Below are 230,686 nucleotides of genomic sequence, written 5' to 3'. Positions count from 1 at the left end.
GTGTGGAAGGAAGCGATCCCATGCCTCATGAAGTAGCAGGCCTGGAGGTTCAGTCCGGCTCCCGCTGGGGCGAGGGCGCAGGCAGCGCCCCCGCCCTCCATGCTGACGGCACGGCGGCCTCCGGCGAGGCGCCTCCGGCGCTTGCCGCCGGGGGACGCTTCGCCGGCCCCGGCTCCGAGGAGCTGCGCGCGGTGTCGCGCGCCTGGGAGGACGCCCATTACAACGCGGGCATCGGCCGCGACGATATTTTCGACAAGCTCAAGGAAGAATGCGGCGTGTTCGGCGTGTTCGGCACGCCGGACGCCTCGTCGCTGGCGTACTACGGCCTGCACGCGCTGCAGCATCGCGGCGAGGAAAGCTCGGGCGTCTGCACGGTGGACAGCGCGACCGGCGGCTTCGCCTACCACCGCGGCATGGGCCTCGTCAAGGAAGTGTTCACGAGCGACATCCTCGCCTCGCTGCCGGGCGACCGCGCGATCGGGCATGTGCGCTACTCGACGTCCGGCGCGAGCCAGCTCGGCAACGCGCAGCCGCTCGTGTTCAAGTACCGCGACGGCGACCTGGCCGTGGCGACCAACGGCAACATCGTCAACGCGCCGTCGATCCGCCGCGAGCTGGAGAGCATGGGCTCGATCTTCCAGACGACGAGCGACACCGAGGTCATCGCCCATCTGATCGCGCGCTCGCCCAAGGACTTCGTGAGCGCGGCCCGAGACGCGCTGCGGCGCATCGTCGGCGGCTTTGCCTTCCTCATCATGACCAACGAGCGGCTGCTCGTCGCCTCCGATACGAACGGCCTGCGTCCGCTCGTCATGGGCCGGCTTGGCGACGGCTACGTGTTCGCCTCCGAGACCTGCGCGTTCGAGACGATCGGGGCCGAGTACGTGCGCGACGTGCAGCCTGGCGAGCTGCTCATCCTCGACGCGGACGGCCTGCGCGAGGAGCGCTTCGACGAGGAGGAGCGCCGCGCCAGCTGCGCGATGGAGTACATCTACTTCGCCCGGCCGGACAGCGACATTAACGAGGTCAACATCCACACGGCCCGCAAGCAGATGGGGCGCCGCCTCGCGGTCGAGGCGTTCGTGGACGCGGACATCGTCGTCGGCGTGCCGGACTCCAGCATCAGCGCGGCCATCGGCTACGCCGAGCAGACGGGCATTCCGTACGAGATGGGGCTCATCAAGAACAAGTACTCCGGCCGCACGTTCATCCAGCCTTCCCAGGAGCTGCGCGAGAAAGGCGTCAAGATGAAGCTGTCGGCCGTGCGCAAGATCGTGCAGGGCAAGCGCGTCGTCATGATCGACGACTCGATCGTGCGCGGCACGACGAGCCTGCGCATCGTCAACATGCTGCGCGAGGCCGGCGCGGCCGAGGTGCATGTGCGCATCAGCTCGCCGCCGTTCGCCAACCCGTGCTACTACGGCATCGACACGCCGGACCGGCGCGAGCTGATCGCCTCGTCCAAGACGGTCGAGGAGATCCGCGAGGCGATCAACGCCGACTCGCTCTACTTCCTGAGCGCCGAGGGGCTCATCGAGTCCGCCTCGGTGCCGGGCGACAGCAAGGGCGGCGGCCTGTGCCTCGCCTGCTTCAACAACGACTACCCGACCCCGGTCGACGAAAGCTCGGACAAGAGCTGCAGCTGCTAGAAGATCAAATTGCAGGGAGTGACAGGTGAATGGCAGAGGCATACAAGCAAGCCGGCGTCGACATCGCAGCGGGCAACGAAGCGGTCGAGCGCATGAAGAAGCATGTGAAGAGGACGATCCGTCCGGAGGTGCTCGGCGGGCTGGGCGGCTTCGGCGGCCTGTTCAGCCTGGACAAGAACAAGTACGAGGAGCCGGTGCTTGTTTCGGGCACGGACGGCGTCGGCACGAAGCTCATGCTCGCCTTTGCCATGGACAAGCATGACACGATCGGCATCGACGCTGTCGCGATGTGCGTCAACGACATCATCGTGCAGGGCGCGGAGCCGCTGTTCTTTCTCGACTACCTGGCGACGGGCAAGGTCGAGCCGGAGAAGATCGAGCAGATCGTGGCCGGCATCGCCGAAGGCTGCGTGCAGGCGGGCTGCGCCCTGATCGGCGGCGAGACGGCCGAGATGCCGGGCATGTACACGCCGGAGGAGTATGACATCGGCGGCTTCACGGTCGGCGTCGTCGACCGCGCCAAGATGATCGACGGCAGCGCGATCGCTCCGGGCGACGCGGTCATCGGCCTGGCGTCGAGCGGCATCCACAGCAACGGCTACTCGCTCGTGCGGCGCCTGCTGCTGGAGCAGGCCGGCTACGGCCTGCAGGACGAGCTGGCGGAGCTCGGCGGCAAGCGCCTCGGCGACGTGCTGCTCGAGCCGACGCGCATCTACGTCAAGCCGGCGCTGGAGCTGATCGGCAAGGTGCAGGTGAAGGGCATGGCCCACATCACCGGCGGCGGCTTCATCGAGAACATCCCGCGCGTGCTGCCGGAGGGCGTGAACGTCGAGGTGGCCTACGGCAGCTGGCCGATCCAGCCGATCTTCAAGCTGCTGCAGGACAAAGGCTCGATCACGAACCGCGACATGTTCACGACGTTCAACATGGGCATCGGCCTCGTCGTCGTCGTGCCGGCGGACGAGGCGGAAGCGGCGCTCGCCGCGCTCGCGGAGCTCGGCGAGCAGGCGTACCGCATCGGCGCCGTCACGGAGGGCAGCCGCATCGTCACCTTCACGGGGGCGGACGTCTGATGGCCGAGCAGCTGCGCTTCGATCTAGGGGACGGAGACCGGACGGGCGGGCAGCTGCGCGTCGCCGTCTTCGCCTCCGGCCAGGGCAGCAACTTCCAGGCGCTGGCGGACGCGGCGGCGGACGGGAAGCTCGGAGGCTCCATCGAGCTTCTCGTCTGCGACCGGGCGGAGGCGCCCGTCGTCGGGCGCGCCCGAAGCGCCGACATCGACGCCTGGGTGTTCGATCCAAAGGCGTACGCCTCGCGCGAAGCCTACGAAGGCGAGATTCTCGCCGAGCTGCAGCGGCGGGGCGTCGGCCTCGTCGTGCTGGCGGGCTACATGCGCATCCTGACGCCGGTGCTCGTCGACGCCTACGCCGGGCGGATGATCAACATCCACCCGTCGCTGCTGCCGGCATTCCCCGGCATGCATGCGATCCGGCAGGCGCTGAACTATGGCGTCAAGGTGACGGGCGTCACGATCCACTTCGTCGACGGCGGCCTCGACAGCGGGCCGATCATCGCGCAGCGGGCGCTGGAGATCGGCGAGGGCGAGAGCGAGGCTTCGCTCGCCGAGCGCATCCACGCCGCCGAGAACGCGCTCTACCCGTGGGCGGTGCGCGGCTTCGCCGAGGGGCGGATCTCGCTTGACGGCCGCCGCGCGCTCGTCTCCGCCGGCGCAGGAGCCGGAGCGGACGACGATTCGGCGGACAAGTAGCATTCATCGATCCATTTTCATACAGGAGGGGACAACGTGGCTATTCGCAGGGCGCTAATCAGCGTATCGGACAAGACGGGCATCGTTGCATTCGCGAGGGAGCTGGCGGACGCCGGCGTGCAGATCATCTCCACGGGAGGCACGCACGGCCTGCTCGAGAAGGAAGGCATCCCGGTCATCGGCATCTCCGAGGTGACGGGCTTCCCGGAAATCATGGACGGCCGCGTCAAGACGCTGCATCCGGCCGTGCACAGCGGGCTGCTCGCCGTGCGCGACAACGAGGAGCATCAGCGCGCGATCCGCGAGCTGGGCCTCGACTACATCGACCTCGTCGTCGTCAACCTGTACCCGTTCGCGGCGACGATCGCCAAGCCCGACGTGACGTACGAGGACGCGATCGAGAACATCGACATCGGCGGTCCGACGATGCTGCGCTCCGCGGCCAAAAACCACGCGTTCGTCACCGTCGTCGTCGACGCCGCCGACTACGAGGGCGTGCTGAGCGAGATCAAGCAGGACGGCGACACGACGCTCGACACGCGCAAGCGCCTCGCGGCCAAGGTGTTCCGCCACACCGGCGCGTACGACGCGCTCATCGGCGACTATCTGTCCAAGCTCGGCGGCGACCCGCTGCCGGAGCGCTACACGGTCACGTATGAAAAGGTGCAGGATCTGCGCTACGGCGAAAACCCGCATCAGCGCGCCGCCTTCTACCGCCGTCCGCTGGCGGAGGCGGGCAACGTCACCACCGCCGAGCAGCTGCACGGCAAGGAGCTCAGCTACAACAACATCAACGACGCCAACGCGGCGCTCGCCATCGTCAAGGAGTTCAGCGAGCCGGCCGTCGTCGCCGTCAAGCATATGAACCCTTGCGGAGTCGGCGTCGGCGCCGACATCCATGAAGCGTACCAGAAAGCCTACGCGGCCGATCCGACGTCGATCTTCGGCGGCATCGTCGCGGCCAACCGTACGATCGGCGCGGAGACGGCGACGCTCCTTTCGGAGATTTTCCTGGAGATCATCCTCGCGCCGGACTTCACGCCGGAGGCGCTGGACATCCTCAGCCGCAAGAAGAACATCCGCCTGCTGCGCACCGGCGAGCTCGCAGCGGCCGCCGGCCGCAAGAGCGACTGGGTCGTGACGAGCGTCGAGGGCGGCATGGTCGTGCAGGAGAGCGACGTGCACAGCATCTCCGAAGCCGACCTGAAGGTCGTAACCGAGCGCCAGCCGACGGCCGAGGAGATGAAGCAGCTGCTGTTCGGCTGGAAGGTCGTCAAGCATGTGAAGTCGAACGCGATCCTGCTGGCCAAGGACGACATGACCGTCGGCGTCGGCGCCGGCCAGATGAACCGCGTCGGCGCGGCCCGCATCGCCATCGAGCAGGCGGGAGAGCAGGCCAAGGGGGCGGCGCTCGCTTCGGACGCGTTTTTCCCGATGGGCGATACGGTCGAGCTCGCGGCCAAGGCCGGCATCACCGCGATCATCCAGCCGGGCGGCTCGATCAAGGACGAGGAGTCGATCCGGGCGGCCAACGAGCACGGCATCGCGATGGTGTTCACCGGCGTGCGCCACTTCAAGCATTAGGGCGGCAAGGCTCGGCCAGGCTCGGCCAGGCTAAGCAAGCTTGGCAAGTCTAAGCAAAGCTCGGCCAGGCTCGGCCAGGCCGACCAGGTTCAGCTAAGGCAGCTTGGCCGACTAAGGCGGCCAGGCCGGCAAGGGCGCTTCGGCGCCCTTTTCGTTTGGCTGAGGGAACGATTTGCGCTTGAGCCTAGTCCAGTCCACTTCATTTCAAGGAGGAGTTTCCATTGCGTATTCTGGTCATCGGCGGCGGAGGCCGCGAGCATGCGATCGTCTGGTCGCTGGCCAAAAGCCCGAAAGTGAGCGAGCTGCTCTGCGCCCCCGGCAACGCCGGCATCGCGGAGCTGGCCGAATGCGTGCCGATCGCGGTCGACCGCTTCGACGATCTCGTGCAGCTGGCGCGGGAGCGCGAGATCGACCTCGTCTTCGTCGGCCCGGACGACCCGCTGGCGGCGGGCATCGTCGACGCGTTCCAGGACGCGGGCATCCCGGCGTTCGGCCCGGACCGCAAGGCGGCGGAGATCGAGGGCAGCAAGATCTTCATGAAGGACCTGCTCCGCAAATACGACATTCCGACGGCCCGCTACGAGTCGTTCACCGACTTCGAGGCGGCGCTCGCCTACCTGCGGACGCAGCAGGCGCCGATCGTCGTCAAGGCCGACGGGCTCGCTGCGGGCAAGGGCGTCACCGTCGCGGCGACGCTGGAGGAAGCCGAGGAGGCGCTGCGCGGCATGATGCTCGGCGGCGTGTTCGGCGCTTCGGGCAGCCAGGTCGTCATCGAGGAGTTCATGACCGGCGAGGAGATGAGCATCCTCGCCTTCGTCGACGGCGAGACGGTGCGGGCGATGGTGCCGGCGCAGGACCACAAGCCGATCTTCGACGGGGACAAAGGGCCGAACACCGGCGGCATGGGCACGTACTCGCCGCTGCCGCATCTGTCCGAGGCGCTCGTGAACGACGCCATCGCGACCATCATCGAGCCGACCGCGCGCGCGATGGTCGCCGAGGGCCGGCCTTTTCGCGGCGTGCTGTTCGCCGGCCTCATGCTGACGCCGGACGGCGTCAAGACGGTCGAGTTCAACGCCCGCATGGGCGATCCGGAGACGCAGGTCGTGCTGCCGCGCCTCGAGACGGACCTGCTCGACATCGTGCTCGCCGCGATGGACGGCCGCCTGGCCGACATCGAGATCAAGTGGAAGGACGAGGCCGCCGTCTGCGTCATCGCCGCGAGCGAGGGCTACCCGGGCTCCTATCCGAAAGGCCGGCCGATCTCCGGGCTGGAGGCGGCCAAGGAGGCGGGCGCGCTCGTCTTCCACGCCGGCACGGCGGAGAAGGACGGCGAGATCGTGACGAGCGGCGGCCGCGTGCTCGGCATCGTCGGCCTCGGCCGCGACATCGCCGAGGCGCGGGAGCGCGCGTACGAGGCGGCGGACCGGATCTCGTTCGAAGGCATGCAGCGCCGCAGCGACATCGCCATGAAGGCGCTCAAGGCGGCCGGGCAGGCGTAAGCCCGGCGACCGCGCGGGCGCAAGTCGTCCGGCGGCCGAGCATGCAGCGGTCGGAAGGGCTCGCGCGGCAGAGCAGCGTAAGCCGCCCGGCGGCCGAGCGTGCAGCAGTGGTCGGAAGGGCTCGCGCGGCAGAGCAGCGTAAGCCGCCCGGCGGCCGAGCGGGCGAGCCAGCTCGCTGCTTGCTCCCGCCCGTAGCCTGCTGCCAGCTGTATCTCGCTGCCCGACACTCGTGTTGTCTGCCGCCCGCTGCCAGTTGTATCTCGCTGCCCGACACCCGTGTTGGCTGCCGTCCGCTGCCAGTTGTATCTCGCTGCCCGACACCCGTGTTGGCTGCCGCCCGCTGCCAGTTGTCGGCAGTCGCGCCTGCCTGCTCTCGCATGGGAGAAGCGCGGGCGGGTGCTGCAGTTGGATTCCGGGAGTGAAAGCCAGAACCAAGGCACATTTCTGCCTTGGATTGGCTCAATCGGCCCTGGAAGCCGGAACCAAGGCACATTTCTGCCTTGGATCGGTTCAATCGGCCCGGAAAGCCAGAATCAAGGCACATTTCTGCCTTGGATTGGCTCAATCGGCCCGGGGAGCCGGAACCAAGGCACATTTCTGCCTTGGATTGGCTCAATCGGCCCGGGGAGCCGAAACCAAGGCACATTTCTGCCTTGGATCGGCCCAATCGGCCCGGAGAGCCTGAACCAAGGCCCATTTCTGCCTTGGATCGGCAACTACCGGCTACAGCTGGCTCCAAAAGCGTTCCTCTACCTGAATCGGGTGGAGGAACGCTTTTTTTCTTCTGAGAATCCGTCAAGGCGCTTCCAAGAAGCCGGTGATTCGTTTAGCGAGAGCGTGTTCCCCCGCTTCTATAATGCTGCGGGAACACGCTGGCGGATTGTTTCATCCCTATATGAAAGCGCTGACATATTTTTTTATCTTCATAATATCCTGACAAAGGGAAAACAAATCTTCCTTATCGTAGGAGAAGCGAGCCCGAACCGGCCCGCAAGGCCGACTATTCGACAAAGGCGGTGGACAACCTTCCATGAGCACCTCACCTGTTGACCGATCCCGGCCGCAGCACCGGACCGAGCCTCGCGCGACACCCGCCGCATCTGAAGCCGCCGCTGCCGAGCACCACGCCGCGCCTGAAGCCGTCGCCACCGCTGCCGAGCACCACGCCGCGCCTGAAGCCGCCGCTGCCGAGCACCGCGCCGCAACTGATGCCACCGCTGCCGAGCACCACGCCGCGTCCGACGCCGCGCCTGAAGTCGTCGCCACCGCTGCCGAGCACCACGCCGCGCCCGAAGCCGTCGCTGCCGAGCACCGCGCCGCATCTGATGCCGCCGCTGCCGAGCACCGCGCCGCGTCCGGCGCGCCCCATCTCGCCCTGTCCGGCGCATCCAGCCATCTGGCATCCAGCGCGGCCAGCCCGCGCGGCGCGGCGCGCTCCGCCCGGCTCCGCCGCTGGCGCGAGCAGGCGCTCGGCTATGCGTTCCTCGCGCCGTCGCTCGCCGTGTTCGCCGTGTTTCTTTTCTATCCGATGATCCGCTCCGTCTATCTCAGCTTCCAGCTCACCGACCCGCGCGGCCGCGTCGCCGCCTATGCGGGCTGGGACAACTATACCGGCATGCTGCAATCGTCCGCGTTCTGGAACAGCCTGCTCGTCACGCTCAAGTTCACGCTGCTGACCGTACCGGCCGGCCTCGCGCTCGGCCTGCTCTGCGCCAGCCTCGTCCACTCGGCGGGGCGGGGGAGGAGCGCGCTGCGCTTCCTGTTCTCGCTGCCGCTGGCGATGTCCGTCAGCACGGCCTCCATCATCTGGATGATCCTCTACCACCCGTCGCTCGGCATGCTCAACTGGCTGCTGCTGCAGCTCGGCCTCGGCCCCGTGCAGTGGCTGACCGATCCCGGCAGCGCGCTCGGCTCCGTCTCGCTCATGACCGTGTGGATGAACTCGGGCTTCCCGTTCGTGCTGCTGCTGGCGGCGATCCAGGGGCTGGACGGCGACGTGCTGGACAGCGCCCGCATCGACGGGGCTTCCGGCTGGCGCACGTTCGTGTCGGTCAAGCTGCCGCTGCTGTCGCCGACGCTCTTTTTCCTCGCGGTCGTGTCGGTCATGAGCGCGTTCCAATCGTTCGGGCAGATCCACATCCTGACCAAGGGCGGACCGGCGGGCTCTACGGACGTGCTCGTCTACTCCATCTACCGCGAAGCGTTCGTCAACTACCAGTTCGGCACGGGCAGCGCGCTGGCGATCGTGCTGTTCGCGATCATGCTGCTGCTGACGCTCCTCCAGTTCCTCGTTCTCGGAAAGAAGGTGCATTACCAATGAGCGCCGCGTCTCCTTCTCCCGTCAAGCCGGCAGCCCGAGCCGCCGCAAGCGCCTTGCCGTCCGCCGCTTCCCGCCGCCGCGCCGGCTCCGCGCTGCGCTTCGTTCTGACCTCCGCGCTCGCGCTGCTGACCGTCGGTCCGCTGCTCTACCTGCTGGCGCAGATCTTCATGACGCCGGCGGAGGCGTCGATGTACCCGCCGCGGCTGCTGCCGTCCGGGCTCGACACGTCCAGCCTGCGCCAGGCGATCGAGACGGTGCCGATCTTCGGCTTCATCGCCAACAGCTTCGTGCTCGCCAGCGCGGTCACCGCGCTGCAGGTGCTGTCGGCGGCGCTCGCGGCGTACGCGTTCGTCTACGTGCGCTTCGCCGGCAGCCGCTTCTGGTTCGCGCTGTTCATCAGCACGATGATGATTCCGTGGGAGGTGACGATCATCCCCAACTACCTCACGGTCAAAAGCTGGGGCTGGCTCGACACGTTCCCGGGCCTGATCGTCCCGTTCGCGGCGTCGGCGTTCGGCGTGTTCCTGCTGCGGCAGTTCTTCCTGCAGCTGCCGCGGGAGCTGTTCGAGGCGGCGCGCATCGACGGCTGCGGCCATGTGCGCCACTTCCTGTCCGTCGTGCTGCCGCTCTCCGGTCCGGCCGCCGCCTCGCTCGGCGTGTACGTGTTCCTGAACGGCTGGAACATGTACCTGTGGCCGCTGCTCGTGACGAGCAGCGACGCGATGCGCACGGTGCAGATCGGCATCGCGATGCTGCAGTTCGAGGAGATGACGAGCTGGAACCTCGTGCTGTGCGGCGTCGCGCTCGTGCTCGTGCCGTCGCTGGTGCTGCTCGCGCTCGGCCTGCGGCCGCTCGTGCGCGGCATCACCGCCGGAGCGGTGAAGGGCTGAGCGGCCATGGGCTTGCCTAGGCGGCGCAGCCGGGGCCGATGCGGCCTGCGGCCGTCTGCCCTGTCCTGCGGGCCGTCTGCCCTGTCCTGCGGCCGTCTGCCCTGTCCTGCGGGCCGTCTGCCCTGTCCTGCGGCCGTCTGCCCTGTCCTGCGGGCCGTCTGCCCTGTCCTGCGGCCGTCTGCCCTGACCTGCGGGCCGTCTGCCCTGACCTGCGGCCGTCTCCGACATGGCTGAAGGCCGTCGTCGATGCCGGGGCCTGCCTTGCGCAGCCCCGCGAACCGCGCTGTGCGAGCGTGGAACCTTTTGCAGGCGTCCGCCCCTCGGGGCTTGCCATAGCGTCATCTGCCATCCGATCATTTCAACGAAAAAGGGAGAGATTGCACACATGGTCATCCGCAATTGGAAATGGGCGCTGCCGGCCGCGGCGGCGATGCTGATCCTGCCACTGTCCGCCTGCGCGGGCAATCCGGACACGAACAACAGCGGCGCGGCTTCGTCCGAACCGAGCACGACGGCCTCGCCGTCCTCGTCTCCGGCCGGAGGAGAAGCGTCGAAGGCGCCGGTGAAGGTCGTCTGGTGGCACTCGATGAGCGGCGAGCTCGGCAAGGCCGCGGACGCGCTCGTCAGCGGCTTCAACTCCACCCATCCGGACGTGCAGGTCGAGGCGGTATTCCAGGGGACGTACGACGAGAGCCTCAACAAGATGAAGGCGTCGATGGACTCCAAGTCCGGCCCGTCGCTCATCCAGGTGTACGAGATCGGCTCCCGCTTCATGATCGACTCCGGCGCGGTGACGCCGGTGCAGCAGTTCATCGACGCCGAGGGCTACGACGTCGGCTCGCTCGAGCCGAACATCCGCGGGTACTACACGTTCGGCGGCAAGCAGTATTCGATGCCTTTCAACACGTCCAACCCGATCCTGTACTACAACAAGGATCTGTTCAAGGCCGCCGGGCTCGATCCGGAAAAGCCGCCGGCCACGTACCAGGAAGTCGCCGACGCCGCAAAGGCGCTCACCAAGGACGGCGTGACCGGCGCCTCGTTCGCGATCTACGGCTGGTTCATGGAGCAGCTGCTCGCCGCCCAAGGCAAGGAGCTCGTCAACAACGGCAACGGCCGCGACAGCGCCGCCACCGAGTCGCTCGTGAACCAGGAGGCGGCGGTGCAGACGCTGGAGTGGTGGAAAGGGCTCGTCGACGCCAAGACCGCGCTCAACCTCGGCCGCAAGACCGACGACACGAAAAAGGCGTTCCTCGCCGGCCAAGTGGCGATGACGCTGGATTCCACGGCGGGCCTGCGCGGCATCGTCGACGGCGCGGCAGGCAAGTTCGAGGTCGGCACGGCGTTCCTGCCGCGGCCATCCGCCGATGCCGAGGGCGGAGTCGTCGTCGGCGGCGCGAGCCTGTGGGTGCTGAACAACAAGCCGGCCGAGGAGCAGCAGGCCGCATGGGAATTCATCAAGTACCTGGCTGAGCCGGCGACGCAGGCCCAGTGGCACATCAACACCGGCTACTTCCCGATCACGACCAAGGCGTACGACGAGCAGGTCGTCAAAGACAACCTCGTCAAGTACCCGCAGTTCCAGACCGCCGTCGACCAGCTGCACGCCTCCAAGCCGAGCACGGCGAGCCAAGGCGCGGTCATGGGCGTGTTCCCGGAGGCGCGCCAGCTCGTCGAGGCCGCGATCGAGGAAGCGTTCACCGGCAAGAAGGACGTCAAGGCCGCGCTGGACGACGCCGCCAAGCAGATCACGGACAAGATCGCCGTCTATAACAAGACCGTCTCGAAGTAAGGGACGCTTTTGAACCAGCCAGCTCGATACAAGGCTCTGACCGCCGGGATGATTCCGGCGCGTCAGGGCTTTTTTCATCCTGGCCGGAAACGAACAGGGGAGGCGCTGCGGCCGAGCCGCTCCAAGTCCGTTTTCGCCCCTCGATTGGCGGATCGGCAAAAAACGGGCTCGCTCCGCTGCAACTTAACCAGGCGCCCGCTCCGTCTGAGGTGTTACCGGATTGTAACTCCTTGACGATTTTTGTCCGGTACGATAAAGCTATCTTACTAGAGTTAGGAGCACCTCAGATGAACCCGATTTGTCTTTTCTTGTCGAAAAACGTCTCAAAACGCAGCCAGGCTGCGAATGATAGAAGTAGAAAGCATTTGCGAAAACCGGCGGGCGCCGCTGTCCGCCGACGCGCGCCGCAGGCGGCTGCGCTCGCGGCGCTGACCGCGCTCGCGCTGGCGGCCGGCGGCTGCGGCAGCGCCGACCATGTCGAAGCCGGCGGCTTCCAGCCGTCCGCCTCGGCCTCGCCCGGCGCTAGCTCGCCATCGGCTTCACCTGACGCCGGCGCGACGCAGCCCGGCGCCGGCGCGCCGACGGCGATCCCGGCCACAGCCTCGCCTTCGCCGCATCCGTCGGCCTCGTCCGGCCCCAAATCGCCGCATCCGTCGCCGACGGCTTCGCCGCATCCGTCTCCGTCCGAGCGGCCGCACACCGTGACCGGCGACACGTACGAGAAGCCGCCGCTCCAGGCGCAGGCCGGCCCGCTGGCCGAGCCGAACGACGGCCGCGCGCATACGGCCAAGCTGGAGAAAGGGGCCAAGGCGGTCGCCCTGACGTTCGACGACGGGCCGGATGCGGCCACGACGGTCAAGATTCTCGACATTCTCCGGAAAGAGAAGGTCAAGGCGACCTTTTTCGTCGTCGGCACGCAAGTGAAGAAATACCCCGAGGTCATGCAGCGCATCGTGGACGAAGGCCACGCGCTCGGCAACCATACGACGCATCATCCCGACCTCTCAAAAACAGGAAAGACAAAGATCCTGCAAGAAATCAAGGATAATGATACACTTATTCAAAAAGCCGTCGGCATCACGCCGACGATGTTCCGTCCGCCGTACGGCGCGACGTCCGCGGAGCTGAAAGCGATCCTGAGCGAGGGCGGCCGCACGGAGGTGCTCTGGAACGTGGACACGAGAGACTGGGCGGGCACGTCGGTCAAGACGATGAGGGCGAACGTCGCCAAGCACGCGAAGCCCGGCAGCATCATCCTCATGCATTCCTTCGGCAGCAAGCTGCATACGGCGGAGCTGCTGCCGCTCATCATCCATGATCTCAAGACCGCGGGCTACCGCTTCGTGACGCCGGACCAGCTCGGCTGAGCGGCGCCGCCGCAGGCGGTCCTCGAAGCGGCGCCGGCCCGGACGGCGGCATCATCCAGACGACGGAGGCAAAGGAGGGGCGGAAACGAACGTGAGCAACAGCTGCAATCGCATCAATCGAACGAGCCGTCCGCCCCGCAGCGGCGCCCGCAAGCCGCTGCGGCTGCTCGCGCTGCTCGGAGCCTGCGCGCTCGCGCTCTCCGGCTGCCGCTATACGGCCGCGCCTGCCGATCTGCTGGGACCGCCGATGGAGGCGCCCCAGGCCGGAGGCGCCAGCTCCAGCCTCAAGCAGCTGCTGCCTGCAGGCGGCTCGCTGTCGCTGCCGACGCGCGAGCGGCAGCCGGAGGCGATCCGCTCCATCGACCTCGACGGCGACGGCTCGCCCGAGGCCGTCCTGACGTACAGCGACGCATACGGCAGCTCGCGCATCCTGATCGCCCGGCAGGAGGCCGGCGAATGGAAGACATGGGCGGTGCTCCGCTCCGCGATGGGGACAAGCCTCGAGTGGCTGAGCTTCGTGGACATGAACGGGGACAAGCGGCCGGAGATCATCGCGGGCTGGCTCGTCAGGCAGCCCGGCAACAGCCTGACCTGGCAGCAGTACGAGGTGCAGGTCTACTCGGCTTCGGACCCTCTCTTCGAGGAATCGGAGGAAGGAAGGCTGCTGAAGCCGGTCGCAGAGCTCGGCTATGAGGCCGGAGATACGGGCGATGTCGACGGAGACGGGCGCCAGGAGCTCGTGCTCGTGCGCCGGCCGGGCAGCCCGAACGAGCCGATGCTGGAGGTATACCGGTTCGCGAACGGGAGACTGGACCGCGCCGCGACGCTGCCGCTCGAGGCGGATGCGACGCTGTACGAGCGGCTGGCGATCGGCCGCATCGCCAAGGACCGGTTCGGCGTCATCGCCGAGGCGGGCGCGGGCGCGCATTCGTCGCTGACGCTCATGGCCGGATGGTACGACGACGGCCTGGAGCAGGTTTATCCGCCGGTCGAGGAGCCGAATCTCGGCTTCAACATGAGCCCGGTGCTCAACACCGACATCAACGGCGACGGCATCCTCGAGTGGAGCCGCCAGGTGGAGGCGCCGGGCCAGCCCGAGGGCACGCCTTATTCGGATCTGATCACGTACACCGAATGGACCCAGTGGAGCGGGCTGCGGCCCCAGGATCCGGGCTTCGTCCGCAAGGACATGTTCCTGCCGGTCACGCTGGAATACAACGACTTCAGCTCTGGCGTCTCCGTGCAGATCCCGTCCCGCTGGAGAGGACAGTTCACGCTTTCGCGACCCGTCGAGGAGCCGGAAGCGATCATTCAGCTCGACTACTACAACGCCAAGAGCGGGGCGATCGCGCCGCTCTGGACGCTGTACGGCATCCCGATCAAGGAGTGGGGGAGCTGGTCCGCCGCCATGGAAGGGAAGGGACGCAAGCCGGCGAATCTGCGCACGGCGGGCGGCTATGTCTATGCGGCGATCGAGGAGCCCAAGCCGAAGGCGGAGGACGGATGGTCGGACACCGACCTCAACCGCTACGACGCGATGAGGCTGACGGGCGAGCAGCTCGCCTCGTCGGTGCGGCTGCAGCCGGCCGATTGAAGACGACGGAACGGAAAGGGGGATGAAGGCGGTGAAGATCCTGCTGGTAGAGGACGAAGAGGCGATCCGCGGCTTCGTGAGGATCAATCTGAAGCGCGCGGACATGGAGCCGATCGAGGCCGGCAGCGCCGAGCAGGCGCTGCGGCTCGTCGCGGAGCAGGGCCCGCCGGACATCGCCCTGCTGGACATCATGCTGCCAGGGCTCTCCGGGCTCGAGCTCTGCTCGGCGCTGCGCGAGGCCTATCCGGAGATGGGCATCATCATGCTCACGGCCAAGTCGCAGGAGCAGGACAAGATCGAGGCGCTGGAGCTCGGCGCGGACGACTACATCCAAAAGCCGTTCAGCCCCGGCGAGCTGATGGCGCGGATCCGCTCGCTGCAGCGGCGCATGAACATCGGCGCTTGGCGCGGCCCGGCTCCTGCGGCTGTCGCGGCCGCGACCGCTCCATCCGCGGCTGCGCCTGCCCCGGCTTCCGCCCCCGCCTCGGCGGCTGTCCGCAGCGGCGAGCCGTTCCGGCTGGCGCCCGGCGACCGCCGCCTCTGGAAGCATGATCGCGAGATCGTGCTGACGCCGACCGAATGGTCGCTCGTCAAGCTGCTGCTGGATCGGCGCGGGCAGAGCGTCAGCCGCGATGAAATTTTAAGCGAGGTGTGGGGGAGGTACTACGTCGGCGACCTCAAGGTCGTCGACGTCAACATCCGGCGCATCCGCCAAAAGGTCGAGGACGATCCGTCCGAGCCGGCGATCATCGAGACGGTATGGGGGTTCGGCTACCGGTGGAACAGGAGCGATCCGGGATGAGGAGCCTGCGGACCAAGATGGTGTTCAGCTATTTGCTGCTCGTCTTTCTGACGGTCGTCGTGCTCGGCGGCATGTTCCTGACGCTCATCTGGAACTACTACTACGGCAGCGCCTCGAGCGCGATGAAGCAGCGCGTGGCCACCTCGATGTCGCTGCATGCGCGCGCGATGCAGTGGATGTCGGCCAACGAGCGGGCGAGCTACATGCTGCAGAGCATGAGCGAGGCGGACACCCGCATCCAGCTGCTGCAGCCCGACGGCATGATGTTCCTCGACTCCAACGGCTTCAGCGACAACCGCACGATCCGCACGCCCGATGTCGTGCGGGCCGCCGAAGGCGACACGAGCGCCTGGATCGGCAAGGACGAGACGAGCGGCGAGCGCATCGTCGCCGCCTCCGCGCCGCTGCTCCGCGAGGGCAGGATCATCTCGGTCGTCCGCTATTCGGCCGCGCTCGGCGAGGTCGACCGCATGGTGACGCTGCTGATCCGCATGACGCTGCTGACCGGCGCGGCCGTCATCCTGCTGTTCCTTGCGCTCAGCATGTGGATGGCGGGCCGCATCGTCCGGCCGCTGCGCGAGCTGACGCGCCGGGCGCGCCATATGGCGGCCGGCGACTGGCAGCTCGGCATGAGCGGCCAGCGCGGGCGCGACGAGATCGGCCAGCTGTCCGATACGCTGCATACGCTGGCGGTGGAGCTCAACAAGCGGGAGAAGCTCAAGAACGACTTCATCTCGTCCGTCTCGCATGAGCTGCGCACGCCGCTCACCTCCATCAAAGGCTGGAGCGAGACGCTCGCCGATCCCGGCTCCCGCCGCGAGGAGGTGCAGGAAGGGCTCGGCATCATCGCCCGCGAGACGGAGCGGCTGACCGGGCTCGTGGAGGATCTGCTGGATTTCTCCAACCTCAGCTCCGGCAGCATGGACCTCCATCTGGAGGAGCTGGATCTGAACCTGCCCGTCCGGGAATGCGTCACGCAGCAGGCCGTTCGGCAGGAAGAGACCGGCGTGCGGCTGCTGAGCCTGCTCGAGCCGGCGCCGCTGCTCGTGCGGGGCGACCCGAACCGGCTGCGCCAGGTGCTGATCAATCTGATCGACAACGCCTTCAAGTTCACGCCGGAGGGCGGCTCGATCCGCGTCAGCGCGCATCGCGAGGGAGCGGAGGCGGTGCTGCTCGTCGCCGACAGCGGCGTCGGCATCGCGCCCGAGGATCTGCCCCATGTGACGGACAAGTTCTACAAAGGGCTGTCCGCCCGTCCCGGCAGCGGCCTCGGACTCGCCATCTGCAAGGAGATCGCGGAGCAGCACGGAGGCTCTCTGCATATCGGCAGCGAGCCTGGAGCCGGCACGACGGCCGAGCTGCGCCTGCCTTTGATCGACGGCTCCGGCCCGCTCCTGCCGGGCTGATCCCGGCCGGCTCGGCTATTCCTTGTAGAACAGCGCCTTTCGATTGACGAGCACGAACACGCAAGCGACGATGAGAGCGGCCGCGATCATCGCGGATACCCAGTGGCGGACGAGCCAGCCGAGCAAAGCGTCCATCGGGATTCCTCCTTCAACGTTCGTTTGTTCTCTCTACCGCTAGTATGGACCGGCGCCGCCGTTCCATGCGAGAGACGCGCGAAAAGGGCCGTCCTCCACGTCGTTGTCGACGCGGAGGATGGCCCTTTTCGGACAGTGCGATCGCCTGGGCGAGCCGTGCCCGCGGTGCGGGCACGGGCTGGCGGGTACGGGTTGGCGGCCGGAGGCAGCCGGATCAGGACTCGGCCGGGTCGGGAGATGAGGCGGGCAGCCAGTCCTGCGACCAGCGGGCGATCTCGCTGACGATCGGCTCCAGCGCGCGTCCTTTGTCCGTCAGCGAATATTCGATGCGCACGGGCATCTCGGGATAGACGGTCCGCAGCACGACGCCCTCGGCCTCGAGCTCCTTGAGCCGTTCGGCAAGCATCTTGCCGCTCAGCCCCGGCAGCGAGTCCTCGATGCGGGCGAACCGCTGCGGTCCCGCGAGCAGCTTGTAGACGATCAGCGTCGTCCACCGCTTGCTGAGCAGGTCGACGGCTTTTTCGAAGCGCGGGCAGAGCTCCATGTCCAGTCGGGACATTCCATCACCTCATTCGAATTCTTCTCATTATACTGCTGTTACACCTCCGTCACAAACGGCAAACAAGAAGAGCGATTGACAATCGAACGAGAACGATGGTAAGCTGAAGACATCTAAACCCGATTAAACAGGTTGGAATAATATATGATTAATAAACGAACCCGCAAAGGATGGATCGATCGATGGAAAAACAACTGATTCTGCGCCATGAAGGGCTGGAGCTCACCGCCACGCTGCATTATCCTGCCGCGTCCGCGGCCGACGAGCGCGAGCGGCAGCCCATCGTCGTCATCTGCCACGGCTTCATCGGCAGCCGGATCGGCGTCGACCGTCTGTTCGTCAAGACCGCCCGGGCGCTGGCCGCCCAGGGATCGTTCGTCCTGCGCTTCGACTACGGCGGCTGCGGCGAGAGCAGCGGCAGCTACGGGGCGCTCGGCTTCGACTCGATGATCGGCCAGACGAGGGCCGCGCTCGACTACGTGCTGGCGATGGACTGCGTCGATCCGCAGCGGGTGACGCTGCTCGGCCACAGCCTGGGCGGAGCGGTCGCCCTCCATGCCGCGGTCAAGGACAAGCGCGTCAACCGGCTCATCCTCTGGTCGGCCGTCGGCTATCCATTCAACGACATCGTCCGGCTGGTCGGCCGCAGCGGGTACGACGAGGCCGTGCTCAAGGGCTCGACCGACCACGCAGGCTACACGCTGGAGCCGAAGTTCTTCGACTCGCTGCAGCAGCATCAGCCGTTCCAGGCGGCGGTGCGCTTCGGCGGCGACGTGCTGCTCGTGCACGGCACGAGCGACGACGTCATCCCGGCCGATTACAGCTTCCTGTACCAAAAGGTGTTCTGGACGCGCGGCGACGGCCTGTGCGACAAGGAGATCCTGTTCCAGGCGGACCACACCTACTCGACCCGCGCGCATCAGGAAGAGGCGATCCGCGTCACCGTCGACTGGCTCGCCAAGCTGGAGAAGCGGCATGAGCAGTGGCTCGACTGGAGCATCTGAGCGGCTAGGGCGGAGCTGCGACGACGCCCTAAGCACGCCCTAAGGCTTGTATTTGCCGGGGCTCTCGAGATCGACGCGCACCTCGGCCAGCCGCAGCGAATCGGGCTTGAGCAGCGTTTTTGCGCCGCCGTCAGTCCGCTCCTGCCATTCGCGCGGATGCTTCCGATAATAAAGCTCCTCCAGTTCGAATATATCGATCTTTCGGCTCAGAGCGCTCCGGTACGTGGAGACGATCTGGGCCTCGATCATTTTTGCCGCCGCTTCCTCCACCTCCGCCATCGGCGACTGCGTATTGCGCGTCATGAGCACGCCCTTGACATGCACGCGGGCCTCGAACGCCGGCTCGCCTTGCTCGTCCTCTTTCAGGCGCAGCTTGATCTTCGTGCGGGTGAAGCTGCCGTAGCCGTAGTCGACTCCGTCATGCACGATCTCGATCAAGTACTGCTCCATGTGCGGATTCATCCAGTGCCAGCCCTCCAGCTGGCCGATCGGCAGCCGCGTCTCGTAGGCCGCCTGGCGGAAGAAGAACGCGCCGGCAACCTTCAGCTCCGGATGCGGCTTCTCGTCCTTTTCCCAGGCGCGCTCCTCGAGCATGAGCTCTGGCACGTAGCCGTTTATGGCGGGATGCTGGAGCTCGCGCAGCAGCTTGAACAGGAACACCGGCTCGATGTCGGACTTCTGGCTGTAGCTCGCTTCGGGCGAATGCAGCAGCGTCGTCGTGTTGGACAGGTTGAAGAAGGACTTGGTGATGAAGATGTCGTCGAGCTTATGGCGCGTGCCGAACATCCAGACGTTCATGCGGCTCTCCGGATACCCGGCGATCAGCTCGGAAATATCCCGGCTCGACATCGCTTTAAGCGCGCCTTCGGTCAGCAGCAGCGCCGACACATGCGAGAAGTCCATAGGCTGCTGCGAGCTGTTCATCAGCTTGGCATTGGCGTCGCCGATGCTTTTCCCCGATCCGTGTCCGGTCCAGATCGGAATCTGCTTTCCGCTCACAGTGCCGGTTTCCGACTTCGATTCGCCGGCGAAATCGAGCATCTGCACGTACATCGTGTAGATGCCGTCTTTATAGTCGATGCCGATCGCTTTCAGATACAGCTCGTTGTTCGTCTTCGATCCTTTGCAGCCCGCCAGCAGCAAGAGCAGCGCGGCGGCTGCGATCAGGCGCAGGCGGCGCATGGAGCAATCACCTCATTTCAACGGTTTCTGCACGCGGAGCGCTTCCGCCCGGCGAGGGCGCTTGCGGAACGGCAGGATGAACAGTCCCGGCAGCAGGTCGCGGAGCTGGATCGGCGAGATCGGGGTCAGGTACGGCACGCCGAACGATTGGATCCGCGTCAGATAGACGAGCACGCTGATCGTCGAGATCATGAAGCCGAAGAAGCCGAGCGCCGAGCTGGACGCATACACATAGAACCGAATGAGCGTCACGGCGCCGGTCAGCGACTGGTTGACCAGCGTGGAGCCGGCGACGAACGTCATGGCCGCCATGACGATCATGACCGGGGAGATCAGTCCGGCCCGGACGGCCGCATCCCCGATGATGAGGCCGCCGACGACCGTCAGCGTCTGCCCGATCGCCCCGGCAGCCGCGCGCCGGCCTCTCGGAAGATCTCGATCAGCAGCAGCGCGAGGAACATCTCCTCGATTGACGACAGCGGCAAGCCGAGGCGCGAGTTCATGATCGTCGCCAGCAGGTTGAACGGAATCTGGTCGACGTGGTAGACCGCCAGGGCGATGTAGAGGCCCGGCAGGAAGCAGGTGACGAGCAGGCAGACGTAGCGCAGCAGCCGGGTGAAGTTCACGAAGAAATAGTTCTGCTGCGCATCCTCGGCGGACTTCATCAGCAGGAACAGGTTCGCCGGCGCGATGATCGCCGTCGGATTGCCGTCGAGCAGGATGACGGCTCGTCCGGCCGCCAGGCATTGCACGGCGAAGTCCGGCCGGCCCGTATAGGACGTCCGGGGCAGGAGCGACCAGGAGCGGTCGACGAGCAGATCCTGCAGATGGCGCGTCGAAACGATGTCGTCGGCGTCGATGCCGGACAGCTTGTCGCGGATCGCATCGACGAGCTGCGGATTGGCGATGTCCGCCTCATACAGGAGCGCGGCCTTCGTGCCGGAGCGCGTGCCGACGCAGAGCTGCTCGCAGCGCAGGCCCGGCGTGCGGAGCCGGTAGCGGATGAGCGCCGTATTCGTATGCAGCTGCTCGACGAAGCCGTCCTTCGGGCCGCGCACCGACACCTCCGTCGCGGCCTCGGACGGAGAGTGGCCCGGCACCGTTCCGGCCGACATCGACCAGGCACGCTGCTGCTCGTCGCAGAACAGGATCGCATTGGCCTCGAAGATCATCCGGCAGATGTAATCGCGCCAGGTGATCGTATGGGGCGCCTCCTTCGAGATCCGGGGCAGCTTCAGCTCCTGCCACGCGCCCATGTTGCCCGGCCGCGCGCTCGCCGCTTCCTCCGGCGCCAGCGCGGGCACGCCGGCGCGCGCCTGAGGCAGGACGACCTTTTGCAGCAGCATCGGATCGGCCATCGCGCTGCAGTAGACGAGCGTCAGCTTCAGCGGACGAGCTCCGGAGGGAGGTCCCGGCTCCGGCAGCCCGCGCGGCGGCTTCTCCGCCTCGTCGACTTCGTCCGGCGCCTCGCTGGCTTGCGCCTCTGCTCCCGGTCTAGCGCGCTCTGCCTCTACTTCGATGTCCAGGAGGGAGACGTCGTCGCTGCCTTGGAGCCACTGGCGCAGCTGCTCCCGGCCGGGCAGGCGCTCGCCTTCGCTGCCGCCGTTGCCGGCGCTGTTGCCGGCGCTGCCGCCGTTGCCGCAAGCCGTCGCCGTTCCCGCCGCCCGGTTGGCGTTCGGCTTCTTCATCCCGGCTCCGCCTCCTTTCCGGCCGTCGGCAGCGGAGAGCGCCAGCGCAGGAGGATGGCGAGCAGCGCGGTGAGCGCCGGGACGAAGGCGATGAAGACGGGGTACTGGTACTCGATCAGGAAGAAAAAGAGCTCCGAATCGGTGACCTTCGAGCTGGAGAACGCGGTGACGACCGCCGCCATGCCGACGAAGAAGATCGTCAGCCCGCGTCGGCCCCGCACCGGGCCGAGCCGCGCGGACAAGTAGAAGAGCAGCGAGATGCGGGCGAACGTGCTGGAGACGCGCTGCACGATCGCGAACAGATCGATATGCTCGATCGTGGGGCCGAGCGAGATCACCTTCCAGATCTCGAGCACCGGGCTGCGCAGCTTGAACGCCTGGTCGGAGCCGAAGACGCAGATCGAGACGACGACGGGAATGAGCTGCAGCCAGCACAGGAACAGGACCAGAAGGGCGAACTGGTACCAGCGGAACCGGCCTTTGACATGCTGCTGCACGAACAGGACGAGCCAGATCTCCAGCATCGCCGCCGCCGCGAGCGGCATGCCCTTCAGCGCCGGGCTGATGCCGTTCTCCAAGATCGGCAGCAGCATCCGGCTGTCCATGTTCGGCCAGTTCAGCATCAGCAGCAGCGAGTCGAGGATGACCGCGATCGGGACGAGGATGACGCAGGCATAGGCGATCGAGCGGAGCCCGCCGGATGCGGTCCAGGCGCAGAGCGCCGCTGTCGCTCCCGCGATGATCCAGACCGGCGTATGGCTCATGTAGCTGTGGATGGCGATATGCGCCGTTTCCCAGGAAAGGGTGGAGGCCTGGAGGAGCAGCAGGACGACGACGAGCGCGCGCATCGTCCAGGAGGCGGCCCGGCCGAACCGGTCCGACAGCCATTGCTCGATCGGCACGCCGTTCAGCTTGCGGATGACGTAGCAAAGGAGGCCGCACCAGAGCAGCATGGGCGGCAGGGCGAGCAGGATCGCGACCCAGGAGTCGCTTCCCGATCGGGAAAAGATGAACGGCGGAACGAGGATGTTCGCTACGCCTCCGCTGCTCAGCAGCAGCATGATGATGCATGTCCAGACGCTGATCCGGTTTGAGATCGGCATGGGATTCCGTGCCTCCTTTCGCGCATGCCTGGGGTCGCTCGGGCGACGCCGGCCCATGCGGCTAGTATGGATCGGCGCAGGCATTGCTATCCGCTGGAGGAAGGTTCTTGCAGGATGGAAGCGCCTCCCGGGCGGGGGCGAAAAAGGTTCCCAAGCGCATCCGGCTGGTCTATGATGGAAACGGAGGGGATGAATGCATGTCTGGAACCATGACCGGTAAATGGCTTCTGATGGCGGCCGCGGCGTCGATGCTGCTCTCCGCCTGCTCGCAAAAGGCCGACGCTCCCGTCGAGACGGCCGGCCCGCCGAGCGTGACCGCCTTGCCGACCGCTTCGCCGAGTCCGGCGCCGTCCGCAGCTCCCGCCTTCACGGCGCCGCTCACGGGAGAAGCGCTGCAGGGGCCGATCGACAGCCGGCCGTATCTGGTGATGATCAACAATCACGCCAAGGCGAGGCCGCAGTCGGGGCTGGGCTCGGCGGACCTGCTGTACGAGGTGCTCGCGGAAGGCGAGATCACGCGTTTCCTGGCCGTCTTCCAGAGCCGCGCCTTCGACGGGGCGATCGGCCCGGTGCGCAGCATCCGGCCGTACTTCATCGACGTCGGCAAAAGCCAGGACGCGATCCTGATCCATTCCGGCGGCAGTCCGGACGGCTATGCGATGCTGTCGCGGGAGAAGCTCGACCATATGGACGAGATTACGAATGCAGGGGCTTACTTCTGGAGGGACAAGTCCAGGAAGGCTCCGCATAATCTGTACACGAGCCTCGAGAAGCTGGCGGCCGGCGCCGCCAAGAAGAAATTCGAGACCGCCCAGACGGGCGCGGTGCGCACGCTGCCGTTCGTCTCCGATCTGCAGCAGGCGCCGCCCGGCAGTCCGTCGTCGGGACTTGAGGTCACGTTCCTGCTCCAGTCGTACAAGGTGTCGTACCGCTACGATGCGGAGTCGCTGACGTACAAGCGCTCGATCAACGGCGAGCCGCATGTCGACCTGAACGACGGCAAGCAGCTGGAGGCGGCCAACGTCGTCGTGCTCGAGGCGCCCCACCGCGTGCTGGACGATGTCGGCCGGCGGGAGGTCGATCTGGATCGCGGAGGCCGGGCGAAGCTGTTCCAGCGCGGCCAGGCGAGAGACATTCAGTGGAAGAGGAGCGGCACGGACGATCCGATCCGGTTCTACGACTCGGAGACGGAGGCTCCGCTGTACCCGGGCCAGACCCATGTGCTGATCGTGCCCGACAAGCCGGGTCTCGAGCAGCGGCTCGCGGTGCTGCCTTAGGCTCCAGCAACGAACCTTCGGCCCTGCCTTGACGGCAGGGTCTTTTCGCGCGTTTTGGGCAAAATGAACCAGGGCGAAAATTCGACAAAATTCGATTTTTCGAGGCGCTGGCGTTTACAAATCCTTTACACCACCCGGATGAACTGTGATAAGATAAGTGGGGCCTGAAAAGGGCTGTCTAACCATTTTTTTGAAAGCAAAGGGGACGAACATGGCTAAGAAGAATATCTTCTTCAAAACGCTGGAGGAAATGGCGGATTCGATTGTCGAAAGCGTGGAGTATTTCGCGCGCGGGGTGGACGACCTGTCGAATGTCGGCGAGTTCGCCAAGGCGATGAAAGAATACGAGAGCCAATGCGACCGCTATACCCATACGATCATCATCGAGCTCAACAAGACGTTCATCACGCCGATCGAGCGCGAGGACATCATGGCGCTGACGACCGCGCTTGACGACGTCGTCGACGAGATCGAGGCTTGCGCGTCGCGCTTCGAGATGTACCAGGTGACGGACAAGGACGAGTACATCCGCCTGTTCGCCGACAACCTCGTGCGCTGCGCCCACCAGGTCAAAAACGCGATCTATCTGCTCACGCAGAAGAAGCTGCTGGCGATCCGCGAGCCGAACATCGCGATCAACGAGCTGGAGAACCAGGCCGACGACCTGCTGCGCGTGAGCATCAAGGCGCTGTTCGCGAACCAGAAGGATCCGATCGAGCTGATCAAGCGCAAAGAGCTGTACGAAATGCTCGAAAAGACGACGGATTACTTCGAGGACGTCGCCAACACGCTTGAAACGATCATCATGCGCAACAGCTAAGGACAGGAGACGACCTGAACGATGGATACAGTATTGATAATTATGGCGGTCGTCGTGTTCCTGGCGCTGGCGTTCGACTTCATCAACGGCTTCCATGACACGGCCAACGCCATCGCGACCTCGGTGTCGACGCGGGCGCTCAAGCCGCGCGTCGCCATCCTGCTGGCGGCGACGATGAACTTCGTCGGAGCGCTCAGCTTCACCGGCGTCGCCAAGATGATCGGCGGCGGCATCGCCGATCCGACCACGCTGCAGCACGGCGAGGAGATCGTCATCGCGGCGCTGCTCGGAGCGATCATCTGGAACCTGATCACCTGGTGGTTCGGCATCCCGTCCTCCTCGTCGCATGCGCTCATCGGCGGCCTGTCCGGAGCGGTCATCGCTTCGGCCGGATTCGGCGCGATTAACGGCAGCGGCTTCTCGGACATCATCAAGGCGCTCATCTTCTCGCCGATCATCGCGTTTGTCGTCGGCTATCTGCTGATGACGCTGCTCAAGCTGGTGTTCGCCAGGTCGAGCCCGCATCAGATCAACAAGGGCTTCCGCACCGGACAGATCATGACCGCGGCGTTCCAGTCGTTCACGCACGGCACCAACGACGCGCAAAAGGCGATGGGCATCATCACCTTCGCGCTCGTGTCGGCCGGACTACAAGACAACATGGACGTGCCGCTCTGGGTCAAGCTGTCCGCGGCGACGGCGATGGCGCTCGGCACCTCGGTCGGCGGCTGGAAGATCATCAAGACGATGGGCACGAAGATTTTCAAGATCGAGCCGATCAACGGCTTCGCCGCCGATCTCGGCGCCGCCTCCGTCATCCTGACGGCGACGATGCTGTATTTCCCGGTCAGCACGACCCATACGATCACGTCCTCGCTGCTCGGCGTCGGCAGCGCGAAGCGCTTCTCTGGCGTGAAGTGGGGCATGGCCGGACGGATCGTCGTCTCCTGGGTCATCACGATTCCGATCTCCATGGGCTTGGCCGCGCTGATCTACCAGATCATCGAGTGGCTGTTCCTGTAGCGTTCGTCCCCTTTTCAAGTCGAAGCCCGCTTCTCCCTTCACCGAGGGAAAGCGGGCTTTTTTCGTCCTATTCTTCTTGCTTCGGCCTGCGGCGCTTGGCCCCCGGACGCCGCTTGGCGCCGGTGCGGCGCTTGCGGCTGCGGCCGCGGCCGCCCTTGGCATAGCCGCCTCCGCCGGTGCGGCGCTTCTTGCTTTTCGTCCGCTTCTTCTTCGGCGGCGACCATTCGTCGTCCTCCAGATCGACCATCTTGGACTTGTCGGAGCCTTTCTTGCTGCCGAAGGTGCCCATCATCACCTTGACGAGCGGAGCCATCTGCTGCACGCTGCCGATGATTTTCTGCGCCTTGGTCATCGTGCCGAGGATGCCGTCGAGGCCCCCGATCCGATCGACGAAGCCCTTGAGCTCGGTCAGCTTGTCGAGAGAGAACAGGCTGCCCTTCTTTTCCGTCTCTGCCGCTGCCGCAGCAGGCAGAGCGGCGCCTTCCAGCGTCGCCAGCGGGCCAATCGACGGCGCCGGACCGGGCGGCATCAGCGAGGGCGGCGGGGCGAACAGCGACTGAGCGGGAAGCTGATTATAAGGGAACCCTTCGCCGAGACCGGGAAAGATGCTTCCCTGCGCCGGGACGGCAGGCGTATTGCGCTGCGGCATAGGCGGGTAATAGGAAGGATAGTTCGGATTCACTTGGCTTTCACATCCTTGTGGGATTGCGGAGGGCGAACTCCGCGTTTGTTCCAGTGTATGGCCTAAAGCGGCGTTTGGGTTGGACGTTCGCCCGGTTTTTGCCGAAAAACCCAGTCGGGGACTGGCACGGGCGGCGGGAGGACAGGGCGCCGCGGAGGAACGATCGGGACGCCGCGGCCGGCTGCGGCGCGCGTCGGCCTTCCTCGCCTCGTCGATAGGCACACTTGAGACGGAAGCACCGGAGCAGAGTTCGTTCGACCTATCGTGATGTGCGCGAGGAGAGGACGGTTACGGGCAGCATGAATTTTGAGGTAGCATAAAATGTAGGTCCGTAGTAAAATAGGTGCGCGTCCCATCCGTGACGGCCGCAAACTCATGTACGCGTCCAGTGGACATCGTCCTAGCCGCGCCTCGTTGAAGGAGGCTGAACCGATCCGACGGGCATTCTGCCCGCCATCCGAAGAGAGCGCTTGCAAAAAACATCGCTCCTCTAAAGCGTGAACACGGTGATAGTTGTATTCTCTAGCGCAGCAATATAAAATGGAATGTAGGATTATTTCACAGGGGTGAAGTTGATGCAGCTCAAGAAGCTGAACGATAAAGCGATCGACCAATTATTCGAAGCGGTCCTCACGCTCAAGAGCGTCGAGGAATGCTATATTTTCTTCGATGATCTTTGCACGGTGAACGAGGTTCAATCCCTCTCCCAGCGGCTCGAGGTGGCGCGCATGCTCGGCAAGGGCAGCACGTACAACCAGATCGAGGCCGAGACGGGAGCGAGCACGGCGACGATCTCCCGCGTCAAGCGCTGCCTCAATTACGGCAACGACGGCTACAAGATGACGCTGGACCGTCTGAACCGCTGATGGACAGAGAGCCGCTGCGTCCCGGCATCCTCGTCATCAGCCATGGCTCGCGCGACCCCGGGTGGGTGGCGCTCGTCGACGAGGCCGTAGCGGCCGCGGCGCAAACGATTACGCAAGCGACCGGCCCTGTGCCGGTCCTTTCGTCGTTTCTGGAGATCGTAGAGGGACGGCTGATCCAGGACGGCATCGACGAGCTGCTCGCGCTCGGCGTGAGTGATCTGTTCGTCCTGCCGCTGTTCGTCTCTTCCGGCAGCACGCATGTCGACGACATCATGCAGGCGTTCGGCCAGCCTCCGGCGGGCCTGCGCGAGGGCGAGCTCGAGCCGCTGCGCACAGGCGAAGCTCGCATCCATCCCGGCGTTCCGATCGACGACGAGCCGGAGATCGCCGAGCTGCTGCTGCGGCAGGCCCGGGAGCTCTCGCGCGATCCGGCCCGGGAGGCGCTGCTCGTCGTCGGACACGGCTCGATCGAGCCGGTATTCCACGAGCGCTGGCGCAGCAGCCTGCAGCGGCTCGGCGAGCGGCTGCGGGAGGGCGGAGGCTTCGCCCGCGCCGAGACCGCGATGCTGCTGCCGGACGAGGCGGCCGACCGGCTGCGCGAGATGCGGAGCCGGCGGCCCGAGGAGACCGTGATCGTCGTGCCGGCGTTTCTTAGTCAAGGATTTTTCACATCGACCGTGATTCCATCGAGGCTCGGCGAGTTAGAATATGAATATGACGGCCGGGCGATGCTGCCGGACGCGGCGGTGCCGCGCTGGCTGGCGCGCCAGGCGCTGCAGTGGATGCAGCGGATGCGACAAGCAGGAGGATGAGAGAAGGCATGACGAGCGGATACAAGAGAGCGCGGCTGATCTACAACCCGACGTCCGGACGCGAGGAGATGAAAAGGCGGCTCGGCGAGATTTTGACGCTGCTGGAGCGGGGCGGCATCGAGACGAGCACGCATGCGACCTGCGGCGAAGGCGACGCGTCGGTGGCCGCCGCCGATGCCGCGGACCGCGGCTTCGACATGATCATCGCGGCCGGCGGCGACGGCACGCTGTACGAGGTCATCAACGGCCTCGGCGAAAAGCCCAACCGCCCTCCGCTCGGCATCCTGCCCGTCGGCACGACCAACGACTTCGCGCGGGCGCTCGGCATCCCGCGCAACCTGGAGTACGCGTGCGAGCTCATCACCCGCCAGTACAGCCGCCCGATCGACGTCGGCCGCGCCGGCAAGAAGTATTTCATCAACATCGCCGGCGGCGGCTCGCTCACCGAGCTCACCTACGAGGTGCCGAGCAAGCTCAAGACGATGATCGGGCAGCTCGCCTATTATATGAAGGGTCTCGAGAAGATGACCCGCCTGCGGCCGATGGAGCTGCGCATCGAGGGCGACGGCATCGAGGACATCCACGAGGAGATCATGCTGTTCCTCATCTGCAACAGCAACTCCGTCGGAGGCTTCGAGAAGCTCGCCCCGGCGGCGACGCTCGACGACGGCCTGTTCGAGGTGCTCGTGCTCAAGAAGTGCAACCTGGCCGAGTTCATCCGCATCGTCACGCTCGCGCTGCGCGGCGAGCATTTCAACGACTCGCACATCCTGCACTTCAAGACGAACCGCCTCACCGTCACGACGCCGGACTACGCCCAGCTCAACCTCGACGGCGAGTACGGCGGCACGCTGCCGTGCACGTTCACCGTGCTGCCCTCGCATCTGAACATCTTCGTCGACGAGGAAGGGAAGACGCATTATTGAGGCGGCGCTGGCTTCGGGCGCGGCACAGCTAGGCAGCTGGGCGGCTCCGCCCGCCGGCTTCGCCGAGTCCGGCGAAGCCGCTGAGTCCGGCGAGTCCGCCGAGTCGGCTGAGTCCGTCGAATCCGCTGAGTCCTGCGAGTCGGCTGATTCCGCCGGCTTCGCCGGCTCTCTGCGGCGCAGAACGCAGGCGCAGTTGAACCGGCCATAGTTCTTGAGCTTGAGCTGTTAGCGCCTGCGGTCTAACGACGAGTCAGCTCGTTAGAAGCCCCTTTTGAGGGAACGCCGATTTCTTACGACTCCTGAGCTTGTTAGACGCGTGCGGAAGCCCGTTTTTCCCATTTTCAACCCTAATTCGTCACTCTAACAGCATCATTCGTCGTTAAAATGGGAAGAGCTCGAAAAAGGGGCCGCTAACGACACCACGAATCATTAGCACCATGAAAGCTCGAAGCTCGACTCCAATTTCAACGGCTTGCACGCGTCCTCGCCTCCTTAGGCGCCGGGCTGCCTGCAAGCCTTTACTACGCATAGAGAACGGATGAATGAATGATGAAACCTACCGTACCGGTCGGAAAGAACGAAACGGTCACGCTCGACATCACCGGCCTGACGCATGAAGGCGAGGGCGTCGGCCGCGCCGACGGCTTCACCCTGTTCGTGCAGGGCGCGCTGCCCGGCGAGCGCGTCAAGGCCAAGGTGCTCAAGGTCAAGAAGACGTACGGCTATGCCAAGCCGATCGAGTGGCTGCAGAGCAGTCCGGACCGCGTCGACGCGCCGTGCCCGATCTACAAGCAATGCGGCGGCTGCCAGCTGCAGCATCTCAGCTACGAGGCGCAGCTCGTCTGGAAGCGGCAGCATGTCGTCGATACGCTGGAGCGGATCGGCAAGCTGCATGTGCGGAGCGAGGGAGAGCGCGCGGCGGGAGCTGCGGCCGGCGGAGCCGGGGTTGGAGTAGGCGACGGTGGATCGAGCGCTGATGCGAGCGCAGCCGGAGCAGGCGAGAGCGGAGCGGATCGGGCGGAGGTTGGAAAAGGCGGCATCGTCGTCCATCCGACTATCGGCATGGACGAGCCGTGGCGCTACCGCAACAAGGCCCAGGTGCCGATCGGCATGGCGATGGCCGACCTGGAGAACGGCGCGGCCGGCAGCCTGATCGGCGGCTTTTACGCCCGCGGGTCGCACCGCATCGTCGACATGGACGCCTGCCTCATTCAGCATGAGCACAACGACGAGGCGGTACGCCAGGTCAAGGCGATCGGCAACCGCGTCGGCATCTCCGCTTACGACGAGGCGACCGGGCGGGGCATCCTGCGCCATGTCGTCGTGCGGACCGGCTTCGTCACCGGCGAGATGATGGTCGTGCTCGTCACGAACGGGCCGCGCATCCCGCGCGTCGAGGACTGGATCGCGGCCATCCGCGAGGCGCTGCCGCAGGTGAAGAGCATCGTGCAGAACGTCAACAAGCGGCAGACGAACGTCATCTTCGGCGACGAGACGCGCACGCTGTGGGGCAGCGACGTCATCTACGACGAGCTGGACGGCATCCGCTTCGCCATCTCGGCGCGGTCGTTCTACCAGGTCAACCCGGCGCAGACGCTGCGCTTGTACCAGTCTGCGGTCGACTATGCCGGCCTGACCGGCCGCGAGAACGTCATCGACGCCTACTGCGGCATCGGCACGATCTCGCTGTTCCTGGCTCGTCGGGCGGGGCATGTGTACGGGGTGGAGATCGTGCCGGAGGCGATCGAGGACGCGAAGCGCAACGCCGAGCTGAACGGCATCGGCAACGCCTCGTTCGAGGCGGGACCGGCCGAGGTCGTCATTCCTCGCTGGCGCTCGGAGGGCATCCGGCCCGACGTCATCGTCGTCGATCCCCCGCGCAAAGGCTGCGACGAGCAGCTGCTCGACACGATTCTGGCGATGCAGCCGGAGCGTGTTGTCTACGTGTCCTGCAACCCGGCCACTCTGGCGCGGGACCTGCAGGTGCTGGAGGCGGGCGGGTACCGGACGGTGGAAGTCCAGCCGGTGGATATGTTCCCGCATACGAGTCATGTGGAGTGCGTGGTAGGAATATGTCGGGTCGATTCCTAGAAGTCCTGAATTATCAGTATTCTGCGAAGTATGCGTCGTTTAATATTGAGGAAAACGAGTTTAGAAGTAAGACATTGAATGATAAAATCGAGGTTTCTATTGTGTTGGATTTGAAATGGGTAGACACATCTGATGACTTCTAATTGAATTTGAGAATATCCAAGAGAGCGTCCAAAAATTGGGGCGTTCTCTTTTTATATAGATACTTTTCAAAAAAGCCGATTGTCTGAACTATTGAATGTTCAGCGCAGTCGGCTTTTTTGCGTGAAAGGAGAGTTGTTGGATGAGCAAAGTAATCGCTCTCGCCAATCAGAAAGGTGGCGTCGGCAAAACGACAACAGCGGTCAACCTCGGTATTGGCTTGGCGGCGGAAGGCAAGAAGGTTCTGCTGTTGGACGCGGATGCGCAGGGCAACCTGACGGATTCGCTAGGCTTCCATGAACCGGACAGTCTATCCGTTTCACTGGCTACGATGTTGGTGAAAGGCATGACGGAGGAGCCATATGCGCCGAGGGAAGGTATTTTGCACCATCACGAAGGTATCGACCTGATGCCGGGAAACATCGAATTATCGGCAGTCGAAGTGGCGCTCGTCAATACGATGAGCAGGGAAACGATTATGCGATCATACATCGATTCCGTAAAAGCAGATTACGATTTTATCGTGATCGACTGTATGCCGAGCTTGGGCATGATGACGATCAACGCATTGGCAGCGGCGGATAGCGTCATTATCCCGGTACAGGCGCACTACCTGCCCGCCAAAGGCATGACGCAGCTTTTGCAGACGGTTGCCCGCGTTCGGCGGCAAATTAATCCGAAGCTGGCTGTGGATGGTGTGCTGCTCACGATGGTAGACAGCCGAACCAATTTCGCCAAAGACATTTCTTTCGTGTTGCGTCGGGATTATGGGGATAAGCTGCGTGTATTCAATACAGAAATCCCCCTGTCCATCCGCGCGGCAGAAACTAGCGCCAAGGGCAAGAGCATTTTTGCCCACGATCCGAACGGACAGGTTGCTAAAGCCTACGCTGCACTTACGAAGGAGGTGCAGGATATTGGCAGCGAAAGAAGATCGGCTCGCCAGCATAAAACTGACCAAAGTCGATGATTTATTCTCGACTGAGGCAAGCCGCAACGATTCGCAACGGGAAAAGGTGATGGATATTCCATTGGCTGAAATTAGTGAATTTCCCGGTCATCCCTTTAAGGTAAGGGCGGATGAAGCGATGTTAGAAATGGCGGATAGTGTCAAGCAGTATGGTGTCCTTGTTCCCGGCTTAGTTCGGCCAAAGGCAGGCGGTGGATACGAGATGGTATCCGGCCATCGTCGAAAGAAGGCAAGCGAATTGGCTGGTATGGAAACAATTCCTTGTCTCGTTCGCGAGTTGGATGACGATCAAGCGACGATCATCATGGTGGATAGCAACCTGCAACGGGAGTATATTTCTCCGAGTGAAAAAGCTTTTGCCTACAAAATGAAATTGGAAGCTATGAACAGACAAGGACAACGAACAGATTTAACTCGTTCCCAAGTTGGGAACAAGTCTGCTGCAAAGAAATCAAGCGAGATATTAGCAGAACAGATGGGCGAAAGCAAAAACCAAATATTTAGATACGTTCGCCTAACCGAACTCACTCCTCCCATTCTCGAAATGGTAGACGACAAACGGATTGCCTTTAATCCTGCCGTTGAGTTATCTTACTTGGCCGAGAAAGAACAGCAAGCCCTATTCGAGACCATGCAGGCCGAGGACTGCACGCCTTCACTTGCTCAGGCTCAGCGTATGAAAAAGATGAGTCAAGAAGGCAGGCTGAATACAGATGTCATTTACACCATACTGACGGAGGAAAAGCCGAATCAGAAAGAAAAAATGAGTATTCAGCGAGAACGAATCGACCGCTTTTTCCCACGAGATTTCTCGGAAAAACAAAAGGAAGACCTAATCGTGCAACTGCTGGAAAACTGGTACAAAAGGCGGCAAAGGGAGCACGAACGGTAATTCCCCCGTTGCCGCCCTGTTCATGCGCCCTTTCCTCTGACGGAGAGCTTTTTTTATGCCCATTTTCGGGGAGGAGGTCATCAATGGACTTTACGAAAGGAAAACGGCGTCAGTATGAACGTCTGATGAAAGAAAAGCCGGGTTTTGCGCGTAGTAGGCCATCCGAGGAGGAAGAAGCACAACTGCGCAAGCAGGCTCAGGTAGCCGAAGGCTGGCACAAGAAACGTGACCACAAAATGAACCGGGAGGGCTGACGATGGAGCAAGAGAAACGAATGGCCGGTGACTACGAAGTCTATCAAGCGCTGCCCATTGGCAGGGTGGAGGTTGTTTTAGGCATCGACATCACGAATACCGAAAAGCCCTATTTGGTTTGCTACTGCTCGCAGAATAATTTGTTTGGCATCGATCAGTATTTCGGTGCAGAAGGATATGCGGATTACCTGGTCGCAATGCAGGAATTTACCAAGCTATTGCAATGGGAAATCGAGAAACTCCAGACCGAGCGCGCTACGATCACGGAGCCGATGCCTCCCATTCAACCCGACCAATGCCTGCCCATCAAAAGTGACGATGATCTCGGCGGCAGAATTGTTGTGACCCGTTTGGATTGGTTGCGGCCGGAATTTCGCACGACAGACCATCAGTTGATTTGGGTAACGGGAGGCTTCGGTGCCTCCGGGAACTCACGTGGGCGGGCGGTCTATGCGGAAACCCTCTATTCCGGCGATGAATACCGCTATAACCGGGAAGACCTGATGGGGTTCCTGAAGCCGGAGCATACGCCCACATGGGCGGCCGAGAAGCTGGCACAACGACAAGCGGAGCAAGCCCCATCAAAGCCGCGTCCGCGAGGCGAAGCGCGTTAAGAGAAGCGCAAGGTATCTTCTATATAAATGAAAGGAGATCGTGAACGATGTCATGGACGTATCGACACCGCAAGACGCTCATCATGGGAGCCATCGCGATCAGCGTGGCGCTTCTGGTAGCAGCGGCCTTGTATATGCTGATGCAGCACACTGATCAGCAGCAAAAGCAGCAACAAATGAAAGAGGAGTATGAGCGGCAGATTCAGCAATTGAGAAAGGAGGAGCAGCAAAACAGCCGAAATGTCTGGACGACTGCAAAAACAATACCGGCAGGCGTCTCGCTCAAAGCGGATGACCTCAAGGCTGTTCCGATGCCCGTCAGTTTGGTTCCTCCGGGCGTCATCACCGACCGGGAAAGCATCATCGGCAAAAACGCCAAAATCGAGCTTGCACCAGGAACGCCGCTGCTTTCCTCTTTATTGTACGAAGGGCAGCCCATTCCGAAGGATTTGCGCATACAGGAGTTTCAGGTCATTCAGCTTCCCTCTAATCTCAAGCCTAACCAATATATAGACGTTCGCATCGGCTTTCCAACCGGCGAGGACTTTGTTCTCTTATCTAAAAAGAAGGTACAGGAGCTGTCCGGTACGGTTGTATGGCTGGAACTGAATGAGATGGACATCCTCCAAACGTCCAGCGCTATTATTGATGCGTACTTGCAGGGAGCGCGGTTGTATGCCCTCCCGTACATCGAGCCGGGCTTACAGGAAGCGGCTGTGGTCAACTATCCGGCCAATCAGAAGGTATTGAACCTGATGGCGGTTGATCCCAATCTGCTCGAAACCGCAAAAATCGAACTTGCCCGTGCGTTGCGTCAAACGCTGGATGGCAATTTGAAGGCGGTCAGCGACTCGGACAAGCTTCGCGTCACCAGCGGTAGTGTAACCGTGCAGCAGCAGTTGCAAAACGAACGGATGACGACGCGGCAGGCTAATGCCATGAGCGGAACACAGCCAGTAGGCACACCGCAGTCTGGAGAATCAGCAGTTTCGACGAATGGTCCGCAGCCTAGCGTGAGTGATGCTGCTGGAGCAGCAGCTACGCAATCTCCGAAAAATCAACAGACGCCCCCTCCTGCCGTTTCGCCGTCGCAGCCATCGGGTATGCCTCCTGCAACCGAAGCGCCTCCGGCAAGCGAAGATAAGTGGGAAAATATCTTCAATCAATGAGGAGTGCGGATATGAAAAAAATTGTTTTTATCGGCGTAGCGGATAAGACGCATGCTTTGTTGGTGCTTGGCCGCTTACTTGTGTCGTTGGGGAATAAAGTGCTGTTGGTAGATTCCACCGTCACGCAGTCGATTCGGGGTTATCTGCCGCACGCCTATGCCAATAGCGCCGTTCAGGATTATGAAGGTATGGATGTGGCCTACGGCTATCTCACTCCCGAACAGCTTGAACGAGGCTTGGCACAGGCAGGGACGACACCGGCATACGACATCATGCTGGTGGACACTGACCATACGGAATTTGTTTTCCACCACAACCTGTCCCAGTTTGATAAGCGGGTGTGGTGCTGGGATGGAAGGCGGTTATCGCTGGAGAAAAACGAGGAACTGATGATTCGTCTCGGCTTACAGAACACGGAAGAGCCTGTCTCGTTTTTCGAGTTGCTCTCCCCTGACATACCGGGAAAGTTGGCAGCGTGGCGAGCCGAAAAGCGGTTGCGGCATATCCAGTTGGAGGTTACGGTGTTTCGCTTCCCTTTGGACGAACGCGATGCAGCCGTCGATTTGAACAATCAACACCACGGCCGCATCGACCTTCGCGGGCTGACCGGGGCGTTTCGCGAGATGCTGCTGACGATGCTGGAGCAGCTTGGCGATTTCGACCGCAAGACAGCGCGACGAGCCTGGGCAATCGCTCGTAAACGGGTGCGGGTGTGGTAGAAAGGAGAACGTTTATGGGAGCTACCGTTGTATTTTGGAGTCCTGTATCCGGTCAGGCCGGGACAACGACTAATCTGCTCGCCGCGGCGACGTGCATGGGTTTGGAATATTCGGCGCGATTGCTGTTGCTTGGGCATTTGCTAAGCAGTTACTCTGCTGTCGAACGAGCCTATTATCGACCTGCCGGAAGAGAGGACATGCATACCCCGGACACGGGAATTGATGCGCTCTTGCGTCTGCTGAAAAACCGCAAGCTGGAGCCTGTCATGCTGCGTGACTATGCCCATCCGTTGCTGCGGGATCGCCTGGATATTTTGCACGGCTCCATCAAGCAAGAGGATATCTTTATCGAAACGGCAAAAGAATGGCTCACACCGCTGCTTGCGGTTGCCCGCCGCGCTTACGATGTAGTGCTGTTGGATGGGGGGAGCGGCAGCGGGTCGGCTTGGGACGAAATGCTGCGGCGGCAGGCCGACGTATGGGTCGTCTGCCTGCCGCAAAACCGTCTCCTTCTAGAGCGATTTTTTCAATCGGCAGAAGCAGCGATGCTTCAAGGCCGAAGAACGCTGCTCGTGTTCGGACAGTACGACCCTTATTCGACGCTCACTTCTAAAAATCTCATGCGTCAATTCCGTATAGGACCGACCGTGTACCCTGTTGCACATAATACAGGCTGGATGGATGCGGCACAGCATGGAGAAGCGAATCCTTTCTGGTTTCGCAACAGGAAGATAGCAAGCGGTCACGAGAACCACCTGTTCGTGCAGCAGGTGCGACGATTGGCGCAGGCTGTGATCGACAGCGCAGGCGCAAGACAGCCCCTTTTCGGAGGGAAGGAGGGCGACACGCCATGACGGCTATGCTCAATGCCTTCATCCTGATCGCGCTCTTGTTGCTTTCAATCTTCTTCCTTTATTTGCGCCTGAGCCGACGATTGCCGGAACGGACGGACGACACATCGGTATATACGCTGGAAGCGATGACCACTTTCGTAAAAGCAACGCTACACGAGTTAACCAGCAGCAACCTGGCCGACTTCGGTTTGTCGGAGGAAGAATACCGCCGCCGAAAAAGCAAACGGGCGGAGCTGAAAAAGGCGCTGCGGGGCTGCACCTCCGGTGATCTGCGGGACAAGGAATACGTCAAGGAGATCATTGCCGACCTGCTCGCGCAGCGCTATGAACTGGACGATGCGCATTTGAACCTCCTGCTGCCTTTTCATCAGCCGGAGTCCCTCTCCGCGCAAGACCAGTTTGATATTCTGCTTTACACATATAAAAAGGAAGCCGGGCTTCATGCGCTCGACCGGCTCGTTCAAACCTATGAATGGGATCGGCAAAGACGAAACGAGGAAGGCCAGCTTGAAACGTACCGGATTACGGTGGAGGATATTCGTAGCGTCTTCGCCCGTGAAGCGCCGCGTTTGACGACGGACGATAAGCTCCAGCTTGTCGTCCAGCGGATTTATCAGCATTACAAGGGATTCAGCGTCGTGGACGAGCTGCGCGACATGCGTGTGGACGGTGTATCCGGGGGCGTATCTGGTCTGCCGCCGCTCATGTGGGAGGGCGAATGGTCGCTGGAGGAGGACGCACAGCTTCAGTTGCTGCCCCGTTCGCATGACAGCGTATGGCTGTTTTACAAGGGGAAGTCCATTCACCTGAGCTTCTTGTCCTTCGGCTCCGAGCAGGAACTGCGGCGCGTTTGCCAGATCATCTATAAGCACAATTTTCCCGGCCAGTTGTCCGAGGCGAACGGATTTAAGGTCAATGAAATGGCAGACGGCTCCCGCGTCGTCGTGCTGCGCCCCCGATTCAGTGAATCGTGGGCTTTTTTTGTGCGCAAATTCGACGTGCAAAGCGCGACGCTAGAGCAGTTGATTCAGGACGAAGGCGCGGATTTGCCGATTGGCCTCATTCGTTACTTGGTATCGGGTGCGCGGATCACCGCGATTACCGGTGCGCAGGGCAGCGGCAAAACAACGCTGCTTATGGCGATGGTGCGCCATATTCCAGAAGTGCTGCCCATCCGGGTACAGGAAATGAGCTTTGAGCTTCAATTGCGCAAAATTTATCCAGAACGCAACATCGTCAGCCTGCGCGAAACCGAGACGATTTCCGGTCAACAGGGGCTGGACATCCAGAAGAAGACGGACGGCTCTGTCAATATTTTGGGCGAGGTAGCGACCGACCCGGTCGCCGCTTGGATGGTTCAGATGGCACAGGTGGCGTCATTATTCACCTTGTTCACGCATCACGCCAAAACCTTCCGTGACCTTGTGCTGTCTCTCCGCAATTCCTTGTTGAAAACAAAGGTGTTTACGAACGAGCGTGTGGCGGAGCAGCAGGTCGTCAGCGTCGTCAACTTCGATATTCACCTCCGCCGCGACCTGGACGGACGGCGCTATATCGAGCGCATTACGGAATGTGTCCCAGTGCCGCAGGAGACGGCGTACCCGGAAGCCTTTCGCGGGAAAATGACAAAGGACGAACGGATGGCAGCCTTTATGGAAACGACGCTCGAATACTTCCGCCGCTCGACGGATCGTCCGCTGTACACCGCCCGAAATCTCGTTGAATGCCGCGACGGCCGTTACGTTGCCGTTCATCCCCTGTCCGAGCAAAGTCGCTGCGAGATTGCGGAATACTTGGGCGGCCCCGATCAGGCCGTCTTTGATGCGTTTCTGGCATCCCATTGGGGGGATGAGACTTGATTCGGGAATGGCTCTCCCCTCTGCTCGGCATCGCAACCGTGCTCTTTCTTGCCGCTGTCGCGGCCTTCCTGTGGCTGTCCCGGCGTGATTCGGAGGTGGCGGCAGTCCGGCGCTACGAAGCGCTGCGTAAGCCGGGGCAAGCGCCTCGCAAGCAGGCGGTTTACAGTTTCATGCAGCAGCTATACAGCGTTTGCGAGCAGATGCCGGTTTTAAGGATGTACTTGCAGCACCTTCGCAGGCGATTGGTCATCCTGCGGCTCGGGGACGAATGGAAGCTGCGGCTTGAGGTGATGAAATCGGCGCTCTTGATGTGGCTTGTCCTGTTTTTGGCCGCGATTCCGCTTGTTTTGGCGGTGCGCGACCCTTACACGCTGGCGATGCTCGGCATTGGTCTTTGGGTCGGCCACGGCATCCTCTCGGATATGGGTGTTTATCGGCTCGAAATGCGGCTGCTGCGACAACTTCGTCTGTTTCTTGGGGATGTGAGACATCATTACCATCGTCACGGGATGGTGGATGAAGCCGTCTATGAATCGGCTGACAGCGCGCCGTATGAAATGGCGCTGCACGGGCAAGAGCTGTTCGACATGCTGACGGACAGCGACGCCGAAGATAAACTGGCGCAATATGTGGAGCATGCCCCTAATCGCTATTTGCAGGGCTTTGCGGGATTGTCGTATCTCATCAAAGAGCATGGCGATCAGCAAACGGAAAGCGGTTCGGTCTACCTCAAGGGACTGGAAAAGCTGTCCATCGAACTGAATCTGGAATTGCTGCGTCGCGAGCGTCTCAGCTTCTTATTACAGGGGCTGACCGTTATCGCGCTGCTGCCGCTGCTGTTTACCCGTCCGATTGAAGCCTGGGCCAGCCACTTTTTTCCGGCAATGGACACGTTCTACGCCAGCGCTTTCGGTTGGGCCGCCAAACTCTGTCTGCTTGTCGTCGTGTGGCTTTGCTACGAGCTGCTGCGCAACCTGTCGGAGCTGGATGCGACCGCAAGGCCCACCACCACCAGCCGAAAAAGATGGGAGCAACGGGTCTATGGCTGGCCGTGGGTGCGCTGGCTGGCCCACCGGCTGGGGCCGGTTTCAGGCTCGCGAGAAGCGGAACGGATAACCCGGCTGCTCAAGGATACAACCTCTCCCTTACGTCTCGAATGGTTTTACGTGCAGCGGATCGTGGCCGGGTTCGCAGCCTTTTTGGCGGTGCTGGGCTTATTCGTGTCCTTGCATGCAGCGGAGCGGCATCAGGTGCTGTATGCACCTGTGAAGCCGGGAACACTTTTCGGGCAGTTGTCCCCGGAGGAGGAAACGAAGGCACGGGAAGCCGCCGCGCTGGATCGCAGGATGCTCGATCAATTAAAGGAGGTGAGGCCGCGAAGCGAAAATAGCGTCATCAGCCTGCTGCGCAAGGACCCGGCTGCACAGGTCAAGGAGGATCAGCTTCGAGAGGCGGCGCGGCGCATCCTGGGCAAGCTGGAGAAGCTGAATCAGCCTTTTCTGGCGTGGTGGGAAGCGTTTTTGGCTTTCGCCGCAGGATGGGGTGGGTACACGCTGCCAGTTGGTATTCGACTGTTCCAGCGGCGTATGCGGCAGATGGAGATGAAACACGAGGTGGATCAGTTGCAGGCCGTGATTGCCATGCTCGCCGGGATGGATGGGATGTCGGTTGAACAGCTTTTGCTATGGATGGAGCAGTTCGCCCGCGTCTTCAAGGAGCCACTGCAATCCTGCCTTCTTCACTTTGAGCAGGGTGAGGAGCAGGCGCTTGCGCAGCTCAAAGAAGATGCACCGTTTCTGCCCTTTGTTCGGATCGTGGAAAAGCTGGAAATGGCTTCGCAGCATTTGACGATCCGGCAGGCATTCGACGATCTCGAAGCAGAGCAGGCGTTTGCGCGGGAGCAGCGCAAGCAGGAGTATGAACAGTTAATTGAACAAAAGGCAGGCTGGGGCCGCTGGATCGGGTTTGCCCCCTTGATGATACTGATATTCGGGTATTTGGTCATTCCGCTTGTCGTCGTCAGCCTGCGCCAGATGACCGTGTACTACGATCAGCTTCAACGCATCCAGTAACCCATACAGACGCTTTCCTTTATCAGCGGGAAGGCGTTTTTTTTATCCCCCCAATCAAAGGAGAGAATTGTACATGTCCAATGCGCAGAAGGCACTTGTCATGGCAGCAGGAATCTTCCTTGCCATCGCACTCATTACACTGGCTGTCGTGCTGTTTATTTCCGCCCAGGATTCGACCAAGGCGGCTCAAAGCAATTTTAGCAATATCCAGACGGAACTTTCACAAACGGCGTTTACGGTGTATGACAATACGACGCTTTCGGGCAGTCAGGTTGTAAACGCGCTTCGCAAGTTCCGCGATCAGGACCAATTTGGCATCCAGATCGTTACCGGCAAAAACCCGACCGGTCAGTGGTACGGCAAGGTTGTCAATACCGGTGTGCCTCTGGATAGCGTCACCTACGGCGCAATCGTCGGAGCCGCACCCGGCCAGATTAGCCAGACCGTAGACGAAGCGGACATCAACTACGTTAATCCAAGCGGCAAGTTCCGCAGCACGCTGGTGCTGGACAGCAGCAATGTCATTCGCGGCATCATCTTCCGGCAGCAATAAGGTCGGATGAAGTTACGAAAGCGTCCGGCCCAGGTTGGACGCTTTCGTCATGAAGGAGGTGTAACGCATGAACTATGCGCCAAGAACGATGCTGGAGATGAGCGCAGCATTGCTCGTTTTCCTCATGGCCGCAGGAAGCGGTCTGATTTTGTTTCAGACCGGTGCCTCACTCAATTCGCTCGCCTATGTAACCGGCCAATCGCAGGACCACAACTTGCAGCAAATCGCTGTACCGCTCTCGGGCGACGGTTCGGTATCCGGTGCGGAAGTGCTGCAAGCTATCGCTCGCCTAGATGAAGGTGATGCGGAAATGGTGGTAGACGGCATTCGGTTCGCGCCGCCGCTGGAACGAGAGCAGCTCTCGTCCGCTGGCATACGTCTGAAGGGGCGTTATCAGCCCGCCTATGAACGTGACGTTTCTGGTCACTTGCAGCGCCTGACACTAAGGAGCCTGCCATGAACAGTTTGATCAAAATTTTCGCCGTATTGATCGCTGTTCTGCTGCTCTATCTCTACCCGCTCACTGCCGCCTTTGACCAGCAGGACGATATTTCGGAACTGGTTGCCTTGCGCGCGACGACAGCCTTCGTCGATGCGGTTCGGGACAAAGGCGGCATCACGCCAACGATGTACAACGATTTCATGACCGCGCTTGCGGCGACCGGCAATAGCTTTGACGTTCAGATGGAACATGACAGCAAGAAGTATGTACCAGTTTACGACGATCCGACACGGCCCGAAACCTTTAAGGGGAACTACGAGGTACAGTACGATGCGTTTTTCAATGCGCAGATCCTGCCGGTGCTGTTCCCCGACAATCGGGCAGCAAAGGATGACCCAACCCGTCGTTATCGGATGCGTGCGGGTGACAGCTTCTCGGTGATTGTGCGCAATACGAACCGAACGGCAGGCACGCTGCTCTTCGATTTTCTGAATAATACCATCAGCCCGAATGAAAAAATCGTGATTCCGTATGGCGGGGGGGTGCGCAATGAAATGGATTGAATGGGCTATCGTCGGCGCGCTGTTGTTTCTTCCCTTCGCGATCGTCAACCGGGATGAGACGGATACCCTGAGACGGATGGTGCTGACGGAGATGAGATACGATGCTGCGCTGGATGCGGCGGTAGACGACGCCGCGAGGTTGCTCGTCGTTAACGCAAGCCAGCAGCAGGAAGCGCAATATGCCTCGGCCAAACATGTCGCGCTGAACAAGGAAGAAGTACTAGCGGCGTTCTACCGGACGCTGGACGCGGGCTTGGGCGCTGCGGATGATCCGGTGTCGCAAGGTGTCCTGCATCGCTACATTCCGGCTATCGTGATCGTCGGGTACGACGGCTTTTACGTCTATTCCGAGCAAGAATGGACGGGGACTGACGGAAAAACCGTCATGAAACCGGCTTGGGGAACGAAGAAGCCTTATGCGTATTCCGATTCGGCGGGTAACAGCCTTTCCTTTACGCTCGACCAACAGGTACTCGCTTACGATGCGGCCAGCCGAAGCTGGCATGAGGGCTTGCGGCAGGACATCCGGCAGGAAACGACGATTCCGCTTTTGCAGGATGCTGCGCTCTTCGAGCAGGTAAGACGAAGCACGATTGTCCGGGCGATCCAGGACGAGTTGGCCTACCGGATCAATCGATATAACGAAACAGTCTCTCGTAATGGCCTGTCCTACACGTTCACCCTGCCTCTGATCTCCGATGAGGACTGGCACAATACGGTGGATGATGTGGGCGTTTTGGCTTTTGTACAAGGTATCCCGATGGGAGCAAAGGTGTACAACAACTATGCGCTTGGCGGTAGCCGCATCGTGAAGCGTCCAACGATCATCGGGGCCAGGAAAGGCAGTATGAAGGTGTACTACCGCAGTTCCTGCGGTTACACCTATCAGGCCGAAGAAACGTTTGCCAGCGAGCAAGCAGCCGCGCGCAAGGGATATATGCCCCTCCCTTGCCTCGGCTCGGCCTTCTAGCAGGAACGTATGCCTATTTACTCATGTGAGCGATGGCAGTCGGAATAGAAGCAAAGGAGTTCATCAATCATGTGGATTCGACTGTTGCTGGCGGCAATCGTTTTTTGGATAGCCGCCGGATTTACAAACCCTATGGATGGGCAGCAACTGGTCATCAGTGGGGATTCCGACCCGATCAATCCGGAGTTGGGCGCTTATGTCGAGGATATAGTACCTGGCGATAAGCGTGAGTACACGGTTCACGTCACGAATCCCACTGATGAGGAAATAACAGCGCTGCTCTTTGCGGCCGATGCCATGCCCGCATTGAGCGGCGGTAAGGATTTTACTTTACCGAGCGATCCCGATACCGGTTCGGCTGCATGGTACAGGGCGCCGGATCGCAGTATAACCCTCAACGCTGGCGAGACGCAAAGCTTTACAATGGAAATGCAGATACCTGAAAGTGTGGAGCCGGGCCAGTACGTATCTGTCATCGGCGTCTACGATCAAAGTATGAGGGAATCGGCGGCGCGTAAAATCGGGCTGCAGGTCGTCCTCAACTACAAGTTGGACGAGGCGAAGCCTCCTGAGGCTGTCCCGCACGCAGCCGTATACACGCTGGAGAACGGAAAAGCGAGCCTGACGATTTTGCTGGTCAATGAAGGCGATAGCTTGTCCGAACCGGAGATCGAGGTGCGGCTCAAACGGCAGGACGATGCCAGCGAGCTTTTGTTTAAAAAGGAAATCAACGGTTGATTCCATTTATGCAGGCACGGTCGCACAGTACATGGCGGAGTTAAACAGGCCGCTTTCTCCCGGTTCTTACATGGCGGAAGTAAAGACGACGCTGGGTGACCGCACAGAACAGAAGGATTTCCCTTTTGAAGTAACGGGCGGTCGGACTATGCCATCAGGAACCGTGATTCAGGCTACTGGGGACGTTTCTCCGCTTCATGAAGGTTCATTTGGCTTGCGCTCATCCTGCGTCCACGTGGGCTTGCTGCTGATTCTTGTCATCGTCGTTGTTGTTATAAGGAGAAGAGCTTCGCGCACGGAGTAACGAGCGGCTCCTGGTTCCTGCGGAGGGCAGGCTGCCGGACAGTGGACAGGCAACAGAATCGGCACTATGATGTAGGCAACAGCAAGTTTTTCCAGTTTCGCACATTTTCTTTAGGGAGTGAGGCAATTGAAAAGAAGGTTAGTATCCCTCCTCATTGTGACACTTTTCGGAAGTATATTCAGTTTGACGGCAAGCGCAGCCAGTAAACCGCCAACCTTTGTCAGCGTCGTCATGGACGGCAAAAAAATCTGGTTTCCCGACGCGCAGGCGTTTATTGATGAGAACGGGCGAACGCTCGTCCCGGTACGCTTTGTCGCCGAATCGCTCGGAGCGAAAGTCGGCTGGGAATCGAAAACACAGACGGTTCCGATTACGAGAGACGATCAATCTATCGTTCTGACGATTGACCAAAATGTTGTGCTGGTAGATGGCAAAGCGGTCACTTTGGATACGAAAGCCATCCTAAGCGGCGGTCGAACGTTTGTGCCGCTCCGTTTCGTAAGCGAGGTGTTGGGTGCGAAGGTGGATTGGGACAATCCGACAGACACCGTGTTTATCAAGACCAGCGAAGATAGCGCGGCGCAGACCGACCAATGGGGGCGCTTGATTCGCACGACCGACTTACCGAAGAATGCGAGCGATTATCCATACATTCTTGCGGACGTTCCGAACGAAATGTACGAGATGGGCTATCCATTTTCGCATCCAACAGACAGCAAAGTTTCATCCGTCCTCTACTCGACGAAGCCGGAATTCAACAAGAAGAACGTGGATATTTGGATGGGAAGACTGAAAGCATTCGGTGCGCTTTGGCTGAATGTAAATTACAACACGATTGATGACGCGTGGACGCAGGCGGTTTTTGCTACCAAAATGCAAAACTCTGATGCCGAACTGAAACATATTCGCCGCTACGCAGAATGGGTCAAAGAGAACCAAATCCAGATGGAAGGCTATCTTGATCCCGAGCCATCCATGATTTATAAAGATGGGTTTGGCAACAACTTTGTGCGATCCAAGTTCAGGATTAAACTCGTCTCGTACAAGGCAAGCAATGACTTGCTTTACGATGAGTGGTTCCCGAAAAAACAAACGTTTGAGAAAGGTGTTTGGTACGAAGGCTACGCCGATATTTCTCTTTCCACTAATGTAGGCGGCGATTGGGGAAGTACGTTGAAGGTTGATCCGAATGCAAGTTTATTCCGCAATCATATCATTAGAAAGGCGGACTCGAACTAGATGCGCAAACCTAAATTCATACGAATCACGTTGAGCATGCTGCTGGCATGCTCTTTTTTATTGTCGTGCTTTCCGTTTCTTACGAATGCCGCGACACCGGCTGTCCGGGTAGATGAGGGTAAGATCAAATTTGAAATCACTAGCACAGCAGCAACCTCGTCCATCCGCTACAGAACGGTAGGTTGGACGGTTCGTCGTGACCAACTCTGCACGAATACATCATCCAAACAGTGCAGTGATCCGCGTAACGGCAGTCACGCATCCTTTGTCAATCAACAGGTGCGTCAAGTCGCGCAAAATCCGAACCCCCCAATTCCCGGAGAGCCGGTCACGACCTACTACGAAGTCAGTGAAGATTTAGTAACGGACGGCATGTGGCAAGCAGGCATGGGAGACATCAAGGACAACGACGACCTGTACTTGTACGCAATTATGGTATCCGTCGATGGCAATGGAAACGTGCGCAAAGGCCCATTTTACACGTTAGAAGGAATCAAGAACGCTGAACCTTGGGCGCACCCAGATGATCTCGATGATTACTTTGGGATTCACATCCCCTATCGCAGCGCGAATTTTCCTGTCGATGTCGTTGCGAAAACAGTGGGAGGAACGATCCTCAAGCAGCCTGAGGTCACGTTCCATAAGGGCGACTACAAAGTCGGCGAGACGATCAACCACGAGTTTCCTGCGACGATTGAGGATAACGGGAAAACGTACAGTATTGTCCGCTCCTACCTATCGCCGAAGAAGGACCTAACGCAGAAAAGCTGGTTGCAGGAAAATCCGGATGCGAATCCGAAGGTGCGAACGCGAAGCTTCACGGTGGCGCTTGGCGGAACGGACGCGATTGCCGAATACGCTGAAAATAACCCGGTAAAGGCGATCTATCAAAAGGAAGATGGTACGAAACTCAAGGAAGTCGACAAAGGCGTCTACGAGACTGGAGAGGAAGCGAACTATACGTTTGATCCGCAGCTCACATCTGGTGGCCAGACATATGAAATTGTTCGCACGTATATCACAAACAACAAGAAGCCGGATGAGAAGCTATTCATACAAGAAAAAGGCGACGCGAATCTGCTCGAACGCTCCATCTTGGTTGGCTCTGGCGGCTCCAACTTCGTCGGCATCTATAAAATTCCTTCCCCGATTACCGTGACATCTCGTATTGACGCGCCAAATCACGTCGATGCTTCCGTCACCTCTGTGGATGGAAATTTTGTATTTGAAGCGAAGTCACCCGTGCCGCTCAAAACGTATGAGATCACAAAAATAGAGAACGCAACATTCGTTACGCCTAGCGATAAGTCCGGCTCACTCAGCGGGCTGACGGCAAGTAAATCGCTGCCGATCAAAATTCCATTCACATCCGGCTCCAGTATTACCGTCAAAATCACGGTCGTCGTGAAAGATACTAATGGTAACAGCGGAGATTCCACCTCGGATCACACCGTACGCAAAGGCGACAGTGACGGCGGCGATACCTCGTTACCTGGCACGAGCCAGCAAGCCGAGGCGATGGATGCCACGGCATCGGCGATCATAAAGGCGGATTCTCGCGGCGCAGAACGCTTTGATGTTTTGAAGGGAATACCGACCTCAGAAAGCCTTTATGTTAACGCGAGCGCCAAAGCGTATTTGTATCGCAATACGTTCACAGAAGTGAAAGGCTCGAAATCGTATCCGATTACAGTCAGCCGCACCTATACGCTGAGATGGACGGAATATGTTCCCGGCCCGCCGGATAGCGAAGGTCATTCGACCACGGTTCCGGTATCCCGATCCGACACGCAAACGGTCACCCAAAGCTACAGTGTGGAACGAAAGTACAGCTATTGGCTGGCAGACCGTTTGGAAGTGTACGGCTTACAGAAGGCGACAGTCGCCAACTATGCCCTGCCCTCCGGTTCGGTGACGCTGCAAGCAAACGGGTATACCGCACCGTCTGTTTCCGCCACCCATGATGCAGCGGGCTCGTCCCATATTACGGACCCGGTGTATCGCAACGTTGTGCTTTCCGGTCAAACGGTTTACGGCGGCTCCAGTAGACCTTCGGTTCCAAGCGAGAACTGGAAGTCAGAGGCTGAAAATGCGGTCGGGAAAATCAAGGTCAAGAACGACACGGTCGTCTTTAATGGACAAACGATCATGGACAATCGGACGGTGGAGGAAACGGCACCTGCTCCGGGGGCGATTCCTGCATCTCCTATGATCGGTCAGGATGTTTTATATGGTTCGGGATTTGTCATCGATGCGACTAAAACGAACAAGGGGAGCCAGCCAAGCACGGGGACGATTTATTATACGCTGGTCAAGGGCATCGGAGGCGGGTCGAACCAAAGCTTCCCGATCAACGGCATCAATCCGGTGACGGTGCATACCCCCGTCGTCAATCTGGCATCTGTAGCCGACGATCAGGCGCACAATCAGAAAACGGTGCCGACAGCCGATCGTTCGGCGCTTATTCTGGATCGCCCCTTTACCGTGACGATTCCTACCAGCGGGCCGCACCGGGACATTACCGGCTATGGCAATCGGGACTATGCCAAATATGTGCGAGACAAGCAGGTAAGGTTCCCATTCGATGTATACAAGGCTGACCACGGAACGTTGATTCCGAAGGACACCTGGACTTCGATTCCTGTCGGCCAGCTTACAACCACTTTTTACATGCCCGTTTGGGTAGATGAGGGAAATTATGATGTACTGTTCCGCACATTTGCCGAAAACAGTCCGGTTTCATTCACATCACAAAGTAATGCCAATTTGGACTTAACTAATCATGTGGCGACGCAAGTTGTGGCGGTTGAGGTTATTGGCCGTCTGTTCGACTTCCGAATTACCGATATTGCCGACTACCAGTGGGAAAAGGTGTTCAGAACGGCGGCAGGCAGTGTGACGCCGACCGGAAATAACTACTGGGTTGGCACAAAAGGGATCGACGGCGCGGCGCGCGGCAATACGGCCCCTTACGTGCTGCCGATTCGGCCCGGCAGTCACCCGGAGAGCGGAAAGAAAAATGTTGTGGTAAAAACAGGCTATCACTTCAAATTTGAGGTCAAAACGCTCGGCAACATGTTCAGCGCGGGCGATGGCGTGAAGATTACGCCGACTTTTTACTTCGTTGACAAGCAGGGCAAAAACCGGCAACAGGTGGACTTGTACTATCATTCGGGAAACAAGCGGTTTATTCGGATCGGCTCCACAGAAGATACCGAGCAGCGGTTGGTGACGCTCGACACCCGCCTGCGCAATGTGTCGCAGCAGGAGCTAACCAACACGGCCAGTTCACTGTGGAAGCTGAATGGTTCCTCTGGCACTCAGACGTCGTATGTACAGCAGGTTTTGAAGAACGCGGCGCAAAAGCGGTTTTACGTCGGTGGCTACGACGGCGTGCTGCTTCCTTCGCAGCTTCGGACGTTTATCGGCAGCATGCAGGTGCCGTCTGGCATTGATACTGCGCGGGCCAATGCCTCGGTGCAGCGCTGGTTTGGCGAGTATAGCCTTCCGGCTGCTCCCTATGCAGTGCCAGCAGGCATCAATCTGGCCGAGTACGGACGTACCCACCGGCTGGACGACAATGCGCCGATCTTCCTGCGTGACGGCTATATTGTAGTCAATTTTAACATCGAAACCATTCGCAATAAGGACATCGCTCACCCGCATTTGCAGTATAAAAATGCGCCGCTGGACAACCAGTGGCAGATGGAAGGTTTTCAGCGCAGTTTTGTCGATCCTTACGGGGGGGTGTTCTCTTTGCTAGACGGGGACGTTGTGTTTTATCACGCCGACTTGTCCAGCTACGACGATTTTGGTACGGGCGGCACCCATTAAAAACAACATACCGTTTGGGAGGAAAAGAGCATGATTGAGAAGCTGAAGATTGCCACATCTGAGGATGAGGCTTATTTTTATTCCGCCTCCATCGAGAAGGATACAGAGCGCGGTTGTATTGGGCATGTGCGCGGTGATTTCGGCAAAGATGGGGAGGCATTTTGGGCGACTTGGTTCGAACATATCTCTTCGTTGAAAACTCCTGATTTTCGGGAGGAGCTTGGAGCGGTCATTCAAGCGTTGACGGAACAGGGGCTGCTTCAAAACCGCAGTGGCATGCACGATTTTTGTATAAAACATCCAGAGGCCCGTCTACCAAGCGCGCGGCACAGCGATGTCTATGGCTTTTGTTTACAGACGGCAAAGCATCGTTACTATCTGCGATGCTTTCCGCGTGCCGGCGACTATAACTTTTATTTATATTGCTTCGCCCGGCCGGAGCGAATGAATGAATTGTCGTCGCCCCTCCATTCCCCTTCATCGGCACCACTAAAGCAGAAGTCTGAACTGGAACGATAGGAGGACGCACACCTATGAACGATCTCGCCCGTTACCGGCTGCTGGCCGGCGTATCGGTTCCGCCTGCGGCGAAGCTGCTGTACAGCTATTTGCTGGATCGCGCAGGCGGACGAAACGGCACGGTATTGCTTTCATCCAGACGACTTGCGGCAGAGGTGGGGCTTTCCGCCTCTGCCGTCCGTCGCAATCTGCATCGGCTTCAGCAAAACGGACTGATCCGGCTCACGCCCCGATATTCCGAGGAAGGCATTCGTCTGTCGAACCAAATTACCTTTGCATGAGGAGGTGCGACCTTTGACAGCCAAGTTGCAGCGAATGGCGGAGCTTGCCGCCAGTACGGCCCGTGCGGTTTCGAATGACCCTGAGCGCTGGGTCGATTTTCTGCGGACGGCGGCCTGGAACTACAAGTATCCGTTTCAGGATCAACTTTTGATCTACGCGCAGCGCCCCGATGCTACGGCATGTGCGACGATTGAAATCTGGAACAAGCGGTTAAACCGTTGGGTCAAGCGCGGCGCAAAAGGCATCGCGCTGATCGAGGATCGGGGCAGTTATTTGGGGCTGCGTCATGTCTTCGATGTGTCGGACACGCAGAGCCGAATCCGACAACCCGTCTCCCTATGGCGCATGGAGGAGCCGGATACGGAAGCCGTCATCGAAACGTTGGAAAATGCGTTTGGCAGTGAACGAGGGCCAGGCATGGAGCTGGTTGACACGCTGTTGACCGCTGCCCGAAACGCGGTGGAGGACCATAGCGCCGATTACGTGCGGATGCTGCTGATCGAGCGCGACAACAGCCTACTTGAAGAACTGGATGAGCCGCATGTGGAGCTGCTATTTAAGGAAGCCGCAGAGCACGCAGTCGCCTTTATGGCGCTGACACGCTGCGGTCTGGAACCCTCCCATTACATCAGCGTTGACGATCTGTCCGGCGTCGGTTATTTCAATACACTCCCTGCGCTTTCTCAGTTGGGCGCAGCGATCAGCGACGTAGCGGAAACGATGCTGCGCGAGATTGAATCCACCGTTCGGGCGATGCGCCGCGATGAGCAGCGAAAAAATGAACGTCAGACAAACCGCACCGTTGCAAGGCCAGCATCCTTGCCGCACAATGAAGCTAAAACAAGTGAAAGGATGATCGAGCATGGAACTGACCTACACGCCGAGCGGGCATTACCTGCTGCCCGACCTGACGTTGACCGAACCGATGAGCATCGGGAAATATGGGATGTTGCGCAAGACGTTTCTCAAGGAGCAGCGGAAGGGAACCTACGCCCACCTGATGCTGTCGGAGCAACTGACCAGGCATCTGGCGGACATCGACCGGACAGCGAGGGAGCAGGTCGACCTGACGATGCAGGAACTGATCCGGCAGCATCCGGCCCCGGACAAGGCGACCGACCCGATGGGCTGGACGAGTCACATGAACAGCTTGAAGCAGCAGGCGGAGGAACTGATTCTCACGGAACTGATTTATCACTAAAATGGTACGACCGGGAAACGGAAGACAGAAGTCTTCCGTTTTTTCATGACCAGGCGATCATCAACGATATGCTTCGCGCCGCGCCTCTTTCCGAGAACAAAGCGGCCATCGAAGCCTTTTTCGATGCAAATCAGGAAGAACGTGAACGAACGCTGTATATTCGCAGTCTGTTCCCTACGGGAGTCACGGAGTTAACGCTCGAAGATGACCTAAAGGCCGGTTTTGAGCCGTACCGCAATGTGCTGCATCTTTGGACGGGATCGGCGGCGCAGCGGACGGCGCAGAGCTTTTACGATTGGTCGGTGATTGCCGGGCATATCGCCAGCATGATAATCCTTAACGAGTTTGATCCTGCTCGTACATCGCTGCCTTCTATTCAGCAGCAGACTCTATGGATGAAGCAAGCGGAGGACGAAAAAGCCTCCGCTTTTTCACTTCCTCAAGCGGCCATCGACGCTGTTCTGCAAGGTGGCAGCGGTTTTGAGAACGGAAAGCTTCGCATCGCGCTATTTTTTGGGCAGTCGTTATCGGCGCAGGAGAATGCTGATTTTCTGAAACGGGAATATGGCACAGGCGGGCGCCTCCCTGCCCTGATCGGCACCGATATTCATGAAAATCACGACAGCAAGGGGATTACGCTGACACGAGGTTCTATTATGAACCCGGACGTTAAAGTCGAGTTGCCGTGGATCAAGGTGCAAAAGCGAATCAGCGAGCTACTGGCAGCGGGCCGTTATCTGAACCGCCAGGAAGAAGAACGGTTGCCTGCCTATGCCGAGCAGCTGGAGGAGCAGCGCAGGCAGCGCGCGGCGGATAAGACGGAACACAAACTGCCGCTGTCGGAAATGCAGCCGGATGAATCACAGCAAACGACCAACCGGGCTCGGGCGCACTATGGGTATATCGAGGGCAGCAAACTCTTTATCGGTGCGGACGAATACGAAATTGCGCAACTGGAGCCGCGAAAGGTTGTGCTGCAGGACGTTCAATTTCCGTTATTCATGCAGGAAATGAATCGCCGGGATTTCGAGCGCATGCTGCGCGAGAATCCGCTGAACGATCATCTGATTTCCGGTCAGCAGGAATCGGATTCGGAACACGCGGAATGGGATACGGAATGGGTGGACGAACCGGAGCAAGCGGAACATTCGGCACAAGATGAGGAGGACAGGATACCTCCCGTTTCCGCTGCCACGCCCGAGATCGAGATCCGGCGTGAATCGACACCGGTCAGCAACTACCGGATCAAGGACAATGAATTGGGATACGGTGGCGCGAAAACCAAGTACAAATGGAATGTGGAAGCGATTCGGCTGCTCGGGCAACTGGAAAAGGATAACCGTCAGGCAACTGCGGACGAACAGGCCGTGCTTGCCCGTTATGTGGGCTGGGGCGGGATTCCGCAAGCGTTTGATGATGGCAATCCGCAATGGGGAAACGAATATGCAGAGCTGCGAGATTTACTGGACCCGGAGGAGTATGCGTCCGCCCGCGCCTCCACGCTGAATGCGCACTACACCTCTCCTACCGTCATCAAGGCGATGTACGAATGCCTGGAGAGGATGGGCTTTCGCAGCGGCAACGTTCTGGAGCCTTCATGCGGTATTGGAAACTTTTTCGGCTTAGTGCCGGAGACGTTTGCCGACGCTCGGCTATTTGGCGTGGAGTTGGACAGCATCACCGGTCGCATTGCGCGGCAGCTTTACCCGCAGGCGTCGATTGCTGTCAGCGGCTACGAGCAGACCAGCTTGCCGGATAGCTTTTTTGATCTCGCCATTGGCAACGTGCCGTTCGGCGGCTACGGCGTAGCCGACAAAAAATACGATAAGCACAAGTTTCTGATTCACGACTATTTCTTTGCGAAGACGCTGGATAAGGTTCGTCCGGGCGGCATCATCGCCTTCATCACTTCTAAAGGCACAATGGACAAACAAAACTCGGCTGTCCGTAAATACATTGCGGAACGAGCCGCGCTGCTTGGCGCGGTGCGCCTGCCTAGCAATGCGTTCCTGGCGAATGCAGGGACCGAAGTGACCGCCGACATTTTATTTTTGCAAAAACGGGACCGTATGGTGGCGGTAAGCGAGCAAACCGAAGAATGGCTTGCGCTTGGTGAAACAGCAGAAGGTGTTCCCGTTAATGCCTACTTTGCAGCCCGCCCCGATATGGCGCTTGGCACGATGGCCTACGATGATCGGATGTATGGCAATCAACAGGAAACGACCTGTCGTCCCTACCCGGACGCTCCTTTGGACGAGTTGCTGCGTGAGGCGCTAGCGAACATCCATGCGGAGTGGGTCGACTTGGAACGGGAGGAACAGCCGGAGGAGGAGGAAGTCTCCCAGCCTGCCGACCCGTCCGTTCGTAATTTCAGCTTTGCGCTGGTCGAAGGACGCATCTATTTTCGGGAAAACAGCCGGATGCGACCGGTTGAAACATCAGCAACTGCGGCGGGCCGTATCAAGGGCATGATTCAGCTTCGGGACACGGTGCGCGAACTGATCGAATACCAAACCGAGGATTACAGCGACGAAGCGATAAGGGAGCAACAGCGCAAGCTGGATACGCAATACGAACGGTTCACAACGCAATACGGCCTGATTAACAGTCGCGCCAATAGCCTTGCCTTTTCGGATGACAGCTCGTACTTCCTTCTCTGTTCGTTGGAAGTCATAGATGAGGAAGGACGGTTGCTACGTAAGGCGGATATGTTCACGAAGCGTACCATTCGGCAACGCACCAACATAAAACAGGTGGATACGGCTTCGGAGGCGCTGGCGGTTTCCATCGGTACGAAAGCTCGCGTCGATTTGCCGTATATGGCAGAGTTGACCGGACTCGCGCAAGAACTGCTTGTGCAGGAGCTTCGCGGCGTGATCTTCCCGAATCCTGAAAATCTGGACGAAGAAGGACAACCGATATACGAAACAGCGGATGCGTATTTATCGGGCAATGTTCGTGAAAAGCTGCGCACTGCCAAACAGTTTGCGGCCTTTGACGCCGAGCGGTACGCTGAAAATGTTAAAGCGCTGGAAGCCGTGCAGCCGATGGACTTGGACGCTTCCGAGATTGATGTACGACTGGGCGCAACCTGGCTGCCGCCGGAAGTCATTCGGGCATTCATTTTCGAACTGGTGGATACGCCGTATATGTACCAAACCTCCATCAACGTGATGTATTCCGGCTACACAGCAGCCTGGAACGTTAAAGGCAAAAGCGATGATCGCAGTAACAATATTAAGGCCAATGTCACCTACGGTACGAATCGCATCAATGCGTACAAAATTCTCGAAGACACGCTGAATCTGCGGGATGTACGGATATTCGATACGGCCGTTGAAAACGGTGTGGAAAAGCGGGTGCTGAACAAGCAGGAAACGGCTATCGCGCAGCAAAAGCAGGAAGCCATGAAGGAAGCGTTTCGAGACTGGATATGGCAAGATCCGCAGCGCCGGGAGCAGCTCACGCGACTGTACAATGATCGATTTAATTCCATCCGTCCGCGCGAATATGATGGAAGTCATATCCGCTTCACCGGGATGAACCCGGAAATCCGGTTGCGGCAGCATCAGGTCAATGCGGTTGCCCGAACGCTCTACGGCGGCAATTCCCTTTTCGCCCATTGCGTCGGCGCGGGCAAAACCTTTGCGATGACCGCCGCGGCAATGGAAAGCAAGCATTTGGGCCTGTGCAACAAAAGCATGTTGGTTGTTCCTAATCATCTGACCGAGCAATGGGCTGCGGAATTTTTGATGCTCTATCCGTCCGCGAACGTACTTGTCGCCACCAAGAAGGATTTTGAAACGAAGAACCGGAAGACGTTCTGCGCACGGATTGCCACCGGCGATTACGACGCGATTATTATCGGCCACTCGCAATTTGAAAAAATTCCGATCTCGGCGGAGCGCCAGCGGCAACAGCTTTACGAGCAAATATCCGAAATCACCAGCGGCATCCGCGAGCTAAAGGAAGCCAAGGGCGAGCGGTACGCCATCAAGCAGCTTGAGAGGACAAAGAAGACGCTGCAGGTCAAGCTGGAGAAGCTGAACGACACGAGCCGTAAGGATGATGTGGTTACCTTTGAGGAACTCGGCATCGATCGATTGTTCGTCGACGAAGCAGACTCGTACAAAAATCTATTCCTTTATACGAAAATGCGCAATGTCGCCGGGCTATCGCAAACCGAAGCGCAAAAGTCATCGGACATGTTTGCCAAGTGCCGCTATTTGGATGAATTGACCGAGGGACGGGGCATTATTTTTGCCACGGGTACGCCGATCTCCAACTCCATCACCGAGATGTACACGATGCAGCGCTACTTGCAATACGAGCGGCTCCGCGGGCAAGGCTTGCAGCACTTTGATTCGTGGGCTTCAACATTTGGCGAAACAGTTACTGCCATCGAATTGGCACCGGAAGGAACGGGCTATCGCGCGAAAACGCGGTTTGCCCGTTTTTATAATTTGCCGGAGCTGATGAACGTCTTTAAGGAAGTGGCGGACATTCAGACAGCGGATATGCTCCAGCTTCCGGTTCCCAAAGCCCACTTCCACAACGTCGCTGTTCCGCCGAGCGATTTTCAGCGTGAGATGGTCGCGGATCTCGCCAGCCGCGCCGAACTGGTGCGAGCGAAGCGAGTAGAGCCGCATGAAGACAACATGCTCAAGATCACCAACGACGGACGCAAGCTGGCCCTCGATCAGCGGCTGGCAAACGCCATGCTACCCGATGACGAAGGCAGTAAAGTAAGCGCCTGCGCGGATAACGTCTTTCGGCAATGGGCCGACAGTCGGGATCAGCGGCTCGCGCAGCTGGTCTTTTGCGACCTTTCCATTCCTAAGCAGGACGGAACCTTTAATGTGTACGACGAGCTGCGGCGAAAACTGACGGAGAAAGGCGTTCCGGTTGAGGAGATCGCCTTCATTCACGACGCCAATACAGAAGTGAAGAAGAAGGAACTGTTTGCCAAGGTGCGAACGGGACAGATTCGCATATTGCTCGGATCGACGTTTAAGATGGGTGCGGGAACGAACGTTCAGACCAAGTTGATCGCGCTTCATGACCTCGATTGTCCGTGGCGACCACGCGACCTGGAGCAGCGCAGCGGGCGGATTATTCGGCAAGGCAACCAGAACAGCGAGGTTCACATCTTCCGTTATGTCACAGAGAACACGTTTGACGCTTACCTCTATCAAACGCTGGAGAACAAGCAGCGGTTTATCTCGCAGATCATGACCAGCAAATCGCCGGTTCGTTCTGCCGAGGACATTGATGAGACGGCTTTGTCCTATGCTGAAGTTAAAGCGCTGGCGACCGGAAATCCGTACATCAAGGAGAAGATGGACCTCGACATCCAGGTATCCAAGCTCAAGCTGCTCAAGGCGAATCATTTAAGCCAGCGTTATGCGCTGGAGGATCGGCTGCTCAAAATGCTGCCGCAACAGTTCAAGTCAACGGAGGAACGCATTGCTGGGTATGAGCAGGACGTGGCCTTGTTCATGCGCGCCCAAGCGTCGGAAAAGGCTAGCAGCGACGATTCCCGTTTTCCCGGTATGACCATCAAAGATTACACGTACTCGGAACGTGCTACGGCGGGCGTTGCCCTGCTGGAAGCCTGCAAGGGCATGACCTCTCCCGATCCGCAGGATGCAGGCAGTTACATGGGCTTTTCCTTATGGCTATCGTTTGATAGCTTTGCAAAGGAATACAAGGTGACGCTGCGCGGCGCTTTGGGCCATACGATTACGTTAGGACCGGATGCAGGCGGCAATATGAGTCGAATAAACAACACCTTGTCGGATTTGCCGAATAAGCTCGCCTATTGCCGTGACCAGCTCGCAACACTCAAGCAACAGATGGTAACGGCGAAGGAGCAGATCGAGGCACCGTTCAAGCAGGAGCAGGAATTGCAAACGAAGTCCGCGCGGCTCGCGGAGTTAAATGTGCTGCTGAACATGGACAAAAGGGAAAACGAAGCCGTGGACAGCGTGTCGGATGAAGAACCGGAAGCACCCGAACGGCGGGTTGCGGATCGAGAGCGATAACAGCAATGGAAAGGTATAAATCACAGGACGAAACGGACTCCGGCTTTTGGGGTCCTTTTCGCATTTCTGGAGGTACGCACATGTTGTATGCCATCCCAAGCGGCGGCGGATGCTTTTGCCCGATTCTACCGCCTATTTGTTATGGAACCGATCCGACCGAGGAGGGAGAAACCATGCCGGAATTGGAATTGATATCCAAAGGGAAGAACTGATTTGGAGACACGTATTATTACATCCGTGATTCGAACGGGGTGACCAGTCAAGTCTATGAAAGCGAGTTAGACGCATTCATGAAAAAGAAAGGCGCTTCAGAGTTGAGGGAAAGAAGAGCTTATCTGTATCCCAAAAAGAAGGGTAAGGCACGATGAACAAATGAAGCAGGATGAAAGAAAATCAGCCTTACAATTAAGAGACACGATTTTTAAAGCCCGTTGTGTCTAATTTACTTTTTTCGAGAGGAACTACGGCAATGAGCTATGTAAGCAAGGAACAAATCGAACGTGCAAAGCAATTGGACCTGCTCACCTATTTGCAATGTTTCGAGCCATACGAACTGGTGCGGTGCTCGCGCAACGCCTATTCGACCCGCTCCCACGACAGCCTTAAAATCTCCAACGGTAAATGGTTCTGGTGGTCTAGGGGGATCGGCGGTCGTTCTGCGCTGGACTACCTCATTAAAGTAAGAGGCATGTCGTTTCCCGATGCGGTGCTGCAAATTGACGGTAATCCACCCGTTCACATGGCTCCAGCTACCCCTGCCATTCAGCAGGATGGTTCAAATGCGCGGCTGGAGCTTCCCGAACCGTATGAGAATTCGAATCGCGTCATCGCTTATCTCTCCAAACGCGGCATTTCCCGCGACGTAATTGATTTTTGTCTCAAAACGGGACGACTGTACGAAAGCCGAATGTACCACAACGCGATTTTTGTTGGGTTTGATTTGCAAGGCACTCCGCGCTATGCGGCGATTCGCGGGACAACCAAAACCCGATATATGGGCGAAGCGCCAGGCAGCGATAAACGGTATTCGTTCGCTATACCGGCCGATGATAACGGCACAGAGTTGCACTTGTTTGAAAGCGCGATTGACCTGTTATCGTACTGTACCCTTTCGGAAATCTCCGGGAAAGTCTGGCGACAATCGCATCAACTGTCGTTGGCCGGCATATACAGCCCAAAAGAAAACAAGGATGAGGGCATTGCCCCGGCTGCACTTACCAACTATTTGCAAAGCTATCCTGAAGTGGAGCACATGGTGCTTCACTTGGACAACGACGAACCGGGCCGTTCTGCGGCAGCAATGATTCAGCAATTACTCAGCCAAACCTACGAGATTTCCGATGAACCGCCAGTCAGGAAAGACGTTAACGACGACCTGATGATTTATCGTAAACAGCGCGAGGAGCCAACTCGATAGCACCGCTCGGTACAATGGTAATCAGAGCAGTGTCGGGCGAAAATAGAGGTGGCTTCAAAATTCTAATTCCGAGGAGGTAAGGCATGAGCGAACAGGGGAAAAATGAGCAGGCCGAGGAAATTGAGAAAGCACTTTTGGAGGCAGAGGAAGAAGCGCGAAACGATCCGACACGTTTAGGTTATCAAACGGTGATGGATCGTGTACGCCGGGTAATAGGCAAGGAACGTTGATGGAAGCCAAATACCATTATGTTTCGCACGAAGACGCTGAGCGATCAGCGTCTTTTTGTCGTTTCGATACCCCTCCCCTTTTTCCCGGCAGGTGCCTTCAGGGCGACGCGATCGTTACATCCAACCGGATGTAACGATCAGGACCGACAACCCCTATCATGTTGCGGATAACGACGAGTTGCAGGCCATCGCGGAAAGCATTCGGAAGCATGGCGTGATCTCGCCGCTTGTCGTGCGACCGCGGGATGGAGGAGGTTATGAAATCATATCCGGACACCGACGAAAGGCGGCTTGTGAAAAAGCGGGAATCGCTGCGGTCCCCGCCTTCATTCGTGAAATGGACCGAAACGCCGCGATTATCGCCCTGGTGGACAGCAATCTGCACCGCGAGCATGTGTTGCCGTCCGAAAAAGCATGGGCCTACAAGATGAAGCTGGATGCCATCAAACGGCAAGGGCAGCGCAACGATTTGGCCGATAGCGGAACTCCTGACCAACTCGGACAGAAGTCGCGGGAGCGCGTTGCCGTTGATGTAGGAACGAGCGCGACGCAGGTGCAGCGCTATATCCGGCTGACTGAATTGATTCCGCCGCTTCTGGAAATGGTGGACAGCGGCAAGGTGGCGTTCAGTCCTGCCGTGGAGCTGTCCTATCTGTCCGAAAAAGAACAGGAAGCCTTGCTGGAAACGATGGGTAGCGAGGAACGCACCCCTTCCCTTTCCCAAGCCCAGCGCATGAAAAAACTGAGCGCGAACGGCCTGCTCGACATGGACGCGATTTTCAAAATCATGATCGAGGAAAAACCGAGTCAACGGGAACAAATCAAGCTGCAAAAGGAAAGCATCAAGGACTATTTTCCGAAGGGCTATACGGCCCAGCAGATGGAACAGACCATATTGAAGCTGCTGGAGGAATGGAAGAAAAGGAGGGAACGGGGCCGCGAGAACAGCCGCTGACTTTTTCCCGGCTGGTATTTGGGGTAGTAGTACCAGCGAAGCTGACACCATCCGCAAAGTAGATGTAATTAAATGGGAGCAACAGCTACCGGATGAAAGGGAAGCTGCCACTTCCCCCAAGCGCAGACGGTCAGCGAGTGGGTCATTTTTAAGTTGGCGTTAGTGGGTCAATTTAAATCCGGCCTTGACATACGCAACAGTCTTGAATTTTTTTCCGTAAATCTAAGCTCCCAATTTCGCTTCAAATGATCCCCTCCGAGAAAAGTTACCTAAAATGGTCAAAATCGGTATACCGAAGCATACTTTATGAGACAATATAGGAATAAATGCTGCGAAGTTCTAATTCCCGAATCAAAGCTGGAACTTTATCGAAAGGAATTTCTGAAATGAGTAATTTGGGATGAAGATGAAGAAGGTGGGGAAAGTAATGGTACTGCTTCCATTTAGTGTTTCACAGGGTAAGGTGAGTTGATGCCGAAAATTTCAGTTTTACAGTCATACATGATCATAATACTTTCTGTCGGTTTGCTGAACCACGTCATCATCATACCGTTACTGCTCGGTGCATCAGGGCGAGATGCCTGGCTTGTAGTACTTCTTGTTTTAATCGCTTCGCCAATTTGGATTGGCATTCTGAGCTATATCCTAAAAAACATGAACGGAATGCATGTTAGGGATTGGTTAAAGCAACAATTCGGAATGGTTCTCTCGGCAACCTTGATTGTCCTATACAGTGTACTTGTATGGCTTATGGGACTCATTTCCTTTAAGGACACTATAACATGGACAATTGCAACTTATATGCCTCAATCTCCAATGTTTATTCTCGCAGGAACAACGCTTTTCGGATGCTTCTTCGCGGCATTTCAAGGGCTTCGCACCATTGCAATTTTAAGCGGGATATTGTTGCCTTTTGTTGTTATTCTGGGTGACCTTGTCATGACTGCAAACTTTCAGTTTAAAGACTACACCATGCTTTTTCCTCTACTCGAAAATGGGATATCTCCGCTTTGGAAAGGCATTCCCTACGTAGCTGGGGGATTGTTGGAGTTGTCGTTGCTGATTTTGTTTCAGCACAAGTTAACGAAAAAACCAGGTTTCAAAAGTTTAATGCTTATTTGCATCATATTATCCGGGCTAACGATCGGCCCTTTGATGGGCTCGATTACCATGTACGGCCCTGATGAAGCGGCAGACCAACGATACCCCGCTTTCGAACAATGGAGAATGGTTCGACTGGGCGAGTATGTGGAGCATGTTGATTTTTTCTCGATTTACCAGTGGTTATCCGGTATGTACATTCGAGTTTCCCTTTCCCTGTTACTCTTAAGCGAATTGTGGAAATTGCAAAAGTATAAGTGGTTGCCTATGTTTCTGGGCGCTTTATTCATGCTGGTTGCTACATTGTTGCCAATCAGCGATATGCTTTTTCAAGACCTGCTCAGCCGATATTACTTTCCTTCGTTTTGTGTCTTTACCATTGGGGTCATGTTCGTATATTTCGTGCGAATTATTATTTCAACATTGAGTAAAAGGAGCAACTGAAGATGATAAAGCTTTTCAGAAAAAAATGGGCAGGTGTCTCATCGTCCTCGCCACAAAAAAGAGCAACGGTTACACAACCGCTTAATGAGCAAACACTTCTTCAACGGTTTCAAATGTGTCGTGATGTTAAGCATCATGCTTACAAATTAAAGGTTGGCGACGATCAGTCGAGGATCGTTTTACTGTATTGCGATGGGTTATGTGACAATCAACAACCCCTTCAAGAGATGGCGATTCCTCACTTGACCCGGTTTTACGAAAAATATGGCTTTCATAAAAATGAGGAAGTCGTTGAGTCGTCTCAATTACAGTTATTGCGCATTTCCTTCGAGGAATGGGAGCAGAAATCCGAAACGGACATTTTTGAGGGTAAGCTACTTTTGTTTATTCCGACACTAATTTCTTTGTTCTCCCTCGACATATCGAAAAAACCGGCACGCCAGCCCGAAGAATCCAACATTGAACACTCTATTCGCGGCTCAAAGGACGGTTTTGTCGAGGAACTCGGCGTCAATGTCGCGTTAATTCGGAAACGAATCAAGTCAACAAGCATGGTATACGAAACGAAAACCGTAGGTGTCCGAACAAAAACAACCATTGCGATTCTTTATATGCAAGACATTGTTGATCCCAAAATCGTCCAAGATATCAAGACTAAATTGGATCGCCTTCAAATTGACGGAGCGTTTAGCGCCACTCAACTGGAAGAGTTAATGGAACCGACCAAAGCTTTATTTCCTTTGATGGGCTATACGGGAAGACCTGATTTTACCGTTAACTGTATGATGAATGGACGTGTAGCGCTTATTGTGGAGGGTACACCGGCTGCTTTGATCGCTCCGGCCAATTTGTTCCTGCTCCTGAAAACACCCGAAGATATCCACTTTACTGCTTTGTCTGCTACGTTTGGACAATCGCTTCGTTTGCTCGGATTGTTCGTATCACTCATGCTGCCCGGTTTTTGGGTCGCTATTCTTGCGTTTCATCAAGACCAACTGCCCTATTACCTTCTTGCAACACTTGGCGTTAACCGGCTAGGCATTCCTTTGGGCTTGGCTGGAGAAATGTTTCTCGCGCTTGTCTTTTTGGAAATATTGCGGGAAGCCGGTGTTCGATTGCCCTCGGCGGTTGGGTCTACGGTTACGGTAGTAGGAGGGCTCATTCTGGGGGATGCGGCGATTCGTGCAGGATTTTTGTCCCCTAGCACTGTTGTCATAGGCGCGATTACGCAAGTGTTCGGTTCGACGTTATCCAGCCAGTCACTGGCCGGGACAATTAGCATTTTGCGTTTCTTCATATTCGCACTGTCCGCCATCCTTGGGATCTATGGTTTCTTACTTTCTTTATTTATTTTAACAACTCATTTAGCCTCTTTGCGTTCATTCGGATTGCCTTACCTGGCTCCGGTTTCGCCTCCATATAAAGATTTCGCCAATGCCTTGTTCCGATTACCATGGAGATGGCGGAAAACTCGGCCAGACATGCTAAATACTCAAGATTCTACAAGCCAAGGGGATAAGCAGAAATGAACGCATACAAATTTACCGCAGTTCTTCTGCTTCCCTTCTTTCTCACCGGATGTTGGAGCAGATACGAAGTGCAAAACATGAATTATGTAACTGCTGTTGGAATTGACTATGCGGATGGTCAATACATCATTTATGCGCATTTGCTCGATTTCTCGACAGTGGCAAAACTGGAAGGACAACAGAAAGCGGAACAACCTCCGGTCTGGATCGGTAGAGGAAAAGGTATCTCGTTTACAGAAGCAGCGAATGATTTATACAGCACTTCGCAACAAAGGTTAAACTGGGGACAAATCTCTGCAATCTTGTTTAGCGAAAGGTTATTGAAGGAACGAAAAGTCGGTGAAGTGTTAGAACTGATTAACCGATATCGTGAGATAAGGTACTTAGCTTGGGTGTTCAGTACGCGCGATCCCCTTGACGAGGTCTTAATTGCGACTCCATTTTTCAGATTATCGCCAAAAGCATCGATTCTACATAACCCCGAACAGAGTTATCGGCAGCGTTCTATCCTCGCTCCGATCCGCCTGCAAAAATTTGTAATGGATTCAAACGAAAAGGCGAAGACAAGCTACATACCAGAATTATCTGTTCGAAAGGATCAATGGAAGGAAAATCAAAAACCGCATGAGCTGCTTAGATATTCAGGCATACAAATATACGATAAGGACAAATATTACGCACGCATGAGCCTCGAAGAAATAAAAGGATTGCCATGGCTGAATAAACACACAATCCGACTGCCCGTTGACTTGTTTTCCGATAACAAGCTTGTTGCAGTTCTCGTCGCAGAAAAACCCGAATATGACGTCAAACCAAGGGTTAAATATGACAAAGCATATTTCGATATTTCCGTTAAGGTGAAGGCCGGAGTAAATGAGCTACATGCAGACGTTACGGAGCAAGAACTCACGCAACTGGCTCAAAAAGAAATTGAGCATCAAATTAGGCAGACCTTTCAAACCGCGTTTGAAAAGAGAATAGATATTTATAATCTAGGGGAATCTCTTTTTCGCAGGAATCCGTATGCGTGGAAACGGATTGCATCTGGGACTGTACTAAACAAAGATTCCTTACGAACGATCAACGTTAACGTACAAATCGTGTACCCTGGCAGGTATAAACTTTCACCTTGATATTTGGTTGTGATTTACTTTGCGGGTGGTGTCAGCTACTCTGGTACTGCCCCTTTATGGGGCATTGGCATTGAGCGACCGATGCCCGTTTCATTTGAGTTATAACCTCCTTGACAAACTGCACCGGAAGGAACGGGCTATCGGGCGAAAACCCGGTTTGCCCGTTTTTACAATTTGCCGGAACTGATGAACGTCTTTAAGGAAGTGGCCGACATTCAGACGGCGGACATGCTCCAGCTTCCGGTTCCGAAAGCCTACTTCCACAATGTATCCGTACCGCCAAGCGAGTTTCAACGCGATATGGTCGCGGATCTCGCCCGCCGCGCCGAACAGGTACGAGCGAAGCAAGTGGAGCCGCACGAGGACAATATGCTGACGATCACCAATGATGGACGCAAGCTGGCCCTCGATCAACGGCTTGCAAACGCAATGCTACCCGATGACGAAGGCAGCAAAGTAAGCGCCTGCGCGGATAACATTCTTTCGGCAATGGGCCGACAGTCAGGAGCAGCGGCTCGCGCAGTTGGTCTTTTGCGACCTATCTATTCCGAAGCAGGACGGAACCTTTAATGTGTATGACGAATTAAGACGCAAACTGACGGAGAAAGGCGTTCCGGCAGAGGAGATCGCCTTCATTCACGACGCCAACACGGAAATAAAGAAAAAGGAACTGTTTGCGAAAGTACGAACGGGGCAGGTTCGGGTGCTGCTTGGATCGACCTTCAAGATGGGCGCAGGGACGAACGTACAGACCAAACTAAGTGCGCTGCACGACCTCGATTGTCCGTGGCGACCACGCGACCTGGAGCAGCGCAGCGGGCGGATTATTCGGCAAGGCAACCAGAACAGCGAGGTTCACATCTTCCGTTATGTCACAGAGAACACGTTTGACGCTTACCTCTATCAAACGCTGGAGAACAAGCAGCGGTTTATCTCGCAGATCATGACCAGCAAATCGCCGGTTCGTTCTGCCGAGGACATTGATGAGACGGCACTCTCCTATGCCGAAGTCAAGGCGCTGGCGACTGGCAATCCGTACATCAAGGAGAAGATGGACCTCGACATTCAAGTGTCGAAGCTCAAGCTGCTCAAGGCGAATCATTTAAGCCAGCGTTATGCGCTGGAGGATCGGCTGCTCAAAATGTTGCCGCAACAAATCAAGTCAACGGAGGAACGCATTGCTGGGTATGAGCAAGACGTGGCCTTGTTCATGCGCGCCCAAGCGTCGGAAAAGGCTAGCAGCGACGATTCCCGTTTTCCCGGTATGACCATTAAGGATTACACGTACTCGGAACGTGCTACGGCGGGCGCTGCCCTGCTGGAAGCCTGCAAGGGCATGACCTCTCCCGATCCGCAGGATGCAGGCAGTTACATGGGCTTTTCCTTATGGCTATCGTTTGATAGCTTTGCAAAGGAATACAAGGTGACGCTGCGCGGCTCTTTGGGCCATACGATTACGTTAGGACCGGATGCAGGCGGCAATATGAGTCGAATAAACAACACCTTGTCGGATTTGCCGAATAAGCTCGCCTATTGCCGTGAGCAGTTCGCAACACTTAAGCAACAGATGGTAACGGCGAAGGAGCAGATCGAGGCACCGTTCAAGCAAGAACAGGAACTGCAAACGAAGTCCGCGCGGCTCGCGGAGTTAAATGTGCTGCTGAACATGGACAAACGGGAAAACGAAGCCGTGGACAGCGTGTCGGATGAAGAACCCGAAGCACCCGAACGGCGGGTTGCGGATCGAGAGCGATAACGGCAATGGAAAGGTATAAATCACAGGACGAAACGGACTCCGGCTTTTGGGGTCCTTTTCGCATTTCTGGAGGAACGCACATGTTGTATGCCATCCCAAGCGGCGGCGGATGCTTTTGCCCGATTTTACCGCCTATTTGTTACGGAACCAATCCGACCGAGGAGGGTGAAACCGTGCCAGCATTGGAATTGATATCCAAAGGGAAGAACGGATTTGGCGACACGTATTATTACATCCGTGATTCGAACGGGGTGACCAGCCAAGTCTATGAAAGCGAGTTAGACGCATTCATGAAAAAGAAAGGCGCTACAGAGTTGAGGGAACGAAGAGCTTATCTGTATCCCAAAAAGAAGAGTAAGGCACGATGACCAAGTGCGGCAGGATGGAAGAAAATCGGCCTTACGATTAAGAGACACGAGTAGTAAAGCCGTCGACTATTACTTACTTTTTCAGAGAGGAACTACGGCAATGAGCTATGTAAACAAGGAACAAATCGAACGTGCAAAGCAATTGGACCTGCTCACCTATTTGCAAAGTTTCGAGCCATACGAACTGGTTCGCTGCTCGCGCAACACCTATTCGACCCGCTCCCATGACAGTCTTAAAATCTCCAATGGCAAATGGTTTTGGTGGTCGCGAGGGATCGGCGGACGCTCGGCGCTGGACTATCTCATTAAAGTAAGAGGCATGTCGTTTCCCGATGCAGTACTGCAAATTGACGGTAATCCACCAGTTCACATGGCTCCAGCTACTCCTGCCATCCAGCAGGATGGTTCAAATGCGCGGCTGGAGCTTCCCGAACCTTATGAGACTTCGAATCGCGTCGCCGCTTATCTCTCCAAACGCGGCATTTCTCGTGATGTAATCGATTTTTGTCTCAATTCGGGACGCTTATACGAAAGCCGAATGTACCATAATGCAGTTTTTGTGGGATTTGATTTGACAGGAGATCCGCGCTATGCGGCGATACGCGGGACAACCAAAACCCGATATATGGGCGAAGCGCTAGGCAGCGATAAACGGTATTCGTTCGCTATACCGGCCGATGACAACGGCACCGAGCTGCATTTGTTTGAAAGTGCAATTGACCTTTTATCATATTGCACCCTTGAGACAATTGCAGGGAGAGACTGGCGACAGTCGCATCAACTGTCGTTGGCCGGCATATACAGCCCAAAAGAAAATAAGGATGAGGGCGTTGCCCCGGCAGCACTCACCCACTATCTGCAAAGCTACCCGGAAGTGGAGCGCATAGTGCTTCATTTGGACAACGATGAGCCGGGGCGCTCAGCCACAATGATGATTCAACAATTACTCGGCCCAACTTACGCGATTTCCGACGAGCCGCCCATCGGGAAAGACGTTAATGACGACCTGAAGGTTTATCGTAAACAGCGCGTGGTACCAAGCCGATAGCGCAGTTCGGTAGAGTGGCATTCAGAGCGGTGTCGGGCGAAAATAGAGATGGCTTTAATATTCTAATTCCGAGGAGGTAGGGCATGAACGAACAAGACGTAACCGAGCGGGACGAGGAGATTGAAAAAGCACTTTTGGAGGCAGAGGAACAAGCGCGAAACGATCCGACACGTTTAGACCATCAAACGGTGATGAAGAGTGTACGCCGGGCAATGGACAAGGAACGTTGATGGAAGTCAATCACCATAATGTTTCGCACGAAGACGCTGAGCGATCAGCGTCTTTTGTCGTTTCGATGCCCTCCCCTTTTTCCCGGCAGGTGCCTTTCAGGGCGACGCGAGACGAATGTCTCGTGTTGCAGCAAGCACTGAATTTGGTCTCCCAAATTCGCTTGTTAGGGGCAAGCCCCTAATACCCCTGCCTCAACAGCACGCTGTTTTATCAAGAATATGGGTTTCAACAAAGATCGGTATTTTTTAGAAACGCCAGAAACTATTTAGCGTTTCATTCGGCTATTTCCTTTGAAGAGGGAAGTGAACATGATGAGAAGACGAGTTATTCGCATTCAGGTATGGGTGAACAATGATGAAAACGCAAGACTTCAGGCGAGCGCGAAAAAATCGGGACTTTCACAGGAGGGTTATATTCGATCTCTGATTAATGGCTATGTTCCGAAGGCGATGCCGCCAACGGACTATTTCGCTATGATGCGCGAGCTTCATGCTATCGGCAATAACCTAAACCAACTCGCAGCGAAGGCCCATGCGACAGGTCATCTGGATCGAGCAGCTTTTCAGCAGGAAGCAGACCACTTGCGCCGCGCCGTCCAGCAGCTTCAACAAGCCGTGACCGCACCGGAACCGAGAAACGAGCTACAAGGAAATTCTAACGTCCATCCACCGTAAAGGGGACAATTGCACATGGCGACCACCGCAATATGGGACGTTACCGACCGCCTCAAGCGTGTGCTGGATTACGCCACCAATCCCGATAAGACCGATCAAGCGCGTGTAGCACATGATGATTTACAGCAGGTGCTCGCTTATACCAGCGCGGATGCCAAAACGGAAAAACAGCTTTACGTGAGCGGAATCAACTGCGATCCGCTTACCTCTTACGAGCAAATGCAGCGAACCAAACTACAATTTCAAAAGACCGATGGCATTGTAGCTTTTCATGGGTATCAGGCGTTTGCACCTGGTGAAACGACGCCGGAGGTGGCACATGCCATTGGCGTCAAGCTGGCGCAGGAGCTGTGGGGAGAGCGCTTTGAAGTCGTGATATCAACCCATTTGGACAAGGAGCACTTGCACAATCATTTTGTACTGAATGCGGTGTCGTTTCTGGACGGTAAACGCTATTACGATAACAAAGCCTCTTACGCGCTGATGCGGCAAACATCCGACCGACTTTGCCGGGAGCATGCCTTATCGGTCATTGAGCAGCCGGAACCGGGCAAGGCCAAGCATTACGGCGAGTGGCGAGCGGAACAGGAAAGCAAGCCGACTTGGCGCGGCTTGATTCGCGAGGACATCGACGCCGCTATCGCCGCTGCCATGACGATGACGCAATTCTTCGCGATCCTTCAAAAGCAGGGCTATGAAATGAAGTCGAACGTCAAGCATTTGGCGGTACGCCCGCCGGGCAAAGAGCGTTTTGTTCGATTGCGCAGTCTTGGCGACGATTACACGGAGCATGCGATAAAAGAGCGTATTCTGCAAAACCAGTTACCACAGCGTCAGCAACCGTTGCCGTTGCCGCGGCGCAAGCGAGCCGTCATCGTTCATAGCACCCTGCACATCGGACGTAGATTTAGCGGCCTGCAAGCCTTGTATCTACGTTACTTATTCAAGATGGGGATTCTGCCCCATTCCCGTGCGTCCTCCAAACGGACGTCTTTTTTATTGCGTGAAGACTTGCGGCATTTGACGGCCATCACGGAGCAGACCAGGCTGCTGTGTCGTCACGGCATTTCCAGCAAAGCACAATTGTTGGCTTACCATGCTGGGCTGCAAACGGAGTTGAAACAAGGATACGGCTCCCGAAAAATGCTGTACAACCGGCTTCGCCGCTGTCAGCTTCCCGAGCAAATCGAGTCGTATAAATCGCAAATTGCCGAACTTTCCCGTCAGCTTGCGAAGCTCCGAAAGGAGGTGAGGCTTTGTACGGGCGTTCTTGCCCGATCCGGCGAACTGGCAAACAAGCTGCAACGTAACGAGGAAGACCAATCGACACGAAGGGAGGCCAATGTCCATGAGCAGCGGAACCGAGGCGGCCGATCAGGTCGTCAGCATGAGTCTTCGTGGCATTGAAGTCATGGCGAAAATTTCCGGCGAAGGCGCGAAGCATCTGGCCGTTTATTTGTTCGCCGCCCTGCAAGGGCAAAAACGAACAAGAGGCCGCATTCGTTTGGAAAGCTTGCTGCGCAGCGGTAAGGAACTGAAGGTATTTGCAGTACGAAATGAAGACTTGCCGACGTTTTGCAAAGAAGCGAAGCGCTATGGTGTCCTCTACTGCGCGCTGCGTGACAAGAAAAATGTGGACGGGCTTTGCGACGTCATGGTACGGGCCGAGGATGCGTCCAAGATCAACCGAATCGTTGAACGCTTCAAGCTGGCGACCGTAGATACGGCCAGCATCAAGCAGGAGATTGTGAAATCCCGCAGCGAGAAGCAGTCGGTCGAGCGTGAAGGGGCGGCGCAACCACCGGAGCAACATGCCGGGACACCCGAAGAAGGAGCCAACGAGTCGCCAGCTTCAAATGAAGGAGCGATAGTGAGCGAAGATTTTTTGGACGATCTGTTGGGAAAGCCCGAGCCGGCGGCGGAGGTGCAGGCGGTAAACGAGCAGCAGGGAACCGATCAACCGGCGGACGAGGCGTGGGAGGTCGAGCGAACGGAACCGGAGCGTCCGCTTCCCCTCCCGCCGACACAGGAGGAGAGGACAACGGAACCATCCTCTCCGTCCGCGCCTACCTCCGAGCGCAGCGCGGCATACGAAAGGGTTACGATTGACCCTGAAAAGCCGAAGGAAAAAGTGTCCGTCCGCCAATTGCTGCGTGAAATTCGGGAGGAAAACCGGGCGGCAGAGAGCAGACGGCGGCAGCAGGTGCAGGAACCGTCGTTGCCTAAGCGCAGAGATCGCGGGAATTCGGCGTCCGGCAGTAAAGCATCCGTTCCGATGGCCGGGAGTCGAAAGCGAGGGAAATCGAAATGAGCGAACTGGACGAGTTATTCCAGCCCCAAGTCACGACGGCCTCCGGTCAGCGTGAGCAGCCGTTCGACAAAGAAGCGTGGGCGCAAAAAAAGCAAGAACTGCGGCAGTGGACGTATGAGACGATTGATACTGCCACAGCCGCCATTGCGCAAAACGGCGAACAATTTCAGCATTATCTGGACGTACAAAGCCGTTTTGATCTCTACAGCGTCGCGAATGCGCTGCTTATTTTCGCGCAGCGACCGGATGCCACTCGCATTGCTGATTTTGATAGCTGGAAAGAACAAGGCGTCTATATCCGTCGCAAGGAATCCGGATTTTACATCTTGGAGCCAGGCGAGGAATACAAGCGAGAAGATGGGAGTACCGCAATCAGCTACAACCCCAAGAAGATGTTCGATGTTGCGCAAACAACCGCACCGAAAAAGGAATCGCCGATCTACCCGGATGACCGCACGCGCATCAAGGCATTGATGGACCGCTCACCTGTTGCGATTACGATTGGAGATGCCTTGCCTGCGGAAGTTCATGCGCTTTATCAGCCGGATACGCGAAGCATCGTGATACGTCGCGGACTTGGGGCTGGTGACATTTTTCGAGCTCTCGCACAGGAGCTGACGCATGCGGAGATCGATCGCGGCCATAACGACTACAGCCGTTCACATTACAATTTTCAAGCTTACTGCGCTGCGTATATGCTTTGCAAAAAATTCGGCGTCGAGACGGCTTCCTTCCGCTTCGGCAGGGTTCACGAACGGCTCAAGGAGTTGGAGCCGCAGCAAATTCGCGCCGAGCTGACGGTGATGAAGGATGCGGCACACGACATATCCCGTCGAATGCACCGTATGCTGGCCCAGCAGCGACAGCAGCAACCGAATCGCAGCGATTCCACCCGCTAGTCGTGGCATGCTTTTCATTTTTCTGTTGGGAGGAGTGGCGATGAAAGAGGAAGAACGCATCCTGAGAATGGATCATTACGAGCATGGCATTGTCATCAACGCCTTGAATGCGCTCCGCAACGACTTGATCGGCCAGCAGCGGCCGACCGATCCTGTTGACGATTTACTGCTCAAAGCGATTGACGCTCCCTATCAAAAAATAAAGCGCAGGAGTCATCATGCGGCGCGCTGAAACCGCAAGGAGTAATCTTTTACTCTTTGCGGTTTTTTTTATTCCGGTCGTGTGGGCGGCGCTGCTTGCCGCCCCCGCTTTGTCAAAGGGATTACCGGCACTTCTGCTGTATCTCAGCGAGGCGATTAACAATCCCTTCCAGATTCAATGGGTCGAGGATACGCCGCGAAGCTTGTTGCTGTTCACGTTGATTTATGGGATTTCGGTCGGCATCTACTTGGCGTCCCCGCGCAACTATCGGCGGCGCGAAGAGCATGGCAGCGCACGATGGGGCAAGGCCGGACGGATAAATGCCAAGTATCGCGACAAGCAACCGGAACAAAACAAGATTCTGACGCAGCAGGTACGCATCGGCTTGGATGGCCGCAAGCATCGCCGGAACCTGAATGTTCTTGTCGTCGGCGGTTCCGGGTCCGGCAAAACGAGGTTTTACGCCAAGCCGAACGTTATGCAGGCGCATACGTCCTTTGTCGTGCTCGATCCCAAGGGCGAAATTTTGCGCGATACCGGGCATCTACTCAAGTCCGAAGGCTATGACATCAAGGTGCTGGATCTCATCAATCCACACCGTTCGCATGGCTACAATCCATTCGCCTATTTGCAAGACGACAAGGATGTTCTCAAGCTGGTCACCAATCTGATCCGCAATACGACACCGAAGGGCAGCAATACCAACGATCCCTTTTGGGAGCGATCCGAGACCGCCTTGCTGGAAGCGCTCGTGCTATACCTCCTATATGAAGCACCGCCCGAGGAGCAAAACTTCCCAATGGTCATGGAAATGATCGCGGCTGCGGAGGTGCGGGAGGAGGACGAAACGTACCAAAGCCCGCTCGATGAACTATTCGAGCGGCTGGCCATGCGCGATCCGGAACACCTTGCCGTCAAGCAGTACAACATTTTCAAGCTGGCGGCGGGCAAGACGGCCAAGTCCATTTTAATTGGCCTCGGCGTTCGATTGGAGAAGTTCAATTTGCATACGATTGCGGGGATGAGCATGGTCGACGAAATGGAATTGCCCGTTATGGGGGAGAAGAAAACGGCGATGTTTGCCGTCATTCCCGATAACGACAGCAGCTTCAACTTCATTGTCGGCATGCTCTACACACAGCTTTTTCAATGCTTAATGTACGAGGCGGACTATCGGCACGGCGGACGTTTCCCGGTTCATGTTCACTTTGTCATGGACGAGTTCGCCAATGTAGCGCTTCCCGACGAATTTGACAAGTTGCTCTCCACAATGCGCAGCCGGGAAATTTCCGTTTCTATCATTTTGCAAAATTTAGCACAGCTCAAGGCGCTGTACAAAGACGCATGGGAATCGATTGTAGGCAACTGCGACGAATTTTTGTACCTGGGCGGCAACGAACAGTCTACCCACAAATACGTCTCGGAGCTGCTTGGCAAGGAAACGATTGACACCAATACCTACGGTCAGAGCAAGGGAAGAAACGGCAGCTACTCGGTCAACTACCAGCAATCAGGTCGCGAATTGCTCACACCCGACGAGGTGAGGTTGCTGGATAACCGCTTTTGCCTGCTCTTTATTCGTGGCGAACATCCCATTCAGGACGACAAATATGATTTGCTCAAGCATCCTCATGTCGCGCTCACGACGGATGGTAACGGTCTTTCCTATCAGCATGGCGGCGCGGAACACGCCTTGGATTGGCAATCCTTGTTCCTGCATGAAGACGGGGATTATGAGCTTCTATCGGAAGAAGAAGTAGAGGCGCTATTTATATGAAGGGAATGATGAATTTGAAAATGAAAACGAAACGGCTGCTGGCCCTGTACATCGTGCTGATCTTGAGCGGAACGGTGTTCGTCTCCTCTGCTTATGCAGAGGGCGATCCGATGACGACCGTCAACAACCTGTCTACGTTTATCTTCGGTTTAATTCGTGCGATTGGCATGATTATTCTCGGCTTCGGCATTGTTCAGATTGGATTGTCGCTCAAATCCCATGACCCTTCCCAGCGCGCAAACGGGTTTCTGACGCTCGCCGGAGGGGTTATTATTACGTTTACGAAGGAAATTCTTACCCTGATCGCCGGATGAGTTTGAAGCTTTGCATGAAGGGGGGCGGACGTTTCGTCTGTTCCCCGTTTACGGAAGGGGTGAGCATGTGTCAAAAAACAGTTGGGTGATCGACAACCTCGAAAATGCCTTGGATACCTGGAACGATAAGATGAATGAAATCTGGAGCCTCGTTACGCAATCGCCAGCGGATTTTAAGGGTGGGGGCGTTTGGCGTGTCATCACAGATATTCACGGTGCGTTGCAGGCGACGGGACTGGCGCTTCTGGTTTTGTTTTTTGTGATTGGCGTGGTGAAGTCGACCGGCAGTTTTGCGGAAGTGAAAAGGCCGGAGATGGCCGTCAAGCTGTTTATCCGCTTTGTGCTCGCCAAGGCGGTCGTAACCTATGGTCTGGAGTTGATGATGGCTCTCTTTACGATTGTACAGGGGATCATCTCAACGATGATGGGACGCTCCGGGTTTGGAACGACAGAGGCTATGGCCTTGCCGGATACGGTAGCGCAAGCGATTGAAGACGTTGGCTTCTGGCAAAGCATTCCGCTGTGGATCGTCACCATTCTCGGCAGTTTGTTCATTACGGTGCTATCCTTTGTGATGATCCTTTCGGTGTACGGGCGCTTTTTCCGTATCTATTTGTATACGGCAATAGCCCCCGTTCCGCTGTCCGCATTTGCGGGGGAGCCAAGCCAAAATATCGGCAAGTCGTTCCTGAAAGGATACGCGGCAGCGTGTCTGGAAGGCGCGATTATTGTACTGGCGTGTATCATTTATTCTGCTTTTGCCACCGCCCCCCCAGCCGTCGATTCTAGTGCGGGTGCGGTTACGATGGTGTGGACGTATATCGGGGAACTCATTTTCAACATGCTCGTTCTTGTCGGTACGGTAAAAATGGCAGATCGCATCGTGCGCGAAATGATGGGACTGTAACCACCTTGTGAATGATGGGAGTTATCGGATTGCGGTCAAAAAAAGCTTCAATAGCGCCAAAGCATCCTTACGCTGCTTCTCTGTGCATTGATTGAGCGCAGCCATAATCAATGCTGTTTCATCGTAAGGTGTGCCGCTCTCCTCTTGACCCAGAAGCAATTCATTAGGAGAAAGCTTGAGCAAATTGCAAATGCTGAACATCGTTTCAATGGACATTCCGGCTTTACCTCGTTCAATATCGGCGCAAAATCTTGGGACCCGTCCAATTCGTTCAGCCAGTTGTTCACGAGAAATTTCCAAAGCCTCTCGTTGCTTCCGAATGCGTTGCCCCACCTTCTTTTTATCGTAACCTATCATCAAGCGTCACCTCTTTAAAGGGGATGAGTTTATAACTCCCATTATGGAGAAGCACACAATTGACATAAATGAGGTTAAAACTTACCATCGAAGTAGTCTTCTAACATACAACGTGTTTCATTCAAAAATGTCGGCTCTCACAATAAAAACGGGAGGATGGATAAATGAACGAATTGTTAAGAGAGCTGGAAGATGAGCGGCGAAAGCTGAATACGCTTGGTGAACAGTTAATAAAGCAATCCATTTCTTTATCCGGCCATCAAGCATTTCAAGAGCAAAGTCAGAAGGTCGATCAGCTAGTAGCCCGCTATCATCACATGAAAGCCAAGCGGAGGCAGCAGGTAAGGTAAAAGAATTGTGGGGGGAAGCAGTCAATGGAAATTCCACCGTGGTTTCGAACAGCTATTCAAGGTCGATTGGACTACGTTTCTGCACGAATCGAACATCATTCCGATCTAAAGCGTGTTCGTGCTGAAGAAAAGAAAGCATTTCAAGCCTTGTTTGCTGGTATGGAAATGGAGCGCATGCCTGAATTTGATGTTTGGGAGGACAAACACCATTTTAAGCAAGCGATTATGAATGAGTGGTTATATTTACAAGGGATGAGGGATGGTTTTCAGCTTGCTGTGGAACTATTGAGCAATCCTGTGCCATATGATGACGACACACTGATCAAACCTGAACGCAACGAGCCTGAGGCGTAGACTGCTCATCCGGGAGGGATAAAAGTGGAAGTGAAAATCAACCGGGAAATCCGGGATTATACGGAAAGCTTGTTCTTCGGACTGTCCTTGCGGCAGTTCTTTTTTTCTGTTCTGGCGGTCGCTGCGGCGATTGGACTGTATTTCGGGCTGCGCAGTCATTTCGGACTGGAAACGCTCAGTTGGATGTGCATATTGGGGGCAGCTCCCTGCGCCGCGCTCGGGTTTATCCGCTATCACGGTATGACGGCGGAGCAACTATTGTGGGCGTATGTGAAGTCGGAGTTTCTGATGCCAAGACGGCTTGTCTTCCGCTCGACCAACATATACTACGAAGCGCTAAAAGGAAGCCTGCACAAGCGTGAGCAAGAAAGGATGAAGCGCAATGATTAAGACGCTCAGGCGCACCATGAAGCAGGACAAGGAACGGTCAGTCATTCCCAAAAGCGTACAACAAGCGATCCCGATCCGCGCCATCTGGCCGGACGGGATTTTTGCTGTAGGTAACAAATTCTCAAAGTCGTTCCGTTTCGCGGACATAAACTACGCTGTCGCATCGAGAGAGGACAAGGAGACGATGTTCCTTTCCTACTCCGAATTGCTTAATTCGTTTGACAGCGGCGCGACGACGAAGATTACGATTCACAATCGGCGGCTTAATCAGGCAGATGTAGAACGTTCCATTCTTATTCCGCTCCAGCACGACGGGCTGGATGTGTATCGGCAGGAGTACAACGACATGTTGCTTGGTAAAGCGACCGATGGCAACACAAATGGGACGATTCAAGAGAAATACATCACCATTTCCGTAGTTAAAAAGAACGTGGATGAAGCTCGCCATTACTTCGCGCGGGTCGGCACGGAGTTGACGGCGCATTTCTCTCGTCTCGGCTCGAAATGTACTGAACTTGATGCGACTGACCGCCTGCGCATTCTGCATGACTTCTTCCGGATTGGCGAGGAAGCCGATTTTCGCTTCGACATGCAGGAGATGATGCGCAAGGGTCACGATTTCAAGGATTACATTTGCCCGGACACCTTCGAGTTTGCCAAAGATCATTTTCGGATGGGAGAATACTACGGTCGGGTCATCTTTCTGCGTGATTACGCCAGCTACATCAAGGACAGCATGGTAGCCGAACTGTGCGACTTGAACCGCAACTTGCTGCTGTCGCTCGATGTGATCCCGATTCCGACCGACGAAGCTGTCCGCGAAGTGGAGAATCGACTGCTCGGCGTGGAAACGAACATTACGAATTGGCAGCGGCGGCAAAATCGCAATAACAACTTTTCTGCTGTCATCCCTTACGACATGGAGCAGCAGCGCAAAGAAAGCAAGGAGTTTCTTAGCGACCTGACCACACGCGACCAGCGGATGATGTTCGGATTACTTACGATGGTGCATGTCGCGGACAGCAAAGAACAACTCGATAGCGATACGGAGACATTGCTCACTACGGCTCGCAAGCATTTGTGCCAGTTTTCTACGCTCTCCTATCAGCAAATGGACGGTTTGAATACGGTGCTACCGTATGGGCTGCGAAAGGTACATGCTTTGCGGACGCTCACGACTGAAAGTACGGCTGTTTTTATTCCGTTTCGAGCGCAGGAGATCGTGCATCCAGACGGCATTTATTACGGGCAAAACATCATCAGCAAAAATATGGTCGTCGCCAATCGAAAGCAACTGCTGAATGGAAACAGTTTTATCCTTGGCGTATCCGGTTCCGGTAAAAGCTTTGCCGCGAAACGGGAAATCGTCAACCAGATATTGGCGAGCGATGACGACATTATCCTGATTGACCCGGAGCGGGAGTATTCCGCTCTGGTAAATGCGCTGGGTGGCGAGACGATTCACATTTCTGCTACTTCGTCGAACCATATCAATGCGATGGATATGAACCGGGATTATGGCGACGGAGCCAATCCGATCATTCTTAAATCGGAATTCGTCCTGTCGTTGTGCGAGCAGTTGACTGGTGGACATCAGCTTGGAGCCAAGGAGAAGTCGCTCATCGATCGCTGTACCGCCGCTGTGTACCGCAAGTATTTGCGGAGCAACTATAAGGGACAGCCGCCGACATTGCAGGATTTTCGCGCAGAGCTGCTCAAGCAAGCAGAAACGGAGGCGCAGGATATCGCGCTGGCCATTGAATTATTTACTTCCGGCAGTCTGAATACGTTCGCCCAATCGACCAACGTCAACGTCCACAATCGGCTGATTTGCTACGATATTCTCGACTTGGGCAAGCAGCTTCTTCCCATCGGCATGCTGGTCGTACTCGACAATATCTTGAATCGGATTACGCAAAATCGCGCCAGAGGCAAGAATACGTTTATCTTTATTGATGAAATCTACCTATTGTTCCAGCACGAATACAGCTCCAACTTTCTGTTCACGCTCTGGAAGCGTGTCCGTAAGTATGGCGCTTTTTGCACAGGGATTACGCAAAATGTGGACGATCTGCTGCAAAGTCATACAGCCCGCACCATGCTTGCAAACAGTGAATTCATCGTCATGCTGAATCAGGCCAGCACCGACCGGATGGAGCTTGCCGAGTTGCTCAACATTTCGGACCTGCAACTGTCCTACATTACGAATGTTGACGCCGGGAATGGTCTGATGAAGGTAGGTAGTTCCCTCGTACCGTTTACCGACAAGTTCCCGCGGCACACGAAACTGTATGGCCTAATGACAACGAAGCCCGGAGAGTAATGGATAAACAGCAGTAGGCGGCTGGTCGCAAACAGGATCAGCCGCTTAAGCACTAATATACATCTCTCATGGACTCTTCACCAGTAAATCTTGGCTGTTAGGAAACTTACAATTTGATAAATGGGGAGTGGGGGCTTATCCGCTACTCCTCGATCTCAACAGCATAAAGGGGATGGTTTAGACCATCCCCATGTTTACTATTATTCCGGTTTATTCCCTGCGTTCGGATCAGCCACAAAATCACTCTTATAATCTGTATATTTCAACTCCGTTACCATGCCGGCAGAAGCGTGATGCAGGTCATGGCAGTGGAACATCCAGTCGCCGGGATTATTCGCTTCAAAGGCGACCTCGTATTCCTCTCCCGGCTTCACGTTTAATGTATCCTTGATAATGGCAGAACCCTTGAAGGGAACTCCGTTTTTACTCAATATCTGGAAAAAGTGACCGTGCAAATGCATCGGATGATCATCGGTCTTGGAGTTGTTCACGAGACGTACTTTAACGGTATCGCCCTTTTTGACCGTCAGCGCATCGGTGTCTGGAAATGTCTTGTTGTTAATGGTATAAGCCATTTTGCCGTCTTTCATTTCAGTGTTCAGGTTCATCGTATATTCTAATGAATATTTTTGATTAAGCGAAAAGGCTTTTTTACCGGCTTCGCCGTATTGGGCCAAGTCAACTGCTGAAAGTTTCTCTGAAGCGTTGGATTTGTCGGAAGACGCTGGAGCCCCGTTATAAACAATCATGGCTCTCATGCCCGATGCAGCTTTATTATTGCTATGATCTTCAATCAACCATTGGCCGGGGTTGTCGGCAATAAATTCCATATCGTAACGTTCTCCCGGAGCAATACTGAGCACACTATCTTTCAAGATACCTGGATTGGTTACCGGCTGGCCATCCGTTGCGATGACTTTAAACTCATGCCCATGCAAATGTATTTGATGAGACAAGTACCCAGCATTGATCAAACGAATACGTACTTTATCTCCTTGTTTGACCGGAAGCTGATCAAGCGATCCAGATTTCCCATTAATCGTGAAAAGATCGTACATGCTCATATCATGCGCCATAGGCATGGAATTCGTATTACTTTCCTTGGATGAGGAATCGCCGCTGTGCATATTCATGCCGCTGTGATCCATGCCAGACATATCCATCCCCGACATGGCCATGCCGGACATACCCTTTCCAGAGCTCATCCACTCATCCAGCATCAGTGTGAAGTCCCGATCTACTTTTTCATCGTTTTTTCCTTCCACCACAAAAGATCCGTATAATCCGCGATCCAACTGATTCACGCTATCCTGATGAGAGTGGTACCAATAGGTGCCCGGGACATCTGCCTTAAACTCATACGTATACGACTGGCCCGACTGCACGGCATTTTGTGTTACGCCCGGAATGCCGTCCATGGCGTTTGGTACAGGAACGCCGTGCCAGTGAATCGTGACTGGCTCCGACAGTTGGTTTCTCAGATTGATTTTTATCGTATCTCCTTGCTTTACCCGAATTTCTGGGCCTGGAACGGAATTGTTGAACGTCCATACTGGTAGAGTCTTACCGGGGGCGATTTCCTGATTGCTTTCCATCGCGGTCAAATTAATTACTTTTCCCGTCAATACCTGAGACTTTACTGCTTGAACATCTGTTGTTTTCTGAGGTTCGTTTGTTCCCTTCATATTCATTTTCGAATGATCCATTCCGCTCATTCCGCTGGGCGAACCGGCACAACCAGCCAATACAATAGAAAAAGCGCCAATGATCATGACGCTCTTGAGTTTCCAGCCAGTTTTCATTGTTTATCATCCCTTTCTGTATTTGCATCCCGATAAATCCATGATAGACGATGTATATGTAGAACTTATGTAAGAGAAAGAAGATCCACCTAAAACGACAGGGATAAGGAGAAGGCATCTGTAAGAACGTCATTGTTTAACGTGTAGCATCATTTGTTTTTGGGGAGCATCTAAATAAAACATTTGCCTTGACATACCCAATGGGGGTATTGTATATTTGGAGTGTGAGGTGATAAGTCGTGGCGAACCAAGAGGAAGTGGTAATAAACGAAACCGACGATTCCTGTTGCTCTGCGGACAGCGAAAGAAAGAGCCATCATTCGGACAAAACGAAGGGTAATTTGATCTCCCGTCTGAATCGGATCGAAGGCCAAATTCGCGGAGTAAAAGGCATGATCGAGCGGGATACTTATTGTGATGATGTACTGAACCAGATCGCTGCGATTCAGTCGGCCTTGAACAGCGTAGGCAAACTGCTGCTCGAAGGACACATGAAGAGCTGCGTGGTGGAACGTATCCAGGCCGGGGAAAGTGAAGTCATTGACGAACTCTTGATTACGGTTAATAAATTAATGAAATAATACAACTATCGGAGGAATTTTATATGCAACAAGCAACGCTAAAAGTAAACGGCATGTCCTGCCAACACTGTGTAAATTCGATTGAGAAAGCTGTCAAAGAAATCGGCGGTTCGGCTCATGTGGACCTGAAAAACAACGAAGTGACGGTCGAATACGACGAAAATAAATTGTCCTTGGATGCGGTAAAAGAAGCTATCGAAGAACAAGGGTACGACGTCGCCTAACAAGTAAACAGGCCGCCACCGGTGGCCTTTCTTTTTACAAATTTATATACCCTGTAGGGGTATGAGAAAGGTGGAAATCATGCAAAACACGACAGAACAGCAAAACAAGCAAACGACGCTGCAAATAGCGGGTATGACGTGTGCCGCTTGCGCAAACCGGATTGAGAAAGGCTTAAGCAAACTGGAAGGTGTGTCGGAAGCCAATGTGAACTTTGCTCTTGAACAGGCGTCCGTTACATACAATCCGGATAAAGTGAATATTCCCCTAATCGAAAAAAAAATTCAAGACATTGGCTATGATACCGTGAAAGAAGCGGTGGATTTTGACATTAGCGGCATGACCTGTGCTGCTTGTGCCGCTCGGATCGAGAAGGGGCTCAACAAATTGCCTGGCATATCAAAAGCGACCGTTAATCTGGCGCTGGAAACGGCTCACGTTGAATACTCGCCTACCGAAGTGTCCACTTCGGATATCGTGAAGAAAGTGGAACAGATCGGATACAAGGCAGCGCTCAAACAGGATCAGCAAGAGGCGGTAGACCATCGGAAGAAAGAAATCAAGGCGCAGCAAAAGCGGTTCCTGCTGTCCGCCATTTTGTCGCTGCCGCTGTTATGGGCCATGGTCGGTCACTTTTCGTTTACGGCTTGGATTTGGGTGCCGGATCTTTTTATGAGCCCTTGGTTTCAATTGATCTTGGCCACGCCCGTTCAATTTATCGTCGGACGCCCCTTTTATGTCGGCGCATATAAAGCGCTTCGGGGTGGCAGCGCCAATATGGATGTATTGGTGGCGCTCGGCACATCGGCCGCCTATTTCTACAGTTTGTATTTAACGGTTCAGTGGGCGAATGACGTGCATGCCCATCAGCCAGCCATGTACTACGAAACCAGCGCGGTCCTCATTACACTGATCGTGCTCGGTAAACTGTTTGAAGCGTTAGCGAAGGGGCGTTCATCGGAAGCCATTAAAACATTGATGGGCCTGCAGGCCAAAACGGCGCTGGTCGTGCGAGAAGGTCAGGAAGTGGCCATTGCAATTGAGGACGTGGCTGCAGGTGATGTTGTGATCGTGAAACCCGGTGAAAAAGTGCCGGTTGACGGCATGGTGCTGGAAGGTTCATCTTCGGTCGATGAATCGATGCTGACGGGCGAAAGCATCCCAGTCAGCAAACGGCAGGGCGACTCGGTGATCGGGGCAACGATCAATAAAAACGGTATGCTGCGCATTCAGGCCACCAAGGTTGGCAAAGAAACGGCCCTTGCGCAAATCATCAAAGTTGTGGAAGAAGCGCAAGGCTCGAAAGCCCCGATTCAACGCATAGCCGACGTGATCTCCGGCATCTTTGTTCCGATTGTCGTCGGGATTGCGGTAGTCACTTTCCTTGTCTGGTATTTCGGTGTCGCGCCCGGTGATTTCGCCGGTGCTCTCGAAAAAGCCATTGCGGTGCTTGTGATTGCCTGCCCTTGTGCACTTGGCCTGGCTACTCCTACGTCGATTATGGCCGGGTCCGGCCGGGCGGCGGAGCTCGGCATCTTGTTTAAAGGTGGCGAACACCTGGAATCGACGCACAAAATTACGACCGTTGTACTGGATAAAACCGGTACGGTGACCAAAGGAAAACCCGAACTCACCGATGTGATCGTGTCGGAATCCATGGATGAAAACCGGTTCCTTGCTATCGTGGCGGCAGCCGAGAAAAACTCCGAGCATCCGCTTGCGGAAGCCATTGTCGCTGGCGTTCGGGAGCGAAACATTGCTTTTCCGGAAGCCGAGGCGTTTGAAGCGGTACCGGGGTTTGGTCTTCGCTCGGTCGTCGATGGTAAACATGTGCTGATCGGCACACGCAAATGGATGGCGAGCAATCAGATCGATGCGCAGCCGGCTTTCCAGCAGATGAATGAACTTGAAGAATCGGGGAAAACAGCCATGCTGGTGGCCGTCGATGGTCAGTATGCGGGTATCGTCGCGGTGGCCGATACGATCAAGGAGAGTTCCAAGCAAGCCGTTGCCCGGCTCAAAGAACTGGGGCTTGATGTGGTGATGATCACAGGAGACAACGAACGGACCGCCCAGGCGATTGCCCGTCAGGTCGGGATCGACCGGGTACTCGCGGAAGTCCTGCCCGAAGGCAAAGCGGATGAAGTGAAAAAATTGCAACAATCGGGCGAGAAAGTGGCCATGGTTGGCGACGGCATTAATGATGCCCCGGCACTGGCTACCGCCGATATTGGCATGGCCATTGGCACCGGCACCGATGTGGCCATGGAAGCTGCTGATGTAACGCTGATGCGCGGCGATCTGAACAGCATTCCGGATGCCATCTTGATGAGCCGCAAAACGATGACCAATATCAAGCAAAACCTTTTTTGGGCGCTAGCCTATAATGTGATCGGCATCCCGATTGCCGCGGCAGGATTTTTAGCTCCTTGGCTGGCAGGGGCAGCGATGGCGTTCAGCTCGGTTTCGGTTGTACTCAATGCCCTCCGGCTGCAGCGGGCGAAATTGTAAGAAGGAGCGTGGGGAAATTGGCTTACAAGAAATTTGCGGTGTCGCCGGGGTTCCAGGAAGGCGGTTCTCTCTTTAAGCCGGAGCAACTGGCTATACTGGGTTCCATTGTGGGAGACGATGCCAAGATCGAACTGACCACTTTTAAACAGCTCTATGTGGAGATGCAGGACGACCGGATCGATACTGTACAAGTCCAATTGAAAGAAGCCGGTTTAGACATCCAACCTGCAGGATTTTATACGAAAAATTTGATCACCTGCAATTTTTGCAGGGGAGCCGACGATGCCGGTCTTAACGTGGCGGTACAGCTTGATCAGGCCATTGTCGGCCAAGAAGTCCCAAGTCCTTTAAAAATCGGGTATGCCGGATGTGCACTCGGCACCAGCGAGCCTTTGCTCAAAGACATCGCGGTCGTGAAGATGAATGACGTGTACGATATCTATGTCGGCGGCGAAGCCAAGGGCATCAAAGCCCGTCTCGGCCAGTTATACGCTTCAGGCATTCCGGAGGATCGGATTATCCCCCTCGTTACACGTCTAATTGCGATTTTTCAAGAGTTAGGGAAAAAGAAAGAAAAATTCTCGAGATTCGTTGAACGCCTGACGATAGCGGAACTTCAACATATGACGGCGTGCGGCAACGGATGATGAAGAAACGGCTTTTATTTCTCGGCTACGTGATCGGGGTCATCGTCATCATCCTAAACAAAGATCCGATCCTTCGGTGGTTGGATGATGATAGCGCCAATCATCTCATGCTGCTGTTTGGCGCAGCCGTGTTACTCGCCCTTATTCCTGTTGTTCCATATGGCGTGGTTGCCGGAATCATAGGGGCCAAATATGGCCCCTTTTTAGGTGGGGTATTCAATATCCTCAGCTCTACCCTTGCTGCTGGTCTGCTATTTTTGTTGGTGAGGGTCGTTTTTCAGGAGCAGGGAATGAGGCTCTTGGCCAAATTCAAACGAGTGGACCAATTTACAGCCTTAATGGAGCGCAATGCGTTTTTTGCAGTGTTACTCGCCCGACTGATTCCGTTTGTGCCTGCTGCTTTCGTCAATATCTATACAGCCATCAGTCGAATGCGGTTTGGCACCTTTATGGCCGCTACGTTGATCGGGAAAATACCGGTGATGTTTGTATTTGCCGTTATTGGCGATCAACTGCTTTCCGATCTCGGCAATGTATTGTGGACATTATTGATCTACGCTGTCTTTCTGCTGGTGGTGTTTGTTGTGTATTGGTGGCTGAGAAAGCGGGAAAGCAGCAACGCGGGGTGAGCCGTAAATCATTTTTGTTTAGGAGGACCTGATGAAGACGATTTTGGTGGTGGATGATGAAGGAAAAATTCGGGATGTCGTGGTTTCCTATCTGAAAAAAGAAGGTTTTCAGGCGGTGGAAGCCGCGACAGGGAGTGAAGCTTTGCAGGCGCTGCAAAGGGAGTCCGTCGATCTCGTGATACTCGATCTGATGCTTCCGGATATGGATGGGGAGCAGGTATGCCAAACGATACGGAAGATGAATTCGGTACCCATTCTGATGCTTACTGCAAAGGTATCTGAAAACAATCGAATCAAAGGGTTGTCCATGGGGGCGGACGATTATTTGACCAAACCGTTTGATCCGCGTGAGGTCGTGGCCCGGGTCCGGGCGATCTTGCGCCGAACGGATGACGGTCATTTGCTTGCCGACCGGTTATCCTTTAACGATGGCCATCTCGACATTGATTCGCTGAAACATACGGTGTTCTGCCATGGAGAACCGGTCAATTTAACACCGAATGAATATAAGCTGCTGCTTGCCTTGGCCAAATATCCACAGCGGCATTTTACGCGTGAGGAATTGGTCGATAAGGTACTCGGCTACGCCTTTGATGGCGATATGCGGACCATCGATCAGCACGTAAAAAACTTACGCCACAAAATTGAACCGGACCCGAAGAATCCGCAGTATATTGTGACTGTATACGGCCTAGGTTACCGGTTTGCAGGGGGCACGACATGAACAAGCGACTGCACACACGCCTGGCTTTCATCATTATCGGTACCGCGACGTGCATCCTGCTCATTTCGACCTTAAGCGTGATACTGGCCACGCATTACCATATTTCCATGTTCCATGACCAAGCGGCAGGCATGAACCATGATGTGTCGCAACTCGATTATCACTTGGAGCAGGCGCTTTTCCAATCGATTATGTTGACGTTCGCCGGTTCGATCATTCTTGCGGTTCTGATCGGTTTTTATATCGCAAAACGGATTTCCCGGCCGCTTGTGGACATGAAACAGGCTGCCGAACGGATGTCGGACGGGCAGCTCGATACGCGGGTTATGATCGGCGGCAATGACGAACTTGCAGAGCTTGGCACTTCGCTGAACGAACTGGCCGCGCAGTTGCATAAACAAGAGCAGCTTCGGATCACCATGACCGAAGACATTGCGCACGAACTTCGCACGCCGCTGGCCACGCTGAAAAGCCATATGCGAGCATTTGAAGATGGGGTTTGGGAACCAACCCCGGAGCGTATCCATGCGTGTTTCGAAGAAATTGAACGGCTCACGCAAATGGTAGCTGAACTGGAAGACTTAACGCATATGGATTCACCGGCTTTTCAATTGGAACGAAAGCGAGAACCTCTCGATGCGATACTTGCCCAAGGGGTGGATCTCGTGGCTGCGGCTTATCTGGAAAAAAACGTGGGGCTTTCGTTTCGCTGTAGCCCGAATATTCAAATTTTTGCGGACCGGAATCGTATGATCCAAATTTTCGTGAATCTGCTTAGCAATGCTCTAAAATTCACGCCGGAACATGGACAGGTGCAGATTGAGGCTGCCGAGGAAGAACAAGACGTACTGATTCGCGTGCAGGATTCGGGCAGCGGTATTGGGCAAGAGGATCTACCGTATATCTTTGAGCGATTTTACCGGGGGGACAAATCACGTAATCGGAAAACCGGCGGCAGCGGTTTGGGGTTAACCATCGTCAAAAAGCTCGTCACCGCTCATGGCGGGCAGGTGTGGGCAGAAAGTACGCATGGCACCACGTTTATGATCCGACTTCCGAAAGAAAACCGTTTATTTTAAACCAACATCTGCTCATCTACACAGGATCTTCACAAGTGATGGGTAAACTTATACTATCCTGCAAATCGTCTGATTTGCGACGATGAATATAGAGAAAATCAGTTTTAGGGGGGACGTTTTCCTGAAAAAGATCATCACACTCGTGATGGCAGTTGCCATTACCGCAGTATTCACAGCATGTTCCAAGAAAACGGGCGACGATCCGCACGGCTCCCATGATACGGGAAGCGCTGCTTTCACGCACATTCATGGTCTTGGCTACTCCAGCGACGGCAAACGTCTTTTCATCCCTGCACATAACGGGATAAAAGTCTACGCTGATGGCAAGTGGAGTGACGCCCCAGGGGAGAAGCATGATTATATGGGCTTCTCCATGACCGATAACGGCTTTTACAGCAGCGGTCATCCCGCAGTCGGTTCTAGTTACAAAAATCCCATGGGTCTGATTAAAAGTACCGATGAAGGAAAAGCGATTACTGTTTTGGCTTTGGAGGGCGAAGTTGACCTTCATGGCATGAGCGTGAGTTATCGGACACATACCCTGTATGTGATCAATCCCGAACCGAATTCGAAAATGAAGGCTGCGGGTTTGTTTTACAGCCGAGATGAGGGCAATACCTGGATAAGCAGCTCTATGTCCGGTATTTCCGGACAGATTACGGCGCTCGCGGTGCATCCGACACAGGATGCGATTGTGGCGATCGGCACCACTTCGGGGGCGTATCTTTCCAACGATAACGGGCAAACGTTTGCTGCTCTTTATACGGACCAGCCGGTTTCCGCGTTAGCTTTTACGGATCAAGGGGAACTGCTGATCGGTACCGGAAAATCTGAACTGGTCAGCATTAATCTGCAAACGAAACAACCGACCGCCATTAAAACGCCGGTGCAAAACGGTGACGGGATATCGTACCTAACGGGAAGTCCGGCGAATCCGAAAGAGCTCGCCTTGGCCACCGAAAAAAAAGATGTTTATGTGTCCACTGATTATGGGACTGATTGGAATAAAATTGCCAACCAAGGACAAGCTATCAATTGATAACAGGAGCCATTCCTGTAATGAATGAATTCGAGGTTTGAATGAAAAAAGCACCTTCTGTATACTGGGGAACGTTCCGACCAAAGAACAAATCCCAGCACAGGAGGCACTCTACAATGAAGTATAAACACGCCAGGAAGCAGAATCAACGCATTCTACAAATTACCGATACAACTCTTGTTGTCGGAGCCGACATTGCCAAGCAAAGGCACGTTGCAAGAGCCGTCGATTTCCGCGGAATCGAACTCGGCAAAGACTGTGTATTTGGCAATGACCACCAAGGGTTATCGAAGCTCGTACGGTGGATGAAAGAGCTCCAGCAGCGTCATCACAAGGCAGAAATCGTCTTGGGGATTGAGCCAACCGGACACTATTGGTTTCCATTGGCTGAATTTCTGCAACGGGAGAATGTAAAGGTCGTCGTTGTTAATCCGCATCACGTGAGCAAAAGTAAAGAACTAGAAGACAACTCTCCAACGAAGAACGATTACAAAGATGCTAAAGTCATCGCCGATCTTGTGAGAAGCGGAAAGTACAGCGAACCGAAATTGCCGGTGGGCGTCTACGCAGACCTTCGGATCCTGATGAATCTTCGGGAGAAGGTCATGGTGAACTTTGGCCAGGTCCAGCGCCGGGTACAGAACTGGTTAGACCGCTTCTTTCCGGAGTACGGTCAGGTGTTTAAGGACTGGGAAGGCAAGGCTTCGCTGATTACGCTGAGTGAATTCCCCACACCGAGCGAAATTGTGGCACTAGGTGCCAGCGCAATCGTGCGTCGCTGGAAGGAAGACGTGAAGCGCGCTGTCGGTCCTAAGCGAGCAACTCAATTAATTGAAACTGCGAGGACCTCCATCGGGCTGACGCAAGGCCTGTCAGCGGCGAAAATCGAGCTGCGAACGCTATTGGAGCAGTACGAGATGTTCGCCAAACAGCTTGAAGATATCATGACGGAAGTCGAGCGACTGCTCGCTCAAATTCCAGGAACAAAAGAAATGCTGACTATCCCTGGCGTTGCCGTCGTGACGCTCGCCGGCTTCCTAGCAGAAGTCGGAGATCTCAGCGGCTACGACCACGGTCAACAGATTATCCGACTCGCAGGGTTTAACCTGAAAGAAAACAGCTCAGGAAAGAAAAAAGGAAAATCAACGATTACAAAGCGCGGCAGATCCAGGCTCCGGGCGTTACTGTTCCGGGCGGTGATGCCGATGGTCGCCAAGAACACCGAGTTTAAGGCGATGCACCACTATTTCACGACACGAAGTCAGAACCCGCTGAAGAAGAAACAATCCCTTGTAGCACTCTGCGGTAAGCTGATTCGAGTCTTGTACACGCTAGGCACCAAACGTATTACGTACCAAGCAAGCGACGTTCTAGGGCCGGTACGTCAGGCTCAGTTACAGGTAGCAGCTTAATTCAAACCATCCTCACCCGAACTTGAAATCAACCAACGACAACTGAAGCACGGAGCAGCCGTAGGATCTAATTCCGTAAGGGCAACGACCCAGTAAAGGAGCAAGAAACGGCATCCACACCTCGAGAGATAGAACGAAGGAATGTAAGGGCATAGACCCAGCGTGACATGGGAGGGTAAGTCGTCGAGGAGCAAGAGTGGACATCCAAGGTGCGGTCATATGAATCGCCCATAGATTGGGAAATGTGTTCCAATCTCTATTCCCGTCACCGACTACTTCAGAAAATTATTCCACGTCTACATGACTTCTCCATCTCTTGAGAGAGTCGATGGTTGAAAATCTAAGAATGCGTGAGAAAAAGCGAGAAAACATTAAATTATAGTGGGAGGTTTTGACATGAAAAGAAAACTAGTTATGATCATTGCCGCTGTTATGATTGCCGTATTAACTGCATGTGGCAATAATACAGCGAATCCGAGTACACCGCCGAATACAACGCCCCCGGCTCCTACGAACAGCAATAACGGGCAGCAAAGCGATCATTCCGGTATGAATCATTCCAGCTCAGGCGAAGTGCCTGCTGGATTAAAAGAAGCCCAGAATCCAAAATTTAAAGTCGGAAGTCAAGTCATCATGCAAACGGACCACATGCCAGGGATGAAAGGTGCTACAGCAACGATTGTCGGAGCTTATGATACGACAGCCTATGCGGTATCCTACACTCCAACAAACGGTGGGGAGCCGGTGAAGAATCATAAATGGGTAATTCATGAAGAATTGAAAAATCCCGGTGCGGAAGCGTTGAAACCGGGGGCACAGGTTACCTTGGAGGCTGATCACATGCCAGGGATGAAAGGTGCGACAGCTACCATTGATTCAGCGGAGCATACGACGGTTTATATGGTCGATTACACGCCGACCACAGGTGGAGAACCGGTGAAAAATCATAAATGGGTAACCGACAGTGAACTTTCACCGGCGGGATCGGGGTCACAGCCAAATACCGGTAACAGTGGTGGCCATGATATGAGCAACATGCCGGGCATGAAACATTAATTGACGGTTTTTCTCCCGTAAGGGGTAAAAAACAATAGAAGAAACAAAAGGAGGCTAACCACCCATGTCACACGAACAATTTCAATCCTGCATTGAGGAATGTATCCGTTGTATGCAAGCGTGCAATCACTGTTATGATGCTTGTTTAAAAGAAGATCATGTCGCAGTGATGAAAGAATGTATTCGTTTGGACCGGGAATGTGCCGACATTTGTGCCTTCGCCGCGCAAGCGATGTCGATGAACAGCTCCTACGCGAAAGAGATCTGCCGGATCTGTGCCGAGGTTTGTGAAGCTTGTGGGAATGAGTGCAAAAAGCATGAACACGAGCACTGTCAGCGTTGTGCCGAAGCGTGCTTTTCCTGTGCGAAAGCTTGCCGGGCGATGGCCGCTTAATGATTGGCGCAGTCAATTATTTCGTCAACCCCCTAGAGCATTAGGGGGTTTTTAAATGAGTTGAGAATAAAGTAGCAGGGGAGGTCAATTATAGTGATGGACGGATCGATGATGGATGGTTCCATGATGTTTATGATGTGTGTCATGATGGGGATCGGTTTTCTGCTTTTGATCGTGGTGATTTACGCGGTTATCCGATCCCTAATGAGAAAAAGCAGAGTTGAAGATCGTCCTCTGATGACCTTAAAAGAGCGTTATGTAAACGGGGAAATAAATGATGAAGAGTTCGAACATAAAAAAACATTTTTAAGGAAATAATCGAGCCGCCCAGCCATTGGGCGGCTTATCTGCTTAAATAGGACATTTATCCTTGGCGCGGTTATTGATCGGAAATTCAACTGACTTGGATAAACTACTGGTACCTACGTAACCTGTATTTAAATATTTGTTTGATTGTTTTAATAGTTTATATTAAAATAATCAAACAAACATTTGAATGAGTGGTGATGATAATGGCACAAGACGTGTGTGAAATTTTTTGTTACGACGAATACAAGGTGAATCGGGTAAAGCAAAGTTTGGAGACTAGCGACACACAGCGTATGGCAAAAATCTTCAAGGCACTGGCCGATGAAACGCGAGTCAAGATTGCCCTGGCATTATGCCAAGAAGAGGAATTGTGCGTTTGTGACGTGGCTAATATCATTGGAACGACTATTGCTAATGTATCCCATCACCTGCGCTTGCTCCGCAACATGGGCTTGGCCAAGTACCGGAAAGAGGGAAAATTGGTCTTTTATTCGCTGGATGATGAACATGTGAAGCAATTTGTTTTGTTGGCCTTTGAGCATGGGAAGGAGGATAAAGTCCATGTCTGATGTTGCAAGCAAAAAAAGTGTATATCGAGTCCAAGGCTTTACTTGTACGAACTGCGCCGCGAAATTTGAGCAAAATGTTAAGGCACTCCCCGAGGTCGAGGATGCGCAGGTGAATTTTGGCGCCTCTAAAATTTCGGTCTACGGTGAGGCCAGCGTTCAGGAGCTGGAGAAGGCCGGTGCATTTGAAGGTTTAAAGGTGTATCCGGAAAAAGAGCAGCGATCCATTGAAAAAGAGCCGTTCTGGAAACGGAGATCGACGATCACAACGGCGTTATCGGCTATTTTCCTCATTTCGGGTTGGTTCGTTGGTGAAGAACATCCGGCATCATTCATGTTATTTGCTTTGGCGATCCTGATTGGTGGTTATGAGCTGTTTATCAAGGGCATTCGAAGCTTGGTACGTTTTAACTTCAACATGAATACGCTTATGACCATCGCGATTATTGGAGCTGCTGCCATCGGGCAGTGGATGGAAGGGGCGACCGTCGTCTTTCTGTTTGCGATTAGTGAAGCCCTCGAAAGTTTCTCCATGGAAAAAGCGCGGCATTCCATTCGTTCGCTCATGAATGTGGCCCCCAAGGAAGCGACGATTCGGCGTGGCGGACAGGAGCTCCAGATCAACGTCGATGATATTGCCATTGGTGACATCATGATCGTGAAACCCGGACAAAAAATTGCCATGGACGGCAAAGTGATTAAAGGACGTTCGGCCGTCAATCAAGCGGCCATTACCGGCGAATCCGTTCCAGTGGAAAAAACAGAGGGTGACGATGTATTTGCCGGAACGTTAAACGAAGAAGGCTTATTGGAAGTTGAAATCACCAAACGGGTAGAGGATACGACGATTGCCAAAATCATTCATCTTGTGGAAGAAGCGCAAGCGGAAAAGGCACCTTCCCAAGCGTTTGTAGACCGGTTTGCGCAATATTACACACCGGCGATCCTTGTCCTGGCTTTAGGTATTGCGGTGGTTCCTCCCTTATTGTTTGGCGCAGCCTGGGGAGATTGGATTTACCGGGGACTCGCCCTGCTGGTCGTGGGCTGTCCTTGCGCGCTGGTCATTTCCACGCCAGTGTCCATTGTAACGGCCATCGGTAACGCTGCGAGAAATGGCGTACTCATTAAAGGCGGGATTCACTTAGAGGAAACCGGCCATCTATCGGTCATTGCTTTTGATAAAACCGGGACGTTAACAAAGGGTGTTCCGGTGGTCACCGATATGGTTACTTTCGAAGGCGAGGACGAAAAATCATCACTTGGTATCGCGGCGGCGATTGAAAAATGGTCCCAACATCCATTAGCTTCGGCTATCGTGCGGAAAGCTGATGATGAAGGCTTAGACTTAACCGAGTGGGAGACTCAAGACTTTACTTCCATCACAGGAAAGGGTGCTAAAGCTGTCATTCAGGGCACGACCTACTATATTGGAAGTCCGCGGCTGTTTGATGAGTTGTCTAAAATGAACGAGCGGATGGTTAAGGAAACCCAGCGCTTACAAAAACAAGGGAAAACGGTTATGGTGCTTGGCACAGAAACCAAACCCCTAGCTTTAATCGCCGTTGCCGATGAAGTTCGCGACAGCAGTCGTGATGTGATCCAAAAGCTCCATGCGTTAGGCATTCGAAAAACGATCATGCTCACCGGCGATAACCGGGCGACGGCCGAAGCGATTGGCAAGCAAGTGGGCATAGGTGAAGTCAAGGCCGAACTGCTTCCGCAGCAGAAACTTGAAGCGATCAAGCAATTAAAAGAAACCGGTAAAGTTGCGATGATTGGCGATGGTGTTAATGACGCCCCGGCTTTGGCCAGTGCAACGGTAGGGATTGCCATGGGGGGAGCCGGTACCGATACGGCATTAGAGACGGCAGATATTGCGCTTATGGCTGATGATTTAACGAAGCTGCCCTTTACGATACGATTAAGCCGTGACACGCTGAAAATCATTAAGCAAAACATTGCTTTTGCGCTGATCATTAAGCTGATCGCTTTGGTGCTCATTGTGCCGGGATGGCTCACGTTATGGCTTGCTATCTTTGCGGATATGGGAGCAACACTGATCGTCACGCTAAATAGCTTACGTTTGTTACGAACCAAGAAAGAGTGATGGCTCTTCCTCCACCGTATGTCTACGCAATACGACTTAACATAAAGACAAATAATCATTGACCCTGTACTATGGTACAGGGTTTATATTTAATTACGGGGTGAGAAAAGATGAAATACCGTTCTGGAGACATTGCCAAACTATGTAACGTTAACAAAGAAACACTGCGATATTATGAACGAAAAGGTTTGATTAGCGAACCTGTAAGGTCGGAGGCAGGTTACAGGCTTTATCCGGAAGATACGATAAACCGAATCACGTTCATTAAACGCATACAGGAGCTTGGTTTCACACTCTCCGAAGTTGATAAATTGCTTGGCATCGTGGACAAAGACGATGTGCGATGTGCGGATATGAATGATTTCGTTGTTCAAAAGCTTGAAGATGTCCGGTTAAAAATAAGAGATCTTCAACGAATCGAAACGATGCTAAAAGATCTAAAAGGCCGCTGTCCCGATGAAAAAGCGATACATGAATGCCCAATCATCGAAGCGTTGATTGACGATGATCCAAAGGAAAAGGAGGAAATCAAATGAAAGAACATACAAAAAAATGGGGATGGGGCTTTTTAGCTCTGCTTTCGTGTCCTTGTCATCTCGTTTTGATTCTTCCTCTGCTTGCCGGTACTACGTTTGGTGCTTATTTTGCTGTCCATCAGACCGCCGCTAGTGTTATTTTTGCCGTTATATTTGTGATTTCTCTTTGGATGATGTTCAAACGAGCTGACAAAAAAGAAAAAGCTAATGCAACACACGACTGCTGCGCGGTTCCAGAGCGAAAATGAGGTGAATGATATTGAGAGAAAAACTAACAAGCTGGGGAGCGATATTATCGGCTTTTCTGATGTCCAGCTGTTGTCTCGGACCCATAATCCTCATTCCCCTTGGATTATCAGGTTTGGCGGGAACGCTTGCGATTTTTTCAATCCAGTACCAATTGTTTTTAATGATCATGACGTTAGTATTTCTTGGTGTTTCGTTTTATTTGGTTTATGGACGCAAACGCAAAAATAAAAGTACGGTCATCACCTTATGGATGACGACCATTTTAGTTTTAGGTGCATTTCTTTATTTAGGGTTGGCTGAAACAGGAATGCTATAAGAAAGAGGTGTTTTGTGTGAGAGCAACAATGGGAATTATGGTGTTATTATCACTGTTAGTATTGGGTACGGCATGTGGGAACAATGAAAAATCAGCGATAGCTGCGCAAAGTACAGCTGTTGCTAATCAATCGGTGGTGTTCACGGTGACGGGACTGGAATGTTGCCCGCCTTCTGTCATTCAAGATTTAATTCAAAAGGTAGACGGGGTCAGCAAAGTAGACATTGAACCCATGGGAAGCAAAGGGAAAGTAACGGTTGCCTTTGATGATAAGAAAACCGATTTGAAGCAGATTCAAGCATCGGTTACTCAATATGGATTTGGTGTAACGGGAGGATAAAAAATGAAAAAATACCGGATCAAAGTTCAAGGTATGACATGCAACGGCTGTGAAGAACACGTTGCAACAGCACTTGAACACATTGGAGCTGCGAATATTGAAGCGAGTTTTCGCCGCGAAGAAGCGACGTTTGAATTACCGGATGAAGTGGAGATTGATACAGCAAAAAAAGCCATCAACGAGGCAAAATATCAATCCGGTGATGCGGAAGTTCTCGAATCTCATAATGTTCCCAATCTTGGCGATGAGGGGGACTATGATTTTCTGATCATTGGTTCGGGTGGGGCCGCTTTTTCTGCTGCAATTCAAGCGGTCGAACATGGTGCAAAAGTGGCGATTATCGAGCGCGGAACAGTAGGCGGAACCTGCGTAAACATTGGCTGCGTGCCATCGAAAACCTTGCTTCGTGCTGGTGAAATCAATCACTTAGCGAAAAATAACCCTTTCTTGGGGCTACATACTTCCGCTAGTGCCGTTGATTTGGCTCAATTGGTTGAACAAAAAAATGAACTTGTAGCCGAAATGCGTGAACAAAAGTATGAACATTTAATTGGTGAATACGGATTTGAACTCATTCGCGGAGAAGCAAAATTCGTTGATGAAAAAACTATCGAGGTGAGTGGGCGAAAGCTTACCGCCAAACGGTTTTTAATCGCGACAGGAGCTTCACCGTCGATTCCTGATATTCCAGGACTAACAGACATTGATTATCTGACAAGCACGTCACTACTTGACCTTAAACAATTACCTAAAACGCTTGCTGTTATTGGTTCGGGGTATATCGCCATGGAATTAGGTCAACTGTTTCACAATTTAGGTACCGAAGTTACATTAATCCAAAGAAGTCCGCGAGTCTTTAAAGAGTACGATCCTGAAATCTCCGAGGCGGTGACTAAAGCAGTCATTGAGCAAGGGATTCAGGTTATTACCGGTGTAACCTATGAACGCGTTGAAGCGACTGGCAACTTTAAACAAGTCCATCTTTCAGTAAACGGTGAAACGAAAGTCATCGAAGCCGAGCAACTGCTTATTGCGACCGGCAGAAAACCAAATACGGAAGCCCTCAACCTTCGCGCTGCGAACGTCATTATAGGTTCAAAAGGCGAGATTGTTGTCGATGATTTTTTGAAAACCTCAAACCCAGGGATTTATGCCGCAGGTGATGTCACGATGGGGCCGCAGTTTGTGTACGTGGCCGCTTATGAAGGACGCATCGCGGCAGATAATGCAATTGGCGGGTTAGAGCGGAAAGTGAACCTTGAAGCTGTTCCTGGCGTTACGTTCACTTCTCCTTCCGTTGCTACGGTAGGACTTACGGAAGAACAAGCTAAGGCAAAGGGATATGAAGTTAAAACTTCCGTTCTCCCTTTGGATGCAGTGCCTAGAGCACTTGTAAATCGCGAAACGACAGGCGTTTTTAAGTTAGTTGCTGATTCCAAGTCGTTAAAACTATTAGGCGCCCATATTGTCGCTGAAAATGCTGGGGAAGTCATTTACGCCGCGACATTAGCGGTGAAATTCGGTTTAACAATTGAGGATTTACGTGATAGCCTTGCGCCGTATTTAACCATGGCGGAAGGATTAAAACTGGCAGCATTGACGTTCGATAAAGACGTTTCCAAATTGTCTTGTTGTGCTGGATAAATATTCGCATTGTCCTTTTCATTGACCGCAGCCCTTGTCTAAACCAAAGAAGCCTTCGCATCTGCAAGGGCTTTTTTTGGCATACGTAGCCTTTTTTCTAGCGGTTTACAAACTGTTCACAAATAATCGATTGATTATATAAGTAAATCCGTATATATTTATTGATGGGTTAAAATAGGCTGATGAGCCGTTATGTATTGTTTTCGGGACTACTCAAAGCGGCTTAAGGAGATCGTATAACAATTGAGGGGAGGTAAGGAATGGAACAAATCAATGAAATGGCAGAAAATCTTAAACTGCTTGGGGATAAAACCCGTCTTACGATGATGGCCTTATTAAAGGATCGCGCCCTTTGTGTTTGTGACATTGTGGAACTGCTGGAAACATCACAACCTAACGCCAGCCAGCATTTGCGTAAATTAAAGGCGGCGGGGCTAGTGAATGAAACACGTAAAGGACAATGGATTTATTATTCGTTAAATGTTGAAGATAAGCCCTATATTCAGGCGATCATGGGCTACCTTCCATCATTAAAAGAAAAAATCGATCAAATCAAAAATGATTGCGATTGAGTAGCGGAGGATTACATGGCTATTACTGCATTTCTTATTTTTTTATTTACCTTAACCTTTGTGATTTGGCAGCCAAAGGGACTAAATATCGGCTGGTCCGCAAGTGCTGGTGCGATCCTTGCTTTACTTTTCGGGGTGGTTAGCTTCGGAGACGTTGGTACCGTTACCGGCATCGTGTGGAACGCCACCTTGGCGTTCGTGGCCATTATTTTAATCTCATTGGTGCTTGATGAAATTGGATTTTTTGAGTGGGCGGCGTTACACATGGCGCGGCTGGCACGTGGAAATGGCATTCTCATGTTTGTGTTTATCATCCTGCTTGGATCGGCGGTCGCAGCCCTGTTTGCGAACGATGGCGCGGCCTTGATCATTACGCCCATTGTACTGGCTATGGTTCGGGCGCTTAAGTTTGATGACAAGATGATCCTGCCGTTTATTATAGCGAGTGGATTCATTGCCGATACGGCTTCCTTGCCACTTGTCGTCAGCAACTTGGTGAATATTGTATCTGCGGATTATTTTAACATCGGTTTTGCCGAATACGCGAGCCGCATGATTGTTCCAAATTTCTTTTCCGTCATTGCGAGCCTCATAGTGCTATATCTGTGTTTCCGGAAAAGCATCCCGAATCGATACAATCTCACGCAACTGAAAAGGCCGAAGGAAGCCATTAAGGATATGTGGCTGTTTAAGTTATCTTGGGTCATTTTAGCCGCGCTGCTCGTTGCGTATTTTATCAGCGAATTTTTCTCGATCCCTGTATCCATTATTGCTGGGGTTGCAGCGATTGCCTTTTTGTTCGCGGCAAGAAAAAGTCCTGCGATTCATACTTGGAAACTGGTAAAAGGCGCTCCCTGGGCTGTCGTGATCTTCTCTATCGGCATGTATGTGGTCGTTTATGGCTTGCGCAATGCCGGACTTACGGATGCACTAGGCAACGTCATTCAAGCGGTCGCAGACCAAGGTTTATTTGTGGCTACCGTAGGTATGGGCTTTATTGCAGCCATCCTGTCGTCCATTATGAACAACATGCCCACGGTCATGATCGATGCACTGGCCATCCAAGGCACGCAAACCGATGGGTTCATTCGTGAGGCGTTGATCTATGCGAATGTGATCGGTTCGGACTTAGGACCGAAAATTACGCCAATCGGCTCCCTGGCCACGCTGCTTTGGCTGCATGTCCTATCCACGAAAAATGTGAAAATCAGATGGGGCTATTATTTTAAAGTCGGTATCCTGCTAACCATTCCCACGTTGTTCATTACGCTCACCGGTCTTTATGTATGGCTTTATGTTCTCCAGACGCTACAGGTGAATGTATGGCTATGTATTGCGGTGACTGTGGTCGTCTTGGCGGTAGTTGTAATGATCATGAAGTTTTTTATGGGAAGTAGAGCGAAAAGAGTTCATCAAGGCGATTAACGAATTGAAATCAAAAGGAGATTGTTCACCATGGAGAAAAAACCGTTAGTTTATTTTTTGTGCACCGGAAATTCTTGCAGAAGCCAAATCGCGGACGGGTTTTTAAACGCGCTAGGCAGCGATAAATATGAAGTTAAAAGCGCAGGTCTTGAAGCACACGGACTGAATCCGCATGCGGTGCAGGTCATGCAAGAAGCTGGCGTAGATATTAGCAAAAACACCTCCGATGTGATCGATCCGGATATTTTGAATCGCGCCGATTATGTTATTACCCTGTGCGGCCACGCCGACGAGCATTGCCCTGTGATCTCCAACAAGAACGTAACGAAATGGCATTGGGGTTTTGATGATCCGGCAAAAGCAACCGGAACGGAAGACGAAATCATGAACCAGTTCCGCACCGTTCGCGATTCGATTAAGAGCCGGATTGAACAATTCGTCAAAGAAGGGAAATGAGGTGGCGACGATGATCAAACGAATGCATGTTGCTTTAAACTGTACGGAGCTGAACAAGTCTCTGGAGTTCTATCGCGCTTTTTTTGGGGCCGAACCGAGTAAGATTAAAGATAATTACGCCAAATTCGAGTTAGAAGAACCGGCGCTGCATTTTTCGCTCAATGTGCGCCCCTTCGAACAAAAGGGTGTACTGAACCACTTGGGATTCCAAGTCAATAATACGGAAGAAGTGCTGGCCATAGGGGAGAGGCTTCGTCAAAGCGGACTGCTGCTGATTGACGAGATGAATACCACATGCTGCTATGCGGTGCAGGATAAAGTTTGGGTGTATGATCCGGACGGCAACGCTTGGGAGATTTTCTACACAAAAGAAGATTCCGAATTCGAATCGGCCGGAGAAGCCAGGGATTTGTCCCTTTGCTGCGCGCCGCCAGCGGCCCCGGTTCCGATTGAGTTTGGATCGTTTAAAAAAGGAGTATAGTCTATGGCGTCTGAAAAAACCTACCATGCTTTGATTCCGGATAAAATTTTCATGGGCGCGGCAACTGATGTGGAATCGATGGTAAAAAATGAAGGTATCGACGTGATCGTGGATCTACGCGGCGAAGCGACGGAATGCGCCTATCCAGCGGCGAGTGCGAAATGGATTCAAATTCCGTTAGCAGATCATGCCGCTATGCCACAAGAAAAAGCCTTCGGTCAAGCGATCCAGGCCGTCACCGAAGCTTATCACCAAAACAAGAAAGTTGCTTTTCATTGTGGCGGAGGAAAGGGACGGACCGGTACGGTAGCCGCTGGCACCTTGCTTGCCTTGGGATTAAGCGATACGCTTGACGAAGCCGAGGCCAAGGCAAAGAGCATTCGCAATATCATTGATATTAAGCCATCACAGAGAGAATGTTTGCACCAACTATATCCCGGTAAATAAGCAAGCAAGAGACCACTCAGCCGAGTGGTTTTCTTTTTGGTGCGCCACGCATGGCGATTAACTAGGCGGTGAAAGTCCGCTGTGGGGGCTTGTAGTTGCCAACCACTAGCCAAGAGCAAGGGTGTCCATCGTGAGGTGGAATCTGAAGGAAGCTGGAGGCAAAATTCCGACCCGAGGAACACGAACATCATCAGGCATACGGTATGGGATGAGCTTGCTAAACAAAGCGAAGTCCAATTAACTACACGGACGTACCAATGTAAATGATGCGGGTGCATGGAAGGAAAGTGAATCGTCTTACCGTGGGAGGTCTCATGGACGTGAGGAGATGCACTTCAAATCACGGTTGAAACAAGAATTGCCATGAGAAGTCAGCAGACGCCATAGTACCGCATGCCATCGACAACATGCGGGAAGGGCTGAACCTAAGGAGGTGCAGGTCAATGAAAGTTACCAAGTCAGGGGTAAAGGGCAGCCAACTTCATAGAGAAGGCTCCACGCAAAAAGATAGTACGGAATACGAAGGATATGCGGGAGTGCACATCCCTGCAAGGATAACTGAAACGGACAACACCAATGCAGACTTGCCGAAGGAAGGACTGCTTGAGCGAATTGTGCGCAGAGACAATCTAAACGAAGCTTTCAAGAGGGTCAAAGCGAATAAAGGCTCTCACGGAATCGATGGGATGGAGGTAGATGAACTTCTACCCTATCTCAAAGAGAACGGAGAGGCACTCAGACAATCCATCCTGGACGGGAAGTACCGTCCGAAATCCGTTCGGAGGGTAGAAATCCCGAAAGAGAACGGAAAGAAAAGAAATCTAGGGATACCGACGGTAGTCGATCGAGTGATTCAGCAAGCCATCGCCCAGACGCTTACACCGATCTACGAGAAACAATTCTCGGAGAACAGTTTCGGTTTTCGCCCCAAACGAAGTGCACATCACGCTATTAGAAGAAGTCAAAGGAACATTCAAGAAGGATACAAGTACGTGGTGGACATGGACTTGGAGAAATACTTCGACACCGTGAACCAAAGTAAGCTCATCGAGGTATTGTCGAGAACGATCAAGGATGGACGGGTCATCTCACTCATACACAAATACCTAAAAGCCGGCGTCATTGTGAATCACAAGTTTGAGGAAACGGAAGTTGGGGTCCCTCAAGGGGGAAACTTAAGTCCAATACTCAGCAACATCATGCTGAATGAGTTGGACAAGGAGTTGGAAAGCAGAGGACACCGATTTGTCCGCTATGCGGACGACCTGCTTATCTTCTGTAAGAGCAGAAAGAGTGCCGAACGCACACTGACGAACTCCGGCTGACGACCGCTTACGACGGCTTGGGGGCTCATGCCGCCGACCTGCAGGAGCAGATCGACCGCTATTCGGAGCTTATTTTGGAGCCGGGCAGCGAACCGCTCTGGGAGGCGCTCGAGCAGCGCTCGCCGGTAGAAGCCGAGCGGCTTGCCGACGAGCTGCGGAGCCGCTCGGCTCTGGCTGTCGCGCAGATGGAGAAGCATCGCGCGCTGCGGCTGCTGGAGGGCGCGGAGAGTCCAGCCGCCTATTTCCGCAACATCGAGTCCTGCATCGAGGAGGAGTTCGGGCATTTCGCGGTGACGCCCGAGTCCAAGGTGCTGATGGTCGGCTCCGGCTCGTTCCCGATGACTCCGCTGCTGATCGCGCGCCGCACCGGCGCCGAGGTGCTGGGCGTGGACATCGACGCCGAGGCGGTCGAGCTGGGCCGCCAGGTGGCGCGCAAGCTCGGCCCGGAGCTGCCGATCCGGATCGAGCATGGGCATGCGCATGAGCAGCGCGGCCTGGAGGAGGTGACGCATCTGATCTTCAGCTCGACGATTCCGGTGAAGTACGAGCTGTTGGAGCGGCTGCATCCGCTCACCTCTCCGCGCGCGACAGCGGCGATGCGGTACGGCGACGGCTTCAAGTCGCTGTTCAACTACCCGATGCGCCAGGCCTTGGACAGCCGCTGGCTGCTGGCGGGCCGCACGCTGCGGCCCGACCGGATCTTCGACATCGCCCTCTATGTCAAGGATAGCGGCATGCCGGGAGGCGAACGATGAGCGCGCTCGGCCGGGTGCTCGTGCTCGGAACGGGGCCGGCCGCCGTGCAGCTGGCCGTGCTGTTCCGCCAGCGGCTGCAGGCGCCGGTCGGAATGGCCGGCAGGCGCTCGCTGCGGTCGGAGCCGTTTTTCGCCGCGGCGCAGCGGCAGGACCGACGGCTGCGCGCCGAGGTCCAGAACCGGCTGCATGAGCGGCTGGCTGGCGAATGCGCGCTGGAGTCGCTTCATGCCGGCATCGGCTCGGTCGAAGGGAGCTGGGACACGGCCGTGCTGGCCGTGACGGCCGATGCGTACGCCTCCGTGCTGGAGCAGCTGCCGGCAGAGGTGCGGAGCGGGCTGCGCCGGGTCGTGCTCGTCTCCCCGACGTTCGGCTCGGCGGGGCTCGTGCGCCAGCTGCTGAAGCGGCTGCGTGCGGCGCAGACGCGCGATGGCGGCTCGGCAGCGGCCGATCCGGAGATCATCAGCTTCTCGACCTACTTGGGAGATACGCGATGGTCGGCGGGCGGGCCGTCGGCCGCCGTGCTTACGACCGGCGTGAAGCGAAAGGTGTATGCCGGCTCCACGCAGGGGCGGACGGAGGCGCTGGACGCGCTCTGCGCCGCCTGGGCCGAGGCGGGAGTGAGGATCGAGACGCTCTCTTCGCCGCTCGAGGCGGAGACGCGCAACATCTCGCTGTACGTCCATCCGCCGCTGTTTTTCAACGCCTTTTCGCTGGATGCCGTGTTCGGCCGCGCGCAGTCGCCCGTCTACGTCTACAAGCTGTTTCCGGAAGGTCCGATTACGCCCGCGCTGATCCGCGACCTGCATGCGGCCTGGCTGGAGATCGGCGCGATTTGCGAGGCGTTGTCCGTGCCCCGCGTCAATCTGTTGAAATTCATGACCGACGACTGCTATCCGGTGCGGCCGGAAAGCTTGTCGCGGCTCGAGCTGGACCGCTTCCCGGAGCTGGACGCGGTGCATCAGCAGTATCTGCTCTACGTGCGCTACGCGTCGCTGCTCATTGATCCCTATTCGTCGCCCGACGACCAGGGACGCTATTTCGACTTCTCGGCCGTTCCGATCCGGCGCCTCTTCGTCGACGCCGACGGTCGCTGGGAGCTGCCGCGGATGCCCAAGGAGGACGTCTACCGCACGCGCATCCTGCAGGGCATCGCCCGCCGGCTCGGCGTCCGGACGCCGACGGTCGACCGCTTCCTTTCCCTGTTCGACGAGCGGCTGGCCGAGGCCCGGCAGGAGCTGGAGGGGCAGCCGCTGTCCGAGGCGCTCCTCGGCTGCGACGGCCGCGATCAGCTCGAGCTGATCGTCCAGGATCTGCCCGCGGCAGCCGCCTCGGGAACGGGCGCGCCATCCGCTCCACAAGCCTGATTTCATTCACCCATCCAGGAGGAACCATGAATCTTATCACGAGCAAGAGAACAACCAGCACGTCGAATTCCGGATTCCGCATCGCCCGTTGGCTGGCCGTCCCGGCCGCCGCGTTGATGCTGCTCGCAGCGGGCTGCGGAGTCTCAGAGGACAAAGCCGATCCGGGCGCGCGGGATCGTGTACGCGACGGCCAAGGACATCAACGACATGAACCCGCATCTCTACCCGGGCTCCATGGCGGCGCAAGGCATGATCTACGAATCTCTGATCGAAAAGACGGAGAGCGGCTTCGCGCCGCTGCTCGCGGAATCGTGGGAGGTGTCGGACGACGGCCTCGCCTACACGTTCCATCTGCGTCAAGGCGTGACATTCCATGACGGCGCTCCTTTCAACGCGGAGGCGGTGAAGAAGAACATCGACGCGGTGCAGGCGAACGCCGAGCGCCACGCCTGGATCAAGCTGTCGGCCAAGCTCAAGCAGGTCACGGTCCTGGACGAGCATACGGTGCGGCTGGAGCTGTCCGAGCCGTACGCGCCGACGCTGCTGGAGCTGTCGATGACGCGGCCGTACGTGTTCCTTTCCCCGAACGACTTCAAGGATGGCGGGACGAAGGACGGCGTGCAGGGACATGACGGCACGGGGCCGTACCGCCTGGCCGAGCAGAAGCAGGACCAGTACGCGGTGTTCGAGGCCAACGAGGACTATTGGGCCGGGGCGCCTGCGGTGAAGCGGATTACGGCCAAGGTGCTGCCGACCGGCGAGACGACGCTGCTCGCGCTGCAGAAGGGGGAAGTGAACTTCCTCTTCACCGACGACCGCGGCGCGGACAGCCTGGACGTCGAGGCGATGCAGAGCCTCGTGGACACCGGCAAGTACCAGCTGCTGCGCAGCAAGCCGATGAACACGAAGCTGATCGCGGCCAACAGCAGCCGCGCCGACAGCCCGGTCGGCGAGCGGGCGGTGCGCGAGGCGCTCTGGCATGCCGTCGACCGCGACACGATCGCCGGGACGCTGCTGCACGGCACGGAGACGCCCGCAGAGGCGCTGTTCTCTCCGAATACCCCTTATGCGGACCTTGATCTACCCAAGCGGGCGTATGACCTGAAGCGCGCCGCCGAGCTGCTTGAGGAGGCCGGCTGGAAGCAGGGCGACGGCGGCATCCGGACCAAGGCGGGCAAGCCGCTCGCGCTCCAGCTCGTGTACGATGCGGCGTCGCTGTCGCAAAAGACGGAGGCCGAGCTGATCCAAAGCGCCGGCGCCTCCATCGGGATGAAGCTGGAGCTGGTCGGAGAGCCTTCGCCGTCGCTGGCGGCCCGCCGCGCGTCAGGCGATTACGACCTGCTGTTCAACCAGACCTGGGGACTGGCCTACGATCCTCAGAGCACGATCGCCTCGTTCACGGCAGAGTCCTCCTATCGCCATACGACGAGCGGCATCGAGCGCGCCGAGGAGCTGTATGCCGAGATCGAGGAGGCGGCGCGCACGACGGACGAAGCGGCGCGCAAGCAGCTGTACCGGGACATCCTGAAGACGGTCCATGACGAGGCGGTCTTCATCCCGATCAGTCACGGCGGCGTGACCGTCGTCGCGCCGAGCGACCTCGACGGCGTGGCCTTCAAGCAGACGCAGTTCGAGCTGCCGTTCGAGCAGATGAAATTCCGCTAGGAGGAGGCGACGATGCTTCGATATGCGGCACGCCGGGCGCTGGCCGCGGTTCCGCTGCTGGCGGCGATCTCGTTTCTTGCTTTCCTGTTGAACCAGCTTGCCCCGATCGAGCCGGCCGTGGCGGTGCTGCACGCGCAGGGCGTGCCCCAGGCGACGGAGGAGCTGATCGCGGCCAAGCGGACCGAGCTGGGGCTCGACCGTCCGCTGCCGATCCGCTACGCGGAGTGGCTGCTGTCCGCGCTGAAGCTCGATTTCGGCCAATCCTACGTCACGGGCCAGCCGGTGCTGGCGCTGCTCTGTCCCGCCCTTCTCCACACGCTTCAGCTGGCGGCCGTTTCCTTCGCCGTGATCGTGCTGCTGTCGATCGGCCTCGGCGTCTTTTGCGCCTTGCGCGAGGGCACGCGGCTCGACCAAGGAACGCGGGCGGCCGCCTTTTTCCTGACGGCGCTGCCGCCCTACCTGCTGGCGGCGGGGCTTGTCTGGCTGCTGTCGGTCAAGCTGGACCTGCTGCCGACGAGCGGCCTCGGCGGGCCGGCCAGCTTCGTGCTGCCGGCCGCCGTGCTGGCGGCCGGTTATGCCGGCGTTTATTTCCGCGTCATCCGCAGCTCCATGATCGCCGGCCGCCATGACGACTCGATCCTTTACGGCCGGGCATGCGGACTGCCGGAGCGGACGCTGACGCTGCGGATGCTCGTCCAGTCGCTGCGGCTGACCGTCCCGATCTTCGCGATGGCGGTGCCGATCCTGCTCGGCAGCACGGTCGTCGTGGAGAACGTATTCGCCTGGCCGGGCCTCGGCACGATGAGCGTCAAGGCGATCCTCAGCCGCGACTACCCGGTCATCCAGGCGTTCGTGCTGCTGCTGGCGTCTGCGTTTGTCCTCTTCAACGCCGCCGCGGACATCGTCGGCGCGATGCTCGATCCCCGGCTCAGAAAGGAGCTGTGACATGAAGCGACTGCAACGCCTTTTATCGGACCGTCTGGCTGCCGCTTCGCTGGCCGTGCTGGCGGCGATCCTGGCCGCAGGCGCGCTGGCGCCGTGGATCGCGCCGCATCCGCCGGACGAGGTGGACATGGCGCTGCGCTATGCGCCCTGGTCGCTGGACTATCCGCTCGGCAACGATCAGCTCGGACGCTGCGTGCTGTCGCGGGTGCTGCACGGCATCCGGCCGAGCGTGCTGTACGTGCTCGCGGCGGTGCTCGCCTCCGCCGGCTTCGGCACGGCGGTCGGCATGGCCGCGGGCCTGCTGCGGGGCCGGACGGACGCGCTGCTTATGCGGCTTTGCGACGTCATGCTGTCCTTTCCCGGCTATGTCATGACGCTGGCGGTGATCGGCGTGCTCGGCACGGGTCTGGCGAACATCCTGCTGGCGTTCATCCTGATGAAATGGGCGTGGTTCGCCCGCGTCGCCCGGACCGCCGTCCAGCGGCATGCGGACGCCGGCTACGTGCTGTTCGCCCGCACGCTCGGTGCCGGACGGCTGACGCTGCTGCGCCGGCATCTGCTGCCGGCCTGCCTGCCGGAGCTGGCCGTGCTCGCGAGCGGATCGTTCGGCACGACGCTGCTGCAGGTGTCCGGGCTCTCGTTCCTCGGCCTGGGCATCCAGGCGCCGCATGCGGAGTGGGGCATGATGCTCAGCGAGGCGAGGCAGGCGATGTTCTCCCGTCCGGAGCAGCTGCTCGCCCCCGGCTTCATGATCGTGCTGACCGTCTCGGCCGTGAATTTCCTGTCCGACGCGCTCCAGACGGCGCTTGATCCGCAGGCCGGCGGACCACGGCAGGCGGCAGCCGTGCCCGGCGAGCCGGAGGCGGCTGCGGCGGCCATGCTGCGCAAGGAGGCGGTCTGATGAACGTGCTGGAAGTAGACGGACTGGCGATCGCAAGCCGCTCGAGCGGGCGTTTGCTCGTGCCGGGCCTTTCCTTTCGGGTGCGGGAGGGCAGCTGTCTGGCCATCGTCGGGGAGAGCGGCAGCGGCAAGTCGATCTCCTGCAAGGCGATCGCCAGGCTCAATCCGCCCGACCTGAGGCAGACCGGCAGCATCCGCTTTCGCGGGACGGAGCTGTCGGCTCTGCCGGAGCGGGAGCTGCGGCGGCTGCGCGGACGGCGGATCGGCCTGATCCTGCAGCACGGCATGCGGGCGTTCGACCCCGCGCGGCGGGTCGGCCGGCAGACGGAGGCGGTGCTGCGCACGCATCACGGCTGGAGCGCCGAGGAGGCAGGCGAAAGGATGGCCGCCGCGATGGAGACGATGCTGCTGAAGGAGCCGCGGTCGCTGCTGGAGCGGTTCCCGCATGAGCTGTCGGGAGGCATGCTGCAGCGGCTCATGATCGCGCTGTCGATCGTGCTGCAGCCGGATCTCGTCATCGCCGACGAGCCGACGACGGCGCTTGACGCCGCCTCCCGGTACGAGGCGGTGCGGCAGCTGATGCTGCTGCGGGAGCAGGCGGGCTGCTCGCTCATCCTGATCTCGCACGATCTGGCGGCGGTCGAGCGCATCGCCGACGACGTGCTCGTGCTGCGGCAGGGCATCGCGGTGGAGAGCGGGCGGGCGCAGGATGTGCTGTCCGCGCCGCAGCATGCGTACACGCGCATGCTGACGGAGGCGAGGCGCTCGCTGACCGCTCGCTTCGAGCAGGCTTGGGGAGGCGATGTCCATGCTGGCTGCTGAAGGCATCGCCAAATCGTATTCGTCCCGTCCGGGCAGGCGGGCCCAGCGGCAGGCCGTGCTGGAGGAGGTGACGCTCCGCTGCGCCGAGGGCGAATGCCTCGGCATCATCGGCGCGAGCGGCAGCGGCAAATCGACGCTCGGACGGATTCTCCTCGGGCTGGAGCGCCCCGATCAGGGAAAGGTGACGATCGACGGACGGGAGCGGGCGCATCGCGGCGCGGTGAGCGCCGTCTTTCAAGACTACCGCTCCTCGATCCATCCGTTCTTCACGGTGCGGCAGGCGCTGCTCGAGCCGCTGCGGGGAAAAAGGCTCGGCCGCGCAGAGACGGACCGCAGGCTGGAGGAGATGCTGGAGCAGGTCGGGCTGGACGGCTCGTACCTCGAGCGCTATCCGCATGAGCTGTCCGGCGGGCAAGCCCAGCGGGTCTGCATCGCCCGGGCGCTGCTGACGGGCGCGCGCTGGATCGTGCTCGACGAGGCGGTCAGCTCGCTGGACGCCTCGGTGCAGGCGCAGGTGCTGGAGCTGCTGGAGCGGATCCGCGGCATGCACGGCATCGGCTATCTGTTCATTACGCATGATCTGGAAGCGGCGGCCTTTTTATGCGACCGCATCGCGATCCTGCACGAGGGGCGGATCGTCGAGACGCTCGCCCGCGGACGGCTCGGCGAGGCTCGGCATCCGTACGCGCGGGAGCTTCTGGCTCTGTTCCGGAGCGGCCTTGGGACAGGGACGGGCGCCTTGAACGCGGATAAGGAGGGAAAAGGATGAAAAAGCCTCTGGCGGCCGCGCTGTCGGGGCCGTTCCTGCGGCTGTACAGCCTGACGCTGCTGTACTTCAGCGCCAATGCGATTTTGAACGTGCTCATCCCGCTGAAGGGCGAGTCGCTCGGCGCGAGCAACGCGGCGATCGGCGTCGTGATGGGGGCCTATCTGTTCACGACGATGCTGCTGCGCCCATGGGCGGGCCATCTGATCGGACGCCACGGCCCGATCCGGGTGCTGCGCGCGATCCTCGTCCTGAACGCGGCCGCGCTCGCGCTGTATGCGTTCACGGGACTGGAAGGCTACTTTGCCGCGCGCGTCCTGCAGGGCGTCTGCACGGCCTTCTTCTCGATGGCGCTGCAGCTGGGCCTGATCGATGCGCTTCCGGAGAAAGAACGCTCGCAGGGCATCTCGATGTACTCGCTTTGCGCGACGATGCCGGGCATCATCGGGCCGCTGCTCGCGATCGGCCTGTGGCAGGCGCAAAATCCGGCGCTGCTGGCCGCCGTGCTGCTCGGTCTCGGCGCCGCGACGGGCTTGGTCGGCTGCACGGCGAGGCTCGGCAAGCCGGCCGCGCAAGGGGGCGGCCCGGACGGCGCGGTTCCGGGCCCGCAGGCGGGCCGCGCGTCGGCCTCGCCGCAGCTCGGCGCAGGGGGCGGCGCGCTGCGGCGCTCGTTCCGCGAGCTGGCCGCGCAGCCGCAGCTGCGGCGATGCAGCGTGCTCATGCTGGCCGGCTCGGTCGTGTTCGGCGCCGCGACGACGTTCATCCCGCTGTATGCCGCGCAGGTGAGCGGCGGCAGCGCGGCCGCCTACCTCATGCTGCAGGCGGGCGTCGTGGTGGCGGCGCGGTTTTGGCTGCGCAAGCGGATTCCGTCCGACGGACGCTGGCATCCTTCGTTCATGGCGGCGGTGCTGGTCAGCCTGGCGGCTGCGGCGCTATGCGTCGGCCTCGCCGCCTACGGCGGCGCTGCGGCGTTTTATCTGGGCGCGCTGCTGATGGGGCTCGCCCAGGCGATGCTTTATCCGGCGCTGACGACGTATCTGTCGTTCACGCTCCGTCCCGAGAGCCGCAACGTGCAGATGGGGCTGTTCATCGCGATGGCCGATCTCGGCGTCTCGCTGGGCAGCATCGTCATGGGGCCGGTCGCCGATCTGTTCTCCTATTCGGCCATGTACCTGCTGTGCGCGGCTCTGGCGGCCTCGCTGCTGCTCGTCTCCGCTCGCGAGACGCGCAGCAGCGCCCGCGAGGCGGAGCTCCCGCAAGGCTTGGCCTAGGCCTAGACGAATCAGGACGCTTCGAAAAGCCGGAAGCCGCCTTCGCTCTCATGCGAAGGCGGCTTCCGGCTTTTATGGCGTCAGTCCGATTACGGCCCGACCTTGCCCTGCGGATCGAGCACGGCGAAGTTGTAGTTGACCGAGCGCACGACCCGCTCGCCGCGAGCGTTCACGCCCTCCGCGTCGAACGACAGATTGTAGACGCCGGGCTCGTAAGGAGCGGTCAGCGAGACAGAGGCGGCCGAGCCGGCGATGGCGGCGTCGGGAAGCGTGCGCAGCGAGGCGGAGGAGCGCCCCGGGATCGACTTCGTCAGCGACGGCTTTTTGAACAGCCCTTGCACCGGCTTGCCGAGATCGACGGAGAGGGCGACAGGCTCGCCCGGGCGGTAGAGCTTTTTCGGCGCGGCAATCCGCATCGTGCTGGGGCTGTCCAGGCGGGCGAGGGCGAAGTAGGCGTCGCCGCTGCCGCCCAGCTGCAGCTTCCACTCGCCCGCCTCCGGCTGGTTGATGTGGAAGACGCGCCGGACGGCGCCGGCGAATACGTCGGCGGACGCCGAGTCCGGCGGAGCGGCCTCCGCGGCGTGCGCTTGGCCCGACGGCGACAGCAGGATGGCCGTGCTGCCCGCCTGCGCGGTCATCACCTCGAGCGACAGCGACGTCAGCCCGCTCTCGAGCGGGAACGAAGCGGATGCGGAGCCGTCCAGCGCTCCGCCGCGCAGGATGAGCCCGGCCGGCTCGTCTGCGCCCGCTTGGCGGGACCCGGATGCCGCCTCCGGCACTGCTTCGCCGGCGACCGGTCCGCCGCCGGACGCCTGCAGCCCTCCGGCCAGCGAGGCGGCCGGGAGAGCGAGCTTCGGCCGCACGAGGCTCCACGTCTGCGAAGCTCGCGCCATCGCGCTATGGGAAATATTTTTCGTGAAGCTTTGGATGCCGTACGGCAGGCCGAGCGCCGAGTAGAGCGAGACGGCGCCGTCATCCTCTCCGGGCAGCACCGCGTGGGCGAACCAGTAGCTCGTGAAGATGCCGTCGTCGCCCATGCCGCCCGACATGTAGGTGCGGGTCGCCTGGACCTCCGGCCGCGCGTCGGTCTGCGAGCGGAAGCCCGCCATGTACGACGTCTGCAGCGAGTATACGGCGTCGTCCTGCTGGCCGATGATGGAGCCGAGCCAGGACGTCCAGCTGCCGTAGGCCATGTCGGCGAGCTCGGAGCCGAGATTGGGCGTGGACAGCTGATGCACGACGTTCACATACGGGGAGGCGCCGTAGTGGACAAGCGCCGTCTGCGTGTCGATGCCGCCTTTGGAGTGGGCGATGATGTTCAGCTTGGGCACGTTGTAGTAGGCCGCAACCTTGCGGATGACGGAGGCGAGCAGCGCGCCGTTGGTCCACATGCTGCCGCCGTCGCCGTCCGCGTCCTTCAGCTGCACGAAGGCGGTGCGGTAGCCGGCGTTGTAGGCGGCTTCATAGTAGCTGTCCTCGAGCGTCCAGCGGTCCATCGTGGAGTGCAGTCCTTGGACGAACAGCAGCACCGGCTTGGACGAGGATTGCGGCGGCACCGCTCCGGTGTACCAGTTGCCGGCTTGGCCGGCGGCGTTTTCTTGATGGAGCTGGGGGGCGGGAGGGGCGGCGTGGACCGGAACGGCTGCCAGCAGGCTGAGAGCGAGCAGGGCGGCGGAGGCGAGCGGCGCTTTGGAGCGGACGGAGGCGGAGAGGCGGCGGATGGACATCAATCGGATTCCCCTTTCGAAGGAAGGATGCTTGCCTTTCCATATTAAGGAATCATTGTCAGCACGGTATGTGCGTCGAGTGAATAAAGGGTAAACGCTCCGTGCCGGCCGTCTGCGGCTCGGCCGCGATGGAAAGGCGGCTCCTTGATAGGTATCCATTTTCATGCCGCAGCATGCCGAACAAGCCTGCTTCGAGTCCAGACGCTCGAGGCAGGCTTGTTCGGCATGCTCGGAGAGCAGAAGCCGCCTGTGCTCAGGCAGAGGCGGCTGGCCGCATCCGAGCGACAGCGCGCTGGCCGGCAGCCGGCGGAGATCAGGCCGCCCGCTTCTTCACCGGGCCGGAGGCGCGGTCGACTCGCGCACGACGAGCCGGGTCGGCAGCAGCGTCTCGGTGCGGGGGCGCGATGGATCGTCGAGCCGCCGGAGCAGCTGCTCGACCGCGCAGCTCGCATAGAGCGGCAGGTCGACATCGACCGTCGTGATCGGCGGCGTGGCGAGGCGCGACAGATAGCCGTTGTCGAAGCTGACGACCGACGCGTCGCCGGGCACGGACAGGCCGAGCTGCTGCAGGGCGGAGCTCGTCATGAAGCCATAGCCGTCGTTGACGCAGAACCAGGCGGTGGCGAGGCGGGCCGCCGGCTCCAGCCGCCGCCGCACCTCGTCGCTGTCCTCGGCGACATCGGTCAGCAGGCACGGCTCGGGCAGCTCGAGGCCGAGCTCCCAAGCGGCCAGCCGCACCCCCTCGAGCCGCTCGTAGTAGCTCGGGGAAAATTCGATGCTGCCGACGAAGCCGATGCGGCGATGTCCGAGTCCGTGCAGATGGCGCACCGCCTCGTAGGCGCTGAAGCGGTTGTTCGTCAGGATCGAGTCGGCGGCGAGCTCCGGATGATGATGGTCGATCAGCACGGCGGGAATGCCGGTGCCCAGGACGGCCTTCAGATAATCATTGGTGATGTGGGAGAGGATGAGCACGCCGTCGACCGTCTTGTTCTCGAGGAATGGCGGCAGCTCCAGCGCCTCGGCTTCCTTCGGGCTGACGGACTGGATGACGAGCTCGCAGCCGCTTCGCTTCAGCTCCCGGTCGATGCTCAGATAGATGTCGCCGAAGAAGCCTTTTTGGGAAAAGGCGAAATCGGAGGCGAGCAGCGCGATCGTGCGCGACGCCGCCCCGGGCTCCGGCGACTGGCCTCGGCGGCTGTACGTGTAGCCCATCTCCTCGGCCGTCTTCTGGATGAGCTGCCGCGTCTCGTCGCTGACGCCGGCCTTGCCGGTCAGCGCTTGCGAGACGGAATTTTTGGAAAGATTAAGCCTGTCGGCAATCGCTTGCATCGTTACTTTCGTCTTCACGTTCGTCAACCCCTGTTACGGACTAGCTTCATTGTTCCGGTTGCGCGCCGGCCTGTCAAGGCAAGCGGGAGCTCGGAGCCGGAACGGGCTGTCCTTCCTCCATTGTAACGTTACAAACTGAAAATGTAAATCAGATCATTCCGTTTACATAAAGCTGATCCATAAGTTTGTCACTTGACATGAACCGTTTTCAAGCCCATAATGGACCCCGTAACCCCTTACAATCAGCATTACTTTTATCATGACAACTTTACAGAAATCATGACAACTTAAAGGGAGGCACAACAAAGATGAAAAAGAGAGTCCCTATGGTCCTGTCCGTCGCGCTGATGGCCGGCTTGCTGTCGGCCTGCTCCACCGGCCAAGGCGGCCAGACCGGAAGCGAAGGCGGAGGAGAGTCGTCGGACGGCGTGACGACGATCGAATTCTGGGCTGCGCCGAACCCGACGCAGCAGGCGTTCTGGCAGGAGATGGCCGATGCGTACGAGGCGCAGAACGGCAAGGTGAAGATCAACGTCAGCGCGATCAAGGAATCGCCGACCTCGGAGGCGAGCATCCAGGCCGCGCTGGCGGCCAAGAGCGCGCCGACGATGTCCGAGAACATTAACCGCGGTTTCGCGGCCCAGCTGGCAAGCAGCCAGGCGCTCGTGCCGCTCGATACGCTGGAGGGCTTCGACGAGATCGTGCAGGGCCGCAGCATGACCCAGACGATCGAGCCGTGGACGTTCGCGGACGGCCACCAGTACGTGCTGCCGATCTACTCCAATCCGATGCTGTTCGGCTGGCGCCTCGACATCATCCGGGACCTCGGCTACAGCGAGCCGCCGCAGACGTACGGCGAGATCCTTGAGCTGACCAAGAAGCTCAAGGCCAAGCACGGCGACAAGAAATACCTGTGGGCCAAGCCGGATCTGGCCGACCCGACGGCGTGGAAGCGCTGGTTCGACTTCTACATGCTGTATGACGCGGCCTCCGGCGGCAACAAGTTCATCGAAGGCGACGCCTTCACCGGCGACGAGAAGGCGGGCGTCGAGGTGCTGTCGTTCGTGGACGACCTGCGCAAGGAGAAGGGGCTGCTCGCCCGCCAGGTGACCGACCCGTTCGAGAACGGCACGGGCGTCTTCACCGACGTCGGTCCGTGGACGTTCACGACCTGGGCGGAGAAGTATCCGAACCTGAAGTACAATGAGACGTACGCGCTGACGATGCCGCCGGTGCCGGACGGCATGGACCCGGCCGACAGCAAGACGTTCGCCGATACGAAAGGGCTCGTCGTGTACGCCTCGGCGACGAAGGAGCAGCAGGCGGCGGCGATCGACTTCATCCAGTGGGTGTACGGCGACGCCAACAACGACGCGGCCTGGTTCGAGAAGACGAACCTGCCTCCGGCGCGCGACGACCTGTCGACGAACGAGTCGTTCCAGGCGGTGCTGGACAAGAGCCCGCAGCTGAAGCCGTACGCGGAAAACGTGCCGAACGCCGTGCCGCCGATGGACAATGCGAAGTACAACGACCTCCAGACGATCATCGGCACGGAGGCGTTCAATAAAGTCGTCAAGGGCGAAATCGCCCCTGCGGAGGGCTGGGCGGCTATGAAGGCCGCGCTGGAGAAAGCCCTGGACTAAGGGAGGTCTTCTCGTCATGGACCAACGCAACAACAAGCTGGGCTGGCTGTTCGCCAGCCCTTACCTCATCTATTCGCTGCTGTTCTTCTTCATCCCGCTGATCTGGTCGATCTTCCTGTCCGTCACCGACTGGGATCTGATCGCGCCGACGTTCAACGTGGTCGGCTTCGAGAACTTCCTCGAGGCGCTGCGCTCGCCGAGCGTGCATGCGGCGTTCTGGAACACGTACAAGTTCATGATGATCTTCGTGCCGCTGGTGACGGCGCTGGCGATCGGAGTGGCCGTGCTCGTGCATGGACTGCCCCGGTTCAAGGGACTGTTCCTGATCGGCTTCTTCCTGCCCTACCTGAGCTCGGGCGTCGTCTCGGCGCTGATCGTCAAAGGACTGCTGTCCTACACGAGCCCGGTCAACGAGTTCCTGCGCGGCATCGGGCTGGACATCAACTGGCTCGGCTCGCCGCTGTCCGCGCTGTTCGTCGTCGGCCTCATCCTCGCCTGGAAGTTCACCGGCTATTATGCCCTCATCCTCACCTCGGGCCTGGAGAGCATCGACAAGGAAGTGTACGAGGCGGCCGCGATCGACGGCGTCAAGGACGGCCAGCGGTTCTGGCGGATCACGCTGCCGCTGCTGTATCCGTCGCTGTACACGACGCTCATCCTGGGCTTCGGCGTCACGTTCGGCATCTTCACCGAGGTGTACCAGCTGACGGGCGGCGGCCCGGGCAACGCGACGAACACCTGGCAGATGGAGATCTTCAAGCAGGCGTTCTCCAACATGCAGGTCGGCTACGCGTCGGCGGTCGCGCTGCTGGCATCGGTGGCGACGTTCATCTCGATCTTCGCCATCCGCAAAATTCTGGAGATATGGGGGAAGCGAAATGGTTGGGTCTAAACGCCGCAGCGGCTCGAGGCGAGCCATCCGCTATCTCCTCGCCCTCGCGCTCCTGCTCGTCATGGTGTATCCGTATCTGTACATGGTGCTGAGCTCGTTCGCGGACTGGACGCAGATCGACAAGCAGCTGCTGCCGACGAAGTTCACGACGAAGTCGTACGAATGGCTGTTCAGCGGCGGCGAGGCGGGCGTCACCCGGCCGTGGCTGAACGCGTTCCTGAACAGCGTCGTCGTCTCGGCGGCCTCGACCGCGCTGATGATGCTGTTCGGCATCATGGTCGCCTATGCGCTGTCCAAGCTGAACTTTTTCGGCCGCCATGCGATCAACAACTTCGTCCTGTTCCATATGTTCTTCCCGGCCATCATCCTGCTGGTGCCGACGTTCCTCATCATCCAGCGGGCCGGCCTGTACGACACCTATCTCGGCCTGATCGTGCCGAAGGCGGTCAGCCTGTGGGCGATCTTCATGTACACGAACTTCTTCAAGGCCGTGCCGTCGACGTTCATCGAAGCGGCCAAGCTCGACGGAGCGTCGGATCTGAAGATCATGTTCCGCATCATGCTGCCGATGTCGAAGTCGATCACGACGGTCATCTTCCTGTTCCTGCTCATGGAGCGGTGGACGGAGCTGCTGTGGGACATGATCGCGGTCAAGAGCGATTCGATGCTGACGCTGAACGTGCTGCTGTCGCAGATGTTCGGGCCGTACGGGTCGTATCCGGGTCCGCTCTACGCGGCCTCGACGATCCTCACGCTGCCGATCATCGTGCTGTTCCTGATCTTCAGCAAGAAGTTCCAGGAGGGCATGCAGTTCAGCCTGAAATAATCGTCCCGGCTCCGGCCGGGCTTCGCGGGAGGAGAATGGATTCATGAGCCAGCTGCAACCGGCTCCGGCGCCATGCGCCGAGCTGCTGAGAGAATATCGGGCCGCCGGCCCCGCCGCGCGCGAGCCGCGCCGCATCCCGTTCGCAGGCGTCGGCGGCAAGGACGTCTACAACATCGCCGCCCCGTTCGAGGACGAGGGCCGGACGGTTCTTCCCGGACGCGTCGAGTCGCGCGACAGCGAGCATTCCGACATCGTCTTTTTCGCCGAATCGGACGGCGCCTGGCTGCCGATCGAGGGAGCGCCGGTCCTGCGGCTGCAGGACCCGTTCCACAGCCGCATCGGCGGCGAGCTCGTCGTCGGCGGCGTGGAGGTCTTCCCGCATCCCGAGCGGGCCGGCGCGCTGATGTGGCGGACCGTGTTCTACCGGGGCCAAGGTCTCCGCGACCTGCGCCGCTTTTTCGAAGGGCCGGACGGCATGAAGGACATCCGCCTCGCGGAGCTTGCGGACGGGGGCGTCGGCGTGTTCACGCGACCTCAGGGAGAGAAGGGCGGCCGCGGCAAGATCGGCTACGTCCGCGTCGGCTCGCTGGACGGCCTGACGGTCCGGGCCATCGACGAAGCTCCGCTGCTCGAGGGACAGTTCGCCGAGGGCGAATGGGGCGGAGCCAACGAGACCCATCTCCTGCCGGGCGGCCGCATCGGCGTGCTCGGCCATATCGCCTGCTTCGATGAAGCGGGCGATCGCCACTACTATCCGATGGCGTTCGAGTTCGATCCGGCATCGGAGGCATGGAGCGGCCTGCGCCTGATCGGCGAGCGCCGCGACTTCCTGCCGGGCCCGGCCAAGCGGCCCGATCTGGAGGATGTCGTGTTCAGCGGCGGCCTGATCCGCGTCGGCGACGGCAGAGCCGTGCTATACGCGGGCATCAGCGACGCCGACGCGCAGACGCTGGACATTCCGGACCCGTTCGCCGGCCGGTAAGAGCCCGGGCGGCATGCAGCGAGAGCCTGCACAGCTTAGACCACGAAGGAGCTGCTACGCATGAATGTTTACCGATATGAGCAAAATCCGCTGGTGACGCCGGCCGACGTGAAGCCGCATCGCGACGATTTCGAGGTGATCGGCGCCTTCAACGCCGGGGTGGCGGAATACGGCGGGGAGGTCATCCTGCTGCTGCGCGTGGCGGAGCGGCCGGTCAGCCCGGATCCGTCCGTCGTGCTGGCCCCTGTCTATAACGTGGAGAAGGGCGAGCTCGACCTCGTTCCGATCCGCAAGGACGACGAGAGCTACGACTTCTCCGATCCGCGCGTCATCGTGCGGCGCGACCAGGCGCCGGCGTTCGAATACTTGACGTCGCTGTCGTACCTGCGCATCGCCCGCAGCCGCGACGGACGGAATTTCACGATCGACGACGAGCCGTTCATTTATCCGTCGCAGCCGCTGGAGAGCTTCGGCATCGAGGATCCGCGCATCACGCAGATCGGCGATACGTACTATATCTATTTCTCGGCGGTGTCGCCGGTCGGCATCGGCGAGTCGCTCGTCTCGACCAAGGACTTCAAGACCGTGGAGCATCACGGCATGATCTTCGGGCCGGACAACAAGGACGTGCTCATCTTCCCGGAGCGCATCGGCGGCAAGCATTACGCCCTGCACCGGCCGACGACCAAAAGCTGCGGCCGCCCGGAAATGTGGATCGCCGAGTCGGACAACCTGCTCTACTGGGGCAACCACCGGCATCTGATCGGGCTGCGCGACGGCATGTGGGACAGCGGCCGCATCGGCGGCGGCGCGGTGCCGATCCGCACGGACCGCGGCTGGCTGGAGCTGTACCATGGCGCGACCAAGGACCACCGCTACTGCATGGGCGCGGTGCTGCTCGACCTGGACGATCCGTCCCGGGTCGTCGCCCGCTCGGGCCGGCCGATCCTGGAGCCGGATGCGGCCTACGAGGCGGACGGCTTCTTCGGCGGCGTCGTGTTCTCGTGCGGCGCGCTGGTCGACGGCGATGTCGTCCGCATGTACTACGGCGCGGCCGATACGTCGATGGCCTGCGCCGAGCTCAGCCTCGCGGAGATTTTGGACAGCCTGGAGCCGGTCTGAGGCGATGGGGCGTCCGTCGCCGTCCTGCCGGGACGGCGGCGAGTCCCCGATCGGGCTGGACAGGGCGCAAGCCCAAAAAAGCATGGTTCCCTTTCAAGGGAGCCATGCTTTTTTGCTGTCTGCTCGCCGCGCCTCGGAGCATCCTCCAGACCAAGTCCGCCCGCCGATCCGCCGGCGGCCAAGCGGGACGGCCAAGCGGGAGCGGGCGCGCCTCGCTGAAGCGGCAGCCCGGCCTACGTGCCGAAGCGCTTGCGGTAGCCGCATTTGCGGCACAGCTCCTCGACCGCTTCGCGGCGGGAGAAGCCGTCGTACAGCTTTTGCGCGCGATCGCCCTGGATGATATCGGAGAAGCTCGCCTGATTGATGTTGCCGAGGTTGATGATGCCTTCGCCGTCGAGGCAGCAGGGCACGACGGTGCCGTTCGCCAGGATGGCGGCCTGGTTGCGCAGGCCGTGGCAGAAGCCTTTGCCGTCGTCCTCCTCGGCGTTCAGGTCGGGCCACTCGAACTCGTGGTCCTGGTTCAAGTAGAAGCGGTCGGCCAGCTTGAGCCCCGAGCCGCGCTTGAACTGCTCCTCGATCGGCTCCGTCAGGCCGAGCTCGCGCTCGATGATCGCCAGCACCTCGCGGTTGCGCTTCAGCTCCAGATTGGTCGCATTGTCCTTGCGCAGGTTCCAGAGGCGGAGCGAGAACAGGACGTCCGTCGACGCCAGCGCTTCCTGGATGAACGTCAGGATCGTCGTGACGTACGCTTCCTTGTCGGTGGAGCCGGCATGGCCGTCGAAGCTGTGCAGCGAGAAGTTCATCTGCCGCAGCGCCGGCTTGCCGAGCAGCTTGGCCTTGTTTTTTTCGATCAGCGTGCCGTTCGTCGTGATGTTCACCTTGAAGCCTTTGTCGTGGCTGATGTCGAGCAGCTGGTCGAGCTTCGGATGCAGCAGCGGCTCGCCTTTTACATGAAGGTAGACGGAATCCGTATAGGGCTTGATCTCGTCCAGCCGCTTGGCGAAGTCCTCGGGCTTCAGGAAGCTTTTTTCCCGCAGCGTCGGCGGACAGAAGTGGCAGGCCAAGTTGCAGACGCTCGTGATTTCGATATAGAATTTCTGGAATTTCTTCATCGGTGCGGGCCTCGATTCGGTGATGCGGGATGATGGCGGCGGCGTCTGCGAATGGATGAAAGGATGCAGAGCCCCCTCGTGTATCATACCATTTCGCGCGGCATTCGGCTCCTTCTCTTTGCTAATATTTTTGTCGATCAATGCCGATATATGTCGGTGGTCAACAGCATGCTTTAGGGGGAAACAACTTGGACATCAAACATCAACAACGTAAGCCTTGGCTGCAGCTGCTGCTCGCAGCCGCCTTGCTCTGCACCGGCTGGAACTTCGGCGCGGCATCTGCCTTGGCGGTGCCGCCGCAGCCCCAGGTCGTTTTTTCGGACAAAGTCGTGACGGAGAACGCGGTCGAGAACGGCACGTCGGCGGTCCTGAACGGGACGGTCGCGGACCAAGTCTATATGGGCCCGGATTACGAGCGGTTTTTCCTTGTCGACGAATATGTCGTTTCCGGAATTCCGCAGAACGGACAGAAGGTGCCGGCCGATCCGGCCGCCGCGGGCCTCGCGTTCCAAGGACAGATCAGCGGGCTGACGCCGGGCAAGTCGTATCAGTATTCCGCTTGCCTGCAAAAGGACGGCGAATCGGTTGCTCTTTGCGCGAATGCAGCTGCATTCCAAGCCTATCGGACGCTGTCGTGGTTCGAGCCGTTTGAACTCGATCTGCCGCGCAGCACGCCGCTGGACGAGGTGAAGAAGCTGATGCCGGAAACGGTGCGGGCTCATTTCACCGACGGCACTTCGGAGCTCTATCCGGTGTCTTGGAATCTCAATGCGTACGAGTGGGACAGCCGGCTGAGCGGATACAAGCAGTACGAGACCGGCGGCCAGATCATCATCCGCGGAGCGGCCGAGCTGCCGGACGGCAATACCGTCCGCTATGAAGAAATGGCGACGGATGACCCGCGCTTCATCATCAACATGCCGCTCATCGAGATGACCGGGGCGGCGCCGGTCGAGGATCGGACGGTCGTCGTCGGCACGACGCTGGCGCAGGCGAAGAGCAAGCTGCCGAAGCGGGTCGAGTTCAGCTTCGAGGATGGCGTCGAAGCGTTGCTGGACGTCAAGTGGGATTCGGGAACGCCGGCTTTCGACGGCGCCCGGAAAGGGACCTATCTGTTCAAGGGAACGCCGCTTTGTCCGAGGCTTGATCGCCGGGCAATGCCGGCGAGCGTCGAGCCGGGGGGCGATTCCTGCGAAGCGTTCGCCAATGCCGCCGAAGTCCAGGCGAGCGCCTACGTCCATGTCGTCGACTACAAGTGGCAGCTCGTCGGTCCGGCCGGCTTCACGCCGGAGCCCGGCAGCGAGCATCGCTTCTTCTACGATGCGGTCAACGTTCCTTACGTCGCCTTCTCTGATGCTTCTGCGGACGGAGCGCTGTCGGTCATGAAGATGGAGGGAGGCGTCTGGACCTATGTCGGCGCCCCAGGCTTCATCGGAAGCCATGTATCCAACGTCCAGGCGGCATTCAACAGCGTGAATCCCAATGATAAAAAGCTGTACGTTTCCTTCATCGACGGCGATGGCACCGTGAAGGCGGCGTCATACGAGGCAGGCAGCTGGACTTCCATGCCATCGGCCGGCTCGGCGCTGGCCGGGGAGCGTGGCGCGCTGGCAATGGGCATGGACTGGGACGGCCCGGTGCTCGTGTACGCGGATGCGGATGAAAACGGCAAAGCGACGATGAAAAAATGGGATAAAGGAAGCAAAGCGTGGAGCAGCTTCGGCACGCCGGGCTTCAGCGACGGCCGCGTCAGCGGCTTGTCGATCATCGATACGTTCGCCGCGTATTTTACCGTCAGCGCTTTTGAAAACGGCGTTCTGAACGTGTATGGCTATGTGTATTACCCCTCGATGAACTGGGAAAAGCTCAGCGGCGCGGCGGCGGCTTCTCCGGCCGGAAGCGCGCTCATTCCGTTCAAGTACAATTATGACTCGATGGCTCTGTCGATGGATGACAAAGGCGTCTCCGTCCTGATCTGGGATTGGAACAATCGGAAATGGTCCGCCTCCAATCTGCCGCCTGTGCTGGCGCAGCCGGCGAAGCTGGCGGACGTCGCGGTAGACGAGCAGGCAAAGGTTCTTTATGTCGCTTTTGAAGATCAAGGAAAAATTACGGTGCGCAAGCTGAACGGCTCCGAGTGGGTGACGGCGGGCGCCGCGCAGTTCACAGCCGGCGGCGCGTCCGAGCTGCGCCTGCAAATCATCGACGGCATCCCGCATGTGTCGATCGTCGACGACATGCACGGCGGCAAGCTGACCGTGCTGAACTATCGCGCCTGGTACGATCCGGCTGCAGTGACCGGCGCCGCCAGCGAAGTGGCGGAAACGTCGGCCCGCATCGAAGGCTCGGCGCAGGGAACGCTGTCGCGCCGCGGTATGGAATACCGCGAGCAGGCGGACGGAGCGGCATGGATCGTCATTGACGGCGGCCAAGGCCCGGGCAGCATCTCCGTCAAGCTGGACTCGCTCAAGCCGGGCACCGGGTATGAATTCCGCGCGTATGGGGACAGCCAGGAAGGCCGGATCTATGGCGACATCGCCGCCTTCCGCACGAAGGCGAAGCAGGAAACGGAAGTGCTGGAAACGAGCGGGCCGGCATGGACGCCGTCTCCGAGCGCGTCGCCGACGCCGACGGCAGCGCCGACGTCCACGCCGACGCCTGCTCCGACAGCAGGCGAATACAAAGCCTATATGAAGGGCTATCCGGACGGAAGCTTCTTGCCTCAAGGCAGTGTCACCCGCGCGGAAGTCGCGGCGATCCTGAGCCGCACGATGGATAAAAAGGCATCGGCAGCGACGGACGCCAAAAGTTTCAAGGACGTGCCCTCCGGCTTCTGGGCCGGCAAGGACATCGCCATTGTTGCCCGGCAAGGATGGATGAACGGCTCCGGCGACGGCAGCTTCCGTCCGGGCCGCGCCGTGACGCGCGCGGAGATGGCGCAGATTCTGCTCAACGTCTACGGCAAGCAAGAGCAGGCCGCCGCCGTGCCGAGCTACCCGGATGCGGCCGGCCACTGGGCGGCAGCGGCAATCGCTTCCGCAGAAGCCCGCGGCTGGCTGCCGGGCTATGCCGACGGCAAGTTCCATCCGAACCAGCCGCTGACGCGGGTGGAGACGGTTCGCCTGTTCAACTCCCTGCTTGGTCGCAGCGGCAACGCGCAGGCGAAGCAGGTGTGGACCGACGTCAAGCCGGGAGATGCCGACTTTGCCGACATCATGGCCGCATCGGTCGATTACCGCTTCTAGCCGAAACGCATCGGACGGGCGCGTGCGGATACGGCATCGCCTCTCCCTGTTCGGTCAGTTACGCTTCAAGAGCCAGGAGCCTGCGGGCTCCCGGCTCTTTTTCGATTCGGGCTCATCCCTCCGGCAGCTCCCGCAGCCGCCGATCCGGATCGGCGTGGATATGCGCGACGCCTTCGCGGCACAGGCCGTACGGCTCCCAGCGGCAGTCGCGGCAGATCGTCGCGATGTCGTCCGGCCGCACGCGCGCGGCGACGGCCTCGCAAATCGCGCCCCAGCTCCGGACGTCGCCGGGCTGCATGCCGACCAGTCCGGCAATCTCGGCGTCCTTGCGGTAGACGCTGGCATTTTCGCAGTGGGAGGGCTGGTCCGCGGGAAACGCCGCGCAGACGGCATCCGGGCCGACGGTCAGCCGGATTGTCGTATCCGGGTCCCGGCGCAGCCGTTCGTAGATGCCGGTCATGTTGGCGCAGAAGCCGTCGGAATAGCCTTTGCCGCGATAGCCGAGCAGGCAGAGCAGATGATGGCCTCGGAGCTCGATGGGGGTCATGGGCAGTCCGCCTTTCCTGGAATAGTCAACTAAAACTATATCACAAGAGGTTGACTATGTGGCGGACGAAAGAAGGAAGCTCGATGGAGAAAGAGGGCTCGGTCGGACAACATGTCTATGCTACAATAAAGTTCATGGAAGGAGAGATGGATGATGCCTATAATCAAGCCCATTTCCGATCTAAGCAATTACAAGGAGCTGCTTCGCGACCTTGCTGAGGATGAGCCTGTCTTTTTAACAATGGACGGACATGGCCGGTATGTGCTGCTGGATATAAAGGAGTACGAGAAGCTAAAGGCTTCTCTCCAGCTCATGACAGAGCTCGCCGAGGGAGAGAGATCCGGCAAAACGGATGGATGGATGAGTCTCCAGGACGTAGAACGGGAATTTGGACTTTAGGGATGATGGAGCTGCGGATTTCTCCTGCTGCTCTGGAGGATATGAAGGACATCAGGCGCTATATAGAGGACGACTTGTCCAATGCGGATGCGGCATCCCGCCTCATGAGAGCCATCGTCGCAACATTCTCCGGGTAATCTACGGCAGGAGGGACTACATTCGGATATTATTCGCAAGTGTCGATGAAGACCGGACGAAAGCCGATGACAGCCAAGATAAAAGCCTCCTGCCTGAGCCTTGAAGGCCGCTGGGAGGCTTTTTGCTTGTCGTCTTTAAAAACCAAGTTGACAACTTGGTTAACTTGTTTTATTCTTGCTTCAGGCTTCATTCAACCGTCGTTCATTCAATGGACGATCGTTCAACGAGCATTCATTATCTTATGGCCAAACTAATTTCGGCTGCCGACTGGACCGCCAGAGGCTCCCGCTCCTTCACCCGACCTCGGGGAAGGCACGGGAGCCTTTTTGCATCCATCCGCCGGTCCGAGGAAAGGAGCGGCATGAGCGACTCTAATGACAATCGCCAAGTTCCATCGCCAGCACCCGACCGCGAGGAGCTCAAGCTCGAAGCCGACTGGCTGTTCCGCAAGCTCGTCCGACGCTTCGTCAAGGAGCGCGACAAGATCGCGCTGGAGGGCGTCTCGCTGCCGGGGCTGCTCGTGCTCGGCACGATTTTGCAGGAGGGCGAGCAGCGGCTCGGCGAGCTGGCGGAGCGGCTGGACTTCACCTCCGGCGCGGTGACCGCCCTCTGCGACAAGCTGGAGAGCGCCGGCTACGCCGAGCGCAGGCGCAGCGCCTCCGACCGCCGCTCGATCGCGCTTGCGATCACGCCGGCCGGCCGCAAGCTGCTGGAGCGCACCCGCGAGGCGGGCGCCCATACGGTCGAGCTGCTGTTCGGCGGCCTCGGGCCAGCCGAGCTGGAGCTGCGCATCGAGCTGTTCCGCGAGCTGCTGCAGCGGCTGGACGGCTTCGCCGAGCGGGTGACGGAGCGGCACGAGCAGGCCTCCGCACGGGCTGCCGCGCCGTCCACTGCACCGGATGCCGCACCGTCCACGGCACCGTCCGCAGCGCCGGCTTCATCGCCGTCCGCCTTGGCGGAGCCGCCGGCCAAGCCGGCCGCACCGCAGCGCCGCAGTCCTTTTATCGGCTACTGATCGCCTGCACCGCCACCATCCCCACACGACAAGGAGAATGAACATGGGACATCCGACGATCTATCCGACCGGCACGACGGTCTATCTGCCCGAGAAGGCCTGGAGCGGCTACACGATCTTCCAGGCGGCCGACACCGGCGCGCTGCTGATCGACATGAACGGCCGCGAGGTGCGGCTGTGGAAAGGGCTGCGGGGATTCCCGAACAAGCTGTTCCCCGGCGGCTATGTGCTCGGCAGCACGGCCGAGCGCGATCCGCGCTACGGCTTTCAGGACGAGAAGAATCTCGTGCAGGTCGACTGGGACGGCAACGTCGTCTGGAAATTCGACCGCTACGAATACATCGAGGATCCCGAGAACGCGCCGCAGTGGATGGCCCGCCAGCACCACGACTACCAGCGCGAGGGCAATCCGGTCGGCTACTACGCGCCGGGGCTGGAGCCGAAGACCGACTCCGGCCATACGATCATCCTGGCGCATAAAAACGTGACCAAGCCGGAAATTTCCGACAAGGAGCTGCTCGACGACACGATCATCGAGGTCGACTGGGAAGGCAACGTCGTCTGGGAATGGGCGGTCAGCGACCACTTCGAGGAGCTCGGCTTCGACGAGGCGGCGCGCGAAGCGCTGCGCCGGGACCCGAACACCCGCGGCTTCGGCACGTTCGCCGGCGACTGGATGCACATCAACTCGGCGTCGGTCCTCGGCCCGAACAAGCACTATGACGCGGGCGACGAGCGGTTCCATCCGGACAACATCATCTGGGACGCACGAGAGACGAACATCACGGCCATCATCGACAAGAAGACCGGCGGCATCGTCTGGAAGCTCGGCCCGGACTACTCCGGCGAGCTGGCGCATATCGGCTGGATCATCGGCCAGCATCACGCCCATCTCATCCCGCAGGGGCTGCCGGGCGAAGGCAACATCCTTCTCTTCGACAACGGCGGCTGGGGCGGCTACGGCGCGCCGAACGCCGAGGCGCCGGACGGCGTGAAGGTCGCCCGCCGCGACCACTCGCGCATCCTGGAGATCAACCCGGTCACGCTGCAGATCGAGTGGCAGTACACGCCGACCGAGGCTGGCTTCCAGGCCCCGCTCGACTCGTACCGGTTCTACAGCCCGTACATCAGCAGCGCGCAGCGGCTGCCGAACGGCAACACGCTCATCACCGAGGGCGCGGACGGCCGCATCTTCGAGGTGACACGCGAGCATGAGCTCGTCTGGGAGTACATCTCCCCTTATAAAAACAAGCGCAACTCCAACATGGTGTACCGCGCCTACCGCGCGCCGTACGAGTGGGCGCCGCAGGCGGAGCGTCCGGTCGAGACGGCGATCGAGCCGCTCGACGTCGCGGACTTCCGGCTGCCGGGGGCGGCGGGACGCGGACCGGCGGCCGTCGTCGAGGTCGAGGGCACGGCCGAGTACGGCGAAGGCGCGCTATGCGTCGCCCGCATCGACGAGACGATCGCCAAGGAAGAGGCAAAGGAGCAGGATCCGACATGAGAATCCGACTGAACCGGCTGGCGGGGACGCTCGCCGCAGCCGCGCTCTTCGTGCTGCTGCTGTCCGGCTGCGGCAGCGAGGCCGAGGGCAGCGGCGTCGACAAGGTGAAGCTGAAGATCGCCGACATCTCCACGAACATCACGTTCCGCGTCGCGCTGGAGAAGGGCTTTTTCGAGAAGCATGGCGTGGACGCCGAGCTCGTGACGTTCGCGACGCCGGCCGAGGGCGTGAACTCGCTGTTCATCAAGCAGGTCGACGTCGCCTTCGGCGCGGACTTCCCGCTGCTGAACGCGGTGAGCAAGGGCGATTATGCGATCTTCGCCTCCTCCGGCACGGCGACGGATCTGAGCGCGAGCGACTGGAAGCTGTTCGTGCGGCCGGACGTGAAGAGCGGCGCCGATCTGAAGGGCCGGAGCTTGAGCTTCCTGCGGGGCACGTTCCTGCCTTACCTGTGGGACGTCTATCTGGGGGAGCAGGGGCTGAAGCTGGACGACGTCAAGCTGATCGGCCAGGGCGGTCTCGACGAGGCGTACGTGGCGCTGCGCAAGGGCGAGATCGACGCGGTCTGGGTATTCGGCGCGATCAACCACGAGAAATTCTCCGCGATCGAAGGCGTCCATGAGCTGAGCGACATGTCCAAGACGCCGGTCCGGCTCGGCACCGGGCTGATCGCTACGAACGAGCTGCTGCAAAAGGAACCCGAGGCGGTGACCGGATTCCTGAAAGCTCTCGACGAAGCGTCGTCCTACGCCCAGGCGAATCCGGACGAGACGGCGGACATCCTTTACAAGACGGTCAAGCAGCCGCGGGAAGCGACGCTCAAGGACTTGCCGAAAAACCCGTGGAGCATCGGCTTCACCGACAAAGCCTACGAAGGGCTGAAAAGCCAGAAGAAGTACATGGTCGACAATGGCATCATCCAGCAGGACTTCGACCTGGACGGCAAGCTGAAGCTGGATCTCGTGCGGGCGGCATTCCCGGACCGCGTGATCGAATTGAAGGAATAGAGGAGGCGATGGGCGATGGGTACGGCGATGAGGAAGGCGCAGGGGCAGGCAGCGGAGGAAGCGGCCGAGAGAAGGGCGGCGAAGGCGGCAGCGATGAGGACGGCGCGGACGTCGGAGCCGGCAGCGGCGCAGCAGCGGCAAGCGGCGGAGGCGGGCCATGAGATCGACATCCAGCAGCTGAGCAAGAGCTACCCGCATGCGGGGGGAGGCGAGCCGCAGGAAATCCTCCGCGAGGTCGATCTGACGGTGCGGAGCGGGGAGTTCTTCATCCTGCTCGGCCCGAGCGGCTGCGGCAAGTCGACGCTGCTCGGCCTCATCGCCGGCTTCGTCGCCAAGACGAGCGGCCGGCTGCGCGTCGGCGAGCGCGAGGTGGAGCGGCCGGGGCCGGACCGGGCGGTCGTGTTCCAGCAGGCGGATTCGTCGCTGTTTCCGTGGCTGACGGTGCGCGAGAACGTCGAGTTCGGGCTGCGCATGAAAAAGACGAAGGCGCCGGAGCGCCGCGCCATCTCGGACCGGTACATCGGGCTCGTCGGCCTGACGGGCCACGAGGACAAGTTTCCGCGCGAGCTGTCCGGCGGCATGAAGCAGCGCGTCCAGCTGGCGCGCGTGCTGGCCAACGATCCGGCGATCCTGCTCATGGACGAGCCGTTCGGAGCGCTCGACGCGATGACGCGCCGCACGATGCAGCGGGAGCTCGTGCGCATCTGGCGCGATACGGGCAAGACGGTCATCTTCGTCACCCATGACATCCAGGAGGCGCTGCTGCTCGGCGGGCGCATCGGCATCATGTCGCCCGGCCCGTCCTCGCGCATCAGCGACATCTACGACGTGGCGCTCGCCTATCCGCGCGACATCGCGGACCCGGCGTTCCATGAGCTGCATGCGCGCATCCAGGGGCATTTCGACGAATAGGGGGAGACGGCTATGACCATCACGGACAAGACGAAACGGGTCCTGCTGCAGCTCGCCTTCTGGGCGGGGCTGCTGGCGCTGTGGCAGGGACTCGCCTCGGCCTACGGGCCGGAAATCCTGCCGGGGCCGGCGCAGACGGCGCGCGGCGGCTGGGAGCTGCTGGCGGACGGCACTCTGCCGTCGTACATCGGCATCAGCTTCACCCGGGTGCTGCTCGGCTGGAGCCTCGGCAGCCTGATCGCGATTCCGCTCGGCCTGCTCATCGGGCGGGTCGGAGCGATCCGCGCCTTCGCCGAGCCGTTCCTGAACTTTATCCGCTTCATCCCGCCGATCGCGTTCATCACGCTGTTCCTGATCTGGTTCGGCATCGGCGAGACGTCCAAGGTGATGCTCATCCTGTACGCGACGCTGTTCATCGTACTGCTCAATACGCTTACCGGCGTGCTGTCCGTGGAGGAGGACCGGATCCGCTCCGCGCGCAGCATGGGCGCATCCGACTGGCAGATCGTGCGTCATGTCGTCGTTCCGGCGACGGTGCCGTACATGTTCACCGGCATCCGGCTGGCGATGGGCACGTCGTTCATGGCGATCATCGGCGCGGAGATGATCGCCTCCAACGAAGGCGTCGGCTACCTCATCTGGAACTCGCGGCTGTTCTTCCGCACCGACTGGATCTTCGTCGGCCTCATCAGCCTCGGGCTGATGGGCTTCGTCACCGACCGCGCGGTGGCGCTGCTCGGACGCAAGCTGCTCGGCCGGTACGGCGTCGTGAGCACGGGCAGCCTGCGGCGGTAAAGGGGATGGAGCGGGCTTGCAGCAAAAAGCGCATGGAGTTTCCATGCGCTTTTTTGGCTTTCCTCTATTTTCGTTGCGGCAAAATCAAGTCGAGGTCAAGGGGGAGAGGCTCTTGCGGCGCATTAGGAATATAGAATCAACCTATTTGTATGATTAATCGCACCAGATGGCTTTCTGGCCGACGGCCTCGCCATACTTCCGCCCTGGTGCCCGCCGCTGGAATGAGGCATGATGGTGGCACGGAATCCGCGGAAACCGGAGAGAGGATGAAGAAGATGCAGGCATCAGCCATGATCCCCGAAGAACGCATCCACATCGAGCTGAAGCGCATCGAGTCGGAAGAAAAGGTCCGCATTCTATACGCCTGCGAGTCAGGCAGCCGCGCGTGGGGCTTTCCTTCGCAGGACAGCGATTACGACGTGCGCTTCCTGTACGCGCATCCGACGGAGTGGTACTTGAGCGTGCATCCGGGACGCGACGTCATCGAGCGGCCGATCTCGGAGCGGCTGGACCTCAGCGGGTGGGACATCCGCAAGGCGCTTCAGCTGCTCGCGAAGTCCAACCCGCCGCTGCTGGAGTGGCTGCATTCGCCGATCCGCTATCTCGAATGGGGCACGGTTGTCGGCAGCATGCGCGAGATGACGCCGGACCTGTATTCGCCGAGAAGCTCGATCCATCACTACCTCCATCTTGGGGAAGGCAACTTCCGCGATTACTTGCAGGGCGAGCGGGTACGGCTGAAGAAATACTTCTACGTATTGCGTTCGGTGCTCGCCTGCCAGTGGCTGGCAGAGCGCGGAGGCATTCCGCCGGTGGCGTTCCGCGAGCTGGTCGAAGCGCTGCTGCCGGCTGGAGAGCTGAAGGACACGGTCGAAGAGCTGCTGCGGCGCAAGCGAAGCGGAGAAGAAATGGACAGCGAGCCGCCGTTTCCGCTGCTGCACCGCTACCTGGAGCAGCGGCTCGTGGAGCTGAGAGAGCAGGCGGGACGGATGCCGCAGGCGGAAAAGCCGCCGGACAGCCTGCTGGACGCATGGTTCCGAGCGGCGCTTCGCGAGAGCGATGCCGCGCCTTGGACAGAACGGAGCGATCCTGCGCCACGCTGATTTTTCATAGGATTCAATTTCAAGGAGGCTGAACATTCATGGCGTATCAAGTCATCGACGGCGTATCCGTCTGGGGCGATCCCGACGAGAGCGCGCTGCAGCAGGCGAGAACCTGCGCCGCCCACGGCCGCGTCGTCAAGACGCTGCTCATGGCGGACCATCATAAAGGCTACAGCCAGCCGATCGGCGGCGTCGTCGCGTACGACGGGCAGATCTCGCCGTCGGGCGTCGGCTACGACATCGCCTGCGGCAACAAGGCCGTGCGCACGACGCTGCTCGCGAGCGACATCAAGCCGCGCCTCGGGCGCATCATGGACGGCATCGCGGCGAACGTCTCGTTCGGCGTGGGCCGAGTGAACGGCGAGCGCGTCGACCACGAGCTGTTCGACGATCCCGACTGGGACGTCTACCGGACCGTCGGCAAGCAGGAGCATGACAAGCTGAAGGCGCTGGCGCGGGACCAGCTCGGCACGGTCGGCAGCGGCAACCATTTTGTCGACTTGTTCGAGGAGGAAGGAACGGGCCGGCTGTGGGTCGCCAACCACTTCGGCAGCCGAGGCTTCGGCCATCGGACGGCGAGCGGGTTCCTGAACCTTGCGGCGGGACGCCGGTTCATGGACCGGGCGCCGGGCGAGAGCATGGACCAGCCGCCCGTGCTGCTGGAGCTGGCGGACGAGCTCGGCGACATGTACGAGCGGGCGATGCGGCTCGCCGGCCGCTACGCGTATGCGGGACGCGACTACGTGATGGACAAGGTGCTCGGCCTGCTCGGCCTGCTCGGCGCGGAGGCGGACTTCGCCGTGCACAACCACCATAACTTCGCTTGACGCGAGATGCATGAGGGCCGGGAGAGCGTCGTGGTCCGCAAAGGCGCGACGCCGTCGGCGCCGGGCCAGCTCGGCTTCATCGGGGGCAGCATGGGCGACATCTCCGTCATCGTGCGCGGACGGGATACGGACGAGAACCGCGACGCCTGCTGGAGCACCGTGCACGGCGCGGGCCGCGTCATGAGCCGCACGCAGGCGGCGGGCAAGATGAACTGGAAGACTCGCCGGCGCCTGGGCGGCGAAATCAGCGAGGAGCGGATGCGCGAGGCGGTGCGGGCTTATGGCGTCGAGCTGCGCGGCGCGGGCACGGACGAGAGTCCGTTCGTCTACCGGCAGCTGCAGCAGGTGCTGGATGCCCATGCCGGCACGATCGAGGTGCTGCACCGGCTGCGGCCGATCGGCGTCTGCATGGCCGGCGCGGATGAGCATGATCCGTACAAAGATTGAATTTCCCTCCAGATCTGCCGATAGATAGAAGGGCGCTTCGCAAGAAGCGGAATCTATCACCAGCCTGGAGGGTCTACGGAAATGAAACGAATCATCGGAGCCGCGGCAGCGGCTGCGCTGCTGACGATGGCGGCGGCATGCGGCGGCGGGAATTCCGAAAATGGCGGGAACGAAGGCGCGGCATCGAGTCCGGCGCCGAGCTCGGCGGCATCCGCGGCGCCGGCCGCATCCCCGGCCAAGGGCGTCGAAGTCGACAAAGGGCTGCTGAACCACGAGATCACGCTGCCGGCTTCTTTTTTTGAAGGCCAGGAGCTCGACGCGGCCATCGAGGCCGCCAAGAAAAACGGCGTGACGGACGTGAAGCGCAACGAGGACGGCTCCGTCACCTACAAGATGCCGCGCAGCGTGCACGGCAAGATGATGGACGAGATGAAAGCCAGCCTGCTGACGTCGATCGACGAGCTGAAGGCCGGAGAGACGTTCCAGTCGGTCAAGGACATCGAATACAGCAAGGACTTCTCGGAGTTCACGCTGATCGTCGACCAGGCGAAGTTCGAGGGCTCGTTCGACGCGTTCGCGGCGATAGGCGTGGCGCTTCCGGCGATGTACTACCGGCTGTTCGACGGCGTGCCGCAGGACGAGAACAAGGTGACCGTCAAGATGCAGGATCAGGCGTCGGGCGAAGTGTTCCAGACGGTCGTCTATCCGGACGCGATGGAAGCGATGGGCCAATAGCGCGACAGCTCAATAGGAACCGCATCGGAGCGCAAGCGCGTTTCGGGGACGGATAGGACGGATAGCAAAGCCGGGGCTTGGCAGACAAGCCCCGGCTTTTTGCCGTCTCCAGATCGGCCGCTCGGCCGCGCCGGCCGGATCGTCCGGAGCAGGCGGTCATGAGCCCGCGAGTGCCGCTTGCGGGCGTGCGGCGGGTTTGTCCTGACAGCGGCGCCGCGAACGGATACAATGATCCCAGGGCATCCAAACTTTTCCTCGGACGAGGAAGCCGGGAGGCGGAGCGGTCATGGAGAACAGGGAGAAGCAGCGGCTGGCGTTCCGGGAGGACGGCACGTTCACGATCGTGCAGTTCACCGACTTGCATTGGCAGAACGGAGAAGAGCGGGACCTGCGGACGCGGGCGCTCATGGAAAAGGTGCTGGAGGCGGAAAAGCCGGATCTGATCGTCTTCACCGGCGATCTCATCTACAGCGAGTCCTGCGCGGAGCCGCTCGAATCGGCCCGCCAGGCGACGGCTGCCGCTGGCGCGAGCGGCAGCCCTTGGGCAGCCGTGCTCGGCAACCACGATGCCGAGGCGGGCTCGGGCGTCACGCGCGAAGAGCTGCATCGGACGCTCATGGGACTGCCGGGCAGCCTGACCGGCGATACGCCGGGGGTGACCGGCTGCGGCAATTATGCGCTGGAGATCGACGGTCCGGGAGGAGGCGCGACGCTCTATTTCCTCGACAGCGGCGACTATTCCCGGCAGCCGGGCGTGCCCGGGTACAGCTGGCTCGCGCGCGACCAGGCGGAATGGTACGCCTCGCGCTCGCGCGAGCGAGCGAGGCAGGCAGGGGGCGCGGCGCCTCCGGCGCTGATGTTCTTCCACATCCCGCTGCCGGAGCATGCCGAGGCGTGGGAGGCGGAGGGCTGCCGCGGAGAGCGCCATGAGGCGGTCTGCTGCGCCGGCGTGAACGGCGGTATGTTCGCCGCGCTGCTCGAGGGCGGCGACGTGTCCGGCGTATTCGTCGGACATGACCATATCAACGACTACGTCGGCGAGCTGCACGGCATCTCGCTCGGCTACGGCCGGGCGACCGGGTATGCGACCTACGGCAAGGAAGGCTTTCCGCGCGGCGCGCGCGTCATCCGGCTGACCGAAGGGCGGCGGGACTTCGACAGCTGGCTGCGCCTCGAGGGCGGGGAGCAGGTCCGGCAGGCGCCGGCGAAGCGGCCGGCGGCCGGCGAAAAGGCCTAGGACGCCGAAAATACGAACCGAATGAGGCGGCGGACGAGGAGCTCGAACGCCGCCTCTTCCTCTTTCGGCTACGCTTTTTTCCTGCGAAGAAACCGTTATCATCGCGCTGCCGCTATGCTATACTGGCGCAGAAGCTGGGCTCGGACGGCGCCGGATGCGCCAAACGAGCCTAACAACAAGCATCCCAAGGGAGGAATCACCATGTCCGGACTGCTCGGCACGAACGTCATCACCCAAATCGGCATTCTCGTCCATGACATCGACAAGACCAGCCGCGTCTACGCGGACTTTTTCGGGATGGACGTCCCGCCGGCGATCCTGACGGACGCGCCGGAGATCGCGCGCACCGAGTTCGAGGGAGCGCCGAGTCCGGCCCGCGCCCGGCTGGCTTTCTTCGACATGGGCTCCCTGCAGATGGAGCTGATCGAGCCGGACGAGCATCCGAGCACGTGGCGCAACTACTTGAACGAGCACGGAGAGGGCGTCCACCACATCGCGTTCCAGATCGCCGGCATGGCCGAGAAGATCTCCGTGCTGGAGGGCAAGGGCTACGCGCTGCAGCAGAAGGGCGAGTATACCGGCGGGCGCTACGCCTACATGGACACCGCGCCGGACCTGAAGGTGCTCGTCGAGCTGCTGGAGAACGACTAGACGGCAAAGGGAGGATCCTGACATGAACATCCTGATTACCGGAGCGGGCCGCGGGCTCGGCCTGGAGCTGGCGGCCGAGTGCCTGGGGCGCGGCCACCATGTGCTGGCGGGGCTGCGCCGGCCGGAGCAGCCGAGCCCGGAGTTCCGGGCGCTGGCTGACCAGCATGGCGAGCGGCTGGAGCCGGTCCGGCTCGACGTCGCCGACGAGGCGGGCATCGCCGAGCTGGCCGCGCGGCTGAGCGGACAAGGGCGGCAGCTCGGCGCGATCGTCAACAACGCGGCCGTCCTGGAGGCTCGCGAGACGCCGATCGAGCGGCTCGACCTCGCCTTCATGGAGTCGACGATGGACATCAACCTGTACGGTCCGATGCGCGTCGCCAAGCATCTGCTGCCGCTGCTGACCGAACCGGACGCGGCGCTGATCAACATCTCCTCCGAGGCGGGCAGCCTGACGAACGCCTATCCCGGCGATTATCCGTACACGCTGTCCAAAGCCGCGATGAACCTGCTCACCGAGCAGCTGTCGCGCGTGCTCGCCGAGCGCGGGGCGATTGCGCTGAGCGTGCATCCGGGCTGGATGCGCACCGACATGGGCGGCGAGCAGGCCAAGCTCGATCCGCGCGAGAGCGCCCGCGGCATCGCCGACCTGATCGAGCGCCGCGTCGAGGCCCCGCCGGGCTTCCGCTTCGTCGACTATTTGGGGAGGCCGATGGCGATCTGATCCGGGCGGCGGGCGGCAGCAAGAGCGTCATCAGGCGCGCGTCAAAACGCCGGGCCTTGTTCAGGCCCGGCTTGTTCGCGTTCTCCGCTTGAGCCCGCCGCTCGCGTCGAGCCCGCTGGCGGCCGCAGGCTCGGCGGCGGCCGCCAGCGGGCTCGGCGGCGGCCGCTACACGACGCCTTGCAGGATCATCGCATCGGCGACCTTCCGGAAGCCGGCGATGTTGGCGCCGGCGACGAGGTTGCCCTGGAAGCCGTAAGCTTCGGCGGCGTCGACGCTGTTGCGGTAGATGTCTCGGATGATGGCGTGCAGCCTGCGGTCGACCTCCTCGAAGCTCCACGACAGACGCATGCTGTTCTGCGCCATCTCCAGGGCCGATACGGCAACGCCGCCGGCATTGGCCGCTTTGGCCGGGCCGAACAGCACGCCGGCCGCCAGCAGCAGATGCACGGCTTCGAGCGTGCACGGCATGTTGGCGCCTTCGGCGACGGCGATGACGCCGCCGCTCGCCAGCTGCCGCGCGGCGTCCGCGTCAAGCTCGTTCTGCGTGGCGCAAGGGAGCGCGATCTCGCATGGCACGCTCCAGATGCCGCCGCTGCCGGCATGGTAGGACGCATGCGGACGCTCGCGCACGTACTCGCTGATGCGGCCTCCCTCGGAGAGCTTGATCCGCTTGACGAGCTCGAGGTCGATGCCGCGAGGATCGACGATGTATCCCGCCGAATCGCTGCAGGCGACGACGAGGGCGCCGAGCTCCTGCGCTTTTTGCATGGCGTAGATCGAGACGTTGCCGCTGCCGGAGACGACCGTGCGCCGTCCGTCAAGCTCCAGGCCGCGCGAGGCGAGCAGCTCCTGCACGAAGTAGATGCAGCCGTAGCCGGTCGCCTCCGTCCGTCCGAGGCTGCCGCCGTACTGGACGCCCTTGCCGGTCAGCACGCCGGGCTCGTTGCCGCCGCGGATGCGCTTGTACTGGCCGAACATGTAGCCGATCTCGCGCGCGCCGACGCCGATGTCGCCCGCCGGCACGTCGACGTCGGGGCCGAGGTACTTCTGCAGCTCGGTCATGAAGCTCTGCGTGAAGCGCATGATCTCCAGGTCCGACTTGCCCTTCGGATCGAAGTCCGAGCCTCCCTTGCCGCCACCGATCGGCTGGCCGGTCAGCGCGTTCTTGAACGTCTGCTCGAAGCCGAGGAACTTGATGATGCCGGCGTTGACGGTCGGGTGGAAGCGGATGCCGCCCTTGTATGGACCGAGCGTGCTGTTGAACTGCACGCGGAAGCCGCGGTTCACCTGCACCCGTCCCTGATCGTCGACCCACGGCACGCGGAAGGAGACGAGCCGGTCCGGCTCGACGAGGCGCTCCAGGATGGCATGCTTGCGATACTCCGGATGGCGGACGAGCACGGGCTCCATGCTTTCGAGAAATTCCTGGACGGCCTGATGGAACTCGGGCTCCTGGGGATTGCGCCGGACGACGCTTTCATAGACGGACTGCAGGTAGGCTCCGGCCTCGGAACCGGCGGACACGGAAAAGCTCATGATGAACGACCCCTTTGTCAAAGTAGTGGCGAATGCGTCTTGCCAGGGACTTGCAGACTTGCGGACTTGCGGAAGGAAGGCTTAAAGCAGCTCCCGGCGCAGCTGCTCCGGCGATTTGGGCGAGAGCAGGCCGAACGGAATGTCGAATACGGTGCGCGCCCCGGTCTGCCCCTGCTCCCGCAGGCGGCATACCGCGCGGGCGTAGGCGACGAGCACGCTCGCCGTGAACTTTGGGTTGCTGCCGAGCTTCAGGCCGAACTCCATGAGCTGGCCCGTGCCCTCGCCGGTGGAGCCGCTGCGGATGACGAAGCCCCCGTGCGGCATGCCGCTGTGATCGCGCTGCAGCTCCTCGTCCGTAATGAATTCCACCGTCGTGTCGTAGTCGGCAAAATAGTTCGGCATCGTGACGATCGCTTCGCGGATCGAAGCCCGGTCCGCGCCGGTCTCGGCGACGACGAAGCACTGCCGCAGATGCTTCTCGCGCGTCGCCAGCTCCGGCCGCTCTCCGCTGCGCACGCGCTCGACCGCGGCCTCGATCGGCACCGTGTACTGCACGCCGGCCTTCACGCCGTGGATGCGCCGAATGGCGTCGGAGTGGCCCTGGCTGACGCCTGTGCCCCAGAACGTATCGGTCGAGCCCTCCGGCAGGATCGACTCCGCCAGCAGGCGGTTCAGCGAGAACAGCCCCGGGTCCCAGCCGGTCGAGATGAGGCTGAGATTGCCCCCGGCCCGTGCGGCGGCATCGACCCGCTCGTAGAACTCCGGGATGCGGGCATGCGTGTCGAAGCTGTCCACGGTGCTGAATGCCGCCGCCAGCATCGGCGTCTGCTCCGGCAGATCGCTCGCCGAGCCTCCGCACAGGAGCATGACGTCGATCCGGTCCCGGTACAGCTCGGCGTCCGCGATCGTTGCAAATACGGCATCGCCGCAGGCCGATTCCATCGAGGCCGGATCGCGCCGGGTGAAGATCGCGGCCAGCTCGAGATCGGCGTTTTGGCGGAGCGCTTTATGGACGCCTTTTCCCAGATTTCCGTAACCGACGATGCCGATTTTCCACTTTTTGTTCATCGTTTTCGCCCCTTTTTCAGTCAATCTGTCTTGTGCAGGCATTAGGAGGAGGATAGACAAAGTTGACATCACATGTCAATGGTTTAAAGCGAAAAAGCTTGATTTCATTCTTTTCCGATCGCGTGACGGGTCCTTGATCCGCTCGCAATCGGGTCTTATCGGACCGTAAAAGAAAACCGTGATCAGCGCGTTGTCGCTGTGCTATACTGGCGCAAAGCTCGGCTTGCCGCGAGGGCGGCCGACGGCGATTTGAATCCGAGCCGGGACAAGGAGGAGAACGAGATGTTTCCCCATGAGGAAGGCCTGCGCCTGGCGCAGGAGCGGGGCGTGACGAGCGTGCTGGAGACGGTCGACGTCTCCACGGGCGCGCGCCGCGCGAGGGCCGAGTTCGAGGCGCTGATCGAAGCGCCCAACTGGACGCCCGACGGCAAGCGGCTCATCTTCAACAGCGGCGGCAGGCTTTACGCCTTCGAGCTGGAGGGCGGAGCGGTCGCCGAGATCGGGAGCGGCTTCGCGGACCGCTGCAACAACGACCATGTGCTGTCGCCGGACGGACGCCGGATCGCGGTCAGCCATCATACGGAGGGGGACGGCCGCTCGCGCGTCTACGTCCTGCCGGTCGAAGGCGGGGAGCCGCGGCTCGTCACGCCGCTCGGGCCGAGCTATCTGCACGGCTGGTCGCCCGACGGCCGGACGCTCGCCTACTGCGCCGAGCGCGGCGGCGCCTACGACATCTACGTCATCGGCGCGGACGGCGGCGAGGAGCGTCGCCTCACCGACGCTCCGGGACTCGACGACGGGCCGGAGTACGCGCCGGACGGCCGAATCTGGTTCAACAGCACGCGCTCCGGGCTCATGCAGCTGTGGCGCATGGAGCCGGACGGCAGCGGGCAGCGTCAGATGACGTTCGACGAGCATCGCAACAGCTGGTTCCCGCATCCTTCTCCGGACGGACGGCTCGTCGCCTATCTCGCCTACTGCGAGGGAGACGTCGAGCCGGCCGACCATCCGCCGAACCGGCAGGTCGAGCTGCGCCTGCTGCCGGCTCTAGGCGGCGAATCCCGGCTGCTGGCCGAGCTGTTCGGCGGTCAGGGCACGATCAACGTGAATTCATGGTCGCCGGACAGCCGCGAGCTTGCTTTTGTCAGCTACCGGCAGGCCGGCGGAGACATGGGGAAAGAGAAAGGGGAACGGACATGAGCGGACTTGCCATCGGAGAGGCGATCGCGCGCATCCAGCGGGAAGCGGGCGTCAAGCCGGAGGAGGGGACCGTCGACACGCTCAAGACCGGCGATCCGACGCAGCCGCTGCGCGGCGTGCTCGTCTGCTTCACGGCGACGGCGGACGTCATCCGCGCGGCGGCGGCAAGCGGCGCGAACCTGATCGTCACCCACGAGCCGACCTGGTACAACCATCGCGACGAGACGGACGGGCTGGAGGACGATCCGGTCTACCGAGCCAAGCGCGCGCTCGTCGACGAGCACGGCATCGCCATCTGGCGCTTCCACGACGACTGGCATCGCCGCCGGCCGGACGGCATCCAGGAAGGCATGCTGCGCCGGCTCGGCTGGCCGGCTCCGACGGACGGCGGACACGGCGCCGTCGTGCAGCTGCCGGAGCAGACCGTGCGCGAGCTGGCGGCGCAGCTCAAGGAGCGTCTGGGCGTGCCGTACGTGCGCGTCGTCGGCGATCCGGACTGGACCGTCTCGCGCATCGCCATGCAGGTCGGCGCGCCGGGCGGAGAGCGCCAGCTGCGGGCGGCTGCGCGCGATGATGTCGACGCCGTGCTATGCGGCGAGACGGTCGAGTGGATGACATGCGAGTACGTCCGCGACGCGGCGCTGCTCGGCCGCCGGCGTGCGCTGCTCGTCGTCGGGCATTTCCATAGCGAGGCCGCCGGCATGGAGCATCTGGCCGACTGGATTGCTCCGCTGCTCGGCGGCGCGCCCGTGGCGTACGCGCCAAGCGGCGACCCCTACCGTTACCTGTAAGCGCGGAGAGGCGGTTCGGACGGTCATCGTTTCATCTTTTCCTGAATGTGGTAATGATTAGGCGAATTTCATCGCTGCTCATCCCATTCAGGCGAAGAGGAGGAAGAGATGATCGGACAGCGTATGAAGTGGCGCAGCGGGCTGCGCTCGCATGCCGAGCGGCTGCTCGGCGGAGCCGGGCGCTGGCTCGCGAAGCATCCGTACGTCCTGCATCTGTACGCCCTGCTTTCCTGGGCGGCCTTGCTTTATTTCCTGAGCACCCTGTTCTTCTATCCCGAATCCCGCAAGCTGGGCGTGCAGTACCTGTGGTCGATCTACGTCCTGCTGCAGTTCTGGTGGCTGTGCCGGAGCAAGACGCTTTCCTGGCGCTCGGTCATGCTGTTTTTCCTGGCCGGCGCCTGGCTCATCGTCCCGCTCACCGGGTTCGCGGTCAGCCTGCTGACCGCCTGGACGGGCAGCGATACGGGCGACCTGTGGAGCCGCGCTTTGCTGACGCCGATCGCCGAGGAGGTCGTCAAGCTCCTGCCGCTGGCGGCTTACCTGCTGTTTTCCCGGCGCGCCTCGGCGCTCAGCCTCGGGGACTACGCGCTCATCGGCGGCGCGGTCGGGGCGGGCTTTCAGTTCATGGAAGAGACGGCGCGCCGCTGGACGACCGGACACATCTTCCCTTACGGCTACAGCTGGATCAGCGGCAAGTTCATCCACTGGAACGTCGGCGAGCTGTTCCCCGGCTACCTGCAGCTGACCCGCGGCCCGGCGTACATCAGCTACAGCCACGCGATGCTGGGCAGCCTCGCGGCGCTCGGGGTCGGGCTGGCGATCCGCTTCCGCGGCAAGCTGAGAGGCGCCGCTCCGGCGGTGCCGGCCGCGCTGCTCGCGCTAGCGATCTTCGACCATGCGGCCTACAACGCCAGCTACGACCTGCCCGACATCCTGCAATGGATCGGGGATTGGACCGGCAACGGGCATGCGACCAAGCCGCTTTATTTGCTGCTGCTTGCCGGCGCGGTCGGGTACGACTACGTCCAGCTGAACCGCATCCGCGACCGGCTGCCGATGCTGGAGCGGGAGCGATGGCTCGATCCGCTGAGCGAGCTCGCCCGCAGCGGCGCCGCCTTGTTCTTCCGGCGCGGACGGTTTCGGGAGCAGCTGACGTTTTTCCGGGAGCGCAAGCGGCTCGGCTGCACGCTGCTCTACGGCAACGAAGAGGCGCTCGGCGCCGAGCCGGACATTCGCCGCGAGACGCGGCGGCTGGCCGCGCTGCTGGGAGCCGCCGCGCTGCTGCTGGCGGCGGCCTCGCTCCACCTCCATGCGCTGCTGCAGGCGCCGGATGCGGCGCACGGCTGCTTCGCCTGCATGTTCGAGGATCTGCAGCAGTGGTGGGACCGGCGTTCCTTCTGGGAAAAGACAGCCATGGCGGCGGGCATGCTCGCGCTGTCCCTGCTGTTTCTGGAGCTCTGGCCGGCGATCGGCCTGATCTCGACCGTGACCGGCCTGTTCGGCAGCGGCGCGACGATCGGCGCGTTCCTGCGCGATCCGCGCAGCTTCCTGACGCCGGGGCGGCTCGCCGCGCTCGGCGTCGATCTGGCGCTGAGCCGGATCCCGCTCGGCCGGCTCGCGGAGCGCATTCCCGGCCGGTTCGGCGAGTGGCTGCGCAAGCATCTCGACGTGCGGACCGTCGAATACGACATCGCCAAGCTGCAGAACACGTCCCGTTTCCGCGCGGGGGCGCTGGAGCATATTCTCGATGGCGAGCTCAACCGCCGCGGGCGGGGCGTCGGCTACCACTACGAGGGAATGCCGACCGCTCGCGGGCGGGTCATTCCCGGCACGGAGTCGCCTCCGAACGCGCACGGCGTCTATCAGGCGCAGGTCGAGATCGACGGCGTGCCCAAGACGGGCAACCAGGGGATGTCGACCTTTTTCCCGAAAGACATGAGTCCGCAGCAGATCGTCGACTCCATCAACGAGGCGTTCGCGAACCAACGCCATGTGACGGGCAACACGTACACGGGCACGACCTCGTCCGGCATGCGGATCGACATGTATCTGGACCGGAGCGGCAGCATCATCTCGGCCTTCCCGCATTATTGAACGGCAAAGGAGACGAACGATAGCGATGAAATACCCCTATGCGATCGAGAAATTGAACCACGGCGGGCAGGAGCTGACCGTCATGAGGCTGCCGGCGGAGCTCTCGCTCGTCGAGACGTTCCTGTTCACCGACGTCAATCGGGGGAGCGGACCGCAGTACCTGGACGCGATCGGCGCGGTGCTGCGCGGCGAGTCCGACGGGCGCGAGCTCTCGGGCAACGCCTGCACGCTGGAGATCGGCCGGGAGCGGACGCGGGTCGTCGATGAGCTGGCCGACGAGGACAGCTGCTGCGAGCTGGAGACAGAGGAGCTGCAGCGGCTGATCGAAGCGTGGATGCGGGAGATTTAGGCTCGGGCGCAGCGGCCCGGTCCGTTGGAGGCGTGGACGGCGCTCGCGGCGGAATGAAGGAGAGAAGGGCTGATCATCAGCCCTTTTTTGCGTTGTTTGCGTGGGAGAGGATGTTGATCAGCCTGCTGGACGGTGGCCTTGGATCATAAAGCAATCATACGTTCGGAACACCCTCCTGCGCTCGGCTTGCGGCATAATGAGCTCGCAAGCAGCCGCCTATGAGCGGCGAGATCGCAGGGGGAGTGGAGATACGATGATGATGGGACTAGGATTGCTGAGCTTGGCGGGGATGCTGGCGTTCATGGCGCTGGCGGTCGTGTCGGCGGTGCGGAAGACGGGGAAAGGAAGACGCGATCTGCTGATCGCGGTCGGGTTGTTCGTGCTGTTCATCGTCATGCTGGCGGCATCTCCGGATCCGGAGGATGCGGGCAAGCGGCCGGCAGCCGGCGCCGTGACGGCGGACTCGCCGGCTGCTTCGCCTGACGCCGAGCCGGCGACTGCCGCATCGGCTTCGCCAACCGCCGAAGACGTCCAGGCGCAGGAGGCGCGGCTCGCGGCAGCCAAGGAGGAGCAGGAGGCGGCGGACAAAAAAGCCGCCGAGGCAGCAGCGGCGAAGGCAGCTGATGAGAAGCGCCAAGCGGCGGAGGAAGCGAAGAGCCAGGCGGCCGAAGAGGCGGCGGCGAGAGCCCTCGAAGAAAAACGGCTCATGAGCAGCGTCATGAACCGGTTCATCGACCGCATGGTGAGTTCCGGATCGTCGCTCAGTCCGGAGTCGAGCGCCTATTTGGAGAAGCATGCCTCCTGGTTCCCGGCCCGTACGGCCGAGGCCAAAAAGGCCGCTCGGGCGGCCGTATCGGCCAGCACGACGTCGCGCCACTTGTTCAAGAACGTCACGCCTCATCAGGAGAAGATCGTGCGTTTGTCCGGCACGGCCGTTCAGGTCGAGGAGACCGAGACCGACTTCGGCACGCTGGCGATGATCCATATCCTCGACGAATTCGGCAACTCCATCATGGGCGTCTACCTCGGCTCCACCGGCGACCTGCTGTCCGGCGACGAAATCACCCTGTACGGCGCGCCGACGATCGCCTACTCGTTCGACAACGTCAGCGGCGGCACGACCAACGCGATTTTGCTGGCGGTATCGAACTTTACGTTGTGAGCGGCAGCTGGAGCGGAAGGAATAGGGGCCGGCTGCCTTGAATAAGACGACCATCGAGGAGACCGCTGCAAGGCGGCTCCTATGATTCGGGCTGACGACAGCCTGCGTGATCATGAGGGAGGCTATCCGGATGTCAACCGAGCCCTATCAAGTCGAAACAGGAGCAGCCGAGGTCAGGCTGTGGTCTAGCAAGCGCCTTCCATATGAGCCGAAAGGCTGGCAGCTGGAGATGAAGCGGCATCTGCGGGAGGCTTTGCTTGCTTTGGAGGGCGATTGCTCGGCTGCCGTCCACATGGCCTATGAATCCTTGGAGCGGGATCGATTCGATCTGGAAAACGTGCTCGCTTACAATGTCGGCGCCGGAGCTTTTCGGAAGCTTCGGCCAAGGCTTCTGATCATGGAGAGAGCCTTCGCGCCTCCAAGAAGGCAGCCGGCAAACACGGCCAGCCCCCAGTCGGAGTACCCGATCTCCCACAGCTATCGGATCGGAGTGCCGGAGAGGCCCGAGTGGCATCGGACCGGCCTGATCGTATCATGGGAGGCCATGCTCGATCGGCTCCATTCCGGCTGCGGAGCGGCTCAGATCTGGAGAAGCGTGAAAGAAGGCATCATAACGCAGCGGATGCCGGCTCCAGTCGAGCTCGCCGAAGCTCCGCTCGGGATCAGCGTGCAGATCGGCCTCCCGCCTCGATTCGGCTTGAGCCTGTTTTCGGTTCTCAAGCCGCTGCTGGACGGCATCATGGCCGCTCTCCAGAGGCATGACGGCAGCAGCCGGGAAGAGGCTTGCCGTCGTGTCGCCCAGGCGGCGGGCATTGCTCCTGCGCAGGCGATGCGCTGGCTCGAGGAGGATCCAAGAGCCGTCCTTCCAGCGGGCAAGGTGGTCTTTCCTTATCGCGAAGGCGTCTTCTGGAATCCCGCCGACGATCGCTTGGTCCAGATCGAGCTCGAAGTCGTGCATGAGACCGATTCATCTGCCTCCATCCGATGCGCCGGGCAGCTGCATGTCGTCGAGACGAGGAGAGGGGACGTGGAACCGGAATGGATTTGAAAAAGAAGCTATGCCTCCTCTCCTGCGGAGCGGCGAAGATTTGGGACCGCATGCCGGAAACGGGAGCCGTTCCGGCGCGGCTGGCTTATACAGGAGCATACTCGGTACTGTGCCGCGAATACGCAGAGACATTTTACAACGAGGATTGGCTCATCCTGTCGGACAAGCACGGGTTCCTGCGGCCGGATGACATCGTCCCGGAGAATTACGACGTCAGCTTCCGCAGGCCTTCCGCGGAGCTCGTATCGGATGAGGTCCTGCGAGAGCAGGCAGAGCGCCTTGAGCTGGATGCCTATGAGGAGATCGTCATGCTGGCAGGAGGACATTATGTCGAAAGGATTCGTGCGGCCCTTCCATCGGCAGCCATCGCCACCCCGATGCGCGGCCTCCGGATCGGAGAACGGATGCAGTTCCTGCGAACTGCGATCGCGGATCATCGCAAAGAATCTCCCAAACCGGTCGTTCCGAGAGTCAGAAGCAAATATGCGTCTCTGCAGATCTATCTGAGCGGAAGCAGCCAGGACCGCATCCGGCTGTCGATCCAGGAGATCGAGCAGCTGCTCGGATTTCCATTGCCGAAATCCGCCCGCATCCATGCCGCCTGGTGGGCCAATACGCAGACTCATTCGCATGCTTCGGCCTGGATGGAGCCGGGCTGGAAAGTCGAGCGTGCCGAGCTCGGAGCGTTTACGGAATTTTCACGACAGTAGAGTGAAGACGCTCACCGATCCTGCAGATCGTCCGCCCAGTCCGGGCGCTCCACAGCCCATCTCCTGCAGGAGCGGGCGATCTTCAGCTTGTAGAAATAGTCGTTCTCGTACCGTTCCTCGATCAAGCTCTGCCTCGCTTTGTCGTTGGAGGCGAAGAAGTCGAGCTTTTCCCGCAGCTTCTCCTCGCTGAAAATTCCGTATATTTCCTGCTCCACATGGTAATCGCAATAAAACCAGCCGTCGAGATGCCGCTCCTCCTCATCATCGACGATATCCCCGCAGCCGGCCTCGCATCGATAGGCCGCTTGCAAATTCACCTCGACGTCGTGCTTCCGGAACAAGGGGGAAAGCACCTGGAAGACCTCCTCCGCATCCTCCAGCCGCTCGAAAACCATGTTGAAGCCCCCGTGGCAGGGATGTCCATATGTCTGAAGCAGCTCGATCACGTCGGCATCCAGGCCTTCCTGGAGCATCGATATCATGACGGCGTTCATCTGCCCCTCTTCCTCATGGTCCGAGGCGTGGAAGTATCCAAGCCCGGTCCGGAACCAGTAAAGCGGCTGCCGCTCCGGCCTCCACTTTAGGATCGACGACTGGAGATCAGCAAGCTTGAGGATATGGCGATAGATTTCGTGAGCCAGCTTTCCGTCCGCGCCTTCATCATTCAGGAAAGAGCGAAACTCCTGCACCACAGAGTCGATCTCCTCGCACAGCGCTTCGAGCCGGCGCTCCGGGCAGCTGTCGGCTTCAAGCTCCTGCTTCCAGGATCGAAGCGTCTCCAGGTACTCATAGCGGATCGCCATGTAGTCATCCTCATAAGGATGCACGGAGCAGCCCGGCGTCGGATCGGCCTCTTCCTGGCACTCTTCCGAACAGAACAGGGCACCCGATTCATGGCAGAGATAATCCAGTCCGACGAGCGAACCGCACGCGGAGCAGCAGCCTTCTGCCGGATAGAGCAGACGCGCCAGCGCGTCGAGCCGCTCCGCTTCCTTCTCCATCTGCTGCCGGATGCGTTCCGCCTCGCGGGCGACGAGGCTTTCCTCTCCGGGCAAAGGCGGCTCCGGCCAGCGGCCGCTGTCCTCCAGCATAGCTCGCAGCTCCTGCCGCACGTGGACAAGTCGGGCATGATCTTCTTTCGACTCCGTCATCGCCTCATGACGCAGACGCTTCGATTCTGTCCCGATCGAGCGCGACGCCTCGAAGATGGGGTGAAGACAGTTCGGATCAATCTGCACGGTGGAAAGCTGGCGTTGTTGAGAGAGGGTCAACATGAATGAAACCTCCTAAATGAATTAGTCCTACTGGACCATACACTGGCAGATCGTAGAAATTTTTATGTTCCGCTGAAAGATTCAAACATCTGTTCGCGACACCCCCGCGTTTTCGTCCCTCGCTACAATCAGGGCAGAACAGGAAGCGAGGGATGCGGGATGGGAACGAGGATACCGACGAGGGAAACGAGAAGCGAAGCAAGGGTGCAAGCAAAGCAAGCGCAGCAGGAACGATTCCGACAGCGCTTGGAGAAGCTGCGGCGGGAGAAGGCGGAGCAGCCGGAGAGAGACGAGGCCGTCCAGCCTGCTGAGAGCCTCGCTCCAGGCGAGGAGGGCTTTAGAAAAAGCTTGCGCAAGCTGGAGAAGAAGCTCGCCGCTCAAAATGAGCGCACAGCCGAAGAAAAGCGGAGAAGCCGCCAGCTTGCGTTGGAGCTCAAGGCAGCCAGGCAGGCGGGCTATGAAGCCAGGCAACAGCTGGCTGACCGGGAACGTCAATGCGGCGAGCTCCAGCGGGCCGCAGCCGATATGGAGAGCAGCCGGCAAGCGTATGCCGAGGAGGCAGCGGCGTCGCTGCGGGAGCAGCTGGCCCATGCCGAGGAGCAGGTGGAGGAGCAGCGGCTCATCCAGCTTTTCCTGCAGGGGACCATCACGGAGCTGTCGCACCGGCAAAAGAAAACCGAAAAACGCCACCAGATCGAGCTCCAGCGGATGGAGTCGAAGACGGCCGCTTCGCAGAAGCTTCTGCAGCAGACGCTTCTGCATGCGATGTCCATCCAGCCGCAGCGCTCATAAAAGCTGAACCGATCTTCATGCTGAAGGTGCTCGTACCCGCTGCATTTCGTTCCATCCAAGCCTGCTGCACCGCCTGCGCGAGCCGGATCTGCAGCCGCATGGCCGCCTCGATCTGCCCCGCATCGGACCAATCAAGAGTCCGGCGAGCACCTCGTCGCATGCCGCTGTCGGCGCTGTCCCCATTGATGCGGTAGGAAGTCCCGTTAAGCCCTTCCCATCCCGGCTTCGCAGCGGACAGCAGCACGGCTTCTTGAAAGCCGATCTGCCGGCCAGAGCGGTGCTTCTGGATTCCGGGCAGGTGCGGATCGTCAAGCAATACCGCCATCACTATGCGCCGCCTCGTCCATTCGGACAAGCCCCTGCTTCTGCGAGGAAGCAGAGACGCAGCGGAGACGAGGCGCCCGGGAGCGAGGCCGGGTCCAAGCCAGACACGCGAGGCGCAGCAGGATCCATCTCATCCATTCATCTGCCTGCAGGCTCTAAGGTGCTCGTGCTGGGATCACGCAAGCGCAACGCTTATCTGGCGGCGCTGAGGGAGCATGGGGCCGAGGCCGACTGGTTCGACGGTTACGAGGAGAGCTTGACGGTGCTCAAGCAGAAGTGGAGATCGGCCGACGCCGTGCTTATCTGCACGCGTCATGTGCCGCATGCCGTCCACGACATCGTCGACCGCCGGGACCCGAGGGTGCAGTGGCTGGATCAGGACAATGCTCGACTGGTCGTAGTGCATGCCTCGCATATTATGAGTCGGCAGGAGGAAGAGGCTCGAATTGTGGAAGATTCCCCGCCCGCTGTTAGTCAATCCGCATGAAAAATGGTTGGGTTAATCTGGATTTAATGTTACTATTCGCATAGAGATAGCCGATAGATTAATATAGGCGTTAAGTCCTGCTTGTGATGGTCCGAAAGGTCTATCAATTATTGGGATAAGGGCAGAGGCGATATTGACTAATGACGTAAGTGATCGAATGGTCGGCCAGGATGTTGATACGTATGTCAAGCATTGCTTTCACACGCCTGTGATTAAGCTAAACTTGAGAAGAGGTCATTTATGGAGGTTATAAATAATAAAGATAAGCTTCTCGGGGATGATTTAAAACTATCGATAAAGAGTGGCTCTAAATTATCGATTGCTGCCTCCTGTTTTTCTATTTATGCTTACGAGGCTCTAAAGAAAGAATTAAATCTTGTAGATGAAGTTCGATTTATCTTTACGTCTCCAACATTTATTTCGGATAGCTTTAAAAAGGAAAAAAGAGAGTTTTATATACCAAAGCGTAGCCGCGAAAAGAGTTTATATGGATCAGAGTTCGAGCTCCAGCTAAGAAATGATATGACTTTAAAATCAGTAGCAAAAGAGTGTGGGGAATGGATTAAAAACAAAGTCACATTTAAGTCAAACCGAACTTCTCGTTCCATGCAAGGAATGATTAATCTTCAGCACAACGATTCAACTACGTACATGCCCATGGATGGCTTTACAGCTGTTGAACTAGGTTATGAAAGCGGAAATGCTTTATCCAATATGGTGAACAAGTTTAAAGAAGCTCCAATCACTAAAATGTATTTTGAATTATTTGATCAGATTTGGAATGATAAAAGCAAGCTTGAAGACGTAACAAATCAAGTTGCAGATCATATTTCAGCTGTTTACAAAGAGAATTCGCCGGAATTCATCTATTACGTCATTCTGTACAATATCTTCAATGAGTTCTTATCGGACATTACGGAAGACATTTTACCGAACGAAGCAACGGGGTTTAAGGAAACGGAAATCTGGAAGCGGCTCTATCACTTCCAGAAAGATGCGGTGCTTGGCGCTATTAACAAGCTGGAGAAGTACAATGGTTGCGTTCTTGCGGATAGCGTTGGCCTTGGGAAAACATTCAGCGCACTTGGCATTATCAAGTATTACGAGCTTCGCAACAAGTCGGTCTTGTTGCTGTGTCCAAAGAAGCTTGGCGATAACTGGCTTACGTATAAACAAAACGTGACCAACAACATCTTATACGCCGACCGTCTGCGGTACGATGTACTCTACCATACGGACATCTCTCGCGAGAGAGGCAAGTCCAATGACATTCCGCTCGAAAGATTGAACTGGGGCAACTACGATCTGCTCGTCATCGACGAATCGCACAACTTCCGCAATAACGAAGCGAAGAAGGATAAAGAGACCCGGTATCAGAAGCTGATGCGGAAAGTGCTGAAGAGCGGTGTGAAGACGAAAGTGCTGATGCTGTCGGCAACCCCGGTGAATAACAAGTTCACGGATCTTCGTAATCAGCTTGCTCTGGCTTATGAGGGAAATCCCGAAGAGATTAACAACAAGATGGGCACGGAACGGGGCATCAACGATATCTTCAAGCGAGCTCAGTCCGCTTTTAATCAGTGGTCTAAACTCGATGCTGCTGAACGGACGACGGAGACGCTGCTGGGGATGCTGGACTTTGACTTCTTCGAGCTGCTGGACAGTCTGACCATCGCACGCTCTCGCAAGCACATCCAGAAGTATTACAAAGCGGAGGAGATCGGCGAGTTCCCTAAGCGATTACCGCCTTTATCCAAGTTCTGTGATCTGACAGACAGAACCGATGTCATCGGCTATAATGATATTTTTATGGAGCTGTCCAGAATCAATCTCGGCATTTATGCCCCGTTCAAGTATATTCAACCGAGCCGCTTGCGACTGTATGAAGAAATGTACGATACGAGTGTAAAAGGCGGAAGTGGGAGCTTCCGGCAGTTAGACCGGGAAGGCAGCTTGCAGCTCCTGATGCGGATCAACTTGCTTAAACGGTTGGAGAGCTCTGTAGAATCTTTCCGCCTCACGATGTCCAAGATGATCGCCAAGCTCGGTCAGACGTTGGAGAAAATTGAGGCTTATCAGCAAAGCGGAAAGTCAGACGCGGTTGGATACACCGAAATTGAAGATGCCAGTCTCGATGATGACGATTGGTTAGATGATGACTTTACCATCGGGGATACCATCAAGATCAATCTATCCGATATGGACGTGCTCCGATGGAAAGAAGATTTGATGAGTGATCACCAAATTCTATCTGCCCTTCACGAAGAGATGCTGAAGGTATCGCCCGAGCATGACGAGAAGCTGAATGCCTTGAAACAAGTCATCGACGATAAAATCAGACAACCCATCAATCCGGGCAATCGTAAAGTGATCATCTTTAGTGCATTTACGGATACCGCGGCGTATTTGTACAACCATTTATCTGCGTACATGAAGTCGAAATACAACATCGATACCGCCAAAATTGTCGGCAGCGATGAGAACAAGAATACCGCCGGACTTCGGAATGACCTCAGTACATTGCTCACCTGCTTCTCGCCGCGATCCAAGGAGAAGAAGCTGACGATGCCTGATGTCGAGGGCGAAATCGATCTGCTCATTGCGTCCGATTGCATCTCCGAGGGGCAAAACTTGCAGGATTGCGATTTTCTCATCAATTATGATATTCACTGGAATCCGGTACGAATCATCCAGCGATTTGGACGAGTTGATCGGATCGGCTCCCAAAACAAATCCATACAGCTCGTGAACTTCTGGCCCAACATGACGCTGGATGAATATATTCAATTGAAAGAACGGGTCGAGAATCGCATGGTCATCATGGATATGACGGCAACTGGTGACGACAATGTCCTGTTTAATCAGTCCAGCGATCTGGAATACCGGAAGCAGCAACTTAATCGCTTGCAGAAGGAAGTCGTCGATCTGGATGACATGAATACTGGCGTATCCATAACGGATTTAGGTCTTAATGACTTCCGCATGGATTTGGTGAACTACGTCAAAGAGAATGGCGAACTCGAAACCGTTCCAAGCGGACTGCATGCCGTTGTTTCTGCTGATGAAGATCAGGGAGTGCAACCCGGCGTCATATTCGTTCTTCGCAACGTAAATGAAGAGTTGAACCCGGACAAGCAGAATCGTCTGCATCCCTTCTATCTGGTCTACTTGAGTGACGATGGCGAAGTCGTCACCAATCATATGGATGTCAAGAAGACACTCGATGCTCTGCGGGCTCTGTGCCGAGGACAATCTGAGCCTGTCTTGGAGGCATGCCGCAGCTTCAATCTAGCGACAAAAGACGGTAGGAAGATGGATGCCTACTCCCTACTGCTGGAGGAAGCGATCCGCTCCATTGTTCAGGTGAAGGAAGAAGGCGATCTGGACAGCTTGTTCAGTTCGGGTGGCACAACGGCATTGATCGATTCGGTCAAAGGTCTTGAAGATTTTGAACTCATTACCTTTGTCGTCATCCGGCAGGTGAGTGCATGATGTTTCAGCTACCATCAAGCACACTTGTGAATCGCAAAATACCGAAAAATAAGTTCTATGAGAAGCTTCACGCCAATCAACATCTAAAGGAACTGTTTACTGAGCAAGTTGAGTCGATCATCTGGAAGCACAAACTGTCCAAAGAGACGATTCGCCTCGAACCGAAAGATGACATAGAGGAAGTTCAGGTGTTTGAAGTTCACTTGAAAGAGCGAACCTACTCACTTGATTTGTTGCGGAGCATCGATAAGGCGATTCCTTACCCCATACTGCACGTCATTATATACGAAGATCAGGCAAAGATCGCAATTGCCTACAAGGAGCGGAATCAAACCGATGATAACCGCTCTGTTGTACGTTCCTATCACGAATCGGAATGGCAACCTGTAGATGAAATGAAGCTGGACATCATTCAAGGACTTGATCTAAAAGCGGTCTATGAGAACATCCTCCGTCAACTGCTCCCGATCAACTTGGGATCCGAAGTCGAGCTTACAATCGTTCTTGAGCGACAAGCACGCTTAGATAAACTTACACAAGAATGCCAGACGCTAGAAGCCAAGATTCGTAGTGAAAAGCAATTCAATCGCAAGGTTGAGTTGAATATGGAATTGCAACAGAAACGCAAAGAACTCAATCAACTTTTTAACTAAGTAACGGAGGTTCAATTGTAAATGAATAAGTTAACAATGAGGTCTGCTGATTTGACTCAAGCCAATATTGATAAAATTGCGGAATTGTTCCCAAGTGTAATTACAGAGACAAATGATAATCAAGGAGGAATAAAACGAGCGATCGACTTTGAATTGTTAAAGCAGGAGTTGTCTCATTTCCTTGTTGAAGGAGAAAAAGAGAGGTACCAAGTAACTTGGCCAGGAAAAAAAGAGGCAATTGTTAATGCAAATAGTTCTATTGAGAAGACATTAAGACCAGTGGTACAAGATAGTATTGACTGGGAAAATACTAAGAACCTCTATGTCGAAGGTGATAATCTCGAAGTATTAAAGCTATTACAAGAATCATATCTGAATAAAATAAAAATGATCTATATTGATCCCCCGTATAATACAGGCAAAGACTTTATATATAACGATAACTTTAGAGAACCAACCGAAGAGTATTTGGAGCAATCTGGTCAGGTAGATGAGGAAGGAAATAGACTTTTTCAGAATACAGAATCAAACGGACGATTTCATAGTGATTGGATGACTATGATTTATACAAGATTAAGAATTGCTAGGAATTTATTAAGTGATGACGGGGTTATTTTTGTTAGTATCGATGAGCATGAAGAAAATAATTTAACAGCTTTAATGAATTCAGTCTTTTATGAAGAGAACAGGATATCAAAAATTACTTGGGAAAAAGGCAGAAAAAATGATTCAACATTTTATTCTGAAAGTGTAGAGTACGTGCTAGTTTATGCAAAGGATAAAAGTTTAGCCTCAAAGTTCGGAAAGTGGAGAGCTAAGAAACCTGGGTATGATGAGGTAATGAACAAGTTTAACTCTCTTAGAAAAAAATTTAACGATAACAGTCAAATTGAAGAGGGGATGAAGGAATTCTATAAGAACTTACCTGATAATCATCCTGCTAAAGAAATTAGCCATTTCTTTAGAGTGGATAATAGAGGTCTTTATTTTGGGGGAGATATCTCTTCTGCGAGTACGAGTATTCCTGATTACGAGGTAATCCATCCAGTAACGCAAAAACCCGTTAAAAAGCCTTCTAGAGGTTGGGGATGTATTGAAACTGAAATGAAAAGAAGGATAGCGGAGGACCGAGTGCATTTTGGAATTGATGAGACTACAATACCGCTCAGAAAAATATACTTGCATGAAGCACAAGACTACGTATTGACACCAGTCATATATAAGGATGGAAGAGCGGCAAGCATGACTCTTAAAGAGTTATTAGGTGGAAATTATTTCGAGAATCCAAAAGATGTAACGGTACTAAAGAGTTTTATTGAATATGTCGGATGTGAGAATGGGATTTTACTTGATTTTTTTTCAGGTTCAGCAAGTTTTGCACAAGCTGTCATGCAATTAAATGCTGAGGATAAGGGTAATCGTGAATTTATTATGGTACAACTTCCACAAAAAACCAAAGAAGATTCTGAGGCATTTAAAGCAGGATACAAGAACATCTGTGAAATTGGAAAAGAGAGAATTCGCCGAGCAGCAAAGAAGATCAAGGAGGAAACAGGAGCAGACATTGATTATGGCTTTCGTGTGTACCGAGTGGATTCAAGTAACATGAAGGACGTATACTACACACCTGACAAGCTTGGCCAGTTGAACCTGGATGATGTGGTATCGAACATTAAAGAAGATCGCAGTGGCGAGGACTTACTGATTCAAGTGATGCTGGAACTAGGGTTGGAATTGTCTTTACCAATGGAGTCAAAAGAAATAGAAGGCACAACCGTTCATTATGTTGCAGGTAACTCCTTGATCGCTTGTTTTGACAGTGAAGTATCAGAGACAGTCATCAAGAAGATTGCAGGGGACCAACCACTTCGCGTTGTATTCCGCGACAGTTCCTTCAGAGATGATTCTGCAAGAATCAATGTCGAAGAGCTGTTCAAGCTACTCTCCCCTAGCACTGATATTCAAGTGCTTTAAGGAAGGTGAGCAACGATGAAAATTAAATTCAAACACCAACAATTTCAATTGGATGCGGTAAATAGCATTGTTGACGTATTTCAAGGTCAACCTAACGAATCTTCCCATTTTACGCTCGATAAAGGTCGGCGGCAGAAAAGTGTAGAAATAGGTGATCTATTTCAACAAACGGAAAGCAGTGAGTCCGAGTATGGTTTCAAGAACAATCCTATCAAGTTGGTTGATCAGGAGGTCTTGAATAACATTCAATCTACACAACGTAAAAATGGATTGAAATTGTCTGAACGACTTGAGGGCAAATACAATGTGACGGTCGAAATGGAGACCGGAACGGGTAAGACCTATACGTATATTCGGACGATGTTCGAGTTGTATAAAAAGTACGGTTGGAGCAAATTTATCATTGTTGTTCCGTCGATTGCGATTCGTGAAGGTGTTCTGAAGACGTTTCAGATTACCGAAGACCATTTCATGGCGGAGTATGGATCAAAGGCACGTTACTTCGTTTATAATTCCAAGCAATTGCATCATATCGAGAAGTTCGCAAGTGACGCTGGCATTAACGTAATGATTATTAACGCTCAGGCGTTTAACGCCAAGGGTAAGGATGCAAGAAGAATTACGATGGAGCTGGATGACTTTGCATCCCGTAAACCCATCGATGTTATTGCAAGCACCAATCCCATACTCATCATCGACGAACCACAATCAGTCGAAGGGCAGAAGACGAAAGAGGCAATGAAGGATTTTAAAGCATTGTTTACGTTGCGGTATTCGGCAACTCATCGCGAGGATTACAACAAAGTCTATCGCCTTGATGCCTTGGACGCTTACAACATGAAGCTCGTTAAGAAGATTAGCGTTAAGGGCATCTCGGTCAAAGGAACAAGCGGAACGAACAGCTACGTGTATCTCGAAGGCATTGATGTCAGCGATAAGCATGCTCCAGTAGCCCGTCTTGAGTATGAGAAAAGAACCAAAACTGGATTAACCAAGGCATCCAAGAAGATCGTCACAGGCGATGACCTCTATCAATTGTCCGACAATTTGGAGCAGTACAAAGGATTCAAGGTATCCGAGATCAACGGGCAGAACAACAGCATCAGCTTTATTAACGGAGTTACACTGTTCGCCGGAGACGTGCAGGGTGATGTCAGCGAGCTTCATTTCCGGCGAATCCAGATTCGGGAGACGCTGAAGTCCCACTTCGAGAAGGAGCGGGTGTTGTTTCACAAAGGAATTAAAGTGCTCTCGCTCTTCTTCATCGACGAAGTTGCCAAGTATCGACAGTACGATACGGACGGCAATGAACAGAACGGCGATTACGCGGATATCTTTGAAGAAGAATACATGGAACTCCTGAACGAGCAACTATCATTGTTTGCGGATGATCCGTATATTCAATATTTGAACGCCATACAAGTGACGGCAACGCATAAAGGGTACTTCTCCATCGACAAAAAGAGCAATCGGTTCGTGGATTCCAAAGTGTCTACCAGAGAGACCGACTCCGATGATGCAGATGCATACGACCTGATTTTGCGACAGAAGGAGCAGCTTCTCAGCTTTGAGGAGCCAACACGATTTATCTTTTCTCACTCGGCGTTGAAAGAAGGTTGGGACAACCCGAACGTATTCCAGATTTGCACGCTCAAGCACAGTGAATCCACGATCAAGAAACGGCAGGAAGTTGGGCGTGGACTGCGGCTCTGCGTGAACAAGCATGGCGAACGGATCGATTCCAGTATTCCGGGTATTGATGTTCACGAGATCAACGCACTAACCGTTGTCGCAAGTGAATCCTATGAGCAATTTGCCAAGCAACTTCAAGGCGAGATTGCCGCGACTTTGTCGGATCGCCCACGCAAGGCAGACAATAGCTTCTTCTTGGATAAAGTCCTTGTGAACGCCCGCGGCGAACAATTGAAGATCGATGAGAGACTCGCAATCAAGCTGCAAAACGCATTCATTCGTAATGGCTATACCGACGATGACTACAATCTGACGGATGTCTATTTTGCAGCCTTAGAAGAACAAACCATTAAACTGCCCGACGAGCTGAATGCACATCAAGAGCAGCTTATTGAACTGGTTAAAACGATCTACGTTGAAGGCAAGTCAGATATGACGAACGATGACCGGAAGAATACCGTTCCGAATATTACGGTGAACAGCAATTTCCACAAGAAAGAGTTCAAGGAATTGTGGAGCCGGATCAATAAGAGATCGGTGTACACGGTTCAGTTCGACTCGGAAGAATTGGTGCAGAAAAGCATCATGGCGATTGATATGAGCTTGGACGTGCCGTCCATTCGTTATTCCATCAAGCACGGAGAAATGAATGAGATCGAATCCCGTGAGCAATTGAAGCAGGGAGAAGCGTTCAAAATTCGAGAGACGGACGCGGATTATGTTCATCAAGCTACGGCATCGAAGATCAAATACGACTTGATCGGAAAACTGATGGATGAGACAAAGCTCACCCGAAAAACAATTGTCGCCATCATGAAAGGCATCAAGCAGGCCAAGTTCATGTTGTTCCAGAAGAATCCTGAGGAGTTCATCCTTCGAGCGTCCAGATTGATCAATGAGCAGAAGGCGACGACGATCATTGAATCCATTACGTATGATGTGATCAACGATACGTTCGATACCGATGTGTTCACTAAGAACACGCTGAAGGGCCAGCTTGGACAAAACGCAATAGCCGTGGAGAAGCACATCTATGACTATGTAGTAACGGATTCCAAGATCGAACGGGCTTTCGCGAAAGAGCTGGATACGAGCAATGAAGTACATATATACGCTAAGTTGCCACGGGGCTTTTACATCCCTACTCCAGTTGGTGACTACAATCCAGACTGGGCGATTGTATTCAAAGAAGGCGGCATAAAGCATATCTACTTCATTGCAGAGACAAAAGGTTCCTTGGATTCGATGGAACTGCGGGAAGTCGAGAAGGCAAAGATTGAATGTGCACGGCGGCATTTCGCGAAGCTGAACTCAGATCAACTGAAGTACGACGTAGTTAACAACTACGAGAGGTTGATGGAAATTGTGAAGGGATAGTTCAAAATTAAGGTGGGGATTCCTCACCTTAATTTTTATGTTGAGATAGATTCTAATCACCTTCGGTGCCAAACTCCCCCTCCAATGCTGCTCAATACTCATACGGCGAATGATCGTACAGGCTGCGAGTTTACGAGTACAGTATCGATAAAACTATTTTTCTCATCCGTGAATTAATAAAGTTCAATAATGCAACATGGTTTGATAAACGTTAAGAGGGGCACAGATAATGAAGAGGAATTTAATAAATTGTGACTTTGAGGTTGGAGAATATTACACTCGAAAAGACATTTATGGAATTATGAATGTTCCTTCTGATAAACAAGGAGGGAATTGGAACACTGGATACACTCGTTTTAACAATACTATTTTTGTTTTTGTTAATATTGGAACCGCAGGTAGAACGGGGCACGATTATCCTAATAGATTCGACGATAGTGGATTAGTTTGGTATGGGAAGACAAATTCAAAACTTTCACATGGCTTAATTCAATCTATTATTAATTCTGAATGTAAGGTATATATTTTTGGGAGGAGTTACAACAAGAATCCACAATTCATATTTCTTGGTATAGGTAAGGTTGGGGAATTTGAAGATTCTATTCCCGTCAAATTAACGTGGATAATTAATAATCAAAAAGAAATTTTAGATAAACTGATATAAGGGGTAATCTCCATGCCCCCCTACAACAAACTCGTCGCGACAGGATCCCGGCCATCATCCGCGAGCAAGGGCTAGAGCCCAGCACTCGCCTGCTTGGCGACGAGGAATACAGGCAAGAGCTCCGCGCCAAGCTCGCCGAGGAAACCGCTGAATACCTGGCCGCGGCCACAGACGCCGAGGCTGGCGAAGAGCTCGCCGACATCCTCGAGCTGCTGCATGCTCTGGCGGCCACTCATGGTCTTACTCCCGATCATCTTGAAAAAAACCGCTCAGAAAAAGCCGCCAAGCGCGGCGGCTTCCGTGACCGCATCTACCTGATCGAGGTTCCGGATGCCTGACATCAAGCTCATCACCGAGAACTTGGCGGATGAGCTGATCCCCGGCATCCAGCAAGCCTCCGGCATCTATATCCTCACGTCGTTCGTCATGGACTCCGGCGTCCGCATCCTCGCCCCGCATCTGCGGGAAGCGCTGGATCGCGGAGCGGAGGTCAAGCTTCTGGCCGGCGACTATCTGTTCGTCACGCAGCCGCAAGCGCTGCGCACTCTCCTCAGCATCCATCCCAGTATGGAGGCCAGGCTATGGCGGAGCCGCGGAACGTCTTTTCACCCGAAAGCTTATCTGTTCGACTACATGAACGGCGAAGGCAAGTTCATCGTCGGCTCGTCCAACCTGTCCCGATCGGCGTTCAAGATGGGGCTGGAGTGGAACCTGTCCGTCAACGCGCAGCTGGAGCCGTTCACGTTCCAAGAAGCGCTCGACAAGTTCATGCGCAATTTCTACCATGATCAGACCAGCACGCTAACCGAAGGCGTGATCGCCGCCTACGAGCAGGAATACATGCGCAACCGGCAGCAATACCCGGAGCTCGTGCGGCAGATCGTCGAGGAAGAAGAGGCGGATCTTGGGGGTGCTCCCGAGGGCGACTGTCAAGAGACATCCGCCGTCGGGGCCGAGGAAGCCGCAGCATCGGCCACGTCCGTTTCCTTGACTCCGCGCCCTGTGCAAGCCGGCGCGCTCGAAGCGCTGGAGAATGCGCTCGACGAAGGCTACACGCGGGCGATGGTCGTCATGGCCACCGGCCTCGGCAAGACGTACCTCGCCGCCTTCCTGGCCCGCGGCCGGTTCCGCCGCGTGCTGTTCGTCGCCCACCGCGAGGAGATCCTCCTGCAAGCGAAGCAGTCCTTCCTGCATGTCATGCCGGACAAGACCGCGGGACTGTACAACGGCTTCGCCAAAGAGGACGAGGCGGAGCTTGTCTTCGCCTCGATCTACACGCTCGGGACGAAGCGGCATCGCGAGCGCTTCGCTCCGGACGCGTTCGACCTGATCGTCGTCGACGAATTCCATCACGCCGCGTCCAAGTCGTATCAGGCGCTGCTGGACTATTTCCAGCCGGCGTTCCTGCTCGGCATCACCGCGACGCCGGAGCGGCTGGACGGCAAGGATGTGTACGCGCTCTGCGACGGCAACGTGGCGTTCCAGATCCATTTCATCGAAGCGATCCAGAAAGGCTGGCTCAGCCCGTTCCGCTACTACGGGGTCTATGACGATACGGACTACTCGCAGTTGACCTGGCTGGGCGGCGGCTACGACGAAGCGGAGCTGCAAGCCGTCCAGCTGCGCGAGGAGATGGCGGAGCGCATCCACGCCGCCTGGCTGCGGCATCGGCAGACGCGTACGATCGGGTTCTGCTCCTCGATCGCGCAGGCGAATTTCCTGGCCCGTTTCTTCGCGGATCAAGGCGCGACGGCCATCGGCCTCAGCTCCGAGTCGAGTCCGGCGCAGCGCAGAGAGGCGGTCCGGAGGCTGGCGGCGGGAGAGCTGGACGTCATTTTCACCGTGGATCTGTTCAACGAGGGAGTCGATATCCCGTCCGTCGACACGCTGCTGTTCGTGCGGCCGACGCAGTCGCTGACCATCTTCACCCAGCAGGTGGGCCGCGGTCTGCGCCTGCATGAGGGCAAGGAAAGCTGCGTCATCGTCGATCTCATCGGCAACTACCGCAATGCCGACATCAAGCTGAGCTTGTTCGATGCGGGTACGGGCGAGGGCAAAGGCAAGCGGAGCGGAGTGCTGCCGTCTGTGCCGGCCGGCTGCTTGATCGACTTCGAGACGGGCGTCATCGACCTGCTGCAGGAGCTCGCCCGCAAGCGGCAGCCGCGCAAGGAAAAGCTGCTGTCCGCCTACCGCGAGCTCAAGGAGGAGCTGCATCGCCGGCCGACCTATGTCGAGCTGCACTTGCATGGACGCGAGAACAGCCGGGAGTACAAGCAGGAGTTCGGCTCCTATGCGGCGTTCCTCGGCTGGGCGGAGGAGCTGGAGCCGAATGAGCAGGCGGCGCTCGCGCGATGCAGGGACTGGCTGCTGGAGGCGGAAAGCACCGGCATGAACAAGAGCTACAAGATGGTGCTGCTGCTGGCGATGCTGGAGAGAGGCCCGGAGCGGTGGGAGCAGCCGATCTCTTCCCTCGAGGCAGCGCCGTTCTTCCACCGGTACCTCACGGAAAAGGAGTATCGCCGAAAAGCCGATCTGTCGGATCGGAAGATGTCGGCGATGGTCGGCTACGACGAGAGGAAGATCGCCGCGCTGATCGAGGAGATGCCGATGTCCAAATGGAGCGGCAGCTCCAAAGGGCTCGCGTTCTTCGACGGTCGCGGCTTCGGATTCCAGCTGAAGATCGCGTCGGAGGACAGGGGGATTATCCATCGCAGGGCACGCGAAATCGCCGAGTACAGGCTGCATGCTTATTTCGAGAAGAAGGCAGACGTGAAGTAGGTGTCAACCCTTTTTTACCCCGTTAAAATCTGTGACTGTAGGTGAGAAGTTTGGCATATAAAATAGATCTCGCTGTTGCGGAGCACTCTATCACTCAGGGAAAGTATAAATCAGGACGGCCTACGAAGTTTTATATTTTAATCTTAAAGCATGCTGACGTACGCTATGAAGCTCTTGTCCTTGATGATAATGAGATCATCGCCCGTAAGCCTGTGGATGGTCATTTAAGAGAAGCAAAGATTCAAGGCATTAAAATGCTTTTACGCAGAAATTCATTTGTCCAAAGGGAAGACTTTACGATGGTGCATTATAAGTACGATCGAACCGGAAACCCATGGCAGAAAGACACCAGTCAAGAATTGGATGAGCTCTTTAATAAATGGACCCATTCTGCTGTCTCAATTCGAGCCATTCTTCACAAAATCATGACAAACTATCTCCCCCAAAAAAGAGAACCATTTGGTAATAATGATCTTGGCCAGTATGTTCGTCGACAAGTTCCTGCTGAATTAATGCAGCTTCCATACGTTTCAGAATCGATAAAAATACAAGCTTCTGTCGGTCAAGGAGTATGGGCGACTGTACCTTGGATTGCTCTAATGGATCGACGAATCACAGATTCCACTCAAACAGGGGTATATGCTGTTTATTTATTTGCAGAAGATATGCAATCGGTGTACCTAACCCTTAATCAAGGTGTCACAGAGCCACTAAAGATGGGAAAGAAAGAAGGCTATCGAATTCTACGCGAAAATGTCCGACGAATTCGAACCCTTGTTCAGCTGGAGGGCATGATTAAAGATGAGAAGCTTCATCTAGGATCCGGGAGGGGCGGCGACTACGAGGTCTCCACCGTTGCCTACTATCGCTACGAACTAAGTCGGATGCCTTCGGATGCCCAATTGAGCGCTGATCTTGCCAATGTGATGAACAATTATGAACAATATGTGGAGCGCACCATAAATCAACAGGGCGAGGAAGAAGTCAGTGTGACAATGGAAAATATGCTCACGAACGTAGTAGTAGAGGATTCGGGGGGGTTAGATTTACCCACCCGCGACCGTCTGCAAGCCATCAAATCATACATCCTATTCAAAGGCTTTTCCTACCCGGATCATTTAATCGAGAACTTATACCTATCCCTTAAGTCTAAGCCGTTTGTAATCCTGGCGGGAGTGTCCGGCACGGGAAAGACGAAGCTTGTCGAGCTCTTTGCCGAGGCAATCGGCACAACAAGGGAAAATCGCCGCTATCAGCTTATCTCGGTTCGTCCGGACTGGAGCGATCCGACGGACTTAATTGGATATAAGGATCTTTCACAACAATTTCGGCCCGGCCCACTAACCGAAGTGTTGGTTATGGCTAGTAAACCAGAGAACCGAAGCAATCCGTACTTCATCTGCCTCGATGAAATGAATCTAGCTCGGGTCGAGCACTATTTTAGTGATCTGCTCAGCTTACTCGAGACGCAAAAATGGAACGGGGACGACATTGTAACAAGTGAGCTAATTGCGAAAAGCTCACTCGTTCTAGATGAGGATAAGGAACGCTACGGTGGCCTGTCTATTCCAGACAATGTTTATCTTATCGGCACCGTCAACATGGATGAAACCACGCATCCCTTTTCAAAAAAAGTGCTCGATCGCGCAAATACGATTGAATTTAACTATATTCAGTTAGACCAGCTGCCAGAGCTTAGTGCATCAGGTGAGCAAGCCCCAGATCCGCTGCCAGCTCCAAATTCATTCTTACGAGCAAATTACCTTCAGCTCACCGATGTTTATCAAGCGGGATCGCCTTATTTACCGTTAATCCGAGACACAACGGATGCATTAGTTCGAATTAACGGCATTTTGGAATCAATTCACTCCCATGTCGGCTTCCGTATTCGCGACGCAATCGCTTTTTATGTGGTTTACAATGTACAAGGGCAGCTGTTAGCCAAGGAAACTGCCTTCGACTTGCAACTTCTACAAAAAATCTTGCCTCGAATTCAGGGAAGCCAGGAATCGGTCCGTCAAGCCCTAATCCATTTGCTGGAAATCACACTCGATAAACAACTACCTACAGGTGAGTTGTCTGAAGATGCCTCGTCGCTTTGGAAAGATACTGCAGTCACCGTATCTTCAGCACGTTACAAATTAAGCTCTCGCAAATTGATCTATATGCTACGGAGGTTAGAAGAGGATGGATTTACTTCCTTCTGGCTCTCCTAATCGCCCGGTCGAACTGCTACGTATTTGTGCGAATCGCTTTACCCTTTATTTGCAGGGAAAGGCGTTTCATCCCACAGTGGAAAAGTTGCACTTGCATCGCCGAGAAAATGAACTTTGGACACAAGCGAACTTACAAGTACAGTCGCTTATGCATGGACTTGTAATTGAGTCGGTTCAAGTTTTTGACCCGATTCGAAGAGGGATGATCGACTGGCAGCCGGGCGATGTTTGTGCTCCTATCTTTTACGAGACACAGGTGTATGAAATGATTGTTGAACTCGTGGATGGAGAGCCACTGACGTTTTACCATGAGAATAGCAGTTTGAGGGAATCAGTATTGCCTAAAGGCAGCCGCTTACTTTCTGGCGTGCTTAACTTTGGTAACGAGGTTGGATACACGGAGTTAGAGCTTAGACTACATGGCACATCGATCTTCCGGCTGCAGCTTGAAATCTTTCCAACCAAGATGGACTATAAGAGGGATTATCAAGCTATTCTGACGGAAGTGAATTCACAGATTTATAATCTCAGCTTTGATTTCTTGCGCAAGACATACCAGATGACAGGTCTTAAGGAAACGAATCAACAAAGTCTGACGGAGTTTTGGACCATTATTCAGCATTTATTCGATCAACTAAAGCGAACGGTGGAACGGATACAAGCATCACCTCACTACAGGCTTCGCTCCGACCATCGTCTTGTTGATGCTGCACGGGTGAAAAGAGCGGGGAGAGCGGCGAATATGGCTCTTTTGACAAAACGTTCTCACTTACTTTCAGAACAAAAAAAGGGCATTGTCTCGATCGGTGACAAACGGTATTCCCCTCACCAACTGCTTGAAACGAAACGGTATATTGATTACGACACAAATGAGAATCGATTTGTTCGCTGGGTCCTCCTCCGGTTATCCGGAAAGCTGAGAGCCTTGAAGGGTCTGCTTCAACGTAAAAACTCTAGGGATCCAATTCTCCAGGGGAAGATTAATCGAATGCAAACCGAACTCCGGCGGCTCAAACAGTTCGATTTTCTACAAGTCGGCGATCTACGCCAGATGAATGTGACACTTGTATTACAGCTTGCTCCTGGCTATCGCGAGGTCTATAAATACTATCTCATGCTCATGAAGGGGTTATCGATCCATGACGATTTATTCCGTTTGTCGATGAAGGATCTGGCTGTTTTGTACGAGTACTGGTGCTTTCTTAAAATCCATGAGATTCTCGCCAACAAGTATACGCTTATTCGGCAGGATGTCATCAAGTTTAATCGAGGCGGACTTTTCGTCACCTTGGATAAAACAAAAGCCGGACGAATGGTCTATCGCCATCCACACAATGGTGAAGAGTTCACATTGTACTACAATCAGCTTTCTTTAGGAGATCGGAGCCAAACGATTTCTCAGCGTCCCGATAATGTTCTAACGCTGAAAAAACGAGATTCGAATGTGGAATATAAGTATGTGTTTGATGCAAAGTATCGTCTAAATCCGGCCTATGAGGGAACTTCTTACGAACAATTTTATAAGCTCCCTGGCCCGCAAGAAGATGATATTAATACCATGCATCGCTACCGAGATGCCATTGTTACGGAATCCAGAGACGAGCATCGACAGTTTGAACGAACGATGTTTGGGGCTTACGTTCTTTTCCCGTATCCGAATGAGGAGGAATATGTGAATCACAGGTTTTATAAGAGCATTGAACTGGTCAACGTAGGCGCAATTCCCTTCCTACCGGGCTCTACGCAATTAATGGAGAAGTTTTTAGACGAACTCATTCTAGATAGCCCAGAAAAAGCCTTTGAGCGTTCAACTCGGCCTAGAGGGACAACTGAATATTTTCAGGACAAATTTAAAAAAGAAAACATGCTGATCGGGGCTCTTAGTCATCCGGATCAACTGGAGGATTTAAAACGAGTTGGCTTCTATCATGTTCCGCTAAAACAGTTTAAATCCCATGCCGCATTAGGACAGTTAGAATATGTGGGGGTTTATCAGTCGAAGCGATTATTTGGGGATGAGCGCTCCGGGATACATTGGTGGGGTAGAATTGTGGAGTGGCAGGTTCTGCCACGGCAGGAAATTCGGGAGATTCCTTCTCGACGTGGGGCAAGCAGCGAGCTCTATGTGAAACTGATTGTGGAAAAGTGGCAAAAGCGAAACCAAGCTATTCTTCCGGGTGGGCATGGAGTGAAGAGTACGCTAATGACATCACTCTATATTTTTGAACGGGCACATGAAGTAGCGGAGCTGCGTTTAGAATCAGAGGAACAGCTTCGTCTCTGGCGAGAGGAAAGAAGGAAGGGAGTCATTCATGTGGCTTGGGATCAGCATCATGTAGACCAAGCCAATCAGTTAATCCGACTAACCCATAAAGGCACTTAAAAGTATGGAGTGCGAGGATACAAGCACATGGGAAAATACCAAAAGCCAAAGCCGGATCATCTCCGATCCAGCCTTGGCTTTTTAAGTTACTTTCTTCCTGCTTCTCCTGCGCTTCGCAAGCCTCTTGAACCGAGGCTTCGAACTCCTCCTCGTTCTGCGAGGCCAGCTTGTCGCCGTATTGGTCGAGGCGGTCCGGGCTGCTGGACGGCTCGTCGTTTATCGGCTTGCTGTTGCGTCCTGAGATGGATCTCCCTCCTTTCACGGCTCCTAATTCCCCCGTTCCGAAGAAAATCGATTCCTCCTCTTGCAACCGCAGGAAGGGTTTCCGGCCTTTCCTGCGAATGAATTTATGAGGAATTACCGCATCCAGGCTTGCCGAGAGAAAGGATCGATCTCATGCTGTTTTTCTACCAAGCGTTCCGCAAGATCGTCAGGCTTGATGGCCGGACGCTCGCCGTGTTCGCGGCGATTTTTTTCCTCCTCAGCCCGTTCGTCATCCAGGCGCTGGAGCCGGAGAAGTTCACGAGCTGGTTCCGCTCGCTCTGGTGGGTGATCGTGACGGCAACGACGGTCGGCTACGGCGATTATTTCCCGGTGACCGCTCCGGGCATGGTGTTCGGGATCGTCGTCATTTTTATCGGATTGTTCCTGATCGGCTCTATCGTCGGCAAGACGACGGAGAATTTCGTGAGCTGGAAAAAGCAGAGGGAGGAAGGCAGATTGGCTTACCAAGGCAAGGATCACTACGTCGTCATCGGCTGGTCGGAGGAAAAGATCCGTGACATGATCGAGGAGCTGCTGCTCGCCGATCCGGCGCGCGAGGTCGTGCTCGTCGCCAAGCTGGAGAAGACGCCGATGGCGGAGCATCGCGTCCATTACATCCAAGGCGACGCCACGGAGTACGCGACGCTGGACCGGGCGAACGTCTGCGCGTGCAAGGCGGTCGTCATCTTTTCCCCGGAGGGCGTGCATAATTCGTCGTTGGCGGACGGCCATACGCTGCTGATCGCGACGACGCTGGAGAGCTACGCGGCCCGCCAAGGCAAGGAAATCTACACGATCGCGGAGATCCTCAAGGAAAGCCATCGCCACAGCTTCCGCCATGCGAAGGTGGATGAGCTGATCCTGTCGCAGCAGTCGATCTCCCATCTGATCGCCAGCTCCACGGTGAACCAGGGCTCGTCGCGCCTGTTCATGAACCTGATGAGCAAGGACAGCGGGGACGAGCTGTACGGCATCGCCAAGCGGCCGGAATGGCGCACCTACAACGACGCTTACGAATGGCTGAAGGCGCGCGGCGCGCTGCTCGTCGCCGATGGCGACGACACGGGAATCATCCGCCGGCTCGGCGACACGATTCCGGAGAAGGCGCGGCTGTTCATCATCGCCGATACGGCGACGTACGAGGCGCTGACCGGCGATGGAGCCGGAGCGCACGCGCCGACGAGGCGGCAGACGCCTTGACGGATGCTCCGCGATCGGCTTGAGGCAGGGACTTGACACGGGAAAAAACGAGCGATCGTCGCTCGAACGTCCGTTCGAACCTGGGGGATGTCCATCTCTTTCCATATCATGAAATCAATCGAAAGATTGGGCTCTAAAAGGAGGAGATCGAACATGGAACGGAACGAGGGCGAAGCGAGGCGGATCCGGCTGGATGCGCGGTATCTCATGGAGCAGCTGGGGCTGCGCGGGCCGGAGGTAGAGAAGCTGCTGGCCGAGCTGGAGCTCGGCAATAACGGGCGAGAGGAAGCTGCGGCCGATCTCGAAAATTCCCCTGACGATGCCGATAGAAACAAGGATGAAAGTCCTGGCGAGGGAGGAAAATAGTCCCTGTTTGTAGAATGTTTTCCCTCGCGAGCGGCCCTTTGGCCGAACATCCATGAATGGCGGGGGGAATGCGACATGGCCGAGAAATCGAAATCGAGCAAGCTGCTGAGAGCCCTGTACCTGATCCAGGGCAAGCCCGGCATCACGACGACGGAGCTGGCGGAGCGGCTGGAAGTGACCAAGACGAGCGTACGCCGATATGTCGACGAGCTGAGCATGGTGACGACGCTGTCCGAGGAGGATCGGGGGCGCGGGATCGGGTACTATTTCCAAGGCAAGTTCGCCATGTATCCGCTCGACTTGACGGATGACGAGTTCATCGCGCTGTCGCTCGTGCCTTCGCTGGTCGATCCGGACAAGATGACGCCGGACTTTACGACGGCGCATGAGAAGATCCTGGCTGCGCATCGCATGGAAAAGCTGCAGCAGAAGCAGCAGGACCGCCTCATCGGCGACATCGCCGGCATCATCCAGATGGGCACGCCGGTCTACCGGCCCGAGAGCAAGAACCTGCTGCAGCCGATCATCGAGGCGATCCTCGAACAGAGGACGATCGCGACGGAGTACCACTCGCAGCACAGCAACGAGACGAAGCAGCGGGACATCGATCCTTACTGCATCGTGCCGCGCGATCTAAGGTTTTATCTAATTGGATACTGCCACCGGGCCGATGCGATCCGCACGTTCCGCATCAGCCGCTTTCTGGAGGTGGAGCCGACGGACCGCAGCTTCGACAAGGGCGAGTTCAACATCCGACAGCATCTGAAGCATACGTGGTCGATCGACCAGGGGGACAAAGAAGTCAAGTTCCGCGTCCGCTTCGCGCCTGATGTCGCGCGCTACGTGCAGGAGGAGGAGCTGTTTGTCCAGTCGTGGAGGAAGATGCAGGAGGACGGCAGCCTGCTGTTCGAGGCCACGGTGAACAATGAAAAGGAGTTCATCCGCTGGGTGCTGCAGTACGGCCCGTCCGCGGAGATCATCAAGCCGGAGTCCGCGCGGCAGTCCATGAGGGAGCAGATCGAGGCCTGGAGCCGGATGTACGGCTGAGCGGCATTTCGTCTTTCGTGGAGCGACCAGGGACAGACCCGTCCGCATCGGCGGAGCTGGGTCTTTTTATTTTTGGCTGGGGTTCTGCAGGCGAACGGATATTCGGAACGTCCCGTTGGCGCGCCGTTCCCCGATAATGGAGGAAAGCACGCGGTTAGCGGCAGCGGGGGGAATCGGCTTGGAAAAGGAAGAAAAGATGCATGTGACGCTGACGGGCATGGGCCATTGCTACGGGGCGTCGTTGCTGAAGCCCGGACTTGCGGTGGCGCTCGTCAAGGAGCCGGACCATCCGCTGGACGCGGAAGCGATCCGGGTGGAGCTGCCGCCGCTCGGCAAGATCGGCTACGTCGCCAACAGCACCCATACGGTGGCGCGGGGCTGCCTGAGCGCCGGCCGGCTGTACGACCGGATCGGGCGCAGCTGCCTCGGTACGGTGCGCTTCGTCTGGAAGGACGCGGCGATCGTGGAGCTGCGGCCGGATCTGGACGGGATGCCGGGCGCTTGGGCGGCGAGCGAGGCGTGGGGCGAGATCAAGTTCAAGCTCAAGCATGACCAGGCGGACGCGGAGTTCCTGGAGAGCGGAGGCCGGTAGGCCGAGCGGAATCAGGCAGGTTCAGGCGAGGAGAAGAAGGAGGCGGTGGCATGAGTGGCGGATGGAGCCGGGAGCTGGTCGAGCTGTCCCGGAGAGAGCCGTTTCGGCGGAAAATCGTGCTGGGGGACCGATACCAGCAAGCAGAGCAGTGGCTGGCGCGAGCGGCGGACGAAGCCGGACCGCTGCTCGGGATGGAGCCGGGCACGCTGCGCAGCGCGGCCTCGCGGCTGGCGCAGCCGGAGCTGGCGGCCCGCGGCCTCAGGCTGCTCGGGCCGGGCGAGACGTTGTGGCTCGTGCAGGCGCAGATGCAGCGGCTGGCGGAGGAGCCGGATGCTTATGTCGGGGCGGAGCTGCTGACGTCGGGCATCGTGGAGGCTTTTCACGATGCGGTGCAGGAGCTGCGTCTGGCGGGCGTCTCGTCCGCCTCGCTGCGCGCGGAGGCGTTCGTCGACGAGCGCAAGGGCCGTTATGTGCGGGAGCTGGTCGCCGGCTACGAGCAGGCGCTGCAAGCCTGCTGCTGCCGCGACTTCGCCGGGCTGCTGGAGCTGCTGCCGGAGCGGGAGGCGCAAATGGCAGAGGACGGCTCGGAGGAGCTGTACGTCGTGCCGGAGCTCGGCGGCTATGCGCCCGTCGAACGGAGGATGCTGGAGCGGATCGCCGGCTCCAGCACGCATGTGCTTGGCGCCGGCGAGGCCTTTCCCGCCTGCCTGGAGGGCAGGGCGGCGGGCCGCGGCGGCGCCGCGATGTTCCGCGCCGCCGGCAAGCTGGCGGAGGCGCGCGAGGCGCTGCGCCGGCTGCTCGGCGCGGAGCTGCCGCTGGATCGGGCGGAGATCGTGATCCCGCCGGACAGCGGCTATGAAGGCGCGGTGCAAGCGCTCTGCGCCGCGCTCGGGCTGCCGGCCACCTATGCGGCCGGCCGGCATGTGTCGCAAGCCCGCGCAGGACGGGCGGCGCTGGCTCTGCTCGACTGGGCCGGCGGCGGGTACGGCGCAGAGAGCCTGGCGCAGGCGCTCCGCCACGGCAGCATCTCGCTGCGGGCCTGGTCGGAGGAGCTCGGCTCCGGCGAGCTGGCGCGCGCGCTGGAGGAGCTCGGCTGGGGCCGCGAGCGTTACGAGCGGCTCGCGGCCGAAGGAGCCGCTGGGAACGAAGGCAGAGCGGAGACCGAAGGCAGGACGAAGGCCGGAGCTGCGGAGGGGGCCGAAGATGCGGCACAGGCGACTGATGAAGCTGCCGCGCGAGCTGCGGCAACGGAGCCGGCAGCTCCTGCGCTCCCGCTAGGTCCCGCTGACTTTGCGGCCCCGGCGCTCCCGAACGGCCCGCAAGGCGCCGCCTCTGCGGCACAAGAGCTCCTGAGCGGCCCGCTCGGCGCGCCCGCTTCCGAGGCGCGGACGCAGGCACGCGGCGTGCTGGCCGCGGTGTTCCGCGACCTGCTCGCCTGGCTGCCTGAGCCGCCTGGCGGCTGCTGGACGCCGCTGACGGTGCTGCGCGGCTTGAACGCTTTTCTCGCGGCTGCCGCTGTCGTCGCCTCGGAGGAGGACGCCGCTGTGCTGGCGGAGCTGCGGGCGCGGGAGCAGGAGCTTGAGCGCGTCCCGCTGCCGGAGCAGCCCGCCGGGCAGGCGCTGCGGCTCGTGCGCGGCCTCGTGCTCGGCATCCGCGTCGGCGCCTCCGGCCCGCAGGCCGGCAAGCTGCATGTGTCGACGCTGCCGGCAGGCGGCGAAAGCGGCCGTCCGGCGGTGTTCCTGCTCGGCATGAGCGATGCGGCCTGGTCGTCCTCGGTCCGCCAGGATCCGGTGCTGCTCGATGCCGAGCGCGCGGCGATCGGTGGCCTGCCGCTGTCGGCAGAGCGGGCCGCGCGCGCCGCGAGCGAGCGGGCGCTGCGGCTCGGACGGCTCGGCGCCGATACGTCGCTGACGCTCAGCTGGTCGTGCAGCGAGCCTGGCGGGCAGGCCGAGCTCGAACCTGCCTACGAGCTGCTGCAGGCGGCGCGGCTGCTGAGCGGCCAGCCGGAGCTGGACCGCAGCGGACTCGACCGCTGGCTTGGCGTCCCGGCCGGCTACGAGGCGGCCGCTGGCGGCCCGGCGATCGATGCGGCGGACCGCTGGCTGCAGCGGCTGGCCGCAGCCGAGCCCGGCACGGCGCCGAGCGCTCTCTGGCCTGCATCGGCCGATGCGCTGCCGCCCGCCTCTGCATCAGCATCAGCAGCAGCCGCGCCCGCCGCGCCTCCCGGCTATGCGCCGCCAGCCCGGCTGCGCAGCGGCCTCGATGCGTTGGCGCGAGCCTATCCGTCCGTCGCCTCGCGTCTCGAGGCGGGACGGCTGGCGGCGGCGGAGCGGCTGTCCGAGTACGAGGGCATGCTGCGGACCGGACGCTTCCCGCTCCGCTACGGGACGGGCGCGGAAGGCCATTTGAGCGTGACGCAGCTGGAGCGGTACGCCGATTGTCCGAAGCGGTTCTTTTACTCGACGGTCCTGAAGGTCCGCGCCAAGGACGCGCCGGAGCTCGACCGCACGCGCTGGCTCGACGCCGGTCAGAAAGGCGACCTGCTGCATCGGCTCTACCAGCTGTATCTCGCGGAGCTGGCCGACCGGTCCGGCCGCGGTCCGGTCACGCATGACGAGGCGCTGCTCGGACGGCTGACGGAGCAGGTGCTGCGGGAGTTCGAGGCCGCGGTGCCTGCTCCGAGTCCGGCGATCCGGGCCAAGGAGAGCGAGGCGGTCCGCCGCGACGCGGCAGTGTTCTATCGGAGCGAGCAGGGACGCGCTGGACGGCCGGCCTTTTTCGAGCTGGAGCTGCAGCAGGACGGCGGGCCGATGCCGGTCGTGCTGGCCAGCGGCCTGACGATGCGCGTGAAGGGCTTCATCGACCGCATCGACGAGCTCGCGCCCCATCGGTACAAGATCTACGACTACAAGACCGGCAATCCCCGCAAATACGACGAGAACGGCTATTTCGCCGGCGGCCGCCAGCTGCAGCATGCGCTCTACGCCGTGGCGGCGGAGCAGTACTTGCGCCGATCGGGCATCGACCCGGAGGCGGTCGTCGTTGAATCGGCGTACTATTTCCCGACGGAGCGGGGGCTCGGCCAGGAGATCTGCCGGCTGCAGAACCGGCGCGGAGAACTGGCGGAGCTGACGGGGCTGCTGCTGGCGTCGATCGAGGCGGGAGCGTTCCCGGCGCTGCCGGCCGACGAGCGGGCATGCGGCTGGTGCGACTATCGGGATGTGTGCGGACGCGAAGCCGAGGCGACGCGCGAGAAATGGAAGCTGCCGGACAACGAGGCGCTCGTCCGGCAGTTGAGGGAGGCGGAGAACTATGCTTGACGACCAGTCGGCCCGCGAGCGGATCCGCACGGATCTGGAGACGACGCTGCTCGTTGAGGCAGGGGCGGGCTCAGGCAAGACGACGTCGCTCGTCGGCCGCATGCTGAGCCTGATCGAGACCGGTGCGGCGCGGGCGGAGCAGATCGCGGCAATTACGTTCACGCGCAAGGCCGCGGACGAGCTGCGCGCCCGCTTCCGGCTGGCGCTGGAGCGGCGCATCCGCGAGACGGACGGCGAGCTGCGGCAGCGGCTGCGCCAGGCGCTGCAGGATGCCGACCGCTGCACGATGGCCACGATCCACTCCTTTTGCGGAAGGCTGCTGCGGGAGCGTCCGATCGAGGCGGGACTCGATCCGCAGTTCCGGGAGCTGGAGGAGGAAGAGGCGGAGACGCTCCTCCATGCCGCGTGGGACGACTACCTGGAGCGGCATCCGGGGCTGCCGGAAGCGCTGGAGCCGCTCGGCCTCCACGTGGAGGATCTGCGGCAGGTGTATGCGCGGGTGAATGGATATCGGGATGTCGAGATCGCGCTGGAGGACGTCCCGCGACCCGACTTCGACCGCATCCGCCTGTCGCTGCCGCCGCTGCTGGACGAGGCCGCGGCCTATCTGCCTTCGGCGCAGCCGGAGAGGGGCTGGGACTCGCTGCAGGAGGCGGTGCGCGACGGCCGCCGCCTGCTCCGGCTGCACGGCATGGAGGAGGAGCTGCGGATGCTCGATCTGGCGAAGCGGTTCGACCGCAAGCTCGAGGCGACGCAGAACCGCTGGACGGACAAAAAGAAAGCGAAGGAGCTCGGCGACCGCTTCAAGGAGTGGCAGCGGGACGTGCTGCAGCCATTCCTGCGCGGCTGGCGCGAGCATCTGTATCCGCAGGCGATCGCCTTCGTGCTGCCTGCTGTGGAGCATGCGGCGCGGCTGCGCGCCGAGCGGGGCGAGCTGGATTTCCAGGACCTGCTGCTTCGGGCGGCGGGGCTGCTGCGCGAGCATCCGGAGGTCCGGAGCTTTTTTGCGAAACGGTATGCGCGGCTGCTGATCGACGAGTTCCAGGATACCGATCCGATCCAGGCGGAGCTGATGTTCCTGCTCGCCGGCGCCGATCCCGCCCAGTCCGACTGGCGGCTCGCGGTGCCGCGGCCGGGCTCGCTGTTCGTCGTGGGCGATCCGAAGCAGTCGATCTACCGCTTCCGCCGGGCGGACATCTCGATCTACAACGCCGTCAAGCAGCGCATCGCAGCCTGCGGAGACGTGCTGCAGCTCGGCTCGAACTTCCGCTCGGCGCGGTCGCTGGGGGCGTTCGTCAACTATGAGTTCAACTCGCGCTTCCCGCGGACGGAGACGGAGCGGCAGGCATCGTTCGTGCCGATGGAGACGACGGCGCCGGATCCGGCCGACCGGCGCGCGGCGCATGGCGTCGCGATGGCGACGATCCCGAAGCTGCCCGGCGGCAAGGAAGCGGCGGCCCGCGCGGACTCGGATCGGATCGCCCGCTACGTGGCCTGGGCGTGCCGGGACGGCAACCTGCTGCTGCAGGAGCGGGAGGCGGACGGGGCGTGGCGCTTGCGGCCGGCGGAGCCGGGCGACTTTCTCGTGCTGCTCAAGAAACGGGAGTTCATCCAGCTGTACGCGGAAATGCTGGAGCGGTACGGCGTGCCGTCCGTCACCTCGGGCAGCTCGGCGCGCTACGGCGAGCTGGCGGCGCTGGCGCTGCTTGCCCGGGCGCTGAACGATCCGGAAGACCGGATCGCGCTGCTGGCGGCGCTCAAGGGACCGCTGCTCAGCGTCAGCGACAGCGCTTTGTACCACTACCGGATGGACGGCCATGCGCTGCGCTTGCGCGGCTTGCCGGAGCTGCAGGCGGTATCCGCGGAGGCGCGGCCGGTCCGGCTCGCGCTCGGCATGGCCGCCGGCTGGGCGGACATCGTGCGCGCTTCGCCGTCCGCGCTCGGCGCGTTGATGGCCATCGCGGAGCAGCTCGGGCTGCTGCCGCTCGCGGCATCGCTGCCGTCCGGCACGATGCGGGCGGGCACGCTGGTCGCGGTGCTGCATGCCCTGCAGGAAGACCCGCTCGCCTGCGGCAGCTGGCCGGCGCTGACGCGGCGGCTGGAGGCGCTCGCCTCCGAGGCCGGCGCCGAGTGCGGCGAGCTCTATGCCGGCCGCCGCAGCGCCGTGCGCGTCATGAACCTGCATAAGGCCAAGGGGCTGGAGGCGCCAGTCGTGCTGCTCGCCTGCCCGGCGGGCGAATTCGACCACGACGCGTCGGAGCATGTGGAGCGCCGCGGAGCGGACGGCAGGGGGAGGGCCTACTTCGCGGTCACGCGCCGCGCTCCCGGCAGCTACAAGGACGAGATCGTCGCCCAGCCGCCCGGCTGGGAGGAGCTGGCCGCCCGGGAGCGGGAGTTCCTGCTGGCGGAAAAGGAGCGCCTCCTCTACGTCGCCGCGACGCGCGCAAAGCAGCTGCTCGTCGTCAGCTGGACGGAGGACCGGCCGGCCGTCAATCCGTGGAGTCCGTTCGAGAGCAGCCTGCGGGATGCGCGCGAGCTGGACGTTCCCGAGCTGCCGCCGGCGGAGCGGGAGCGCTATGACGGCGTCCATGACGCGGCGGCGGAGGCGCGCGAGGCGGCCGAGCGGCTCGCCGGGCTCGCCGCGCCGACGTATCGCGCCGCCTCTGTAACCGAGCTGGCCAAGTCGGGGCAGCTCCAGCCTCCGCGGCCGGCCGAGGGGCGCGGCATGGCGTTCGGCAGCACGGTGCACCGCTGCCTCGAGCTGCTCGGCGCCGGCCGCCCGCTGGCGGAACTGGAGCCGAGCATCCGGCTCGCCGCCGCCGAGGAGGGCATGCCCGAGCGGCTGCTGCCGGATGTGCGCGCGATGCTGGCCGAGGTGCTGGCGCATCCGCTCTGGCAGCGGGCTGCCGCGGCCCGGCGGCGCGTGCACGAGCTGCAGCTGCGCGCGGTACGGCGCGGCGATGCCGCGGCAGGCGCAGCCCGTGCGTCCGGCGCGCCAGGAGCATCCGCAGCGCCAGGAACGTCCGGCGCCTCTGCGCCGGGTCCTGGCGCTGACGGCGGGGCCGCCGCTTCGCTTGCCGCGGCTTCTTCCCTGCCGGACCTCCACCTCAAGGGCATTGTCGACTTCCTGTTCGAAGAAGACGACGGCTGGGTCGTCGTCGATTTCAAGACCGACGTGCATGAGCCGGAGCAGGAGGGGCTTTTCGCCGCTTTCTATCGCCCTCAGCTAGAGGCTTATCGGGAATTGCTGGAGCAGGAGTTCGGGCTGCTGGTCAAGGAGATCGGCCTCTATTTCCTGCACACGGGCCGGTACGCGGCGCTCTAGCCCCCGCCTTCTGCCCGACTTCCGGCTCCGCCCGCGGGCCGATGCCCGGCTGCGGACAGCGTGATAAGCTGAGTCCATATCCGTCTATTTGAAGGGAGAATGGTCTTATGAACAGCGATACGGGCAGGGAGATTCGGCTGGCGGGCATCGGCACGGTGGAGGGCGGCAGGGCGGAGCGCACGATCATCGACGGCATGGGCAAGGTGACGGGCGACCTCGACAGCGGAGCGGTCATCGTGAACGGCCAGGCGACGTTCAAGGGCTCGGTGCAGGCGGAGCACGCGGAGATCAACGGTCTGGCGGGCATTCACGGCGGATTGAGGACGAAGAAATGCCGCGTGGAGGGCAAGCTGACGGTGGAGGAATCGCTGGAAGCGGACGAGGCGGCGGTCAACGGCAGCCTCACGGTGCACGGACCGTGCCGAATCGGCCGCCTGCTGTCGCACGGCAAGCTTCAGCTCGACGCGCTGAACGGCGACGAGATCCGGCTGGAGCTTCAGGGCGGCAGCAGCATCCGCGAGCTGTCGGCCCGCTTCATCCAGACCAAGGCCTCAAGCAGCGACCAGCACGGCTGGCAGAAGCTGCTGCCGCTGCCCGCCATCCAGAACCGGCTGCTGGCGCAGACGATCGAGGGCGAGGAGATCGTCTTGGAGCATGTGACGGCGAGCCTCGTGCGCGGGGTCAGGGTGCGGATCGGTCCGGGCTGCGAGATCGGCCGGGTCGAATATACGGAGCAATTCGAGCGGCATGCGGATGCGCGCGTCGACAGCGAAGTCCGTCTGACCTGATCGAGAGGGCGAGTGCCGCATGGCGGCGAAAACTCATGACGAGCCGCTCCGCCCGTCTCTGACAGGGACAGGCGCGACTGGCGGCGGCAGCTATGAGAAGGCTCCCGTGCTCGGCGACGCCGTCGTGCACGGGCCGCTTTTTTAGTTTCCGAACGGCCGCAGCCCCCGCCGGCCGATGGAGCCCAGGAGTAGAAGTCGCCGCAGCTGGGAGAGCGAGCTCCTCAAGCCGTTTCCGTCACACCCTCCCTCTCGCCGCGCCCATTCCGCACGGGCGGCGCGGAGCCGAGCATATACTGGCAGCAACCTGTTTTTACGACTGGAGGTGCGGGCCCGATGGTCCACCAGCTCGCGAATACGATCCGCCCCTGCGGAGACGAAGGGCGATGAAGCTGCTGCTCGTCTTCTCGACGCCGAGCGGGGGCATGGAGACGCTCAACCGCATCCGCTCCCGGGCGCTCGCCGCAAGCGGCGTCGACTGCCACGTCCTGTATACGAACGAAGGCAGCGGCCTGCAGAACGCCCCCGGCGCGACCGTGCTCGTCTACCGCGATTCGACAGACATCCTGGAGCTGATCCGCCGGGAGGGCTACGACATGATCGTCGTCTGCTCGCATGTCGTCCTGCTGGAGCAGATCCGGCTCAGCGGCTACGCCGGCCGCCTCGTGTTCGAGGTCCAAGGGCTCGGCACGCCGCAGCAGGCCGAGGAATTCCTGCGCGACTACGGCAGCGTGCTGCGCTTTTGCGCGGACGGCCTTTTGTACCCCGTGACGGGCCATCTGCAGGCGATGTTCGGCGGCGCTTATCCGGAGCTGCCGCAGTTCTGCTTCGACGATCCGCTCGACACGGACAGCTTCGGCTACTCGCGTTTCCCGGTCGTGCCGTACCCGATCCTCGGCTGGATCGGACGGATCGAGCCCAACAAAAACTGGCGCGAGTTCGCGGCGATCGCGGAAGCGCTCGTGCCGGCTTTCCCGCAGCTGGCGCTGTGGATGTTCGAGGATGCGAGCCTGTACGATCCGGCCGAGCGCCAGGCGTTCGAGCAGTGGCGCCGCATCTCCCCCGTCGCCGGGCGGCTGACGCTGCGCTCCAACGTGCCTCATTCGCAGATGGCCGATTATCTCAGCCTGATCGGCGATTCGGGCGGGCTGCTCGTCTCCTGCTCGATCCGCGAAGGCTTCGGCTACGCGGTCGCGGAGGCGCTGCTCTGCCGCTGCCCGGTGCTGGCGACCGACTCCGGCGGGGTGACGCGCTTCATCTCGCCGGGTCAGACGGGGGAGCTGTACCCGCTCGGCGACATCGGCGCGGCTGCGGCCGGCGCCTACCGCCTCATGCAGGACGTCGCCTATCGGGAGAGCATCCGCGTCCAGGGCGAGCGCCATATCCGCGAGCGCTTCTCGGCTGCGGCCTATGTCGCTCATTTCCACGCGATGCTCCAGGCGATGCAGGCGGTCCAGCCCAAGCGGCCTTGAGGCGCGGGTCGGCGGCGCTCCGGCCTTGCGCCGAAGGGGCTCGCCCGGTAGAATGGGTCGTAGTTTTTTCCGGCGGCTCGCCGCCAGGCATCGACCCCGAGGTGAACGAAGATGAAACTTCCGGCTTCCTTCGAATCGCGCATGAAGGACCTGCTGCAAGACGAATACGAGGCGTTCCGCCGCAGCTGCGAGCAGCCGCGGGCGCAGGCGCTGCGCGTCAATACGCTCAAGCTTTCGGCCGAGGACTTCCTCGCCGTCCAGCCGTTCCGGCTGGAGCCGGTGCCGTGGGCTCCGGCAGGCTTCTATTATGATGGCGAAGAGGACCGTCCCGGCCGGCATCCGTGGCATGAGGCGGGCCTCTATTACATTCAGGAGCCGAGCGCGATGGCCGTCGCCGAGCTGGCCGCTCCGCAGCCGGGCGAGCGCGTGCTCGATCTATGCGCCGCGCCCGGCGGCAAGACGACGCATCTGGCCCAGCTGATGCGGGGCGAGGGGCTGCTCGTCGCCAACGAGCCGCATCCGGCGCGGGCGAAGATCCTGTCGCAGAACGTGGAGCGCATGGGCGTCCCGCATGCGGTCGTGACGAGCGAGCTGCCGGATCGGCTGTCGCCTCGATTCCCGGCCTTTTTCGACCGGATCGTCGTGGACGCTCCATGCTCCGGCGAGGGCATGTTCCGCAAGGACCCGGACGCCTGCGCGCAGTGGAGCCCGGACCATGTGCGGCTATGCGCGGCGCGGCAGGAAGACATCCTGCGCCATGCGGCGCTCATGCTGCGTCCCGGCGGCACGCTCGTCTACTCCACCTGCACGTTCGCTCCGGAGGAAAATGAAGGCGCCATAAGCCGCTTCCTGCGGGAGCATCCGGAGTTCTCCGTCGCGGCCGCGCAGCGGCAGGACGGCTTCGGGAGCGGCCGGCCCGACTGGACCGCCGACCCCGCGCCGGGACTGGAGCATACGGTGCGGATCTGGCCGCATCGGACGCGCGGCGAGGGCCACTACGCCGCGGTGCTGCGCAAGGCGGAGGAGGCGCCTGCGGGCGGCGCCAAGCTGAAGCTGGAGACGGGCCTGCGGCGGGACAAGCTGCCGGAGCCTTTTCAGCGCTTCGCCGAAGAGTCGCTCGCGGAGCAGCCGCAAGGGAGGATGCTCCTGTTCGGCGACCAGCTGTACGCGCTGCCGGAGGGCATGCCTGAGCTCGCGGGGCTGAAGGTGCTGCGGCCGGGCTTGCATCTCGGCACGCTCAAGAAGAACCGCTTCGAGCCGTCCCACGCGCTTGCGCTGGCGCTCCGGCCGAGCCAGGCGCGGCATGCCGCCGACCTGCAGCTCGGCTCGGCGGAGCTGGCGGCCTACCTGCGAGGCGAAGCGATCGCGGGCGGCGGAGCGAAGGGCTGGCAGCTCGTGCTCGCTTCCGGCTATCCGATTGGCTGGGGCAAGCTGGCGGACGGGCAGCTCAAGAATCATTTCCCGAAAGGGCTGCGCTGGACGGGAGTCCCGGCGAAATAGCCCGGAATGCCTCAGTCGAAACGGGAACAAATGTTCGAAATGCGACTAGGCAATTTCCCTTCCGCAAGGTATACTGGACGAAGTCAAGCATTCGGGAGGGCAGAGCGATGGAGCAGATGCTGGAGCGGATCATGTCGACGCTGGAGGGAATGAACGGCCGCTTCGATCGGATCGACGAACGGTTGGACAAGATGGATCAGCGCTTGGATAAGATGGACGAGCGTTTGGAGGCGGTCGAGCAGCGTCTGGACGGCGTGGACCAGCGTCTGGGAGCGGTCGAGCAGCGTCTGGACGATGTGGACCAGCGTCTGGGAGCGGTCGAGCAGCGTCTGGACGGCATGGACCAGCGTCTGGGAGCGGTCGAGCAGCGTCTGGACGACGTGGACCAGCGGCTGGGTCGCCTTGAAGAAGACGTCGATTCGCTTCAGACCCAGGTCGCGACGCTGAACGGACAGGTCTTTTCGCTCCACGAAAAGGTGGATGCCTACCATCTGGAGAATATTGCCGCAGACGAGAAGCTGCTGAGCGAGATCATTCCCCTCCGTGGAAATGTAGAATTCCAGGATCACAAGATCATGCAGGTGGAGAAGGAGATATTCTTCCTCAAGAAACAGCATGCTTGAGCCGGGTTCCTGAAGAGGACAGCTCGGCACTGCGCATCATCATCGCTCCAGGATGTGCCCCGACAGCGGGACGTAGCAGAGGCCGCCTCCGCTTCGTCCCGCTTCGCTTTCCGGCTCAATGAAGCTGAAGCCCCGCCGCCACGTTGACCGTGAACGAGCCGCTGGCCGCCGGCCGCCAGCCGTCAGCTCCGGCCGCGACCATCAGGATGAGGCCGCCCGGCAGCGCCGCTGCGGCGAATCCCGTCCATGATTTCATCGTCATAGGTGCAGCTCCCTTCTCGATCTGACGCTCCATTCTAGCCGGCCTCCGGCAGGACGGCGATTGACGGATGTTAACAGGAGCGGCGCGGAATGGCGATGTAAGAAGGAAAAGAAATCCGTTCAGGAGGTTCTCATGGATGTTCAAACAGGCTGGCGGCCTCCGCTCGCCAAAATAACGAAGCCGCAAGGCGGACTCGCCGGACTGACGGCCCGCCCCCGGCTGATCCGGATGCTGGAGCAAGGCGCCTCCTGCCGGCTCGTGACCGTCTGCGCCCCCGCCGGCTACGGCAAGACGACGCTGCTCCGCCAGTGGGCGGAGCAGGCCGGCCGCCCTGTCGCCTGGCTGTCGCTCGACGAGGCGGATGACGACGCTCCGCGCTTCTGGCGTCTGGTCGCGTTCGCTCTTTCGCAGGCGCTGCCGCCGAATTCGCTGCGACGCAGCCTTCCGCTCAGCTCGGCGCTGCCATCCTTGTCCGTTTCGGCTTTTCTGGACGCCCTCATCGGCGAGCTGGCGGAGGCCGGGGGCCGGATCGTCCTGGTGCTGGACGACATCCATCTCATCCGGGATGCGGGCATCCTGGAGCCGCTCGGCTACTGGCTCCGCTACTTGCCGCCAGGCGCCGCCGTCGTAGCGGCAGGCCGCTCGGCGCCGCGCGTCGGCGGCTCCAGATGGGCGGCCGAAGGCAAGCGGCTCGACCTGTCGGCGGCGGAAATCGCTTTCACCGAGGACGAGGCGGGCGCGTACCTGGACGCGGCGTTTCCCGGCACGTTCACTCCGGCCCAGCAGCTCCGCCTGCATCAGGCGACGGAAGGATGGGCGGCCGGCCTCCAGCTGTCGGGACTGTCCGGCGCGGCATCGCTCGGCCTCGAAGCGGGCGGGGAGGAGCTGGCGGCGTTCCTTATGGAGGAAGCCTACGGCCGCTTGCCGGATGAGCTGAAGCAGTTCCTGCTCCGTTCGGCGCTGCCGGAGCGGATCGACTCGGAGCTGGCTGCGGCCGCGGCAGGATGCGGCCGGGAGGAGGCGGAGGCGCTGCTCGGCCGCGTGCGGCGCGACAGCCTGTTCCTGCTGCCGGCCGGAGCGGATGGATGGCATCGCTACCATGCGCTGTTCCGCGGCTTCCTGCTGAGGCGGCCGGAGCTGTCCGACGTCAGCCGCCGGGACGCGCTGCAGCGCTGCGCCCTGGAGCTCGATCGGCGGGGGCTGGCTGCGGAGGCGATCGGCTGCGCGCTGAGCGCCGGCGACGGCAAGTGGAGCTCGGACAAGCTCGATGCCTTTGCCGCGCAGGCGCTGCGGCAGGGGGAGGGGCGCAGCCTGCTCGGCCTGCTGGAGCGGCTGGCGGAGCTGCGCGAGCTGACCGCCGAGCAGCAGCTGCTGCAGGCCTATCTGCTGGCTGTCGGCGGGAGCTTCGAGGCTGCCGGGGCGGCGATGGCGGGAGCGCGGCGCATCGCCGAGCGCCTTGAGCCGGGCCAAGAGCGGAGCCGGCTGAGCAGCGGGCTGCTGTTCGTCGAGTCCAACCGCATCTTCTTCGGCGGACGCTTCGAGCTGTGGCAGCAGCTGGCGGACCGCGCGGGCAGGGAGCTGCTGCCGGCGGAGGGGATGTATTTCAACGTCGACTTCAACCGCTCGGAGCCTCAGGTAAGGCGCGCGGACATCGGAATGAAGGGCGTGCTGAGTCCCGATACGGAGGCGATCGGCCGCCAGTTCGCCGGGATGCTGGATGAAGGCGGCTGGGGCGGCAGCCTGGTGAGCCTGTACGTGAGGCTTGCGCTGGCTGAAGGCTACTTCGAGTGGAATCGGCTGGAGGAGTGCCGGACGCTGCTCGCAGGCGTGCAGCAGGACCGGTCCGCGCGCCTGACAGCCGGCCTGGCGGTGCCCGCGGCCATCCTGCAGGCCCAGCTCGATGCCGCCGACGGCAAGCTCGACGCCGCCTTGAATGAGCTGCTTGCCGCCGAGCGGCTGGAGGCGGCGCTGGAGCCCCAGTGGCAGGCGGGCCTCATCGCGGCGAGAGCCCGGCTGCTGCTGCAGGCCGGGCAGCCTGCGGCGGCCGGGAAGGCGCTCGCCTCGCTCGGCCTTCCCGGCAAGGAGCCGCCGGCTTACCATCGCGAGTTCGAGCTTATGACGCTGGTCCGCCTGCTGCTGAGCCAGCGCAGGCTGGAGCGGGCGCTGCGCCTGCTGGACGCCTTGGAGCGGCTGCAGCGGCGCGAGGGGCTTGTATCGGGACTGGCGGAGACCGCTGCGCTGCGGGCGCTCGCGGAGCAGGGCAGAGGCCGCCAGACGGAGGCGCTGCGGGCAATCGGACAGGCGCTGGCCATCGGGGAGGCGAACGGCTACGTCAGGCTGTTCGTCGCCGAAGGCGCGCCGATGCGCAAGCTGCTTGCCGCGTTCCGGGCCCGCGCTGACGGGCCGCCCAGCGGCAGCGAGCCGCGGAGCGCTTATGTCGAGCGGCTGCTGGGCGCGTTCGATTACGCCCCGCCGCGCGTGCTGGAGGCTGCTGCGCCGCTGGCGGAGCCGCTGACGGAGCAGGAGCTGATCCTGCTCCGCCATCTGGCGGACGGCGCCGCCAACCGCGAGATCGCGGACAGCCTCGGCTTGACGCCCGGCACCGTCCGCGTCTACCTGTCGCGGCTGTACGCCAAGCTCGGCGTCGCCTCGCGGCTGCAGGCCGTGCACGCGGCGCAGGAGCTGCGGCTGCTGCGCGGAAGCTAGAGGTCGTCCGCGCGCCGGGGCATTTCGGCGGCCGACGGCGAGAGCCGACGAGGGCGCTACGGCGGCCGTCCATCCGGAAATTGCACTCTAGCGGCAAGACAGCGCCAGGAAGCGCCGCCGGCGCAGACGCCTCTCGGGCAGCTCGATTGCAGCCGCCCTGATTGGAAAAGGCTGTTCCCCGTCCGTCGGACGGAAGGAACAGCCTTTTTCAATTCACAGATCGTCTAAGGCTGCGCCAGCCCTAGCCCCAGCTCCGCGAGCGGGATGTCGGCGATCGAGCCGACGATCCAGTCGGCCTCGGACAGATCCTGCTGGCCGGAGTTCGGGTTGCGCAGTCCGATCGCGCGCATGCCCGCCGCCTTGGCGGCGCGGACTCCGTTGCGCGAATCCTCCAGCACGACGCAGGCGTCCGGCGACACGCCCAGCTGACGAGCCGCTTCCCGGTACACATCCGGCGCGGGCTTGCCCATCGGCACTTCCTCGCCGCTGACGATGCAGCCGAATTTGTCCAGCAGGCCGAACTGGCCGAGCACCGCCTCGATGAAGACGCGCGGCGAGGACGAGGCGACGCCGATCCGCACGCCAGCGGCGAGCAAGGCGTCGATCAGCTCCGCGATGCCGTCCATCGCGGTCAGGCCGCTGGCGGCCAGCGCCTCCAGCTTGCGGTTCATCTGGAGCTCGATGATTTCGGCGATGGAAGGCTCGAAGCCGAACTGAGCCCGCAGCCGCTTCCACATTTCCGGATTGGTCATGCCGACGTAAGGCTCCAGCCCGTGCTGGTCGATTTCCACGCCGAGCGCGCGGACCGTTTCGATGTCGACGGCGAAGTGCAGCGGCTCACTGTCGATGATGACGCCGTCCATGTCGAACAAAAAGGCTTGCTGAGTCATATCTACATTCCCCCCGAGTTAGTCGCGATGCTTGAATGGGTGGTGTCGTTCGCTCTCCGAAGCGTCCGGCGCAGCGAATGCGCGCCAGTCGATGCCGGCGGCCAGGCTGAGCAGCAGCGTCCAGAGCAGATAAGCGGCGGCCGCCAGCAGCAGCAACATGCCGAACACCGGGCCGGGCATTTCCCCCCGGTCGGCGAACGGCACGGAGAGCAGCAGGCTTGCCGCGGCGAGATGGAGCAGCAGGCGCAGCGCGGCCCTGCTCGCGCCGGCTATGCGGACGCGCCGGCTTTTCGAATCGAATCGGTGCTTGCCGCTAATGCGGATCCCTCCTTTGTTGGGGGAGAAGAGGCGCCGGCCGCTGTGATCGGCGTCCTCTTCTTTCCTCGTACACTGCGCCTGCGGACGCGAGCCTCCTCCAGCCGGGCCGCCGCTAGCTCAAGTCCGGCTCACGACCGGGATCCACAGCTCGTTGCGGTTCTCCTCCGGCGGGAGATACGCCTCCACCGCAGGCAGACCCGCCAGCTCGTAGCCGGCGGAGGGCACCCATTCGCGGTAAAAGCGGCTCCAGACTTCCTGCAGCGCCTCCGGCGGTCCGGCCGCCTCGAACACCGCCCACAGCGAGGCGGGAAACTCCAGCTCGCGCCAGCCCTCCGGCAAGGCCTCGCGAGAGACGCAGCCGAGGATGTAGTCGAAGCGCTCCCCCTCGCCCCAGCTGCCGCCGGCGCAGATGCCGAGGATGCCCGGCGGCCGCCCGCCCGGCTCTCCCAGCTCGAGGAAGCGCGCGAACGCTCCTTCCGCGGCGGCTTTCTGCCATAGCTGCGGCACCTCCGAAAAGGCCTCGCTCATCTGCACGCTCGTGCCCATCCCGATCGCGCGGAACGCGGGCAGCTTCTCCATCCGATAATTCATGTCAGATCCTCCCTGAGCTTCGAATCGAAAGGCGAGGCGAGGGAAGGCCAGCAGACGCGCTCCGGGCCGCCGCGCCTCGGAAGGCGAGAGGCCGTGCTGCTGGCGGAACGCTCGGGCGAATGCTTCCGGCGACTCGTAGCCGTAGCGCAGCGCGATGTCGATCACCTTGCCTCCTTCCGCCTGAAGGTCGGCCGCCGCGAGCGTCAGCCTGCGCCTGCGCACGTAATCCGCGAGCGTCATGCCCGCGAGATAGGAGAACATCCGCTGAAAATGATAGGCTGGGCAGCCCGCCCGGCGCGCCGCCTCGGCATAGGAAACCTCTCCGCGGAGGCCGCTCTCGAGGCACTCGACCGCTTCATTCATCTTGCTGGACCAATCCATGCTCCACGACCTTTCGTTCTTCAAGCCTACCAGGCTTCTACGCCGCTGTGCCTAGCATCAGACGCGCGTCTGCGGCTAGCCCGCATCGCCAGCCAAGGCAGCCGTTCCTTCTATTCTGCTCTCCCCCCGGGCCTATCCGCAACTATTTCGCTTGACGCGGAGTATACATTCGATTAATATCTAATTAGATTAATATCTAATCTAAATGAGGAATCGTCATGCAGCTGGAAAAAGTCGTCGCCTATCATAAGGCGCTTGCCGATCCGACCCGCATCCGCATGCTGATCCTGCTGGCGGACGGAGAGCGCAACGGCCTGGAGCTGGCCGAGCGGCTGTCGCTCGCGCCGGCGACGATCACCCATCATGCCGCCAAGCTCCGGGAAGCCGGGCTCGTCGGGGAGCGGCGGGAGAAGAATGCGATTTATTTTTCGCTGAACGAATACTTCCTGCGCGATGGAGCGGACGCGGCGATGGAGCTGATCCTCCGGTCGCGTGCAGGCGCGAGGAGAGAGGAGAGGGGCATGGACGAACAAAGAGAATTCGAAGAGCAGGCGCGCCGCGAAGAGCTGGAGAAGTACCGAAGCGGCGTGCTGCGCAGCTTTTTCGATCGGGAAGGCAGGCTGAAGAACATCCCGGCCCAGCTGAAGAAAAAGCTCGTCGTCCTGGAGCATCTGGCGCAGAAGCTGGAGCCGGGACGCAAGTATCCGGAGAAGGACATCAACGCGTTCATCCGCGAGTTCCATCCGGACTTCGCCACGCTGAGGCGCGAGTTCATCATGCAGCAGTACCTGTTCCGCGAGAAGGAGATCTACGAGCTCAACCCGGCCGAGATGTGGCCGCGCTGGGCGGAGCTTTCCTAGCCTGCTCGGCAGGCGGCTTGCAGCCGCAGCCCTTCCGCTTTTGCAGCCCGCCGCGCGCGGGCTGTTTCCCGTTGGCCGCTCCTTACGCACCGCCTGGCAGCGTCATTTTCTGAAAGCCGGCCGGGAACGGCTTCAGCCGTTTTCGCCCCTAGCCGCGCAGGCGCCGATCGGATATGCTGTCGGTATCGGAAAGGGGAAGAGAGAAATGGACATCTACGCGCATCCGCCGCTGACGAAGCAGGCGATCGCGCTCGGCCTGAAGGAGCTGGGCGTCAAGGAGGGCATGACGCTGCTCGTGCACTCGTCGATGAAGTCGTTCGGACGGTGGATTCCCGGCGGCAGCCAGGCTGTCGTCGAGGCGCTGGAGGAGGCGGCCGGGGCGTCCGGCACGATCGTCATGCCGACCCAGACGGCGGATCTGTCCGAGCCGTCGGCCTGGAGCCGGCCGCCGGTGCCGGAATCGTGGTGGCCGGTCATCCGCGCGGAGATGCCGCCGTTCCGCCCGGATCTGACGCCGACGCGGGCGATGGGAGCGGTCGTCGAGGCGTTCCGGCGCCGCGATGGCGCGCGGCGCAGCGCGCATCCGCAGGTGAGCTTCGCCGCCCGCGGACCGCTCGCCGAGGCGATCGCCTTGGAGCATCCGCTCGTTCCTCCGCTTGGCGAGCCTTCGCCGCTTGGCCGCCTTTATGAGCATGGAGCTCATGTGCTGCTGCTCGGCGTCGGCCATGTCAACAGCACGTCGCTTCATCTGGCGGAGCATCGGGCCGATTGGCCGGGCAAAAGGATGAATCGCCAAGGCGCGCCGATGCTCGTCCAGGGCGAGCGCCGCTGGGTCGAGTACGAGGAGCTCGCCTATGACGACAGCGACTTCGAGGCGATCGGCGAGGCGTTCGAGGCGTCGCATCCGCAGGCGCGCCGCCTGACGATCGGAGACTGCCTCGCCCGGCTCATGCCGATGCGGGAGCTCGTCGACTTCGCGGCGGAGCGGATGGCGCTTCGCGGCGCCGGCAGCTCCGGGGCGGAGCCGGGCTCCGCGTCGGAGTGAAGGCCTTCCTTGGCGGAGCCTGACCGGGGATCTCTAGCTTGGAACGGATCGGGCGGAGCCTTCCTTCGATAGGACCTCCGCCAGAGTCGGGAAGCGTCCGACGACCGCCTTCATCTGGCGGCCGCGGCGCTTTTTTTCGTTGCCTGCGGAGGAGCCGGACCGACGGCGCGGTTGTGCCCGGCGCAGGCGGCATGCTATCCTGCTTGATGACAAGCCCGATCGGCAGCCGCCGACGGGAGCAAAGGAGACCTGCATCATGAGCAAGGGCGCATTCATGGGAGAGGACCGGCAGGCTTGGCTGGACTCGTTTTCCTTCTCGATTCCGCTGAAGATCCGCTATTGCGAGACGGACATGCTGGGGCATGTCAATAATGTGAGCTATTTCATGTACTTCGAGCAGGGAAGGATCGAGTACTTCGAGAATTTGGAGCTGACGGAAGATTTATTCAGTCAAAAGACCGTATCCGTCGTCGCCGATCTAGAGTGCCAGTACCTGGATCAGATCTACCTCAAGGACGCGCTGCGCCTGCATGTCAAGACGGCGCGGCTCGGCCGCTCGTCGATCGACATCCAGTATGCGCTGACGGTGGACGGCAAGCTCAAGGCCGGCGGCCGGGGCGCGATCGTCCTGATCGACACGGCCGCCGGCCGGCCGACGCCGATTCCCGACCATGCGCGCGAGGCGATCCGCCGATTCGAGGGCCCGCGGCTGGAGGAGTAGCCCGCCGTAGAGCGTGTCTGCAACCCCGCCCTAGGTCCAGGTGCAAAAACCGGCTGCGGCCCGAAGGCGGCGGAAGCCGGCCGAGGTAAGCTTTTCTTCAGGGAGATTCGTACATCATGTGGCGGAAAAGCTTCGCAGACTATTTTTCGCCCTTGTCCCGTATGTATATCGTAGCGAGCCGCTCTCGGTCCCGAGAGACGCCCCGGGCAGGGCGGCCGCAGCCAGAGGAGGAAGCGTACGTGCACGCGAGCAGCCAGCAACGAATTCTTGTCCTGACCGGGACGCTGGGCGAGGGCCACAACCAGGCCGCGCGGGCGATCGCGGAGGCGGCCGCGGGAGCCGCGCCGAACGCCGAGACGACGATCGTGGACTATATGAAATGGACCCATCCGAAGCTTCACTCGGTCGGACGCTTCTGCTACATGCAGGGCATCAAGGGACTGCCGTCGGTGTACGGCGTCCTGTACCGGGCGACGCGCGAGGAGAACCGGCTGTCGACGCTGTTCAAGCAGCTGCGCACCTTCCGCACGGAGCGCATGCTGCAGCTGCTCGAGGAGCTCCGGCCGACGGTCGTCGTCTGCACGTTTCCGGCCGCTGCCGCAGCGATGTCCCATCTGCGGCTCCAGCGGCTGACGCGCGTGCCGACCGTCACCGTGCTCACCGACTACGCTCGGCACAGCTACTGGATCCATCCCGGCACCGACCGCTACATCGTCGGCGCCGAGCCGATCCGCCAGGCGCTCATCGCGAGCGGCGTGTCGCCGTCGCGCGTCGTCGCGACCGGCATCCCGGTGCGCCGCCAGTTCGGCCAGCGCCATGACCGCGCGGAGCTGCGGCGCAAGCACGGCCTCGATCCGCAGCTGCCGACGATCCTCGTCATGGGCGGCGGCGACGGCCTCATCGGCCGCAGCGTCATGCGCCTCGTCGAGGAGCAGGACGGCCTGCCGCGCGCGCAGTTCGTCATCGTCTGCGGCCGCAACGAGCGGCTGCGCCGCCAGCTGCAGGAGCGGCTGCGCAGCGTCGGGGACGCCCACCGAATCGTCGTGACCGGGTACGTGCCGCATGTGCACGAGCTGATGGCGGCGGCCGACGTCATGGTGACCAAGCCGGGCGGGCTGACCGTCTCCGAGGCGCTCGCGCAGGAGCTGCCGATGATCCTGTTCAAGCCGATTCCGGGACAGGAGCAGGAAAATTCCGCATACCTGGCCGGCCTTGGCGCCGCTCTGGAGGCGAGCAGCCGCGGCGAGCTGATGGACCAGCTGCGCGCGGTGCTCGAGCATGCGGCGCTGCGCGACCGGCTTCGCCGCAACGCGTCGCGCCACAAGCCGGTCGCGGGCGCGAGCCGCGCGCTCCAGGCGATCCTGGAGCTGCAGGATCCCCGCCGCGCGCCGGCGGATGTCGCGGCATCCGCGCTGGACGCGGCGGTCGTCGCGGCCGTCGCCGGCGGCGCCGCGCTGCAAGCCTCCGCCTCGGCTGTAGCGCAGGCTTGAGAGCGGGCGGGCCATCGTTTCAGAGAAGGAGCCGAATGACGACGACGTCATTCGGCTTTTTTAGCGTGGAAAAAATGTCTATCTTCGCGTGTGGATGAGATTGAGGGAGGGAAACGAACAGGGGAGGCTGCAATGATTTCGGGTTGCGGCCTTGGCATCGCGTGCCGGGGAGGCTGCAGCCCGGTTTTTTCGCGTTGATCGCGTAACGCGTATAAAGCGAGTAAAGCGCCTTCTTGCAGCGGGCTTGGAATCCGCCTCGCCGTCCATTCGGTTAGGCGAGGCGATGTCGCTGCGGAGGAAATGGCGCGCTAGAGCGGTAAATCTGCCACTGAAGGAGGCGCAGCGGCGGAGAAGGAGCCCATATGTGGTAAATGTACCACTGATGGAGGCGCAGGCGCGGAGAAAGAGCCCATATGTGGTAAATGTACCACTGATGGAGGAGCATCGGGTGAATGGGCGTGGACGCGATCCGGAGCCCGATGCAGCCCGCGGCTCCCTAAACGCCTCCTGGCCGCTTCCCCTTCCAACTTGAATGCGCTATCATAGGGAAAAAGAATGCGCGGCATCTTCATTTCTTCAACCTGGAATTCGATGAAAATGAAGGAAATACGCATTCGCAGCTTCGGATCCCGCTCAAAAAAAGACTGGATTCCACCCGCAACCTTCACTATCATGATAGGAAACATGCCATGAGGCGCATCGGCATCTAGAGCTTCCGCTCATCCCGATCTGCATCGGTCCCGATCCGCATCCGCATCGGCATCCGTCCTCACCCGCACGACGGCACCCGCACCCGCATCTACGGTTTTCGGCCAGGAGGCATCCCGATGGAAAATTGGCTCGGTCGCTCGCTCAAGCATAAGCTGTCGCTGCTCACGATTCTGGCGGTGCTCGTTCCCCTCTTTTCGCTCGGGCTTCTTTCCTATTCGATCGCCGAAGGGCTGTCGGAGGAGAAGGCCAAGACCGAGGGCATGAAGACGCTGGACCTGCTCCAGGCCTACCTCGACAACATGGTCCGAGACGTGGAGAACATGTCTCTGTTCCTGATCGGCAACGAGAACGTGCAGCAGGATCTGCAAGCCCGGCAGTCCGATCTCCGCAAGCAGACCTCGATCATCAGCTTCCTGACCGATCTGGCTTTTTCCAAGGCATACATCAGCAATATCGTCATCGAAAGCAACGACGGCCGCGCCGCCTACAGCATCCGCTCCGTCGTCAGCTCGGGGCTGGACGTGCTGCGGGCCGAGGACCCGGAGCACTACGATCCCGCCCGCAAGTTCTGGTCGACCGTCTATCGCCAGGACAGCTCCCTCGAGAGCCATCAGGTGCTGACGCTGTCGCGTCCGATCCGCAGCACGAAAAAATACGACAAGCCGATCGGCATCCTCCGCATCAGCCTCGACCAATCCGTCATCGCCCGCCAGCTGCGGCAGTCGGAGCTGCAGGGCTCCGGCTCGGTCGTGCTGCTGGACGCCGACAACCGGATCATGGCCGGTCCGCCGCAATGGGAGCTCAACCGCCCGATCAGCGACTACCTGCCCGGCTTGCCGGCGCTCTCCGGCGAAGGAGGCTCGCTGACCTACGGCGAAGGGGACGGCCGCTCGACGATCCTCTACCGCTCCCTGAACAGCGCGGACTGGAAGCTGGCCGGCATCATTCCGTTCGAGGAGTACCGCTCGCAAAACCGCTACTTCCTGACGCTGGCGGCGATCGCCGTCTGCATCGCGCTGCTGTTCGTCATCGTCGTCGTCGGCTTCATCGTGCGCAAGGTGACGGGTCCGCTCAGCTCGCTCACGCGCCAGCTCCGGCATGCCCATCCCGACGAGCCGCTGCCGGTGCTGCCGGTGACGACGATCGACGAGGTCGGGCAGCTCGTCATCAGCTACAACCGGCTCAGCGCCAAGATCGCCAACCTGACCGAGGAGGTCAAGCGCAGCGAGTCGCTCAAAAAAGAGGCGGACCTGCTCGCGCTGCAGGCGCAGATCAATCCGCATTTCCTGTACAATACGCTCTCGTCCGTGCAGTGGATGGCGCTCATGAACCAGGACGGGCGCACGGCCGAGATGGTCGGCGCGCTCAGCGACTTCCTGCGGTTCAGCCTCAACAAAGGGCGCGAGTACTGCACGGTGGCGCAGGAGTTCAGCCATGTGGACAGCTATGTGAAAGTGCAGTCGATCCGTTATCCGGACCGCTTCGAGCTCGTCTCGTCCGTACGGGAGGAGCTGCTGGAGCGGCCGATGCTCAAGCTGCTGCTGCAGCCGCTCATCGAGAACGCGCTGCTGCACGGCATCCTGAAGCGCCCGGAACCGGGCCGCATCGAGGTCGAGGCCGAGGCGGCCGAAGACGGGGCGCTCCGCTTCATCGTGCGGGACAACGGCGTCGGCATCCCGGAGGAAAAGCTGGACGCGCTCCGCACGCTGCTCGGCAGGCGCATGCTGCCGGGGCTGGACGCCGACACCGGAGGCGACTACGGCAGCTACGGGCTGCGCAACGTGCATAATCGGCTGCTGCTGCATTACGGGCCGGAGGCGGGACTGCATCTGGACAGCTCGCCGGGCGTCGGGACGACCGTCAGCTTCCGGCTGCCGAAGCCAGGCATCGAGGAGGGAGAAGCATGAAGGTATTGATCGTCGACGACGAGGTCATCATCCGCACGGGACTCAGCACCGTGCTGCCGTGGAAGGAGCGCGGCTTCGAGCTGCTGGAGCCGGCGGCGTCCGCGGAGGAGGCGCTGCTGCGGCTGCCGCTGGAGCGGCCGGATCTCATCCTGACGGATATCTGCATGACGGGGGCGTCGGGGCTTGAGCTCGCCGCCCAGGCGCTGCGGGAGTACCCGGAGCTCGATATCATCGTGCTGTCCGGGTACGACGAGTTCGCCTACGCGCAGCAGGCGGTGAGGGAGGGCGTCAGCGAGTATCTGCTCAAGACGAGCCGCCCCGGCGAAATTCTCGATGCCGCCGATCGCGCCAGGCAGCGCTGGCTGGCGCGCAAGCAGCGCGCGCAGACGAGCGCGCGGGAGTCGGCGGCCTACCGCGAGCAGCTGCTGGCGCGGCTGCTGCTTGGCGGCGGCGAGCCGGACGAGGAGCTGCTGCGCCGAGCGGTCGCGGCGCATCCGCAGCTCGCCGGCGTCGGACGCGGCCGGCTGCTGCAGCTGTGGCGGCTGGCCGCGGTCGAGCTGCCGAGCGGAGCGGCGGCTCCGGGCGCCTGCGCGGCAGCGGAAGGCGTGCAGGCGGCCGGCCGCATCGAGGCCTCGGTCGCCCGCGCCGTAGCCGCCGCTCGGGCCGCCGCGGCCGGCGAGCCGGCATCCGCGCCCGCGGAGGAGCCGGCCGACGCCGGCGAGCTCGCGGCCGCGCTCGGCTGCGCCGTCGTGCCGCATGAGCGCGGCGGCTGGCTGGCCGCGGCCGCCGTCGAGACGGAGCAGCAGCTGCAGCCGCTGCTGCGGGCGGGGCTGCGCCGCCTCGCCGAGCGCGGCCGGCCGGCGCTCGCCGCCTGCGGCGAGGCGGCCGCGGATTGGAGCGGCTTCGCCCGTGCGCGCCAGACCGCGCTTCAGGCGTTCGCCTTCCGCCATCTGGCCGCCCGCACCGGCATCGTCCGCTACGACGACGTCGCCGGGCGCGAAGGCATGCGCGCCGTCTGCTCGCCGGAGGAGGAGCGCAGCCTGATCCGGCTGCTGCAGGCCGGCGGCGAAAGCGAGCTGGAGCGCGGCGTGGACGCGCTCCTGGAGCAGGCGCGCGCCGACGCGCAGGCGACGCCGGCCACGATGACCGCGTGGCTGTATTCGCTGCTCGCGGCCGCCCGCCGCTCGCTCGAGCGCTCGGCCGCCTCCATCGGCCGCGAGCTGCCGCCGATGCCGGAGGGCGCATCGCCGGCGGAGCTCGAGGAGCGGCCGCGCGAGGCGCTGCTCGCCGAGCTGCGCCTGCTCTCGCTTCGCTGGGCCGAGCTGGAGCGCGGCGGCCACTCCGCCGTCCGCCAGGCGGCGGAGTACATCCGCGCCCGCCTCGGCGAGAGCCTGACCTTGCAGCAGGTCGCCCGCAGCCTGCCGATGAACCCGACGTACCTGAGCGAGCTGTTCAAGCGCGAGACCGGGCAGACCTACCTCGAGTACGTCACGCGCCAGCGGCTCGAGCGGGCCAAGGAGCTGCTCCTGCAGACGCCGGCCAAGGTCGCGAGCATCGCTTCCGAGGTCGGCTACGAGGACGCGAAGTATTTCAACAAGCTGTTCAAGGCGGACACAGGGCTGACTCCGACCGAATACCGCCAGCTTCACGAACGATGACCCCCCTCCTCCCGAAGGATCTCCCCTGCGGCGGGAGCGGGGTCTTTTATATACTGAGGGCATAACAGGACAGGGGGATGCGAGCATGAACAAGAACAGATTCGGCAAGACGGCGCTGGCTTCGCTGGCGGCGATGGCGCTGCTGAGCGCATGCGGCAACGGAGCGGAAGAAAATGGCGGCGCTTCCACGAACGATTCCGGAGCCGGCGGCGGCAAGGTCAAGCTGACGCTCTGGCACAACTTCGCGGGCGACGACGCCCGTGCCAAGACGGTCCGCGCCAAGATCGACGAATTCGCCGCGGCTCATCCGGAGATCGAGCTGGACGCCCAGGCGATTCCGGTCGACGGCTACCGCCAGCGGCTGAGCACCGTCGCCGCGGCCGACGAGATGCCGGACGTATTCCTTTCCTACGCGGGCAGCCATATCAAGGGCTTCCAGGAATCGGGCCTCGTGCAGCCGGTCCAGGAGCTGCTCGACGCCAAGCCGGAGTGGAAGGACAGCTTCCTGCCGGGCGCGTTCGACGGCTCCACGTTCGACGGCGCGACCTACACGGCGCCGCTGGCGATGTCGGCCACATCCTTCCTGTATTACAACGCGGAGCTGTTCCAGCAGCATAACGTCGCCGTTCCGAAAACCTGGGACGAGCTGATGGCGGCGGTCGACACGTTCAACAAAGCCGGCATCACGCCGATCGCGCTCGGCAACAAGGCGCCATGGGTCGCGCAGTCGACGATCCTCGGCTCGCTCGCGGATCGCGTCACCGGCACCGACTGGTTCAAGAAAGCCGTCGCCCAGGACGGAGCCGCGTTCACCGACGCGCCGTTCGTCGAAGCGCTCGGCTACTTCAAGCAGCTCGTCGACGCCGACGCGTTCGACAAGGGCGCCAACACGATCGACAACACGCAAGCCGAGCAGGTGTTCATCCAGGGCAAGGCCGCGATGATGGTAAGCGGCGCCTGGACGCTGACGAACCTCGCGACGACCCCGGAGGACACGCTCAAAAAGATCGAAGTGACCGTGCTGCCGGCCATCGCAGGCGGCAAAGGCGACGCGAACACGATCTCCGGCGGCCCCGGCGCGGGCTTCGCGCTCAGCAAGAAGGTCGAGGGCGACCGCAAGCAGGCGGCGTTCGACCTGATCTACGCGATCAGCGGTCCGGACGCGCAGAAGGCGATCGCCGAGAGCAACTCGATGGTCATGTACAAGACCGACGTCGATTCGTCGAAGGTCACCTCCCTTTACTACAAGGCGTTCGAGCTCGTCAAGACGGTCGGCATCACGCCGGTCTACGACGCGTACCTGTCCGCCGAAGCCGGCGAGGCGATCAACAACGGCTTGCAGGAAATCATGATGGGCGCGGCTCCGGACGCGGTCGCCAAAAACCTGCAGGACGCCCAGGCCCGCTCGCTCAACCCGTAAGCGCAGTTCCCAACGTCCGTCCCTATGCCACATCCGGGAGATCCGCTCCGCGCTTCGCGGGGAGGGTCTCCTTCTCCTAAGGAGGCGAATCCCCCTATGCCCGCATCTCTGCGCAGCAACCGCTTCATCCTGATTGCCCTGCTGCCCGCCTTGATCGTCTTCGTCCTGTTCGCCGTGCTGCCGATCCTCTGGTCGATCTACTACGGCTTTTTCCAGTGGAAAGGCATGGGCGACGCCAAGTTCATCGGCCTCGGCAACTATCGGGACATGCTGCAGGACCCCGTCTTCTGGCGGGCTCTGCGCAACAACCTGATTCTCGTCGTCTCGGCCATCGTCGGCCAGATTCCAATCGCGCTGGCCGGCGCCCTGCTCCTGACCGCGAACACCTGGTTCAACCGGCTGATCCGCTCCGCGCTGTTCATGCCGATGGTGCTGTCGACCGTCGTCATCGGCATGATCTGGGGCTACATCTACAACTACCAGTTCGGCCTGCTCAACCAGGCGCTCACGCTGATCGGCCTCGAGAGCTGGACCCAGGCATGGCTGTCCAATCCGAAGCTCAACATGTACGCCGTGTCGATTCCGATCAACTGGAGCAACATCGGCCCGTATCTCATCATCTTCATCGCCGCGCTGCAGAACATCTCCTCGGAGATCCACGACGCCGCCGCCATCGACGGAGCGACCGGCTGGCGCAAGCTCGTCAGCGTGACGCTGCCGATGATCTGGGGCACCGTCGTCGTCACGATCGTGCTGTGCATCGCCGGCAGCCTCAAGGCGTTCGACCATGTCATCGTCATGACCGGCGGCGGACCGGCCAAGTCGACCGAGCTGCTCGCCACCTATATGTACAACAGCACGTTCGCCGTCTACCGATACGGCTACGGATCGGCCGTCTCCACGATGATCCTGCTGATCAGCCTGCTGCTGATCGGCATCAACATGGCGGTCACCCGCCGCAAATCGAGCTGACGAGAGGGGAGTGCCGACTGTGAAAACGACCATCGCGCCGCCTGCCGCCGGCTCGGCCGGCGGCGAGAGAAGCCGCCTGCGCCGCCTGATCGGCGGCGGAGCGCTCAAGCTGGTCCTGCTGCTGTACGCCGCAGGCACGCTGTATCCGCTGTACTGGCTGTTCATCAGCGCCATGAAGACGAACGAGGACTTTTTCGCCCATCCGTACTCGCTGCCGAGCGAATGGGTGTTCACGAACATCAGCCGGGCTTGGGATCTCGGCAACATGGGACGCGCCATGCTCAACTCCGCCATCGTCACCTCCGTCTCGGTGGCGCTAACGCTGCTGCTCGGCACGCTGGCCGCCTACGTGCTCTCGCGCTTCCAGTTCCGCCTGCACAAGCTGGCGCTGGGCATCTTCGTCATCGGCATGCTCGTGCCGATCCACAGCACGCTCGTGCCGCTGTTCATCTTCATGAACAAGATCGGGATGCTCGACACCTATGGCGCGCTGATCCTGCCGTACACCGCCTTCGAGCTGCCGATCGCGATCTTCATCGTCATCGCCTACCTGTCCTCCATCCCGCGCGAGATCGAGGAGGCGGCGCTGATTGACGGTAACGGCTGGTGGGGCGTCTTTTTCCGCATGATCCTGCCGCTGTGCAAGCCCGCCCTGGCGACCGTCGCGATCCTGGCGTTCCTGCGCTTCTGGAACGACTTCGCGTTCGCGCTCGTCTTCATCAACTCGCAGGCGCTCAAGACGCTGCCGCTCAGCCTGTCCTTGTTCTCCGACGGCTTCGGCACCGACTACAGCCTGACGATGGGCGCGATGGCGATCGCCGTGCTGCCGACGATCATCGCCTACCTTATTTTCCAGGAGCAGATCATGAAAGGCATGACCGCCGGCGCCGTAAAGGGATGATTCGACGAATTTCTTCTTCAATTATATGGATAATTAGATGAAGGAATTTTAATCCATACTCTCTTTCTAACCAAAACATTGGGTCTTTTTGATCATAAAAAAGCCGCTTTTTTCGACAAAAAGCAGGCTTTTTACTATGAAGTCAATAGGACCTTTGTGCAACAATGAGTAGGATATGCTACTTAGATCATATTGACTAGGTTCATGAGCCCGTCTTATAATGACCCTGTGCAAATGTTGGTAATTGTAGATTTTTACTGGAATAATGATAATGCCGTCGAGAAGGAGCAAGGCGAATGGTATATGATGGGATCCTTCTAGGACTGATCGTCGGGTTCATCCGCGCGGGTTGGAAGAATGGGCTGATCGCGTTATCGCACATCAAAATTCGCTTCGGGTGGGTATTCCCAGTCCTGCTTCTGGTACAGTTCGGATTATTTTACTTCCAAGAGAAGAATGATTTTATTGCTTCCGTCAGCAGCTGGTTCTTCATGGTCATCTACGTGGTCGGACTTGTACTGCTCTGGCTCAATCGCTCGCAAAAAGGTTTCGGCATGCTGTTCGCAGGCGTGTTCCTCAACTTTCTGGTCATGCTCGCCAACGGCGGACGCATGCCGGTTTCGCTCGAAGCCGCGTCAGTTCTGACTCCTGAAGATGTGGCGAAGCTGCAATCGGGGGAGATATGGTTCAAGCACACGTTGCTCCACGAAGGGACTAGGCTAGCATTCCTTGGAGATATTATTCCTATTGGTCCGCCTTATCCTCGTAAGCAAGCTATCAGCTTGGGGGATGTTCTTATGAACATCGGGATATTTATTTACCTGCAGTTTGTCATGATAGGTGCTTTGACTCCTAAAGACAAGCTTGAATCTCAAAACGCCTAGCCTCTCATTTAATTAATAAGCCTTAATTCTATGGAAGGGGGTGAGGGGCATGAAAAAAGTAAACGTTAAAGTTCTCCTTTTCAATATTGCCATTGTCGCTTCCGCAGCAGTAGCGCTGACTTCTGGCCTTCGTGTTTATTAATACTTAAAATCAAAGGCGAAAAAGAAGCAGGGAATACTGTTTCTTTTTCGCTTTTTCGTTCGCGATTTCAATAAGGGGAGACTAGGATGGGAATGGCTAATCGCTTTCGACAACTATTAGCACCTGTAAATGTTTATCTTATCCTAGTGTTCATTCTAGGTCTCTCTTTAGTGTGCATTTATAATTACCCCTTCGATTTAAACTACAGTCCTTGGCAATGGACGATGATATACTCGATGATTGGCTGTACGATACTGCTTGATCATTTCACATTCCGGCTGCCTCCCGAAGGTCATCATCAGTCCATGGATTCTACGATTTTCCTGGCGGCGACTTTTGTTTACGGCCCGAAAGTTTCTCTTCTTATTCTGTTTGTCAGCTCCATATTTATCTTGTTTATCCGCAAAGATGTCGCTTGGTGGAAGCATCTTTTCAATTTTTCCGTATACACCACCATGATTTATAGTGCTGATCAGGTCTATCGGTTTCTCGGTGGAGAGACTGGGGTTTTTCAGACTTCAAATGTGTATGCGTTTATTTTTTCCCTGGCGGCTTATTTTAGCGCGAACGTGGTCTTTGTAGGGATTTATTATTACATCTTGTATAAAGGCAAGCTTGTTGGCATTTTGAGACTGTTCATAAAAGAAGTATTCTTTGCGTATTTAAGCATTTTGCTTCTTTCTATGGTGTTGGTCATTCTTGTGATAAATACTCGCATTTTTGGTCTCTTTCTTTTCCTCATCATCGCCGTCCTGCTTTCCCATGTCTTCAAGCAGCTTTTCCTCATGTATCACGAAATCAACGACAAAGCCAATAAAGACCAGCGGACAGGGCTGTTCAACCACAGCTACCTCGAAGAAAAGCTGGATGAATATATCAAGCTCTACCGCGAGGATGGAAAGACGTTTTCCTTCGCTATGATCGACCTGGATGACTTCAAGAAGTACAACGACATGTACGGCCACCCGCAGGGGGACAAGCTGCTCGGCTTCGTCGGCTCCATCATCAAGGAGGAGTGCGAGCCTCACGGCTATCTGGCCGCCCGCTACGGCGGCGAGGAGTTCGCCATCATCATGCCGGAGCTGGACAAGAACAAGGCGAGGGCCTTCGTCAACCACGTCCGCAAGCGGGTGAACAACGCGCCGTTCGACGGCGTCGACGTGCTGCCGCACGGATGCGTCTCCTTCTCGGCCGGCATCATCGAAATGAGCGCCGACACCTACGAGAAGTCCCAGCTGGTCGGCTTGTCCGACCGGGCGATGTACATCTCGAAGTCCAAGGGCAAAAACGTCGTCACCGTCTATGGCGAGCAGACCTATCTGCCGCAGCAGTTCGAGCATGAGATCAACGAGCTCGAGCAGCAGATCCGCATCTTCCTCTCCAAGGACGTGTACACGTTCAAGCATTCCAAGCGCGTGTTCTCGTACGCGGTGGATATGGCCGGCATTCTCGAGCTCGGCGAGGAGGAGCGGCGCACGCTCATTCTCGGGGCGCTCATCCACGACATCGGCAAGCTGGAGGTACCGCGCGAGGTGCTGACCAAGCGCTCCAAGCTCGACAAGGACGAATGGGAGATCATCAAGAAGCATGTCACGTTCGGCAAGGAATTCCTGCTGGCGACCGGCAAGTACACGGACCTGGTGCCGCTCGTCGAGCTCCATCACGAACGGTATGACGGCGGCGGCTATCCGCATGGGCTGAAGGGCACCGAGATTCCGAAGCTCGCCCGCATGCTCTGCATCATCGACTCGTTCGACGCGATGACGACGGAGCGGCCTTACCAGCGGACGAAATCGTTTGCGGAAGCGCTTGACGAGATGCATCGCTGCACCGGCACGCAGTTCGATCCGGAGCTTGTCTTACCGTTCATCCGCTACATCGAGAGGCGGATCGAGCTGGGCGACATTCCGGACGAAGCGCTGGAGGCGATGGAGCAGCAGCGCAAGCAAGAGGCGAGGCATGACGACAGCCGCACATCATCGGGATAAAAAGGCGTTGCAGCAGCCGCTGCAGCGCCTTTCTCACTAGACGAGATCGCGGGGGAGGCAGGCCGTCAACCGGAGCATGGCGCCATGCGCTTCAGCGATGCCGAGGGTTGACGAATCGTGCCTCGGAGGGCGATAATCATAACACTTGTAAACGCTATCTCAGAAATGGGACACGAGAGGAGGGGGAAACGATCGCCAAGCCGGACAAAGTGCTGTCGAAGCTGCAGGAAGTGGCGGATCGCCGAAGCATTCTGGGCCTCTCCTGCGCCTATCTGATCCGAGGCCGCGTCGTCTGGAAGGGCAGCCTGGGACTGGCGGACCTCGAGCGCCGGATTCCGGTGACGGAGCGAACCGTATTCCGCATCGCCTCGATTTCCAAGACGATCGGAGCGGCTGCGATCCTGCAGCTGGCGGAAAGAGGCCAGTGCAGTCTCGACGACGACGCGGGCCGGCTGCTCGGCCTGCCGCTCCGCCACCCGCAGCATCCCGAGCAGCCGATCAGGCTCCGTCATCTGCTGACGCATACGAGCGGCCTCCAGGATGAATATGCCGCATTTGCCGCGGCATCGCGGCAAGAGCCGTTGCTGCCGCTGTCGGAGCTCTTGCTGCCGGGAGGCGCCTATCACCCCCCGCGCCTATGGGGCGAGCATCCCCCGGGCGATCCGGCGGGCTACGCCTATTCCAATCTGGGGGCGATCGTGCTCGCCACGATCGTGGAGCGGCTGAGCGGGGAGCGGTTCGACCGCTATTGCCGCAAGCAGCTGCTCCTGCCGCTCGGCATGAGCGATTCCAGCTTTCTGCTCCAAGACATCGAGGATCCGGACCGGATCGCCGTGCTGTACGAGCGGGAGCGCGGCAGCGGCTCGTGGACGCCGGCGCTCGATGACCGCGGCAGCCGCCACGAGCCGCCGAGCGCCGCCTTGCGCGACTACGTGCCGGGCGTCAACGGCTCGCTGTTCGCGCCGCAGGGCGGGCTGCGCACGACGGTCGCCGATCTGTCCCGCTGGCTGGAGATGCTGGCCGCAGGCGGCGAGCGTGGCGGCGTCCGGCTGCTGCGGGAGCGGACCGTGCGGGACATGATGGACAAGCACTGGGTCCGCGATCCGCAGGAGGGCTTTTACCGCGAGGGGGGACTGCAGCTGCAGCGGACGCGCGACCTGTTCCCCGGCCGCCTGATGGTCGGTCATGCGGGCGACGCGTACGGCCTCAAGAGCGGCATGTTCGTCGAGCCTGAGACCGGCACGGGCTTCGTCTATGCGATGAACGGCCTCGACGACGCCAAGGACGGCCATGTATTCACGGCGGCGGAGACGGAGCTGGCGCAGGCGATGACGGATATTTTCCGCAAGCGGTAGCTCGCCTGCCGCGCCGGAAGCCGTCGGATTTCCACGGTTTTTCCCGTTTACAGACCCGTCCGTCGATGTTAGAATGGTTTACATCAGATCGGCTTGCAGAGAAAAGCTTACAAGGGGTTATCACGATGCCGTATGATCGCAGCACGCTTTATGTGATCGGCGACGCCCAGTCCTCGGTCAACAACCCGATCACCCAGCAGTACAGCGCTTTTTTCATCGGGCTGGTCGTCGAGCAGGATACGGGCCTCATCGTCGATGCCGGCTGCTCGTCCACGATTCCGCTCACCTCGGAGTTCGTCAAGTCGATCTTCATCGGCTGCAGCGTGCTCGACGTCGATGCGGTGAGCGAGGAGATCCGCAGGCGCTATCACGGCTCCTCGCAGAAGGCTCTCATCGTCGCGTTCAAGGACGCCTCCAAAAAATTCAAATCCACACGCAGCGGCCGCGAAGAGCGGGAACAGCCCACTTCCGGCAGCGTGTAAGCTGCTTTATTTATCCGCAGGGCGCTTCGCCGCCACGCTCGTAAATAAAACCCAGCCCTTGCCGCCACCTCGATGGCGAGCTTCGGCTGGGTTTTTTCCATCCTATGAATGTAAAATTCCGACTCGGGAGGAAGAAAGATGAAGCTGTACGTATCGGTGGACATGGAAGGAATCACAGGCATGGTGGACAGCACGTTCGTCTTCCCGGGCAGGCACAATTACGCCCGCGGCCAGCAGATCATGACCGACGAGGCGAACCATGTAATCGCGTCGGCGTTCGACGAGGGCTGCGCCGAGGTGATCGTCAATGACAGCCACTCCAAGATGAACAATCTGCTGATCGAGCGGCTCCATCCCGAGGCGCAGCTCCTGTCCGGAGACGTGAAGCCGTATTCGATGGTGCAGGGGCTCGACGCCTCGTTCGCGGGCGCGGCGTTCATCGGCTACCATACGATGGCGCCGACCGCGGGCGTGCTCAGCCATTCGATGATTTTCGGCGCGCATCGCATGTGGCTGGGCGGCAAGGCGGTCGGCGAGCTCGGCCTCAACGCCTACGTCGCGGGCCACTACGGCGTGCCCGTGCTGCTCGTCGCCGGCGACGACCGGACGGCGGTCGAGGCGGAGGAGCTGATCCCCGGCGTGACGACCGCCGTCGTCAAAACCTACGTCTCCCGCACGTCCGCGCTCTGCCTGACGCCGGACAAGAGCGGACAGCTGCTGCGGGACAAGACGAAGGAGGCGCTCGCCGCGCGCGGCCGCGTCCAGCCGCTCGTCCCGCCGGACAAGCCGGTGCTGGCGATCGAGTTCGCCAACTACGGGCAGGCCGAGTGGGCGCATCTGATGCCGGGCACGGAGCTCGACAACGGCAGCCCGGTCGTCACCTTCGCCGCCGCCGACATGCTCGAGGCGTACCGCGCCATGCTCGTCATGGTCGAGCTGGCCTCGCGCGCCGAATTCTGCTGAGCAGTCCCCCAGCCCCCGAAAGGAGCGTCGTACGGCTATGGCTTCCTACATCCTGAAACGGTTCATCTCCATGGCGGTCACGCTGTGGCTCATCGTCACGGTCACGTTTTTCCTCATGCATTCCGTTCCGGGCAGCCCGTTCGACAAGGAGGGCCGGAATACGAGCCAGACGGCGGTCGACAACATGATGGCGTACTACCATCTGGACGAGCCGCTCGGCGTGCAGTACGTGCTCTATCTAAAGTCGCTGCTCATGCTTGATCTCGGCCCCTCGATCGGCCACTTCCCGACGACGGTGAACGACATGATCGGCCGCGGCTTCCCGGTGTCGTTCCAGCTCGGCATGCTGGCGCTGTCGATCTCGATCGTGTGCGGCATCGCGCTCGGCACGGTCGCGGCGCTGCGCAAAAACCGGCTCATCGACCAGCTCGCGATGGTGCTCGCGGTCATCGGCATCGCGGTGCCGAACTTCGTCGTCGCGACGCTGCTCATCAAGTACGTCGCCGTCGAGTGGCGGCTGCTGCCGGTCGCGACCTGGGGCACCTGGCGGCATGCGGTGCTTCCGGCGCTGGCTCTGTCGACCGGCCCGCTCGCCATCATTGCCCGCATGACGCGGGCGAACATGGTCGAGGTGCTGACCGCCGACTATATCGAGACCGCCCGCGCCAAGGGGCTGCATCCGGCGGTCATCGTCTTCAAGCACGCGCTGCGCAACGCGGTGCTGCCGGTCGTCACGCTGCTCGGCGCGCTCGTGGCGAACGTGCTGACGGGCAGCTTCGTCATCGAGAAGATCTTCGCCATTCCCGGCATGGGCAAATACTTCGTCGACGGCATCAACAACCGCGATTACTCGGTCATCATGGGCACGACCGTGTTCTACAGCGCGCTGCTGCTGGTCATGATGCTGATCGTCGACATCGTGTACGGCCTCATCGATCCCCGCATCAAGCTCCACCGGAAGGAGGGACGGCCATGAGCGTGCCGGATTCCCTGTTCGTCCCGATGAACCGCGATGCCGTCGACGCGGAGGCGATCGTGCGGCCGCGGCTGAGCTTCGCCCAGGAGGCGTGGCGGAGGCTCAAGCAGAACCGGCTCGCCTTTGCCGGCGCGCTGCTCATCGTGCTGCTGGCGCTGCTGGCGACCGTAGGCCCTTACCTGCCCGTGCAGAGCTACGACAAGCAGGTGCTGACGGACATCAACCTCGCGCCGTCGGCGCAGCATTGGTTCGGCACGGACGAGCTCGGCCGCGACGTGTTCGCCCGCATCGTCTACGGCGCGCGCATCTCGCTGTTCATCGGCCTGGCGGCGACGCTCATCGACGTCGTCATCGGCATCGTCTACGGCGGCATCGCCGGCTATGTCGGCGGCCGCGCGGACAACGTCATGATGCGCTTCGTCGACATGCTGTACGGCGTGCCGTACCTGCTCATCGTCATCCTGCTCATGGTCGTCATGGGTCCCGGACTCGCCACGATCATCGTCGCGCTGAGCGCGACCGGCTGGATCGGCATGGCGCGGGTCGTGCGCGGGCAGGTGCTCTCGCTCAAGTCGTCGGAGTACGTGCTGGCGGCGCGCTCGATGGGATCGAGCGGCTGGCGCATCATCCGCAGGCATCTCGTGCCCAACGCGATGGGCGTCATCCTCGTGCAGATCTCGTTCTCCGTGCCGTCGGCGATTTTCGCCGAGGCGTTCCTCAGCTTTCTCGGGCTCGGCATCCAGCCGCCGCTCGCGAGCTGGGGCGTCATGGCGAGCGACGGCCTGTCGGTCATCCTGTCGGGCCAGTGGTGGCGGCTGTTCTTCCCGGCGCTGTTCATCTCCGTCACGATGCTGGCGTTCAACCTGCTCGGCGACGGGCTGCAGGACATCTTCAATCCGAGACAGAGGAGGTCGTGACGATGTGGAGACGAGGCGATCGGGATCATCGGAAAAAGGCGGCGCTCTCGGCCGTAGCCGCGCCTCCCGCGCCGGAAGCGGCGCAAGCGCGTCCGGCGCGCGCCGACAGCGGCGGCGCTCCGGAGCCGGACCTCGGTCGGGCCGCGCAGGCGGCTCGTCCGCCGGGGGAGGTCATCCTGGAGGTCGACGACCTCCGGGTGAGCTTCCGCACGCATGGCGGTCAGGTGCAGGCGGTGCGCGGCGTGAGCCTCTCGCTGCGGCAGGGCGAGACGCTCGCTATCGTCGGCGAGTCCGGGTGCGGCAAGAGCGTCACCGCCCGCAGCCTGATGCGGCTGCTGCCGGAGCATGCGGCCGTGCTGGGAGCCGGCTCCAGCATCCGCTGGAAGGGCCGGGAGCTGACGAAGCTCAAGGAAAAGGAGCTGCGCAAGCTGCGCGGCGCGGAGATCGCGATGATTTTCCAGGATGCGATGACCGCGCTCAACCCGACGCTGACGATCGGCGAGCAGCTGATCGAGGGCATCGCGCTCCATCGCAAGGTGCCGCGCTCCGAGGCGAGGCGGCTCGCGGTCGACATGCTGGAGCTGGTCGGCATCCCGGGCCCGGAGACGCGGCTGAAGCAGTACCTCGGCGAGTTCAGCGGCGGCATGCGTCAGCGCATCATGATCGCGATCGCCGCCTCGTGCAGCCCGTCGCTGCTTATCGCCGACGAGCCGACGACGGCGCTCGACGTGACGATCCAGGCGCAGATCCTCGACCTGTTCCGGATGCTGCAGGAGCGCACCGGAGCGGCGATCGTGCTCATCACGCATGATCTCGGCGTCGTCGCCGAGACGGCGGACCGCGTGTGCGTCATGTACGCCGGCGAGATCGTGGAGTCGGGCACGGTCCGCGAGCTGTTCCGCCGCCCGCAGCATCCGTACACGCAAGGCCTGCTCGCAGCGCTGCCCCGGCTCGACCGGGAGCGCGGGCGTTCGCTCGTGCCGATTCCCGGCACGCCGCCGGATCTGTTCGCGCCGCCGCCCGGCTGCGCGTTCGCGGCACGGTGCCCGCACGCGATGGAGGTGTGCCGGCTGCGCCGGCCGCAGATGGCGGAGCTTGACGGCACGCATGCGGTCGCGTGCTGGCTGCAGGATCCGCGCGCGGCGCGGCCGCCGGCCGCCGGCGCCGGAGCGGGGAGCGGCATGGCGGGCGAGCCGGCGCGCACGGCCCTCGGCTAGACCAATTCATTTTTCAAAGGGGAGAGCGATCAAATGAAGATGAAGAAGCTTTCGATGCTGCTGATGAGCGTCATGCTGGCGGGAGGCGTGCTGGCGGCATGCGGCAATGACTCGTCGAACGGAGAGGCCGGAGAAGGAGAGGCGGCAGGCAAGATCCTGCGCTACAACAACGGCAAGGAGCCGACGTCGCTCGATCCGCCGATCGGCTTCGACCAGATCTCCTACGACATCGTCAACAACGCGTTCGAGGGGCTGGCGCGTCTCGGCAAGGACGACAAGCCGGAGCCGGCGATGGCCGCGGAGTGGAAGGTGTCGGACGACGGCCTCGTCTATACGTTCACGCTGCGCGACGGGGTGAAATGGTCGAACGGCGATCCCGTCAAGGCGTCGGACTTCGAGTTCGCCTGGAAGCGGCTGCTCAATCCTGAGACGGCATCCGACGCGGCGTTCCTCGCCTATCCGATCGTCGGCGCGGAGGACTACAACTCCGGCAAAGGCTCCGCCGACGCCGTCGGCATCAAGGCGAAGGACGACAAGACGCTCGAGGTCACGCTGCGCCATCCGGCGGCCTGGCTCGTGCAGATGACGGCCAGCCCGGCGTTTTTCCCCGTGCATCAGGCGACGGTGGAAGGCAACGCCCAGTGGGCGGGCGAAGCGTCGACGATCGTCAGCAACGGTCCGTTCACGATTACGGAGTGGAAGCATGAGGAAGAGCTCAAGATGGTCAAGAACAAGGACTACTGGGATGCCGGCACGGTGAAGCTCGGCGGCGTCACGTACAAGATGGTCAACGATACGAATACGGCCTATCAGCTGTTCACGACCGGCGAGCTCGACACGACCGGCAGCATCCCGGCCGACATGGCCGACCAGCTGTTCGCGGACGGCAAGGTCAAGGTCGAGGAATCCGCCGGCACCGCGTTCTACCGCTTCAACACGACGATGGAGCCGTTCACCAACAAGAGCATCCGCCAGGCGTTCGTCGCCGCGGTCGACCGCCAGCAGCTCGTCGATCTCGTCCTGCGCCAGAAGCATAAGCCGGCTGTCGGCTTCGTCTCGCCGGGTCTCGAGGATGCGGCCGGCGGCGACTTCCGCGACGTCGGCGGCGACCTGATCGGCTTCGACGCGGCCAAGGCCAAGGAGCTGCTCGCGGCGGGCATGAAGGAAGCCGGCTACTCGGCGCTGCCGCCGATCACGCTGACGTACAGCACCAACGACGTGAACCAGAAGGTCGCGCAGGCGCTGCAGGCGATGTTCAAGGACAATCTCGGCGTCGAAGTCAAGCTCGAGAGCAAGGAGAGCAAGGTGATGACGGCCGAGCAGAAGGCGCTGCAGCTGCAGCTGTCCCGCTCCTCGTTCCTGCCGGACTTCGCCGACCCGATCAACTTCCTCGACGGCTTCCAGTCCGACAATCCGTTCAGCCGCACCGGCTGGAAAAACGACAAGTTCGACGAGCTGATCCAGGGCGCGTACGAGCAGGCCGACGAGAAGCAGCGCTACGAGATGATGCACGAGGCGGAGAAGATCCTGATGGACGACGCGCCGATCCTGCCGCTCTACTACTATAACAGCGTCAATCTGGAGAGCGACAAGCTGTCCGGCGTCGTGCGCCATGCGTTCGGCTTCATCGACTTCAAGTGGGCGGAGCTGAAATGATGCTGCGGCCTCCCGCGCTGAAGCCGGGCGACACCGTCGGCATCCCGGCGCTCGCCAGCCCCGGCGATCCGGCGCAGATCGAGGCCGCCTCGCGGCAGCTCGAGCGGCTCGGCCTGCGGGTGCGGCTCGGCCGCACCGTGTCGCTGCGCCGCGGCTATCTCGCCGGCAGCGACGAGGAGCGCGCGGACGAGCTGATGGAGATGTTCGCCGATCCGTCGATCTCCGGCATCGTCTGCGCCCGCGGCGGCTACGGCACGGCGCGCATCGCCGACCGGCTCGACTACGGCGTCATCCGCGCTCATCCCAAGGCGTTCTGGGGCTACAGCGACATCACCTTCCTGCATGCGGCGATCGGCCGGCTCGCCGGACTGGTCACGTTCCACGGGCCGATGATGATCGACCTGCAGGAGCAGCCGGCCGGCAGCGGCGGCTTCGACCATGCGCGGCCGCATCCGGTCACGCTGGAGGCGTACCGGCAGCTGCTCGCTCCGCGGCGGCCGCAGCTCGGCGAGGAGCACGGGCCGCTGCGGCCGATCGTGCCGGGCGAGGCGAGCGGCCCGGTCGTCGGCGGCAACCTGACGCTGATCGTGAGCACGCTCGGCACGCGCTATGAGCTCGACACGCGCGGCCGGCTGCTGCTGCTTGAGGATATCGACGAGGAGCCGTACCGGGTCGACCGCATGCTCATGCAGCTGCGGCAGGCGGGCAAGCTGGACGATGCCGCAGGCATCGTCGTCGGCGACTTCCACAACTGCGGCCCGGCCAAGCGCAAGGCGTCGCTCTCGCTGGACGAGGTGCTGCAGGAGCATCTCGGCGCGGCGGGCAAGCCGGCGCTCGCGGGATTCCGCATCGGCCACGGCTCGCCTCAGCTGGCCGTGCCGCTCGGCGTGGAGGCGCGGCTGAGCACGGCGGAGCGCCGGCTGGACTTTGCGGAGTCGGGCTGGGCAGAGGACGAGGCGGCCAGCGGATCGGCGGCAGACAGCGAGAGAGGCTAGGGCGTGATTGCGTGCAGACACGCCCCCCTAGGCAGAGGAGGACATCCGGCATGAACATAGAGAGCATCAAGGCGATGCGCCAGTCGACCCCGATGGCGAGGCCGTTCCGCACAGCGCTGCGCACCGTGCGCGAGGCGGAGTCGATCATCGTGCGCGTCCGCGACCAGGACGGGCGGATCGGCTGGGGCGAGGCTCCGTCCACCGTCGTCATCACCGGCGACAGCCTGGAGAGCATCCAGGCGGCGATCGAGCATACGCTCGCGCCGCCGCTGATCGGGCAGAGCCTGCTCGGCTACGAGCGGCTGCTGCAGACGGTGCACGGCGCGATGGTCGGCAGTCCGAGCGCCAAGGCCGCGCTCGACATGGCGATCTACGATCTCGTCGCCCAGCACTGCGGCTTGCCGCTGTATCAGTTCCTCGGCGGCTACAAGGACCGGCTGGAGACCGACTTCACGGTCAGCGTCGGCGAGCCGGAGGAGATGGCGCGCGATGCGGAGGCGAGCGTGCGCGGCGGGTTCGACGTGCTCAAGATCAAGGTCGGCAAGGACGCGGCGGAGCTCGACGTGCGGCGGATCGAGGAGATCCGGGCGCGCGTCGGCCCGGACGTGCGCATCCGGCTCGACGCCAACCAGGGCTGGAGCGTCAAGGAGGCGGTGCGCGCCATCCGGCGCATGGAGGATCTCGGGCTGAATCTCGAGCTTGTCGAGCAGCCGGTGCGGGCGCATGACGTCGAAGGGCTGAAGGCCGTCACCGACGCCGTGCAGACGCCGATCATGGCGGACGAGAGCGTCTTTTCGCCGGCGGAGGCGCTGCGCGTGCTGCAGCTGCGGGCGGCCGACCTCATCAACATCAAGCTGATGAAGGCGGGCGGCATCTACAAGGCGCAGCAGATCAACGCGCTCGCTGAGCAGTACGGCGTCGAGTGCATGGTCGGCAGCATGATTGAGTCGCGCGTCGCCGTCACGGCGGCGGCGCATCTGGCGGCGAGCAAGAAGAACATTACGCGCTTCGACTTTGACGCGCCGCTGCTCATCGGCAGCGACATCGTCGATGGCGGCGTGCGCTACGACGGCCGCGTCATGACGTTCCCCGACGCGCCCGGCCTCGGCATCCGCGGCGTGCGCATCCGTCCGGGAGCGGGCGCGGCGGTTTCGTAGGGCGAGGTTTTCAAAAAAGCCAGAGCCAGATTCCAAGGTGAATCTGGCTCTGGTTTTTTACAAGATCCGCGCCGCCTGCATTCTCATGCCGGGAGGTGCATCCTTAAAGGACGACCGGCGAGAGCGGCTTGCTGCTGAAGGTTTTTGCTTTGGCGCAAAGGATCGTAGACCGCCGGCGAAGAAAGTAGAACGAAGCTTATCGGCAAGGCATAGGCATGGCGAATTCAATCCTTGAAGGAGGCATGGCGGCATGGAGCAGGCGAGCGGAAAGGAAGCGCGCGTGGCGGTCAGCGTGGCCGGCGTATGGACGAGCCCGGCGCATGCGCGGGAGCAGGATGCGCCGGCGCTGGCGTCCCCGGCGGATGTGAGGGGCTGGATCGGCAGCATGGACTTCGAGCAGCGGCTTGACCTGTGCGAGGGCAATCGGCTGCAGACGCAGCTGCTGCTCGGCGAGCGGGTGCTCGTCGCGGAGGAAAAGGATGGCTGGGCGCGCATCCACGCGCCCGCCCAGGCGACAGCCAAGGAGCCGGGCGGCTATCCGGGATGGATGCCGCTCGCGCAGCTCGTTTTCGACGGCGCCGCAGGCGAGCCGGAGCGGAGCGGGCCGGCGCCGATCGCGGTCGTGACGGCCGAGAGCGCCTGGCTGCATCGCGGCAGCGCGCCGCTCGGGGCGGCGGCCGACATCGCTCCGTCCGCCCCTGCCGCAAGCGGCGGCGCCGGCGCGGCAGCGGCAGAAGCCGCGGAGCCAGAGGCCGCCTGCGAGCCGCAGCCGTGGATCGAGCTGAGCTTCCTCACGGAGCTGCCGGTCCTCTCGGAGCGGGGAGATTGGGTCGAGGTCGCTTTGCCTCAAGGAGGCGGAGGATGGCTGCGCCGCAGCGACATCCGCCTGCGCGAGCCGCGGGAGACGTCGGCGCTCGTCGGAGAAGGCCGTCATGCCGGCCGCGTCATCGTAGAGCAGGCCAAGCGCTACTTGGGCCTCCCCTATCTCTGGGGCGGCATCTCCTCCTTCGGCTACGACTGCTCCGGGCTCGCTTATGTGATGCACCGCGCCGCCGGCTTCGTCATTCCCCGCGACGCGTCGGACCAGGCGCTCGGCGGGCTGCCTGTGGAGCGGGAGGAGCTGACGCCGGGCGACCTGCTGTTTTTCGCCTACGAGGAGGGCAAGGGCCGCATCCATCACGTCGGCATCTACGCAGGCGGCGGGCGGATGATCCACTCGCCCCGGACGGGCCGCTGCGTCGAGCTCGTCAAGCTCGACGAGAGCTACGAGCTGTACCGCGAGCATTGCGCCAGCCGCCGGTATTGGAAGTAAGCATTCGAGCCCGTTCTCCCGCCTCGTTGCGGGAGAGCGGGCTTTTCCGCTTGTTCAGGCGCTTCTTCATCTTGCCGAATTCCTAGCCGTCCCTCATCATGGAAGGATACGCCAGCACCGACGGGTGCAGGGAAGGAGCCGCCATGACGACCAAAATCATTTTTTCCTCGCCTCGCGTCGGCGAGACGAGCGACGAGCAGCTGCAGCGCATGCTGGACCGCCACGGGCTCGGCCGCCTGCTCGCCTGGAGCCGAACCGGCCAGGGCGCGATGAGCCAGACGCTGCGCATCGAGACGAGTACGAGGGCGTTCATCCTCAAAGGAAACCCGCTCTATCCCGGACAACTGGAGGAGGAGCGCTGGTTCACCGAGCAGCTGGCCTCGCGGACGAGGCTGCCGCTCCCGATTCCTTATATCGTAGACGAACGAACGGATCTGTTCGGCTGGAGCTACGCGATCATGCCGTGCCTGCCCGGCCGGCATCTCGGCGATCTGGCGGACGAGGGAGGCTTCGCCGGAGCGGAAGCGGCCGCCGAGGCGCTGCACGAGATCCACCGCTGGAAGGAGCCGATGTACGGCGAATACGATCCGATTTCACGCAGGATCGTCCCGTTCGAGGGCGGCTACTACGGCTGGCTCTCCGAGCGCATCCTCTACTGGCTGCATGATGCGGCGCGATTCTCCGCCATCGGCGCCGAGGACATGGCATGGACCGAGGAGAGGCTGCGGCAAGCGCAGCCCGATTTCGCCGAGCTCGGCCAAGCGGCCCTGTGCATGGGCGACTTCAAGCCGGGCAACTTCCTGCTGGCGAGCCGTCCGGCCGACGCCAGCCGCCTCGCAGTCAGCGGCCTGTTCGACCTGACGAACGCCTACTTCGGCGATCCGCTGGCCGATCTGGCCAAGCTGCTCGTCTATTACCGCGGGCGCGGCCGGCAGGACCTGGCGGCGTGCTTCCTGCGGGCCTATGCGGAGGGAATGGAGGACGAGCGAGGGCTAGGCAGCCGCCTCGGCGTGCATCTGCTGCATCAGAACGTGCTCGACTGGGGCTGCCTCAAGGCGATGGGAGCCGCCGACTGGCCTGCGGAGCTGACGTTCCGGGCATGGGCGGCCGCGCAGCAGGCGGATCTCGCCGACTGGCTGGCCGCCATCCAGCCGCGATCCGCGGGCAGGAGGGAGACGCCATGACGGAGCATCAGGCGGTGCTGGCCCGGGCCAGGGAGGTGGCCGAGCTCGCCGCGCGCGAGGCGGCGGAGATGGCGCGGGATTATTTCACGCGGGACAAGCAGGTGCAGGACAAGGGCGACAGCGGCGATCTCGTCACCGTCGCCGATACGCTGGCCGAGGAGATCATCCTGGCGCATATCCGCGCGGCATTCCCGGACCATGAGATCCGCAGCGAGGAGACAGGCTGGCACGGAGCGCCGGGCGACTGGCTGTGGCTCGTCGATCCGCTCGACGGGACGAACAACTACGCGATCGGCTTGCCGGTATACGGCGTCTCGATCACGCTGCTTTACCGGCGCGAGCCGCTGCTCGGCGTCATTTGCGACTCCCATCTGGATCGGCTGTATGTGGCGGAGCAGGGAAAAGGAGCCTTCGTCGACGGAGCTCCGCTCTCTATCCGCCGCTGTCCTTCCGTGCCGCGCATGACCGTCGGCTGGATCCAGGGACATGCCGTCGGCAAGGACGGGCGGGTGCTTGCGCTCAAAGCCCGGCTCGAGGGCAGCTTCAAGCGCGTCCTGCGCCTGTGGGCGCCAGCGCTGCAGTGGTGCATGCTCGCGCGCGGCGATTTGGACGCGATGGTGCTGTACAATTCGGAGGGCGACGATCTGTACGCCGGACTGCTGCTCGCCCGCGAGGCGGGAGCGGCGGTCGTCGATTTCGACGGCGAGCCTTTCGAGGGGATGAGCGCGGAGCCGTATCTGATCGCCGCCCATCCCGATCATCTGCCGGAGCTGATCGCGCTCGTGCGGGACGGCTTGAAGGTGTGAGGCATGGCAGGCGAGCGGACGTGCGCGCAGGACCCTGTTTAGACCTTTTTAACGGGGGTCGGCGATTCTTCTACCCTCTTTTTACCTCTCTATGGATTACGCTAAGGACATCGAAGAGTCGAGCAGAGAGGATCGGGAACGATGGGAGAAGAAGCGCTGAACGGGATGAGGCTGTACGTCGTCGATCGGGTGGAAAAAGGCTCATCATGCCGATGCGCCGTGCTGCAGCTCAGCTGCGGCGCCTGCAGCGGCTGGAGCGAGGCGGAGGTAGCCCGGTGCGGGCAGCCGTTCGATCTCGTGCGCTGGGCGTGCTGCCTGCAGCCGCTGCGGCGGATGACGCCGGAGCAGGCCATGCGCGCGGTGCAGGAGCGCGGGAGCGGCTGGGGAGAGCCGCGCCGCAGGCTCGTGCTGGGCGCGCTGCTCGAGCTGAGGGAGCGGTTGACGCGGCAGGAGCGGCTGAAGGAGCCGCCGGTCTGGACCGGCGAAGGCCGTTTCGGGGCAGTTGAAAGAGACGAGCGGGCGATGCTCGAGCGGGCCGCTTCCTATTACGAGATTTTATGAAGGAGGAGCTGGAATGCGGAGCGAGACGGACATGATGGAGCTTTTTCTGGCGACGGCTCGGGAGGACGAGCGGATTCGAGCTGTCACGCTGGAAGGCTCGCGCACCGATCCGAACGCCGCACCGGATCTGTTTCAAGACTATGATATTTCCTATCTCGTCTCGGATATGGATTCGTTCCAAGCCGATCCGGACTGGATCGACCGCTTCGGCTCGCGGCTGTGGCTTCAAACGCCGGAGGCGATGGAGCTGTTCCCGGCCGAGCTGGGGCGCCGCTTCTCGTACCTGATCCTGTTCGAGGACGGCAACAAGCTCGACCTGACGCTCATTCCGATGGAAGAGGCGTCAGCCTACGCGGCGGAGGACAAGCTGCTGAAGGTGCTGCTGGACAAGGACGGCCTGCTGCCGGAGGTGCCGCCTTCGACGGATGAGGACTACCGGGTCAGCGCTCCGAGCGAGGCTTATTTCCATGATTGCCGCAATGAGTTCTGGATGGTCTCGACCTACGTCGCCAAAGGACTGTGGAGGCGGGAGATCCTGTATGCAATGGATCATCTGAACGGCATCCTGCGGCCGATGCTGCTGCAGATGCTGGAGTGGCAGGCCGGCTATCGGACGGGGTTCTCCGTCAGCGTCGGCAAGAACCGCAAGCGGATCCGGCGGTGGCTGGAGGAGGACGAGTGGGAAGGGCTGATGCAGACATTTCCTGGGGGCAGCGAAGAGGAAGTCTGGGAAGCGCTGTTCGCGGCCGTCCGCCTGTTCCGGCGCTCGGGAGAACAAGTGGCCGCCCGTCTCGGCTGCCGCTATCCGGCAGAGGAGGACGAGCGCATGGCCGCTTATTTGCGGCGGGTGCAGTCTCTTCCCGCGGATGCAGGGCGGTTTTGACGCAATGGGTCGACGGCTTCAATAGCCGGGGCGAATCGAGGGGCGAAAAAGGGCTTGGATGCGCTCGGAAATTTCCCCCGCCAAGAGCAGCGCAAAAGACCCGCCGGACATCGATCCGGCGGGTTTCTCGCTTCCAGCATGCTCGCTTTTTTCGGCTGTCGACCGATCAGTCCGGCAGCATCTCGACCTCGATCGGTCGCAGCGCGTAGCCCGGATAGCTGGTCACGTCGAAGGTGAGCGGCTGCGGAAGCTTCTCCTCGGGAAGCTCCACGAAGATCGTCTGTCCTTCGGTCGGATTGGTGTGGAGGATCATCCGTCCCGTCCCAGCCTCCCGCTTCGTTCCGGATCCATCCGTAAATGTGCTGGAGACGAGGAGGCTGTAGGCGTACAGGCTGTCCCGCTCGTCGAGGCCGGTCAGGCGGAAGGCGAGCACGTTGGACACGTCGAGCTGTCCCTGAAGGAGGGACGTATCCGGCGCTGTCATCGAGAGCCGATCATCCGGCGCTTCCAGCATGATGCGCTTTTCCGTGTCGACGACGATCTGCTGCCCCTTGGCGAACAGGTAGAAGCCGTCGGCCTGCAGCGTCAGCCGCTTCGGCTTCTGAAAGTAGCCGTTCTTAAAGAACAAGACCGGCTCGTCGCCTAAAAAGCCGCCGGTGCTGCGCCACTCGCGCCCGGATTCATCCGTCAAGCGAAGATTCAGCAAGCCTTGGATCTCCATCGTATTGGCGGGATCCTTGCGCAGCTTCAGTTCGAGCTGCAGCGGCGTCTGGCGGGCCGAGACGACGATCAGCTTCTGGCCTTCGATCTCGAGCGTCCGGTTCAGAGGAAACTCGCGAACGAGCCCGGCTGACTTGTTAAGATCGATGTCGAGCGGCACCTCCAGCATGACTCCGGCTTGATTGACACGCAGCAAGACCTGCTCCGGGAGGCGCTCGCCCGGACTCATCTGCACGTCGATCATGTCCGGCTTGCTGTCTTCCGAGCCTTCCGATTCGGAAGATGGCGGCGTATAGCCCGATGAATACCCGGCAGACAGAACCTGGCCTTGCCCGTCCAGCATGCTCAGACGAAGAGGGACGGATTCGAACTCTTGCAAGTTCGTCCGGTAAAAAACGACCAGCCGCCGCTCGTCGGCGACGAGCGCCTCGACGGTCAGCCATTTGCCGTCCTTTTCCGCGGTGCGGCCGACAATCTGCAGCAGATCGCGATCGATCGAGCTGAGCAGGGCGGGATTCTCCCCGATCAGCCGCAGGAAGCCGGAAAGGCTAGGCACGCTGCGCAGCGCATCGGCAAACGCCGGACTGACCTTAGCCGCGCCGGCCGTCAGCGCCAGCAGCGAAATGAGCGCGGCAGCCAAGCCTAGGCCGAGCCTGCGTCTCCGCCTCGGCCGCGAGCGGCGCTTGCCGCGCTCCAGCCCAGCCCGGATCGCCGCTCGCAGCCGCTCGTCCGCCGCGAGCTCCGCATGCTCGGCATCGCTCAACCGCCCGTCTGCCACGAGCTCCGACGGCTCGGCTTCGCTCAACCGCGCATCCGCCGCTCGTTCCGCATGCTCGGCTTCGCTCAACCGCGCGTCGGTCGCGAGCTCCGACGGCTCCGCTCCAGTCGTCCGCCCGCTCTCCCGCCCGCCGGCGGACGAGGCTCCCGCCTCCGCAGGCTCATGCCCGTCCGCCGGGCCTTCTTCCCCTTTGCGTCCAGGAACCTTACGTTCATCCTCCATGCTTGCCCTCCTCTCCCTTCCGCAGCTGTCCGCGCATCTGGCCGAGCGCCTTGTGCAGCCACGTCTTCACCGTGCCCGGCGGCTTCTCCAGCGCGCGGGCGATCTCGGTCAGCGTCATGTCCCGGTGGTACTTCATGCGTACGACATCCCGATACGGCGGCTCCAGCGCATCGACCACCGCCGCCAGATCGAGCCGCAGGTCGGCTTCCCCTGCTTCATCGGCGAGGGGGGCGGCCTCCCGGCCTCGCCGTTCCAGCAGCTCCGCCGCCTCCGCGCTGGGCGGCTGCCTGCGGCTGCGCTTCAGCTCGTCGGCGCAGACGCGCAGCAGGATGCGCACGAGCCAGGTGCCCATATAGTCCGGCTGGCGCAGCTCGCGGCGCTTGAGCCAGGCCCGGCATGCCGTTTCCTGCACGGCCTCGAGCACGTCGTGCTCGCCGGACAGGCAGGCCGAGGCGATGCGCCGCAGCCGATGCCGCTCGGCATCCATCAGCTCGAGGAACGCTTCCTCGTCGCCGGCGGCCGCCCGTCTCGCCAGCATCCTCTTCGATTCAGGCTCTAATGGAATCATAAGCGCTCCTTATCCGGGATTCCCCGTTCGGCGGCCCCTTGGCCGTCTGGCCGGGGCTCCTCATCATTAGACCTGCGAGAGGGGCGAACGGTTTTCCTCCCCGCGCATTTCGATGAGAGTTTATTCATGGAACGCCCTTTCGGCTGGCTCTAGCAAGTCCGCCTTTGTTATACTATCATCGAATCTAGCAAATACTAGTAGAGTGAAAGCCGGGCAAACGGGAAGCAAGTCCCCGCGCGGTAAGGAAGGAGCACGGGAGCATGAAGCTGGTCGTAGAGCCGGAAGCGGCTCGCTGGTATAAGCGGGAGCTGGGCCTGGAGGATGGAGAGCAGCTGCGCGTCTTCGTGCGGCTCGGAGGCTGCGGCAGCGTGCAGCCGGGACTGTCGCTCGGCATCATGAAGGACGAGTCGCGATCCCCGGGCTTGCGGAAGGAGCAGGAAGGACTGGTCTTTTTCATGGAGGAGGACCAGCTGTGGTATCTCGACGCCAAGGAGCTTCATCTCGTCTACGACGAGGCGGAGCGGGAAGCGGTCATCGAGGTGCGGGACGGTCCGTTGAAAGGGGGAGCCGAATGATTTGCAGGCTGACGATGCTGCTGATCGCGCTTCTGCTGGCGCTTCCGGCCTGGACGGCCGGCGAGGCGACGGCGGCGGGCGCGAGCTACAAGGTCGGCACCAAGTCGCTCGCCGTGCGCGAGGACGCCGACAGCGGCTCCGCCGTGAAGGGATACTTGAAGCAGGGCACGGTCGTACAAGTGACCGAGGAGAAATACGGCTGGGCGAAGCTGAGCGGCGGCGGGCTGAAGGGCTGGGCGGCCGCGCACTTCCTGGTGGCGTCGTCCGGCTCCGCCAGCGCTTCCGGCTCCGGCTCGTCTGTGACGACGGCTTCCGCCGCCAAGGACAGCGGCTGGAAGTCCGTCGCCGGCAGCGGCGTGCGGCTGCGCAGCGGACCGGGAACCGGCTACGATGTAGTCGGCAGCGTGACGACCGGCGACCGCGTCAAGATCCTCAAGCAAGAAGGCAGCTGGACTCGCGTCACGACCGAGAGCGGCCAGACGGCGTGGATGAGCAGCCAGTACATCGGGGGGAGCGTGGCCGTCAGCTCCGGCGGCGGGCTCGGTCCGGCGACGGGCTCTTCCCGCGGCAGCCTGCAGGGCAAGCTGATCGCCGTCGATCCGGGCCACGGAGGCAACGACCCCGGCATGATCGGCACGACCCATGGCACCGAGGAGAAGGATCTGACGCTGAGCACGTCCAAGCTGCTGGCGGAGGAGCTGCGCTCGCTCGGCGCGCGCGTCGTCATGACGCGCACCAAGGACGGCGAGAAGCCGGCGCTGCCGGAACGGGTGAAGACCGCCGCCGACGCGGAGGCGGACGCATTCGTGAGCGTGCACTACAATTCCGCCAAAAACCAGGCGTCGGGAACGCTGGTCTTCTATTATTCCAAAAGCAAGGACGCCCCGCTCGCGCATGCGGTGGAGGGGCGGCTGCAAGGACTGAGCCTGCGCAGCAACGGCATCGCCTTCGGCGACTACCATGTGCTGCGGGAGAACCGGCTGCCGTCCGTCCTCGTCGAGCTCGGCTTCCTCAGCAACGCCAAGGATGAGAAGGAAGCCCGCACGGCGTCTTATCAAAAAGCCGCGGCCAAGGCGATCGCCGAGGGGCTTCAGGATTATTTCGCCCGCAAGTCCAGCTGAGCGCCTTCCGGCGCGGCTGACAAAAGAAGGTAGGTCGGACCGATGGATACGAATACGTTCCTCATCATGGGGCTGCAGCTGCTCGTGCTGGCCGGCGTCGGCTTGCTGCTGCTCCGGCGTCCCGGCAGCGGCCGGGGCGGACAGGATGCCCTGATCCGCGAGCTGCGCGCGGAGCTGGAGCGGCTGCGGGCGGAGCTGCGCCGGGAGAGCTCGGAGCAGGCCGCGCAGGCGCGCCAGGAGGCGTCCGCCTCGGCGCGGCAGAGCCGCGAGGAGCTGGCGGCGGCTCTGAACGCGACGAACCGCATGCTCATGGCCAACATGAACGACATGGCCCAGCAGCAGAAGCATTTGCTGGATCATTTTTCCGAGCGGCTCTCGGAGCTGACCCGGGTGAGCGAGACCAAGCTGGAGCTCGTGCGCGGCACGGTGGAGGAGAAGCTGCGCCTGCTGCAGGAGGACAACGGACGCAGGCTCGAGCAGATGCGCGCGACCGTGGACGAGAAGCTGCATGCGACGCTGGAGCAGCGGCTCGGCGAGTCGTTCAAGCTCGTCAGCGACCGGCTGGAGCTCGTGCATCAGGGGCTCGGCGAGATGAAGAATCTGGCGAGCGGCGTCGGCGACCTGCGCAAGGTGCTGACGAACGTCAAGACGCGCGGCACGCTCGGCGAGATCCAGCTCGGCAACCTGCTGGAGCAGACGCTGACCGTCGAGCAGTACGAGCGCAACGCCGCCACGCGGCGCGGCAGCAGCGAGCGCGTCGAATTCGCGGTGCGCATCCCGGACAAGCACAACCCCAAGCAGTGGCTGTACTTGCCGATCGACTCCAAGTTCCCGATCGAGGACTATCAGCGGCTGCTCGACGCGCTTGACGCCGACGACCATGCGGCCGCGGCCGAGTGCTCGAGGCTGCTGGACGCCCGCATCAAGGCCGAAGCCAAGAGCATCCAGGCCAAGTACCTCGATCCGCCGAACACGACCGACTTCGGCATCATGTTCCTGCCGGTGGAGGGCCTGTTTGCGGAGGTGCTGCGGAGGCCGGGCTTGTGGGAATACGTGCAGCGGGAGCACCGGGTCGTCATCGCCGGTCCGACGACGCTCACGGCGCTGCTCAACAGCCTGCAGATGGGCTTCCAGACGCTGGCGATCCAGCAGCGCTCGAGCGAGGTATGGCAGGTGCTCGGCGCGGTGAAGACGGAGTTCGGCAAGTTCGGCGACCTGCTCGACAAGACGCAGAAGAAGCTGCAGGAGGCGAGCAACTCGATCGACGCCGCCTCGGTGCGCTCGCGCGCGATCGAGCGCAAGCTGCGCAAGGTGCAGGAGCTGCCGGCCGGCGAGACGCCGGATCTGCTGCTCGAGGCCGCCGGCGATTAGCCGCTGCAGGGCTTGGATGCGGACTTCGGTCCGCCGAGGATCAGCAGGCGGCAAGGAATCAATTGAAGGCCCGGGCAGGCGGGCGATCAGCAGGCGGCAGGCAATCCATGAAGGCCCGGGCAGGCCGGGATGAAGGAGGCGCTGCGCATGGGCGGCATCGTGAATCTGCTCGCGACCGGGTACCGGGCGCATGAGCTGAATATTTTCAACCAGAAGCATGAGGCGATTCCGTACATCAAGGCGGCGGCGACGAGCCGGCTCGTGCCGCTGCTGGAGGACGGCCTGGAGTGGCTGCTGTCCCCGGGCGGCTACGGCTTCGACCTGTGGGCGGTGGAGGCGGCGCTGGAGCTGAAGCGGGACTATCCGCAGCTCAAGGTGTCGATCCTGACCGCGTACGCGAACGTCGACGAGAAGTGGAAGGACGACCGCAAGCTGTACTACGAGGAGCTGCTGCGCCAGGTGGACCATCATGCCAGCGTCAGCAAGCAGTCGTACGAAGGCGTCTGGCAGCTGACCGCCCGTGACAGCTTGCTCGTGCGCAAGAGCGACGCCATGCTGCTCTTTTACGACGAGGAGATGGGCGAGGGCAGCCCGCGCTACTTCAAGGAGCGCGCGCTGAAGCGTCAGGAGACGGGCGACGATTACCCGCTGCTCACGATTTCGGCGGAGACGGTGCAAAGCATCGCCGACGACGCTCGGAGCGCGGCGTTCGAGTAGAGGTCGCGCTATGAATCCAAGGCAGATTTGTGCCTTGGATGTTTGATTTCGGGCCGAATCTGGTGGATCCAAGGCAAATTTGTGCCTTGGATGTTGAATTTCGGGCCGAATCTGGTGGATCCAAGGCAGAATTGTGCCTTGGATGTTTGATTTCGGGCTGAATCTATGAATCCAAGGCAGTTTTGTGCCTTGGATGTTTGAATTTCGGGCCGAATCTACGGATCCAAGGCAGTTTTGTGCCTTGGATGTTTAATTTCGGGCCGAATCTATGAATCCAAGGCAGTTTTGTGCCTTGGATTATGAATTTCGGGCCGAATCTATGGATCCAAGGCAGATTTGTGCCTTGGATGTTTGGTTTCGGGCCGAATCTATGGATCCAAGGCAGATTTGTGCCTTGGATGTTTGGTTTCGGGCCGAATTTATGGATCCAAGGCAGATTTGTGCCTTGGATGTTTGATTTCGGGCCGAATCTACGAATCCAAGGCAGAATTGTGCCTTGGATGTTTGATTTCGGGCCGAATCTGGTGGATCCAAGGCAGATTTGTGCCTTGGAATGTTTGCGTCCCCAAAACGTCTCGCGAGGCGCAGCGCTCGTCGTCCTTCACCTTGCCCAAGCCGATCGGCATAAAGTAGGGCAGAATCCACTTCAACCGGGGCAGGTGGGAGAGGCGTGCAGAGCGACATCGAAACGGACGGACAGCCGGCGGACGGCTGGCATCATTCCACGAGCATGGAGCGTTCGCTATTAGGCCGTCTCGTGAACCGCAGGAACAAGGTCAAGGCCGAAAAGCCGCCCAAATACATTCCCAAGCAGCTGGTCGGCGCCGAGGCGCTCAGCCCGGTGTCGCTGCAGCTCAGCTTCAGCAAGCCGCTCGCGCCGGAGGAGCTGGAGGCAGCTCCGGCTTACCTCAAGCTCAGCGGCGGCTTGCAGGTGACGGGATGCCCGCGCCTGAAAAACGGCTCCCGCGCTTCCTACATCGTGCCGACGAGCCTTCAGCAGCCGGGCAAGCGCTACGCCTGCGCGTTCCGGGGCGGCGACAAGCTCGGCTTCCGCGCCGGCGTCGACCGGATCTTTTTCCGCCGCGCCGTGGCCTGCGCCTACGATACGGTCGAGCTCGCGGCATCGCTCGGCGATGCGGTGGTAGACGTGGGCAGGGTGACGGAGGCGGTACGGCCGGAGCTTGCCGGGAGCGGCTTCGAGCTCAGCGCCGACAATGTGTTCGAAGGACGATACTATCAAATCGTGCCGCCGCTCGACGGGCTGACCGTGCAGATCTCGCCCGAGCGCGGCCAGACGCTCGAAGCGACGTATATCCCGGGCACGCAGCTCGCGTCCGCCCGCCAAGCGCCGCGCTTCCGGCTGCCTGCCGGCTTCGCGTTCACCTCTGGCCAGCGGTATGCAGTCAGCGCGGAGTGGGCGCGGATCGGCCAGGACGAATTTACCGCCCCGGCCTATCGGCTGCCCGCGCCGCCGCACTCCGCGTCGCCGCACTCCGCGCCGCCGCACTCCGCGTCGCCGCACTCCGCGTCGCCGCACTCCGCGTCGCCGCACTCCGCGTCGCCGCACTCCGCGCCACCGCACTCCGCGCCGCCGCACTCCGCGTCGCCGCACTCCGCGTCGCCGCACTCCGCGTCGCCGCACTCCGCGTCGCCGCACTCCGCGTCGCCGCACTCCGCGCCGCCACATTCCGCGCCCATGCTGCCATCGCCAAAACTTCCTGCGCCTGCGCCGGAGCGGCTGCGGCCGCTGGCCGCGCTGCCGGCTCCCTCGCCAGCCAGGCGGAGCTCGAATTAGTCCGCTTCGACGGCAGCGACCGGGTATTACTTCAGGTTTGACGTTTGTTTTTTCAAGGATGTGCCGGAGGGGCATTCCCCTTCGGCTGTTCCTTGTCCTATACTGGGCTTGCGATCGCTGGCATGGGAGCGGCATCACGGCGCAGGCAGCACGACTCTCGACCTGCGTTTCTGTAAACGATTACAGGAACGCGCCTCCGCATGCTCGGTCTTGGTATCGATTACATTTACAGAGGAGGCTTCATGCAGTGATGAAACCGAGTATCCCTTCTGCGCAGCAGCGCGGATCCGGAGGCGGCCGCGCCAGACCGCCGGAAGCGAGAAAAGGCAAGGCGAAGCGCTGGCTGTCCGCGCTGACGGCCGCGGCGCTGGCCGCAGGCATGCTGCCGGCAGCGACGTCGGCGGCGCCCGAAGCCGGAACGCTGCCCGCTTATTACAACCCGGCGCTGACGCCGGAGAAACGGACCGAGGATCTGCTCGCCCGCATGACGGTCGAGGAAAAGGTCGGCCAGATGGTGCAAGCGGAGCGCGCCTCGGTGACGCCGGAGGACGTGCGGACCTATCATCTCGGCTCCGTGCTGAGCGGCGGCGGCTCGTTCCCGAACGGCAAGCAGGCCGACAGCACGCTGGAGAACTGGACGGAGCTGTACGAGAGCTACCAGAACGGCGCTCTGTCGACGCGTCTGGGCATCCCGCTGCTCTATGGCGTCGATGCGGTGCACGGCCACAACAACGTGAAGGGAGCGACGCTGTTCCCGCATAACATCGGGCTGGCGGCAGCGGGCAGCGAGGAGCTGGCCGAGCGGGTCGGCGAAGCGGCCGCGGCCGAGATCCGCGCCACGGGCATCAACTGGACGTTCGCGCCGGCGCTCGCCGTCGTGCAGGATATCCGCTGGGGCCGCACCTACGAAGGCTTCGGGGACAGTCCGGAGCTGGCGGCCAAGCTCGGCGCGGCGTACATCAGGGGGCTGCAGGGCGAGAAGCCGGAGCAGCTCGCCGACCGCGAGCATGTCGTCGCTACGGCCAAGCATTTCGTGGGAGAGGGCTATACGGCAGGCGGCGTCAACCAGGGCAACGTCACTGCTTACAGCGAGGAAGACATCTGGAAGCTGGAAAAGCCGGTCTACGAAGCGGCCGTCAAGGCCGGCGTCGGCACGGTCATGGCTTCCTACCACAGCATCCAGGGGCTCAAGATGCACGCCAACGAGCGGCTGCTGCAGGACAAGCTCAAGGGCGAGCTCGGCTTCAAGGGCTTCGTCATCTCCGACTACAACGCCATCGATCAGATCACGCGGGACTCGGCCGGCAACGCGGTCAGCGGGCTGAAGGCCCAGGTGCGCACGGCGGTCAACGCCGGCGTCGACATGATCATGGAGCCGGATAAATGGAAGCAGGTCTACGCCGATCTGAAAGCGCTTGCCGAAGAAGGCGCCGTGCCGATGTCCCGCATCGACGACGCCGTCACGCGCATCCTGACGGTGAAATTCCGCTCCGGCGTGTTCGAGCAGCCTTACGGCGACCGCGACATGCAGCAGGCGTTCGGCTCGCAGGCGAGCCGCGCCGTGGCGCGCGAGGCCGTATCCCGCTCGCTCGTGCTGCTCAAGAACGATCCCGTGCGCGGGGCGGACGGCGTCGAGGCGCCGATCCTGTCGCTGCTGCCGACGATGAAAAATCTGCTCGTCGCCGGCAAGAACGCCAACGACATCGGCCGCCAGTCGGGCGGCTGGTCGATCACCTGGCAGGGCTCGGCCGGCGCGATCACGCCCGGCACGACGATCCTCGAGGGGCTGCAGGCGGCCGCCAAGGCAGCCGGCGCGACGGTGACGTTCAACGAGCACGGCCGCGGCGCGGCCGGCAAGGACGCCGCGATCGTCGTGCTCGGCGAGAAGCCGTACGCGGAAGGCAGCGGCGACGCCTCGAGCCTCGATCTGGACACGGAAGACCAGGCGACGCTGGACAACATCCGCGCGGCGAATCCGGATCTTCCGGTCGTGCTCGTGCTCGTCAGCGGGCGTCCGATGACGGTCGCGAAGCAGCTGGACCAGGTGCAGGGCCTCGTCGCGGCCTGGCTGCCCGGCACGGAAGGCGCGGGCGTAGCCGACGTGCTGCTCGGAGAGCGCGAGTTCGAGGGCAAGCTGCCGATCCGCTGGCCGTTCGAGCTGAGCGCTTACGCCAAGCCGGATCCGGGAGCGGAGGAATTCCTTTTCCAGACCGGCTATGGTCTTCAAAAGAACCAGGCGACTCCGCCGCTGCCGGAAGCTCCGCAGCCGGAGACGCCGGAAAATCCGGGCTATGTGCAGATCGAGGCGGAATCGTTCGTCGCCCAGTCCGGCATCCAGACGGAAAAGACGCAGGATGCGGGCGGCGGCGACAACATCGGCTACATCGACGATGGCGACTGGACCGAGCACGAGGTCGAGCTCGAAGGCGGCCTGTATGACGTCGAGGTCCGCTACGCCAGCTGGGGAGACAGCTCCGGCCTCCGGATCGTCGACGGCAACAAGCAGGCGAGCGCGACGATTCCGCTGCCGCGCATCGCCAGCTACCAGGACTGGGGCTCGGCCAAGGCCAAGGATATCGAGCTTCCGGGCGGACCTTGCAAGCAGAAGCTGCGCCTCTCGTTCCTCGGCGGCAGCTTCAACCTCAACTGGGTGAAGCTGACCCGCACGGGCGACGCGCCGTCGCCGACGACGGTGGTTTGCACGGAGGAGCCGGGCGGCCCGGGCACGCCGATCGAGCCGGAGATCGTGCAGGAGGACGCGGTGCAGAGCTGGATCAGCCGCGAGCGCGATCCGGGCGACATCCGCTGGTACTACGCCCCGCGCTGGCAGGAAGGCGACAGCAAGCTGGCCCCGCAAGCCCCGCTTGACGTCGTGAAGCCGAACGAGGCGGCAGGCGAGGTCATCGAGCTCGATGCGGACACCGCCTATCAGTCCATTTTCGGCATCGGCTCCTCCATGGAGGAATCGACCGTCGGCAATCTGATGAAGATGTCCCCGGAAAAGCGGCATGAGCTGCTCGTCCAGCTGTTCGACAAGGAGAAGGGAGCCGGCATGAGCCTCGTGCGCGTCACGATCGGCACGGCGGACTTCACGGGACAGCCGTTCTATTCCTACAACGACCTGCCGCCGGGCGAGACCGACCCCGAGCTCAAGAAGTTCTCGATCCAGAAGGACCGCGACCTCGGCATCATCTCCACGCTCCAGGAGATCCAGGCGATCAACCCCGACGTCAAGTTTTTCGGCTCGCCGTGGAGCGCGCCGGGCTGGATGAAGACGACGGGCAGCATGATCAAGGGCGAGGTGCTGGAGCCGTACCTGCCGGTTTACGCCGATTATCTGGTGAAATTCGTGCAGGCGTACGGCGACGAAGGCATCCCGATCGAGATGCTGACGATGCAGAACGAGCCGCTGCTCGAGATCGAGTATCCGAGCACGAAGATGAGCTGGCAGCAGCAAGGCCGCCTGGCCGCGCTGCTGCGGGCGAAGCTCGACGCCGCCGGCCTCGGCGAAGTGAAGATCCTCACCTTCGACCACAACCCGGGCGACACGATGGCGTATCCGGCGCAGCTGCTGCGCGATCCGGCCGCCTACGCGGCTGTCGACGGCACGGCTTTCCATGACTATGGCGGAGAGCTGAGCGAGATGACTAGGCTCAAGGAGCTGTTCCCGGAAAAGAACGTCTACCTGACGGAGCGCGCCGTCTGGGGCACGCAGGGAGCGGACCGCATCGCGCAGTACTTCCGCAACTGGGCGCGCAGCTACAACTCGTGGGTCGTCATGCTCGACAGCGACATCCGCGCCCACCAGTGGACAGGCGTGCCGGATCCGACGCCGGTCATCCAGGACTCCGCAGACCGCGACCACTACTGGCTCGCGCCGGAGACGTACTTGATGGCGCAGTTCTCCAAGTTCGTCCTGCCGGGCTATGAGCGGATCGACAGCAATTACGGCAGCAAGGACACCGTCACCAACGTCGCCTTCCGCAGTCCGGACGGCAAAAAGATCGTCGCGGTGCTCATCAACCAGACGGCGTCCGACCAGCCGGTCAAGCTGCTCAGCGACGGCACGCAGATCAGCGCGGTCGTGCCGGCCAAGTCCGTCGCCACCTACAGCTGGACCCGTCCGGAGCTCGGACGGACCGCCCCGGGCCGCTTCGCGGCGTCAAGCTTCGACCGGGCCGAGGGCTCGTATTCGGCCGACGCGGCGACAGGCGTCGTCGACGGCCTGAACGCCGACCCGGCGCAAGGCCAGGCGGCCTTCGACTACGGCGTGAACGTGCGCAAGGCCGGCCGCTACACGCTCGACCTGAGCTATGCGGGACAGCCTGCGGACGCCTCGGTCACGGTAAAAGCCGGCGGCGCGACGGCCGCCTATGTGCCGGTTACGCGCGATACGTACGGCGAGTTCGCCGCTGTCCGCGTCCAGCTCGACCTGCCGGCCGGGGAGCAGCAGCTGCGCCTTGAGGCCGCGGGCACCGGCTACCGGCTGCGCGAGCTGCGCCTGCAGCCTGCAGCCGGCGAAGCGGCGCTGCCGCAGCGCGTCGAGGCCGAAGCGGCCTCCAGCACGGCGCATGCGCTGCTGCTCGAGGCTCCGGCAGGCGCATCCAAGGATGCGGTCAGCCTGCACGGCGGCAGCGAGCTGAACGTCCGCGTTTCCGCCCCGGAATCGGGCCTGTACCAGCTGCAGTACCGCTACCGCACGGAGTCCGAGGCCGATGCCACGGTGAGCTGGTCCGTCTACGGGGGCAGCCCGATCCACAGCGACGCGCTGCCGGCATCGTCCGCGTGGACGACCGCATCGGGCACGATCCGCCTCAGCCAGGGAGCCCAGCAGCTGCGGCTGACGGCGGCGGATGGACCGCTCGCGCTCGACTGGGTGCAGCTCGGGCCGGTACTTCAGGTGAAAGACAACCCGCGCCTCATCGCCGTGCCGGGAACGGCTTCGGCGGATGATTACGCCGCGATGTCCGGCTTCAAGCCGGGAGCCGGCGGTTCAGCCGACGGCCGCCAGCTCGGCGAGTCGGACGCGGGCGACTGGGCCGACTATCGCTTGGCCGTGCCGGAGGCCGGACGGTACACGGTGACGCTGGAGCTGCAGTCGCAAAACGGCGGCATTGGCGCGTTCAGCCTGAAGCTCGGCGAGTCCGTGCTGGCGACGTACGGCGTGCCGCAGATTTACAACAACTGGATCACGGTGCGCAAGACGATCGACCTGCCTGGCGGAGAGCAGACGCTGCGGCTCGCTGCGAACGTCGGCGGCTTCAACGTCGGCTCGCTGGCGGTCGAGCCGCTGCGCCCGCAGATGGCGGGAGCGGACGGAGCGCTGCAGCTCGAGGCGGAGAGCTATTTCGACGCCGACCGCAACGCGATCGAGACGAACCGCAGCTCCGGCACGGCCAACGTCGGCTATACCAATGCCGGCAACAAGCTCCATTATGGAGTGGACGTGCCGCAGGCCGGACGTTATAAAGTCACTTACCGCTATGCGACGCAGCAGTCCGGCGTGTCCGCGGCTCTGCTCGCGGACGGCCAGTCCGTCGGCGCGGTTTCGCTGCCGTCCACCGGAGGCTGGGGCACGTACCGGGAGGTCTCGGGCATCGTCGCCCTTCCGGCCGGACCGCAGCAGCTGTCCGTGCTCATCCAAGGCGACGGCTTCAACCTCGACTGGCTGCGCCTCGCCCCGACGGACGAGGAGCCGGCCGTCCAGCCGGAGCGGGCGGCCATCGCCAAAGCTTCGCTCAAGGCCGGCAAGCACGCCAAGCCGCAAGCGGTGACGCTGGCCAGCGGAACGGCGGATGCCGCCGTCTACTACACGCTGGACGGCAGCCTGCCGAGCGCGGAGAGCGGCAGGCGCGCCGACGGTCCGATCCAGGTGGAAGGCACGGTCGTCATCCGCGCCGTCGCCGTCAAGGCCGGCATGGACGCCAGCTTCGTGTCCGCGTTCACTTATGTGACCGGTCCGGCTGATCCGCAGCCGAGCACGGATCCGGGCACGTCGCCGCAGCCGAGCGAGTCGCCGGGCTCATCGCCGACGCCGAGCGCGGGACCTACGGCCACGCCGGAACCGACCGGCGGTCCGATCGCGACGCCGGCGCCAAGCGCGTCTCCAAGCGCTTCGCCGACCGCCTCTCCCGGCGGCAGCCTGACCTCCGGCCAGCCGAAGCTCGACGCGGCTTCCGGCATCGCCTCCGTCGCGGTCAGCCAGGCCGAGCTCGACCAGGCCGGCTCGGCGGGCGGCAAGATCACGATCAACGTTCCATTCGTGGCAGGGGCGACAGGGTACACGGTCATCCTGCCGGCCGAAGCGCTGCGCAGCGGCGCCTCCAGCATGGAGCTGCGCCTGCCGAACGGCACGCTGCTGCTGCCGGCCGGCTGGCTCCAGGGAGCGGCGCTGGCCGGAGCCGACGTCCGCTTGACTCTCGCGGATGCGGCGGACCGCAGCGCCCTCACGGCGGGGCAGCAAGCCGCTTCCGCAGGCCTCCCAGTCTACCGCATCAGCCTGGACAGCGGCGGCAAGCCGGTCGTGCCGGCCGCATCACATCCTGCGGCAAGCGTCTCCGTGCCGGCCAAGCTGGCCGGCCAGGCGCTGGCCGACTCCCACCGCATCGCGGTGCGGCTGCTGGACGGCAGCCGGTCGCTCCCGGTTCCGAGCGGCCGCTACGTCGCCGGCGCCGGCGCTGGCAGCGGCAGCGTGAAGTTCGATGTCCGGGCATCCGGAACCTATGCAGCCGTTCTTTCCGGCGCCGAGTTCCGCGACCTGACCCGGCATGCTTGGGCGCAGCAAGCGATCGAGGCGCTGGCAGCCCGCGGCATCGTCCAAGGCGTGGACGAGCAGCGCTTCCAGCCCGGAGCTGAGGTCCGCCGCGCCGACCTGCTGCTGCTGCTCGTACGCGCGTTCGAATTCTCCGCCGATGGCGAGGCATCGTTCCGCGATATTCCGGCAGGAGCCTATTATGAGGAGGCGGCACGCATCGCCAAGCTGCTGGGCCTGGCCCAAGGCCGCGAGGACGGACGCTTCGATCCGCTCGCGCCGGTCAGCCGCCAGGAGCTGATGACGCTCCTTGCCCGCGCGGCCGAGCTGGCCGGAGAGCCGCTTGAGCCTGCTGCGCTCTCCAGCCTGGCGGCCTTCCGCGACAGCGGCTCCGTCGCGCCGTATGCAGCCGCGAGCGCGGCGGCGCTCGTCCAGGCCGGCATCGTCGGCGGCGACAACGGCGCGCTCAAGCCGCAAGGCACGGCCAGCCGCGCGGAAACGGCAGCGATGCTCTATCGCCTGCTGGAGCGCAGCTGATCTATTTGAGCCGGGCGGACGGGCTGAACGCCAAGTCAATCCGCCGCCCCGACACCGACTCCATCGCAACGCCAAAAGCCCTTTCCCGCTTGAGCGGGAGAGGGTTTTTGCGTTGCTCGGCTCCGTGCCTGCATGAGGTCAAGTCCGCCTGCATGAGGTCAGGTCCGTTTGGACGAGGCGCGGTTGCGAGTGCGGGTGCGCTTTTTCGGAGCCGGCTTGGCGGCAGCGGAGCGGCGGGTGCGCTTGCCGCCGCCAGGCTTGACTCTCGGACGGCTCGCCCGAGCGGGAGGAGCGCCACGGCGGGCAGGCTCAACCACCCGATCAGGCAGATTTCCCGCCCGATCCGCGGCCTCTCCCGAGCCGAGCCCTGCCCCGGCGCTGTCTGTCTCTCCCGAGCCGAGCTCCGCCTCCGCGTCGTCTGTCCCGCCCGAGCCGAGCTCTGCCCCCGCGCCGTCTGTCCCGCCCGAGCCGAGCTCAGCCCCAGCGCCCGGCGCCTCGTCCGGGCCGTCCGCGGCCGCATCGGATCGTTGCGGATGCGCTCCTGCAGCCTCTTCGCCGGAGCTCTCCGCCGATCCGTCCGCTTCGCTGCTCTTCTCCGCCGCCGGGACATCCGCCTGACCGCTTTCCTTGGCGGATGGCGCGGCAGCCGACATCATCAGCTCCATCGGTCCGGGATACAGGAACGGCTCCTCGCTGCCGCTGCGGACCGGAAAGCGGAGCTCCTGCACATAAGACGGCTCCTCCATCGGCTGGACGGAGAGCCACTGCATCTCATCTTCCGATACGCTTTGCTTCACTACGATCAGATGCATCATGAAGTGATGGGCGACGTTCATCTGGCTCTGCCGCAGCAAGGACAGCTCATGCGGCTCGTACATGCCTTCGTATTGCGGATAATAAAAGAACTCGAGCCGCACGAGCCGCAGGTCGGGCGCTTCCTCGCCCTGCAGCGACCAGCTTCTCTCGGCGCAGAAGCGGTATTCGTCCGGATCGACGTAACAGACCGGGTGGGACGTCCAGTATCGGGGAGACTGCTCGCTCAGAAGCGAGCGGTAAGCCGGGTTCGCCAGATGCGACGAGGCATGCGCGTAGGGAGCGGCGATGCATACGACAGCTCCATGGCGGCAGACGCGATAAAGCTCCTTCATCAGTCGGAGCGGGTCCGCCGAAAATTGCGCGCTGTCCGCCAGCATCGCGAAGTCGACCGAATCGTCGCTCAGCGGCAGCGGCGTGTCGAAGTCATGCACCAAGTCGACATCCGGCAGCCCGCGCGTATCGATGCCTATGCAGCCTGGATGCTTGGCCGCGCCGCAGCCCAGATCGATCCTCACATCATCTCATCCTTTGCAAGAAACGGGTTCGTACAGTCTATTCCGCCTGCGCGCCATCCGTTTATGCGAACGCCTTTCCGGGCCGTCTATTCCTCGATGTGTGAAAAAGAAAAGAAAAAATGATGGGCTTCCTGGCCGGGAGAGGCCGGCTTGCTATGCTCGCGGATGAAGTCCTGGATCATTTCGACGAAGGCCTCGGACTCTTCTTTGTTCAGATAGAGGTCGCTGTTCAACACCGTGCCGATCCGCTTCTTGCCGGAGCTTTGATTGTCCAGATATTTCTGCTTGCTGGCGTCGAACATGCGGGCGACGAGCTTCTGCGCTTCCGATGCGAAGACGGTGCGGATCGATTCGTCGACATCGTCTCGCCTCACCTGGACGCTCCCCTCGAACGCCTTGTAATATTTCGCGGTAATGCCGTTGATCAGGCGCGTCTCCTTCAGCTCGAGGAGGCCGATGCTCTCCAGCTTGCGGGCATGATAGTACACCTTGGCCGGCACCTCGCCGAGCTGGTCGGCGATTTCCTTGATCGTAGACGGCTCCGTGGCCTTGTAGAACTGGTCCAGGATCTTCATGCGGTATGGATCGGAGAAGATGCGGATTTCCTCGATCGTCTTGAGCACTTTCGTTTCGATGGCGGCCACTCCTGACTGCCCGGAGGCGGATGTAGGTTCCAGTATACTATATTTTCATGAAGCTCTTGCGGGTGAGCAGAAAGAAAGCAGGCAGCACCATCAGCAAGCCGGCGCCGAGGTAGAGCGTCTCGACCGGAACGAGGCTTCCCACCGCGCCTACCGCGATCGCGCCGACCGGCAGCAGCGCCGAGGAGATCATCGAAGAGAGGGAGCTGACGCGTCCTAGCATCCCGGCAGGCGTCACTTCCATCATATACGTCGAGAGCGGGGTATTGATG

The 230,686-nt window shown here is 59.9% G+C and carries 195 protein-coding genes and 5 pseudogenes (2 of these 200 running past the window's edge); 176 read left to right on the top strand and 24 right to left on the bottom strand.

Annotated elements, in window-relative coordinates; genetic code table 11:
* The 13 genes from purL to NYE40_RS20800 form a co-directional block, all read left to right on the top strand.
* Positions 1–36 carry the 3' end of a phosphoribosylformylglycinamidine synthase subunit PurL gene (gene purL / locus NYE40_RS20860; protein WP_339278892.1) on the top strand. Its footprint begins 2,214 nt before the window's first position, so only the last 36 of its 2,250 coding nucleotides appear in the window; the start codon falls outside the window, past its left edge; the stop codon is at positions 34–36.
* Positions 21–1,649, top strand: a complete 1,629-nt coding sequence (gene purF / locus NYE40_RS20855) for an amidophosphoribosyltransferase (RefSeq protein WP_228551698.1) — start codon at positions 21–23, stop codon at positions 1,647–1,649. The genes purL and purF overlap by 16 nt, the downstream gene beginning before the upstream one ends.
* A 29-nt stretch (positions 1,650–1,678) precedes the next feature.
* Positions 1,679–2,722, top strand: a complete 1,044-nt coding sequence (purM, locus tag NYE40_RS20850) for a phosphoribosylformylglycinamidine cyclo-ligase (RefSeq protein ID WP_339278891.1) — start codon at positions 1,679–1,681, stop codon at positions 2,720–2,722.
* The gene (gene purN, locus NYE40_RS20845; RefSeq protein WP_339278890.1) at positions 2,722–3,417 is read left to right on the top strand and encodes a phosphoribosylglycinamide formyltransferase; all 696 of its coding nucleotides are present in this window, start codon (positions 2,722–2,724) and stop codon (positions 3,415–3,417) included. Before purM ends, purN begins: the two co-directional genes overlap by 1 nt.
* 36 nt (positions 3,418–3,453) lie before the next feature.
* On the top strand, positions 3,454–5,001 hold the full coding sequence (gene purH / locus NYE40_RS20840) for a bifunctional phosphoribosylaminoimidazolecarboxamide formyltransferase/IMP cyclohydrolase (RefSeq protein ID WP_101808211.1): 1,548 nt from the start codon (positions 3,454–3,456) through the stop codon (positions 4,999–5,001).
* 221 nt (positions 5,002–5,222) lie between these two features.
* Positions 5,223–6,503, top strand: coding sequence for a phosphoribosylamine--glycine ligase (gene purD, locus NYE40_RS20835; protein WP_153784288.1), 1,281 nt, complete (start codon positions 5,223–5,225; stop codon positions 6,501–6,503).
* Between the two features lie 1,030 nt (positions 6,504–7,533).
* On the top strand, positions 7,534–8,823 hold the full coding sequence (locus NYE40_RS20830; RefSeq protein WP_307719993.1) for a sugar ABC transporter permease: 1,290 nt from the start codon (positions 7,534–7,536) through the stop codon (positions 8,821–8,823).
* Positions 8,820–9,713, top strand: a complete 894-nt coding sequence (locus NYE40_RS20825) for a carbohydrate ABC transporter permease (protein WP_084137126.1) — start codon at positions 8,820–8,822, stop codon at positions 9,711–9,713. The genes NYE40_RS20830 and NYE40_RS20825 overlap by 4 nt, the downstream gene beginning before the upstream one ends.
* Before the next feature lie 385 nt (positions 9,714–10,098).
* Entirely contained in the window at positions 10,099–11,505 is a 1,407-nt protein-coding gene (locus tag NYE40_RS20820) for an ABC transporter substrate-binding protein (RefSeq protein WP_028598690.1), read from the top strand.
* 365 nt (positions 11,506–11,870) lie between these two features.
* Positions 11,871–12,872 (top strand): polysaccharide deacetylase family protein, encoded by a 1,002-nt coding sequence (locus NYE40_RS20815; RefSeq protein WP_052333168.1) that lies wholly within the window; start codon positions 11,871–11,873, stop codon positions 12,870–12,872.
* A gap of 91 nt (positions 12,873–12,963) precedes the next feature.
* Entirely contained in the window at positions 12,964–14,466 is a 1,503-nt protein-coding gene (locus NYE40_RS20810) for a VCBS repeat-containing protein (protein ID WP_028598691.1), read from the top strand.
* A 31-nt stretch (positions 14,467–14,497) separates the two neighbouring features.
* The gene (locus tag NYE40_RS20805) at positions 14,498–15,268 is read left to right on the top strand and encodes a response regulator transcription factor (RefSeq protein WP_101808265.1); all 771 of its coding nucleotides are present in this window, start codon (positions 14,498–14,500) and stop codon (positions 15,266–15,268) included.
* Positions 15,265–16,674 carry a HAMP domain-containing sensor histidine kinase gene (locus NYE40_RS20800; RefSeq protein WP_028598693.1) on the top strand — a complete coding sequence of 470 codons (1,410 nt, stop codon included), beginning with the start codon at positions 15,265–15,267 and terminating at the stop codon, positions 16,672–16,674. Before NYE40_RS20805 ends, NYE40_RS20800 begins: the two co-directional genes overlap by 4 nt.
* A 349-nt stretch (positions 16,675–17,023) precedes the next feature.
* Here NYE40_RS20800 and NYE40_RS20795 read toward each other — a convergent pair whose 3' ends face one another.
* Positions 17,024–17,368, bottom strand: coding sequence for a winged helix-turn-helix transcriptional regulator (locus tag NYE40_RS20795; protein ID WP_028598694.1), 345 nt, complete (start codon positions 17,366–17,368; stop codon positions 17,024–17,026).
* A gap of 182 nt (positions 17,369–17,550) precedes the next feature.
* Between NYE40_RS20795 and NYE40_RS20790 the strand changes: the two genes are divergently transcribed.
* Positions 17,551–18,372 (top strand): alpha/beta fold hydrolase, encoded by an 822-nt coding sequence (locus NYE40_RS20790; protein WP_028598695.1) that lies wholly within the window; start codon positions 17,551–17,553, stop codon positions 18,370–18,372.
* Between the two features lie 39 nt (positions 18,373–18,411).
* Here the strand turns inward: NYE40_RS20790 and NYE40_RS20785 are convergent, their stop codons facing one another.
* From NYE40_RS20785 to NYE40_RS20775, 3 genes and pseudogenes are all read right to left on the bottom strand, one after another.
* Positions 18,412–19,554 carry a Ger(x)C family spore germination C-terminal domain-containing protein gene (locus tag NYE40_RS20785; protein WP_028598696.1) on the bottom strand — a complete coding sequence of 381 codons (1,143 nt, stop codon included), beginning with the start codon at positions 19,552–19,554 and terminating at the stop codon, positions 18,412–18,414.
* 12 nt (positions 19,555–19,566) lie between these two features.
* Positions 19,567–20,900: pseudogene (locus tag NYE40_RS20780) on the bottom strand (spore germination protein).
* Between the two features lie 338 nt (positions 20,901–21,238).
* A complete protein-coding gene (locus tag NYE40_RS20775; protein WP_028598697.1) occupies positions 21,239–22,345 on the bottom strand; it encodes a GerAB/ArcD/ProY family transporter in 1,107 nt (368 codons plus the stop codon).
* A gap of 197 nt (positions 22,346–22,542) precedes the next feature.
* Between NYE40_RS20775 and NYE40_RS20770 the strand changes: the two genes are divergently transcribed.
* The 3 genes from NYE40_RS20770 (at position 22,543) to NYE40_RS20760 (ending at position 25,465) form a co-directional block, all read left to right on the top strand.
* Entirely contained in the window at positions 22,543–23,622 is a 1,080-nt protein-coding gene (locus NYE40_RS20770; RefSeq protein ID WP_028598698.1) for a DUF3048 domain-containing protein, read from the top strand.
* A 211-nt stretch (positions 23,623–23,833) separates the two neighbouring features.
* Positions 23,834–24,442 carry a DUF47 family protein gene (locus tag NYE40_RS20765; protein ID WP_043111216.1) on the top strand — a complete coding sequence of 203 codons (609 nt, stop codon included), beginning with the start codon at positions 23,834–23,836 and terminating at the stop codon, positions 24,440–24,442.
* A 21-nt stretch (positions 24,443–24,463) separates the two neighbouring features.
* Positions 24,464–25,465: an inorganic phosphate transporter gene (locus NYE40_RS20760; RefSeq protein WP_339278889.1), complete on the top strand. Its 1,002-nt coding sequence runs from the start codon at positions 24,464–24,466 to the stop codon at positions 25,463–25,465.
* Between the two features lie 67 nt (positions 25,466–25,532).
* Here NYE40_RS20760 and NYE40_RS20755 read toward each other — a convergent pair whose 3' ends face one another.
* On the bottom strand, positions 25,533–26,147 hold the full coding sequence (locus NYE40_RS20755; RefSeq protein WP_339278888.1) for a hypothetical protein: 615 nt from the start codon (positions 26,145–26,147) through the stop codon (positions 25,533–25,535).
* Positions 26,148–26,722: 575 nt separating this feature from the next.
* Between NYE40_RS20755 and NYE40_RS20750 the strand changes: the two genes are divergently transcribed.
* The 22 genes from NYE40_RS20750 to NYE40_RS20645 all read left to right on the top strand — a co-directional run bounded on the left by NYE40_RS20750 (position 26,723) and on the right by NYE40_RS20645 (position 49,829).
* Positions 26,723–27,013 carry a YerC/YecD family TrpR-related protein gene (locus NYE40_RS20750; RefSeq protein ID WP_028598701.1) on the top strand — a complete coding sequence of 97 codons (291 nt, stop codon included), beginning with the start codon at positions 26,723–26,725 and terminating at the stop codon, positions 27,011–27,013.
* Positions 27,013–27,825, top strand: a complete 813-nt coding sequence (locus tag NYE40_RS20745) for a CbiX/SirB N-terminal domain-containing protein (RefSeq protein WP_339278887.1) — start codon at positions 27,013–27,015, stop codon at positions 27,823–27,825. The genes NYE40_RS20750 and NYE40_RS20745 overlap by 1 nt, the downstream gene beginning before the upstream one ends.
* 8 nt (positions 27,826–27,833) lie before the next feature.
* Positions 27,834–28,751, top strand: coding sequence for a diacylglycerol kinase (locus NYE40_RS20740; protein ID WP_028598703.1), 918 nt, complete (start codon positions 27,834–27,836; stop codon positions 28,749–28,751).
* A gap of 546 nt (positions 28,752–29,297) precedes the next feature.
* Positions 29,298–30,842 (top strand): 23S rRNA (uracil(1939)-C(5))-methyltransferase RlmD, encoded by a 1,545-nt coding sequence (rlmD, locus tag NYE40_RS20735; protein WP_028598704.1) that lies wholly within the window; start codon positions 29,298–29,300, stop codon positions 30,840–30,842.
* A gap of 283 nt (positions 30,843–31,125) precedes the next feature.
* A complete protein-coding gene (locus NYE40_RS20730) occupies positions 31,126–31,953 on the top strand; it encodes an AAA family ATPase (RefSeq protein WP_028598705.1) in 828 nt (275 codons plus the stop codon).
* Positions 31,901–32,845 carry a ParB/RepB/Spo0J family partition protein gene (locus tag NYE40_RS20725; RefSeq protein WP_028598706.1) on the top strand — a complete coding sequence of 315 codons (945 nt, stop codon included), beginning with the start codon at positions 31,901–31,903 and terminating at the stop codon, positions 32,843–32,845. The genes NYE40_RS20730 and NYE40_RS20725 overlap by 53 nt, the downstream gene beginning before the upstream one ends.
* Before the next feature lie 83 nt (positions 32,846–32,928).
* Positions 32,929–33,099 carry a hypothetical protein gene (locus NYE40_RS20720; RefSeq protein WP_156876707.1) on the top strand — a complete coding sequence of 57 codons (171 nt, stop codon included), beginning with the start codon at positions 32,929–32,931 and terminating at the stop codon, positions 33,097–33,099.
* Between the two features lie 2 nt (positions 33,100–33,101).
* Positions 33,102–33,713 carry a hypothetical protein gene (locus tag NYE40_RS20715; protein ID WP_028598707.1) on the top strand — a complete coding sequence of 204 codons (612 nt, stop codon included), beginning with the start codon at positions 33,102–33,104 and terminating at the stop codon, positions 33,711–33,713.
* Between the two features lie 47 nt (positions 33,714–33,760).
* On the top strand, positions 33,761–34,882 hold the full coding sequence (locus NYE40_RS20710) for an SAF domain-containing protein (RefSeq protein ID WP_043111218.1): 1,122 nt from the start codon (positions 33,761–33,763) through the stop codon (positions 34,880–34,882).
* 11 nt (positions 34,883–34,893) lie between these two features.
* On the top strand, positions 34,894–35,601 hold the full coding sequence (locus tag NYE40_RS20705) for a hypothetical protein (protein WP_028598708.1): 708 nt from the start codon (positions 34,894–34,896) through the stop codon (positions 35,599–35,601).
* Between the two features lie 14 nt (positions 35,602–35,615).
* Positions 35,616–36,455 carry a hypothetical protein gene (locus tag NYE40_RS20700; protein ID WP_043111219.1) on the top strand — a complete coding sequence of 280 codons (840 nt, stop codon included), beginning with the start codon at positions 35,616–35,618 and terminating at the stop codon, positions 36,453–36,455.
* Complete coding sequence (locus tag NYE40_RS20695; protein WP_028598710.1) at positions 36,452–38,314, top strand: ATPase, T2SS/T4P/T4SS family; 1,863 nt, start codon at positions 36,452–36,454, stop codon at positions 38,312–38,314. Before NYE40_RS20700 ends, NYE40_RS20695 begins: the two co-directional genes overlap by 4 nt.
* Entirely contained in the window at positions 38,311–40,386 is a 2,076-nt protein-coding gene (locus NYE40_RS20690) for a hypothetical protein (protein ID WP_028598711.1), read from the top strand. The genes NYE40_RS20695 and NYE40_RS20690 overlap by 4 nt, the downstream gene beginning before the upstream one ends.
* A gap of 73 nt (positions 40,387–40,459) precedes the next feature.
* Entirely contained in the window at positions 40,460–40,939 is a 480-nt protein-coding gene (locus NYE40_RS20685) for a hypothetical protein (protein WP_028598712.1), read from the top strand.
* 67 nt (positions 40,940–41,006) lie between these two features.
* On the top strand, positions 41,007–41,399 hold the full coding sequence (locus NYE40_RS20680) for a hypothetical protein (RefSeq protein ID WP_028598713.1): 393 nt from the start codon (positions 41,007–41,009) through the stop codon (positions 41,397–41,399).
* Positions 41,396–41,944 carry a hypothetical protein gene (locus tag NYE40_RS20675; protein ID WP_028598714.1) on the top strand — a complete coding sequence of 183 codons (549 nt, stop codon included), beginning with the start codon at positions 41,396–41,398 and terminating at the stop codon, positions 41,942–41,944. The genes NYE40_RS20680 and NYE40_RS20675 overlap by 4 nt, the downstream gene beginning before the upstream one ends.
* Positions 41,931–42,914, top strand: coding sequence for a hypothetical protein (locus NYE40_RS20670; protein ID WP_328148326.1), 984 nt, complete (start codon positions 41,931–41,933; stop codon positions 42,912–42,914). The genes NYE40_RS20675 and NYE40_RS20670 overlap by 14 nt, the downstream gene beginning before the upstream one ends.
* A gap of 69 nt (positions 42,915–42,983) precedes the next feature.
* Entirely contained in the window at positions 42,984–43,652 is a 669-nt protein-coding gene (locus NYE40_RS20665) for a DUF916 domain-containing protein (protein WP_101808198.1), read from the top strand.
* A 430-nt stretch (positions 43,653–44,082) separates the two neighbouring features.
* Positions 44,083–45,195, top strand: coding sequence for a copper amine oxidase N-terminal domain-containing protein (locus NYE40_RS20660; protein ID WP_101808197.1), 1,113 nt, complete (start codon positions 44,083–44,085; stop codon positions 45,193–45,195).
* A complete protein-coding gene (locus tag NYE40_RS20655; RefSeq protein ID WP_244912733.1) occupies positions 45,196–49,029 on the top strand; it encodes a DUF5704 domain-containing protein in 3,834 nt (1,277 codons plus the stop codon).
* 30 nt (positions 49,030–49,059) lie between these two features.
* Positions 49,060–49,548 carry a hypothetical protein gene (locus NYE40_RS20650; RefSeq protein ID WP_127464351.1) on the top strand — a complete coding sequence of 163 codons (489 nt, stop codon included), beginning with the start codon at positions 49,060–49,062 and terminating at the stop codon, positions 49,546–49,548.
* A gap of 14 nt (positions 49,549–49,562) precedes the next feature.
* A complete protein-coding gene (locus tag NYE40_RS20645) occupies positions 49,563–49,829 on the top strand; it encodes a helix-turn-helix domain-containing protein (RefSeq protein WP_043111221.1) in 267 nt (88 codons plus the stop codon).
* A gap of 553 nt (positions 49,830–50,382) precedes the next feature.
* On the opposite strand, the gene NYE40_RS20640 is transcribed toward NYE40_RS20645, so the two are convergent.
* Positions 50,383–50,694: a hypothetical protein gene (locus NYE40_RS20640; protein ID WP_219623313.1), complete on the bottom strand. Its 312-nt coding sequence runs from the start codon at positions 50,692–50,694 to the stop codon at positions 50,383–50,385.
* On the opposite strand from NYE40_RS20640, the gene NYE40_RS20635 reads away from it, so the two are divergent.
* From NYE40_RS20635 to NYE40_RS20535, 21 genes are all read left to right on the top strand, one after another.
* Positions 50,693–51,031: a TnpV protein gene (locus tag NYE40_RS20635; protein WP_101808195.1), complete on the top strand. Its 339-nt coding sequence runs from the start codon at positions 50,693–50,695 to the stop codon at positions 51,029–51,031. The genes NYE40_RS20640 and NYE40_RS20635 overlap by 2 nt on opposite strands.
* Before the next feature lie 68 nt (positions 51,032–51,099).
* Positions 51,100–57,075 (top strand): helicase-related protein, encoded by a 5,976-nt coding sequence (locus NYE40_RS20630; RefSeq protein ID WP_339278886.1) that lies wholly within the window; start codon positions 51,100–51,102, stop codon positions 57,073–57,075.
* Between the two features lie 469 nt (positions 57,076–57,544).
* The gene (locus tag NYE40_RS20625; protein ID WP_339278885.1) at positions 57,545–58,492 is read left to right on the top strand and encodes a DUF3991 and TOPRIM domain-containing protein; all 948 of its coding nucleotides are present in this window, start codon (positions 57,545–57,547) and stop codon (positions 58,490–58,492) included.
* 83 nt (positions 58,493–58,575) lie between these two features.
* Complete coding sequence (locus NYE40_RS20620) at positions 58,576–58,722, top strand: hypothetical protein (RefSeq protein WP_154669660.1); 147 nt, start codon at positions 58,576–58,578, stop codon at positions 58,720–58,722.
* Positions 58,723–58,813: 91 nt separating this feature from the next.
* Positions 58,814–59,677 (top strand): ParB/RepB/Spo0J family partition protein, encoded by an 864-nt coding sequence (locus NYE40_RS20615; RefSeq protein WP_049868208.1) that lies wholly within the window; start codon positions 58,814–58,816, stop codon positions 59,675–59,677.
* A 471-nt stretch (positions 59,678–60,148) separates the two neighbouring features.
* Positions 60,149–61,222, top strand: coding sequence for an endospore germination permease (locus tag NYE40_RS20610; protein WP_029198833.1), 1,074 nt, complete (start codon positions 60,149–60,151; stop codon positions 61,220–61,222).
* Positions 61,223–61,224: 2 nt separating this feature from the next.
* A complete protein-coding gene (locus NYE40_RS20605) occupies positions 61,225–62,751 on the top strand; it encodes a spore germination protein (protein ID WP_084781451.1) in 1,527 nt (508 codons plus the stop codon).
* A complete protein-coding gene (locus NYE40_RS20600; protein ID WP_339278884.1) occupies positions 62,748–63,884 on the top strand; it encodes a Ger(x)C family spore germination protein in 1,137 nt (378 codons plus the stop codon). Before NYE40_RS20605 ends, NYE40_RS20600 begins: the two co-directional genes overlap by 4 nt.
* A gap of 186 nt (positions 63,885–64,070) precedes the next feature.
* The gene (locus NYE40_RS20595) at positions 64,071–64,454 is read left to right on the top strand and encodes a hypothetical protein (RefSeq protein ID WP_339278883.1); all 384 of its coding nucleotides are present in this window, start codon (positions 64,071–64,073) and stop codon (positions 64,452–64,454) included.
* 1 nt (position 64,455) lies between these two features.
* Positions 64,456–65,640: a helicase C-terminal domain-containing protein gene (locus tag NYE40_RS20590; RefSeq protein ID WP_339278882.1), complete on the top strand. Its 1,185-nt coding sequence runs from the start codon at positions 64,456–64,458 to the stop codon at positions 65,638–65,640.
* A gap of 80 nt (positions 65,641–65,720) precedes the next feature.
* A complete protein-coding gene (locus NYE40_RS20585) occupies positions 65,721–66,008 on the top strand; it encodes a hypothetical protein (RefSeq protein WP_339278881.1) in 288 nt (95 codons plus the stop codon).
* Positions 66,009–66,108: 100 nt separating this feature from the next.
* Positions 66,109–67,056 (top strand): DUF3991 and TOPRIM domain-containing protein, encoded by a 948-nt coding sequence (locus tag NYE40_RS20580; protein WP_028598720.1) that lies wholly within the window; start codon positions 66,109–66,111, stop codon positions 67,054–67,056.
* Between the two features lie 83 nt (positions 67,057–67,139).
* The gene (locus tag NYE40_RS20575) at positions 67,140–67,286 is read left to right on the top strand and encodes a hypothetical protein (RefSeq protein ID WP_156876708.1); all 147 of its coding nucleotides are present in this window, start codon (positions 67,140–67,142) and stop codon (positions 67,284–67,286) included.
* Between the two features lie 309 nt (positions 67,287–67,595).
* Positions 67,596–67,961 (top strand): plasmid mobilization relaxosome protein MobC, encoded by a 366-nt coding sequence (gene mobC, locus NYE40_RS20570; protein WP_240479005.1) that lies wholly within the window; start codon positions 67,596–67,598, stop codon positions 67,959–67,961.
* A gap of 15 nt (positions 67,962–67,976) precedes the next feature.
* Positions 67,977–69,368, top strand: coding sequence for a relaxase/mobilization nuclease domain-containing protein (locus tag NYE40_RS20565; protein WP_339278880.1), 1,392 nt, complete (start codon positions 67,977–67,979; stop codon positions 69,366–69,368).
* The gene (locus tag NYE40_RS20560; RefSeq protein ID WP_339278879.1) at positions 69,310–70,272 is read left to right on the top strand and encodes a PcfB family protein; all 963 of its coding nucleotides are present in this window, start codon (positions 69,310–69,312) and stop codon (positions 70,270–70,272) included. The genes NYE40_RS20565 and NYE40_RS20560 overlap by 59 nt, the downstream gene beginning before the upstream one ends.
* A complete protein-coding gene (locus NYE40_RS20555; protein ID WP_028598723.1) occupies positions 70,269–71,171 on the top strand; it encodes a hypothetical protein in 903 nt (300 codons plus the stop codon). The genes NYE40_RS20560 and NYE40_RS20555 overlap by 4 nt, the downstream gene beginning before the upstream one ends.
* A gap of 40 nt (positions 71,172–71,211) precedes the next feature.
* A complete protein-coding gene (locus tag NYE40_RS20550; protein WP_021877380.1) occupies positions 71,212–71,403 on the top strand; it encodes a hypothetical protein in 192 nt (63 codons plus the stop codon).
* On the top strand, positions 71,390–73,150 hold the full coding sequence (locus NYE40_RS20545; RefSeq protein ID WP_339278877.1) for a type IV secretory system conjugative DNA transfer family protein: 1,761 nt from the start codon (positions 71,390–71,392) through the stop codon (positions 73,148–73,150). The genes NYE40_RS20550 and NYE40_RS20545 overlap by 14 nt, the downstream gene beginning before the upstream one ends.
* 5 nt (positions 73,151–73,155) lie before the next feature.
* The gene (locus NYE40_RS20540; RefSeq protein ID WP_219623319.1) at positions 73,156–73,464 is read left to right on the top strand and encodes a glutamyl-tRNA amidotransferase; all 309 of its coding nucleotides are present in this window, start codon (positions 73,156–73,158) and stop codon (positions 73,462–73,464) included.
* 130 nt (positions 73,465–73,594) lie between these two features.
* Positions 73,595–74,371 carry a hypothetical protein gene (locus tag NYE40_RS20535; protein ID WP_048744050.1) on the top strand — a complete coding sequence of 259 codons (777 nt, stop codon included), beginning with the start codon at positions 73,595–73,597 and terminating at the stop codon, positions 74,369–74,371.
* Between the two features lie 21 nt (positions 74,372–74,392).
* Here the strand turns inward: NYE40_RS20535 and NYE40_RS20530 are convergent, their stop codons facing one another.
* Positions 74,393–74,728, bottom strand: coding sequence for a helix-turn-helix transcriptional regulator (locus NYE40_RS20530; protein ID WP_101808192.1), 336 nt, complete (start codon positions 74,726–74,728; stop codon positions 74,393–74,395).
* A 164-nt stretch (positions 74,729–74,892) separates the two neighbouring features.
* On the opposite strand from NYE40_RS20530, the gene NYE40_RS20525 reads away from it, so the two are divergent.
* From NYE40_RS20525 to NYE40_RS20510, 4 genes are read left to right on the top strand one after another with little or no spacing between them, the layout of a single operon-like run.
* Positions 74,893–75,078: a hypothetical protein gene (locus NYE40_RS20525; RefSeq protein ID WP_101808191.1), complete on the top strand. Its 186-nt coding sequence runs from the start codon at positions 74,893–74,895 to the stop codon at positions 75,076–75,078.
* 24 nt (positions 75,079–75,102) lie between these two features.
* On the top strand, positions 75,103–75,432 hold the full coding sequence (locus tag NYE40_RS20520; RefSeq protein ID WP_101808190.1) for a hypothetical protein: 330 nt from the start codon (positions 75,103–75,105) through the stop codon (positions 75,430–75,432).
* Positions 75,433–75,456: 24 nt separating this feature from the next.
* Positions 75,457–75,822, top strand: coding sequence for a PrgI family protein (locus NYE40_RS20515; RefSeq protein WP_101808189.1), 366 nt, complete (start codon positions 75,457–75,459; stop codon positions 75,820–75,822).
* Complete coding sequence (locus NYE40_RS20510; protein ID WP_028598728.1) at positions 75,815–78,145, top strand: ATP-binding protein; 2,331 nt, start codon at positions 75,815–75,817, stop codon at positions 78,143–78,145. The genes NYE40_RS20515 and NYE40_RS20510 overlap by 8 nt, the downstream gene beginning before the upstream one ends.
* A 200-nt stretch (positions 78,146–78,345) precedes the next feature.
* On the opposite strand, the gene NYE40_RS20505 is transcribed toward NYE40_RS20510, so the two are convergent.
* Positions 78,346–79,947 (bottom strand): multicopper oxidase family protein, encoded by a 1,602-nt coding sequence (locus NYE40_RS20505; RefSeq protein WP_028598729.1) that lies wholly within the window; start codon positions 79,945–79,947, stop codon positions 78,346–78,348.
* 257 nt (positions 79,948–80,204) lie between these two features.
* On the opposite strand from NYE40_RS20505, the gene NYE40_RS20500 reads away from it, so the two are divergent.
* The 33 genes and pseudogenes from NYE40_RS20500 to NYE40_RS20340 all read left to right on the top strand — a co-directional run bounded on the left by NYE40_RS20500 (position 80,205) and on the right by NYE40_RS20340 (position 109,502).
* Positions 80,205–80,528 (top strand): metal-sensitive transcriptional regulator, encoded by a 324-nt coding sequence (locus NYE40_RS20500; protein WP_036631816.1) that lies wholly within the window; start codon positions 80,205–80,207, stop codon positions 80,526–80,528.
* A 23-nt stretch (positions 80,529–80,551) separates the two neighbouring features.
* Positions 80,552–80,752 carry a copper chaperone CopZ gene (gene copZ / locus NYE40_RS20495; RefSeq protein ID WP_028598731.1) on the top strand — a complete coding sequence of 67 codons (201 nt, stop codon included), beginning with the start codon at positions 80,552–80,554 and terminating at the stop codon, positions 80,750–80,752.
* 79 nt (positions 80,753–80,831) lie between these two features.
* Positions 80,832–83,261: a heavy metal translocating P-type ATPase gene (locus NYE40_RS20490; RefSeq protein WP_028598732.1), complete on the top strand. Its 2,430-nt coding sequence runs from the start codon at positions 80,832–80,834 to the stop codon at positions 83,259–83,261.
* Between the two features lie 17 nt (positions 83,262–83,278).
* Positions 83,279–83,908, top strand: a complete 630-nt coding sequence (locus NYE40_RS20485) for a nitrite reductase (protein WP_028598733.1) — start codon at positions 83,279–83,281, stop codon at positions 83,906–83,908.
* Positions 83,905–84,537, top strand: a complete 633-nt coding sequence (locus NYE40_RS20480; RefSeq protein ID WP_101808188.1) for a TVP38/TMEM64 family protein — start codon at positions 83,905–83,907, stop codon at positions 84,535–84,537. Before NYE40_RS20485 ends, NYE40_RS20480 begins: the two co-directional genes overlap by 4 nt.
* A 31-nt stretch (positions 84,538–84,568) precedes the next feature.
* Positions 84,569–85,261 (top strand): response regulator transcription factor, encoded by a 693-nt coding sequence (locus tag NYE40_RS20475; protein ID WP_028598735.1) that lies wholly within the window; start codon positions 84,569–84,571, stop codon positions 85,259–85,261.
* A complete protein-coding gene (locus tag NYE40_RS20470; RefSeq protein WP_028598736.1) occupies positions 85,258–86,340 on the top strand; it encodes an ATP-binding protein in 1,083 nt (360 codons plus the stop codon). Before NYE40_RS20475 ends, NYE40_RS20470 begins: the two co-directional genes overlap by 4 nt.
* Before the next feature lie 82 nt (positions 86,341–86,422).
* On the top strand, positions 86,423–87,379 hold the full coding sequence (locus tag NYE40_RS20465; protein WP_028598737.1) for a F510_1955 family glycosylhydrolase: 957 nt from the start codon (positions 86,423–86,425) through the stop codon (positions 87,377–87,379).
* 116 nt (positions 87,380–87,495) lie between these two features.
* Entirely contained in the window at positions 87,496–88,791 is a 1,296-nt protein-coding gene (locus NYE40_RS20460; RefSeq protein ID WP_028598738.1) for an IS110 family transposase, read from the top strand.
* A gap of 396 nt (positions 88,792–89,187) precedes the next feature.
* Positions 89,188–89,766 (top strand): annotated as a pseudogene (locus tag NYE40_RS20455) (YdhK family protein); the annotation flags it as partial.
* Positions 89,767–89,911: 145 nt separating this feature from the next.
* Positions 89,912–90,241: a four-helix bundle copper-binding protein gene (locus tag NYE40_RS20450; RefSeq protein ID WP_084137141.1), complete on the top strand. Its 330-nt coding sequence runs from the start codon at positions 89,912–89,914 to the stop codon at positions 90,239–90,241.
* 96 nt (positions 90,242–90,337) lie between these two features.
* Positions 90,338–90,559 (top strand): SHOCT domain-containing protein, encoded by a 222-nt coding sequence (locus NYE40_RS20445; RefSeq protein WP_052333175.1) that lies wholly within the window; start codon positions 90,338–90,340, stop codon positions 90,557–90,559.
* Between the two features lie 191 nt (positions 90,560–90,750).
* Entirely contained in the window at positions 90,751–91,119 is a 369-nt protein-coding gene (locus NYE40_RS20440; protein ID WP_101808261.1) for a metalloregulator ArsR/SmtB family transcription factor, read from the top strand.
* The gene (locus NYE40_RS20435; protein WP_028598741.1) at positions 91,112–93,223 is read left to right on the top strand and encodes a heavy metal translocating P-type ATPase; all 2,112 of its coding nucleotides are present in this window, start codon (positions 91,112–91,114) and stop codon (positions 93,221–93,223) included. The genes NYE40_RS20440 and NYE40_RS20435 overlap by 8 nt, the downstream gene beginning before the upstream one ends.
* A 110-nt stretch (positions 93,224–93,333) precedes the next feature.
* Positions 93,334–93,759 carry an Hg(II)-responsive transcriptional regulator gene (gene merR, locus NYE40_RS20430; protein ID WP_339278876.1) on the top strand — a complete coding sequence of 142 codons (426 nt, stop codon included), beginning with the start codon at positions 93,334–93,336 and terminating at the stop codon, positions 93,757–93,759.
* Entirely contained in the window at positions 93,756–94,007 is a 252-nt protein-coding gene (locus tag NYE40_RS20425; RefSeq protein ID WP_084137143.1) for a hypothetical protein, read from the top strand. The genes merR and NYE40_RS20425 overlap by 4 nt, the downstream gene beginning before the upstream one ends.
* 11 nt (positions 94,008–94,018) lie before the next feature.
* The gene (merT, locus tag NYE40_RS20420) at positions 94,019–94,324 is read left to right on the top strand and encodes a mercuric transport protein MerT (RefSeq protein WP_164820105.1); all 306 of its coding nucleotides are present in this window, start codon (positions 94,019–94,021) and stop codon (positions 94,322–94,324) included.
* Between the two features lie 16 nt (positions 94,325–94,340).
* Positions 94,341–94,664: a mercury resistance system substrate-binding protein MerP gene (merP, locus tag NYE40_RS20415; RefSeq protein ID WP_127464349.1), complete on the top strand. Its 324-nt coding sequence runs from the start codon at positions 94,341–94,343 to the stop codon at positions 94,662–94,664.
* A gap of 3 nt (positions 94,665–94,667) precedes the next feature.
* Positions 94,668–96,308, top strand: coding sequence for a mercury(II) reductase (gene merA / locus NYE40_RS20410; protein WP_084137146.1), 1,641 nt, complete (start codon positions 94,668–94,670; stop codon positions 96,306–96,308).
* 260 nt (positions 96,309–96,568) lie between these two features.
* Complete coding sequence (locus tag NYE40_RS20405; protein ID WP_028598744.1) at positions 96,569–96,880, top strand: metalloregulator ArsR/SmtB family transcription factor; 312 nt, start codon at positions 96,569–96,571, stop codon at positions 96,878–96,880.
* Positions 96,881–96,895: 15 nt separating this feature from the next.
* On the top strand, positions 96,896–98,305 hold the full coding sequence (locus NYE40_RS20400) for an arsenic transporter (RefSeq protein WP_101808187.1): 1,410 nt from the start codon (positions 96,896–96,898) through the stop codon (positions 98,303–98,305).
* A gap of 30 nt (positions 98,306–98,335) precedes the next feature.
* On the top strand, positions 98,336–98,761 hold the full coding sequence (arsC, locus tag NYE40_RS20395) for an arsenate reductase (thioredoxin) (RefSeq protein ID WP_084137149.1): 426 nt from the start codon (positions 98,336–98,338) through the stop codon (positions 98,759–98,761).
* 10 nt (positions 98,762–98,771) lie between these two features.
* Entirely contained in the window at positions 98,772–99,242 is a 471-nt protein-coding gene (locus NYE40_RS20390) for an ArsI/CadI family heavy metal resistance metalloenzyme (protein WP_028598746.1), read from the top strand.
* Positions 99,243–99,245: 3 nt separating this feature from the next.
* Complete coding sequence (locus NYE40_RS20385; RefSeq protein WP_028598747.1) at positions 99,246–99,689, top strand: dual specificity protein phosphatase family protein; 444 nt, start codon at positions 99,246–99,248, stop codon at positions 99,687–99,689.
* A 443-nt stretch (positions 99,690–100,132) separates the two neighbouring features.
* Positions 100,133–101,014 (top strand): group II intron reverse transcriptase/maturase, encoded by an 882-nt coding sequence (ltrA, locus tag NYE40_RS20380; RefSeq protein ID WP_240479007.1) that lies wholly within the window; start codon positions 100,133–100,135, stop codon positions 101,012–101,014.
* 17 nt (positions 101,015–101,031) lie between these two features.
* Complete coding sequence (locus tag NYE40_RS20375) at positions 101,032–101,769, top strand: SAM-dependent methyltransferase (protein ID WP_240479008.1); 738 nt, start codon at positions 101,032–101,034, stop codon at positions 101,767–101,769.
* Positions 101,766–103,133 (top strand): opine metallophore biosynthesis dehydrogenase, encoded by a 1,368-nt coding sequence (locus tag NYE40_RS20370; RefSeq protein ID WP_052333177.1) that lies wholly within the window; start codon positions 101,766–101,768, stop codon positions 103,131–103,133. The genes NYE40_RS20375 and NYE40_RS20370 overlap by 4 nt, the downstream gene beginning before the upstream one ends.
* 116 nt (positions 103,134–103,249) lie before the next feature.
* Positions 103,250–104,798, top strand: a pseudogene (gene nikA / locus NYE40_RS20365) (nickel ABC transporter substrate-binding protein).
* Positions 104,799–104,810: 12 nt separating this feature from the next.
* Positions 104,811–105,743 (top strand): nickel/cobalt ABC transporter permease, encoded by a 933-nt coding sequence (opp1B, locus tag NYE40_RS20360; protein ID WP_028598748.1) that lies wholly within the window; start codon positions 104,811–104,813, stop codon positions 105,741–105,743.
* A gap of 1 nt (position 105,744) precedes the next feature.
* The gene (gene opp1C, locus NYE40_RS20355; RefSeq protein ID WP_028598749.1) at positions 105,745–106,644 is read left to right on the top strand and encodes a nickel/cobalt ABC transporter permease; all 900 of its coding nucleotides are present in this window, start codon (positions 105,745–105,747) and stop codon (positions 106,642–106,644) included.
* A complete protein-coding gene (locus NYE40_RS20350) occupies positions 106,644–107,465 on the top strand; it encodes an ABC transporter ATP-binding protein (protein WP_043111224.1) in 822 nt (273 codons plus the stop codon). Before opp1C ends, NYE40_RS20350 begins: the two co-directional genes overlap by 1 nt.
* Complete coding sequence (locus tag NYE40_RS20345) at positions 107,452–108,234, top strand: ABC transporter ATP-binding protein (protein ID WP_339278875.1); 783 nt, start codon at positions 107,452–107,454, stop codon at positions 108,232–108,234. Before NYE40_RS20350 ends, NYE40_RS20345 begins: the two co-directional genes overlap by 14 nt.
* An 8-nt stretch (positions 108,235–108,242) precedes the next feature.
* The gene (locus NYE40_RS20340) at positions 108,243–109,502 is read left to right on the top strand and encodes an MFS transporter (RefSeq protein ID WP_101808259.1); all 1,260 of its coding nucleotides are present in this window, start codon (positions 108,243–108,245) and stop codon (positions 109,500–109,502) included.
* A gap of 89 nt (positions 109,503–109,591) precedes the next feature.
* Here NYE40_RS20340 and NYE40_RS20335 read toward each other — a convergent pair whose 3' ends face one another.
* Both NYE40_RS20335 and NYE40_RS20330 read right to left on the bottom strand, forming a co-directional pair.
* Positions 109,592–111,229 (bottom strand): alpha/beta hydrolase, encoded by a 1,638-nt coding sequence (locus NYE40_RS20335; protein ID WP_028598751.1) that lies wholly within the window; start codon positions 111,227–111,229, stop codon positions 109,592–109,594.
* A gap of 330 nt (positions 111,230–111,559) precedes the next feature.
* Positions 111,560–112,576, bottom strand: coding sequence for a LacI family DNA-binding transcriptional regulator (locus NYE40_RS20330; protein WP_028598752.1), 1,017 nt, complete (start codon positions 112,574–112,576; stop codon positions 111,560–111,562).
* Positions 112,577–112,866: 290 nt separating this feature from the next.
* Here NYE40_RS20330 and NYE40_RS20325 point away from each other — a divergent pair, with 290 nt between their 5' ends.
* From NYE40_RS20325 to NYE40_RS20305, 5 genes are read left to right on the top strand one after another with little or no spacing between them, the layout of a single operon-like run.
* The gene (locus NYE40_RS20325; RefSeq protein WP_028598753.1) at positions 112,867–114,201 is read left to right on the top strand and encodes an ABC transporter substrate-binding protein; all 1,335 of its coding nucleotides are present in this window, start codon (positions 112,867–112,869) and stop codon (positions 114,199–114,201) included.
* A 16-nt stretch (positions 114,202–114,217) separates the two neighbouring features.
* A complete protein-coding gene (locus NYE40_RS20320; RefSeq protein WP_028598754.1) occupies positions 114,218–115,093 on the top strand; it encodes a sugar ABC transporter permease in 876 nt (291 codons plus the stop codon).
* Positions 115,080–115,919 carry a carbohydrate ABC transporter permease gene (locus tag NYE40_RS20315; RefSeq protein WP_028598755.1) on the top strand — a complete coding sequence of 280 codons (840 nt, stop codon included), beginning with the start codon at positions 115,080–115,082 and terminating at the stop codon, positions 115,917–115,919. Before NYE40_RS20320 ends, NYE40_RS20315 begins: the two co-directional genes overlap by 14 nt.
* A gap of 43 nt (positions 115,920–115,962) precedes the next feature.
* Positions 115,963–116,901 carry a DUF1861 family protein gene (locus NYE40_RS20310; RefSeq protein ID WP_101808181.1) on the top strand — a complete coding sequence of 313 codons (939 nt, stop codon included), beginning with the start codon at positions 115,963–115,965 and terminating at the stop codon, positions 116,899–116,901.
* A 60-nt stretch (positions 116,902–116,961) separates the two neighbouring features.
* A complete protein-coding gene (locus NYE40_RS20305) occupies positions 116,962–118,023 on the top strand; it encodes a glycoside hydrolase family 130 protein (RefSeq protein ID WP_101808180.1) in 1,062 nt (353 codons plus the stop codon).
* 233 nt (positions 118,024–118,256) lie between these two features.
* Here the strand turns inward: NYE40_RS20305 and NYE40_RS20300 are convergent, their stop codons facing one another.
* Complete coding sequence (locus NYE40_RS20300) at positions 118,257–119,135, bottom strand: radical SAM/SPASM domain-containing protein (protein WP_028598758.1); 879 nt, start codon at positions 119,133–119,135, stop codon at positions 118,257–118,259.
* A gap of 188 nt (positions 119,136–119,323) precedes the next feature.
* Here NYE40_RS20300 and NYE40_RS20295 point away from each other — a divergent pair, with 188 nt between their 5' ends.
* The gene (locus tag NYE40_RS20295; RefSeq protein WP_180968406.1) at positions 119,324–122,380 is read left to right on the top strand and encodes an S-layer homology domain-containing protein; all 3,057 of its coding nucleotides are present in this window, start codon (positions 119,324–119,326) and stop codon (positions 122,378–122,380) included.
* Between the two features lie 112 nt (positions 122,381–122,492).
* Here the strand turns inward: NYE40_RS20295 and NYE40_RS20290 are convergent, their stop codons facing one another.
* A complete protein-coding gene (locus NYE40_RS20290) occupies positions 122,493–122,927 on the bottom strand; it encodes a DUF1284 domain-containing protein (RefSeq protein ID WP_339278874.1) in 435 nt (144 codons plus the stop codon).
* A 150-nt stretch (positions 122,928–123,077) separates the two neighbouring features.
* On the opposite strand from NYE40_RS20290, the gene NYE40_RS20285 reads away from it, so the two are divergent.
* The 12 genes and pseudogenes from NYE40_RS20285 to NYE40_RS20230 all read left to right on the top strand — a co-directional run bounded on the left by NYE40_RS20285 (position 123,078) and on the right by NYE40_RS20230 (position 134,418).
* Complete coding sequence (locus tag NYE40_RS20285; RefSeq protein WP_339278873.1) at positions 123,078–123,326, top strand: prevent-host-death protein; 249 nt, start codon at positions 123,078–123,080, stop codon at positions 123,324–123,326.
* 499 nt (positions 123,327–123,825) lie between these two features.
* A complete protein-coding gene (locus tag NYE40_RS20280) occupies positions 123,826–124,479 on the top strand; it encodes a MarR family winged helix-turn-helix transcriptional regulator (protein ID WP_153784253.1) in 654 nt (217 codons plus the stop codon).
* 43 nt (positions 124,480–124,522) lie between these two features.
* Positions 124,523–125,983 (top strand): aryl-sulfate sulfotransferase, encoded by a 1,461-nt coding sequence (locus NYE40_RS20275; protein ID WP_101808176.1) that lies wholly within the window; start codon positions 124,523–124,525, stop codon positions 125,981–125,983.
* Positions 125,980–126,990 carry an ABC transporter substrate-binding protein gene (locus NYE40_RS20270; RefSeq protein WP_180968405.1) on the top strand — a complete coding sequence of 337 codons (1,011 nt, stop codon included), beginning with the start codon at positions 125,980–125,982 and terminating at the stop codon, positions 126,988–126,990. The genes NYE40_RS20275 and NYE40_RS20270 overlap by 4 nt, the downstream gene beginning before the upstream one ends.
* A gap of 93 nt (positions 126,991–127,083) precedes the next feature.
* Entirely contained in the window at positions 127,084–127,902 is an 819-nt protein-coding gene (locus NYE40_RS20265; RefSeq protein ID WP_101808258.1) for an ABC transporter ATP-binding protein, read from the top strand.
* Positions 127,903–127,914: 12 nt separating this feature from the next.
* Positions 127,915–128,697 carry an ABC transporter permease gene (locus NYE40_RS20260; RefSeq protein WP_101808174.1) on the top strand — a complete coding sequence of 261 codons (783 nt, stop codon included), beginning with the start codon at positions 127,915–127,917 and terminating at the stop codon, positions 128,695–128,697.
* A 275-nt stretch (positions 128,698–128,972) separates the two neighbouring features.
* Positions 128,973–129,800, top strand: a complete 828-nt coding sequence (locus NYE40_RS20255) for a nucleotidyltransferase domain-containing protein (protein WP_244912732.1) — start codon at positions 128,973–128,975, stop codon at positions 129,798–129,800.
* A gap of 38 nt (positions 129,801–129,838) precedes the next feature.
* Positions 129,839–131,074: pseudogene (locus NYE40_RS20250) on the top strand (RtcB family protein).
* 81 nt (positions 131,075–131,155) lie between these two features.
* Positions 131,156–131,809, top strand: coding sequence for a hypothetical protein (locus tag NYE40_RS20245; protein ID WP_101808173.1), 654 nt, complete (start codon positions 131,156–131,158; stop codon positions 131,807–131,809).
* A 286-nt stretch (positions 131,810–132,095) separates the two neighbouring features.
* A complete protein-coding gene (locus NYE40_RS20240) occupies positions 132,096–133,046 on the top strand; it encodes a metallophosphoesterase family protein (protein WP_101808172.1) in 951 nt (316 codons plus the stop codon).
* 201 nt (positions 133,047–133,247) lie between these two features.
* Positions 133,248–133,697, top strand: coding sequence for a VOC family protein (locus NYE40_RS20235; RefSeq protein ID WP_339278872.1), 450 nt, complete (start codon positions 133,248–133,250; stop codon positions 133,695–133,697).
* A gap of 22 nt (positions 133,698–133,719) precedes the next feature.
* Positions 133,720–134,418, top strand: coding sequence for an SDR family oxidoreductase (locus tag NYE40_RS20230; RefSeq protein ID WP_339278871.1), 699 nt, complete (start codon positions 133,720–133,722; stop codon positions 134,416–134,418).
* A 165-nt stretch (positions 134,419–134,583) separates the two neighbouring features.
* Here the strand turns inward: NYE40_RS20230 and gdhA are convergent, their stop codons facing one another.
* Positions 134,584–135,954 carry an NADP-specific glutamate dehydrogenase gene (gene gdhA, locus NYE40_RS20225; protein ID WP_339278870.1) on the bottom strand — a complete coding sequence of 457 codons (1,371 nt, stop codon included), beginning with the start codon at positions 135,952–135,954 and terminating at the stop codon, positions 134,584–134,586.
* A gap of 81 nt (positions 135,955–136,035) precedes the next feature.
* On the bottom strand, positions 136,036–137,022 hold the full coding sequence (locus NYE40_RS20220) for a diaminopimelate dehydrogenase (RefSeq protein WP_339278869.1): 987 nt from the start codon (positions 137,020–137,022) through the stop codon (positions 136,036–136,038).
* Between the two features lie 282 nt (positions 137,023–137,304).
* Between NYE40_RS20220 and NYE40_RS20215 the strand changes: the two genes are divergently transcribed.
* From NYE40_RS20215 to NYE40_RS20185, 7 genes are all read left to right on the top strand, one after another.
* A complete protein-coding gene (locus NYE40_RS20215; protein WP_339278868.1) occupies positions 137,305–138,222 on the top strand; it encodes a transporter in 918 nt (305 codons plus the stop codon).
* Positions 138,219–139,013, top strand: coding sequence for a Nif3-like dinuclear metal center hexameric protein (locus NYE40_RS20210; RefSeq protein WP_028598770.1), 795 nt, complete (start codon positions 138,219–138,221; stop codon positions 139,011–139,013). The genes NYE40_RS20215 and NYE40_RS20210 overlap by 4 nt, the downstream gene beginning before the upstream one ends.
* A 108-nt stretch (positions 139,014–139,121) precedes the next feature.
* Positions 139,122–141,107 (top strand): EndoU domain-containing protein, encoded by a 1,986-nt coding sequence (locus tag NYE40_RS20205; RefSeq protein WP_339278867.1) that lies wholly within the window; start codon positions 139,122–139,124, stop codon positions 141,105–141,107.
* Between the two features lie 25 nt (positions 141,108–141,132).
* Positions 141,133–141,456, top strand: a complete 324-nt coding sequence (locus tag NYE40_RS20200) for a hypothetical protein (protein ID WP_028598771.1) — start codon at positions 141,133–141,135, stop codon at positions 141,454–141,456.
* 253 nt (positions 141,457–141,709) lie between these two features.
* Positions 141,710–142,618 (top strand): hypothetical protein, encoded by a 909-nt coding sequence (locus NYE40_RS20195; protein ID WP_339278866.1) that lies wholly within the window; start codon positions 141,710–141,712, stop codon positions 142,616–142,618.
* A gap of 130 nt (positions 142,619–142,748) precedes the next feature.
* On the top strand, positions 142,749–143,666 hold the full coding sequence (locus NYE40_RS20190; protein WP_339278865.1) for a hypothetical protein: 918 nt from the start codon (positions 142,749–142,751) through the stop codon (positions 143,664–143,666).
* Positions 143,603–144,376, top strand: coding sequence for a DUF6884 domain-containing protein (locus tag NYE40_RS20185; protein ID WP_339278864.1), 774 nt, complete (start codon positions 143,603–143,605; stop codon positions 144,374–144,376). Before NYE40_RS20190 ends, NYE40_RS20185 begins: the two co-directional genes overlap by 64 nt.
* Positions 144,377–144,387: 11 nt before the next feature.
* Here the strand turns inward: NYE40_RS20185 and NYE40_RS20180 are convergent, their stop codons facing one another.
* Positions 144,388–145,467 carry a hypothetical protein gene (locus NYE40_RS20180; protein ID WP_339278863.1) on the bottom strand — a complete coding sequence of 360 codons (1,080 nt, stop codon included), beginning with the start codon at positions 145,465–145,467 and terminating at the stop codon, positions 144,388–144,390.
* A 387-nt stretch (positions 145,468–145,854) separates the two neighbouring features.
* Here NYE40_RS20180 and NYE40_RS20175 point away from each other — a divergent pair, with 387 nt between their 5' ends.
* The 22 genes and pseudogenes from NYE40_RS20175 to NYE40_RS20070 all read left to right on the top strand — a co-directional run bounded on the left by NYE40_RS20175 (position 145,855) and on the right by NYE40_RS20070 (position 178,976).
* Positions 145,855–146,442, top strand: a complete 588-nt coding sequence (locus tag NYE40_RS20175; protein WP_339278862.1) for a hypothetical protein — start codon at positions 145,855–145,857, stop codon at positions 146,440–146,442.
* 490 nt (positions 146,443–146,932) lie between these two features.
* A complete protein-coding gene (locus NYE40_RS20170; RefSeq protein ID WP_339278861.1) occupies positions 146,933–147,253 on the top strand; it encodes a hypothetical protein in 321 nt (106 codons plus the stop codon).
* A gap of 240 nt (positions 147,254–147,493) precedes the next feature.
* Entirely contained in the window at positions 147,494–150,745 is a 3,252-nt protein-coding gene (locus NYE40_RS20165) for a helicase-related protein (protein ID WP_339278860.1), read from the top strand.
* Positions 150,742–151,398 carry a DUF4391 domain-containing protein gene (locus NYE40_RS20160; protein WP_339278858.1) on the top strand — a complete coding sequence of 219 codons (657 nt, stop codon included), beginning with the start codon at positions 150,742–150,744 and terminating at the stop codon, positions 151,396–151,398. Before NYE40_RS20165 ends, NYE40_RS20160 begins: the two co-directional genes overlap by 4 nt.
* 21 nt (positions 151,399–151,419) lie before the next feature.
* The gene (locus NYE40_RS20155) at positions 151,420–153,372 is read left to right on the top strand and encodes a site-specific DNA-methyltransferase (protein ID WP_339278857.1); all 1,953 of its coding nucleotides are present in this window, start codon (positions 151,420–151,422) and stop codon (positions 153,370–153,372) included.
* Positions 153,373–153,387: 15 nt separating this feature from the next.
* On the top strand, positions 153,388–156,441 hold the full coding sequence (locus NYE40_RS20150; protein WP_339278856.1) for a DEAD/DEAH box helicase family protein: 3,054 nt from the start codon (positions 153,388–153,390) through the stop codon (positions 156,439–156,441).
* 229 nt (positions 156,442–156,670) lie between these two features.
* Positions 156,671–157,105 (top strand): DUF3427 domain-containing protein, encoded by a 435-nt coding sequence (locus NYE40_RS20145; RefSeq protein ID WP_339278855.1) that lies wholly within the window; start codon positions 156,671–156,673, stop codon positions 157,103–157,105.
* Positions 157,106–157,117: 12 nt separating this feature from the next.
* Positions 157,118–157,443, top strand: a pseudogene (locus tag NYE40_RS20140) (nucleoside triphosphate pyrophosphohydrolase).
* Entirely contained in the window at positions 157,436–159,883 is a 2,448-nt protein-coding gene (locus NYE40_RS20135; RefSeq protein ID WP_339278854.1) for a DEAD/DEAH box helicase family protein, read from the top strand. The pseudogene NYE40_RS20140 and the gene NYE40_RS20135 overlap by 8 nt, the downstream one beginning before the upstream one ends.
* 50 nt (positions 159,884–159,933) lie before the next feature.
* Positions 159,934–162,099: a DUF3578 domain-containing protein gene (locus tag NYE40_RS20130; RefSeq protein ID WP_339278853.1), complete on the top strand. Its 2,166-nt coding sequence runs from the start codon at positions 159,934–159,936 to the stop codon at positions 162,097–162,099.
* Complete coding sequence (locus NYE40_RS20125) at positions 162,071–164,482, top strand: restriction endonuclease-like protein (RefSeq protein ID WP_339278852.1); 2,412 nt, start codon at positions 162,071–162,073, stop codon at positions 164,480–164,482. Before NYE40_RS20130 ends, NYE40_RS20125 begins: the two co-directional genes overlap by 29 nt.
* A gap of 396 nt (positions 164,483–164,878) precedes the next feature.
* Positions 164,879–165,946, top strand: a complete 1,068-nt coding sequence (locus NYE40_RS20120; protein ID WP_339278851.1) for a potassium channel family protein — start codon at positions 164,879–164,881, stop codon at positions 165,944–165,946.
* 153 nt (positions 165,947–166,099) lie between these two features.
* On the top strand, positions 166,100–166,312 hold the full coding sequence (locus tag NYE40_RS20115) for a hypothetical protein (RefSeq protein WP_339278850.1): 213 nt from the start codon (positions 166,100–166,102) through the stop codon (positions 166,310–166,312).
* Positions 166,313–166,387: 75 nt separating this feature from the next.
* Complete coding sequence (locus NYE40_RS20110) at positions 166,388–167,359, top strand: transcriptional regulator (protein ID WP_339278849.1); 972 nt, start codon at positions 166,388–166,390, stop codon at positions 167,357–167,359.
* A 178-nt stretch (positions 167,360–167,537) separates the two neighbouring features.
* A complete protein-coding gene (locus NYE40_RS20105; protein WP_339278848.1) occupies positions 167,538–167,951 on the top strand; it encodes an HIRAN domain-containing protein in 414 nt (137 codons plus the stop codon).
* Between the two features lie 50 nt (positions 167,952–168,001).
* Positions 168,002–171,271 carry a PD-(D/E)XK nuclease family protein gene (locus tag NYE40_RS20100; RefSeq protein WP_339278847.1) on the top strand — a complete coding sequence of 1,090 codons (3,270 nt, stop codon included), beginning with the start codon at positions 168,002–168,004 and terminating at the stop codon, positions 171,269–171,271.
* Positions 171,264–174,596 carry a UvrD-helicase domain-containing protein gene (locus NYE40_RS20095; protein WP_339278846.1) on the top strand — a complete coding sequence of 1,111 codons (3,333 nt, stop codon included), beginning with the start codon at positions 171,264–171,266 and terminating at the stop codon, positions 174,594–174,596. The genes NYE40_RS20100 and NYE40_RS20095 overlap by 8 nt, the downstream gene beginning before the upstream one ends.
* A gap of 107 nt (positions 174,597–174,703) precedes the next feature.
* The gene (locus tag NYE40_RS20090) at positions 174,704–175,384 is read left to right on the top strand and encodes a polymer-forming cytoskeletal protein (RefSeq protein WP_339278845.1); all 681 of its coding nucleotides are present in this window, start codon (positions 174,704–174,706) and stop codon (positions 175,382–175,384) included.
* Positions 175,385–175,403: 19 nt separating this feature from the next.
* Positions 175,404–175,529: a hypothetical protein gene (locus NYE40_RS20085; protein WP_339278844.1), complete on the top strand. Its 126-nt coding sequence runs from the start codon at positions 175,404–175,406 to the stop codon at positions 175,527–175,529.
* Between the two features lie 238 nt (positions 175,530–175,767).
* Complete coding sequence (locus tag NYE40_RS20080) at positions 175,768–176,853, top strand: glycosyltransferase family 4 protein (RefSeq protein ID WP_339278843.1); 1,086 nt, start codon at positions 175,768–175,770, stop codon at positions 176,851–176,853.
* Between the two features lie 111 nt (positions 176,854–176,964).
* Positions 176,965–178,353 (top strand): RsmF rRNA methyltransferase first C-terminal domain-containing protein, encoded by a 1,389-nt coding sequence (locus NYE40_RS20075; protein ID WP_339278842.1) that lies wholly within the window; start codon positions 176,965–176,967, stop codon positions 178,351–178,353.
* 107 nt (positions 178,354–178,460) lie between these two features.
* Entirely contained in the window at positions 178,461–178,976 is a 516-nt protein-coding gene (locus NYE40_RS20070) for a hypothetical protein (protein WP_339278841.1), read from the top strand.
* Positions 178,977–179,091: 115 nt separating this feature from the next.
* On the opposite strand, the gene NYE40_RS20065 is transcribed toward NYE40_RS20070, so the two are convergent.
* Complete coding sequence (locus tag NYE40_RS20065) at positions 179,092–179,238, bottom strand: hypothetical protein (RefSeq protein WP_339278840.1); 147 nt, start codon at positions 179,236–179,238, stop codon at positions 179,092–179,094.
* 132 nt (positions 179,239–179,370) lie between these two features.
* On the opposite strand from NYE40_RS20065, the gene NYE40_RS20060 reads away from it, so the two are divergent.
* Positions 179,371–181,944, top strand: a complete 2,574-nt coding sequence (locus tag NYE40_RS20060) for a LuxR C-terminal-related transcriptional regulator (RefSeq protein WP_339278839.1) — start codon at positions 179,371–179,373, stop codon at positions 181,942–181,944.
* A 224-nt stretch (positions 181,945–182,168) separates the two neighbouring features.
* Here the strand turns inward: NYE40_RS20060 and NYE40_RS20055 are convergent, their stop codons facing one another.
* From NYE40_RS20055 to NYE40_RS20045, 3 genes are all read right to left on the bottom strand, one after another.
* Complete coding sequence (locus tag NYE40_RS20055) at positions 182,169–182,834, bottom strand: HAD family phosphatase (RefSeq protein ID WP_339278838.1); 666 nt, start codon at positions 182,832–182,834, stop codon at positions 182,169–182,171.
* Between the two features lie 18 nt (positions 182,835–182,852).
* Complete coding sequence (locus NYE40_RS20050) at positions 182,853–183,002, bottom strand: hypothetical protein (protein ID WP_153784237.1); 150 nt, start codon at positions 183,000–183,002, stop codon at positions 182,853–182,855.
* A 267-nt stretch (positions 183,003–183,269) separates the two neighbouring features.
* Entirely contained in the window at positions 183,270–184,148 is an 879-nt protein-coding gene (locus NYE40_RS20045) for an AraC family transcriptional regulator (RefSeq protein WP_228551690.1), read from the bottom strand.
* A gap of 194 nt (positions 184,149–184,342) precedes the next feature.
* Between NYE40_RS20045 and NYE40_RS20040 the strand changes: the two genes are divergently transcribed.
* The 25 genes from NYE40_RS20040 to NYE40_RS19920 all read left to right on the top strand — a co-directional run bounded on the left by NYE40_RS20040 (position 184,343) and on the right by NYE40_RS19920 (position 213,287).
* On the top strand, positions 184,343–184,984 hold the full coding sequence (locus tag NYE40_RS20040; RefSeq protein ID WP_101808156.1) for a metalloregulator ArsR/SmtB family transcription factor: 642 nt from the start codon (positions 184,343–184,345) through the stop codon (positions 184,982–184,984).
* 205 nt (positions 184,985–185,189) lie between these two features.
* Entirely contained in the window at positions 185,190–186,029 is an 840-nt protein-coding gene (locus tag NYE40_RS20035; RefSeq protein ID WP_339278837.1) for an AAC(3) family N-acetyltransferase, read from the top strand.
* A gap of 256 nt (positions 186,030–186,285) precedes the next feature.
* Positions 186,286–186,750: a thioesterase family protein gene (locus tag NYE40_RS20030; RefSeq protein ID WP_339278836.1), complete on the top strand. Its 465-nt coding sequence runs from the start codon at positions 186,286–186,288 to the stop codon at positions 186,748–186,750.
* Between the two features lie 239 nt (positions 186,751–186,989).
* On the top strand, positions 186,990–188,240 hold the full coding sequence (locus tag NYE40_RS20025; RefSeq protein WP_180968403.1) for a glycosyltransferase: 1,251 nt from the start codon (positions 186,990–186,992) through the stop codon (positions 188,238–188,240).
* Between the two features lie 827 nt (positions 188,241–189,067).
* Positions 189,068–190,858: a sensor histidine kinase gene (locus NYE40_RS20020; protein WP_339278835.1), complete on the top strand. Its 1,791-nt coding sequence runs from the start codon at positions 189,068–189,070 to the stop codon at positions 190,856–190,858.
* Positions 190,855–192,516 (top strand): helix-turn-helix domain-containing protein, encoded by a 1,662-nt coding sequence (locus NYE40_RS20015; RefSeq protein WP_339278834.1) that lies wholly within the window; start codon positions 190,855–190,857, stop codon positions 192,514–192,516. The genes NYE40_RS20020 and NYE40_RS20015 overlap by 4 nt, the downstream gene beginning before the upstream one ends.
* Before the next feature lie 85 nt (positions 192,517–192,601).
* The gene (locus NYE40_RS20010) at positions 192,602–193,936 is read left to right on the top strand and encodes an extracellular solute-binding protein (protein ID WP_339278833.1); all 1,335 of its coding nucleotides are present in this window, start codon (positions 192,602–192,604) and stop codon (positions 193,934–193,936) included.
* Positions 193,937–194,032: 96 nt separating this feature from the next.
* Positions 194,033–194,908: a sugar ABC transporter permease gene (locus NYE40_RS20005; RefSeq protein ID WP_028598803.1), complete on the top strand. Its 876-nt coding sequence runs from the start codon at positions 194,033–194,035 to the stop codon at positions 194,906–194,908.
* 76 nt (positions 194,909–194,984) lie between these two features.
* Positions 194,985–195,809, top strand: a complete 825-nt coding sequence (locus NYE40_RS20000; protein WP_228551904.1) for a carbohydrate ABC transporter permease — start codon at positions 194,985–194,987, stop codon at positions 195,807–195,809.
* A gap of 296 nt (positions 195,810–196,105) precedes the next feature.
* Positions 196,106–196,693 carry a DUF5317 domain-containing protein gene (locus NYE40_RS19995; protein ID WP_339278832.1) on the top strand — a complete coding sequence of 196 codons (588 nt, stop codon included), beginning with the start codon at positions 196,106–196,108 and terminating at the stop codon, positions 196,691–196,693.
* A 927-nt stretch (positions 196,694–197,620) separates the two neighbouring features.
* Positions 197,621–198,823, top strand: coding sequence for a diguanylate cyclase (locus NYE40_RS19990; protein ID WP_228551688.1), 1,203 nt, complete (start codon positions 197,621–197,623; stop codon positions 198,821–198,823).
* A 230-nt stretch (positions 198,824–199,053) separates the two neighbouring features.
* Positions 199,054–200,178, top strand: coding sequence for a serine hydrolase domain-containing protein (locus NYE40_RS19985; protein WP_180968402.1), 1,125 nt, complete (start codon positions 199,054–199,056; stop codon positions 200,176–200,178).
* Between the two features lie 125 nt (positions 200,179–200,303).
* The gene (locus tag NYE40_RS19980; protein ID WP_043111230.1) at positions 200,304–200,660 is read left to right on the top strand and encodes a DUF3870 domain-containing protein; all 357 of its coding nucleotides are present in this window, start codon (positions 200,304–200,306) and stop codon (positions 200,658–200,660) included.
* 138 nt (positions 200,661–200,798) lie between these two features.
* Positions 200,799–201,623, top strand: coding sequence for a M55 family metallopeptidase (locus NYE40_RS19975; protein ID WP_028598807.1), 825 nt, complete (start codon positions 200,799–200,801; stop codon positions 201,621–201,623).
* Between the two features lie 37 nt (positions 201,624–201,660).
* A complete protein-coding gene (locus NYE40_RS19970) occupies positions 201,661–202,599 on the top strand; it encodes an ABC transporter permease (protein ID WP_028598808.1) in 939 nt (312 codons plus the stop codon).
* Positions 202,596–203,516: an ABC transporter permease gene (locus NYE40_RS19965; protein ID WP_028598809.1), complete on the top strand. Its 921-nt coding sequence runs from the start codon at positions 202,596–202,598 to the stop codon at positions 203,514–203,516. The genes NYE40_RS19970 and NYE40_RS19965 overlap by 4 nt, the downstream gene beginning before the upstream one ends.
* A 2-nt stretch (positions 203,517–203,518) precedes the next feature.
* Positions 203,519–204,733 (top strand): ABC transporter ATP-binding protein, encoded by a 1,215-nt coding sequence (locus NYE40_RS19960; RefSeq protein WP_084137167.1) that lies wholly within the window; start codon positions 203,519–203,521, stop codon positions 204,731–204,733.
* Positions 204,734–204,772: 39 nt separating this feature from the next.
* The gene (locus tag NYE40_RS19955) at positions 204,773–206,389 is read left to right on the top strand and encodes a peptide ABC transporter substrate-binding protein (RefSeq protein ID WP_028598810.1); all 1,617 of its coding nucleotides are present in this window, start codon (positions 204,773–204,775) and stop codon (positions 206,387–206,389) included.
* Positions 206,386–207,384 (top strand): LD-carboxypeptidase, encoded by a 999-nt coding sequence (locus NYE40_RS19950; RefSeq protein ID WP_153784230.1) that lies wholly within the window; start codon positions 206,386–206,388, stop codon positions 207,382–207,384. Before NYE40_RS19955 ends, NYE40_RS19950 begins: the two co-directional genes overlap by 4 nt.
* A 50-nt stretch (positions 207,385–207,434) precedes the next feature.
* On the top strand, positions 207,435–208,541 hold the full coding sequence (locus NYE40_RS19945) for a dipeptide epimerase (RefSeq protein ID WP_028598811.1): 1,107 nt from the start codon (positions 207,435–207,437) through the stop codon (positions 208,539–208,541).
* Positions 208,542–208,791: 250 nt separating this feature from the next.
* Positions 208,792–209,853: an NlpC/P60 family protein gene (locus tag NYE40_RS19940; RefSeq protein WP_028598812.1), complete on the top strand. Its 1,062-nt coding sequence runs from the start codon at positions 208,792–208,794 to the stop codon at positions 209,851–209,853.
* Between the two features lie 143 nt (positions 209,854–209,996).
* On the top strand, positions 209,997–211,037 hold the full coding sequence (locus NYE40_RS19935) for an aminoglycoside phosphotransferase family protein (protein WP_028598813.1): 1,041 nt from the start codon (positions 209,997–209,999) through the stop codon (positions 211,035–211,037).
* A complete protein-coding gene (locus tag NYE40_RS19930) occupies positions 211,034–211,843 on the top strand; it encodes an inositol monophosphatase (protein WP_028598814.1) in 810 nt (269 codons plus the stop codon). The genes NYE40_RS19935 and NYE40_RS19930 overlap by 4 nt, the downstream gene beginning before the upstream one ends.
* Before the next feature lie 141 nt (positions 211,844–211,984).
* Positions 211,985–212,404, top strand: a complete 420-nt coding sequence (locus NYE40_RS19925) for a hypothetical protein (protein ID WP_028598815.1) — start codon at positions 211,985–211,987, stop codon at positions 212,402–212,404.
* 13 nt (positions 212,405–212,417) lie between these two features.
* Positions 212,418–213,287, top strand: a complete 870-nt coding sequence (locus NYE40_RS19920; protein WP_028598816.1) for an aminoglycoside 6-adenylyltransferase — start codon at positions 212,418–212,420, stop codon at positions 213,285–213,287.
* 166 nt (positions 213,288–213,453) lie between these two features.
* On the opposite strand, the gene NYE40_RS19915 is transcribed toward NYE40_RS19920, so the two are convergent.
* Positions 213,454–215,007: a DUF4179 domain-containing protein gene (locus NYE40_RS19915; protein WP_153784226.1), complete on the bottom strand. Its 1,554-nt coding sequence runs from the start codon at positions 215,005–215,007 to the stop codon at positions 213,454–213,456.
* A complete protein-coding gene (locus tag NYE40_RS19910; protein WP_228551686.1) occupies positions 214,997–215,575 on the bottom strand; it encodes a sigma-70 family RNA polymerase sigma factor in 579 nt (192 codons plus the stop codon). Before NYE40_RS19910 ends, NYE40_RS19915 begins: the two co-directional genes overlap by 11 nt.
* A gap of 260 nt (positions 215,576–215,835) precedes the next feature.
* Between NYE40_RS19910 and NYE40_RS19905 the strand changes: the two genes are divergently transcribed.
* The 6 genes from NYE40_RS19905 (at position 215,836) to NYE40_RS19880 (ending at position 228,442) form a co-directional block, all read left to right on the top strand.
* Positions 215,836–216,150 (top strand): hypothetical protein, encoded by a 315-nt coding sequence (locus NYE40_RS19905; RefSeq protein ID WP_153784224.1) that lies wholly within the window; start codon positions 215,836–215,838, stop codon positions 216,148–216,150.
* The gene (locus NYE40_RS19900; protein ID WP_153784223.1) at positions 216,147–217,271 is read left to right on the top strand and encodes an N-acetylmuramoyl-L-alanine amidase; all 1,125 of its coding nucleotides are present in this window, start codon (positions 216,147–216,149) and stop codon (positions 217,269–217,271) included. Before NYE40_RS19905 ends, NYE40_RS19900 begins: the two co-directional genes overlap by 4 nt.
* A 42-nt stretch (positions 217,272–217,313) precedes the next feature.
* On the top strand, positions 217,314–218,642 hold the full coding sequence (gene rmuC / locus NYE40_RS19895; protein WP_228551683.1) for a DNA recombination protein RmuC: 1,329 nt from the start codon (positions 217,314–217,316) through the stop codon (positions 218,640–218,642).
* 156 nt (positions 218,643–218,798) lie between these two features.
* On the top strand, positions 218,799–219,359 hold the full coding sequence (locus tag NYE40_RS19890) for an SLOG family protein (protein ID WP_153784789.1): 561 nt from the start codon (positions 218,799–218,801) through the stop codon (positions 219,357–219,359).
* 670 nt (positions 219,360–220,029) lie between these two features.
* Positions 220,030–221,154 carry a hypothetical protein gene (locus NYE40_RS19885; RefSeq protein WP_339278831.1) on the top strand — a complete coding sequence of 375 codons (1,125 nt, stop codon included), beginning with the start codon at positions 220,030–220,032 and terminating at the stop codon, positions 221,152–221,154.
* Positions 221,155–221,404: 250 nt separating this feature from the next.
* The gene (locus NYE40_RS19880; protein WP_153784222.1) at positions 221,405–228,442 is read left to right on the top strand and encodes a glycoside hydrolase family 3 N-terminal domain-containing protein; all 7,038 of its coding nucleotides are present in this window, start codon (positions 221,405–221,407) and stop codon (positions 228,440–228,442) included.
* 158 nt (positions 228,443–228,600) lie between these two features.
* Here NYE40_RS19880 and NYE40_RS19875 read toward each other — a convergent pair whose 3' ends face one another.
* The 3 genes from NYE40_RS19875 to NYE40_RS19865 all read right to left on the bottom strand — a co-directional run.
* Complete coding sequence (locus NYE40_RS19875; RefSeq protein ID WP_339278830.1) at positions 228,601–229,773, bottom strand: methyltransferase domain-containing protein; 1,173 nt, start codon at positions 229,771–229,773, stop codon at positions 228,601–228,603.
* Between the two features lie 86 nt (positions 229,774–229,859).
* Entirely contained in the window at positions 229,860–230,417 is a 558-nt protein-coding gene (locus tag NYE40_RS19870; protein WP_228551682.1) for a helix-turn-helix domain-containing protein, read from the bottom strand.
* 37 nt (positions 230,418–230,454) lie between these two features.
* Positions 230,455–230,686 carry the 3' end of an MFS transporter gene (locus tag NYE40_RS19865; RefSeq protein ID WP_153784220.1) on the bottom strand. 1,055 nt of this gene lie beyond the right edge of the window, so 232 of the gene's 1,287 nt are visible here — the last part of the coding sequence; its start codon lies off the right edge, out of view; its stop codon occupies positions 230,455–230,457.

It is taken from the genome of Paenibacillus sp. FSL W8-1187 (assembly GCF_037965485.1).
Classification (GTDB): Bacteria; Bacillota; Bacilli; order Paenibacillales; family Paenibacillaceae; genus Paenibacillus_O; species Paenibacillus_O pasadenensis.
This window is presented reverse-complemented; position numbering and strand designations above follow the sequence as displayed.

Excerpts from the sequence above, each read along its gene's own strand:
- NYE40_RS20155 (WP_339278857.1), top strand. The coding sequence starts at position 151,420 with ATGAATAAGTTAACAATGAGGTCTGCTGATTTGACTCAAGCCAATATT.
- NYE40_RS20370 (WP_052333177.1), top strand. The coding sequence starts at position 101,766 with ATGAGCGCGCTCGGCCGGGTGCTCGTGCTCGGAACGGGGCCGGCCGCC.
- NYE40_RS20325 (WP_028598753.1), top strand. The coding sequence starts at position 112,867 with ATGAAAAAGAGAGTCCCTATGGTCCTGTCCGTCGCGCTGATGGCCGGC.
- NYE40_RS20290 (WP_339278874.1), bottom strand. The coding sequence starts at position 122,927 with ATGACCCCCATCGAGCTCCGAGGCCATCATCTGCTCTGCCTGCTCGGC.
- NYE40_RS20385 (WP_028598747.1), top strand. The coding sequence starts at position 99,246 with ATGGCGTCTGAAAAAACCTACCATGCTTTGATTCCGGATAAAATTTTC.
- NYE40_RS19940 (WP_028598812.1), top strand. The coding sequence starts at position 208,792 with ATGGAGCAGGCGAGCGGAAAGGAAGCGCGCGTGGCGGTCAGCGTGGCC.
- NYE40_RS20235 (WP_339278872.1), top strand. The coding sequence starts at position 133,248 with ATGTCCGGACTGCTCGGCACGAACGTCATCACCCAAATCGGCATTCTC.
- NYE40_RS19955 (WP_028598810.1), top strand. The coding sequence starts at position 204,773 with ATGAAGAAGCTTTCGATGCTGCTGATGAGCGTCATGCTGGCGGGAGGC.
- NYE40_RS19935 (WP_028598813.1), top strand. The coding sequence starts at position 209,997 with ATGACGACCAAAATCATTTTTTCCTCGCCTCGCGTCGGCGAGACGAGC.
- NYE40_RS20265 (WP_101808258.1), top strand. The coding sequence starts at position 127,084 with ATGAGGACGGCGCGGACGTCGGAGCCGGCAGCGGCGCAGCAGCGGCAA.
- NYE40_RS20205 (WP_339278867.1), top strand. The coding sequence starts at position 139,122 with ATGATCGGACAGCGTATGAAGTGGCGCAGCGGGCTGCGCTCGCATGCC.
- NYE40_RS19915 (WP_153784226.1), bottom strand. The coding sequence starts at position 215,007 with ATGGAGGATGAACGTAAGGTTCCTGGACGCAAAGGGGAAGAAGGCCCG.
- NYE40_RS20575 (WP_156876708.1), top strand. The coding sequence starts at position 67,140 with ATGAACGAACAAGACGTAACCGAGCGGGACGAGGAGATTGAAAAAGCA.
- NYE40_RS20550 (WP_021877380.1), top strand. The coding sequence starts at position 71,212 with ATGAAAGAGGAAGAACGCATCCTGAGAATGGATCATTACGAGCATGGC.
- purF (WP_228551698.1), top strand. The coding sequence starts at position 21 with ATGCCTCATGAAGTAGCAGGCCTGGAGGTTCAGTCCGGCTCCCGCTGG.
- NYE40_RS20765 (WP_043111216.1), top strand. The coding sequence starts at position 23,834 with ATGGCTAAGAAGAATATCTTCTTCAAAACGCTGGAGGAAATGGCGGAT.
- copZ (WP_028598731.1), top strand. The coding sequence starts at position 80,552 with ATGCAACAAGCAACGCTAAAAGTAAACGGCATGTCCTGCCAACACTGT.
- NYE40_RS20540 (WP_219623319.1), top strand. The coding sequence starts at position 73,156 with ATGATGAATTTGAAAATGAAAACGAAACGGCTGCTGGCCCTGTACATC.
- NYE40_RS19980 (WP_043111230.1), top strand. The coding sequence starts at position 200,304 with ATGCCGTATGATCGCAGCACGCTTTATGTGATCGGCGACGCCCAGTCC.
- NYE40_RS20470 (WP_028598736.1), top strand. The coding sequence starts at position 85,258 with ATGAACAAGCGACTGCACACACGCCTGGCTTTCATCATTATCGGTACC.
- NYE40_RS20605 (WP_084781451.1), top strand. The coding sequence starts at position 61,225 with ATGATAAAGCTTTTCAGAAAAAAATGGGCAGGTGTCTCATCGTCCTCG.
- NYE40_RS20255 (WP_244912732.1), top strand. The coding sequence starts at position 128,973 with ATGCAGGCATCAGCCATGATCCCCGAAGAACGCATCCACATCGAGCTG.
- NYE40_RS20510 (WP_028598728.1), top strand. The coding sequence starts at position 75,815 with ATGATTAAGACGCTCAGGCGCACCATGAAGCAGGACAAGGAACGGTCA.
- NYE40_RS20150 (WP_339278856.1), top strand. The coding sequence starts at position 153,388 with ATGAAAATTAAATTCAAACACCAACAATTTCAATTGGATGCGGTAAAT.
- NYE40_RS20035 (WP_339278837.1), top strand. The coding sequence starts at position 185,190 with ATGGACATCTACGCGCATCCGCCGCTGACGAAGCAGGCGATCGCGCTC.
- NYE40_RS20315 (WP_028598755.1), top strand. The coding sequence starts at position 115,080 with ATGGTTGGGTCTAAACGCCGCAGCGGCTCGAGGCGAGCCATCCGCTAT.
- NYE40_RS20190 (WP_339278865.1), top strand. The coding sequence starts at position 142,749 with ATGTCAACCGAGCCCTATCAAGTCGAAACAGGAGCAGCCGAGGTCAGG.
- NYE40_RS20060 (WP_339278839.1), top strand. The coding sequence starts at position 179,371 with ATGGATGTTCAAACAGGCTGGCGGCCTCCGCTCGCCAAAATAACGAAG.
- NYE40_RS20705 (WP_028598708.1), top strand. The coding sequence starts at position 34,894 with ATGAAAAAAATTGTTTTTATCGGCGTAGCGGATAAGACGCATGCTTTG.
- NYE40_RS20825 (WP_084137126.1), top strand. The coding sequence starts at position 8,820 with ATGAGCGCCGCGTCTCCTTCTCCCGTCAAGCCGGCAGCCCGAGCCGCC.
- NYE40_RS20560 (WP_339278879.1), top strand. The coding sequence starts at position 69,310 with ATGAGCAGCGGAACCGAGGCGGCCGATCAGGTCGTCAGCATGAGTCTT.
- NYE40_RS20635 (WP_101808195.1), top strand. The coding sequence starts at position 50,693 with ATGGAACTGACCTACACGCCGAGCGGGCATTACCTGCTGCCCGACCTG.
- NYE40_RS20595 (WP_339278883.1), top strand. The coding sequence starts at position 64,071 with ATGAACGTCTTTAAGGAAGTGGCCGACATTCAGACGGCGGACATGCTC.
- purM (WP_339278891.1), top strand. The coding sequence starts at position 1,679 with ATGGCAGAGGCATACAAGCAAGCCGGCGTCGACATCGCAGCGGGCAAC.
- NYE40_RS20665 (WP_101808198.1), top strand. The coding sequence starts at position 42,984 with ATGTGGATTCGACTGTTGCTGGCGGCAATCGTTTTTTGGATAGCCGCC.
- NYE40_RS20625 (WP_339278885.1), top strand. The coding sequence starts at position 57,545 with ATGAGCTATGTAAGCAAGGAACAAATCGAACGTGCAAAGCAATTGGAC.
- NYE40_RS20260 (WP_101808174.1), top strand. The coding sequence starts at position 127,915 with ATGACCATCACGGACAAGACGAAACGGGTCCTGCTGCAGCTCGCCTTC.
- NYE40_RS20450 (WP_084137141.1), top strand. The coding sequence starts at position 89,912 with ATGTCACACGAACAATTTCAATCCTGCATTGAGGAATGTATCCGTTGT.
- NYE40_RS19905 (WP_153784224.1), top strand. The coding sequence starts at position 215,836 with ATGAAGCTGGTCGTAGAGCCGGAAGCGGCTCGCTGGTATAAGCGGGAG.
- NYE40_RS20650 (WP_127464351.1), top strand. The coding sequence starts at position 49,060 with ATGATTGAGAAGCTGAAGATTGCCACATCTGAGGATGAGGCTTATTTT.
- NYE40_RS20620 (WP_154669660.1), top strand. The coding sequence starts at position 58,576 with ATGAGCGAACAGGGGAAAAATGAGCAGGCCGAGGAAATTGAGAAAGCA.
- NYE40_RS20305 (WP_101808180.1), top strand. The coding sequence starts at position 116,962 with ATGAATGTTTACCGATATGAGCAAAATCCGCTGGTGACGCCGGCCGAC.
- NYE40_RS20125 (WP_339278852.1), top strand. The coding sequence starts at position 162,071 with ATGGATTTACTTCCTTCTGGCTCTCCTAATCGCCCGGTCGAACTGCTA.
- NYE40_RS20425 (WP_084137143.1), top strand. The coding sequence starts at position 93,756 with ATGAAAGAACATACAAAAAAATGGGGATGGGGCTTTTTAGCTCTGCTT.
- NYE40_RS20180 (WP_339278863.1), bottom strand. The coding sequence starts at position 145,467 with ATGCTGGAGGACAGCGGCCGCTGGCCGGAGCCGCCTTTGCCCGGAGAG.
- mobC (WP_240479005.1), top strand. The coding sequence starts at position 67,596 with ATGATGAGAAGACGAGTTATTCGCATTCAGGTATGGGTGAACAATGAT.
- NYE40_RS20530 (WP_101808192.1), bottom strand. The coding sequence starts at position 74,728 with ATGATAGGTTACGATAAAAAGAAGGTGGGGCAACGCATTCGGAAGCAA.
- ltrA (WP_240479007.1), top strand. The coding sequence starts at position 100,133 with ATGAAAGTTACCAAGTCAGGGGTAAAGGGCAGCCAACTTCATAGAGAA.
- rmuC (WP_228551683.1), top strand. The coding sequence starts at position 217,314 with ATGGATACGAATACGTTCCTCATCATGGGGCTGCAGCTGCTCGTGCTG.
- NYE40_RS20695 (WP_028598710.1), top strand. The coding sequence starts at position 36,452 with ATGACGGCTATGCTCAATGCCTTCATCCTGATCGCGCTCTTGTTGCTT.
- NYE40_RS19995 (WP_339278832.1), top strand. The coding sequence starts at position 196,106 with ATGGTATATGATGGGATCCTTCTAGGACTGATCGTCGGGTTCATCCGC.
- NYE40_RS20795 (WP_028598694.1), bottom strand. The coding sequence starts at position 17,368 with ATGTCCCGACTGGACATGGAGCTCTGCCCGCGCTTCGAAAAAGCCGTC.
- merR (WP_339278876.1), top strand. The coding sequence starts at position 93,334 with ATGAAATACCGTTCTGGAGACATTGCCAAACTATGTAACGTTAACAAA.
- NYE40_RS20245 (WP_101808173.1), top strand. The coding sequence starts at position 131,156 with ATGAAACGAATCATCGGAGCCGCGGCAGCGGCTGCGCTGCTGACGATG.
- rlmD (WP_028598704.1), top strand. The coding sequence starts at position 29,298 with ATGATGAAACCTACCGTACCGGTCGGAAAGAACGAAACGGTCACGCTC.
- NYE40_RS20020 (WP_339278835.1), top strand. The coding sequence starts at position 189,068 with ATGGAAAATTGGCTCGGTCGCTCGCTCAAGCATAAGCTGTCGCTGCTC.
- NYE40_RS20505 (WP_028598729.1), bottom strand. The coding sequence starts at position 79,947 with ATGAAAACTGGCTGGAAACTCAAGAGCGTCATGATCATTGGCGCTTTT.
- NYE40_RS20110 (WP_339278849.1), top strand. The coding sequence starts at position 166,388 with ATGGCCGAGAAATCGAAATCGAGCAAGCTGCTGAGAGCCCTGTACCTG.
- NYE40_RS19960 (WP_084137167.1), top strand. The coding sequence starts at position 203,519 with ATGTGGAGACGAGGCGATCGGGATCATCGGAAAAAGGCGGCGCTCTCG.
- NYE40_RS20300 (WP_028598758.1), bottom strand. The coding sequence starts at position 119,135 with ATGAAGAAATTCCAGAAATTCTATATCGAAATCACGAGCGTCTGCAAC.
- NYE40_RS20135 (WP_339278854.1), top strand. The coding sequence starts at position 157,436 with ATGCCTGACATCAAGCTCATCACCGAGAACTTGGCGGATGAGCTGATC.
- NYE40_RS20545 (WP_339278877.1), top strand. The coding sequence starts at position 71,390 with ATGCGGCGCGCTGAAACCGCAAGGAGTAATCTTTTACTCTTTGCGGTT.
- NYE40_RS20770 (WP_028598698.1), top strand. The coding sequence starts at position 22,543 with ATGTCTGGAACCATGACCGGTAAATGGCTTCTGATGGCGGCCGCGGCG.
- NYE40_RS20095 (WP_339278846.1), top strand. The coding sequence starts at position 171,264 with ATGCTTGACGACCAGTCGGCCCGCGAGCGGATCCGCACGGATCTGGAG.
- NYE40_RS20030 (WP_339278836.1), top strand. The coding sequence starts at position 186,286 with ATGAGCAAGGGCGCATTCATGGGAGAGGACCGGCAGGCTTGGCTGGAC.
- NYE40_RS20670 (WP_328148326.1), top strand. The coding sequence starts at position 41,931 with ATGAAATGGATTGAATGGGCTATCGTCGGCGCGCTGTTGTTTCTTCCC.
- NYE40_RS20100 (WP_339278847.1), top strand. The coding sequence starts at position 168,002 with ATGAGTGGCGGATGGAGCCGGGAGCTGGTCGAGCTGTCCCGGAGAGAG.
- NYE40_RS20565 (WP_339278880.1), top strand. The coding sequence starts at position 67,977 with ATGGCGACCACCGCAATATGGGACGTTACCGACCGCCTCAAGCGTGTG.
- NYE40_RS20005 (WP_028598803.1), top strand. The coding sequence starts at position 194,033 with ATGCCCGCATCTCTGCGCAGCAACCGCTTCATCCTGATTGCCCTGCTG.
- NYE40_RS20830 (WP_307719993.1), top strand. The coding sequence starts at position 7,534 with ATGAGCACCTCACCTGTTGACCGATCCCGGCCGCAGCACCGGACCGAG.
- NYE40_RS20490 (WP_028598732.1), top strand. The coding sequence starts at position 80,832 with ATGCAAAACACGACAGAACAGCAAAACAAGCAAACGACGCTGCAAATA.
- NYE40_RS20345 (WP_339278875.1), top strand. The coding sequence starts at position 107,452 with ATGCTGGCTGCTGAAGGCATCGCCAAATCGTATTCGTCCCGTCCGGGC.
- opp1B (WP_028598748.1), top strand. The coding sequence starts at position 104,811 with ATGCTTCGATATGCGGCACGCCGGGCGCTGGCCGCGGTTCCGCTGCTG.
- NYE40_RS20230 (WP_339278871.1), top strand. The coding sequence starts at position 133,720 with ATGAACATCCTGATTACCGGAGCGGGCCGCGGGCTCGGCCTGGAGCTG.
- NYE40_RS20215 (WP_339278868.1), top strand. The coding sequence starts at position 137,305 with ATGTTTCCCCATGAGGAAGGCCTGCGCCTGGCGCAGGAGCGGGGCGTG.
- NYE40_RS20460 (WP_028598738.1), top strand. The coding sequence starts at position 87,496 with ATGAAGTATAAACACGCCAGGAAGCAGAATCAACGCATTCTACAAATT.
- NYE40_RS20445 (WP_052333175.1), top strand. The coding sequence starts at position 90,338 with ATGGACGGATCGATGATGGATGGTTCCATGATGTTTATGATGTGTGTC.
- NYE40_RS20525 (WP_101808191.1), top strand. The coding sequence starts at position 74,893 with ATGAACGAATTGTTAAGAGAGCTGGAAGATGAGCGGCGAAAGCTGAAT.
- NYE40_RS20120 (WP_339278851.1), top strand. The coding sequence starts at position 164,879 with ATGCTGTTTTTCTACCAAGCGTTCCGCAAGATCGTCAGGCTTGATGGC.
- NYE40_RS20165 (WP_339278860.1), top strand. The coding sequence starts at position 147,494 with ATGGAGGTTATAAATAATAAAGATAAGCTTCTCGGGGATGATTTAAAA.
- NYE40_RS20720 (WP_156876707.1), top strand. The coding sequence starts at position 32,929 with ATGGACTTTACGAAAGGAAAACGGCGTCAGTATGAACGTCTGATGAAA.
- NYE40_RS20085 (WP_339278844.1), top strand. The coding sequence starts at position 175,404 with ATGGCGGCGAAAACTCATGACGAGCCGCTCCGCCCGTCTCTGACAGGG.
- NYE40_RS20730 (WP_028598705.1), top strand. The coding sequence starts at position 31,126 with ATGAGCAAAGTAATCGCTCTCGCCAATCAGAAAGGTGGCGTCGGCAAA.
- purN (WP_339278890.1), top strand. The coding sequence starts at position 2,722 with ATGGCCGAGCAGCTGCGCTTCGATCTAGGGGACGGAGACCGGACGGGC.
- NYE40_RS20210 (WP_028598770.1), top strand. The coding sequence starts at position 138,219 with ATGAGCGGACTTGCCATCGGAGAGGCGATCGCGCGCATCCAGCGGGAA.
- NYE40_RS20715 (WP_028598707.1), top strand. The coding sequence starts at position 33,102 with ATGGAGCAAGAGAAACGAATGGCCGGTGACTACGAAGTCTATCAAGCG.
- NYE40_RS19880 (WP_153784222.1), top strand. The coding sequence starts at position 221,405 with ATGAAACCGAGTATCCCTTCTGCGCAGCAGCGCGGATCCGGAGGCGGC.
- NYE40_RS20090 (WP_339278845.1), top strand. The coding sequence starts at position 174,704 with ATGAACAGCGATACGGGCAGGGAGATTCGGCTGGCGGGCATCGGCACG.
- NYE40_RS20585 (WP_339278881.1), top strand. The coding sequence starts at position 65,721 with ATGTTGTATGCCATCCCAAGCGGCGGCGGATGCTTTTGCCCGATTTTA.
- NYE40_RS20580 (WP_028598720.1), top strand. The coding sequence starts at position 66,109 with ATGAGCTATGTAAACAAGGAACAAATCGAACGTGCAAAGCAATTGGAC.
- NYE40_RS20280 (WP_153784253.1), top strand. The coding sequence starts at position 123,826 with ATGAGCGACTCTAATGACAATCGCCAAGTTCCATCGCCAGCACCCGAC.
- NYE40_RS20785 (WP_028598696.1), bottom strand. The coding sequence starts at position 19,554 with ATGCGCCGCCTGCGCCTGATCGCAGCCGCCGCGCTGCTCTTGCTGCTG.
- NYE40_RS20145 (WP_339278855.1), top strand. The coding sequence starts at position 156,671 with ATGAAGAGGAATTTAATAAATTGTGACTTTGAGGTTGGAGAATATTAC.
- NYE40_RS20555 (WP_028598723.1), top strand. The coding sequence starts at position 70,269 with ATGAGCGAACTGGACGAGTTATTCCAGCCCCAAGTCACGACGGCCTCC.
- NYE40_RS20065 (WP_339278840.1), bottom strand. The coding sequence starts at position 179,238 with ATGACGATGAAATCATGGACGGGATTCGCCGCAGCGGCGCTGCCGGGC.
- NYE40_RS20645 (WP_043111221.1), top strand. The coding sequence starts at position 49,563 with ATGAACGATCTCGCCCGTTACCGGCTGCTGGCCGGCGTATCGGTTCCG.
- NYE40_RS20775 (WP_028598697.1), bottom strand. The coding sequence starts at position 22,345 with ATGCCGATCTCAAACCGGATCAGCGTCTGGACATGCATCATCATGCTG.
- NYE40_RS19945 (WP_028598811.1), top strand. The coding sequence starts at position 207,435 with ATGAACATAGAGAGCATCAAGGCGATGCGCCAGTCGACCCCGATGGCG.
- NYE40_RS20200 (WP_028598771.1), top strand. The coding sequence starts at position 141,133 with ATGAAATACCCCTATGCGATCGAGAAATTGAACCACGGCGGGCAGGAG.
- NYE40_RS20465 (WP_028598737.1), top strand. The coding sequence starts at position 86,423 with ATGAATATAGAGAAAATCAGTTTTAGGGGGGACGTTTTCCTGAAAAAG.
- NYE40_RS20270 (WP_180968405.1), top strand. The coding sequence starts at position 125,980 with ATGAGAATCCGACTGAACCGGCTGGCGGGGACGCTCGCCGCAGCCGCG.
- merA (WP_084137146.1), top strand. The coding sequence starts at position 94,668 with ATGAAAAAATACCGGATCAAAGTTCAAGGTATGACATGCAACGGCTGT.
- NYE40_RS20160 (WP_339278858.1), top strand. The coding sequence starts at position 150,742 with ATGATGTTTCAGCTACCATCAAGCACACTTGTGAATCGCAAAATACCG.
- NYE40_RS20405 (WP_028598744.1), top strand. The coding sequence starts at position 96,569 with ATGGAACAAATCAATGAAATGGCAGAAAATCTTAAACTGCTTGGGGAT.
- opp1C (WP_028598749.1), top strand. The coding sequence starts at position 105,745 with ATGAAGCGACTGCAACGCCTTTTATCGGACCGTCTGGCTGCCGCTTCG.
- NYE40_RS20640 (WP_219623313.1), bottom strand. The coding sequence starts at position 50,694 with ATGCTCGATCATCCTTTCACTTGTTTTAGCTTCATTGTGCGGCAAGGA.
- NYE40_RS20675 (WP_028598714.1), top strand. The coding sequence starts at position 41,396 with ATGAACAGTTTGATCAAAATTTTCGCCGTATTGATCGCTGTTCTGCTG.
- NYE40_RS20790 (WP_028598695.1), top strand. The coding sequence starts at position 17,551 with ATGGAAAAACAACTGATTCTGCGCCATGAAGGGCTGGAGCTCACCGCC.
- NYE40_RS20745 (WP_339278887.1), top strand. The coding sequence starts at position 27,013 with ATGGACAGAGAGCCGCTGCGTCCCGGCATCCTCGTCATCAGCCATGGC.
- NYE40_RS20320 (WP_028598754.1), top strand. The coding sequence starts at position 114,218 with ATGGACCAACGCAACAACAAGCTGGGCTGGCTGTTCGCCAGCCCTTAC.
- NYE40_RS20390 (WP_028598746.1), top strand. The coding sequence starts at position 98,772 with ATGATCAAACGAATGCATGTTGCTTTAAACTGTACGGAGCTGAACAAG.
- NYE40_RS20310 (WP_101808181.1), top strand. The coding sequence starts at position 115,963 with ATGAGCCAGCTGCAACCGGCTCCGGCGCCATGCGCCGAGCTGCTGAGA.
- NYE40_RS20680 (WP_028598713.1), top strand. The coding sequence starts at position 41,007 with ATGAACTATGCGCCAAGAACGATGCTGGAGATGAGCGCAGCATTGCTC.
- arsC (WP_084137149.1), top strand. The coding sequence starts at position 98,336 with ATGGAGAAAAAACCGTTAGTTTATTTTTTGTGCACCGGAAATTCTTGC.
- NYE40_RS19900 (WP_153784223.1), top strand. The coding sequence starts at position 216,147 with ATGATTTGCAGGCTGACGATGCTGCTGATCGCGCTTCTGCTGGCGCTT.
- NYE40_RS20275 (WP_101808176.1), top strand. The coding sequence starts at position 124,523 with ATGGGACATCCGACGATCTATCCGACCGGCACGACGGTCTATCTGCCC.
- NYE40_RS20185 (WP_339278864.1), top strand. The coding sequence starts at position 143,603 with ATGCGCCGGGCAGCTGCATGTCGTCGAGACGAGGAGAGGGGACGTGGA.
- NYE40_RS20750 (WP_028598701.1), top strand. The coding sequence starts at position 26,723 with ATGCAGCTCAAGAAGCTGAACGATAAAGCGATCGACCAATTATTCGAA.
- NYE40_RS20080 (WP_339278843.1), top strand. The coding sequence starts at position 175,768 with ATGAAGCTGCTGCTCGTCTTCTCGACGCCGAGCGGGGGCATGGAGACG.
- NYE40_RS20535 (WP_048744050.1), top strand. The coding sequence starts at position 73,595 with ATGAATGAAATCTGGAGCCTCGTTACGCAATCGCCAGCGGATTTTAAG.
- NYE40_RS20600 (WP_339278884.1), top strand. The coding sequence starts at position 62,748 with ATGAACGCATACAAATTTACCGCAGTTCTTCTGCTTCCCTTCTTTCTC.
- NYE40_RS19925 (WP_028598815.1), top strand. The coding sequence starts at position 211,985 with ATGGGAGAAGAAGCGCTGAACGGGATGAGGCTGTACGTCGTCGATCGG.
- NYE40_RS20040 (WP_101808156.1), top strand. The coding sequence starts at position 184,343 with ATGCAGCTGGAAAAAGTCGTCGCCTATCATAAGGCGCTTGCCGATCCG.
- NYE40_RS20350 (WP_043111224.1), top strand. The coding sequence starts at position 106,644 with ATGAACGTGCTGGAAGTAGACGGACTGGCGATCGCAAGCCGCTCGAGC.
- NYE40_RS19965 (WP_028598809.1), top strand. The coding sequence starts at position 202,596 with ATGAGCGTGCCGGATTCCCTGTTCGTCCCGATGAACCGCGATGCCGTC.
- NYE40_RS19975 (WP_028598807.1), top strand. The coding sequence starts at position 200,799 with ATGAAGCTGTACGTATCGGTGGACATGGAAGGAATCACAGGCATGGTG.
- NYE40_RS20685 (WP_028598712.1), top strand. The coding sequence starts at position 40,460 with ATGTCCAATGCGCAGAAGGCACTTGTCATGGCAGCAGGAATCTTCCTT.
- NYE40_RS20400 (WP_101808187.1), top strand. The coding sequence starts at position 96,896 with ATGGCTATTACTGCATTTCTTATTTTTTTATTTACCTTAACCTTTGTG.
- NYE40_RS20800 (WP_028598693.1), top strand. The coding sequence starts at position 15,265 with ATGAGGAGCCTGCGGACCAAGATGGTGTTCAGCTATTTGCTGCTCGTC.
- gdhA (WP_339278870.1), bottom strand. The coding sequence starts at position 135,954 with ATGAGCTTTTCCGTGTCCGCCGGTTCCGAGGCCGGAGCCTACCTGCAG.
- NYE40_RS20740 (WP_028598703.1), top strand. The coding sequence starts at position 27,834 with ATGACGAGCGGATACAAGAGAGCGCGGCTGATCTACAACCCGACGTCC.
- NYE40_RS20055 (WP_339278838.1), bottom strand. The coding sequence starts at position 182,834 with ATGACTCAGCAAGCCTTTTTGTTCGACATGGACGGCGTCATCATCGAC.
- NYE40_RS19950 (WP_153784230.1), top strand. The coding sequence starts at position 206,386 with ATGATGCTGCGGCCTCCCGCGCTGAAGCCGGGCGACACCGTCGGCATC.
- NYE40_RS20240 (WP_101808172.1), top strand. The coding sequence starts at position 132,096 with ATGGAGAACAGGGAGAAGCAGCGGCTGGCGTTCCGGGAGGACGGCACG.
- NYE40_RS20520 (WP_101808190.1), top strand. The coding sequence starts at position 75,103 with ATGGAAATTCCACCGTGGTTTCGAACAGCTATTCAAGGTCGATTGGAC.
- NYE40_RS20070 (WP_339278841.1), top strand. The coding sequence starts at position 178,461 with ATGGAGCAGATGCTGGAGCGGATCATGTCGACGCTGGAGGGAATGAAC.
- NYE40_RS20335 (WP_028598751.1), bottom strand. The coding sequence starts at position 111,229 with ATGTCCATCCGCCGCCTCTCCGCCTCCGTCCGCTCCAAAGCGCCGCTC.
- NYE40_RS20435 (WP_028598741.1), top strand. The coding sequence starts at position 91,112 with ATGTCTGATGTTGCAAGCAAAAAAAGTGTATATCGAGTCCAAGGCTTT.
- NYE40_RS20610 (WP_029198833.1), top strand. The coding sequence starts at position 60,149 with ATGCCGAAAATTTCAGTTTTACAGTCATACATGATCATAATACTTTCT.
- NYE40_RS20195 (WP_339278866.1), top strand. The coding sequence starts at position 141,710 with ATGATGATGGGACTAGGATTGCTGAGCTTGGCGGGGATGCTGGCGTTC.
- NYE40_RS20630 (WP_339278886.1), top strand. The coding sequence starts at position 51,100 with ATGCTTCGCGCCGCGCCTCTTTCCGAGAACAAAGCGGCCATCGAAGCC.
- NYE40_RS20700 (WP_043111219.1), top strand. The coding sequence starts at position 35,616 with ATGGGAGCTACCGTTGTATTTTGGAGTCCTGTATCCGGTCAGGCCGGG.
- NYE40_RS20655 (WP_244912733.1), top strand. The coding sequence starts at position 45,196 with ATGCGCAAACCTAAATTCATACGAATCACGTTGAGCATGCTGCTGGCA.
- NYE40_RS20760 (WP_339278889.1), top strand. The coding sequence starts at position 24,464 with ATGGATACAGTATTGATAATTATGGCGGTCGTCGTGTTCCTGGCGCTG.
- NYE40_RS20710 (WP_043111218.1), top strand. The coding sequence starts at position 33,761 with ATGTCATGGACGTATCGACACCGCAAGACGCTCATCATGGGAGCCATC.
- NYE40_RS20480 (WP_101808188.1), top strand. The coding sequence starts at position 83,905 with ATGATGAAGAAACGGCTTTTATTTCTCGGCTACGTGATCGGGGTCATC.
- NYE40_RS20015 (WP_339278834.1), top strand. The coding sequence starts at position 190,855 with ATGAAGGTATTGATCGTCGACGACGAGGTCATCATCCGCACGGGACTC.
- NYE40_RS19970 (WP_028598808.1), top strand. The coding sequence starts at position 201,661 with ATGGCTTCCTACATCCTGAAACGGTTCATCTCCATGGCGGTCACGCTG.
- NYE40_RS20285 (WP_339278873.1), top strand. The coding sequence starts at position 123,078 with ATGATGCCTATAATCAAGCCCATTTCCGATCTAAGCAATTACAAGGAG.
- NYE40_RS20820 (WP_028598690.1), top strand. The coding sequence starts at position 10,099 with ATGGTCATCCGCAATTGGAAATGGGCGCTGCCGGCCGCGGCGGCGATG.
- NYE40_RS19990 (WP_228551688.1), top strand. The coding sequence starts at position 197,621 with ATGTATCACGAAATCAACGACAAAGCCAATAAAGACCAGCGGACAGGG.
- NYE40_RS19910 (WP_228551686.1), bottom strand. The coding sequence starts at position 215,575 with ATGATTCCATTAGAGCCTGAATCGAAGAGGATGCTGGCGAGACGGGCG.
- NYE40_RS20475 (WP_028598735.1), top strand. The coding sequence starts at position 84,569 with ATGAAGACGATTTTGGTGGTGGATGATGAAGGAAAAATTCGGGATGTC.
- NYE40_RS19930 (WP_028598814.1), top strand. The coding sequence starts at position 211,034 with ATGACGGAGCATCAGGCGGTGCTGGCCCGGGCCAGGGAGGTGGCCGAG.
- NYE40_RS20115 (WP_339278850.1), top strand. The coding sequence starts at position 166,100 with ATGGAACGGAACGAGGGCGAAGCGAGGCGGATCCGGCTGGATGCGCGG.
- NYE40_RS20075 (WP_339278842.1), top strand. The coding sequence starts at position 176,965 with ATGAAACTTCCGGCTTCCTTCGAATCGCGCATGAAGGACCTGCTGCAA.
- NYE40_RS20010 (WP_339278833.1), top strand. The coding sequence starts at position 192,602 with ATGAACAAGAACAGATTCGGCAAGACGGCGCTGGCTTCGCTGGCGGCG.
- NYE40_RS19920 (WP_028598816.1), top strand. The coding sequence starts at position 212,418 with ATGCGGAGCGAGACGGACATGATGGAGCTTTTTCTGGCGACGGCTCGG.
- NYE40_RS20220 (WP_339278869.1), bottom strand. The coding sequence starts at position 137,022 with ATGAACAAAAAGTGGAAAATCGGCATCGTCGGTTACGGAAATCTGGGA.